The sequence below is a fragment of the Streptomyces sp. NPDC101132 genome, assembly GCF_044759225.1.
GTDB lineage: Bacteria > Actinomycetota > Actinomycetes > Streptomycetales > Streptomycetaceae > Streptomyces.
Genome location: NZ_JBIVYX010000018.1, coordinates 1 through 168774, shown reverse-complemented (window position 1 = coordinate 168774; position 168774 = coordinate 1). Strand labels below are relative to the sequence as shown.

At 73.6% G+C, this 168774-nt stretch carries 141 protein-coding genes and 7 pseudogenes; 86 read left to right on the top strand and 62 right to left on the bottom strand.

The genetic code is table 11. The features are described from left to right. Nucleotides 1-171: 171 nt before the first annotated feature. Together ACIQUR_RS31860 and ACIQUR_RS31855 are read right to left on the bottom strand one after the other, a co-directional pair. Nucleotides 172-1839 (bottom strand): alpha/beta fold hydrolase, encoded by a 1668-nt coding sequence (locus ACIQUR_RS31860; RefSeq protein ID WP_403671895.1) that lies wholly within the window; start codon nucleotides 1837-1839, stop codon nucleotides 172-174. 14 nt (nucleotides 1840-1853) lie between these two features. Next, on the bottom strand, nucleotides 1854-3383 hold the full coding sequence (locus tag ACIQUR_RS31855) for an alpha/beta fold hydrolase (protein WP_403671892.1): 1530 nt from the start codon (nucleotides 3381-3383) through the stop codon (nucleotides 1854-1856). A 515-nt stretch (nucleotides 3384-3898) separates the two neighbouring features. Between ACIQUR_RS31855 and ACIQUR_RS31850 the strand changes: the two genes are divergently transcribed. From ACIQUR_RS31850 to ACIQUR_RS31835, 4 genes are all read left to right on the top strand, one after another. Then, a complete protein-coding gene (locus tag ACIQUR_RS31850) occupies nucleotides 3899-7021 on the top strand; it encodes an FG-GAP-like repeat-containing protein (protein ID WP_403671889.1) in 3123 nt (1040 codons plus the stop codon). 290 nt (nucleotides 7022-7311) lie between these two features. Then, the gene (locus ACIQUR_RS31845) at nucleotides 7312-8796 is read left to right on the top strand and encodes a hypothetical protein (RefSeq protein ID WP_403671886.1); all 1485 of its coding nucleotides are present in this window, start codon (nucleotides 7312-7314) and stop codon (nucleotides 8794-8796) included. 248 nt (nucleotides 8797-9044) lie between these two features. Beyond that, on the top strand, nucleotides 9045-10316 hold the full coding sequence (locus tag ACIQUR_RS31840) for an AAA family ATPase (RefSeq protein ID WP_403671883.1): 1272 nt from the start codon (nucleotides 9045-9047) through the stop codon (nucleotides 10314-10316). A 263-nt stretch (nucleotides 10317-10579) separates the two neighbouring features. Continuing rightward, on the top strand, nucleotides 10580-11785 hold the full coding sequence (locus ACIQUR_RS31835) for a VWA-like domain-containing protein (protein WP_403671919.1): 1206 nt from the start codon (nucleotides 10580-10582) through the stop codon (nucleotides 11783-11785). 382 nt (nucleotides 11786-12167) lie between these two features. Here ACIQUR_RS31835 and ACIQUR_RS31830 read toward each other — a convergent pair. Next, a pseudogene (locus ACIQUR_RS31830) lies at nucleotides 12168-12254 on the bottom strand (LuxR C-terminal-related transcriptional regulator); the annotation flags it as partial. Nucleotides 12255-12516: 262 nt separating this feature from the next. Here ACIQUR_RS31830 and ACIQUR_RS31825 point away from each other — a divergent pair. Continuing rightward, on the top strand, nucleotides 12517-13794 hold the full coding sequence (locus tag ACIQUR_RS31825; RefSeq protein WP_403671880.1) for an alpha/beta hydrolase family protein: 1278 nt from the start codon (nucleotides 12517-12519) through the stop codon (nucleotides 13792-13794). 34 nt (nucleotides 13795-13828) lie between these two features. On the opposite strand, the gene ACIQUR_RS31820 is transcribed toward ACIQUR_RS31825, so the two are convergent. After that, on the bottom strand, nucleotides 13829-14545 hold the full coding sequence (locus ACIQUR_RS31820) for a TetR/AcrR family transcriptional regulator (protein ID WP_403671916.1): 717 nt from the start codon (nucleotides 14543-14545) through the stop codon (nucleotides 13829-13831). 101 nt (nucleotides 14546-14646) lie between these two features. Here ACIQUR_RS31820 and ACIQUR_RS31815 point away from each other — a divergent pair, with 101 nt between their 5' ends. The 9 genes and pseudogenes from ACIQUR_RS31815 (at nucleotide 14647) to ACIQUR_RS31775 (ending at nucleotide 26490) form a co-directional block, all read left to right on the top strand. Beyond that, the gene (locus ACIQUR_RS31815) at nucleotides 14647-16374 is read left to right on the top strand and encodes a CocE/NonD family hydrolase (RefSeq protein WP_403671877.1); all 1728 of its coding nucleotides are present in this window, start codon (nucleotides 14647-14649) and stop codon (nucleotides 16372-16374) included. A gap of 72 nt (nucleotides 16375-16446) precedes the next feature. Continuing rightward, nucleotides 16447-18879: an ADP-ribosyltransferase domain-containing protein gene (locus ACIQUR_RS31810; RefSeq protein WP_403671874.1), complete on the top strand. Its 2433-nt coding sequence runs from the start codon at nucleotides 16447-16449 to the stop codon at nucleotides 18877-18879. Nucleotides 18880-18949: 70 nt separating this feature from the next. Continuing rightward, nucleotides 18950-19645: pseudogene (locus ACIQUR_RS31805) on the top strand (carbohydrate binding domain-containing protein); the annotation flags it as partial. 189 nt (nucleotides 19646-19834) lie between these two features. After that, nucleotides 19835-20794: pseudogene (locus tag ACIQUR_RS31800) on the top strand (chitinase); the annotation flags it as partial. A 146-nt stretch (nucleotides 20795-20940) separates the two neighbouring features. Then, on the top strand, nucleotides 20941-21738 hold the full coding sequence (locus ACIQUR_RS31795) for a hypothetical protein (protein WP_403671871.1): 798 nt from the start codon (nucleotides 20941-20943) through the stop codon (nucleotides 21736-21738). 314 nt (nucleotides 21739-22052) lie between these two features. Then, entirely contained in the window at nucleotides 22053-23393 is a 1341-nt protein-coding gene (locus ACIQUR_RS31790; RefSeq protein ID WP_403671868.1) for a discoidin domain-containing protein, read from the top strand. Beyond that, a complete protein-coding gene (locus ACIQUR_RS31785) occupies nucleotides 23393-24694 on the top strand; it encodes an MFS transporter (RefSeq protein WP_403671865.1) in 1302 nt (433 codons plus the stop codon). The genes ACIQUR_RS31790 and ACIQUR_RS31785 overlap by 1 nt, the downstream gene beginning before the upstream one ends. 146 nt (nucleotides 24695-24840) lie before the next feature. Beyond that, nucleotides 24841-25842: a hypothetical protein gene (locus tag ACIQUR_RS31780; RefSeq protein WP_403671913.1), complete on the top strand. Its 1002-nt coding sequence runs from the start codon at nucleotides 24841-24843 to the stop codon at nucleotides 25840-25842. A gap of 219 nt (nucleotides 25843-26061) precedes the next feature. Next, complete coding sequence (locus ACIQUR_RS31775) at nucleotides 26062-26490, top strand: dihydrofolate reductase family protein (RefSeq protein ID WP_403671863.1); 429 nt, start codon at nucleotides 26062-26064, stop codon at nucleotides 26488-26490. Here the strand turns inward: ACIQUR_RS31775 and ACIQUR_RS31770 are convergent. Then, nucleotides 26444-27313 (bottom strand): GyrI-like domain-containing protein, encoded by an 870-nt coding sequence (locus ACIQUR_RS31770; protein ID WP_403671860.1) that lies wholly within the window; start codon nucleotides 27311-27313, stop codon nucleotides 26444-26446. The two genes, ACIQUR_RS31775 and ACIQUR_RS31770, sit on opposite strands and share 47 nt — an antisense overlap. 175 nt (nucleotides 27314-27488) lie before the next feature. On the opposite strand from ACIQUR_RS31770, the gene ACIQUR_RS31765 reads away from it, so the two are divergent. The 4 genes from ACIQUR_RS31765 to ACIQUR_RS31750 all read left to right on the top strand — a co-directional run bounded on the left by ACIQUR_RS31765 (nucleotide 27489) and on the right by ACIQUR_RS31750 (nucleotide 30320). Next, on the top strand, nucleotides 27489-28193 hold the full coding sequence (locus ACIQUR_RS31765) for an RraA family protein (protein WP_403671857.1): 705 nt from the start codon (nucleotides 27489-27491) through the stop codon (nucleotides 28191-28193). Between the two features lie 61 nt (nucleotides 28194-28254). Next, the gene (locus ACIQUR_RS31760; protein ID WP_403671855.1) at nucleotides 28255-29004 is read left to right on the top strand and encodes an ArsR/SmtB family transcription factor; all 750 of its coding nucleotides are present in this window, start codon (nucleotides 28255-28257) and stop codon (nucleotides 29002-29004) included. A 59-nt stretch (nucleotides 29005-29063) separates the two neighbouring features. Next, on the top strand, nucleotides 29064-30014 hold the full coding sequence (locus ACIQUR_RS31755; RefSeq protein WP_403671853.1) for a DMT family transporter: 951 nt from the start codon (nucleotides 29064-29066) through the stop codon (nucleotides 30012-30014). 105 nt (nucleotides 30015-30119) lie between these two features. After that, nucleotides 30120-30320, top strand: coding sequence for a CsbD family protein (locus ACIQUR_RS31750; RefSeq protein WP_403671850.1), 201 nt, complete (start codon nucleotides 30120-30122; stop codon nucleotides 30318-30320). Nucleotides 30321-30467: 147 nt separating this feature from the next. Here the strand turns inward: ACIQUR_RS31750 and ACIQUR_RS31745 are convergent, their stop codons facing one another. The 6 genes from ACIQUR_RS31745 to ACIQUR_RS31720 all read right to left on the bottom strand — a co-directional run bounded on the left by ACIQUR_RS31745 (nucleotide 30468) and on the right by ACIQUR_RS31720 (nucleotide 36620). Next, on the bottom strand, nucleotides 30468-31337 hold the full coding sequence (locus ACIQUR_RS31745) for a MurR/RpiR family transcriptional regulator (RefSeq protein ID WP_403671847.1): 870 nt from the start codon (nucleotides 31335-31337) through the stop codon (nucleotides 30468-30470). A 97-nt stretch (nucleotides 31338-31434) separates the two neighbouring features. After that, the gene (locus ACIQUR_RS31740) at nucleotides 31435-32715 is read right to left on the bottom strand and encodes a cyanophycinase (protein WP_403671844.1); all 1281 of its coding nucleotides are present in this window, start codon (nucleotides 32713-32715) and stop codon (nucleotides 31435-31437) included. An 11-nt stretch (nucleotides 32716-32726) separates the two neighbouring features. Next, complete coding sequence (locus ACIQUR_RS31735; protein ID WP_403671841.1) at nucleotides 32727-33941, bottom strand: M20 family metallopeptidase; 1215 nt, start codon at nucleotides 33939-33941, stop codon at nucleotides 32727-32729. After that, nucleotides 33938-34690, bottom strand: coding sequence for an amino acid ABC transporter ATP-binding protein (locus ACIQUR_RS31730; RefSeq protein WP_403671910.1), 753 nt, complete (start codon nucleotides 34688-34690; stop codon nucleotides 33938-33940). The genes ACIQUR_RS31735 and ACIQUR_RS31730 overlap by 4 nt, the downstream gene beginning before the upstream one ends. A gap of 8 nt (nucleotides 34691-34698) precedes the next feature. Beyond that, on the bottom strand, nucleotides 34699-35637 hold the full coding sequence (locus ACIQUR_RS31725; RefSeq protein WP_403671907.1) for an amino acid ABC transporter permease: 939 nt from the start codon (nucleotides 35635-35637) through the stop codon (nucleotides 34699-34701). A gap of 26 nt (nucleotides 35638-35663) precedes the next feature. Continuing rightward, entirely contained in the window at nucleotides 35664-36620 is a 957-nt protein-coding gene (locus ACIQUR_RS31720; RefSeq protein WP_403671838.1) for an ABC transporter substrate-binding protein, read from the bottom strand. A gap of 310 nt (nucleotides 36621-36930) precedes the next feature. Here ACIQUR_RS31720 and ACIQUR_RS31715 point away from each other — a divergent pair, with 310 nt between their 5' ends. From ACIQUR_RS31715 to ACIQUR_RS31700, 4 genes are all read left to right on the top strand, one after another. Then, nucleotides 36931-38358 (top strand): pre-peptidase C-terminal domain-containing protein, encoded by a 1428-nt coding sequence (locus tag ACIQUR_RS31715; protein ID WP_403671835.1) that lies wholly within the window; start codon nucleotides 36931-36933, stop codon nucleotides 38356-38358. A gap of 133 nt (nucleotides 38359-38491) precedes the next feature. Further along, a complete protein-coding gene (locus tag ACIQUR_RS31710; RefSeq protein ID WP_403671832.1) occupies nucleotides 38492-39043 on the top strand; it encodes a DUF4383 domain-containing protein in 552 nt (183 codons plus the stop codon). Nucleotides 39044-39060: 17 nt separating this feature from the next. Next, a complete protein-coding gene (locus tag ACIQUR_RS31705; RefSeq protein WP_403671829.1) occupies nucleotides 39061-39240 on the top strand; it encodes a DUF6480 family protein in 180 nt (59 codons plus the stop codon). Between the two features lie 96 nt (nucleotides 39241-39336). Beyond that, nucleotides 39337-40413 (top strand): MerR family transcriptional regulator, encoded by a 1077-nt coding sequence (locus ACIQUR_RS31700; RefSeq protein ID WP_403671826.1) that lies wholly within the window; start codon nucleotides 39337-39339, stop codon nucleotides 40411-40413. Nucleotides 40414-40482: 69 nt separating this feature from the next. On the opposite strand, the gene ACIQUR_RS31695 is transcribed toward ACIQUR_RS31700, so the two are convergent. The 5 genes from ACIQUR_RS31695 to ACIQUR_RS31675 all read right to left on the bottom strand — a co-directional run bounded on the left by ACIQUR_RS31695 (nucleotide 40483) and on the right by ACIQUR_RS31675 (nucleotide 45559). Beyond that, complete coding sequence (locus tag ACIQUR_RS31695; protein WP_403671823.1) at nucleotides 40483-41286, bottom strand: DUF1295 domain-containing protein; 804 nt, start codon at nucleotides 41284-41286, stop codon at nucleotides 40483-40485. Between the two features lie 31 nt (nucleotides 41287-41317). Next, a complete protein-coding gene (locus ACIQUR_RS31690) occupies nucleotides 41318-42631 on the bottom strand; it encodes a class I SAM-dependent methyltransferase (RefSeq protein WP_403671820.1) in 1314 nt (437 codons plus the stop codon). Further along, nucleotides 42628-43398 carry a DUF1365 domain-containing protein gene (locus tag ACIQUR_RS31685; protein WP_403671817.1) on the bottom strand — a complete coding sequence of 257 codons (771 nt, stop codon included), beginning with the start codon at nucleotides 43396-43398 and terminating at the stop codon, nucleotides 42628-42630. Before ACIQUR_RS31685 ends, ACIQUR_RS31690 begins: the two co-directional genes overlap by 4 nt. Next, the gene (locus tag ACIQUR_RS31680) at nucleotides 43395-44651 is read right to left on the bottom strand and encodes an NAD(P)/FAD-dependent oxidoreductase (protein WP_403671814.1); all 1257 of its coding nucleotides are present in this window, start codon (nucleotides 44649-44651) and stop codon (nucleotides 43395-43397) included. Before ACIQUR_RS31680 ends, ACIQUR_RS31685 begins: the two co-directional genes overlap by 4 nt. Before the next feature lie 260 nt (nucleotides 44652-44911). Further along, on the bottom strand, nucleotides 44912-45559 hold the full coding sequence (locus ACIQUR_RS31675) for a fasciclin domain-containing protein (protein WP_403671811.1): 648 nt from the start codon (nucleotides 45557-45559) through the stop codon (nucleotides 44912-44914). A 614-nt stretch (nucleotides 45560-46173) separates the two neighbouring features. Here ACIQUR_RS31675 and sigK point away from each other — a divergent pair. The 5 genes from sigK (at nucleotide 46174) to ACIQUR_RS31650 (ending at nucleotide 50081) form a co-directional block, all read left to right on the top strand. Then, nucleotides 46174-46761 (top strand): ECF RNA polymerase sigma factor SigK, encoded by a 588-nt coding sequence (gene sigK, locus ACIQUR_RS31670; protein WP_403671808.1) that lies wholly within the window; start codon nucleotides 46174-46176, stop codon nucleotides 46759-46761. Next, a complete protein-coding gene (locus ACIQUR_RS31665) occupies nucleotides 46758-47507 on the top strand; it encodes an anti-sigma factor domain-containing protein (RefSeq protein WP_403671805.1) in 750 nt (249 codons plus the stop codon). The genes sigK and ACIQUR_RS31665 overlap by 4 nt, the downstream gene beginning before the upstream one ends. 219 nt (nucleotides 47508-47726) lie before the next feature. Then, nucleotides 47727-49139, top strand: coding sequence for a chromate efflux transporter (gene chrA / locus ACIQUR_RS31660; protein ID WP_403671802.1), 1413 nt, complete (start codon nucleotides 47727-47729; stop codon nucleotides 49137-49139). 125 nt (nucleotides 49140-49264) lie between these two features. Beyond that, nucleotides 49265-49468 carry a cold-shock protein gene (locus ACIQUR_RS31655; protein ID WP_403671799.1) on the top strand — a complete coding sequence of 68 codons (204 nt, stop codon included), beginning with the start codon at nucleotides 49265-49267 and terminating at the stop codon, nucleotides 49466-49468. A 121-nt stretch (nucleotides 49469-49589) separates the two neighbouring features. After that, nucleotides 49590-50081, top strand: a complete 492-nt coding sequence (locus ACIQUR_RS31650; protein WP_403671796.1) for a GNAT family N-acetyltransferase — start codon at nucleotides 49590-49592, stop codon at nucleotides 50079-50081. A 64-nt stretch (nucleotides 50082-50145) separates the two neighbouring features. Here the strand turns inward: ACIQUR_RS31650 and ACIQUR_RS31645 are convergent, their stop codons facing one another. Genes ACIQUR_RS31645 through ACIQUR_RS31635 form a run of 3 tightly spaced genes read right to left on the bottom strand, consistent with a single transcriptional unit; the run spans nucleotide 50146 to nucleotide 56114 of the window. Beyond that, nucleotides 50146-53181, bottom strand: coding sequence for a hypothetical protein (locus ACIQUR_RS31645; RefSeq protein WP_403671793.1), 3036 nt, complete (start codon nucleotides 53179-53181; stop codon nucleotides 50146-50148). Between the two features lie 2 nt (nucleotides 53182-53183). Beyond that, the gene (locus ACIQUR_RS31640) at nucleotides 53184-55088 is read right to left on the bottom strand and encodes an HSP90 family protein (protein WP_403671790.1); all 1905 of its coding nucleotides are present in this window, start codon (nucleotides 55086-55088) and stop codon (nucleotides 53184-53186) included. Nucleotides 55089-55139: 51 nt separating this feature from the next. Then, nucleotides 55140-56114 (bottom strand): hypothetical protein, encoded by a 975-nt coding sequence (locus tag ACIQUR_RS31635; protein ID WP_403671787.1) that lies wholly within the window; start codon nucleotides 56112-56114, stop codon nucleotides 55140-55142. Between the two features lie 280 nt (nucleotides 56115-56394). On the opposite strand from ACIQUR_RS31635, the gene ACIQUR_RS31630 reads away from it, so the two are divergent. After that, on the top strand, nucleotides 56395-57078 hold the full coding sequence (locus ACIQUR_RS31630) for a hemerythrin domain-containing protein (protein WP_403671784.1): 684 nt from the start codon (nucleotides 56395-56397) through the stop codon (nucleotides 57076-57078). An 82-nt stretch (nucleotides 57079-57160) separates the two neighbouring features. Beyond that, complete coding sequence (locus ACIQUR_RS31625) at nucleotides 57161-58117, top strand: TIGR03619 family F420-dependent LLM class oxidoreductase (RefSeq protein ID WP_403671781.1); 957 nt, start codon at nucleotides 57161-57163, stop codon at nucleotides 58115-58117. A 75-nt stretch (nucleotides 58118-58192) separates the two neighbouring features. On the opposite strand, the gene ACIQUR_RS31620 is transcribed toward ACIQUR_RS31625, so the two are convergent. Next, the gene (locus ACIQUR_RS31620; RefSeq protein WP_403671778.1) at nucleotides 58193-61594 is read right to left on the bottom strand and encodes a BTAD domain-containing putative transcriptional regulator; all 3402 of its coding nucleotides are present in this window, start codon (nucleotides 61592-61594) and stop codon (nucleotides 58193-58195) included. A gap of 391 nt (nucleotides 61595-61985) precedes the next feature. On the opposite strand from ACIQUR_RS31620, the gene ACIQUR_RS31615 reads away from it, so the two are divergent. After that, nucleotides 61986-65450, top strand: coding sequence for a BTAD domain-containing putative transcriptional regulator (locus ACIQUR_RS31615; protein ID WP_403671775.1), 3465 nt, complete (start codon nucleotides 61986-61988; stop codon nucleotides 65448-65450). Nucleotides 65451-65778: 328 nt separating this feature from the next. Here the strand turns inward: ACIQUR_RS31615 and ACIQUR_RS31610 are convergent, their stop codons facing one another. After that, nucleotides 65779-66003 (bottom strand): hypothetical protein, encoded by a 225-nt coding sequence (locus ACIQUR_RS31610; protein WP_403671772.1) that lies wholly within the window; start codon nucleotides 66001-66003, stop codon nucleotides 65779-65781. Between the two features lie 356 nt (nucleotides 66004-66359). Between ACIQUR_RS31610 and ACIQUR_RS31605 the strand changes: the two genes are divergently transcribed. The 15 genes from ACIQUR_RS31605 (at nucleotide 66360) to ACIQUR_RS31535 (ending at nucleotide 82198) form a co-directional block, all read left to right on the top strand. Next, the gene (locus tag ACIQUR_RS31605) at nucleotides 66360-67559 is read left to right on the top strand and encodes a M16 family metallopeptidase (protein ID WP_403671769.1); all 1200 of its coding nucleotides are present in this window, start codon (nucleotides 66360-66362) and stop codon (nucleotides 67557-67559) included. After that, the gene (locus tag ACIQUR_RS31600) at nucleotides 67556-68689 is read left to right on the top strand and encodes a hypothetical protein (protein WP_403671766.1); all 1134 of its coding nucleotides are present in this window, start codon (nucleotides 67556-67558) and stop codon (nucleotides 68687-68689) included. Before ACIQUR_RS31605 ends, ACIQUR_RS31600 begins: the two co-directional genes overlap by 4 nt. After that, nucleotides 68686-69807, top strand: coding sequence for a hypothetical protein (locus tag ACIQUR_RS31595; protein WP_403671763.1), 1122 nt, complete (start codon nucleotides 68686-68688; stop codon nucleotides 69805-69807). Before ACIQUR_RS31600 ends, ACIQUR_RS31595 begins: the two co-directional genes overlap by 4 nt. Then, nucleotides 69804-70772, top strand: coding sequence for an ABC transporter ATP-binding protein (locus ACIQUR_RS31590; RefSeq protein ID WP_403671760.1), 969 nt, complete (start codon nucleotides 69804-69806; stop codon nucleotides 70770-70772). The genes ACIQUR_RS31595 and ACIQUR_RS31590 overlap by 4 nt, the downstream gene beginning before the upstream one ends. After that, nucleotides 70769-71542 (top strand): ABC transporter permease, encoded by a 774-nt coding sequence (locus tag ACIQUR_RS31585; RefSeq protein WP_403671757.1) that lies wholly within the window; start codon nucleotides 70769-70771, stop codon nucleotides 71540-71542. The genes ACIQUR_RS31590 and ACIQUR_RS31585 overlap by 4 nt, the downstream gene beginning before the upstream one ends. 14 nt (nucleotides 71543-71556) lie before the next feature. Continuing rightward, nucleotides 71557-72393, top strand: a complete 837-nt coding sequence (locus tag ACIQUR_RS31580; RefSeq protein WP_403671754.1) for an ABC transporter permease — start codon at nucleotides 71557-71559, stop codon at nucleotides 72391-72393. Nucleotides 72394-72430: 37 nt separating this feature from the next. Beyond that, nucleotides 72431-73402, top strand: coding sequence for a hypothetical protein (locus ACIQUR_RS31575; RefSeq protein WP_403671751.1), 972 nt, complete (start codon nucleotides 72431-72433; stop codon nucleotides 73400-73402). A gap of 14 nt (nucleotides 73403-73416) precedes the next feature. Further along, on the top strand, nucleotides 73417-74634 hold the full coding sequence (locus ACIQUR_RS31570; RefSeq protein WP_403671749.1) for a cytochrome P450: 1218 nt from the start codon (nucleotides 73417-73419) through the stop codon (nucleotides 74632-74634). Next, entirely contained in the window at nucleotides 74631-75128 is a 498-nt protein-coding gene (locus ACIQUR_RS31565) for a dCTP deaminase domain-containing protein (protein ID WP_403671748.1), read from the top strand. Before ACIQUR_RS31570 ends, ACIQUR_RS31565 begins: the two co-directional genes overlap by 4 nt. Further along, the gene (gene dcd / locus ACIQUR_RS31560) at nucleotides 75125-75658 is read left to right on the top strand and encodes a dCTP deaminase (RefSeq protein WP_030198075.1); all 534 of its coding nucleotides are present in this window, start codon (nucleotides 75125-75127) and stop codon (nucleotides 75656-75658) included. Before ACIQUR_RS31565 ends, dcd begins: the two co-directional genes overlap by 4 nt. After that, nucleotides 75651-78476, top strand: coding sequence for an amino acid--tRNA ligase-related protein (locus tag ACIQUR_RS31555; RefSeq protein ID WP_403671745.1), 2826 nt, complete (start codon nucleotides 75651-75653; stop codon nucleotides 78474-78476). The genes dcd and ACIQUR_RS31555 overlap by 8 nt, the downstream gene beginning before the upstream one ends. A 25-nt stretch (nucleotides 78477-78501) precedes the next feature. Further along, on the top strand, nucleotides 78502-79314 hold the full coding sequence (locus tag ACIQUR_RS31550; RefSeq protein WP_403671743.1) for a class I SAM-dependent methyltransferase: 813 nt from the start codon (nucleotides 78502-78504) through the stop codon (nucleotides 79312-79314). 61 nt (nucleotides 79315-79375) lie between these two features. Continuing rightward, nucleotides 79376-80233 (top strand): class I SAM-dependent methyltransferase, encoded by an 858-nt coding sequence (locus ACIQUR_RS31545; protein ID WP_403671740.1) that lies wholly within the window; start codon nucleotides 79376-79378, stop codon nucleotides 80231-80233. A gap of 52 nt (nucleotides 80234-80285) precedes the next feature. Then, nucleotides 80286-81641: a diaminopimelate decarboxylase family protein gene (locus ACIQUR_RS31540; protein WP_403671737.1), complete on the top strand. Its 1356-nt coding sequence runs from the start codon at nucleotides 80286-80288 to the stop codon at nucleotides 81639-81641. Beyond that, a complete protein-coding gene (locus tag ACIQUR_RS31535; protein ID WP_403671734.1) occupies nucleotides 81638-82198 on the top strand; it encodes an AAA family ATPase in 561 nt (186 codons plus the stop codon). The genes ACIQUR_RS31540 and ACIQUR_RS31535 overlap by 4 nt, the downstream gene beginning before the upstream one ends. 3 nt (nucleotides 82199-82201) lie before the next feature. Here the strand turns inward: ACIQUR_RS31535 and ACIQUR_RS31530 are convergent, their stop codons facing one another. Next, on the bottom strand, nucleotides 82202-83155 hold the full coding sequence (locus ACIQUR_RS31530; RefSeq protein WP_403671732.1) for a hypothetical protein: 954 nt from the start codon (nucleotides 83153-83155) through the stop codon (nucleotides 82202-82204). Between the two features lie 90 nt (nucleotides 83156-83245). On the opposite strand from ACIQUR_RS31530, the gene ACIQUR_RS31525 reads away from it, so the two are divergent. Then, nucleotides 83246-87469 carry a S8 family serine peptidase gene (locus ACIQUR_RS31525; RefSeq protein WP_403671729.1) on the top strand — a complete coding sequence of 1408 codons (4224 nt, stop codon included), beginning with the start codon at nucleotides 83246-83248 and terminating at the stop codon, nucleotides 87467-87469. 120 nt (nucleotides 87470-87589) lie between these two features. On the opposite strand, the gene ACIQUR_RS31520 is transcribed toward ACIQUR_RS31525, so the two are convergent. After that, nucleotides 87590-88765 (bottom strand): glutathione-independent formaldehyde dehydrogenase, encoded by a 1176-nt coding sequence (locus tag ACIQUR_RS31520; protein WP_403671727.1) that lies wholly within the window; start codon nucleotides 88763-88765, stop codon nucleotides 87590-87592. Nucleotides 88766-89022: 257 nt separating this feature from the next. Next, complete coding sequence (locus ACIQUR_RS31515; RefSeq protein WP_403671724.1) at nucleotides 89023-89433, bottom strand: RidA family protein; 411 nt, start codon at nucleotides 89431-89433, stop codon at nucleotides 89023-89025. A gap of 417 nt (nucleotides 89434-89850) precedes the next feature. Here ACIQUR_RS31515 and ACIQUR_RS31510 point away from each other — a divergent pair, with 417 nt between their 5' ends. Then, complete coding sequence (locus ACIQUR_RS31510; protein ID WP_403671721.1) at nucleotides 89851-91479, top strand: phospholipase D family protein; 1629 nt, start codon at nucleotides 89851-89853, stop codon at nucleotides 91477-91479. Between the two features lie 208 nt (nucleotides 91480-91687). Here ACIQUR_RS31510 and ACIQUR_RS31505 read toward each other — a convergent pair whose 3' ends face one another. Next, nucleotides 91688-92365 (bottom strand): restriction endonuclease, encoded by a 678-nt coding sequence (locus tag ACIQUR_RS31505; protein ID WP_403671718.1) that lies wholly within the window; start codon nucleotides 92363-92365, stop codon nucleotides 91688-91690. Nucleotides 92366-92689: 324 nt separating this feature from the next. Here ACIQUR_RS31505 and ACIQUR_RS31500 point away from each other — a divergent pair, with 324 nt between their 5' ends. Next, nucleotides 92690-93259: a hypothetical protein gene (locus ACIQUR_RS31500; protein ID WP_403671715.1), complete on the top strand. Its 570-nt coding sequence runs from the start codon at nucleotides 92690-92692 to the stop codon at nucleotides 93257-93259. A 61-nt stretch (nucleotides 93260-93320) separates the two neighbouring features. Here ACIQUR_RS31500 and ACIQUR_RS31495 read toward each other — a convergent pair whose 3' ends face one another. Together ACIQUR_RS31495 and ACIQUR_RS31490 are read right to left on the bottom strand one after the other, a co-directional pair. Beyond that, complete coding sequence (locus tag ACIQUR_RS31495) at nucleotides 93321-94592, bottom strand: cation:proton antiporter (RefSeq protein ID WP_403671712.1); 1272 nt, start codon at nucleotides 94590-94592, stop codon at nucleotides 93321-93323. 6 nt (nucleotides 94593-94598) lie between these two features. Beyond that, entirely contained in the window at nucleotides 94599-95069 is a 471-nt protein-coding gene (locus ACIQUR_RS31490) for a cation:proton antiporter regulatory subunit (RefSeq protein WP_403671709.1), read from the bottom strand. Between the two features lie 279 nt (nucleotides 95070-95348). Here ACIQUR_RS31490 and ACIQUR_RS31485 point away from each other — a divergent pair, with 279 nt between their 5' ends. The 4 genes and pseudogenes from ACIQUR_RS31485 (at nucleotide 95349) to ACIQUR_RS31470 (ending at nucleotide 97931) form a co-directional block, all read left to right on the top strand. Then, nucleotides 95349-96302, top strand: coding sequence for a histidine kinase (locus tag ACIQUR_RS31485; RefSeq protein WP_403671706.1), 954 nt, complete (start codon nucleotides 95349-95351; stop codon nucleotides 96300-96302). Continuing rightward, a complete protein-coding gene (locus ACIQUR_RS31480) occupies nucleotides 96299-96964 on the top strand; it encodes a response regulator (RefSeq protein ID WP_403671704.1) in 666 nt (221 codons plus the stop codon). The genes ACIQUR_RS31485 and ACIQUR_RS31480 overlap by 4 nt, the downstream gene beginning before the upstream one ends. 166 nt (nucleotides 96965-97130) lie before the next feature. Beyond that, a pseudogene (locus tag ACIQUR_RS31475) lies at nucleotides 97131-97415 on the top strand (UBP-type zinc finger domain-containing protein); the annotation flags it as partial. After that, nucleotides 97413-97931: a DUF427 domain-containing protein gene (locus tag ACIQUR_RS31470; protein ID WP_403671904.1), complete on the top strand. Its 519-nt coding sequence runs from the start codon at nucleotides 97413-97415 to the stop codon at nucleotides 97929-97931. The pseudogene ACIQUR_RS31475 and the gene ACIQUR_RS31470, both read left to right, overlap by 3 nt. A gap of 135 nt (nucleotides 97932-98066) precedes the next feature. On the opposite strand, the gene ACIQUR_RS31465 is transcribed toward ACIQUR_RS31470, so the two are convergent. Beyond that, nucleotides 98067-100058: a glycosyltransferase gene (locus ACIQUR_RS31465; RefSeq protein WP_403671701.1), complete on the bottom strand. Its 1992-nt coding sequence runs from the start codon at nucleotides 100056-100058 to the stop codon at nucleotides 98067-98069. 298 nt (nucleotides 100059-100356) lie between these two features. Here ACIQUR_RS31465 and ACIQUR_RS31460 point away from each other — a divergent pair, with 298 nt between their 5' ends. Continuing rightward, entirely contained in the window at nucleotides 100357-101661 is a 1305-nt protein-coding gene (locus ACIQUR_RS31460; protein ID WP_403671698.1) for a glycosyltransferase, read from the top strand. Between the two features lie 35 nt (nucleotides 101662-101696). On the opposite strand, the gene ACIQUR_RS31455 is transcribed toward ACIQUR_RS31460, so the two are convergent. Both ACIQUR_RS31455 and ACIQUR_RS31450 read right to left on the bottom strand, forming a co-directional pair. Continuing rightward, nucleotides 101697-102389 carry a DUF2071 domain-containing protein gene (locus tag ACIQUR_RS31455; RefSeq protein ID WP_403671695.1) on the bottom strand — a complete coding sequence of 231 codons (693 nt, stop codon included), beginning with the start codon at nucleotides 102387-102389 and terminating at the stop codon, nucleotides 101697-101699. Between the two features lie 100 nt (nucleotides 102390-102489). After that, nucleotides 102490-103191 carry an SDR family NAD(P)-dependent oxidoreductase gene (locus ACIQUR_RS31450; protein WP_403671692.1) on the bottom strand — a complete coding sequence of 234 codons (702 nt, stop codon included), beginning with the start codon at nucleotides 103189-103191 and terminating at the stop codon, nucleotides 102490-102492. Nucleotides 103192-103420: 229 nt separating this feature from the next. Here ACIQUR_RS31450 and ACIQUR_RS31445 point away from each other — a divergent pair, with 229 nt between their 5' ends. Next, nucleotides 103421-103870 (top strand): SRPBCC family protein, encoded by a 450-nt coding sequence (locus ACIQUR_RS31445; RefSeq protein ID WP_403671689.1) that lies wholly within the window; start codon nucleotides 103421-103423, stop codon nucleotides 103868-103870. Nucleotides 103871-103939: 69 nt separating this feature from the next. Here the strand turns inward: ACIQUR_RS31445 and ACIQUR_RS31440 are convergent, their stop codons facing one another. Then, the gene (locus ACIQUR_RS31440) at nucleotides 103940-104218 is read right to left on the bottom strand and encodes a hypothetical protein (protein ID WP_403671686.1); all 279 of its coding nucleotides are present in this window, start codon (nucleotides 104216-104218) and stop codon (nucleotides 103940-103942) included. A 162-nt stretch (nucleotides 104219-104380) separates the two neighbouring features. Here ACIQUR_RS31440 and ACIQUR_RS31435 point away from each other — a divergent pair, with 162 nt between their 5' ends. Then, nucleotides 104381-105415 carry an SDR family oxidoreductase gene (locus ACIQUR_RS31435; protein WP_403671682.1) on the top strand — a complete coding sequence of 345 codons (1035 nt, stop codon included), beginning with the start codon at nucleotides 104381-104383 and terminating at the stop codon, nucleotides 105413-105415. Here ACIQUR_RS31435 and ACIQUR_RS31430 read toward each other — a convergent pair. Beyond that, nucleotides 105406-106476: a helix-turn-helix transcriptional regulator gene (locus ACIQUR_RS31430; RefSeq protein ID WP_403671679.1), complete on the bottom strand. Its 1071-nt coding sequence runs from the start codon at nucleotides 106474-106476 to the stop codon at nucleotides 105406-105408. The genes ACIQUR_RS31435 and ACIQUR_RS31430 overlap by 10 nt on opposite strands. Before the next feature lie 236 nt (nucleotides 106477-106712). Here ACIQUR_RS31430 and ACIQUR_RS31425 point away from each other — a divergent pair, with 236 nt between their 5' ends. The 6 genes from ACIQUR_RS31425 to ACIQUR_RS31400 all read left to right on the top strand — a co-directional run bounded on the left by ACIQUR_RS31425 (nucleotide 106713) and on the right by ACIQUR_RS31400 (nucleotide 115819). Next, on the top strand, nucleotides 106713-108950 hold the full coding sequence (locus tag ACIQUR_RS31425) for an ATP-binding protein (protein ID WP_403671676.1): 2238 nt from the start codon (nucleotides 106713-106715) through the stop codon (nucleotides 108948-108950). A gap of 411 nt (nucleotides 108951-109361) precedes the next feature. Then, nucleotides 109362-110378, top strand: coding sequence for a ribosome-inactivating family protein (locus tag ACIQUR_RS31420; protein WP_403671673.1), 1017 nt, complete (start codon nucleotides 109362-109364; stop codon nucleotides 110376-110378). Between the two features lie 322 nt (nucleotides 110379-110700). Continuing rightward, the gene (lanL, locus tag ACIQUR_RS31415; protein ID WP_403671670.1) at nucleotides 110701-113373 is read left to right on the top strand and encodes a class IV lanthionine synthetase LanL; all 2673 of its coding nucleotides are present in this window, start codon (nucleotides 110701-110703) and stop codon (nucleotides 113371-113373) included. A 41-nt stretch (nucleotides 113374-113414) separates the two neighbouring features. Beyond that, a complete protein-coding gene (locus ACIQUR_RS31410; RefSeq protein WP_164877874.1) occupies nucleotides 113415-113570 on the top strand; it encodes a VenA family class IV lanthipeptide in 156 nt (51 codons plus the stop codon). Between the two features lie 309 nt (nucleotides 113571-113879). Further along, a complete protein-coding gene (locus ACIQUR_RS31405) occupies nucleotides 113880-114950 on the top strand; it encodes an ATP-binding cassette domain-containing protein (protein ID WP_403671666.1) in 1071 nt (356 codons plus the stop codon). After that, nucleotides 114947-115819, top strand: coding sequence for an ABC transporter permease (locus tag ACIQUR_RS31400; RefSeq protein ID WP_403671664.1), 873 nt, complete (start codon nucleotides 114947-114949; stop codon nucleotides 115817-115819). Before ACIQUR_RS31405 ends, ACIQUR_RS31400 begins: the two co-directional genes overlap by 4 nt. A 193-nt stretch (nucleotides 115820-116012) precedes the next feature. Here ACIQUR_RS31400 and ACIQUR_RS31395 read toward each other — a convergent pair whose 3' ends face one another. Further along, on the bottom strand, nucleotides 116013-116405 hold the full coding sequence (locus ACIQUR_RS31395) for a winged helix-turn-helix transcriptional regulator (protein ID WP_403671661.1): 393 nt from the start codon (nucleotides 116403-116405) through the stop codon (nucleotides 116013-116015). A 99-nt stretch (nucleotides 116406-116504) separates the two neighbouring features. Between ACIQUR_RS31395 and ACIQUR_RS31390 the strand changes: the two genes are divergently transcribed. Further along, on the top strand, nucleotides 116505-116912 hold the full coding sequence (locus ACIQUR_RS31390) for a RidA family protein (protein WP_403671658.1): 408 nt from the start codon (nucleotides 116505-116507) through the stop codon (nucleotides 116910-116912). Between the two features lie 38 nt (nucleotides 116913-116950). On the opposite strand, the pseudogene ACIQUR_RS31385 reads toward ACIQUR_RS31390, so the two are convergent. Further along, a pseudogene (locus ACIQUR_RS31385) lies at nucleotides 116951-117121 on the bottom strand (fasciclin domain-containing protein); the annotation flags it as partial. A 42-nt stretch (nucleotides 117122-117163) separates the two neighbouring features. Next, a complete protein-coding gene (locus ACIQUR_RS31380) occupies nucleotides 117164-118756 on the bottom strand; it encodes a molybdopterin-dependent oxidoreductase (RefSeq protein ID WP_403671654.1) in 1593 nt (530 codons plus the stop codon). 237 nt (nucleotides 118757-118993) lie between these two features. Between ACIQUR_RS31380 and ACIQUR_RS31375 the strand changes: the two genes are divergently transcribed. Continuing rightward, nucleotides 118994-119410, top strand: coding sequence for a hypothetical protein (locus tag ACIQUR_RS31375; RefSeq protein WP_403671651.1), 417 nt, complete (start codon nucleotides 118994-118996; stop codon nucleotides 119408-119410). Nucleotides 119411-119426: 16 nt separating this feature from the next. Then, nucleotides 119427-119588: a hypothetical protein gene (locus ACIQUR_RS31370; protein ID WP_403671648.1), complete on the top strand. Its 162-nt coding sequence runs from the start codon at nucleotides 119427-119429 to the stop codon at nucleotides 119586-119588. A 157-nt stretch (nucleotides 119589-119745) separates the two neighbouring features. Here the strand turns inward: ACIQUR_RS31370 and ACIQUR_RS31365 are convergent, their stop codons facing one another. Then, nucleotides 119746-119985: a chaplin gene (locus ACIQUR_RS31365; protein WP_403671645.1), complete on the bottom strand. Its 240-nt coding sequence runs from the start codon at nucleotides 119983-119985 to the stop codon at nucleotides 119746-119748. A gap of 300 nt (nucleotides 119986-120285) precedes the next feature. Between ACIQUR_RS31365 and ACIQUR_RS31360 the strand changes: the two genes are divergently transcribed. Beyond that, a complete protein-coding gene (locus ACIQUR_RS31360; RefSeq protein WP_403671642.1) occupies nucleotides 120286-120492 on the top strand; it encodes a hypothetical protein in 207 nt (68 codons plus the stop codon). Further along, complete coding sequence (locus ACIQUR_RS31355) at nucleotides 120489-120788, top strand: hypothetical protein (RefSeq protein ID WP_403671640.1); 300 nt, start codon at nucleotides 120489-120491, stop codon at nucleotides 120786-120788. The genes ACIQUR_RS31360 and ACIQUR_RS31355 overlap by 4 nt, the downstream gene beginning before the upstream one ends. Nucleotides 120789-120836: 48 nt before the next feature. Here ACIQUR_RS31355 and ACIQUR_RS31350 read toward each other — a convergent pair whose 3' ends face one another. The 8 genes and pseudogenes from ACIQUR_RS31350 to ACIQUR_RS31315 form a co-directional block, all read right to left on the bottom strand. Then, entirely contained in the window at nucleotides 120837-121172 is a 336-nt protein-coding gene (locus ACIQUR_RS31350; protein WP_403671638.1) for a hypothetical protein, read from the bottom strand. 8 nt (nucleotides 121173-121180) lie between these two features. Then, a complete protein-coding gene (gene ctaD / locus ACIQUR_RS31345) occupies nucleotides 121181-122911 on the bottom strand; it encodes a cytochrome c oxidase subunit I (protein WP_403671901.1) in 1731 nt (576 codons plus the stop codon). 404 nt (nucleotides 122912-123315) lie between these two features. Then, the gene (locus tag ACIQUR_RS31340) at nucleotides 123316-123819 is read right to left on the bottom strand and encodes a hypothetical protein (RefSeq protein WP_403671925.1); all 504 of its coding nucleotides are present in this window, start codon (nucleotides 123817-123819) and stop codon (nucleotides 123316-123318) included. 81 nt (nucleotides 123820-123900) lie between these two features. Then, nucleotides 123901-123981, bottom strand: a pseudogene (locus ACIQUR_RS31335) (DUF3618 domain-containing protein); the annotation flags it as partial. Next, complete coding sequence (locus ACIQUR_RS31330) at nucleotides 123957-124391, bottom strand: phage holin family protein (protein ID WP_403671635.1); 435 nt, start codon at nucleotides 124389-124391, stop codon at nucleotides 123957-123959. The pseudogene ACIQUR_RS31335 and the gene ACIQUR_RS31330, both read right to left, overlap by 25 nt. A 3-nt stretch (nucleotides 124392-124394) precedes the next feature. Beyond that, the gene (locus tag ACIQUR_RS31325) at nucleotides 124395-125117 is read right to left on the bottom strand and encodes a hypothetical protein (RefSeq protein ID WP_403671632.1); all 723 of its coding nucleotides are present in this window, start codon (nucleotides 125115-125117) and stop codon (nucleotides 124395-124397) included. 152 nt (nucleotides 125118-125269) lie between these two features. Continuing rightward, nucleotides 125270-125878 (bottom strand): hemerythrin domain-containing protein, encoded by a 609-nt coding sequence (locus ACIQUR_RS31320; protein ID WP_403671629.1) that lies wholly within the window; start codon nucleotides 125876-125878, stop codon nucleotides 125270-125272. A gap of 85 nt (nucleotides 125879-125963) precedes the next feature. Further along, nucleotides 125964-127160 carry a hypothetical protein gene (locus tag ACIQUR_RS31315; protein WP_403671626.1) on the bottom strand — a complete coding sequence of 399 codons (1197 nt, stop codon included), beginning with the start codon at nucleotides 127158-127160 and terminating at the stop codon, nucleotides 125964-125966. Nucleotides 127161-127862: 702 nt separating this feature from the next. On the opposite strand from ACIQUR_RS31315, the gene ACIQUR_RS31310 reads away from it, so the two are divergent. Then, nucleotides 127863-131084, top strand: coding sequence for a collagen binding domain-containing protein (locus ACIQUR_RS31310; RefSeq protein ID WP_403671623.1), 3222 nt, complete (start codon nucleotides 127863-127865; stop codon nucleotides 131082-131084). A 212-nt stretch (nucleotides 131085-131296) separates the two neighbouring features. On the opposite strand, the gene ACIQUR_RS31305 is transcribed toward ACIQUR_RS31310, so the two are convergent. Further along, nucleotides 131297-132367 (bottom strand): Dyp-type peroxidase, encoded by a 1071-nt coding sequence (locus ACIQUR_RS31305; protein ID WP_403671898.1) that lies wholly within the window; start codon nucleotides 132365-132367, stop codon nucleotides 131297-131299. 98 nt (nucleotides 132368-132465) lie between these two features. Here ACIQUR_RS31305 and ACIQUR_RS31300 point away from each other — a divergent pair, with 98 nt between their 5' ends. Beyond that, nucleotides 132466-133743, top strand: a complete 1278-nt coding sequence (locus ACIQUR_RS31300) for a right-handed parallel beta-helix repeat-containing protein (RefSeq protein ID WP_403671620.1) — start codon at nucleotides 132466-132468, stop codon at nucleotides 133741-133743. Here the strand turns inward: ACIQUR_RS31300 and ACIQUR_RS31295 are convergent. Further along, a complete protein-coding gene (locus tag ACIQUR_RS31295; RefSeq protein ID WP_403671617.1) occupies nucleotides 133722-134429 on the bottom strand; it encodes a hypothetical protein in 708 nt (235 codons plus the stop codon). The two genes, ACIQUR_RS31300 and ACIQUR_RS31295, sit on opposite strands and share 22 nt — an antisense overlap. Nucleotides 134430-134564: 135 nt before the next feature. Here ACIQUR_RS31295 and ACIQUR_RS31290 point away from each other — a divergent pair, with 135 nt between their 5' ends. After that, nucleotides 134565-135293, top strand: a complete 729-nt coding sequence (locus tag ACIQUR_RS31290) for a L,D-transpeptidase family protein (protein WP_403671615.1) — start codon at nucleotides 134565-134567, stop codon at nucleotides 135291-135293. A gap of 190 nt (nucleotides 135294-135483) precedes the next feature. On the opposite strand, the gene ACIQUR_RS31285 is transcribed toward ACIQUR_RS31290, so the two are convergent. Next, the gene (locus ACIQUR_RS31285) at nucleotides 135484-137940 is read right to left on the bottom strand and encodes a GDSL-type esterase/lipase family protein (RefSeq protein ID WP_403671612.1); all 2457 of its coding nucleotides are present in this window, start codon (nucleotides 137938-137940) and stop codon (nucleotides 135484-135486) included. A gap of 460 nt (nucleotides 137941-138400) precedes the next feature. Between ACIQUR_RS31285 and ACIQUR_RS31280 the strand changes: the two genes are divergently transcribed. Beyond that, the gene (locus tag ACIQUR_RS31280) at nucleotides 138401-138700 is read left to right on the top strand and encodes a hypothetical protein (protein ID WP_403671609.1); all 300 of its coding nucleotides are present in this window, start codon (nucleotides 138401-138403) and stop codon (nucleotides 138698-138700) included. A gap of 305 nt (nucleotides 138701-139005) precedes the next feature. On the opposite strand, the gene ACIQUR_RS31275 is transcribed toward ACIQUR_RS31280, so the two are convergent. The 6 genes from ACIQUR_RS31275 to ACIQUR_RS31250 all read right to left on the bottom strand — a co-directional run bounded on the left by ACIQUR_RS31275 (nucleotide 139006) and on the right by ACIQUR_RS31250 (nucleotide 144822). Continuing rightward, nucleotides 139006-139725: an SGNH/GDSL hydrolase family protein gene (locus tag ACIQUR_RS31275; protein WP_403671606.1), complete on the bottom strand. Its 720-nt coding sequence runs from the start codon at nucleotides 139723-139725 to the stop codon at nucleotides 139006-139008. Continuing rightward, nucleotides 139722-140192: a cupin domain-containing protein gene (locus tag ACIQUR_RS31270; protein WP_403671603.1), complete on the bottom strand. Its 471-nt coding sequence runs from the start codon at nucleotides 140190-140192 to the stop codon at nucleotides 139722-139724. Before ACIQUR_RS31270 ends, ACIQUR_RS31275 begins: the two co-directional genes overlap by 4 nt. Nucleotides 140193-140274: 82 nt before the next feature. Further along, nucleotides 140275-141111, bottom strand: coding sequence for a helix-turn-helix domain-containing protein (locus tag ACIQUR_RS31265; RefSeq protein WP_403671600.1), 837 nt, complete (start codon nucleotides 141109-141111; stop codon nucleotides 140275-140277). Nucleotides 141112-141538: 427 nt separating this feature from the next. Further along, complete coding sequence (locus ACIQUR_RS31260) at nucleotides 141539-142765, bottom strand: epoxide hydrolase family protein (RefSeq protein ID WP_403671597.1); 1227 nt, start codon at nucleotides 142763-142765, stop codon at nucleotides 141539-141541. A 273-nt stretch (nucleotides 142766-143038) separates the two neighbouring features. Further along, a complete protein-coding gene (locus ACIQUR_RS31255; RefSeq protein WP_403671594.1) occupies nucleotides 143039-144163 on the bottom strand; it encodes a sensor histidine kinase in 1125 nt (374 codons plus the stop codon). Continuing rightward, nucleotides 144160-144822, bottom strand: coding sequence for a response regulator transcription factor (locus ACIQUR_RS31250; RefSeq protein ID WP_403671592.1), 663 nt, complete (start codon nucleotides 144820-144822; stop codon nucleotides 144160-144162). Before ACIQUR_RS31250 ends, ACIQUR_RS31255 begins: the two co-directional genes overlap by 4 nt. A gap of 151 nt (nucleotides 144823-144973) precedes the next feature. Here ACIQUR_RS31250 and ACIQUR_RS31245 point away from each other — a divergent pair, with 151 nt between their 5' ends. The 8 genes from ACIQUR_RS31245 (at nucleotide 144974) to ACIQUR_RS31210 (ending at nucleotide 152213) form a co-directional block, all read left to right on the top strand. Then, the gene (locus ACIQUR_RS31245; RefSeq protein ID WP_403671589.1) at nucleotides 144974-145936 is read left to right on the top strand and encodes an ABC transporter ATP-binding protein; all 963 of its coding nucleotides are present in this window, start codon (nucleotides 144974-144976) and stop codon (nucleotides 145934-145936) included. Continuing rightward, the gene (locus tag ACIQUR_RS31240) at nucleotides 145933-147459 is read left to right on the top strand and encodes an ABC transporter permease subunit (protein WP_403671586.1); all 1527 of its coding nucleotides are present in this window, start codon (nucleotides 145933-145935) and stop codon (nucleotides 147457-147459) included. The genes ACIQUR_RS31245 and ACIQUR_RS31240 overlap by 4 nt, the downstream gene beginning before the upstream one ends. Continuing rightward, entirely contained in the window at nucleotides 147456-148214 is a 759-nt protein-coding gene (locus tag ACIQUR_RS31235) for an ABC transporter permease (protein ID WP_403671583.1), read from the top strand. The genes ACIQUR_RS31240 and ACIQUR_RS31235 overlap by 4 nt, the downstream gene beginning before the upstream one ends. A gap of 80 nt (nucleotides 148215-148294) precedes the next feature. Further along, nucleotides 148295-148432: a hypothetical protein gene (locus ACIQUR_RS31230; protein ID WP_403671580.1), complete on the top strand. Its 138-nt coding sequence runs from the start codon at nucleotides 148295-148297 to the stop codon at nucleotides 148430-148432. Nucleotides 148433-148543: 111 nt separating this feature from the next. After that, nucleotides 148544-149416 carry a thermonuclease family protein gene (locus ACIQUR_RS31225; RefSeq protein WP_403671577.1) on the top strand — a complete coding sequence of 291 codons (873 nt, stop codon included), beginning with the start codon at nucleotides 148544-148546 and terminating at the stop codon, nucleotides 149414-149416. Nucleotides 149417-149429: 13 nt separating this feature from the next. Further along, a complete protein-coding gene (locus ACIQUR_RS31220) occupies nucleotides 149430-149828 on the top strand; it encodes a sugar dehydrogenase complex small subunit (RefSeq protein ID WP_403671574.1) in 399 nt (132 codons plus the stop codon). A 17-nt stretch (nucleotides 149829-149845) separates the two neighbouring features. Then, entirely contained in the window at nucleotides 149846-151546 is a 1701-nt protein-coding gene (locus ACIQUR_RS31215) for a GMC family oxidoreductase (RefSeq protein WP_403671571.1), read from the top strand. A gap of 13 nt (nucleotides 151547-151559) precedes the next feature. Continuing rightward, nucleotides 151560-152213 carry a histidine phosphatase family protein gene (locus ACIQUR_RS31210; protein ID WP_403671568.1) on the top strand — a complete coding sequence of 218 codons (654 nt, stop codon included), beginning with the start codon at nucleotides 151560-151562 and terminating at the stop codon, nucleotides 152211-152213. Between the two features lie 425 nt (nucleotides 152214-152638). On the opposite strand, the gene ACIQUR_RS31205 is transcribed toward ACIQUR_RS31210, so the two are convergent. The 4 genes from ACIQUR_RS31205 to ACIQUR_RS31190 form a co-directional block, all read right to left on the bottom strand. Next, a complete protein-coding gene (locus tag ACIQUR_RS31205) occupies nucleotides 152639-152914 on the bottom strand; it encodes an isoamylase early set domain-containing protein (RefSeq protein WP_403671565.1) in 276 nt (91 codons plus the stop codon). A 265-nt stretch (nucleotides 152915-153179) separates the two neighbouring features. Then, on the bottom strand, nucleotides 153180-153497 hold the full coding sequence (locus ACIQUR_RS31200; RefSeq protein WP_403671562.1) for an STAS domain-containing protein: 318 nt from the start codon (nucleotides 153495-153497) through the stop codon (nucleotides 153180-153182). Nucleotides 153498-153682: 185 nt separating this feature from the next. Next, nucleotides 153683-153907, bottom strand: coding sequence for a hypothetical protein (locus ACIQUR_RS31195; protein ID WP_403671559.1), 225 nt, complete (start codon nucleotides 153905-153907; stop codon nucleotides 153683-153685). 104 nt (nucleotides 153908-154011) lie between these two features. Beyond that, nucleotides 154012-154338, bottom strand: coding sequence for an STAS domain-containing protein (locus ACIQUR_RS31190; protein WP_403671557.1), 327 nt, complete (start codon nucleotides 154336-154338; stop codon nucleotides 154012-154014). Nucleotides 154339-155270: 932 nt separating this feature from the next. Here ACIQUR_RS31190 and ACIQUR_RS31185 point away from each other — a divergent pair. From ACIQUR_RS31185 to ACIQUR_RS31165, 5 genes are all read left to right on the top strand, one after another. Beyond that, nucleotides 155271-155600, top strand: coding sequence for an alpha-amylase (locus tag ACIQUR_RS31185; RefSeq protein WP_403671555.1), 330 nt, complete (start codon nucleotides 155271-155273; stop codon nucleotides 155598-155600). Nucleotides 155601-155750: 150 nt separating this feature from the next. Continuing rightward, complete coding sequence (locus ACIQUR_RS31180) at nucleotides 155751-156233, top strand: hypothetical protein (RefSeq protein ID WP_403671552.1); 483 nt, start codon at nucleotides 155751-155753, stop codon at nucleotides 156231-156233. A 223-nt stretch (nucleotides 156234-156456) separates the two neighbouring features. Further along, complete coding sequence (locus ACIQUR_RS31175) at nucleotides 156457-156990, top strand: DUF1360 domain-containing protein (protein WP_403671549.1); 534 nt, start codon at nucleotides 156457-156459, stop codon at nucleotides 156988-156990. 210 nt (nucleotides 156991-157200) lie between these two features. Further along, nucleotides 157201-157695, top strand: a complete 495-nt coding sequence (locus ACIQUR_RS31170; protein WP_403671547.1) for a DUF4142 domain-containing protein — start codon at nucleotides 157201-157203, stop codon at nucleotides 157693-157695. A 273-nt stretch (nucleotides 157696-157968) separates the two neighbouring features. Further along, a complete protein-coding gene (locus ACIQUR_RS31165; protein WP_403671544.1) occupies nucleotides 157969-158442 on the top strand; it encodes an SPW repeat protein in 474 nt (157 codons plus the stop codon). 162 nt (nucleotides 158443-158604) lie between these two features. Here the strand turns inward: ACIQUR_RS31165 and ACIQUR_RS31160 are convergent, their stop codons facing one another. Then, the gene (locus ACIQUR_RS31160; protein WP_403671922.1) at nucleotides 158605-159375 is read right to left on the bottom strand and encodes a hypothetical protein; all 771 of its coding nucleotides are present in this window, start codon (nucleotides 159373-159375) and stop codon (nucleotides 158605-158607) included. A gap of 377 nt (nucleotides 159376-159752) precedes the next feature. Continuing rightward, nucleotides 159753-159878, bottom strand: a pseudogene (locus ACIQUR_RS31155) (PucR family transcriptional regulator); the annotation flags it as partial. Nucleotides 159879-160192: 314 nt separating this feature from the next. Here ACIQUR_RS31155 and ACIQUR_RS31150 point away from each other — a divergent pair. Continuing rightward, nucleotides 160193-161830 carry a penicillin-binding transpeptidase domain-containing protein gene (locus ACIQUR_RS31150; RefSeq protein WP_403671541.1) on the top strand — a complete coding sequence of 546 codons (1638 nt, stop codon included), beginning with the start codon at nucleotides 160193-160195 and terminating at the stop codon, nucleotides 161828-161830. 364 nt (nucleotides 161831-162194) lie between these two features. Here ACIQUR_RS31150 and ACIQUR_RS31145 read toward each other — a convergent pair whose 3' ends face one another. Both ACIQUR_RS31145 and ACIQUR_RS31140 read right to left on the bottom strand, forming a co-directional pair. Continuing rightward, on the bottom strand, nucleotides 162195-162680 hold the full coding sequence (locus ACIQUR_RS31145) for a hypothetical protein (RefSeq protein WP_403671538.1): 486 nt from the start codon (nucleotides 162678-162680) through the stop codon (nucleotides 162195-162197). A 559-nt stretch (nucleotides 162681-163239) separates the two neighbouring features. Further along, nucleotides 163240-163431 carry a hypothetical protein gene (locus tag ACIQUR_RS31140; RefSeq protein WP_403671535.1) on the bottom strand — a complete coding sequence of 64 codons (192 nt, stop codon included), beginning with the start codon at nucleotides 163429-163431 and terminating at the stop codon, nucleotides 163240-163242. A 210-nt stretch (nucleotides 163432-163641) separates the two neighbouring features. Between ACIQUR_RS31140 and ACIQUR_RS31135 the strand changes: the two genes are divergently transcribed. Further along, complete coding sequence (locus ACIQUR_RS31135) at nucleotides 163642-164784, top strand: WD40 repeat domain-containing protein (protein WP_403671532.1); 1143 nt, start codon at nucleotides 163642-163644, stop codon at nucleotides 164782-164784. Between the two features lie 527 nt (nucleotides 164785-165311). Further along, complete coding sequence (locus ACIQUR_RS31130; protein WP_403671529.1) at nucleotides 165312-165767, top strand: hypothetical protein; 456 nt, start codon at nucleotides 165312-165314, stop codon at nucleotides 165765-165767. A 252-nt stretch (nucleotides 165768-166019) separates the two neighbouring features. Here ACIQUR_RS31130 and ACIQUR_RS31125 read toward each other — a convergent pair whose 3' ends face one another. After that, nucleotides 166020-166574 (bottom strand): translationally-controlled tumor protein, encoded by a 555-nt coding sequence (locus tag ACIQUR_RS31125; protein WP_403671526.1) that lies wholly within the window; start codon nucleotides 166572-166574, stop codon nucleotides 166020-166022. Nucleotides 166575-168774: the final 2200 nt, after the last annotated feature.

Sequence of the window (168774 nt, the reverse complement as noted above, 5' to 3'; positions counted from 1 at the left end):
CGACCTGTTCTCGGTCCTCATGGGCGAAGACGTCGAAGCACGGCGCTCCTTCATCCAGCGCAACGCCAAGGACGTCCGCTTCCTCGACATCTGAGCCGTGTGCCGCCCGGGCCCGCATCCTCGCAGGGGAGGATGCGGGCCCGGGCGGCTGCGGTGGCGTGCGGGGGGGGCTTACGGTGCGGTCTCGAACCGCGGCGGCCGGAGCCCCGCGAGGCACCCGGTGTCCGGGGAATCCGGACGCTCGAAGAACGACGTGGTGATCGTCTGCGCGCACGCCGAGTCCGCGAACACCACGTGGGCGACGTACGGCACCGTCACGACCGTGGAGCGCGACAGCGTACGGGCGACGTACGCACCGTTGCTCGGCGCCGTCTGCGCGTCGAACCCGCCGGACAGCGCCAGCGTCGGGATGTCGCTCCGCGTCACGTCCCGGATCCAGGGCGGCGCCGGCGGCACGTCCCAGGCGCGGCAGTCGTCGTGCAGCCAGGCGAGCTGCGGGGCGTTGGGCAGCATCGATTCCGGGAACGTCGGGAATGCGCGCCGCCCGCCCCGGACGACGTCGGCCCGGCTCTCGTACGGCGTCCACTGGCTGCAGAACACGCCGTACACCAGCCCGTGGGAGACCCGTCCGATGGCCGCGGGGCTGTACTTGCCGCCCGCGAGCTGCTCGGCGATCCGCTGCCCGTTGCCGTGGGCCAGCTCGTCGATGGACCGCGGCACCCCCTCCGCCAGGTGGCTGGCGAAGGTCAGCCAGGTGACGAGCTGGCTCCCGTCCAGTACGACGTCCACCGGCTCGGGGCGGCCCGGCACGGTGACGGTGACGGTGAGCGGGTCCGCCTCCAGCTCACTGACGAGGCGGAGGAAGGTGGCCTTCAGGTTCGGGTAGCGGCTGTCGCAGGCGGGCTGCTCCTCGCAGGCCCTGAAGATGCCGTCGAAGCCCTCGCGCGCCGCCTTCCAGGTGTTGGCCCCGCCGGCGATGGACGGCGGCAGGATGCCGTCGATGCCGACCGAGCGGATGCCCTTCGGGTGCAGGCGCATGTAGTTGAGCGCCAGGTGGGTGCCGTAGGAGATGCCGAAGACGTTCCACTTCCGCACACCCAGCGTCCTGCGCAGGGCGTCGTAGTCGGCCGAACTCTCGATGTCGTTGTACGCGCTGCGGTCGGCCTTGGCGTCCACGCCGTCGCGGCACTCCCGGGTCGCCTCGACGTGCAGCCGCCGGGTGGACCGCGCGTTGGAGACCAGGCTCAGGGCGCGGGCGTTGAACAGGTCGATGTTCGGGCAGGTGAGCACCGGGTCGGCCGAGTAGGTGCTCCGCTGGGACATGAAGACCACGTCGCGGTCGCGGTTCAGCCGGCCGGCGAGCGCCATCGGGATCTCGGAGACCGCGTCGTCGCCGGGTCCGCCGGCGAACCACACGATCGGGTCGGGCGCCGGGCTGCTGCGCTCCGCGGGCATGATCGCGACGGCGAGCTCGATCGTGCGTCCCCCGTGGCCCCCTCCGCCCCTCGGACCCTCGGGCCTCGCGGGCTTCTCGAACTCCTCGGACTTCTCGGGCTTCTTGGCGCCGGAGCGCTTCTCGGGCACGGTCAGCGTGCCGCAGCGGGCGCGCGCGAGCTCGGGGATCGGATCCGCCGTCCTGGGGCAGGGTCCCGGCTCGTAGCGGGCGTCGCCCACGGCACGGGCGACCGTGCCGATCGGGCCGACCGTGCCGTCGGTGCCGGACACGGCGCGGGCGGGCAGCGCGGCCAGGCCGACGACGAGGGCGCCGGCCGTGGCGCCGGCCAGCGTGGCCGGGAACCGTCGCGCGGGGCGCCGGCCGGATGTGGTGCTTCGGGGCATCGGACGTACTCCGGTCAGGGGATGATGGTGAACGGCTTGGGGACGACTCCCGGCACGCAGCCGGTGTCGGGCGCGGTCGGCCGCGTCAGGAACGACACCAGGACCGACGCGGCGCAGGGGTTCTGCGGAACCACCCAGTGGGTGATGCCGGACACCACCACGGAGGTCGAGCGGGGCAGCGTACGGCCGGCGTACGGCCCCCAGCTCGCCCCGGTCTTGGCGTCGAAGGTGCCGGTGACGATCAGCGCGGGCACCTTGCTGTGGGTGGCCACCCGCTGCACGGCGGTACGGTCCGGGACCTTCCAGGCGCGGCACAGGTCGTGCTCGAAGGGCAGTTGCGGCGCATGGGCCAGCACCGAGTCCGGGAAGCCGGGGAAGGCCCGGCGACCCGCCTCCAGCACGTCCCGCTTCGAGTGGCCCGGCGCCCACTCCGCACAGGCCACCGAGTGCGTCAGCCCGTGGGCGAACTCGCCGACGGCGGGGGTGGCACCGGCCGCCTGGGCCCGCGCGAGGCGCTCGGGATGGCCGGCGGCGAGCTCGTACAGCGCCGCGGGCACGTCGGCGGACGGGACCAGCCGGCCGTTGGCGACCAGCAGGTTGACCAGCGCGCCCCCGTCGAGGACGACCTTCACGGGGGTCCCGCCACCGGGCGGCGGCACCGTCAGCGCGAGGGGGTTCGCCTCCAGTCGGCGTACCTGCTCGGTGAGCGTGCGGGACAGGTCCGGGTAGCGGGCCTTGCAGGCGGGCTGGGCCGCACACGCCGCGAAGATCGCCTCGATCCCCTCCCGGGCGCTGTCCCAGGCCCACGGCAGGCTCACGATCTGCGGCGGGACGACGGAGTCGACGGCCAGCGACCGGACGCCCCGGGGGTGCCGGCGCAGGTAGGTGAGGCCCAGGTCGGTGCCGTACGAGTACCCGTAGACGTTCCACTTCCTGATGCCCAGCGCCGTGCGGAGGGCGGCGAAGTCCGCCGCGTTCTCGAAGGTGTTGTACGCCGAGAGGTCGATGCCCCCGGCCACCAGGCGGTCCCGGCACTCCTTCGCCGCGCGCACCAGCCCGCGTCCGGTGGACGGAGCGTCGTACGGCAGGCCCACGGCGGTCGCGTTGAACCGGTCCAGCTCCGGGCAGGCGAGGCTCGGCTGCGAGTGGAGCGTGCCGCGCTGGGCCACGACGATCAGGTCACGGTCGCCGTTCACCCCGGAGCCGACGAGGAACGGGATGGCCCCGAAGGCGTCGCCGCCGGGGCCCCCTTCCATGAAGACCACGGGATCCGGCGCGGGTGTCCGCGACATCGCCGGGATGACGGCGACGGCCAGCCGGACGGTCCGGCCCGTGCGGCGCTCGCGGTTCTCCGGTACCTCCAGGAACCCGCACGTCCCGGGCACCGGCTCCGGCGTCTGCGGACAGGGCGCGGGCACGAACCGCGCGGGGTGCCCGGCCGGCGGCGGCCCGTTGGCGGGCGACGACTGCGCGCTGCCCGGTGCGGTCCCGACCGCGCCGAGGACGGCCAGACCCGCCGCGACGAGTGCCGCCTTCGTCCGCACGCCCCGCCCGGACCGCCGGAGGAGGCGCCGGTCCCGGCTCCGTACGGGCGCCCCGGTCCCGGAAGGGGCGTGCCGGGGCCCGGGACCGATGTCGTGTTCCGCCATGTGATCTCGTCTCTCTGGCGTCCCCGACCGCTCCGGACGGGGACGGTGGGCATGGGTGCGCCTGCCGCACGGCGGAGCAGGAGCGCGTACGCCAGCCTGCGTTCGGGCAGGGGCGCCCACCACTTGTCGCCTCCACTTGGAGCAGCACCGCCCCGCCTGGAGCGGCACCGCCGCGCTTGGAGCAGTCCCGCCCGGCCTGGACCGGCACCCCCCCCCGCACCCGGGTCCGCCTCCGCCGTCCCCCGTCACCCGGCCGCGCCGGGCCGGCCGGCGGCGTTCGAAAACTCGTCGGGATTCCCGTACAACCCTCGCCGGTGGGCGGGTGTCTCATGCGGTGGGTCCACACGGTGAACGTGATCGCGTGCCTTCCGGCCGGGACCCGCGAACCACGTCCCGATCCTGGGGGGATCTTGTCCCGACGCACCACCGTCCGCCGCGCGTCCGTCCGCCGCAGCGTGACCCTGCTCGCCTGCCTCGCAGCCGTGGCCGGCACGGCCCCGCTGCTGGCCCTCCCGGCCACCGCCACCGCCGCGGACGCCGCCCCGGCCCCCGAACTGGTCCTCGACCTGCCGGGGAAGGCCGAGGCCCGCCGCGAGCAGGTCCTGGCCACCGACCACCACGGGTACACCCACCGGGCCATCGGCAGCGACGCCGTGGTCAGGACCGACTGGTCCACCGGAGTCACCACCCCGGTCACCCACGCGGACGGCAGCCCCGTGACCGTGACCGGCGGACCCTGCGCCGACGTGTGGGCGGGCTGCCTGCCCGGCTGGTACGGCCAGGCGGCCAACGGCGTCGCCGTCCCCGACGGCAGCGAGCCGAAGACCGTCACCGTGTGGCACGACGGCAACCGCAGCACCGTCGACCTCGCGGGCGGCCGGTACATCGGCCTCTACGGCGTGACCGTGCTCACCGGCGGCCCCGACGGCACCGGCGCCGTGCTGCTGGCCGGGAAGGACGGCGGGCAGACCCCCCGTACCGTGACCGGCGTGCCCGACGGCGCCCGCCTCCAGCGCGGCGCGCAGGGCGACGCCGACGGCGCGGCCGTGGTCTACCAGCTGGCCGACGGCACCCACGGACTCGGGTACGTCGACTTCGCCACCGCCGCCTTCACCACCGTCTTCGCGGACCTCGGCACCGTCTCCTTCTCCCGCCCGCTGCCCCTGCTCGGCCCGGGCGGCGTGGGCTACGCGTACGGCACCGGCGTGAAGGTCAGGCCGCGCGCCGACCTCGCCGCGCCCGCCCGCGAGACCACCCTCGTCGCCGCGGCCACCACCGCGGCACTCAGCGGGGACTGGGTGGTCACCCAGTTCGCCGCGCGCGGCACCACGTCCCTCTCCGCCACCTCCCTCGCCGACGGCACCCGCCGCGTGCTGCTGAACAGCAGCCACGTCGGCCTCGCCGCCACCCCCGGCGCCGGGCTCCTGGTGACGGGCGGCACGGACGGCAACGACTGGTGGTTCAAGCACGTCAACCCGGGCCCGGACGGCCCGGTCGTGTACGAACGCGCGAAGATCGCCCCGTACGCGTACCCCAAGACGGCCATGAGCCTGAGCCGCGGCACCCTGCGCGTGGCCGAGAACGACAAGGGCACCGACCAGCACCGCACGTCGGTCTGGAACCTCACCGCGGCCGCCGGCGGCACGGTCACCGCCTCCGCCCGCACCGACGGCCGGACCGCCCCGGCCGGAGCCGGCCTGTGGGGCAACTCCGGCACCGGCGGCGACGTCGTCCTGGGCCGGGGCACAGTGGACCCCGAGGGCGCCCCGGCCGACACGGACGAGCTCCAGCAGCTCCGCGAGAACCCGAACACCAGCGGCCACCGGCTCAACTGGGGCACCACCGGCGGCCGCATCGTCGACGTCGCCGACGGGTACGCGGTCTACCGCTCCGGCGGAGCCGCCCCGGCGCAGTACGCCGACCGGTTCGGCTACCAGAAGACGCCGGCGGTCAAGCGCACCCCGGGCGCGGCCGCGCTGAACGGCCCGCTCCTGTGGAGCGCCACCACCACCCCGGGCCGCCTCACCACGTACCACCTGAACACCGGGAAGACCGCGACGGTCGACGTCCCGGCCGCCAGCTGCGTCCCCACCGAACTCCAGGCCGCCGGCCGCTGGCTCTACTGGAGCTGCGGCACGGTGACCGCCGGCGTGTACGACACCGTCGCCCGCACCACGCGCACCGTCACCGGCGGCGACGTCCTGCTCGGCGACGGCTTCACCGTCCGGCACGACGAGGCGGCGGACTCCCTGGTGCTCACCGACGCCGTGACGGGCGAGTCCCGCACCCTGGCGTCCGGCATGCCGGACGGCGCCGCGGGCGAGGACCGGCGCCGCACCTGGACCGTGGACGAGTACACCGGCCTGGTCGCCTGGAACGGCTCCGACGAGCGCATCCGCGTCAAGGCCGTGACCCTGGCCCCCACCGCCCTGAACGTCCTCGACTCGGACGTGGACGCCGACATCCAACTCCGTGGCACCTACCCGACCTGGCACGCCGTCTGGACGGCCAGCCGCCCGGTCGCCGACTGGAAGCTCAGCCTCACCGACCCGGCCGGCACGGTCCTGCGCACCTTCACCGGCGGACCCTCCCAGGGACAGCTCGGCAGCGTCTACTGGGACGGCAGGACCACCTCGGGCGCCCACGCCCCCAACGGCAGGTTCACCTGGACCCTGACCGCCACCCCGCTCGGCGCCGCCACCCCGGTCAGGCTCGCCTCCGGCACCGGTACCGTGCGCGACGGGTCCGCGGTCCGCGGCGACTTCGGCCACGCGGGCGGCCCGCCGGACGGCATCGGCGACGCGATGGGCCTCACCTCCGGCGGCACCCTGCGCACCATCTACGGCAACTCCGCCTCCGGCGCCTGGAACGGCACCACCAGCAGCACCGGATGGGCGGGCGGGACCCGCGTCGTGCCCTTCGGCGACCTCACCGGCGACCGCTGCAACGACGTCCTGGTCCGCACCCCGGCCGGTGAACTGCGCCGCTACGCCCCGGCCTGCGGAAAGCAGCTGACCACCGGCACCGCGTACAAGGTCCTCGGCCCCGGCTGGAACCAGTACGACGTGCTCACCTCGCCCGGCGACGTCACCGGGGACAAGCGGCCCGACCTGATCGCCCGCAACCCCTCGACCGGCGCGCTCTACCTCTACCCGGCGACCAGCACCGGCATCCTCGGCACGCGCACCCTGCTCGCCGGCACGTACAAGGGCTACAAGCGCATCACGGGCGCCGGTGACCTGAACGGCGACGGCCACGGCGACCTGGTCCTGCACGACACGGGCAACGAGCTGTGGCGCATGAACGGCCTGGGCGGCGGCAAGTTCGCCGCCCGCGTCAAGCTCGCGGACGACTGGGGCACCGCCTACAACACCCTGGCCGGGGTGGGCGACCTGACCGGCGACGGCCGGCCGGACCTGATCGCCCGCGACACCGCGGGCGTCGTCTGGCGCTACGCGGGCACCGGCAAGGGCACCTTCGGCTCCCGTGTCCGGATCGCCACCGGCTGGCAGGTCTACAGCACCGTCTCCTGACGATCCCGACGTCCACGGCCGCCGCGGCGTTCCGGCAGGCGCCGGAGCCGCCGTCGGCGCCGTCGGCGGCTGCCGCGGTGGCCTGGACGCCGGCGCCCCTCACCCCCCGGTCTCACACTGCCGCCACCCTGGCACAGCGCCCGGCGGCCCGTGGGACGTTCCCGACCGTCGGCAGGTCGGCCGCCCGCAATACGCGGCTGACAGATCGACAACGGGCTGCCTATGATGATGTTGATGATGAACTTCACCTCTTCCGGATTGGGGGAATCGTCCGCGCAAGGTGAGTGCTGATGGCACTTCACTCCGCGGAAGCGATTTCCACCCACCTGCTGATGTGGCGGCGCGTACGTGAGTACGCCGTCCCACCGTCCATGATCGAGAAGGCGGCCGCACGAAGTGCGGCCGGCGACTGGGCGGGGGCCTGCGCCGCCGCCCGGATCGACGTCGACCTCGATCTGCGCGCCGTGCGCCACCGCCACGGCACCGACCTCACCACCCGCGTGCGGGCCGACCTGCGTCGGCTGGCACCCGACCTGCTGCGCTGGCACATGCCCCGGATCGCCCCCGACGGGCGGCTCCGGCCCGGTCTCACCCTGGCACTGGCCCGCTACGACAACCCCGGCACCGCGGCCGTCCGGCTCGTGGTGCGGACGCCGCCGGCCTGGGCGGACGCCGGCCAGCGGATGTCCCTCGCCCTCTGGGAGGCGGACGGTGACGAGGCCTTCGGGCACCATCCGCACCCCCGCCCCGACCGGCGCTTCCGGCTCGACCTGCACCGCCACCTCTGGGACGGGACGCGCAGCGGCGACCTGGCCGGCCGGCACGCGGCCGCGGGGGATCCGTACGCGCCGGGCCCCCCGGAACGTTCGGAGCGGCCGGAACACCACGGGCGGCCGGCCGGCCACGAGCCCTGGCCGCCGCCCCACTGGGCGGCCGAGGCGGAGCGGCTGCTGCGCGCGGAAGGCCGCCCGCGCGGGGCCCTCACCGTACGCACCGGCGTCCGCAGCCAGGCCGTGCTCGAACTGGTCGCTCCGGACGACAGCCACGTCCCGGAGCTGCGGCCGGTACGCGACCTCCCGCGCCGGCACGAGACCGCGGCCCTCCCGGTCCTCCCGGACGCCGCGGCACGGCCCCTGCCCGACCTGGAACTGCTGCGGGCCGGCCTCCTCACGGCCGACCGCCTGCACCCCCTGGTCGCGGCGGCGCTGACGGGCCCGGCGGACACGGCGCGGGCACCGGGGGCGCGTACGCCGGCCGTTCCGCCGGGACCCGCCGACACGATCGTCGGCGGCACGGACCCGAACCGGGTCGCGTGCTCGGGGCAGGTCCACCGGATCGAGCTGCGGAACGGCGTGCTCGCGGCGGTCGACCACGACCCGGCCCAACTGGCGCGCGAGGCACTCCTCGTGGCCCTCGGCGGGCCCGGCCTGCCCTGCCTGCGGGCGATCGACACGGCGCACCGGACCCCCGAAGCGCTGCCCTCGGTCCGGGAACGGCTCGCCCACGGCGACGTGCACGGCGCCCTCGCCGTGCTGGAAGGGCTGCTCGGTCCCGCCGCGGTCCTCCGCGAAGGGCCCCTGCGGGACGCCCTCGACGCGGCGGTCGCCGGCCGGCTGGACCACGGGCGGTTCCGCTCGGGTCTGGTACTCCGGCACCCGGCCGCGGACGTGGGGGTGGACGCCGGCCGCAGGCCGCGGATCGACCGCCGGGTGCCGCAGCCGATCCGCAGCAAGCGGGGTGCCCGATCCCGGCCCCGGACGGGCCTGCCCGGCTGACGGCGCCCCGGCACCCGCCGGCCGCGGCTCCGCCGGGACCACGCCCCGAACGCCACCCGCCCACGCCCCGAACTCCCCACCTGTACGCCCGGAACACGATCCCCCACGCCCGGAACGCCACACCCTCACGCCCGGTGTTCCCCGTGCCACCCCGGAACCGCCCGTACCCCGGCGCGCCCCGCGCCGCTCCACGACCTCAACTCCCCAGGACGGCCCCTCCCGTCCCCGAACCGCACCAGGTGATGCCCATGACTCCCAGCACCCTCCTCTCCGAGCCGGCCGTGCTGCCGGCCACCCGCTCCCAGCTCGCCCTCGCGGGGGACCTGCTGGCCCTGCTCCGGACGACGACCACCGAACCGCGCCCCGACGATCAGTTGGAGGCGCTCACCCTGGCCGTCGCCGCCGACCTGCCCGTCCTGCTGTGGGGCGAGCCCGGCATCGGCAAGACCGCGGCGCTGACCCAGCTCGCCGCCTCCCTCGACCTGCCGCTCACCACCGTGATCGCCAGCGTCCACGAGCCGACGGACTTCTCCGGACTGCCTGTCGTCGGCGACGACCCGGCGGTGAACGGGGTGCCCATGGCCCCGCCGCAGTGGGCCGTGGAGCTGGTGCGCGCCGGGCGCGGGCTGCTCTTCCTCGACGAGCTCTCCACCGCGACGCCGGCCGTCCAGGCAGCCCTGCTGCGGGTCGTCCTCGAACGGAAGGTGGGCGCCCTGCAACTCCCGCCCGGCGTACGCATCGTGGCCGCGGCCAACCCCCGCGCCTCGGCGGCGGACGGCTGGGAGCTGAGCCCGCCGCTGGCCAACCGGTTCGTGCACCTGTACTGGGTGCACGACCGGGACGTGGTGGTGCGCGGCCTCGGCGGCGTCTGGCCGCGCGCGGACCTGCCCCGGCTGGATCCGGCGGGGCTGCCGGAGGCGGTGGCCTTCGCCCGGCGTGCGGTGTGCGGCTTCCTCCACGCCCGGCCGACGCTCATCCACCGGCTGCCGACCACCGAGACGCGGCGCGGGGGCGCCTGGCCCTCGCCGCGCAGCTGGGAGGCGGCGATGACGCTGCTGGCCTTCGGCACGGCGGCGGACGTCTCCCGGGAGGTGCTGGCGCTGCTGGTCCGGGGCGCGGTCGGGGACGGGCCGGGGCTCGAACTCCTGGCCCACATCGACCGGATGGAGCTGCCGGACCCGGACGCGCTGCTGGCCGACCCGGCCCGCGCCGACCTCCCGGAGCGCGGCGACCTGCGGCAGGCCACCCTGGAGGCGGTGGTGGCCGCCGTCGGTGCCCGCCCCGAGCGGGAGCGCTGGGACGCGGCCTGGGCGGTGCTGGTCAGGGCGCTGGAGACCGGTACGCCCGACCTGCTGGTCGGCCCGGCGAAGGCGCTGGCCGGGCTGCGGCGCGACGGCTGGGAGGTGCCCGAGGCGGTGGAGCGGCTGGCCGGCGTAGTCGGTCTCGCCAAGCGGGCGCAGGACTCCGTGGCCCGCACCGCGGCAGCCGCCGCTTCCCGTGCGGCGGGTGGACGCCGATGACCGGAGACGTGACCGGAGACGTGCGGAACCCGGTGCCGCCGACGGCGGGCGCCCGCGAGCCGGCGGTGCGGGCGACCGGGAACACGCGCGAGCCGGTGGGGCCGCCGACGGCGGGCGCCCGCGAACCGGCGGTGCGGGCGACCGGGAACGCCCACCGGCCCGCGCCGCGCCCCCTCCCGCGCCCGATGGCCCCGCCACCACCCCCGCGTCCCGTCCGGGCGTCCGACCCGGGCCGGCCGCCCGGCCCCGCCGTCCGGCTCGACCTGGACAAGCTGCTGGCCGCCCGGCTGTACGCGGCCGAGGTGCGCCCGTACCTCGCCGGCGCGCTGTTCGCGCTGCACCTCGTGGAGGACCCGTCGGTGCCGACCATGGCGGTGGACGCGTACTGGCGCTGCTACGCCTCGCCCTCGTTCGTCGCCCGCACCCCACTGGAGGAGCTCGCCGGGGTCTGGGTGCACGAGGTCTCGCACCTCCTCCGGGACCACCACGGGCGGAGCGAGCGCCACGCACGGGAGAACGGGGAACAGGGTCCGGGCGCCCGGCTGCGGCAGAACATCGCGGCCGACCTGGAGATCAACGACGACATCTACGGCGACGGCCTGCCGAGGCCGGCCGGGGCGGTGCGGCCGGGCATGCTGGGCCTGCCCGACGGCCTGCTGATGGAGGAGTACCTGCGGCAGTTCTCCACGGCCGGCCGCACGCCGGGCCTGGCCTGGCTCGACTGCGGCAGCGGCGCCGACGGCCGGGCGCGGCCCTGGGAGCTCGGGCCCGACGGGTCCCACGGCCTGAGCCGCCAGCAGCGGGACGCGGTGCGCTTCCGGGTCGCCGAGGCGATCAGCGGCCGCCCGGGCGACGCGCCGGAAGGGTGGCGGCGGTGGGCCGACGAGGCCTTCCATCCGCCGCAGCCGTGGCGGCAGCTGCTCGGCGCGGCGGTCCGCGCGGCCGCGGGCGGTCCGGGCGCGGGGGAGGACCACAGCTACCGGCGCCCCTCCCGGCGCTCCGCCGGCGTCCCCGGCGTGGTGCTGCCGAGCCTCCGACGGATGCCGCCCCGGGTGTGCGTGGTCATCGACACCTCAGGCTCGGTCAGCGACGCCGAACTCGGCAGCGCGCTGCTGGAGGTGGCCGCGATCTCGCGTGCGGTCGGCGGGCGGCGCGACCTGGTCTCGGTGATCTCCTGCGACGCCGCCGCGGGGGTCGCCGTACCGCTGTGCCGCGCCGAGAACATCGAACTCGTCGGAGGCGGCGGTACGGACCTGCGCTCGGGTTTCGCCCGGGCGCTCCGCTCCCGCCCCCGCCCCGACGTGATCGTGGCCCTGACCGACGGCCAGACGCCCTGGCCCTCGGCCCAGCCGCCCTGCCGCACCGTCGTCGGCCTCTTCCCCCGGCCCGCCCACGCGGCCAACGAGGACGACCCCGACTACGTCCCCGACACCCCGCCCCCGTGGGCCCGCGTGGTCCCCATCGGCTGACGCCGCACCGGCGTACGGCCGCCCGCCGGAACCTGTTCCACGCGGGCGAGCTCGGGGACGTGCTGCTCATCTGGAACGCCAAGAGGGCGAGCATGGACGCCGGCTGCTCGATCGACCTCGAGTTCCTCCTCGGCGGGGGACTCGCCGAGACCAGGGCGTCCTCGCCGCCCACCCGGCACCGGAAGCCGCGGAGGCCGACTACTACGCGTAGGCGGGTCGCCCCGGGCCGGGTCGGGCGGCGGTGCACCGCACCGCGGATGGAGGTGATGACCACCGACGCGTGCGCCGGGACCGGGACGCGAGGGTGTGTGCCATGGACATGCTCACGGATCCCATGGAGATCGTCCTGTGGCCGCGGCACGCGCACGACGGCCGGTGGCCGGAGCTTGCGGAAGATGTTCCGCAGGTGCGCGTCGACCGTCCGCGGGCTGAGGAACAGCTTCGCCGCCACCTCCTTGGAGGGGCTTCCCGCCCTGCAGGCTCGCGCGCCGCGCGTCTCCGTACCCGCCGCCGTGTCCGCCCCGGCCGTGTCCGCCCCCGCCATGCCTGCCGGCTCCTCCGCCGGCGGGGCCTTCGTCACGGCGTCCACCTCGTCGAGGCCGCCGAGCAGCACCCGATGGGCGCAGCGGGACCGGGGCGTCCCGGGCCGGCGGGACAGGGGGTTTTCCCCCGCAACTGCCCGGAGGCGCACCGGATGTCGGGGCGGGCGGCGCGTCCGTAGCGTTCCCGGCATGACGACCACGACCCGCACCCCGCACACCCGGAAGGCATGGCTCCGCCGCGCCGCCGCTGCCGTGGCCCTGGCAGCCGTACTCGGCGGCACCGCCGCACCGGCCGCCCTGGCCGCCACACCCGCGCCCATGCCGACGCCGGCGCCCGCCACCCACGCCCCCGCACCCGCCCGGGGCACCCTGACCGGCATCACCCGGCTCGACACCCTCGGCCGCGCCCAGGTCGTCGACGCGCTCGGCACCCTCGGCATCGACCCCGGCACCGTCCGGTACGGCGTCACCGCACACCGCCTCACCTACGCGACCGTCGACCCGTTCGGCCGCCCCACCACCGCCACCGGCCTGCTGGTCCTGCCCCGTGGCGGCCCGCACCGCCTCGACCTGGTCTCCGACACCCACGGCACCGTCGCCCACCGCGACGACGCGCCCTCCGGCGGCGCCGGCTCCAACCGCCTGCTCCCGTACCTGCACGCCTCCGCGGGCCGCGCCGTCGCCGCCCCGGACTACCTGGGCCTCGGCGGCGGTCCGGGCCGCCACCCGTACATGGACACCGCCTCCGCCGTCACCGCCTCCACCGACATGCTGCGCGCCGCCCGCACCGCCGCCGCCCGCCTCGGCCGGCCGCTGACCCGGGACGTGTACGTCACCGGCTTCTCGCAGGGCGGCCAGGTGGCGATGGCCCTGGGCCGCGAACTCCAGTACGGCGGGCACGGCCTCCGCCTGCGCGCACTCGCCCCGATCGCCGGCCCCCACGACCTCCTCGGCTCCGAGATCCCCGGCATCGCCGACGGGCGGGTCGCACCCCGCAGCGCGGTCTACTACCTCTCCTACTTCCTGGCCGCGCAGCACCGCCTGCACCCGCTGTACGAGGACCCCGCCGAGGTCTTCCGCGCGCCCTACGCCCGGTCGGTGGAGGGCCTGTTCGACGGGAGCCACCAGGACGCCGAGATCGTGACCACCCTGCCCGGCACCCTGCGGGAGCTCCTCACCCCGGAGTGGGCCGAGAACGTCCTCGCCCCGCGCGGCGCCCTCCGCACCGCCCTCGCCGCCAACGACGGCGGCTGCGCCTGGCGGCCCGCCGCGCCCGTACGCCTCTACGCGGGCGCCGCCGACACCGACGTACCCATCGCCAACTCCCGCGCCTGCGCCGCCGACCTGGCCCGGCACGGCGCCCGCGCACGCGTCGTCGACCAGGGCCCGGACACGGACCACTTCGGCAGCGCGGTCCGCTCGGCCCCCCAGGTCGTCCGCTGGTTCGACACCCTCGCCACCCGCTAGCCGCCCGGCCGCCCGTGGGGGACCCACGCGCGCGTCAGCCGGTGTCGAGGCCGTCGACCAGGCGGTTGAGGAAGCGGGTGAAGGTGGCCTCGGGGGTGACGGGGCGGCCCGGGGCGGCGAGGGCTTCGGCGAGCTCCGGGTGGTGCCCGTCCGCGGCGACGGCGGCGAGGTAGCGCGCCTCCAGTGCGGCCTGGCCGGGGGACTGCGCGGCCGCCGCCTGCGCGATCTCGTGGCCGACGTGCCCGGCCACGAAGCCCGTGAGCTGGGCGAAGACCTCCAGCTTCGCCGCCCCGTCCAGTCCGGTGGGCCGCAGGGCGGCGAGGACGTGCTCCAGGAAGGCCAGGGTGTTCGGCCCGGGGACGCGGCGCGTGGCCAGCGCGGCCGGCAGCCAGCGGTGGCGCAGCATCAGGGCCCGCTGGAGGTGGGCGACGGCCTTGAGGTCGGCCCGCCAGTCGCCGGTGAGCGTGCCGGTGGCCGGCAGTTCACCGCTGACGTGGTCCACCATCAGGTCCAGCAGCGTCTCCTTGTCGGGGGCGTAGCTGTACAGCGACATGACACCGGCCCCCACCTGCGCGGCGACCTTCCGCATGCTGACCGCCTCCAGCCCCTCCGCGTCCGCGAGGCCGACGGCCGCCGCGGTGATCGCCTCACGGCTGTACGCGGGCCTGCGGCCCCTGCGGGGCTGTTCCGGGCTCAGCCACAGCTGCCGGGGGTCGACGCCCGCGGCGCCGGCCCCTCCGTCACCCGCCATGGTCCACGTTCCTTCCTCGATCGGCCGCTCCTGCGCTGCCCAGTCAAGCATCCCCTATTCTCGTACGCTGTACGGAAATGATGGAAGGGGAACGACGAACGATGACGTCACGCACGCACGGTCTGCCGAAGCCCGCCTGGGCACCGCCCGCCGGTAAACCGCCCCTCGCCTCCCGGCTGCTGAGGGCGACCTGGCGCCGCCTCCCGCCCGGGCGGCACGCCGTGGGGTGGGAGCCCGGCCTGGAGGTCCCGGCCGCCGACGGCAGCCCGCTGATCACCGACCACTACTTCCCGCGCACCGCGGGCGACTTCCCCACCCTCCTGGTCCGCTCGCCCTACGGCAGGGGCGCGCCCTGGTCCCCCATGTACGGCCTGCTCTTCGCCGAACAGGGCTTCCACGTGGTCCTCCAGAGCTGCCGCGGCACCGGCGGCTCCGGCGGCACGTTCGACCTGTGGCGCAACGAGCCGGCCGACGGCCGGGCGACGGTGGCCTGGCTGCGCGACCAGCCGTGGTTCAACGGAACGCTCGGCACCATCGGCCCCAGCTACCTGGGCTACGCGCAGTGGGCCCTCGCCGTGGACCCGCCGCCCGAGCTGAAGGCGATGGTGGTGCAGGTCGGCCTGCACGATCCCCACGCCCTCTTCCACGCGGGCGGCGCGCCACGGCTGGAGACCGCCCTCGCCGTCGCCGTCGGCATGACCTACCAGCACCGGGGCGCGGCACCGTTCCTGAAGGCCACGCTCCGCCTCCGGCGCCGCCTGCGCGGGATCATCACCGCACGCCCCCTCCGCGGCGCGTACGCCGACGCGCTCGGCGGTGAACCGCCCTGGCTGGACGACGTACTGACGCACCCGGACGCCACGGACGCGTACTGGGGCGGCGCGTCGCTGGCCCACGTGGCGGACCGCCTCCGCGTGCCCACGAGCCTGATCACCGGCCGGTACGACGTACTGGCCGACCAGACCTTCGAACAGTACGGGCGGCTGCGCCGGGCGGGATGCGAGAGCGCCCTGCTCGTCGGCCCGTGGACCCACACCTCCGCCCTGCAGCACGGATGGCCCGAGGTGTTCGCCGAAAGCCTCGCGTGGCTCCGGGCCCACCTGTACGGGGACCCCGGCGGCCTGCGCCCCACGAAGGTCCGCGTGCACACCGGCGGCGAGGACGCCTGGCGGAACCTCGACGACTGGCCGCCGCCCGCGGCCGTCAGCCCCTGGTACCCCACCGCGCAGGGACACCTCACCCGGCAGCCCCCCACCGACCCCGCACCCCTGGTGACCTTCACCTACGACCCGGACGACCCCACCCCTTCCCTGGGCGGCCCGCTGCTCTCCCGCACCGCCGGCCCGTGCGACAACGGCCGCCTGGAGGCCCGGGACGACGTACTGACCTTCACCGGACCCCCGCTGACCGAGCCCGTCGACGTCCTCGGGCCGGTCTCCGCCCGGCTGACCGTCTCCACCGACACCGGCCACGCCGACGTCTTCGCCCGCCTCTGCGACGTGGACCCGCACGGCCGCTCCGTCAACGTCTGCGACGGACTGGCCCGGCTGCGGACGGACGGGCAGCAGCCGGTGCGGACCACCGTGCCGATGAGCGCCACCGCCCACCGCTTCGCCGCCGGGCACCGCATCCGCTGGCAGCTCAGCGGCGGCGCCCACCCGCGCCACGCCCGCAACCCCGGCAACGGCCGGCCCCCGCTGGACGCCACCACCCTCACCCCGGTGCGCATCACGCTCCACGCCGACTCGGCGCTGCTGCTGCCCGGCCCCACGACGGCCCCGGACGCAGCCGGGCCGCCCACGCATGACGACAGGTCAGAGGCACTCTGACGAGGCTGCGTTGTCAGTGGCGGGCGATACGTTCGAGGTCTTGGAACCGCTGTTGTACGACAGGAGTGGACGATGACCGAGAGCACTGTGCTGCCCGCGCTCCGGGTGGTGCTGACGGACGTCAACGAGCGTGTGGTGGAGGCGTGGCGCGCCGCGTTCGCCGACACCCCCGGCATCGAGATCCGCAAGGGCTCGATCCTCGACGAGGACGTCGACGCCTGGGTCACCCCCACGAACTCCCGCGGCAGGATGGACGGCGGGGTCGACGCCGTCATCAAGCGCCACCTCGGATCCGGTGTCCAGGTGCGGGTCCAGCGGGCCATCCGCGACCGGTTCGCCGGACCGCTGCCGGTGGGCAGCGCGGTCTGCGTCCCGTCCGGCGCGACCGTCCCGCGGTACCTGATATCGACGCCGACGATGGTGCGGTCCTCGCAGAACGTCAGCGCCACGCTGAACGTGGCGCTGGCGTGCGCGGCCGCCTTCCAGGCCGTCCACCGGCAGAACCGCAAGGTGCCGGGCAGCATCCGGTCGGTCGCGCTGGTCGGGCTGGGGGCGCAGACCGGCCAGGTGCCCGCCCGGGTGTGCGCCAACCTGATGTGGACGGGCTACACGCTCTTCCACGACCACTGGTTCGAGGACGACGACGAGCTGCGCTCCACGATCGTCGCGCAGCTCCACGGGATCGAGAGCGCGCCGGTCGACCAGCGGGTACGCATCGTCCCGCCGCCGGCGGCCGCCGTGCCTGCCGCCCCCGCCCCGGCACCGGAGGCCCCGGCCGCGGAAGCCCCCGCGCCGGTGACCACGGCCGCCGCTCCCTCTCCCGCCCAGCCGTCCCAGCCGCAGCCCGAGGCCGAGCCCCAGCCTGTGGCCGAGCCCCAGCCTGTGGCGAAGCCCGGGGCGGAGCCCGAGCCCGACGCGAACGACCCCCTCGCCCTCACCGAGCTCTTCGCCGGCGGCGGGGAGGCATGGCTCCCGCTGCTGAAGCCGGTCATCGAGGCGCAGCCGGATGCCGAGCGGTTCATCGGGAAGGGCCGCAGCCACGAGGTGGTCCCGGTCCGCGAGCTGACGTTCCAGGCGCTCAAGCCGAACCCTCCGCACAAGTGGAAGGTCGTGGTCTTCGGCCAGAACCCCTACCCGCGGCCGGAGAGCGCCACCGGCATCGCCATGTTCGACAACACCTTCAGCGACTGGAAGGACAGCCAGTTCGGCCGGGTCGTCAGCATCCGGTGCCTCATCAAGGCCGCGGCGATGTGGAAGTACGGCATCGCCAAGAAGACCCCGATCGCCGAGGTGCGCGCCCTGCTGAAGGAGCGGGACACGGTCCAGCCGCCGGAGTGGTTCCAGGCGATGCTGACGCAGGGCGTGCTCCTGCTCAACGCGTCGCTGACCGCGAGCGGCGACGGTGCGATGGGCGCCGACCGGCACACCGCCTTCTGGCGGCCGGTCGCCGAGCGGATCGTCGAGGAGATCCTCAAGGCCAAGCAGGACGGGCCCGAGGAGGACCGCGGGGTCGTGTTCGCCTGGTGGGGCGCGCACGCCCGCAGCCTCAAGCGGGTCGTCCTGCGGCTCCAGGAGAAGTACCCGGACGTCGAGGTCCGGCACCTCGACCACGCGAACCCGGCGGCGCAGGGCGACATCTTCTGCGAGGGCGACCACTTCGCCCAGGTCAACGACGCGCTGACCTCACTGGGCGCGGACGGCGTCGACTGGCTGCCGAGCAAGGGGTGGAACGCGACGGCGGCCGGCGCGGGCGGCAAGGCCGGGGACGTCGCGGCGCGCATGGGCGCCTTCATCGAGTCGACGATGAACCTCCACCAGCTGTACCTGGAGCGCCTCACCAGCGTCAAGGACGAGGGTCTGGTCCTGCCCGCGATCACCGGCGTCTTCGACACCCCGCTGATGGACTTCCAGGGCGCCGTCGCCCCGGTCTCCGAGGCGCTGGCCGGGCTGGCCGGACACATCCGGCGCAGCCACGACTTCGGCAAGCACCGCGCGGACCAGGCCGCCGGCGGGGGACTGTCCGCGGACGCGATCGCCGCGCTCCACCTCTACACGTGCGAGTCGGCCTTCTACCGCGAGATCAACAGCGTGCTGCGCTCCCCGGACCGCACCCGGGTCACGCCCTACCTCCCGTACCTGCGGCTGCTGTTCTCGGCGGTCTCGGAGCTGCCGGCCTACACCCGGCCCCTGTGGCGGGGCGTGTCGCTGGACCTGCGGTCGCAGTACCCGGTGGGCCGCACGGTCACCTGGTGGGGCGTCTCCTCGTGCACCTCGGAGCTGAAGGTGGCCAAGGCGTTCCTGGGCAGCCGCGGCAAGCGGACCCTCTTCGAGGTGACGCCCGCCCGAGCGGTCGGGATCAAGAGCTTCTCGGCCTTCACCGGCGAGGAGGAGTACATCCTCACGCCGGGCACCCAGCTCAAGGTGACGGAGGTGAGGAACGAATCCCGCGGCCTGTCCACGGTCCGCCTGACCGAAGTCACGGACGCCACCCCCGTACTGTCCTGACCACGGCCGCCCCGCCCGTCCTCCCCGGGGAGGGCGGGCGGGCCGGCAGGGCGACGAACTCGCCCGCGAAATGTTCATTGGTCCAGACCTATTGACCGGCCCTCGCGTCCGCTCCTACGATCCGGACCGGCACGCCCGCCCCACGTCCCCACGCATCCAGAGCCGCGCGTCACCCCCACCCCGGCCCTGTCATGGCCATGGCGTTCGGCAGGAAGGGAGCACCCCCATGTTCCGTCGAAGGCCACGAAACCCCCACCTGCCGCCGGGTGAGACCGGCTCCCTGACGCCGGGCCACCACGCCGCGAACGGCTCCACGGCGCTGCGGCGTTCGCTCGCCGGGATGAGCGCCGTGGCCCTGGTCGCCGCGGGCATGGCCGTGGCCGGATCCGTCTCCGCCGGAGCCGCGACCACGGAGGACGTGGCCGGCAACCTGGTGGCGAACCCCGGGTTCGAGAGCGGCCTGACCGGCTGGACGTGCGCGGGAGGCTCGGGCGCGGCCGTCGGCAGCCCGGTCCGCTCCGGCGCTTCCGCGCTCAAGGCCACGCCGACCGGCCAGGACAACGCCCGCTGCAGCCAGACGGTCAGCGTGCAGCCCAACTCCGCGTACACCCTGAGCGCCTACGTCCAGGGCAGTTACGTCTACCTCGGTGCCACCGGGACCGGTCTCACCGGCACCACGTCCACCTGGACGCCGAGCAGCGCGTCGTACGCCCCGCTCACCGTCAGCTTCAGCACCGGACCGAGCACCACGTCGGTCACCGTCTACCTGCACGGCTGGTACGGCCAGCCGGCGTACCACGCGGACGACGTGTCGCTCACCGGCCCCGGCGGCACCACCCCGCCCCCCACGAGCCCGCCGCCCCCCACCACCCCGCCCCCGACGACCCAGCCGCCGACCACGCAGCCCCCGACCACCCAGCCCCCCACCACGCAGCCCCCGACGACCCAGCCGCCCGGCGAGACCTGCCCCACCAAGCCCAAGCCGTCGGGCAAGGTCCTCCAGGGGTACTGGGAGAACTGGGACGGCGCCGCGAACGGCGTCCACCCCGGCATGGGCTGGATCCCCATCACGGACAGCCGCATCGCCGCCCACGGATACAACGTCATCAACGCCGCGTTCCCGGTGATCCTCTCCGACGGCACCGTCCTGTGGCAGGACGGCATGGACACCGGCGTCAAGGTCGCCACCCCCGCCGAGATGTGCCAGGCCAAGGCGGCCGGAGCGACGATCCTGATGTCCATCGGCGGCGCCACCGCCGGCATCGACCTCAGCTCCAGCACGGTCGCCGACCGCTTCGTGGCCACCGTCGTGCCGATCCTCAAGAAGTACAACTTCGACGGGATCGACATCGACATCGAGACCGGCCTGTCGGGCAGCGGCAACATCAACACCCTGTCCGCCTCGCAGGCCAACCTGATCCGCATCATCGACGGCGTGCTGGCCCAGATGCCCGGGGGCTTCGGCCTGACCATGGCGCCCGAGACCGCGTACGTCACCGGCGGCAGCGTCACCTACGGGTCGATCTGGGGCTCGTGCCTGCCGATCATCAAGAAGTACGCCGACAACGGCCGGCTGTGGTGGCTGAACATGCAGTACTACAACGGCAGCATGTACGGCTGCTCCGGCGACTCGTACCAGGCCGGCACCGTGCAGGGCTTCACCGCACAGACGACCTGCCTGAACAACGGCCTGGTCATCCAGGGCACCACGATCAAGGTCCCGTACGACAAGCAGGTCCCCGGACTCCCGGCCCAGCCCGGGGCGGGCGGCGGCCACATGGCGCCGAGCCTGGTCGGCCAGTCCTGGAACGCCTTCGGCGGCTCCCTCAAGGGCCTGATGACCTGGTCCGTGAACTGGGACGGCTCGAAGGGCTGGGGCTTCGGCGACAACGTCAAGTCCCTCCAGGGCCGCTGACCGCTGCGGGTGCCCGCCCGGTCCGGATCCCACCGGGCCGGCACCCCCCGGACCCCACGGAAGGGTGCCACCCCCGGTCCCCGTTCCGTTCCGGGCCGGCGCCCGACGCGAATGCGCCGCGCCTCGTCCGGGCCCACGCTGGAAGGATGAGCACCCAGAGCCATCGGACAGCGCGCGAGGGCATCGCGGGTCTCCTGGAGAGCCCTGTCGTCGGCATGGCCCCGTGGATCATCTTCGGCATCCTCTCCGGCCCCGGCCGCTTCGAGCTCGCGGTGGGCATCGCCCTGGCCGTCACCGTCCTCCTGGTCGTGGCCGGCCGCTGGTCCCACCCCGGCAGCTCCTGGAAGCTGCTGGAGCTGGCCGACCTGATCTTCTTCACCGGACTCGCGATCATCGGGGCCCTGGCGGACGACGGCACCCTGCGCTGGCTGGAGACGTACTCCGGCGAGATCTCCAACCTCGCCCTGGTCGCCATCGCCTTCGGCTCCATGGCCCTGCGCCGGCCGTTCACCCTCGCCTACGCCCGTGAACAGACGGACCCCTCGGTCTGGGACACCCCGCAGTTCCTGCGGGCCAACCAGGTCATCACCGGAGTGTGGGGCCTCGCCTTCCTGGTCGGAGCCCTGTCGGGCGGCTACGGCGACCTGGTCCTGCACGAGCCGGACAACCTCTGGACCGGCTGGGTCATCCCGATCCTCGCCCTGATCGCGGCCGTGCGCTTCACCCTCTGGTACCCCGAGACCCTCCGGGCCCGCGCCCGGAAGGCGGCCGGTGAGCCGGGCCCGGAGCCGCCGGGCCTGAACGCCATGCTGGCCCCCCTGGCCGGCCTGCTGGTACCCGTCGGCGTCCTCGTCCTGATCTTCGAGGACGGCCTGTGGTGGCTCGGCGTCGCCCTCATCGTGGCGGGCGTCCTCTCCGGGAAGGCGCTCCGGGCGGACGCCTGACCGCAACGGCCGGGGCTCCAGGGGTCCGTGTGCTTCCGGCCGGCGTCCGGACGGCCGGCCCCGCCCCGCCCGGAGAAGCCGCGCCCAGCATCTGGTAGGAAACTTTCCTATCAGATAGCATCCCCGGCGGCGGCTTGGCGCGGCGCCCCTCCCCGGTACGCCCGGGGGAGCAGGGGCGTGACGCGCTCAGCGAGAGCTCTGACCCGGCCGCCGTGCACGCGTACGCCCCGAGGCGCCCGCCGTCACGGGGCCGGCCCGCGCTGCCCGCACCGGTGCCCAGCTCTCACCCTTCCCAGGCAAAGGGAGTCACAGGTATGCCCCGACCGCACGCCTCCGCCCCATCACGCCGCACCACCACCCTGTCCCTGCTGCTCGCCGCCGTCCTGCTCGTCACCGGCGCCCTCGTCCTCGGGTCCACCGGCCGCGCCGAGGCCGCAGACCCGCTCCTCTCCCGCGGCAAGCCGGCCGTCTCGTCCTCCGACGAGGCCGACGACCTCACCGCCGCCAAGGCCTTCGACGGCGACCCCGCCACCCGCTGGGCCAGCGCGGAGGGCTCCGACCCCCAGTGGATCCGCGTCGACCTCGGCACCACCGCCACCGTCTCCCGCGTCCGCCTCAAGTGGGAGGCCGCCTACGGCAAGGCGTACCGCATCGAGATCTCCGCCGACGGCTCCGCCTGGACCACCCTCGCCACCGAGACCGCCGGCAACGGCGGCACCGACGACTGGACCGCGCTGAACGCCAAGGGCCGCTACGTACGCGTCTTCGGCACCGCCCGCGGCACCTCGTACGGCTACTCCCTCTACGAGGCCGAGGTCTACGGGACGCCGGGCGACACCACCCCGCCCGGCACCGGCGCCTTCACCGTCGTCGCCGCCGGGGACATCGCCGCCCAGTGCACCGCCTCCAGCAGTTCCTGCGCCCACCCCAAGACGGCCGCGCAGGCCCAGCGGATCAACCCGAAGTTCTACCTGACCATGGGCGACAACCAGTACGACGACGCCCGCCTGTCCGACTACCGCAACTACTACGACAAGACCTGGGGCGCCTTCAAGGCCAAGACCCGGCCCGTCCCCGGCAACCACGAGACGTACGACCCGGCCGGGTCCCTCGCCGGCTACAAGTCGTACTTCGGATCGATCGCCTACCCCCAGGGCAAGCCCTACTACAGCTTCGACGAGGGCAACTGGCACTTCATCGCCCTCGACTCCAACTCCTTCGACGACCCCGCCCAGATCCAGTGGCTCAAGAACGACCTGGCCCGCACCACCAAGGGCTGCGTCGCCGCCTCCTTCCACCACCCGCTCTACTCCTCCGGCGGCCACGGCAACGACCCCGTCTCCAAGCCCGTCTGGCAGATCCTCTACGCCGCCAAGGCCGACCTCGTCCTCAACGGGCACGACCACCACTACGAGCGCTTCGCCCCGCAGGACCCCTCCGGCCGGGCCACCGCCGACGGCATCGTCGAGATCGTGGCCGGCACCGGCGGCGCCGAGCCGTACCCCATCGAGAACGTCCAGCCCAACAGCCAGAAGCGCATCAGCGGCCCCTACGGGGTGCTGAAGCTGGACCTCACCGACACCACCTACACCTGGCAGTACGTCGGCACCGACGGCCAGGTCAAGGACTCCGGCCCGACCCGCACCTGCCACTGATGTACCTCGCGACCACCGGTCGCCGGGACGCGCCGCCCGCCCCCTCCGGGGCGCCGCGGCGCGTCTCCGCCACCGTCCTCGCCCTCGGCACGGTCAGCCTGGTCACCGACGTCTCCTCCGAGATGGTCACCGCCGTGCTGCCCCTCTACCTCGTCGTCGGCCTCGGCCTGACCCCCCTCCAGTTCGGCTTCCTGGACGGGCTGTTCACCGGCGCCACCGCCCTCGTCCGGCTCGCCGGCGGCCACGCCGCCGACCGCGGCGGCCACCACAAGGCGGTCGCCGGAGCCGGCTACGCGCTCTCCGCCTGCTCCCGGCTCGGGCTGCTGCTCGCCGGCGGCGCGACCGGCGGGATCGCCGCGGCCCTCGCCGCCGACCGCCTCGGCAAAGGCATCCGCACCGCCCCGCGCGACGCCCTGATCACCCTGGACAGCCCGCCCGACGGCCTCGGCCGCGCCTTCGGCGTCCACCGCGCCATGGACACCACCGGCGCCCTCCTCGGCCCGCTCGCCGCCTTCGCCCTCCTGTGGGCCACCGCCGACGCGTACGACGCCGTCTTCGTCGTCAGCTTCTGCACCGGGCTGCTCGGCGTCCTGCTCCTCGTCGTCCTGGTACCCGGCGGACGGCGGCAACCGGTCGGCGGCGCCCACCGGTTGCGCGACCTCGCGGCGCCGCTCCGGCTGCCCGGCGTACGCCGGATCGCGCTCGGCGCCGCGCTCCTCGGCGGCGCCACCATCGGCGACGCCTTCCTCTACCTGCTGCTCCAGCAGCGGACCGGACTGGCCGCCACCTGGTTCCCGTTCCTGCCACTGGGCGCCTCGGCGGTCTACCTCCTGCTCGCCGTACCGGCCGGGCGGCTCGCCGACCGCGTCGGGCGCCGCCGCACCTTCCTGTACGGACACGGCGCCCTGCTGCCGGCCCTCGGCCTGCTCCTCGCGCCGCTGCCCGAGGCCGTGCTCCTGGTGGGCGTCCCGCTCGCGATCGGGATCTTCTACGCCGCCACCGACGGCGTCCTGATGGCCCTCACCGGTCCGCTCCTGCCGGCCGGCAGCCGGGCCGGCGGACTCGCCCTCGTCCAGACCGCGCAGGCCCTCGCCAGGGTCGGCGCCGCCGCCGGCTTCGGGGCCGCCTGGACGCTGTGGGGCCCGACGCCCGCCCTCCTGGTCGCCCTCGCCGGACTCACGGCGGCGATGTGCGGCGCGAGCCGCCTCCTCCCGGCCGAGCGCTCCCACCCGCTCCCGCCCGAAGACCGCCCCGCGCCCCGGCCGCCCACGCCGCACTCCCCGAAGGGGTCCCCCCGTTGAGCACCGAAACCACCCCGGACCCGAACCGGCACCCGGACCCGAACCGGCACCCGGACCCGAACCGGCACCCGGACCTGACCGGGCACCCGAACCGGCACCCGGACCCGACCCGGAACCCGACCCCCGACCCGACCGCCCCCATCCCCATCCCCAGCCCCCACCCGACCCAGCACCCCAACCGGCACCGCCTATGGGCGCTTCTCCTCGGTGTCCTGCTCCTCGCCGGCGGCGCCACCGCCTACACCCTGCGAGCCGCAGCCGCCCGCCCCGACCCGGCCGCCGCCTCCCCGGACACCGGCTTCACGCTCGACAGCGGCACCCCGGGCACCCTCTGGTTCCGCGACACTGCCACCGGCCGCGTCGCCCGCCAGGACCCCGGCGCCCCCGGCCGACGCGTGGCGCACGGGCCCCGCTGCGACCGCTTCCACGCCGCCGGCGGCACCGCACTGTGCCTGCAACTCCGCCCGGGCGTGCCGGCCCGTACGTACGTCCTCGTCCTCGACCGGCGGCTGCGCGAGGTACGCAGGATGAGCCTGCCCGGGATCCCCAACCGCGCCCGCGTCTCCGCCTCCGGCAAGGTCCTCGCCTGGACCACCTTCGCCAGTGGCGACTCGTACGCCACCTCCGCGTTCGCCACCCGCACCTCGATCCTCGACCTGCGCACCGGCTACCTCATCAAGAACATCGAGCAGATCCCGCTCACCCTGGACGGCCGCCGCCACCACGCCCCCGACGTCAACTACTGGGGCGTCACCTTCGCCGCCGACGACAACCGCTTCTACGCCACCGTCGCCACCCGGGGCCGTACCCACCTGGTCGAGGGAGACCTGAAGAAGTGGGCGGCGCGGACGCTCAAGGAGAACGTCGAGTGCCCCTCGCTCTCCCCGGACGGCACCCGCATCGCGTACAAGAAGAAGGTCTCCGCCGACCCCCGCGCACCCTGGCGCCTGCACGTCCTCGACCTCGGCACCCTCCGCGACCACCCCCTCGCCGACGCCCGCTCCATCGACGACCAGGCCGCCTGGACCACCCCCGGTACGGTCGCGTACGCACACGAGGGCGCGGTCTGGACCGTCCCCGCGGACGGCACGGGCAGCCCCCGGCGCCTCGTGCCCGGCGCGTCCTCACCCGCCACTCCCACGCGGTGATCACAACGGTGACGTGCCCGCGCGCGACGGGCGCACGGCTTCGCCGGCCGGACGGCGCCTTTCGCGCGGCCCGTCGTGTCACGTTTCCCGCCCCCCGTTTGTCCACCGGACGAACCGTCAACGGCAGCGGCACACAGGGGCCGCGCCGGCTCGAGCCGGTGGGGGAGTGGTTCGGCCGGGCCGACGCCGTCCTCCTGGGGCGGACCACCTTCGAGATGCGTGCTGCGCGGCGCGGACGTCGTCGGGCAGGTGCGCCGGCTCGAGGAGCAGCCGGGCGGCGAGCTCCAGGCGCACGGCAGCCGGCAGCTCGTCCGGACCCTCCACGACGCCGGACTGGTGGACGTCCACCGCCTGATCCAGTTCCCCGTCGTCGTCGGCGCGGGCAAGCGCCTCTTCGGTGACGGCGCCGTCCCGTCCGTCTACCGGATCACCGAGTCGCACGTGGCGGCCGGTGGCTCCGGCGCGGTCGCCCTCACCCTCCGCCGCACCGCGTCGGGCACGACCGGAGCCGGGGAGTTCGTCGTACGCGAAGGCAAGGAGGCCGCGGCGTGGCAACCGGCCGGAAACGGCAGCTGGGCGCCGGTCGTCGCCCGCCGGGGGGTTACCCCGGCTCGACCGGCAGCCACAGCTCGCAGGTCGCGGTGGTGAAGTCGGGCGCGTGCGCCAGGGTGGTGACGATCGAGGGACCCGGGCGCAGGCGCCACGGGTTCGAGGGGAACCAGTCGGTCGCGGTGGCCGCCCAGGCCGTCTGGAGGGCCTGGGGGTGCGGGCCGCTGGTGCGGAAGACGGCCCACGTGCCGTCCGGGACCTCGATGGCGTCCAGGTCCGCGGGGACCGCGGTGTCCCGGGCGACGGCCACCCCGTGCAGGTAGGTGAGTTCGGTTCCCTCCGTTCCGTCGGGGTCGACGTCGTCGCAGACCTGGAGGAGGCCTTCGGGGACGGTGTCGGCCAGCGCCTTCAGGCGCTGGTGCTCCTCGGGCGGCAGCCCGGCGATGTGCTCCTGGATGCGGGGGTTGACGCCCTGGTGGACGAGTGGGACCCGGGCGGCATGTCCGATCAGCCGGAAGGCGGGGCGGTTCACGAGGCGGGTGTCCATGGGGACGCTCCCTTCGACGGTCAGGCGGAACCTGAGCTGTGGTTGTGTACGCAGGGGGCCTCCCTCGCGGCGTACGTCACCGGGGCCGGCGCCGTGCACCGCCCGGAACGCGCGCCCGAACGCCTCGGTCGAGCCGTAGCCGTGCCGGACCGCGATGCCGAGCAGGTCCTGCTCGCCGCGGACGACCTCGGCCGCCGCCACGGTCATGCGCCGCCGGCGCACGTACTCCGACAGCGGCATGCCGGCCAGCGACGAGAACATCCGGCGCAGGTGGTATTCGGTCGAGCCGACCGACGCCGCCAGTGCGCGGACGTCGGGATCCTCCGCGAGATGCTCCTCGACGAGGTCGACGAGCCGGTTCAGTGCCGAGATCACGAGGCCTCCTTTCGACTCCCACCCTGGCAGCGCGCACCCCGGTGGCACCCGACCGCTGCGAACCGATCCGATCATGCACCCGCTTCCGGGCTCCGCGGACGGGGTACTCCCTCGCGTGGCACACCCCGGTGCCGCTCTTGCCGCGCTGCCGGCACGACGAGGAGAAGCGGATCTGATGGACGCGCTGAAACTGCACCTCACCTACCTGGACCTGACGACCGCACACGTCGCGGACGCGCTTCTGCGGCTGGGGCTGCCGATCCGGCAGGCCCCGGCCTCGGTACGACCGCTGGCCGACGGCACGCACCTCGTCGGCAGGGCCCGGCCGGCCCGCCATCACGGCAGTGTGGACGTGTTCCTGGAAGCGATCGAGCAGGCGGCCGCGGGGGACGTGCTCGTCGTCGACAACGCCGGCCGCGACGACGAGGCCTGCGTGGGCGACCTGGTCGCCCTCGAAGCCGAACGCGCCGGGCTGGCCGGTGTGGTGATCTGGGGGCTGCACCGGGACACGCGCGAGCTGCGCGGCATGCGGCTGCCCGTGTTCAGCCAGGGCGCTCTGCCCGCCGGCCCGCAGCGGCTGGAACCCCAGGGGCCCGACTCCCTCGTCTCGGCCCGGATCGGCGGGGTGCACGTCACCCGCGACGACTTCGTCCTCGGGGACGACGACGGGGTGCTGTTCCTGCCCCTCGACCGCGCCGCCGACATCGCCGCGACGGCGGGCGGGATCCGCGACGCCGAGCGCCACCAGGCCGCCCGGATGCGGCTGGGCACCAGCCTGCGCACCCAGGTCGGGTTCGCCGACTACCGCGCGGCACGGGACCGGGACGGCACGACCTTCCGCGAGCACCTGCGGGCCGTCGGCGGCGCGATCGAGGAGTAGGCGCCGCACACGTTCCCCAGACGATTCGCCATCAAGCGAAATGTTGCGGCAAGCTGGAGGGATGAATCAACCGCCCTCCGGGAATCCGTCCGAAAAGCCCGATCCGGCGTCCCCCGCTCCGGCGGCGCGGCTGGCCGGCCTGGCCGCAGCGCTGGCCGACGAGACGCGGGCCGCCATCTGCATGGCCCTGCTGGAGGGGCGCGCCTGGACGGCCGGCGAGCTGGCCCGGATCACCGGGGTGGCGCCCTCCACCGTCACCGGGCACCTGGTGCGCCTGGAGGAGGCCGGCGTCTGCGTGACCGAGCGGCAGGGCCGGCACCGGTACGTCCGGATCGCCGACGCGGCGACGGCCCGGCTGGTGGACGGGCTCGCCTCGTTCGCGATCCCCGACCGGGACGCGGCGCACGCGGTGCCGGTGGTCGGCGCCCCCGATCCGCTGGCGCGGGCCCGTACCTGCTACGACCACTTCGCCGGGCGCCTGGGCATGGCCGTCACCGACGCCATGGAGCGGGGCGGTCTGCTGCGGACCTCCGGGGTGTTCGAGCTCACCCCGGAGGGGCGGGAGTGGTGCGCCGGGGCGGGCGTGGACCTGGTGCAGGAGGGGCGCCGGCCGCTGGTGAGCGCGTGCCTGGACTGGACGGAGCGGCGCCGCCACCTGGGTGGTCTCGCCGGAGCCCGGCTGTGCGCCCGGGCGCTGGACGCCGGCTGGGTGGAGCGGCCCGCGTCCGGCGGGCGGGCGCTGCTGGTCACGGCGGCCGGGGAGCGTGCCTTCGGGGAGCTGCTCGGCCTCGCGCCGGCGGAGTACGCCTAGGAAGCGTGACGGCACAACATTTCGGTGGACACCGAAATGTTGTGGGTTAGAGTGGAGGCATGAGATCCCACGCGCTGCTGCCGCGCTCCCCGCTGCCGATCCACCTCCCGACCCTGGGGGCCGTCACCTTCACGGTGCTCGCGTGGGCCTCCGCCTTCGTGTCGATCCGCAGCGCGGGCGCGGCGTACTCCCCGGGGGCCCTGGCCCTGGGACGGCTGCTGACCGCCTCGCTCGTGCTCGGGCTGCTGCTCCTGGCCCGCCGCGAAGGGCTGCCGCCGCGGGGCGCGTGGCGGGGGATCCTCGTCTCGGGCGTGGTCTGGTTCTTCGGGTACACGGTGATGCTGAACTGGGGCGAGCGCCTGGTGGACGCGGGCACCGCCGCCCTGCTCGTCAACATCGGGCCGATCCTCATGGCCCTGCTCGCGGCCCGGCTGCTCGGCGAGGGGCTGCCGCCGCAACTGCTGCTGGGCATGGGGGTCTCGTTCGTGGGCGCGGCCGTCGTCGGCCTGTCCATGTCCGCGCCGGCCGCCGGGGGCGGCTCGACATCCGTCCTCGGCGTGGTCCTCTGCCTGCTGGCGGCCGTGGCGTACGCGACCGGAGTCGTCGCCCAGAAGCCCGCGCTCGCGTGCGGATCGCCGCTCCAGATCACCGCGTACAGCTGTCTCGTCGGAACCCTCGCCTGCCTGCCCTTCGCCGGCCGGCTGGCCGCGGAGCTGCCCCGGGCGCCGCTCTCCGCGACGCTGAACATGCTCTACCTGGGCGTGGTGCCGACCGCCCTCGCGTTCACCACCTGGACGTACGCCCTGTCCCGGATGCCCGCCGCGAAGCTGGGCGCGACCACGTACGCCGTCCCGGCCATCGTCGTGCTGCTGAGCTGGCTGCTGCTGGGCGAGGTGCCGGCGTGGCTGACGCTGCTGGGCGGTGCGCTCTGTCTGGCCGGAGTGGCCGTGTCCCGTCGCCGCCCCACCCCCCGCCCGGCGGAGCCGGCCGAAGCCACCGGGACGCGGTAGCGCCCTCCGCGCTCCGCGCGCGGAACCTGCCCGGCTGGCCTAGTTTGGCCATCGACCGACTGTTTCTTCCGAATCTTCGGAATCTTCGGAAAAGGGAGATTTTCCATGGCTGACAAGGCCAAGGGCAAGATGGAGCAGGCCAAGGGCAAGGCCAAGGAAGTCGCCGGCAAGGCGACCGGCAACGAGCGCATGAAGGCCGAGGGCAGGACCGACCAGGTCAAGGGCAAGGCCCGGGAGGTCGCGGGCAAGGCCGAGGAGCAGGCCCGCGGCATCAAGGACTCCCTCCGGGACCGCCGCCGGACCTGACCCGTTCGCCCGCTCCACCTGCGGCCGGTCACGGCGCGTTCGGCGCCGCGGCCGGCCGTACGCGCGCGGCCAGGACGTCGTAGGCCGCGGGTGCGGCGTACGACGAGGGTCCGGCGGACGCCGCGGGTGCGGCGACGCCGGGGGACGTCAGACGAGGCCTATGCGGCGGGCGATCTGTTCGTTCCGGCCGAGGTGCTGGTGGGCCTGGGGGCCGAGGGCGTTGATGACGTTGGCGATCAGGACTTCGATCACGGCGAGGGTGGGGACCAGGCTGTCGTAGGGGGCCGTGCTGCCGACCTGGCTGGGCAGGACGACGTCGGCGTGGGTGGCGGCGGGGGAGAGCCACGGGTCGGTGAAGACGATGGTCTTGCCGCCGGCATCGCGGGTCAGCTGGGCGATCGCGGTCTTGTCGTCCTCGTAGCGCCGGTAGTCGAACAGGACGACGACGTCCCGTCGGCTCAGCTGCGTCAGGGCCGCGGTGCGTTCGACCGGCCGGTCGGGCAGGAAGCGGACCTCCTCGCGCAGCTGCATCAGGTGGAGGCCGAGGTACTGGGCCAGCAGGTGGGTGAAGCGGCCGCCGGCCAGGGTGATGTGACGTTTGCGGTCGGCGAGGAGCTCCACCGCGCGCGTGAAGTCGTGCGGGGGGATCTCGGCGAAGGTCTGGGTGACCGGCGGATTGAAGGCGGCGTCCGCCTGCTCCAGGAGGCCGGCCGCGCCGGTGTCGTCCTGCGGGACGCTGCCCAGGCCGGCGGCTTCGTAGAGCGCGATGGGGGAGGCGTTGCGCGCGTCGAGTTCGGAGCGTACGGCGGCCTGGAGGTCGGGGAAACCGCGGTAGCCCATGCGTGCGGCGAAGCGCAGGACGGTGGGGGCGGAGACGGCGGCGCGGTCGGCGATGACGGCGACGGTCTCGAAGACCGCCGAGGGGTATCCGGCCAGCAGCGTGCGGGCGACCTTGCGTTCGGCGGGGCTGAGTTCGCCGAGGTCGGCGCGGATGCGGTCGGCCAGGGTGCCGCTCATCGTCCTTGGTTCCTTTCGGGGGTTCGTGCCGCGTCCGCCGAGCCTAGTGCCAGGCGCGGCGGACGCGGCTGTCCGGGGGGTGGTGGCGCCCGTCCGGTCAGCGGGGGGTGATGCCGAGGACGAGGCCGGTGATCGTGGCCGGCTCCGTCGCTCCGGCGCCCCAGGCGCTGGGGCCGGCCGGCTTGGACAGCGTCACGGTGAAGCGCGGGTCCGTCTCGAAGGTGGAGGCGGTCGCGGTGCGCTGGGCTCGGGTGGCGGCCAGGGCCCGGGCGGTGGTCAGCAGGGAGTAGGGCCGGCCGGTGGAGTTGTCCGGGGAGTTGAAGACGTCGTCGTTGGCCGGCACGGGGGTGTCGCCGGCCGGGACGGCGGGGCGCTTGCCGGGGGCGGGCAGGGCCTGCCAGGCCTGCGGCAGGTAGCGGTCGCCGTCGGTGAGGTGGGTGTAGCGGGCGCCGCTGAGCGACCAGCCGGCGGCGGTGGTGCGCGTACGGGCGTGGCGCAGGTCCAGCACGGTCAGTCCGCGCGTGCCCTTGACGGTCGCGGTCTCGGCGGGCGTGCCGGGGCGGTCGACGATCAGGGCGGTGTTCTCTTCGAGGCCGTAGACGCGGTCGTGGCCGGTGTCGGCGGCCAGGCGCAGGGCCCGCCCTTCGCGGCCGTAGGCGCCGGTGTGGGTGTCGATCAGGCCGGAGCCGAGGAACCCGAAGCCGCCCTCCGGCAGGTAGCCCAGGCGGGTGGGGTCGTCGAAGTAGCCGGGGGCACTGCCGTCGCGCAGCCCCTGGTGGGACTCGCCTCCGGTGACCATGTCGCGGCCGGCCATGATCTGGGCCCCGGCGGAGGAGCCGGCGACGACCGCGCCGGCGGCGAGCTTGGCGCGGATGGCGGCCAGCACCTTGGTGTCGGTGTGCGCGTCGCCGTGCAGGAGGGTGGTGACGTAGCGGTACTGGTCGCCGCCGCCGAAGAAGAATCCGGTCATGGAGTTGACCTGGGCGACGACCGCGTCGGCGTCGGCGTTGGCGATGTGGTCGAGGTCGACGGGTATCCACTGCGCGTCGGCCGCCCCGTGCCGGGTGAACAGGGAGGCGTAGTAGGCGCCGTTGCAGGCGGAGTTGCTGCACAGGTCGGGGTCGTCGGCGTGCGGGTCCTGGCTGGCGGGCACGGAGGCCGCCGTCAGGATTCCGATGCGGGCGTTGCTCCCGCCGGCGCGGCGGATGATCTCACCGTAGACGGCTTCGTTGTCGGCCTTGAGGCCGCCGCCGATCAGCACCAGCGAGCCGGCGACGGCGGGGTGGGGCACGGGCGTGGCGTGGGCGGGGACGGTCAGGGCCGCGAGCAGCACGGTGGTGGCGGCCATGAGGCCGCGCCGTGAGCGGGTGCCGGGCATGAGGGCTCCGTTCAGGGGGCGTTGGTGTGGCAGAGGCGGGCGATCAGCAGGGCCAGCAGGGTGACGCGGTCGGTGATCGTGTCGGTGTCGAGCCACTCCTGGGGTGAGTGGTCGGCCCCGCCGACGGGGCCGAGCCCGTCGAGGACCGGAGTGCCGGCCGCCGCGATGGTGTTGGCGTCGCCGACTCCTCCGGTACGGGCCGCTCCGAAGGTGACGCCGAGCTCGGCGGCGGCGCCGCGGGCCAGGTCCAGCATGTGGCGGCTGGCGTCGGTCGGCTCCATCGGCGGGCACAGGTCGAGCTGCCGTACGGTGGCCGTGGTGCCGGGGACGGGCAGCTGCGCGGCGCTGTCCACGAGGGCGTGGCCGATGCGGTCCAGGCAGGCGGCGCCGGCTGCGCGGACCTCGACGTGGAGTTCGGCCCTGTCGGGCACGATGTTGGGTCGGGTGCCGGCCTGCAGGACACCGACGTTGATCGTGGCATCCGTCTCCCTGCTGTTGAGTGCCTGCAGGGCGATGGTCAGGTGAGCGGCGGCGAGGGCGGCGTGCGCGCCGCGTTCGGGCTCGATGCCGGCGTGCGCCGCCCGGCCTTCGACGGTGATCAGGTATTCGGCCACGCCCTTGCGGGCGATGACCACGTCGCCGTTCTCCCGCGCGCATTCCAGGGCCAGGGCGAAGTCCGCCTCGGCGGCGAGGTCGCGGGTCAGTGCGGCGCTGCCGGGGGAGCCGATCTCCTCGTCCGGCGTGGCCCAGAAGATGATCTCGTCGTAGTCGTCGAAGCCGTCTTCGGTCAGGATCTCCAGCGCGCTCAGTCCGGCCAGCAGGCCGCCCTTGTCGTCGCTGACCCCCGGGCCGTGGGCCAGGGAGCCGTCGAGGCCGAACGGCCGCTCGGCGGCGGTCCCGTCCTCGAAGACGGTGTCCATGTGGCCCGCGAGCAGGATCCGCCGCCCGCCGTCGGCCGCCCGGCGGGCTCCCTTCTTGCGGGCGACGAGGGCGTTGCCCAGCGCGCGTCCCCGGTGGCGGCCGGCGGGGACGGTCTGCACGGTGGCGCCGCAGCGTTCGAGGCGGTCGGTGAGCCAGGCCGCGACGCGGTTGACGCCGTCGGGGCTGTAGGAGCCGGAGTCGATGGCCACCAGCGCGGCGAGGTCGGCGAGGTACTCGCCGTGGCGGGCTGCGGCCCGGGCCCGCAGCGTCCGCGTGGACGGCTGGGGCCGGGTGGCGGCGCTCACAGGACCTTGGAGAGGAACGCACGGGTGCGGTCCTGGGTCGGTTCGGTCAGGACCTGGCGCGGGTCTCCGGCTTCGACGACAACGCCTTCGTCCATGAAGACGGCCGTGTCGGCCACTTCGCGGGCGAACCCGATCTCGTGGGTGACGACGACCATGGTCATGCCGTCCGCGGCCAGGCGCCGCATCACGTCCAGTACGTCGCCCACCAGTTCGGGGTCGAGGGCGGAGGTGGGCTCGTCGAAGAGCATCAGCTTCGGCTTCATCGCCAGGGCGCGGGCGATGGCCACGCGCTGCTGCTGGCCGCCGGAGAGCTGCGCCGGGTAGTGACCGGCCCGGTCGGCCAGCCCGACCTGCCGCAGCAGCCGGTGCCCTTCGGCCTCTGCCTCCGGCTTCGGGACGCCGCCGACCTTCACCGGCGCCTCGCAGACGTTCTCCAGGGCCGTCATGTGCGGGAAGAGGTTGAAGCGCTGGAAGACCATGCCGATGTCGCGGCGGCGTGCGGCGACCTCCCGCTCGCGCAGCTCGTGGAGCCTGCCGGACTGGCGGCGGTAGCCGACGAGGTCGCCGTCGACGGACAGGGTGCCGCCGTCGATCCGCTCCAGGTGGTTGATGCACCGCAGGAAGGTCGACTTGCCCGACCCGGACGGGCCCAGCAGGCAGCAGACCTGGCCGCGCTCGACCGTCAGGTCGATGCCGCGCAGCACCTGGAGGCTGCCGTAGTTCTTGTGGACCCCACGGGCCTGGACCATGGGACGGGTCATCGCCCGGCCTCCTTCTTCGTACGACGGGCCCACGAGGTGCCGGCGCTGCCGAGCATCCGCTGGAGGGCGGGGGTGCTCCGGCCGCGGGTCGTGCCCCGCCCGTACCGGCGCTCCAGCCAGGCCTGCGGGACGCTCAGCAGCGAGACCAGCGCCAGGTACCAGCAACTGGCCACCACGAGCAGGGGGATGACCTGGTAGTTCTGCGCGTACACCTCCTGGACGTTGGACATCAGGTCGTGGGCGGCGATCACGGAGACCAGCGCGGTCATCTTGAGCATGTTGATGGTCTCGTTGCCCATGGGCGGGATGATGACCCGCATCGCCTGCGGCAGGACGATCCGCCGCATGGTCAGGCCGGGGCGCATGCCCAGCGAGTGCGCGGCCTCGGCCTGCCCGGGGTCGACGGACTGGATGCCCGCGCGGACGATCTCGGAGGCGTACGCGGCTTCGTTGAGGCCGAGGGCCAGCAGGGCGGCCACCGCGGGGGTCAGGACGGCGTTGGTGTCCCAGGAGACGAACGTGATGTCCGTGAACGGGATACCGATCTTGATCTGGGAGTACAGCGCGGCGGCGTAGCCCCAGAAGATGATCTGCACCAGCAGCGGCGTGCCCCGGAAGGCCCACACGAACAGCGACGACAGCCCGTACAGCACCGGGCTGTCGGACAGCCGCATGACCGCGATGACGGTGCCCAGCACCAGGCCCAGCAGCATGGCGGCCGCGGTCAGCCACAGCGTGGTGGCCATCCCGTCGAAGATCAGGCCCGCGAAGAGGTAGTCGCCGACGACGTCCCAGTGGAGGTTGTCGTTCTTGGCCAGCGATCCGACCAGCCCGATCAGCGCGGCCACGGCCGCGACGGCCGCGGCCCAGCGGCCGTAGTGGCGGACCGGCACGACGTCGAGGGCCTCGTCGCCGCCGGTGGCCACGGGCGGGATGCCGGTCGTGGACGCGGTGGTGCCGGTCACTGGCCACCCGCGTTCTTGGTGGCTTCCTTGACGGCGATGGAGGCGACCCCGTACTTGTCGCAGATCTTGGTCAGGGTGCCGTCGTCGATGAGCTGCTGCAGCGCCTTCTGGATGGCGTCGGTCAGCTGCGGCAGCTTCTTGGACACCGCGATGCCGTTCGGCGAGGCCTTGTAGCCGCCCTGCGCCGCCGGGTCCTCCACCGAGTCGAAGGCCTTGCCGTCCTCGGCGGTCTTGGCGGTCCAGCCGGCGGCCGGCTTCGTCAGGACGTCCGCGACGACCTTCCCCGCGCGCAGGGCGAGCTGGGCGTCGGAGTCCTTGGGGAAGGTCTGGATGTCGACGGGCTTCCTGCCCAGCTCGGTACAGCGCGCCTGATGGGCCTTGAGCAGGTCCGCCTGGTTGGTGGCGGCCTGCACCCCGACGGGGTGGCCGCACAGGTCGTCCAGCGTGGTGATCCCGGCCGGGTTGCCCTCGGCGACCAGCAGGCCGGAGCCGGACTGGGAGTAGTCGACGAAGTCGACGACCTGCTGGCGCTCCTTGGTGTCGGTGATGGCGGAGATCGCCACGTCGTACTTGCCCGCCTGGATCGCCGGGATGATGCCGTCGAACTTCTGCGGCGTGAAGGTGAACTTCACCCCCAGCTTGGCGCCCAGGGCCTGGCCGAGGTCGTAGTCGAGGCCGGTCAGCTGGCTCTCGCCCTCCTTGACGAACATCTCGAACGGGGCGTACGGCACGTCGGTCGCCACGCGGACGGTGCCGGACGACCGGATCGCCTCCGGCAGGGAGTCGTGCAGGCCCGCGTCCTTGCGGACCTGCACGCCGGCGACCTCGACGGAGGCGGGAGCGGCCGCGCCGGGCGCGGGGGCACTGTTCCCGCACGCCGACAGGGTGGCGGAGCCGGCAAGCGCTACAGCCGCTGCCGACAGGAAGCGGACGGTTCGTGTGCGTGCGTGCATGACGGTGGGACCTCGTTCACAAGGGGAGTGGACACGGGGACGGCTGCCATCGGCGAGCCACACCGGAAGTTACAGATCCGCGCAGCGTTTGACCAGATGTATCGCACGTTACGTTGATGAGAGTGGGTGCTGCCGGGGTGAACGATCCCGGTTTCAGCGCGATATGCAGGCCTATGGCGCGGTTTGGAACCCCTGCACATCGATCTCTTCGTTACATCTATGCATGGACATGGCTGGCTTGTATCTTCCGCTACTACTCGGATGCGGCACCGGTCGCATCCTCCCCACCTCCCAGAGCGAGGGCACCGCCATGCACCGCACCCACCGCCGAGCCCGCCCCGTGCTCGCCGCCGCGGCCACCGCCACCCTGCTGACCCTGCCCGGCACGCTCCTGGCCGCCGAACCGGCCCACGCCGCGGTGTCCAGAATCCGCCTGGGCAGCGCCACGGACGCCGCCCGCCCCTCCTGGCAGGGCCCCGCCCATGTCATGAACGGGGCCGGCGCGGTCGTCCCGGGCTCCATGAGCCGCGCCCTCGACGACATCCGCGGCGGCACCGGCAGCCTCGACGTCGTGGTCCTCGCCGGCTCCGCCCCCACCAGCGGCAGCAAGACGCCCGAGTGCGACACCGTCATGACCCTGCCCGGCGTCAACTCCTGTACCACCTGGACGCTGACCACCGCGGCCGACGCCGGCAACGCCCAGGCCAACGCGGACGTACGCAACGCCGAGTTCGTCTACTTCGCCGGCGGCGACCAGTGCCGCTACGCCGCGTGGAAGGGCACCCCGCTGGAGGCCTCCGTGGAGTCCGTCGTGGCCAAGGGCGGCGGCTCGGGCGGCGGCAGCGCCGGCCACCACATCAACAGCCCCCTCGTCTACGACGCCTGCAACGGCAGCGTCACCAGCAGCGAAGCCCTCGCCAACCCCTACGACCGCTCCATCAGCTTCACCACCGGCCTGTTCACCTGGAACCACTACGACAACGTCGTCAACGACTCCCACTTCGTCGCCCGCGACCGCATGGGCCGCCTCATGACCTTCGTCGCCCGGTCCATCAAGGACGGCCTGACCACCGACGGATCCGCCTGGGGCGTGGGAGTCGAGGAATCCGGCGGCTCCCTGCACATCGACAGGAACGGCCTGGCCACCGCCTACGGCAAGACCAGTTACGTCGTCCTCGGCGACCACCAGCCCGAACAGGCCGTGGCCCGCAAACCCCTCACCTACACCAACTACAAGATCTTCAAGCTCGCCCCCGGCGCCACCTTCGACTTCGCCCACCGCCCCACCTGCGGCTACTACCTGCGCAGCGTCATCGCCGGAGTTCCCGACGCCAACCTCTACGACGGCACTCCGCAGACCACCTGCGCCCCCACCGCCACCCTCACCGAAACCGAACCCAACGACACCCGCGACACCGCCGACGACGCCACGACCCTGACCGCACCGGCCACCCTCACCGGCAACCTCGACCCCAGCGGGGACCGCGACCTCTACGCCCTCACCCTCACCGCCGGCCGGCGCGCCGACGTCCACTGCGCCGTCCCCGGCGACTACGACGCCGACGTGTACCTGCTCAACGCGAGCGGGAACACCCTGACCCGGTCCGTCAACGACGGAGCCGGCACCGACGAAGCCCTCACCCTCACTCCCACGGCCACCGGCACCCACTACCTGGAGGTCGACGCCTACGCGGGCTCCGGCACCGGCACCTACACCTGCACCCTGACCACCACGTAGCGCTTCACGGCGCAGCGGGACCTCCCAGCGGGGCCGAAAACGACGCAGAAGCACTGCGAGTTTCGCGGCGTCGCCGCGTTCCTCAAGCTGAAGCCCTCGGGGACCGGCCCATTCCACCCCTCTGGGAGGGACCATGCGTCTGAAAGAGGAACTGCCCGTGGACCACCGACTCCACCGGGTCTACGGCATCGGCGCCGGCCTGTGCGGCCTGCTGCTCCTCGTCTTCGGCTCACTCGGCTTCGCCGACAGCCTGTCCTTCTTCAGCACCGAGGGGCAGCGGATCGCCGGACTGTCCACCAACGGCCTGCTCAGTTCGATCTCGGTGCTCTTCGGGGTCCTGCTGATCGTCGCCGCGGTGATCGGCGGCAACTTCGCCTCGACGGTCAACATCGTCGTCGGAGTCCTCTTCGTCGCGAGCGGCTTCCTCCACCTGTTCCTCATCGGCCGCCCGGGCAACATCCTCGACTTCGGGCTGTCGAACGTCGTCTTCAGCTTCCTCATGGGGCTGCTGATCATGACCTTCGGGATGTACGGCCGGGTCAGCGGCGGACTGCCCCACGACAACCCGTACTGGCAGCGCCGTCACCCCCGGCAGGCCGCGCGCGAGAAGGCCGCCGCCCGCCGTCTGGCCCTGGCGCCCGCGGAGCCGGCCGCCATCCCCGAGCACCAGCGCGAACCCGCCTGACCCACCCGGGAGGAATCATGTCCACACCCAAGGTGCCCCCCGAAGAGACACCCGAGGTGGAGGCCTCGACAGCGGCCGCACACCAGGAGCGGCCGGACGGAGGGGTCTGGGAACATCCCTGGGCCTTCCTGAGCCTGATCGCGGTCGGGGCGCTCATGGTGGCCGCGTTCTTCGTCGTCCGCATCGCAGGCTGGTGAAGCCGCGGCACACACGCCACGGTGTCCACGGCCACGGCGTCCACGGCGATCCAGCCCCGGCCGACTCGCATCGATCCCGCATCGGATGGTGGCGGAATGACCGAAGGAAGTCCCGGAGTATCCACGGGTGCGGTGGCACGCCGACTGGGCGTGTCGCCGACCACGGTGCGGTCCTGGGAGCAGCGGTACGGCATGGGACCGGCCGTCCGGGAGGGCAACCGGCACCGGCGGTGGATGCCCGACGACGTCGCGATGCTGGAGGAGATGTGCCGGCTCACCTCGTCGGGCATCCCTCCGGCGGAAGCCGCCCGCGCGGCCGTGGCGCTGCGCCGACAGCTCGACGGGGACGCCCCCGCCGAGCTGTCGGCACGTCCGCCGCAGGACGCCGGCGGGCCGGCGGACGTTCCGGCGGACCTTCCGGCGGACCTTCCGCCGCCGTCCGCCCACGGAGGCGCGGGCGGCGGGCTGCCCCTCGGCCGGGTGCGACAGGAGTGCCGGGGGCTGGCCCGCGCCGCGTTGCGGCTCGACGGCCCGGCCATGGAGAGCCTGCTGCACGAGGCCATGCGGACCCACGGCCTGGTGACCGCCTGGGAAGAGGTCATGGCGCCGACGCTGCACGCGGCGGGCCGCAAGTGGGAGTCCGCTGACGACCGCTACGTCGAGGTGGAACACCTGCTGTCGTGGCACGTCTCGACCGTCCTGCGACGGGCGGCGGCCGCCGCCCCGGTCCCGGGCCGAGCCGCACCGGTGGTGATGGCGTGCCTTCCCGGCGAACAGCACACCCTCCCGTTGGAGGCCCTGGCCGCCGGTCTGGCCGAACGCGCGCTGCCGGCCCGCATGTTCGGCGCGGCCGTACCCGCGGAGGCCCTGCTGGCTGCCGTGCGCCGACTGGGGCCGCCGGCCGTGGTGCTGTGGTCGCAGTCCCGCGCCACCGCCGACAGCACCCTGGCCCGGCAGGTGGCCCTCACCGCCTTCGGGGTCAAAGGCGCACGGAAAGCCCCTCTGGTCCTCCTGGCGGGCCCCGGCTGGCCCCCGCAGGCCGCCACGGCGGGCATGAGGCGTCCCGGCGGGCTGCGACAGGCCCTGGACGCCATCGGTGCGCTCTACGCGGCGCAGGCCGCGGCTCCCGCGGACGACGGAGAGCGGCCCGGGGCTCCCGGCGGGGAGTCCTGACTCCTCCCCGCCGTGACGGCCCGCTCACCCCAATCCCCCCACGCGACGGCCCACTCCTCTGCGTCGCTCCTACAGCGGGCGCGGCGGCCTGGGGAAGAAGCCGCTGGTGCGGGCCTGGTAGGCGGCGTATCCCGGCCGGCCGGCCATGTGGGCCTCCAGCAGGCGCTTGCCGCTTCCCTTGATGAGCAGGGCGCTCATCACCAGCGGCGAGACGACGGTCGCCGCCGCGGCGGGCCAGGTGGCACAGGCGGTCAGGTACAGACCCCACCAGACGAGGAAGTCGCCGAAGTAGTTGGGATGCCGGGTCCAGGACCACAGGCCGCGGTCCATGATGCGGCCCTTGTTCGCCGGGTCGGCCTTGAAGCGGGCGAGCTGGTGGTCCCCCACCGCTTCGAAGAAGAGTCCGGCGGCCCACAGGACGAGCCCCAGCGCGGCCGCGACGTCCAGGGGCCGGGGCAGCAGCAGGGCCGTCTGCACGGGGAGCGAGATCAGCCAGACCAGGGCGCCCTGGAGCAGGTAGACGGTCCGCAGGGCGTACAGGGACCGGTTCCCGCGGGCCCGGGCGAGCATCCGGGCGTACCGCGGGTCCTCGCCGTGCCCGCGGGCGCGCCAGGCGATGTGCCCCGCCAGGCGCAGCCCCCACACGACGGTGGCCAGGGCGACGACGGTGCGTCGCGCGGGGTCGCCGTGGCCGGCCGAGAGGAACCAGCCGACGACCGCCACGGCGGCGAAGGCCAGGCCCCAGGCGATGTCGACGATCCGGTGCACGCCCTTGGCCGTGCCGACGGCGAACGCCCCGAGCATGACGACGAGCGCGGTGCCCGCCGACGCGGCGAGGACGGTGCCGAGGGCCGTGGTGTCGACGGTGGTCACGTGTGGGTCCCCTTCGCAGGCGGTACCGCGGTCATCGGGCGTCCTCGCCGGGCCGCTCGCCTCCGGTGAGCACGAGCTGCCGCACGTCCAGGTAGCCCGAGCGGAAACCGGCCTCGGAGTAGGCGAGGTAGAGCTCCCACATGCGCAGGAAGGTGTGGTCGAAGCCCAGGGCGGTCACCTCGGCGGACCGGCGTACGAACTCCTCGCGCCACAGCCGCAGCGTCTCCGCGTAGTGGTCGCCGTAGCCGGTGTCGTGCGCGACCCGCAGGCCGGCGGCCGCGCTCTCCCGGGCGATGGCCTCCCGCGAGGGGATCAGGCCCCCGGGGAAGACGTACTTGCTGATCCAGGTGTGGGTGCGGGCGGTGTTCAGGACCTGCTCGTGCGGCATGGTGATGGCCTGGAGCGCGGCCCGTCCGCCCGGAGCCAGCAGGCGGCGCACGGCACCGAAGTAGGCGGGCCAGTAGTCCGCGCCCACCGCCTCGATCATCTCCACGCTCACCACGGCGTCGTACGTGCCCTCCAGGCGCCGGTAGTCGCACAGCTCCACCGTGACGCGGTCGGCGACCCCGGCGTCCGCGGCGCGACGGAGAGCCAGTTCCCGCTGTTCCCGGGAGAGGGTGACGGTGTGGACGCGGGCACCGCGCAGGGCCGCCCGGATGGCGAGTTCGCCCCAGCCGGTCCCGATTTCCGCCAGGCTGGTGCCCGGTCCCGTTCCGGCCAGGTCGAGGAGCCGGTCGATCTTCCGGTGCTGTGCCGCGGCGAGGTCGCCGGCGTCGGCCGGGAGGGAGGCGAAGACGGCCGAGGAGTAGGTGAGGGTGGGGTCGAGGAACGTGGCGAACAGGTCGTTCGACAGGTCGTAGTGGCGCTGGATGTTCTCGCGTGCCCCCTCGACGGTGTTCAGGTCCGACGCGGGCCTGCGGCGGACCCACGCGCGGCGCAGGCCGCGCAATGGCGCGGGCACCAGCTCGTCCACGTGGCCGGCCAGGACGGTGAGGACCTCGACCAGGTCGTCGCTGTCCCATTCGCCGGCCATGTACGCCTCGCCGAAGCCGATCAGCCCGTCCGCCCCGATCCGCCGGTGGAACGCCTCCGGGTCGTGCAGGGTCAGGACCGGCAGCCGGGCGGCTCCGCCCTGAGGCTGGTGGGGGAGGGGTGCCGGGGCCCCGCCGGTGCGCACCCGCAGCGGCAGCCGCCGGAAGGCGCGCTCGACGATCCGGCGCGCTATGGAGGTGCGCAGGGCCGAGGCCGGGGGCAGACGGGCGACGTCGGGCCAGCGTGCGGCGTCCACGAGGTGGCGGCCGGCGCCGGTCGCGTCGTGGGGAGCAGGGGGAAGGGTGAGCGTCACGGTGTGTCTTCCTGGGCGACGGGGCCCGGGCGGGTGGGCCGGGGCTGGACGGGGAGGCGTTTGAGGTACAGGCGTATTCCGTGCCGGCGGATGCCGAGGGACACCCCCGCCGTCGACCACGGGTTGCGCAGGAGGGCGGCCAGCAGCGCCCGGCCGCCCGCCGGGCGGTGCGTACCGCGGACGGTGGCGGTCAGGGGGCGGGAACCGTCGCCGTGACGGAGCTGGACGGTGAGGTCGAGGCGGTCCCCGGGCAGCGGCAGCCGCATCCGGTAGCCGCCCTCGACCCCGAAGAAGGGGGAGACGTAGAAGTCCTTGGCGACCTCGGCCCGGCCCTCGGCGTCCGGGCGCAGGAGGTAGCAGTGGCGTTCGCCGTAGGTGTTGTGCACCTCGGCGACGACGCAGTCCAGGCGCCCGGACCCGTCGTGGCACCAGTAGAGGGTCAGGGGATTGAACACGTGCCCCAGGACGCGGGCGTGGGCGAGCATCAGGACCCGTCCCTCCGGCCGCCGCGCCCCCTGGGCCGCGAGGTACGCGTCGAGCCCGGCGCGCAGGCTGGACGCCTCCCCCGCGAAGTGGTCCCGGGCCTCGAAACGCGCGAACGGCCGCAGCGGCCGGGGGAGGACGGGCAGGTCGTCCAGGTCGACCAGCCACATGTACGTGCGGTGCCGGAGCCCGTACCTGAAGGGCGTCGTCCGCACGTGCCGCACCTCCGTCGCGTACAGGGCGGGGAGGTGGGGGGCCGTCGGCGGGGCTGCTGTCGCGCTCACCAGGTCGCTCCCAGCGCTCTGGCCGCCTCCGCGCCCGAGCGGCAGCCGTCCTCGTGGAACCCCCATCCGTGGTAGGCGCCCGCGTACGCGGTCACGCGGTCGTTCAGGGCGGGCAGCAGGCGCTGCGCCGCGACCGAGGCGGTCGTGTACACCGGGTGCTCGTAGGTCATCCGGGCCAGGACCATCGACTCGTCGATGCGGTCGCCGGGGTTCAGGGTGACGATGTGCGGCTCGTCGGCGGGCAGGCGCTGCAGCCGGTTCATGTCGTAGCTGACCTGGACGGAGCCGGGGCGGGCCGAGCAGGAGGGGAGCCGGTAGTTCCAGGAGGCCCGGGCGTGGCCGCCGCGCGGCAGCTGCGAGGTGTCCCGGTGCAGCACCGTCGGGTTGCGCGAGTAGGTGAAGGCACCCAGAACGCGTCGCTCCAGGTCGGTGGGGCCGTCCAGCAGGCGCAGCGCCTGGTCGGGGTGGACGGCGATGACGACGGCGGAGTGCTCGGCCGTCTCCCCGTCGTCGGTGAGGATGCGCACCCGGCCGGCGCCGCGCACGATCCTGCGGACGGGCGTGGAGGTCTGGACGCGGGACGCGGACTTGGCGGCCTTCTCGACGTAGGCCGCCGACCCTCCGGTGACGGTCTTCCACTGCGGGGATCCGGTGACCGAGAGCAGTCCGTGGTGGTCGAGGAAGCGGAAGAGGTAGCCGGCCGGGTACTGCAGGGCGGTGTCCGGGGCGCAGGACCAGACGGCCGCGACCAGGGGCAGGGCGAAGTGGCTGACGAAGTACGCCGGGAAGCGGTGCTCGCGGAGGAAGTCACCGAAGGTGCGGGTGGTGTCGCCGTCCGCGAGCAGCCGGCGGGCGGCGCGGTGGAACCGCGGCACGTCGGCCAGCATCAGCAGGTGGCGGCCGCGCAGCAGGTTGCCCCCGCCCAGCAGCCCGCGCGGGCCGCGGGCACCGGCGTACTCCAGGCCGCAGCCGTCGCACCGGACCGACATGCTCATCTCGGAGTCCTGCGTGGTCACGCCCAGTTCACGGAAGAGCCGCAGGAGGTGGGGGTAGGTCCGCTCGTTGTGGACGATGAAACCGGTGTCGACGCCGACCGTCCCGCCCCCGGCCGTCGGCACCTGGTGGGTGTGCGCGTGCCCTCCGAGGCGCTCGTCGGCCTCGTAGAGCACCACGTCATGGGTGCGTGACAGGACATGGGCGGCCGTGAGTCCGGAAATTCCCGCACCCACGACGGCGATGCTCTCCCTGCCCATGCCCTGTACCCCCTGATCTCGGCGGGCCGGGAAGAGGTCCTCCCGGGCCCGGGCCTTCAACACTGCATCTGCACCGGTTCTTCGGCGCCGCGCCGCTGCCGGATGGGGACGCGATGCGGTCAGATTCCGCGCGACGGACCGTCCGGAACAACTCGCAGCGTTTGCGCAGCGAAAAGCGGAACGTGACGACTGGCGGCCCTGCGCGCCTCCCTCCGCGGAGGGGCGCAGGGCCGCCGTACGAGCCCGTCCCGGCAGACCGGCTACTTCGGCATCAGCACGGTGTCGATGATGTAGACGTTGGCGTTGGCGGTCTTGACGTTGCCGCAGACCACCTTGGCGGTGTCGTTGACCGTGTAGGACTCGCCCGAGCCGGCGGTGGTGATCGTGCCCTTCTGCAGCGTCTCGAACGTGCCGTTCTGCAGCTGCTGCGGCGTGAGCCGCTGCCCCACCACGTGGTACGTGAGGATGTTGGTGAGGGCGGCCTTGTCGGCGAGGACCTTGTCGAGGTCCGCCTTCGGGATCTTCGCGAAGGCCTCGTTGGTCGGCGCGAAGACGGTGATGTCCTTGGCGTTGTTGAGCGTGTCGACCAGGCCGGCCTGCTTGACCGCGGCGACCAGGGTGGACAGGGCCGGGTTGTTGGAGGCGGCGGTGGCGACCGGGTCCTTGGCCATGCCGTCGAAGGAGCCCGCGCCCTCCTTCGGCACACCGGCACAGGCCGGTCCGAACGGCTCGTCACCGGTCATCGTGTCGCCGGCGGGGCTGCTCTCCCCGGTCCCCGCGGTGGCCCCGGCAGCGGTGGGCGCTGCCTTGGTCTCGCTGCCGGAGTCGGAGCACGCGGCCAGGGAGAGGGGGAGCAGGGCGGCCGCGGCGACGGCGATGGCGGTGCGGCGGATCCTGATGCTGTTCATGGTCCTGTGCTCCTTGGCTGTGATGCGTGTGGTGTGTTGAGTGATGTGGTGTGTTGCGTGTGGTGCGTGGTGCGGTGGTGTTGCCGGATCCGCCCGGTGGGGGCGGGCCGGGGGTCTGGGGGACGGTGACGAGGACGCTGTGCCGGTCGCTCGCTCCGCCGGGCAGGGTCCGGGTACGCCGTTCCGTGTTGCCGGGCACGCGCAGGCGGGCACCGGCCGGTGCCGGCGGCCGGATCTCCGGCCGGCGCGCCCGACCCGGCGCGGAAGAGGATCCTGCGGAAGCTGCTCACACCCGTCATTCGCCGGCACCCGCCCGGTGGATTGGTGCGGACCCGAAAGAGTGAACCGGTCACCCCGGTTGCCGCTCCCCGCCGCAGCAGCAGGAGCGCCCGGACGGCGCGGACGGCGAAATGCGCCCCCATCCGGATGCCCGTCCGCTACGAAGAACCCCTGAGACGTCCACCCGCTCCGGTGAACGGCCCGGCCGCCACGGCGGTCAGGACCGCGACCGTGAGCCCCGAGAAGCCAAGGACCGGCATGCGATGGACACCCCGCCCCCCGACGGCGCCGCCCGGCCGCGCCCGCGCCGTCTCGCCACGGCCGGAGACCCGCACGTGAACCAACCGATCCCCTTCCGCGGCGGACCCGCCACCGGCCGGGCCGACCTCGCCGAGATCATGCAGAAGGTCGCCCGTGGCGACAAACAGGCCTTCTCCACTCTCTACGACGCGCTCGCGCCCCTGGTGTTCGGGATCGTGGTCAAGGTCGTACGCGACCGGGCGCAGTCCGAGGAGGTGGCCCAGGAGGTCATGATCGACCTGTGGCGGCAGGCCGCCCGCTACCGTCCCGACGCCGGCGCGGTGACCACCTGGGCCGCCACCATCGCCCACCGGCGGGCCGTGGACCGGGTCCGCTCCGCCCAGGCCGCCTCCGACCGCGAACAGGCCCAGGCCGCCCGCGAACACACCACCGCCTTCGACGAGGTCGCCGAACAGGTCGAGACCCGGCTGGAGTCGGAGCAGGTACGACGTTGCCTGCGCGGCCTGACCGAACTCCAGCGGCAGGCGGTGACCCTGGCCTACTACCGGGGACTGACCTACCGTGAAGTCGCCGAAGCCCTGCGCACACCGCTTCCCACCATCAAGACACGCATGCGCGACGGGCTCATCCGGCTCCGCGACTGCATGGGGGTGACCACGTGAAACACCACGCATCCGACGCCCACACCCTCGCTGCCGCCTACGTCCTCGGCGCACTCGAAGCAGGGGAACGCGACGCGTTCGAAGCCCACCTGAGGGCCTGCGAGGCCTGCCGGCAGGAAGCCGCGGAGCTCGAGGCGACCGCGGCGCGGCTCGCCGCGGCGGTTTCCGAGCCGCCGCCCGCGTCGGCCAAGCACCAGGTCATGGCAGCCATCGACGGGGTGCGCCAACTCCCGCCGCGGATCCCGGTCCCCCCCTCCGCACCCGCCGCCGTCTCCCGGCTGCGCCGCGCGGCGCTGCCGCTGGCCCTGGCCGCCAGCGCGGCCGTCGTGGTGCTGGGCGGCGTCACGGTGTGGCAGGCGTACCACAGCCGTGACCTCACCCAGGAGGCCCGCCAGGCCCAGCAGCAGCTCGACGCCGTCACCGCCGTCCTCGCCGCGCCGGACGCCCGTACCGTTCACGGCCGTACCGCCAACGGGGCGTTGACCACCGTCGTCACCTCCGACCGCCAGAACAGGGCCGTCTTCGCCGCCGCCAACCTCCCCGCACCCGGCACGGGCAAGACCTACCAGCTGTGGCTCGACCACGACGGCACGATGCGCCCGGCCGGCTTCGTCGACCACGACGGCACCGTCCTGCTGACCGGGAACCCCGCCGACGCGGGTGCGGTCGGCCTCACCCTCGAACCCACCGGCGGCTCACCCCAGCCCACCACCGACCCCCTGCTGCTGATGACCCTTCCCACCTGACCGGGCACCCGCCCGGGCCGTCGGGCCCGCACGGCGTCCCGAAGGTGAAACACGTTGTTCACGTCCCTCCCCCAAGACCTCTCTACCGGCGCGCCAGCACTCGGTGCAACCATGGTGGCACCGAGATCGGCGGGGAGGGGGAACGCGGTCACGCACGCCCCTGCCGTCTGGACCCACGGCCGCCCCGTACGGCCCCGACCATGACGAAAGGGCGTGCCGGTGACCGCCACCGAACAGCCGCCGGGCCTCCGGGCCGGAGCCGGAAGCCGGGCCACCGCCGGCCGGGACGTGATCCCGCTGCGGCAGGCGACCCGTACCTGGTTCGCGATCTCCTGGCAGACCTTCGGCGGTCCGGCCGGCCAGATCGCGGTGATGCAGCGGGCGCTGGTGGAGGACAGGCGCTGGATCGGCCAGCAGCGGTTCAACCACGCCCTGAGCTACTGCATGCTGCTGCCCGGCCCCGAGGCCCAGCAGCTGGCGATCTACACCGGCTGGCTCCTCAACGGCACCCGCGGCGGCCTGATCGCCGGCACCCTGTTCGTCCTGCCCGGTGTCCTCACCCTGCTCGCCCTGTCCGCCCTGTACGTGGCCTTCGGCTCGACCGCAGCCGTCGCGGGCGTCTTCGCCGGCCTGGCCCCCGCGGTCGTGGCGATCGTCGTGCAGGCCGTCTCCCGGGTCGCGCAGCGCTCCCTCACCCACCCGCTGCTCATCGCCCTGGCGGCCGCGTCCTTCGCGGCCCTCGCCCTGTTCTCCGTACCCTTCCCCGCGGTCATCGCCGCCGCCGCCCTGGCCGGCTGGCTCATCGCCCGCTACAAGCCCGGCGCGCTCACGCCGGCAGCCGGACACGGGGACGGCGACGGGCCGGCTCCGCTGATCGCCGACGACGCGCTCCACCACGAGCAGCCCGGCCGCCGCCGCACCTGGCGCATCCTCGCGACCGGCCTGCTCCTGTGGGGCGTCCCGGTGGCCGCCGTCGCCGTACTGACCGGCACGGGCAGCGTGTTCACCAGCCAGGGCGTGTTCTTCTCCGGCACCGCGCTGGTCACCTTCGGCGGCGCCTACGCCGTCCTGGCCTTCGTCGCCCAGCAGGCCGTCCAGACGTACGGCTGGCTCAGCGCGAAGGACATGGTCAGCGGCCTGGCCCTGGCCGAGACCACCCCCGGCCCCCTGATCATGGTGGTCCAGTTCGTCGCGTTGCTCGGCGCGTACCACAACCCCGGCGGCCTCGACCCGTGGGCCGCGGCGCTGCTCGGCGCCCTGCTCACCACCTGGGTCACCTTCGTGCCCTGCTTCCTGTTCATCTTCCTCGGCGCCCCCTACATCGAGCGGCTGCGCGGCAACCGCCGCATCTCCGCCGCCCTGACCGGCATCACCGCCGCGGTCGTCGGAGTCATCGCCAACCTCGCCCTCTACTTCGCCGAACACGCCCTCTTCACCACCGTCGAGGACCGGACGCTCGGCCCGCTCACCCTCGCCCTGCCCGACCTCACCACCCTGCGCCCCGCCGCCCTGGCGATCACCGTCATCGCGGCGCTGCTGATCTTCAAGATCCGCTGGAGCGTCCTGCGCACCCTCGGCGTCTGCGCGGCCCTCGGCCTGGGCGCCGCCCTGGTGGACCTGCCCGGCATCTGACCGGCCCGCGGGGCCGGGCGGTTTCCCCGAACGGGCGTACCCGATTGGTGTTCCACGCGGCGGCACGGGAAGATCGCCGAGGCCATCAGGACGACGGCCGACGGCACGACGAGGGAGCACCAGCGATGGCTCAGGGCAGTGTGAAGTGGTTCAACGGGGAGAAGGGGTTCGGGTTCATCGAGCAGGACGGCGGGGGCCCTGACGTGTTCGTGCACTACTCCGAGATCCAGGGCAACGGCTACAAGTCCCTCGACGAGGGCCAGCGCGTCGAGTTCGAGGTCGGCCAGGGCCAGAAGGGCCCGCAGGCCCAGCAGGTCCGCGCCCTCTGACCGGACCCCACGGCTGACGGGGGCCGCCCCGCATCCCCGGTCCCCCCGGACGATGCGGTGCGGCCCCCGACGGCCCCCCGGCCCCCTCCCGTACCCCCGCCCCGGAGGTAGTCTGGCGATCATGGGGGACTGGGAGATGCGGCAGGCTTCGGCGGCGGACGTCGAGGCGGTGGCCGAGCTGCGGTCCGTCGTGCTGCGGGCGGACCTGGAGCGGCTCGGCCGGTACGACGGGCAGCGGGTGCGGCAGCGGCTGCGGGACGGCTTCGATCCGGCCCACACCTGGGTGATCGAGGCAGGCGGTCTGTTCGCCGGCAGCGTGTCGCTGCGGCCCGCCGAGGACTCCCACTGGCTGGAGCACTTCTACCTGGCTCCCCCCGTGCAGGGCAGCGGCATCGGCACGGCCGTGCTGCGGCAGCTGCTGGAGCGGTGCGACCGCGAGGGCGTCCGGATCCGGCTGAACGTACTCCGGGGAAGTCGCGCCCGGCGGCTGTACGAGCGGCACGGGTTCACCTGCGAGACCGAAGATCCGGTGGACGTGTTCATGGTGCGCGAGCCAGGGCCCGGCCGTGCCCGGCGACGGAACGGCGAACGGTACGCCGAGCCCGCGAGGTGAACTCCCGCCGCCCCCGCGCCGGGCGTGGCGCGTACCGGCCACGGCGCGGGGGTCGGGAGGGCCGTCAGCTCGACGGCCGGTTGACCCGGTAGCTCTCCCGCAGGGATTCCAGGATGCGGGAGGCGTCCCCGTGACCGGCGGCCCGGCAGCGGGCGGCCGCCGCGGCCAGGCGGGTCATGGCGTCGTCGTACCGGCCGAGGCCGTTGCCCTCGACGAGCGCGGCCACGCGCACCGCCTCGGCCCGCGGCCGCTCACCCTGCTCGCCACCCTCCTCGTACGAAGCGATGGCGGCCTCCGCCGCGACCAGCGCCTCGGGGAAGCGTTCCGCGGCCGCCAGCACCTGGGCGCGGCGGTACGCCACGGCCCCGGTCTCGTACCAGTGGACGAACGGCACGTCCTCCGGCACGGCGGCGATCACCGCGTCGGCCTGGCCGAGGTGGTCCAGGGCGGCGTCCAGTCCGTCCGTGCCGCGGGCGGCCATCGTCAGGCGGGCGAACTCCGTCATCATCTCGGTGATGTGGGCCGGGTGCGGCGCGTCCGCGTGGGAGGCGACCGCACGCTCGTACGCCGTCCCGGCGGCGTCCCATCGGTCCGCCGCGGCAAGGGCCACGGCGGCCTCGGAGGCGACCAGGGTCCGGGTCGTGCCGTCGTCCTCCTTCCAGGCCGCGACGACGTCCGCGAGGCGCAGGAACTCCTCGGCGGCGGGCAGGTGTTCGTCCAGCGCGCGCAGCCCGCGGGCGAGCACCAGCCGCACCTGGGCCGTCATCCGCTCGTGTTCCGGAAGGCCGGCTTCGTCGGCGGAGAGGACGGACTCCAGGACGGCGACCGCGTCGGCCTGCCGCCCGCCGCCCGCCAGCGCCTCGGCCAGTTGCAGGCGCACGTCGGTGGCCTCGGCGAAGGCGCCCTCCCGGTCGTGCCGGGCGGCGGCCTCCGCGAAGTGCCGGACCGCTCCGTTGAGGTCGCCCAGATGGGACGCGGCGTGGCCCAGCAGCGTGTACGTCGACGCGACGGGGAAGTCCGTGTCGTCGTGCTGGACGGCCTCCGACAGCGCCTGGTGGAGCAGGTCCGAGGCCTCCGCGTACTCGCCCCTGGACAGCAGGAGCTGCGCCAGCCGGGCGCGTGGGCGCGGGGTGCGCCAGGGCATCCCGGCGGCGGTGACGTCCGCGACGACCGCCCGGAGCTCGGCCTCGGCGCGGGCGAGGTCGCCCCGGGCCGCGGCCACCTCGGAGTCGAACTGCCGGGCGTTGGCCTCCTGGTGGGGCACGCCGAAGCGCTCCGCCTCGGCCCGGAGCCGGCCGTTGACCTCGTCGAACCACGCGATCAGGGCGTCCCGATCCGGCTCGGACTCCGGCCACTGCCGGTACACGGCGTGGAAGACGGCGTAGGCGCACGAGTGCAGCACGCCGAGGTAGCCGGAGACCCGGTCCGCCTGCGTTTCGGCACCCGTGGCGGCCGCCTCCTGCGCGGTCGCTCCCTCGGTCGGCGGGGCCTCCTCCAGGAGCCGGGCGGCGAGGCCCAGGGACTTCTCGGTCAGGGCCCGGACCTCGGTCGCGTCGGGGGTGCCGCCCTCCGCCTCCTCGCCGTCGCCCTGCCCGCCCGCGGAGCCGTCGGCCGTCAGGGCCAGCCCGCGGGTCCGTGCGCACAGGGCGTCCCACCGCCGGCCCAGGCCGTCGTACAGCTCGGCCGCCAGGTCCAGTTCCGCGAGGGTCTCGGCGTGCCGGCCGTCTTCCCGGGCGAGCAGGTACGCCTTCTCCTCCGCCACTTCGGCCCGGAGGAGTTCGGCCGGGCCGAGCCGGTCGTCGTGGGCGGCCGTGCCGTCCTCCAGGCGCTCGGCGATGCGCTTCCACAGCCGGGAGTCGCCGGGGTGCCGGGCCTCGGCCAGCCGGCGCGCCTCGCGCACCAGCTCCACGAAGTCCTCCGGCACGGTCACCGCCGCCGGCGGCGGTGCCGTCGGCGCGGCCGCCCCCGGCCGGGCCGCCCCGGGCGAGCGCAGCAGCGTGCTCTGCAGGCCCAGCGGCAGCGGCTCGGCGAGCAGCGGCCGCTGCGCCAGCCGGGCCCGGCGGCGGTCCCCGACGGCGGTGGTGCCGTTGCGGGCGTCGAAGGACGCGGCGAGGGGCTCGGCCTCGGCCCGTACGTGGGCCAGGAGTTCCGCCGCGGTCCAGCCGCGGCCGAGCGGGCCGGCGACGGCCGCCTCCGCGTGCCCGTCCGCGACGATCCGCGCCAGCAGCAGCTCCACGCCGGTGAGGAAGCCCAGCCGGTCGAGCGGGGCGCCGGTCGCCTCGAACAGCGGCCGGTTCTCGGCCAGGATCTCCAGGCCGCGGCCCTCGTTGCGGGACAGCGCGCAGAACTCCAGGTGCAGCCCGACCTCGTGGAGCATGCCCGTGTCGCCCCGGACCCGGCGGTAGCCGGTGAGGTGGTGCGAACGGGCCTCGTCCGTCGCGCCGGTGCGCAGCAGCGGCAGCAGCGCGCGGGCCTGGCTCATCTGCGGCTCCTCGCTGCACGACGAGTCCCCGTCGAGGACGGGCCGCCAGGTGTCGAGCGCCGCGGCGTCGTCGCCGGCGGTCACGTGGTGCCAGGCGAACTGCCGTACCTCGCAGGCCTCGCAGTCGCTGAGGTCGGTGCGCGGCCGGGTGGCCCACAGGTCGTAGGTGTGCTCGGTGCCGGCGCCGATGTGGGCGGCGACGTGGTGGCGCATCGCGGCGACCGGCTGGAGGGCGTGCCCCGCCGCGCGGTAGCGGTCCGCCATCCGGTCGATCCAGCCGTTGACGGTGGCCAGCGGCACCTCGGGGACCTGGAGCAGGGAGGTGGTGACCCACTTGAAGCGCCAGAAGACCTGGTGCGCCTCCCACTCGCTGAACGCGCCGGGGGAGTCCTCCCAGAGCTTGAGCAGCCGGGCGAAGACGACCGGCGCCTTGCGGTGCTCGCCGGTGAACTCGTACGCCGACATCAGCTCCAGCAGGGCGGTCACCAGCACGTCCGGCTGTTCGAACGGCTCGGCAGCCTCCGCGAGCTCCTCCGCGGTGACGGTGCGCGGCAGGCCGTGCGGCCGCCCGTTGTTCTCGCGGAGTGCCTCGAACACGGCCTCGGGGGTGTCCAGCATGTCTACAGTTCCTTCCGGGGCTCGGAGCCGGGGCCGGTGCGGTCGGAGCCCGAACTGCTGCTCCCTGGCGTCCCGTTGTGGTGCATGGCGTGGGTGAGCAGGCCCATGAAGGCCCGGTTGAGCAGCGCGCTCTCGCTCGCCCGCAGCGGCCGGCGGCTGAGCAGCAGGGCCTGCCCGTACAGCGCTTCGGCGGTGGTGACCGCCAGCCCGCGCTCGGTGACCGTCAGCGCCTGGCGGACCAGCGGGTTGAGGTGGTTGAGGACGAGCTGGGCCGGCGCGGTCTCCCGGCGCAGCGAGCCGAGGATGTCGGCCCACAGGCCGTCGCCGTCGGCATCGGAGGCCAGCCCGGCGCGGGTGCGCTCGTGGCGGGCCTCGCGGTTGTCCAGCAGCAGCGCCGGAGCGGTGACGGGCTGGAAGTCCCGCAGCACGACGTCGCAGTCGTACGCGCCGATGGTCTCCCGGGCGACGGCGAGGAACGCGGCCGCGCGCAGTTCCGCGGTCGGGTCGACGGCGTCCAGGTGCGCGGTGACCGTCGCCGGGTCGAGGTCGGTGACGGTGGTGCCGGGGCGGACCTCGGGCAGCCGGTGCACGAGGTCGCGGTCGTAGGTGTACCCGCCGTTGACGACGCCCAGCCCGGCGGCCGACGCGATGGGGGCGACCTGGCGGAACTCCTCGACGCTGCGGGTGACCAGCACCGTGCGGTGCGTGCGGACGAACTCCTCCAGAGTGACGTTGCCGTCCGTGGTCTCGAACGGCAGCCACGGCAGCACGATCCGCAGCAGCTCGTCGTCGTACCGGGCGAGGGCCTTGACGGCCAGGTGGTGGATGCCGATGAACCGGTGCAGCAGCGCGGGGTCACTGGCCGCCAGCCCCGTCAGCCAGTCCCGGATCCGGTCGCCCAGCGCGTCGCGTACGGCGGCCAGCGTGCCGTCCTCGTACAGCGCCTCGCGGGAGGCGGTGGGGCGCAGGCTGGTGGTGTCGACCACGCAGCGGACGAAGAACGCCCAGTCCGGGAGCAGTTCGGGCGCACGGTCGGTGAGCAGCATGCCCTTGAGGTGGACCCGGTGGCCGGCGCGCTGGGCGGGGCTGACCGCCGTCGGCAGCACGTACGCGACACCGCGCAGCCCGGCGGCCGGCAGGTCGAGCTCGATGGTGCCCAGCGGGGTGAAGCCGAACAGGTCCCGGCAGTACGCGGTGAGCGCCTCGCGGCGGGCCAGCGGCGAGCGGTGCTCCAGCTCCCACGGCGGCGCGGCGGTCACGAGTTCGCCGTCGCCGCGCGGGCCGACGACGGTGACCGGGTGGCGGAGCAGGCCGCCGTAGTGCCGGGCCAGCTCGGTGACGCGGTCGGGTGCGGTCCACTCGGCGTTGTCGGCCCGCGGGGTGAGCCGGACGGTGGTGCCGGGCTCGGGCACCGCGGAGGCGGGCAGCGTGCGGATGCCGTAGCGGCCGTCGGAGTGTCCGCGCCATTCGACGGCGGGCGCGGCCGGGTCGGTGGCGGACCGGCTGAGCACGGTGATCTCGTCGGCGACGACGAAGCAGGCGAGCAGGCCGATGCCGAACTGGCCGATGAAGTCGCCGCGGGCGGCGTCCAGTCCGGCGCCGTCGAGCGCGCCGTCCGCGGTCCGCTTGGAGCTGCGGCCGATGGTGGCGAGGAACCGGTGCACGTCGGCCTCGGTCAGGCCGATGCCGGTGTCCGTGACGGTCAGGGTCTCGCCGGTGCGGACCGTGATCGAGCCGGGTGCGCCGGGCTGGACGGCCTGGCGGGCGGTGATCGCGTCGACGGCGTTCTGCAGCAGCTCGCGCAGGTAGACGCGGGGGCTGGAGTACAGGTGGTGGGAGAGCAGGTCGACGAGCCCGCGCAGGTCGACCTGGAAGGTGTGCGTGGTCTCGGGGTTCTGGTGTGACATGCCGGCGCTGGTCCTTCGGCGTGGGATGGGTGCGAGGGTCGGGGCCGGGCCTCAGCGGCCGGCGGCCGACCGGTGCTTGCGGTAGGCGGCGACGGGGTCGTTGCTCAGGTAGTTCCACGGCGACTTCGTGACGCGGCCCTCCGTCGCCTCGAAGCACTCGCGGGCGGCATCCCGGTCCCCGGCCAGCGAGAACGCCATCGCGAAGGCGTTCAGCATGCCGATCCAGGACCGGCCGCGCACGCAGTCCGGGTGGCGGTAGGAGTGGTCGGCCGCGGCGTGCAGGGACTCCCGCACGGCCGGGCGGCGCATGTACGCGGCGTCGTCACCGGAGTCCAGCCGCAGCCACTGCTCGATGTGCGCGTCCGGGACGAGCCCGCCGAGCCGGGTGCCGGCCGGTGCGCCGAACACGGACGCGCGGGCGAAGGCGTGCATCTCCTCGTGGGAGCCGCCCCACTTCTCGCAGACCTGCTGGAGCTGCTGGTTGTGGGCGCCCACGTGATGCGGGGAGCGCCGCACGGTCGCCTCGAAGCGGCGGCGGGCGATCTCCTGGCCGACCTGGAGGCCGCGGCCGGTGGTCTGGAGGCCGTACCAGGGGTCCGGCCGGGCCGGTTCCAGCTCCGCGGCCTCGTACAGCCACTGCTCACCGGTCCGCAGGCGTTCGTGGAACGTCCGGAACTGCTCGCGCGAGACGTGCTGGGCGAGAGCCGAGGTACGGGCCTCCCAGGCCCAGGAGATCTGCCGGAACCCGCCGACCAGGCGGGGCAGGGCCGCGCCCGGCTCCGCCGCGATCGCCCCGGCGATCCACCGCTCGACGCCGGCGGTGTCCGCGACCGCCCAGAGCAGGGCCGCGCGGTTGCCGTCCTCGGTGCTCGCGCCGAGCACCGCGCGGACCGTCGCCCAGTCCGCCGCCGCTGCCGCGGCGCGGATGCGCGGCAGTTCCGGGTCGCCGGAATCCTCGTCCAGGGAGGCGACGGGGCGTCCCGTCAGCCTTCCCAGCGTGCGCCCCATGTCGCGGAGCAACGCCATGTCCCCACCCCTTGTTCTGTGTGCACGGGGAAAGCCGTCGGTCCGCCCCCCCGTGGGGATAGTGACTATCACGCACCTCCGCCATCCGCACCCTCGTTTTCGCAGGCCAGGGGGCGTTTCGGGCGTCTCCCGGCATTCCGGCGCGGCCCGGGGCCGGGCGGACGCAGGACACGGCCTGAGCACGCGCCGGCCGGCGCGGACGCAGGCCGGCCGGGCCGGGGGAGAGGTGTGGCAAGTCGGCTGCAAGTGGCGTGCAACCGGGCCCCGAAGACTGGGAGTCATGAACGCGAGCCACCCTTCCGACACCACCGTCCATCCCTACACCCGCGAGATGGCGATGATCCACCGGGTGTTCCGCCGCGAGTCGCGCCTGCTGGCCGAACTCGTCCAGGACGTCCGCCCCGCCGACACCGCCCGCTCCCGGATCCTCGCCGAACACTGGCGGCTCTACTCCGTCGGCCTGCACACCCACCACACCGGTGAGGACGAGATGCTGTGGCCGGCGCTGCTGCCCCACCTGGACCTCGACGCCGAACAGGTGCTGGCGATGGAGACGCAGCACCACGCCCTCACCGAAGGGATCGCCGAGGTCCAGCGGCTGATGGACCGGTGGCAGGACCGGGCCCTGCCCGAGGACCGCGACGAACTCGCCGAGGCGCTGCGCACGCACCACCGGCAGCTGTGCGCCCATCTCGACGAGGAGGAGCGGGAGGTGATGCCGCTGGTCGCGCTCCACGTGAGCGCGGAGGTGTGGCACGCGGTGGGGGAGCGCGGCCTCGCCGAGACGCCCCGCAACCGGTTGATGATCGCTCTGGGCGCCATCCTGGAGGACGCCTCGCCCGAGGAGCGCGCGGAGTTCCTCGCCCGGCTGCCCCTCCCCGCCCGGGTCCTGTGGAGGCTCCTCGGGCAGCGGCAGTACCGCCGTGAGACCGCCCGCGTCCGTGGCCGGCGTGCCGCCGCCTGACGTGCCGTCCCCGTCCCCGCTCCCGTCCCCGTCCCCGCTCCCGTCTCCGTCCCGTCCCGCACCGATCGAGGAACTCCACCCGATGCGCATCGGATTCTCCGTCCCCCAGTTCGGCCCGTTCGCCGACCCCGACCGCGCCGCCCGGATGTGCGCGGCGCTGGAAGACCTGGGCTGCCACAGCCTCTGGGTGGGGGACCGGCTGCTGTCCCCGCTCGACCCGCCCGACGGCTACGCCGGAGGGGGGCGGATGCCCGTCCGGTACGGCACCCACCTCGACCCGCTGCTCGCCCTGGCCGTGGCGGCCACCGCGACCGAGCGGGTCCGGCTCGGCAGCAGCACGCTCAACGCCCTGTGGCAGCCGCCCCTCGTGCTCGCCCGGGCGCTCACGACCCTCGACCTGATCAGCCACGGGCGCCTGGACGTCGGCATCGGGCTGGGCTGGATGCGGGAGGAGTACGAGGCCGTCGGGGTGCCCTGGCAGGGCCGCGGGGCCCGGCTGGAGGAGACCCTCGACGTCCTCGACGCCGTCTGGCGCCGCGACCCGGTCGTGCACACCGGCTCCCTGTGGACGATCGCCGAGTCGACCGTCCTGCCCAAACCCCGCCAGGGGCCCAGGCCGCCGGTCCTGCTGGGCGGCTTCACCCCGTACGCCCTGGAGCGGGTCGGCCGGCGCGCCGACGGCTGGCTCGCGGCCTCGATGCCGCTGCCCTACTTCCGGGCGCTGTGGTCGGTCGCCGTCGAGGCCGCCGAGTCGGCGGGCCGGGACCCGGCCGCCCTGCGCCGGGTGTTCCGGGTGAACCCCGAGGTCACCGCTGCCGGGGCCGACCCCGCGGAGACCCACCACCGCGGGACCGTACGCCAGATCTGCGACCACCTCAGGCGGATGTGCACCGCCCGGACCGACGAGGTGCTCGTGGACCTCCAGCTCACGACGGACTCACCCGAGGAGTTCCTCGACCTCGCGGCGGAGTTCCTGGCCGAACTGGCACCGCCCTCCCCGCCCGCGGGACACGAGACGCCACAGGCCGATCCGGCCTGATCCGGGCTCATCCGGCCGGGTCCGGGCTCATCCGGCCCGGTCCGGGCTCATCCGGCCCGGTCCGGAGGACCCGGCCTAGGCGGGCGCCGGCGGCAGTCCGGCCAGGCCGGACCGCGCCGCGTCCGCCCAGTGGGGTGAGTCCCACGCGGCGGCCACCCGCGCGGCTCCGCGGAAGTGGCGCCGGGCCGCCTCGCCGCGGCCCAGGAAGCCGGCCAGCTCCCCGAGGGTCTGCGCGACGGGCCGGAACGCCAGGCTGAGGCTGCTCGTGCCGCCGGCCAGCCCCTCCAGGGGCAGCAGGTCCTCGTACACCTCGGCGGCGGCCTCCCGGTCGCCCAGGGCGACGGCGGCCATGCCGCGCAGCCCGGCCAGGATGGTGAAGGCGAAGTCCCGCCGCAGCGGGACGCGTTGTCCGAAGATCTCCCGGGCCTCCGCGGGACGGCCGTCGGCCAGCAGCGCGAGCGCCACGAGGCCTTCGTTGTGCGGCTTGTACCGCTCCCACACCACGAGCAGCACGGGCACCATCTCGGCCAGCCGGTCCTGCCGGAGCCGCATGCACCCGACGCCCAGGGCGGCCAGCCCGCTCAGGTCCACGGCCCCCCGGGCGCGCAGCTCCTCGACCGCCGACGCCATGGCCTCCTCGGCCTCCTCGAACCGTCCCCGGGCCATGTCCAGCATGGGCCGGCGCAGCCGGGCCACCGCGAACGCGCCCTGGAGCCCGTACCTGCGGGCGATCCCGTCCGCCCGTACGAGACACCGCTCCATCTCCGCCGGGTCGTTGGCGGCTGCGGCGATCCGGGCGGCGGTGTAGGCGCTCATCCAGGAGAACTCGGGGCTGTCCTGCGCCTCGGCCACCTCGCCGAGCTCCCGGTGGAGCTCCCCGTAGAGGACGGGGTCGAGCTCGCAGTCGACCTTGCGCAGCAGGGAGGTGAGCGTCAGGCCCCGCAGTCGCGGTTCGCCCACGGCCCGGGCGAGCTCCACGGCCTGCCGCGCCACGGCCACCGCGCGGGGATCGGTGTCGTCCAGCGCGTCGGACAGCTGGTCCAGGAGCAGGCAGCGCTGCCGGTCGGTCAGCCCCGGGTCCTCCAGCAGCCCGCCGAGCTCCTCGACCGCCTCCGGGTCGGAGGCCGCGTACGGGCGCACCCGCCAGGGCGTCGGCTCGGTCCAGGTGGTCCAGGCCGCTACCAGCAGGTCTGCCCGCCCCTCGGCCCGGGCCACCCGCACGGCCCGCTCCTGTGCCTCGCGGGCCGGGACCACGGCCCCCATCCGGATCCGGCAGTCCACCAGCTGCCCGAGCAGCGTGACCCGCAGCAGCGCCACGTCCTGGCCGGCGAAGGCGGCCGGATGGTCCGAGAGCAGCCCGAGGGCCGCGTCCAGGAGGGCCTCGGCGTTCTGCGGGGCGTAGCGGCGCACCGCCTGCTCGCACGCGAGCCGGGCGTGGTGGACCGCGGGCCCGGCGTCGGCGGTCACGACCGCGGCCGCCCGCAGCAGGTGGTGGGCGGTGGCGGCGACGTCGTCCGAGCCGAGGGCGACCAGGCTCCGGCCCAGACGTGAATGCATCCGGGCCAGCCGCAGGCGCGTGAGGTCGCTTTCGAGGGCGTCCCGTACGAGGGCGTGGGTGAAGCGGACCGTGCCCGGACGCGGCTCGGTCAGCAGACCGGCGGTCACCCCCGTGTCCAGCGCGTCGAGGAGCTGGTCGGCGTCGCTGTCGGCGGCGTGCACGAGCAGGGCCACGGGAGCCTCGCGGCCGGCGACGGCCGCCAGCCGCAGCCCGGCCGTGACGGTCGGCGCCAGCAGGGCCAGCCGTCGCCGCAGTACGTCCTGGACACCCTGCGGGACCCGGGCCAGCGCCTGCTGCTCCCCCTCACCGGCCAGCAGCAGCGAACTCTCGCGCAGGTGGAAGGGGTTGCCCCCGGCCCGCTCCGCCAGGGCCACCGCGGCGTGGTCGCTCATCCCCGCCGCGCCGCGCCGCAGCAGCTCCACCGCATGGCCGTCCGACAGCCCGCCGAGCGCCAGCCGCACCGGCGAGCAGGCGGCCAGCCGGGCGAGCGCCCCGGTCAGATCGCCCTCGCCGGTCCGGTACGAGCCCACCAGCAGCAGCGGTACGTCGCGCAGTTCCTCGGCGCAGAGCAGGAACAGCTCGACGCTCTCCGGGTCGCCCCGGTGCAGGTCGTCGAGCACGATCGCCAGCGGCCGCCGCACGGCCGTGTCGCGGAGCCAGCCGAGCAGCGCCCGGTGCAGGCGGAAGCGCCGCGCCGGGCTGCCCTCCGGCTGCGTGGAGTCGTCCGCGGTGCCGGGGGCCAGCAGCGGGCCGAGCTCATCGGCGTACGGGCCCGGCGACGCGGTGCGCGCCAGGTCCGGCAGCATGTCGAACCAGGCCCGTCCGGGCGGGGCACCGTCGGTCTCCGGGCACTGCCCGGAGCCGACGAGCCAGCCCTGTCCGGGCAGTTGACGGACGACGGCCTCCAGGAGGCTGGACTTGCCGATGCCGGCCTCACCCGAGACGACGACCACCTGCGCCCGGCCGCCCCGGGCCCGGTCCGCCGCGGCGGCGAGCCCGGCCAGCTCCTCCTCCCGGCCCAGCAGCCGGTCCGCGCCCAGCACGGTCGGAGTCCCCGGCCCGGTCGCCGCGGCCGGGCCGCGCACCACCGCCGCGGGGGAGTCGACGTCCGCGCCGCCGACGGCCGCCGCCGTCGAGGCGGGGGTCCCGGTCGCCCGGTGCAGCACGTCCAGACGCTGGTGCAGCAGGGCCTGTTCCAGCTCCAGCAGGGCGGGTCCGGGCTCGACGCCGAGTTCCTCGCCGAGGAGGTGGCGTGCCCGCCGCAGCGCGGCCAGGGCGTCCCCCTGACGGTCGCGGGCCCACAGGGCCAGGGCCAGCAGCCGCCAGCCCTCCTCGTGCAACGGCTGCTCGCGGGTCAGGGCGCCCGCGTCGGCGAGGGCCTGGGCGGCTTGTCCGCAGCCCAGCCGCGCCGCCGTGAGGCGTTCGCGGGCGGCGCGGTGCACCTCCTCCAGACGGGCGCGTTCACCGGCGGTCCACGGCTCGTCCGAGAACTCCGCGTACGGCTGCCCGCCCCAGGTGGCGAGCGCCGCCGCCAGGCCCTCGACGGCGGCCCAGCCGGGCGGTTCCGCGGCCGAGGAGGCCGCCACCCGGTCCTCGAACACCCAGGCGTCCACGGCGTCCTGCGGCACGGTGAGGGCGTAGCCGTAGGGTGCGCTCACCAGGAGCCGCGCCGGGGTGCGCGGCGCCCGCCCCGGTTCGAGGACGCGTCGCAGCCGCGCGATGTAGGCGTGGAGGGAGGCCTGGGCGCTCGACGGGACCCGCGTCGGCCACAGCCGTTCGACGATCCGTTCCGTCGGCACCACCGCCCCACGGGCGAGCAGCAGTTGGACCAGTACCATCCGGGCGAGCCGGCCGCCCGCGTCGACCGAGCGGCCGCCTACCTCGACCCGGAACGGGCCGAGCACCTTAAAAGTGATCATGACAAGAACATCGTAGGGCGCGCGGCCCGCACCCCGGGAGGGCGCCGCGCCGGGGGCGCCGTGCTGCGGCGGGTGCGCTCCGCTTCCGGCTGCGGCTGCGGCCGCGGCCGCGGCGGGGGTGCCGGTCCGTGCCGCGAAGCCCTGGACACGGTCCCGTCCGGGCGGCTTACGACCCCGCTCGACCGGTGCCGTGGGCCCCGGGTACGTACGCTCTCCGGCCACGCGCGGCCGACACGCGGAGGGCCTCCTGGAGGGGGCGGAACTCGAAGATCCGTTCTGTAGCATGATCGGCCCGCGGCACGGCGGACCGGTCTGACCAACCGGTCGCGCGAGCCGCGTGAACCATCTGATCCGGCCGCGCGTGACCGACGGCCGAGGGGTACTAGGGGGGATGTCCGTGCGGCACATCGCGCACGGTGGGGAACCGGGGGAGCTGGCGTTCGCCGTGCTCGGGCCGCTGCGGATACGCGGGGGCGGCGACGGGACCACGGAGATCAAGCCGGGCTCGCCCCAGCAGCAGGCGGTGCTCGTGCAGCTCCTGCTCCGCCCGGGGCTGGGCGTGTCCATGTGGGACCTCGTCACCGGCGTCTGGGGCGAGGACCCGCCGGACGGGGCCATCGCCAATCTGCGCACGTACGCGTGGCGCCTGCGCAGGCTGCTGGAGCCGGATCCGGGGACGCCGCGGATCCTGGTGTCGGCGGGGGACGGCTACCGGCTCGACGTCCCGGGCTGCTCCGTCGACGCCCTGGAGGCGGCGGAGCTGGCCGAGCGGGCCGCGGCCGCGCGGGCGGCCGGCGACCTGCCCGGGGCGGCCGGTCACGTCGCGGCCGCGCTCGGCCTGTGGCGGGGCGAGCCCCTGGCGCGGGTACCAGGACCGTTCGCCGACCGCCAGCGCGAGCGCTGGGGCGAACTGCGCACGGCCCTGCTGGAGGAGAAGTACGACCTGGAGCTGGCGCGGGGCCGGCACCGCGGGGTGGTCCCCGAGCTGACCGCGCTCGCCGCGGAGCACCCGGGGCGCGAACGGCTGCACGGGCTGCTGATGCGGGCCCTGTACGCCACGGGACGCCGCACCGAGGCGCTCGCGCTGTTCCAGCGGGTCCGCCGCACCCTCATCGAGGAACAGGGGATGGAGCCGGGCCGGGAACTCACCGCCGTGCACCACCGGATCCTGGAGGAGGCGGACGACGAACCCCGGGCGGAGGCGCGGGCGGACGGCGCGGGGTCCGCGGCCGGTGTGCGTACGGGGGCGGCCCCGGACCCCGGGCCCGCCCCCGTCCCCGCCCCCGGCCCTGGCGCCGGTCCCGGCCCCGCGTACGGTCTCGCCCCCGGTCCTGGCGCCGGTCCCGGCCGTGTGTCCGGCCTCGGTTCCGGCCACGCGCCCGGCGCCGGTTCCGGTCCTGGCCACGCGCTCGGCGCCGGCTCCGGTCCCGGTCACGCCCCCGGCGTCGGTTCCGGTCCGGACCGCGCGTACGGTCCCGGCTCCGGTGCCGGGCCCGCGCCCGAGGCGGATGTCGGTGCGGATTCCGCTGCCGGAGCGGGTACGGGCGCCGGCCGCGGGTCGGTGTCCGTACCCGCCGCCGGACCGGTGGCGGCGGCGGAGGCCGGCGGCGGGGCAGCGCCGGTTCCGGCGGCCCGACCCGCGCCCGACGCGCCGCACCGGGCGGCCGTACCCGGAGGGTCCGCCGGCGCGGCCGGCGCGACCCCGCCGCCCAGCGGACACCACCGCACCGTCCCCGCCCAACTCCTGCGCGCCGTCCCCGACTTCGTCGGACGCCGCGCCGAAGTGGATCAGCTACGCGCGTTGCTCACCGCCCCCGACCGGCAGGGCCTGCCGCTCGCGGCCGTCTCCGGCATGGGCGGCATCGGCAAGACCTCGCTCGTGCTGCACGTCGCGCACCTGGTGCGCGAGCACTACCCCGACGGGCAGCTCTACGCCGACCTCCGCGGCATGGACCCCGACCCGGAGGACCCCGCCATCGTGCTGGGCGCCTTCCTGGACGGACTCGGATACCCCCTGCACCTCCTCCCCGACACCGTCGACGCCCGCGCCCGGCTGCTGCGCACCGTCCTGGACGGCCGCCGCGTCCTGATCGTCCTCGACAACGCGGCCGACGCCGCCCAGGTGCGCCACCTCGTACCGGGTGCGCCCGGCTGCGCCGTCCTCGTCACCAGCCGCGCCCAACTGCCCAGTCTGGAGGGCGCGGTGCAGCTGGGACTGGGCCGGCTGCTGCCCGAGGACGCCGCCACCCTGGTCGGCAGCATCATCGGACCCGGCCGCCTGGACGCCGAACGCTCCGACGTCCAGGCGCTCGTCGACGCGTGCGGGCAGCTCCCCCTGGCCACCCGGATCGTGTCCGCACGCCTCGCGGCCCGGCCCGGCTGGCCCATCGCGGCCCTGACGGCCCGGCTGCACGACGAGGCCCGCCGGGTGAGCGAACTGAAGGTGGGCGACCTGGCCGTCGAGGCGGCGTTCGACCTCAGCTACCGGCACCTGCCCGCGGCGCAGGCCCGGGCGTTCCGGCTCATCGCCGTGGCCACCGCCGCCGACCTGGGCCCGCAGGCCGCCGCGGCCGTGCTGCGGACCGATGCCTTCGACGCCGAGGACCTGCTGGAGGAGCTGGTCAGCGCATCCATGATGGAGTCCCCGGCGCCCGGCCGGTACCGCATCCACGACCTCCTGCGGGTCTTCGGGCGTGACCGCGCCCGCGCCCACGACCCGGTGGAGGCCGACCGGGCCTGGGAGAGCCTGCTCGGCCACCTGCTCGCCACCGCCTGCAACGCCTTCGCCCAGCTGGTGCCCGGTGACGCGGTGGTCGGCTCACTGGCCTCGCTCGGCGCGGCCGGCGGCGACTTCGCCCACCCCCAGGCGGCCCGCGCCTGGGCCGCCGAGCACTTCGAGGCGGCCGTCCTGGCGGTCCAGACGTGTGCGGACCGCGCCGACGAGGAGCCGTACCGCCGGCTCCTGCCCGCCGCGACCGACCTGCTGGTGGCGCTCAGCCCCTTCGTGGGCGACCTGCGGCACGAGCAGCTGGCGCCCGCCGCGCTCCGGGTCGCCGAAGCCGCCGAACGCCGCGGCGACCGGCGGTCGTTCGGCCGGGCCCAGTGGCTGAGCTGCTCCTTCGCGCTGCGGGCCGGTCGGCTGCCGGTCGCGCAGGAGCACGCCCGGGCGGCGGTGCGGGCCTGCCGCGAGGCCGACGACGTACCGGTCCTGCGGCAGGCCCTCAACGACCTCGGACTGATCGCGGTGACCCTCGGCGACTTCGACGAGGCCATCGCCCACTACGAGGAGGCCCTCGCCCTCGCCCGCCGGCTCGGCCACCGCTCGGGGGAGATCGCCACCAGCCTCAACTGCGCGCTGGCGCACGTCCGTCTGGGCGACACGGCTCGCGCGCTCGCCGCGGCCGAGGAGGCGCTGGAGGCCATCGGCGAGCTCGACGACGCCGCCGCCCTGGCGTACGCGCTGTACGTGCGCGGGGTCGCACTGGCCGGGGCGGGCCGCCACGAGGAGGCCGGCGAGCAGCTGACCGAGGCCCTGGAGGCCTGCCACCGGGCCGGCGACGACGGCCGCGAGGTGCACGTCCGCTACCGGCTCGCGGACTCGCTGCGCCTGCTCGGCCGCTTCCCGGCCGCGGAGTCGATGGGCCGCCGGGCGGTCGCGCTGGCGCGGCGGCGGGCCGACGAGCGGGCCGAGGGCCAGGCCCTGCTGGTGTGCGGCCGGGTCCTGGCGGACCGGTCCGACGCGGAGGGCGCCCAGGTGTACCTGGAGCAGGCCCTGCACATCTTCGAGGGGCTGGGGCTGCCGGAGCGGCAGGACGCCGCCGACCTGCTGGAGCGGCTGGGCGGCCGTACGTCCTGACGCGGCCGCCGTACGTCCTGACGCGGCCGTATCTCCCCCGCGGCCGCACCTCCCGACGCGGCCGTCCCGCCGACGCGGTGGCACTCCTCCGGGGGCCGTGCCCGGAGGAGGCCGCGCCCCCGGCCGCATCCCGGGGACGGACACGCGAAACGCACGGCGAAGGGCGGGGGGGGGGGGGCCGGGGGGGGGGGGGGCCCCCCCCCGGCGCCGCCCCCCCCCCCCCCCCCCCCGGGCGCCCCCCCCCCCCCCCCCCCCGGCGGGGGGGGGGGCCGCGCGGGGGGGCGCCCCCCCCCCCCCCCCCTTCGCCGTCGCGCGCCCGCCGGAGCGGTCAGGACTGCGCCTCCGGCGGGTGGATCGAGGAACCGGTGTTGTTCCACGACGGGACGATGCTCCCGGCAACCGTGACGGACGCGGTGTCCGGCCGGGCCGGGGTCTGCCCCGAGGCCTGGGCCGTCCAGAGCCCCACGCCGGCGGCGAGGGCCGCCGCGGCGCAGAGGGAAGCCGCCGCCGACACGGTCTTCGAGCGGCGGGTGGACGTGAATCGGTGGGTCATGAGGGGCCTTCCGTCCCAGGTGCGGGGGTACGCGGGGAACTCTGCCAGGCGCTCCGCCGGCCCCGCTCTACAAACGATCGACGACCGCTCCACGGCCGCGGTCCGCGCCCGTCGAACCGCCGTCCATCGGCCGTCCATCGCGCTCCGCCTAGCGTTCTCGGTGTCCGGAGCGATCGCCCCGGACGACACAACACACCCTCCCGAAAGGGGAATTCACATGAACCGCAACCACGCCGTCGGTCTCCGTCCGCGCCTCGACAAGGTCGTCAAGAAGGGCTGAGGCCCCGGCTGACCGGAGCGGCCGTCGCAGCCACCCGGCTGCGGCGGCCGCCCCGCCCCTCCAAGGAAGGTGGCCCATGCCCCTCGGCACCACAGCGCCGATGTCCCTGATCCCCGTGATCGACGAGCGGCTCCGTACGACCAGCCTCTGCCTGGCCGTCGCCTCCGGCTCACGCGACGACCCGGCCGACCGGGGCGGCGCGGCCCACCTGCTCGAACACCTCGTGATGTCCGTGCCCATGGCGGGCGGAGCCTCCTTCAGCGAGCGCGTGGAGCGGCTCGGCGGGCGTACCAACGCGGAGACCGGCCTGGAGCAGATGCTCTACTACGCACAGGTCCACGCCGACGACGCCGACGAGGTCGCGGGCCTGCTGCTGCGCGCCTTCACCGCACCCGACTTCACCGCCGCCGCGCTCGACGACGAGCGCGAGGTGGTCTTCCAGGAGCTCGCCGCGGCCGCGGCCGACCCCGCCGACGTCGTCCAGGACGCCGTCCTCGGCGCCCTGTTCCCCGGCCACCCCCTCGGCCGGCCCGTCGGCGGCGACCCCGAGCAGCTGCGGGCGGTCACCCTGGCCGACGTACGGGCCGCCCACACCGCCCTCGTGAGCGCGCCCAGCACCCTGGTCGTCGTCGGCCCGCGCCTGCCCACGGTGCTGGCCGGCCTGCCGCGCGGCACCCGCCCCGCACCGGAGCCCCCGGTGCTGCCCGCGCCGGAGCCCGGGCCGGGCGCGGTCGCCGCCTGGCCGCTGGACGCGGACTACTGCTGGGTGTGCCTGGGTGCCCGCTCGCCCGAGGCGGGTTCGGCCCTGCGGCCGGCGTACACCGTCCTGGCGCAGCTGCTCGGCTCCAGCCCCTCGTCCCTGCTCTACCGGGCCCTGCGCGGCGAGCGGCAGCTGTCGTACGCCTTCCAGGCCTGGGACCGCGGCTACCGGGAGGCCGGTGCCTGGCGCGTGCTCGTGGGCACCTCCCCGCAGCAGGCGGACGAGGTGGTCGGCACCGTACGCGGCCTGCTGGCCGGCCTGGCCGCCGACGGGCCCGCCCCGGAGGACCTCGCGGCCGCGCGCCGCCAGGCCGAGATGAGCCTGCTGCTCGACACCGAGGAGCCGCTGGAGCACGCCCGCCTGGTGGCGGACCGCACCGCCGCGGGCACCCGGCCGTGGTCCCTGGACGCCGAGACCGCGGCGCTGCGGGCCGTGACGGCCGGCCAGATCCGCACCGCCGCGGCGGACGTGGCGGCGCGCCTGCTGGTGACCGTACGACCGGAGGGAACCCGATGACCACCGCCCCGGACCGCCCCGCCCCGCCCGACGACGCACCGTCCCCCGCCTACTGGGCCGAGGCGGAGGCCGCCGGACTCGTCCTGCGGCGCGGCGGCCACCGGCTCGTCGCGGGGGCGAGCACCGACCCGCTGACCGGAGTGCGCGGGGTGCTGGTCGAGTACGCCGACCCCGGCGCCTTCACCGACGGCACGCTGGAGTCCGTCCTCGCGGACCTGGACGCACCGGTCGCGCCCGGCGCGCCCGCCACCCCGGATCCGCGCCGGCCGGCCACCGGTCCAGGCGCTGCGGCCGGTACGACCGGCACGGCCGGTACGGCCTGCGGGACCGGCGCGGCCGGCGGGACGCGGGCCCCCGGAGACCCGGACGCGTCCGACGTGCCGGACGGGCGGGCGGCCACCGACGCGGACGGCGTCCCGGACGGCCCCGGAGCCTGCCGCGTCCAGGTCCGTACCCCCGCGGACACCGTCCTGCCGCCGCCCTGGCGGCGGTCGGTGACCTACATCCGCCGCACCGGCCCGCTGCCGGAGGCACCCCGCCCCGCCGGGCTGCGCATCGTCCCGGCCGACGACGCGCTGCTGCCCGCCGTCCGGGACTGGATGGCCCGTGCCGTCCGTCAGGGAGCCTCCGAACAGGAGCTCCCCGCGCCCGACGGGGCGGTGGCCGAGGCCGTCGACGCGGTCCTCGCCGAACCCGGCCTCGCCGTGCTCGTCGCGCTGCTGGACGACCGGCCCGTGGGCCACGCCGTCCTGCTCACCGGCGCCCGCGACGCCGTCACCGACCGCGCCTCCGCGGAGCTGTGGGACGTCCTCGTCGAGCCCGCGACGCCCGGCGCGGCGGACTGCCGCGACGCCCTGGTGGCCGCCGCGGCCGACCGGGCGGCCGGACTCCGCCTGCCGCTGCTCGGCCACGTCGTGCACCGGGCCGAGGAGACCGCGTCCCGGGCCCTCACCTCCCTCCTCGCCCGCGGCTGGCACACCGACCACGCCTACTGGACGGCCCCGGCGGACCACCGCCCCGCTGCGGCGGACCACCCGACCACCCCGGCGGCCCCCACGGCCCGGCACAGCGCCGCCGCCCGCCCCTCCCTGCCCACCCCGTCCCCGACCAGCAACGGAACCCCGCGATGACCACCACGAGCCCCGGCGACCGCCTGGACCTGGCCCTCCTCCACGCGCTCCTCGGCGTCCCGGACCACGAGGACGGGCGCGAACTGGTCGCCACGGCCCGCGAGGTCTCCGCGACCCTGCCCCAACTGGTCATCTCCGTCGCCGCCCGCGAGGGCACCCCCCTGGGCACCGGCAGCACCGACGAGCTCTCCCGCGCCCGTGTCCGGTCGGCCCGCTACGCCCGCTTCCGCGCGGCGGTGGCCGAGGCCGCCCCGCGCGGCCGGGTCGTCAAGGGACCCTCCCTCGCGGCGCGTTACCCGGCCGGCGTGGTGCGCCCGGTCGGCGACCTCGACGTGGTCCTCCCCGCGCAGGAGGACCTGTGGGCCGCCGCTCGGACCCTGACCGCCGGGCACGGGGCCACCCCGCACGAACTGACCGTCGTCACGGACGCGTCGGGCCGCCTCCACGTCCTGCTCACCCTCGCCTGGCCGTCGCCCGACCCCCTGCTGGAACAGGAGCTGCGCGTCGAGCTCAGCACCGCCGCGTTCTACGGCGACCTGGGAGCCCTCCCGCTGCGCGCCCTCCTGCCCGGCCCGCAGCCCCTCGCCGACCTGCTGTCCGTCGTGGAGGAGCGGATCCAGCGGGAGTTCCACGCGAAGGATGCCGTGGACGTCCTCACCCTCCTGGACGCCGGCGAGCTCGACGACACCGCGGCCGTGGCCGACGCCCTGGCCTCGTTCCGCCTCGCTCCCGAGGCACAGGAGCTGTTCGCGCTGGTGGCCGCGCACGCCCCGCACCCCGCGCTGGACGCCCTGGCCGGCTCGCTCGGCCCGCTGGCCCTGCTGGAGCGCGCCCGCCGCGAGGCCGTCCCGGCCCGCCCGGAGCCGGACGGCGTCCGGTCCCGCCTCGACGCCGGGTTCCCGGTCTGGGGGATGCTCCTGGACACCGGGGCCGACCGGGCCCCCGCCGACCGGCTGGTCCTGGATGCGGCGCCCTCCGGCACCATCCCCGACGGAACCGCGGAGGCCGTCCTCGCCCACACCCCCGTCGGCTCCTTCCTCCTCGTCGCCGGCGAACTGGTCGACCCCGCCCTGCACGCGGCCGCCCTCGCCCGCCTCAGCCCGGGGACCGACGCGTGAGCGCCGCCATCGACGTCCGCGGCCTGACCCGCTCGTACCGCCCCCGGCGCGGCGGCCCGCGCGAGGAGGTCACCGCACTGCGCGGGGTCGACCTCACCGTGGAGGAGGGCGAGGTGCGCGGCCTGCTCGGCCCGAACGGAGCCGGCAAGACGACCCTGTGCAAGATCCTCAGCACCGTCCTGACCCCCACCGGCGGCACCGCCCGCGTCCTCGGCCACGACGTCGCCGCCGACCCGCGCGCCGTCAAACCCCTGGTCGGGATCGTCTTCGGCGGCGACCGGGGCCTGTACGGGCGGCTCGGCGCCCGCCAGAACCTCCAGCTGTGGGGCGCCCTCTACGGGCTGTACGGCTCCGCGCTGCGGCACCGCATCGCCGGACTCCTCGACCGCGTCGGGCTCGCCGACCGCGCCGACGAGCGCGTCGACGGCTTCTCCCGCGGCATGAAGCAGCGCCTCCACCTGGCCCGGGGCCTGATCAGCGACCCGCGGGTGCTGCTCCTCGACGAGCCCACCACCGGCATGGACCCCGCCGCGGCCCTCGACTTCCGCACCCTGGTCGGCGAACTGCGCGCCGAACGCCGCAGCATCCTCATCACCACCCACGACATGGCCGAGGCCGAGGCCGTCTGCGACCGGGTCACGCTCATGGACCACGGCGAGGTCATCGCCACCGACCGGCCCGGCGCCCTCGCCGCGCGGCTCAACGCGCACGAGCGCATCGAGGCCCGCGACGTGCCGGGCGAGGCCCTCGACGCGATCCGCCTGCTGCCCGACGTGGTCGGCCTCGACCTCGCCGAGGACGGCACGCTGCTCCGCGTGGACGTCCTGGGCAGCGCCGCCGTCAGCGCCGTCCTGGAGGTCCTGGTCCGCGCCGGGGTCACCGAACTGGGCACCGTACGCCCGGGACTTGCCGAGGTGTACCTGCGGCTGATCGGCGGCGGCCGGGGCATGCGGGTGACGCGATGAGCCCGCTGCCGCTGTGGACGGTCTTCCGCCTCCAGCTCCTGATGACCCTGCGCACCCCCGACATCGCGCACGTCTTCGTCACCACACCCCTCTACACCCTGGTCTTCCTCGCCATCCAGGTGCAGGCCGGCCGGCCGGACCTCGCCGGGTACGCCGTCCTCGCGCCGGCCCTGATGGCGCTGTGGTCACTGGCCCTCCAGTGCGCCGGCGAACTCGTCAGCCAGGAGCGCGACCAGGGCACCCTGGAGGCGATGGCGGCCTCGCCCGCCCGCTACCCGCTGGTCGTCAACGTCCGCATCGCCGCCGTGACCCTGCTCAGCGCCCTGTCGTTCGCCGAGGCCTGGCTGGTCGCGTACGGGGTCTTCGGCCTGACCGTACGCATCGAGCACCCGGCCCTGTTCACGGTCGCGGTGCTCCTCTCCGCCGCGGCCATGGCCGGCACCGCGAGCTGCGTGTCCGCGCTGTTCGTGCTGGCCCCCTCGGCCCGCGTGCTGCAGAACGCGCTCAGCTTCCCGTTCTACCTGCTGGGCGGCGTCCTGGTGCCGGTGTCCTTCCTGCCGGAGTGGCTGCGCCCGCTGTCGGACGTGGTGTTCCTGTCCTGGAGCGCCCGGCTGCTGCGGGCCGCGCTCGACCCGGCCGACCCGGTCGAGCCGCTCACCGCGCTCGCCGCCGTCGCGGTCCTGGGCCTCGCCGGGGGGCTGACCGGCACGTACCTGATCGGCCGGATGCTCCGCCGGGTGCGGACCACCGGCACCCTCGCCCAGAGTTGAGGAGGCAGACCACCATGCAACCCCAGGCGACCACGGGCCCGGCGGCGCCGGCAGCCCTGGCGCGGACCGCCCGGATCGTCGGCCACAGCGCGGCCAACGCCTACGCCGACTTCCGCGCCTCCTACACCTGGACCAGCTGGACCTTCGGCTGGCTCACCCGGATGCTCAGCCAGGTCTGCTTCTTCGGCCTGGTGGGCCACCTGCTCGGCTCCCCGGCCCACACCCGCTACCTGGTGATCGGCAACGCCGTCATGGCCTGCGTCATCGAGGCCATGACCGTGGTCGTGTCCACCGGCTGGGAACGCGGCCACGGCACCCTGCCCCTGCTCGCGGCCGCACCCGGCGACATGGGCTGGGTGATGGTCGGCCGCAGCCTCCAGTGGCCGGTCAGCGGCTCGGCGACGGCCGCCGTCTCGCTCCTCGCCGTCGGCCCCGCCTTCGGCGTGCACTGGCCGCCCGGCCGGGTGCCGGCCCTGCTGGGGCTCGTGGTGCTGACCGCCGCCACGACGTACTGCCTCGGGCTGTTCGTGGGCGCCTTCGTCCTCGTCGCACCGGAGGCCCGCAACATCGTGTTCAACGCCTCCTTCCTGCTGCTGATGGCCGTGTGCGGGGCCGAGGTGCCCGTGGACTTCTGGCCGGGCTGGGTCGGAGCGGCAGCCGCCGCCCTGCCCCCCACCCACGGCCTGGCCGCGGTCCGCGCCCTCGCCGACGGCGACCCCGCCGGGGCCGTTGCCGCCCCCGCGCTGTGGGCCCTGCTCACCGGCGCGGCCTGGCTCGCCGCCGCGCTCCTCGCCTTCCGGGTGCTCACCGCCCGCGCCCGGGCCACCCACGCCTTCGGCTCCGCCGTCTGACGCCACGGCACCCGCTCCACCGAACGAGGGACCACCCATGACCCACGACCGCACCGCCGACCGCGCCGACGGCCCGTACAGCGTCCTGCTGCTCAAGCCGGACGGCTACCTCCTGCCCGGCCTGCGCGCCCACCTGGACCGGCTCATCCAGCGCCACCGGCTGCGCGTGGTGACCCGCTACCCGGTCGTCCTCGACGCCACCGACGTCGAGGACGTTTGGCCCAAACTCGCCGTCGGGGCCTACCCGGTGGCCCACCAGCTGACCCTGCACTACATGACCGGCGGCACCAGCGAGGTCACCGTCGTGGCGCCCGCCGACCCGGCCGACCCCGCCGACGGCGCGGCCGGTGGCGGCACGGCGGACGTGGTGGCCCGCTGCACGGCCATCCGGACCGAGGTGCGGCGCGAGTTCGGGGACACCGTCTTCGCGAACCGGCTGCACACCCCGACCGAGCCCGAGGAGATCGCCCCCTGCGTCTCCAAGTTCCTGCACAGCGTGCCCCGGGGCCTGCCGCACGTCCGCCACCACGACCCGGGCACGGCCCCCGGCGCCTTCGGCCGGCTGGCCGCCCTGCCCTCCGGCGAGATCCGCGCCGCCGCCCTCGACGTCTGGCGCCGGCAGCGCCGCGACGGCTGGCAGTCCTTCCGGCTCGACATCCCGCCGGGCGAGTACGCCACGTACCTGCTGCCCGGGGACTCCCACTCCATCGACTACGGCATGTCCGTGATCGCGGAGCTGCTGCCGCAGCTGACCCTCGACCAGATCATCACCGCCTACATCGAGATGGACGTGCGCGGCGAGAGCCGCCTGTACGGGGGCCCGGCCGAGGAGAGCACGCACCTGGCCGACCGCATCACCGCGGCCGGACTGTTCGCCCGGGCCCGCGCCACCCGGCCGGCCGCCGACCGCGGCCTTCCCCCCGGCCGGTCCCGGCCGTCCCCGTCGTCCGAACCGCCCTGCCGGAACCAACACACCCACCACACCATCCAGACCCACCGTCCGGCATGAGGAGGCCGACCGCCATGACCCGCCAGCAGCTGGTGCTCGACGCGCTCGACGCCGACGACCCGGCACCCCACCTGGACGCCCTCGCCCGCGGCGGCACCGCGATCGACTGCCCCGACCTCGGCAGCGGCCGCCTGGTCCTGCCCCGGTACGCCGAGGTGCGGCACGTCCTGCGCGACCCGGCCTTCGGCTGCGCGCCCTCCGCCGGCCACTTCCTGGACGACCTGCCCGCCGCACTGCGCCCCGCCCTGGCCCCCGTGGCCTCGTGGGCGCTGTACGCCGACGGCGCCGACCACCGCCGGCTGCGCTCCCTGCTCTCCAAGGCCTTCACCCCGCGCCGCGTCGCGGCCCTGGAGGACCGTACCGCCGCCACCGCCCGCTCCCTGCTCGACCGGCTCGCCGCCGCGGGCGGCGGCGACGCGGTCACCGGCCTGGCCTTCCCGCTGCCCGTCCTCACCATCTGCGCCCTGCTCGGGTTGCCGGCCGCCGACCAGGACCTCCTGAAGGGCCTGTCCGACGACCTGATCAGGATCGTCGAACCCGACCCCGGTCCCGAGGACGTCGCGCGCATCGCCGCCGCCTGGCACGCGCTGTGGGACTACTTCACCGCCGTGGTCGCCGAACGCCGGGCACGCCCCGCCGACGACGTCGTCTCCGGTCTCGTCCGGGCCGAGGCGGAGGGCTCCCGCCTGACCACCGAGGAGATCGTCTCCAACTGCGTCTCCCTGCTCCTGGGCGGACACGAGACCACCACCAACCTGATCACCGCGCTGCTCCTCGCCGCCACCGCCCACCCCGCGTCCGCGGCGGCCGCGACCCGCGACCCCCGCGCGGCCGCCGCGTTCGTCGAGGAGGTGCTGCGCACCGACGGACCCTCGAAGATCACCGCCCGGACGGCCCTGGCCGACACCGAGGTCGCCGGAGTCCCCGTCGAGCGCGGCCGCCGCGTGGTGCTGCTGCTGGCCTCGGCCAACCGGGACCCGCGCGCCTTCGACCGGCCCGAGCGCTTCGACCCCGCCCGCGCCGCGCAGCCGCACCTGGCCTTCGGCCACGGCCCGCACGCCTGCTTCGGTGCCGCCCTGGCCCGCCTCCAGGCGCGGATCGTGCTGGAGCAGTACGCCGCCCACCCCGCGGCCCTCGCCGTCCACCCGGACCGGGTGCGGTGGAAGCCCTCGCGCGTCCTGCGGTCCGCCCGCAGCCTGCCGCTGAGCACCGGCCACCGGAGCGCCGCATGATCCTCACCGGGCCCCGCATCGAGGAGGAGCACGCCGCCGGCCGCATCGTCATCACGCCCTTCCGCACCGACGCGGTCAACCCCAACAGCTACAACTACCGCCTCGGCAGCACCGTCAAGAGCTTCGACGCGACCACCCGCAGCTGGCTCGCCTTCGAACTCCCCGAGGAGGGCTACGTACTGGCCCCCGGCCGCATGTACCTCGGCCACACCGAGGAGGTCATCGGGAGCGACACGTACGCCATGTCGCTGATCGGACGCAGTTCGATGGGCCGCCTCGGGCTGTTCCTCCAGGTCTCGGCCGACCTCGGGCACACCACCTCCTGCCACCGCTGGACGCTGGAGATGGTCGCCACCCGCCCGCTGCGGATCTACCCGGGCATGACCGTCGGCCAGGTGTCCTTCTGGCAGAACCAGGGCCGGGTGCGGCCCACCCCCGCCCTCTACGCCCGCTTCAACGAACCCCACGAGTCCGCGATCGGAGACCGGCTGTGATCCTCACCGGCGACGAGGTGGCGCGGCAGGTCGACCGGGGACGCATCGTCATCTCCCCGTTCGACCCGGCCCGCTGCACCACCAACTCCTACGACCTGGCGCTCGGCCGGCGGGTGCTCGTCTACACCGACGACGTGCTCGACCCGCGCCGGCCCGCCGCACACGAGGTGCGCGAGATACCCGAGGAGGGCCTCGAACTCGCGCCGGGCGAGTTCGTGCTCGCCGAGACCGCCGAGACCATCGGCAGCGACCACTACGTCCCGCTGATCCACGCCAAGTCCGGCACCGCGCGCATGGGCCTGTTCGTGCACGTCACCGCGGACCTCATCGACATCGGCTTCGTCGGCCACTCCACCCTCCAGCTGTACGCGACCCTGCCGGTGCGCATCCGGCCGGGCATGCTGATCGCCCAGGTCACCTTCTGGCAGCCGGTGGGCGCGATCCGCCTCTACGACGGCAAGTACCAGCTCGCCGACGGCCCCCAGCCGTCCCGCACGTACCTCGACCACCAGGTGGCGGGCCGTGCCTGAGCCCACCACCGCCGCGCCGCCGACCGCCGCGCCCCTCGCCGCCGCGCCGCCCACCGCCGCGCCGCCCGCCGCCGCGGGACCCGCGCCCGCCCCCGTGTCCGCCTGCCCGCACGTCCCCGCGCCGACCGACTCGGCCGACGCGTTCCGTACGGTGCAGGACCGTGCCGAGTGCACCTTCGCCCGCCGCTCCCGGCTCGTGGGCATGCCCGCCCACCACGGGCCCGACGCGTACGCCGCCGGCCTGGCCGCCGGACCCGCCCTGCGCGCCTTCACCGCCCGCGCGGCCGCCGACCGCCTCGACGGGTTCGTCGTCGAGCTGACCGATCCCGCCCACGGGGCCACCCCCGCCGCCGTCGCCGCCACCACCCGTGCCGTGCTGGCGGGCGTGCTCACCGCCGACGGCGACCCGGGCCTGGCCGGGCTGGAGGGCGCCGAGGCGGAGCACTGGTGGTTCCGGGCCTTCGGGACCCGCTGGTTCGCGCTGGTCTTCGCCGCCTCGTACGGGCCCGAGTCCCCCCGCCACACCTTCGGCTCCGCGTCCACCTTCGTACTGCTCCAACCCGTGGAGGCCTTCGACCGGCACGCCAGCCCGCGCGGCGCCGCCATCGCGCAGAGCGTCCGCGAGGACATCCGCGACCGGTACGCCGCGGGCGGCCGCCCCTACGACGCCCGACTCGCCGCCCAGGACGTGGAGGCGCTGAAGTTCGTGTGGCCGCACGGCCCCGCCGACGCCCCCGTGCGCTGGTGGGAGCGGTCCGCCCCGCCCGCGGCGGACGCAGCGGGCCGCGCGGACGCCCCCGCCGGCCGGGCCCCCTCGGCCGCCGAGGCCGCGGCCGCGGCGGCCCCACCCCGGCCCGCCCACGCCGCCCTCACGGACCTCGCCGCGGCGGCCGCCGCCACCCACGCCGGACCGCCCGCCCGCACCCGGGACCTGCCCGGCGACGCCGCCTACGGGCGAACGGCCGCCCGTACCCGCGGCGTTCCGGACCCGGCCGTGGGCACCGGGCCCGCCGGGCCCGCAGCCGCGCCCGCCCAACCGCCCGCCGACGCGGGCGACCTCGGCCCCGAGCTGCTCGCCACCGCGACCACGGTCCTGGGCGGCGCGACGCCGCCCGTCGACCGGGAGACCGCGCGCGGGCTGCTGGCCGGCCTCGCCGGACTGGCGCTCGACGGCCCGCACCGCCGCGTGCCGCTGTACACCGCCCTCCCCGGGACCCCCCTGCCGGCCGCGCTGCGTCCCGCCGCGGCCCACGGCGCCCCGGAGGAGGACGTGTTCCGGCTGGTGCTCGCCGCGGCCTGTCCCGGCGCGCCCTGGCCGGACGGACCCGCGGACCCCGCCGCGCTCGCCGAGGCCGTCCGGGTGCTCGGCGGCCGGCTCGGCTGCCGGGTTCCGACGCTGGCCGCGGTGGCCGCCCGCCACCTGCTGCACCGGTTGCCGGCCGCCGACGCCGCCGGCCGGCGCCACCTCGTGCGCCGCCTGGCCTGGCTCACCGACTCCCGGGCGGCCGGCGCGCAGACCCTGCTGCTGGGCCTCACCGGCGCCGACGACCCGCTCGTCCGCCTCCCCGAGGCCGACCGGGCACCGGGCACCGCCGCTTCCCCGGACGACGACGAGGAACCGCTGCCCCTGGCCGACTGGCACCGGGAGCCGCCCGCGCCCGGCGAGGAGCGCCGTCTCGGGGGCCGGGTCACGGCCGTGCGCCGCCACCGCGGGGCGACCTTCGCCGACCTGGCCTGGGCCGGCCGCACCGTCCAGCTGTCCCTCCCGGCCGGCGGCCCGGCCCGCATCCGCCCCGGCGACCTGCTGGCCGTACGCGGCCACGGCGGGCGCTCCCGGACCGGCGCGGCCGTCCTGTCCGTCGACGAGGTGCTGCGGCACCGGCCTTCCCGTTCGGCGCGTCCGCTGCGCCCCACCGGCCCCGACCCGGTCGGCGAGCTGCCCGTGGCTGCCCTGCTGCGGCCCCGGCTGACCCGCCTCGGGTTCGCCGAGGCGGCCTCGCCCCTCCTCACCGAGGGCTACTTCGGCGGCCGGGCCCGCCCGTTCGCCACCCGCCAGGCCGACCGGGACCGGCCGCTCTACCTGAGGGTCACCACCGAGCTCGACCTGCTGCGGCGCCTGGCGGAGGGCCGTACCCGCGTCTACGAGATCGGGCCCAGCTTCCGCAACGAACCGCTGCGCGGCGCCGCCGCCAAGGAGTTCGCGATGCTGGAGGCGTACGCCGCGGACCTGCGCCTGGACACGATGGCCGAGCTGGTCGCCGACCTGGTCGCGGACGTCCTCGGCGACCCGCGCCGGCCCCGCTGGACCACGTTCGACGAGGCCTTCGCCGAGACGTCCGGGGTGCACCCGGACGACACCGCCGCCCTGCACCGGCTCGCGTCCCGGTCCGGCGGCCCCGGCCCGCGCCGGTCCGCGGACCCGCGCCGGTCCGCCGACCCGCACGCCCTGGCCCACCGGCTGTGGCGGAGCACCTACCGCCACCGGCTGCCCGGCGTGGCGCTCGTACACCGCATCCCCGGTCCCGCCTCGCCGTTCATCGCGGGGGAGGGGCGGGCCGCGCGCCGGGTCTGGCTCTCGGTCGACGGCGTCGAACTCGCCGAGATCAGCGCCAACGAACGCGATCCGGACCGGCTCGCCCGCCGGCTCGCCGCCCAGTTCGCCGACGACCCCCACCCCGTCCACCGCGACTACTCCGAGGTCCTGGAGACCTTCGCCGCCGGCGTCCCGCCGTGCGTCGGCGTCGGCCTCGGCCTCACCCGCCTGGCGAGCCTGCGCGCCGCCCCGTACGACCACCACCGGACAGGAGCCCGGCCATGACACCCACCCAGGAGCGCCCCCAGCCATGACCACCACCGCCCACGCCCCCTGGCTGTCCGCCAACGAAGCCCTGTGGGACGCCCGCGTGCCGCTGCACGCCGACAGCGACTGGTACGACCTGGCCGGCTTCCGCGCCGGCGGCCTGGCCCTGGACCACATCGAGTGCGCCGGCGTCGGCGACCCCGCAGGCCGCAGCCTGCTGCACCTCCAGTGCCACTTCGGCCTGGGCACGCTGTCCTGGGCCCGGCTGGGCGCCGAGGCCGTCGGCGTCGACTTCTCGGCCGCCGCCGTCGGACGGGCCCGCGCCCTGGCCGCCGAGACCGGCCTGCCCGCCCGGTTCGAGCAGGCCGAGGTCGGCGCCCTCGACCTCGGCCGGACCTTCGACGTCTGCTTCACCTCCTGGGGCGTCCTGATGTGGCTGCCGGACCTGACCGCCTGGGCCCGCACCGTCGCCCGCCACCTGCGCCCGGGCGGGGTGTTCTTCCTCGCCGAGGGCCACCCCCACCTGTTCATCTGGGACGACGAGCCCGGCAAGGACGGCTACCGGCCGCGCAACCCGTACTTCCGGCACGGCGCGCCCGTCGTCGACGAGGAGGCGGGCACGTACGTGGACACCTCCGCGACGCTGGGCCTGCCCCAGTACCGGTGGAACCACCCCCTCTCCGAGGTGGTCTCCGCCCTGGCCGGCGCCGGCCTGCGCATCACCGCCATGGAAGAGCACCCGGTCCTGCCCTGGCAGCCGCTGCCCTGGCTGGTCCCGGCCGACCGCCCGGGCTTCTACCGCGTCCCCGGCGACCCCTTCCCGCTCAGCTTCACCGTCACCGCCACCAAGGACTGAACCGGAGCGGCCCCGGCGCCGATCCGCCCGCACCGTGCAGGACGTACGAAAGGACCACGACGTGACCACCCCCCTCCGCGCCCTCCCCACCTGGCCCCTGGCCCGGATCCCGCGCACCCCCGCCGACGTGCGGGACGCGAGCTACACCGACTTCGTCGCCATGGTCAACCAGACCAACGTGCCGCCGGGTTCCTACGCCACCCTCAACGCCTGGGCCACCTTCGGCCGGGTGGACGCCTCCTCCTCGGTACTGGAGGTGGCCTGCACCACCGGCTTCTCCTCGCGCGAACTCGCCCGGCTCACCGGCTGCTCCGCCACCGGCTTCGACCTCAGCGACGACTCGGTGCGCATCGCCCGCTACAACCACCAGACCGTCGACCCCGCCCTGCGCCTGGAGTACTTCACCGCCGACGGCGCCACCGCAGAACCCCGCGGCCGCTTCACGCACGTCGTCGTCGGCGCCGCCCTCGGGTTCTTCCCCGAACCCGCCGCCATGGCCCGCCAGCTCGGCGGCTTCCTCACCGACGGCGGCCTGCTGCTGGCCTCCCCGTTCTGGGCCGACGAACCGCTGCCCGCCGAGGCGGAGGACCTGCGCCGCGAGGTCTTCGGCATCACCAGCCCGATGGAGGGCTACCACGAGGCGATGTCCCTCTACCGCGGCTTCGACGTGCTCCACGAGACCCGCCACGTGCCCGTCCTGGAGACCGAGGACGACATCGCCCACTACTGCGCCTCCACCGTCGACCGGGCGTGCGCCCAGTCCGGCGTCACCGACCCGGCGGTCCGCGCGGCGATGACCGAGCGCCTCACCGCCGTCCGCCGGGCCTCCAACCGGCTGCGCCGCCACCTGCGCTACTCCGTGCTCGTGCTGCGCTACGACCGCGCCACCTACCCCGCCCGCTTCGTCGAGCTCTTCTGACGCCCGGCCGTACCGACAGCAGCGGACCCACAGGAACGGACCCCACCCCACCATGGCCATCGCCCACGACGCCTCCCGCGTGCGCGCCCGCGACCTCATCGGCCTCGAACCGTACGAGGTCCCGGCCGTGCACGAGCTCCTCGACCACCTCCACTACGACGACGACGGCCGGCTCCGCGTCCACGGCCACGACGCGCACGACCTGCTCACCCGCGCCGGCGCGCCCCTGATCTGGTACCTCGGCGACCGCGTCCGCGCCAACTACCGGGCCGTCGACGGGGCCTACCGCGCGCACTTCCCCGGCCACCGCACCTTCGCCGCGGTCAAGGCCTGCTACGTCAAGGAGTGCCTCACCGTCCTGAGCGAGGCCGGCGCCGGCGCCGAGGTGATGAGCGCGCTGGAGCTCCAGATCGCCCTCCAGACCGGCTTCGCGCCCGCCGACATCGTCAGCAACGGCGTCGGACGCAGCCCCGAGTACGCCGACGCCACCGTCGCCGCCGGCGTCGGGCTGACCGTCCTCGACTGCCTGGAGGACCTGGCCACCCTCACCGCCGCCTGCCGCCGCCACGGCGTCCGGGCGCGCGTCGGACTCCGGGTGACGCCCCCCGTCGACCACGAGGGCATCTACATCACCCCTTCCTCCAAGCTCGGCGTCGACTGGGAGGGCGGGGACTTCCTGCGGCTGGCGCGCGCCGCCCTCGACGCACCCGAGGTCGACGTCGTCGCCCTGCACGCCCACCAGGTCACCCACTGCTCCCAGCCCGCCAAGTACCGCGCGATCCTCGCCGGCGTCGCGGACGTCGCCCGGGCCGTCGACCGCGAACTGGGCCTGCGCTTCGAGGTCGTCGACATCGGCGGCGGCCTGGAGACCCGCTTCCTCCTGCGCCGCTCGGGCCTGGGACCCGAGGACTTCGCCGCCGTCGCGAAGGAGGAACTGGACCGCATCGGCTACCCGTTCGTCCTGCACATCGAACCGGGCCGCTTCCTCACCGCCGACGCGGCCGTGGGCCTGACCCGGGTGACCGCGGAGAAGCGCAACGGCGACCACCGGTACCTGATCACCGAGATCGGCTCGAACGTGCTGATCGACATGGCCGAGGTCACCTACCACCCCCTGCCGACCGTGCTGCCCGCCCCGGACGCCCCCTGGGCCACGTTCGACGTCGGCGACTCCACCTGCGCCCCGGCCCTGGTCTGCCGGAGCGCGGCGCTGCCGGACACCCCGCACAACCGGACGCTGCTCCTCCTCAACTGTGGCGCGTACTCCACCGTCTTCACCCAGCTGTGGGCCTTCCGGCTGCCCCGCTACCTCTTCAGCGACGGGGACGGACCGGTGCGCACCGTCTTCGACGACGAGGCGCAGAGCGCGATGTACCGGGCCCTCTACGGCTACGAGATCCTGCCGTGAGCCCCGCCGGGGCCGGGGGCGCCCCGGTGGTCTGGGTGAACGGGCCCTTCGGCTGCGGCAAGACCACCGTCACGCGCCACCTCGCGGCGCTGCTGCCCGGTGCCCTCGTGGTGGACCCGGAGGACGTCGGGCACCTGCTCTGGCGCCGGCTGCCGGCCGGGCTCCGGCAGGAGGAGTTCGAACTGGAGCCGCTCTGGGCGCCGCTGACCCGCCTGCTGGTCGAGCGGAGCGCCCGTACCTACGGCAGGCCCGTGGTCGTCCCGATGACGGTCTCCCGGCTGCCGGTGTTCGAGCAGCTCGTCGGCGGTCTGCGCCGCGACGGTCTGGACGTACGCCACTTCACCCTGCTCGCCGACCCGGCGACGATCCGGGACCGACTGCGGCGGCGGATGGCCGAACGGCGGGAACCCCCGGACGAGTGGGGCGAGCTGAGCTGGGAGGGCCGCCAGCTGTCCCGCTGCCTGGAGACACTGACCGGCCCGGAGTTCGGGACCCACGTGTGGACCGCCGGCAGACGGCCCGAGGACGTGGCACGCGAGCTGGCGGCCCACCTGTGACGGTCAGATCCAGCCGCGGCGGGTCGCGATCACACCGGCCTGGAAGCGGTTCACCGCGCCCAGGAGTTCGTGGAGGCGGCTCATGCGCCGGCGCATGGTGCGGACCGACCAGCCGAGCTGGCGGGCTATGGCCTCGTCCTTGAGGCCGCTGACCAGCAGGGTGAGCATCAGGCGGTCCTCCTCGCCGAGCGGGTCCTCGGCGGGGGCGTCGAGCGGCAGGGCCTGTTTCCAGCACAGCTCCCAGTAGTCGGTGAGGGCGTCCAGCAGGGTGGAGGGGCGGATGACCGCAGCCCGTACGCCGTCGAGCTCCAGGGACAACGGCATCAGCGCCAGCCGGCGGTCCGCGATGGCCAGTTTGATCCGCAGGCCCGGCATCACCCGGGCCTCCTCGCCCCGGCGCACGAGTCCCCGGATGTCCTCCAGGACCCCCGGCCACTCCAGGGCCTCGGGGGCGTACACGGCGCGGTAGCGCACGCCGCGCCCCAGCGCCGTGCTCTCCACCGGGTTGGCGGTGATCAGCGCGTACGGGGGCCGGTCGAGCGTCATCACGTCCTCGCGCGCCTCCTGCTGGAGACGGACGAACCAGCGGCCGAGCGCCTCGCGGCCGGTGGCGATCTCCACCTGGTCCTCCCCGGCGGTGCCGGCCTGGGCCGCCGCGAAGAGGCGGGACAGCTCGCCCGCCGCCGAACGCACCCGGTCCAGCTCCGCGGCCCTGGTCCGCACCAGGGACTCGACCGCCGCCGTCGGCTCGATCGCCGCGTACCGGCGGCGGACGCCCGCGAGCCGCCCCACCAGGCCGTGGTCGTGCAGCCGGTCCAGCGCCCGGAGGGCGCGGAGGGGTGAGCAGCCGAGGTCGGCGGCGAGCTCGCCCGGGGCCGCCGTACGACGGGTCAACACCGCCCGGTAGACGCTCTCGTCGAACGGATCGATGCCTGCCGCGGTGAGCTCGTGCGTCATATGCGGATCCTGGCCCACTTGTGCCAGCGGCAGCAAGAGGCCTCCAAGATCCGTTGTACGGAGAGTGACTTCGACGTTAGGACTTTTCCCATGGCCAAGAACCCACGAAGTATCCGGCGCCTGGTGGCCGTTGCGGTCACCACCGTCGCGCTCGCCGGGACGCTGACCGCGCTACCCGGCACCGCGACCGCGACGTCACCCGACCCGAACCGGCGGGTCATCGTCGAACTGTCCGGGGAGGCCGCCGTCGCAGCCGCACCGGGCGGCTCGCTCACCTCCCCGGCCGCCCGCACCGCCGACGCCGTCGGCGACGCCCGGCGGGCCCTGGCGGCACGGCAGGACGCCTTCGTCCAGGCGGTGCGGAAAGCGGGACTGCACCCCGCCGCACCCCGCAAACTCGGCCTCCTCGTCAACGCGGTGGCGCTGACGGTGCCCGCCTCCGAGACGGCGCGCCTGGCCGCGCTGCCGGGCGTCACCGCCGTCCGGCCCGACACCCGCATGCAGGTGCAGACGGACACCAGCGTGGCCCTGACCGGCGCGCCCGAGGTGTGGAAGCGCAAGGACCCGGCCGGCGTCCAGGCCACCGGCAGGGGCACCGTCGTGGCGGTCGTCGACAGCGGCGTGGACTACGGACACCCCGACCTGGGCGCCGGCTTCGGCAAGGGCCACAAGGTCGTCGGCGGCTTCGACTTCGCCAACGGCGACGCCGACCCGATGGACGACAACGGCCACGGCACGCACGTCGCGGGCATCATCGCCGGCAAGGCGGCCCGGAAGGGCGGCGTCACTGGCATGGCGCCCGACGCCCGCCTGCTGGCCTACAAGGTCACCGGCGCCGACGGCAGCGGCTACACCTCGGACATCATCGCCGGCATCGAGGCGGCGGCCGACCCGGCCAACCCCCACCCGGCCGACGTCGTCAACCTGAGCCTCGGCGGCCCCGGCGACGGCACGGACCCCCTCGGCCGCGCGGCGACCGCCGCCGTACGCGCCGGAGTGGTCGTCGTCGCGGCGGCGGGCAACGCGGGGCCCGGCAGCGGCACCGTCAGCACCCCGGCGTCGGCCGACGGCGTCATCGCGGTCGGCGCCTCCACCAGCGGCATACGGACACCCAGCGCGTACCTGGCGGGCAAGCGGCCCGAACTGATCCAGACGTACCGCGGCATCCTGTCCGCCAACCCGCCCCGGAACGCGGTCACCGCACAGCTCGTGGACGTCGGCGCCGGCACCGCCGAGGACTGGGAACGCGTCGGCGACGTACGGGGCAAGATCCTGCGCGCCGACATCCTCGTCCCGCCCGTCACGGACGTCCTGAGCCAGTACGACGTCGACTGGGCCCGCGAAGCGGAGAAGCGCGGTGCGCTCGCCGTGCTCGGCGGCCTGCCCGGCGGTTCAGGACCCGTGCTCGCCCCCGGCCCCGGAAGCGTCGGGGCCCGCGCGACCTCCGCCCGCCCCGACTTCGCCCGCACCGCGGCCTCCGGCGACTCGCTGCGCATGGACCGCCTGGTCGTCATGGGCAACGACACGACCCAGTACGCCCAGCTGAGCCGTGAACTCGCCGCCGGCAAGGTGTCCGTCACCCTGCGCGGCACCGACGCCACCGACCGGATCGCCTCGTTCTCCTCCCGCGGCCCCGGCACCGGCTTCGGCCTCAAGCCCGACCTGGTCGCCCCCGGTGTGGAGATCCGCTCCGCGATCCCCACGGCCATGTACGGACCCGGTGTCTACCGCATGTCGGGCACCTCGATGGCGAGCCCGCACGTCGCCGGAGCCGCCGCCCTGCTGCGCCAACTGCGCCCGGAACAGGACCCCGCCGGGATCAGGTCCGCCCTGGTCGGCACCGCGAAGCCGCTCGCCGGCACCGGCCCCACCGTCCAGGGCGGCGGACGGCTCGACGTGGCCGCCGCGGCGTCGGCCACCCTCAGCGCCTCGCCGACGGCCGTGTCGTTCGGCCTCGCCGACCTGGCGCAGCGGACCGTCCGCGGCACCGCGAAGGTCCGTCTGGCCAACCCGGGAGGGAAGCCGCTGACCGTCACCCTCACCAGTACCGGCCCCACCACCGTGTCCCCGCAGCGGGTCACCCTCCCCGCCCGGTCGTCCGCGACCGTCGAGGTCACCCTGCGCGCCGCCCGCCCGGCCACCGACACCGAGATCAGCGGCCGGATCACGGCCACCCCCGACCGCGGCCCGGCCCTGCGGGTGCCGTACCTGCTCGTCGCCCGGCACCTGGCCGTCCAGGCGTCCCCCGACCCGAGCGACGGCCGCTCCACCGTGCACGTCGCCGCCCCGGCCGCCCTCGACGCACCGCCGCGGATCACGGTCACCCCGCCGCGCGGCAAGCCCTTCACCCTGCCCACCACCATGAACGGCGCCGGCTACTACCAGGCCGACGTGACGGGCAAGGCGCCCGGCGCCTACCGGCTGTCCGTGCGGGCCACGACCACCGACGGCCGACGGATCACCGGAACCGGCGCCTTCGAGGTCACCCCCGCCGACAGCCGCCGCAACCGCTGGGAGCCCGTCGGCCCCAACAGCGAGGCCGGCCACCTCGCGCTCTCGCCCGCCCGCCCCGGGCAGGCCGTCGTGACCCAGTTCCGCAAGGCCGCCCCCTGGCTGACCACCGACGGCGGCGCCACCTGGCGCCAGGTCGGCAGGCTGCCGATCGCCGACGGCAACGGCACCGGCGCGGTGGTGGTCGACGCCCGCCGCCCCGACCGCTGGTGGTACGCCGTGAACACCGCCGCCGACCCCACCCGCCGCGGTACGGTCCTGCGCACCGACGACAACGGCCGCACCTGGCGCAAGCTCGACGTGCCCGACGCGCACATCGACGCGTTCACCGCGGACGAGCGGACCCGCACCCTCGTCGCGGTCGTCGACGGCACGCTGCTGGTCAGCACGGACGCGGGGGAGCGCTGGGCGACGTACCCCACCGGCGTCACCGGGGACGTCCGCGAGGCCACCCTGGTCGGCGGCACCCTGTACCTGGCGACCTTCGACGGCGTCTGGCGCATGGACGGCGTCGGCAAGGGCGACCCCGCCCCGGCGCGCCTCGTCCTCGACGAGCCGGTGAACACCGTCCGCGGCATGGCGGCCGACTCCACCGTGGTGGCGGCCTACGTCCCCGGTACGGGCGTCCGCGGCTCCTACGACCGGGGCCGCACCTGGTCCACCCTGCTGCACCTGCCGGACGGCGGCAACGGACTGTCCGCCTCCGGCGGCGACCTGTACCTGCGCGTCCTGTTCGGCGCCGGGCAGGTGAGCCGCGACCACGGCCTGACCTGGAAGCCCCTGCCCGCCCCGTCGAAGGCCGCCATCGCGATGGACTACGACCGCTGGGCCGACGGCTCGGTGACCGTGTCCAGCGAACAGGACGGCCTGTACCGCGGCACGGCCGCCGGCACCGGCTACCGCAGGATCGGCGTCCAGGGCCTGACCACCTCCGCCCTCGCGGCCTCCGGCGACCAGCTGCTCGCCGGCACGGTCAGCGGCACCTACCGCACCGCCCTCCCCGTCGCCGGTCCCGAGTGGGGCAGGAGCGGCGCCGAGGGCATGACCGGCCGCCACACCTCGCACCTCGCCGTCTCGCCCCGGGACACCAGGGTGGTGTGGCAGGTCCGCCGGACCGCGACCGGCCTCTTCGAGGTCTCCCGCAGCACCGACGCCGGCCGTAGCTGGAAGGTCAAGGGCACGTCCTCGGAGGTGCCGACCTCGATCCTGGTCCACCCCGCCGACCCGGACCGGGTGTCCGTCGGCTTCCGGAGCATCCTCGGCGACGGCCTGTTCGCGACGACCGACGGCGGCAGGACGTGGAAGAACCTCTTCCACGAGAGGTCCTTCGACGCCCTGGCCGGTGACCCGCGCGACCCGCGGCGGCTGTGGCTCGGCAACGCCTCCGGCCTCTACCGCTCGGACGACGGCGGCGTCACCAAGACCAAGGTCGCCGACGGCCCTGTCTCCGCAATCGCGACGGACGGCCGGCGCCTGGTCGTCGGCGGTACCTCCGTCCGGGTCAGCACCGACGGCGGCAGGACCTTCCGCACCGCCGACACCGGCCCGCTCGCCCTCCACGTCTCGGACCTGCTGCGCGTCGGCGACGTCCTCTACGCCGCCACGGCCGGGTCGAGGGCGTCCGGACTCGTCCAGGGCGGCCGCGGCGTCCTGCGCAGCACCGACAACGGCCTCACGTGGGAGAACATCTCCACCGGGCTGCAGAACACCGACACCACGGAGCTGGCCGCCTCGCCCGACGGCCGCGCGCTCTACGTGGGCACGGTCGACGGGGGAGTGCACCGCCTGAAGCTGCGCCGCTGACCCACCATCAGGATCCGGCCGTACGACGACCGGAAGCCGGCCCCCCCGCCGCACAGGGCGGGGGGCCGGCGGCCGGCCGTCGCCCGCCCGGTGCCGGAGCGGCCGAAGGCCCTGGTCTCCTTACGACTTGTGGCCGTTGCCGTGGCCGTCCGGGTGCAGCACCACCTTCGTCCAGCCCTCGTCACGGGCGTCGAAGTGCTCGTACGCGGTGGGCGCCTCGTCCAGGCTGAGCTCGTGGGAGACGATGAAGCTCGGCCTCGCCTTCTCGCCGGCGATCAGGTCCCGCAGCGCGCGGTTGTACCTCTTCACGGGCGCCTGGCCGGTGCCCATGCGCTGGCCCTTGAACCACATCATCCCGAAGTCGATCGGCACCTTGCCCTGCGCCTCCAGCTCGCCCTGGGCCTCCTCGCCACCGGGATCCCGGGGCAGGAAGACGCCGACCACGCCGATGTCGCCCGTGAACCTGACCGAGTCGATCAGCCCGTTGAGCGTGAGGCTGGCGTCCTCACGTCCCTCGTGGTCGTGTGCCTGGTAGCCGACGCACTCACAGCCGTTGTCGGCGCCCAGCCCGAGGGTGGCTTCCTTGACGACCTCCGACGGGTCCTGCTCGGCGGTGTTGATCGGGATCGCCCCGATCTCCTCGGCCTTCAGCAGCCGGTCGGGCTGGTGGTCGGCCACCCAGACGCGGCCGGCTCCCTTGATCACGGCGGAGTAGGCCGCCATCAGCCCGACCGGCCCGGCCCCGAAGATGATCGTCTGGTCACCCGGCTTGACGTGCGCCATCTCGGTGGCGTGGTAGCCGGTGGGGAAGATGTCGGCGAGCATCACGTAGTCCGTCTGCCGCTCGGCGGCGTCCTCGCCCAGGCGCAGCGCGTTGAAGTCGCCGTACGGCACACGCAGCAGCTCTGCCTGGCCGCCCTGGTACGGGCCCATGTCCGCGAAGCCGTAGGCGGCGCCGGCGAGCGCCGGTTCGGGCTGCATGGTCAGGCAGTAGTTGGTCAGACCCTTCTCGCACTGCTTGCAGAAGCCGCAGGCGATGTTGAAGGGCAGGACCACGTAATCGCCGACCTGTACCTTGCGGACGGCCGAGCCGACTTCCACGACCTGGCCCATGTTCTCGTGTCCCAGGGTGCGGCCGGACTCGAACGAGGTGCGGCCCTCGTACATGTGCAGGTCCGAACCACAGATGTTGGTGGTAGTGATCTTGACAATGATGTCGCAGGGATGCTCGATCATCGCGTCCGGTACGTCCTTCACCACGACCGTCCGCGGTCCTTCGTATACCGCTGCTTTCATGATGCTTCTCTCGGTGCCGCGGCATGACCGCGGCACGACACTGGGAGAGACGACACGCAGGGCCCCGACCCCGGAAACCACTGGTGACGGGGTCCGTGCCTCGGGCACGCCTCCGAGGGCCGTTCACCCGGTCAGATGGACGGTGGAGCCGCCACCGGTCCGCCCGGCGGAGCCTCGGCACTCCGGTGGCCTGCTGGGCGTGTCCCCGTCGTGTCCGGCACGAAACGGGCATCGGCCGACGATCGGCGGATTCCTCGTCAGCCGGGCAGCGCCACCGTGAGGTCCACCTCGACGAGCTGTCCCGAGAAGCCCAGCTGGGCGACGCCCAGGAGCGTGCTGGCCGTGGTGAACGCCGGACCCAGGGCGGACTCCGTGAGCCGGCGCCACGCGGCTCCGAGTACGTCCCGCTCCTCGCTCCGCACGTAGATCACCGACCGCACCACGTGCTCGGGCGAGGCACCCACCGCGGCCAGGGCGACGAGCGCGTTGGCGACCACCTGGCCGACCTGTGCCTCCAGGGAACCCGAACCGACGAGCTCCCCCTCGCGGTCGAGCGGGCACTGTCCCGCCAGATACGCCGTACGGCCCGCCTCCACCACGGTGATGTGGTGGTAGCCGGGTGTCCGGTGCAGCTGCTCGGGATTGATGCGGGTGATCTTCTCGGTCATGTCCGCGATTCTGACCGGCACGGCCCCGGCACGCACCGCATTTTGTCCACCGCCGAGCAACCGGCTGGAGGCCGGTACGCCGACCGCCGGCGGCGCCGGCGCCGGCGCGGACCGCACACGCCCCGCCGAGCGCGGCCACGCTGCCCGCCCGGCGGACCCCTACGGGTGCCCCGAGACGGCGTGTGGGGGCTGGACCCCGAGGGCCGTATGCGTCATCCCCCCTCGCGTACGGCCCGCCCGCACCCCTCCGCGGGCCGGGCGCCAGCCGGTGACGGCGTCGGCGTGCCGGCGGCCGACGCGTCCGGGCGCTGTGACCGCGGCGCCCTCGGGCCGGCCCGGCGTATCGGCCAGCCCAGGCGCCCGCCGGGGACTGCGCGGCCGAGTGGCGGGTAGGCGCGCGGGTGGAGGGACGATGCAGTGAGGTACGCCGACTGGCTCCTGGAAGCCGGAGAGCGCGGCAACACCGCGACGCGCCTGGACGAGCGCCGCCCGGACCGGGCGGCCTGGTCCGAGGGCAATGACGCACGGCCCCTGGTCCACGGCGCCGCGTACTTCGCCGAGCTCCTCGCCGGCATCCGCGCGATGCGCGCCGGCGACCTCCTCCTCTTCACCGACTGGCGCGGCGATCCCGACGAGCGGCTCGCCGGCCCCGGCACCGAGATCGGTACCGTCCTGGCACAGGCGGCCGAGCGGGGTGTCGTCATCAAGGGGCTGCTGTGGCGCTCCCACCTGGACCGCTTCCAGTTCAGCGAAGAGGAGAACCGCCACCTCGGCGAGGAGATCGAGGAGGCGGGCGGCGAGTGCCTGCTCGACATGCGGGTGCGCCCCGGCGGTTCCCATCACCAGAAGATGGTGGTGCTGCGCCACCCCGGCCGCCCCGAGCTGGACGTCGCCTACATCGGCGGGATCGACCTCTGCCACAACCGCAACGACGACGCCGCCCACCACGGCGACCGCCAGTCGCTGCGCATGGCCGACGCCTACGGCCCGCACCCGCCCTGGCACGACGTGCAGCTCGCCCTCCGCGGCCCGGTCGTCGGCGACGTCGAGGCCGTCTTCCGGGAACGCTGGGAGGACCCCTCACCCCTCAGCCGCAGCCCCCTCACCCGCCTGCGCGAACTGCTGCACCGGGAGGACGTCCGCGCGGACCGGCTCCCGCCGCAGACACCCGACCCGGCACCCCGCGGCACGCACACCGTGCAGGTGCTGCGGACCTACCCGAACCGGCTGCTGCGCGGCTACCCCTTCGCCCCCGACGGCGAGCGCAGCATCGCCCGGGCCTACCTCAAGGCCCTGCGGCGGGCCCGCACGCTGATCTACCTGGAGGACCAGTACCTCTGGTCCCCCCGGGTGGTGGCCTCCTTCGCCCGGGCCCTCGCCACCCAGCCGCAGCTGCGGCTGATCGGCGTGATCCCGGCCGTCCCGGAGCAGGACGGCCGGCTCACCCTGCCCATGAACCTGATCGGCCGCATCACCGCCCTCGACACGCTGCGCCGTGTCGGCGGCGACCGGGTCGCGGTGTACGGCCTGGAGAACCACGCCGGGACCCCCGTCTACGTCCACGCCAAGGTCTGCGTGATCGACGACACCTGGGCCTCCATCGGCTCGGACAACGTCAACCTCCGCTCCTGGACGCACGACTCGGAACTCAGCTGTGCCGTACTCGACCGGCTTACGGACCCACGGCCGCCGCAGGACCCGGCCGGCCTCGGCGACGGCGCGCGCGTCTTCGCCAGGGAACTGCGCCTGGAGCTCATGCAGGAGCACCTCGACCTCGCGGACACCACCCCGGGCACGGCCGGACAGCCGGCCAAGGGGGCGCTGTGCGACCCCGTGGCCGCGTTCCGCGCCTTCGAGGAGTGCGCCGCCGCACTGGACGCCTGGCACGCGGGCGGCCGCCGCGGCCCACGGCCGCCGGGCCGGCTGCGCGGGTACACACCCCCGGACCTGCCCTGGACGCGACGCGTCCTGGCCACTCCGCTGCACCACGCCCTGGTCGACCCCGACGGCCGCCCCCTCAGGCTCCGCCACCGCGGCGCCTTCTGAACCCGAGGCCTCGGGAAAGCCGCCCGGGGCGACTGACCGCCCCGGCCGCCGCGTCGTGGCGACCAGCCGCCGCCCACCCCACGGTGCGGGGCACCGGACCGGCCGCGGGGGACACGGGGGAGCGGCCTCACCGGCCACCCGCCGCCGCACCACCTGCCCGCCGGCCAGGGGCGAGCCTCACGCCCGGCCACCGACCGGACAGGGCCCATCAGACCCCCCGCTCGGACGGCGCCCCCACACCCGCCTCCCACGGCGGGGGCGCCTGCTGGGCGCTCCACGCCGCCAGCCCCTCGGCGTCGACGCAGATGATGCCGCAGCGGGCGGCGTAGTCGGCGGCCGGCTCGGTGAAGCCGCTGGTGGTCACGACGACCGCGAAGGACGCCCCGTGGACCGAGAAGCAGGTGCCGCCGAACCGCTGGAGGTCCTGCGACCCCACCCGGCGGTCGGGGTGGTAGCGCTTGCACTGGAGCACCACCCGCGCCCCCTCGCGCGTCGTGGCCACGACGTCCGCGCCCAGGTCCCCGGCCCCGCCTGACACCTCGACGGCGGTACAGCCGTCCCTGGCGCACAGCGCGGCGACGGCGTGCTCGAACTCCGCCGGGTCCAGGCTGCCGTGGTCCACGGGAACGTCCGGCCCGGCGTGCACGGCGCCACGCGGAGCCGGCACCCCGTCCGCGCGTGCCCCGCGGGACCCGGCGTACCGGCCCCACCGGACCCCGTCCCGCCTGCGGCCGACGAGCGTCAGGCCGCCCACCACGAACACCGCGGGCACCGCCCAGACCGCGAGGGGCGTTCCCGTCGCCGACCACGTCCGGAAGGCCAGCAGCAGTCCGCCGAGCAGGATGCCGGCCAGTCCGACCGCCAGCACGACGTCCCTCTTGCGCACCCGTCCCGTCCCCGGCCCCTCGGTCCCACCGCCGGCCGGCACGTGCACGGCCCCGGCGCCGACGGCCTCTTCCGCAGGTGTGTCCACCGCCCCGTCCCCCTCCCGATCCACAAGATCGACTCCTGTCGGCCGCTCCTTCCCGCCCAGCCCGGCCGTACGCCCCGCCGAAGGCGACGCGTATCGGTGCCCCGGACTCCGCCTCCACGGACCCGGCAGCTCAAATCACCCTCAGGAGTGGCCGGTTCCTCTACCCGAGTCGATCAAGGGCCTCCTACGGTGGCGCCCACCGGGCCCCGCGGGGGCTCTCGACCGTCCGGAGCCGTGATGCGCACGACCGCTCTCCTCCCCCTGACCGTCCTGGCGGGTTGCCTCGCCCTGACGTCCTGTACGGCCGCCACCACGGGCACCCGGGCCGCCGCACCCGCCAACGAGGCCTCCGCCCCCGCCGCCCGCACCACCCCGCGGGACGCGGGCAACGCACCGGCCCGCGCGACGCTCACCAAGGCCCCCGCCTCCGACGGCCGTACCCTCCTCACCGTCGCCCCGACCACCGGCTCCCGGTCCTACGCCCTCGACGAGCTGCTCGCCCCGGGTGACCTCGCCGTCCACATCAGCTGCGAGGGCCGCGGAAGGATCGAGGTCTCCCTCGGTCCCCGAGACGACGACGCCTTCGGCGGACCGTCCTCCCCCGAACCGTCCGGGCGGGCCCGGGACACGGGCGTGGCCATGAGCTCCGTCGAACTCTGCGCACCCGGCCAGGTGACTCCCCGCAGGGACGTGACGGCCCTCTCCGCTCCCGCGCGCCTCACCGACGTCACGGTCACCGCCACGCCCGGCGTCCACTGGGCCCTCACCCTGTCCCACGGCCCTGCCACGAAGCCCCCCACCACCTGACCGCCCCCTGATTCCTCCGCTCACCGCCCGAGAGAGGCCGGCTCCGGGGACGGCGTGGCGCTCACGCGCGGCCGGCCGGATCCTGGGCCTGGTCCGTGAGGTCCTCGCCGGACCCCGCCCGGGACGGCGACGCCGCGTTCACGGGCGGAACGGGCACGACAGGCGAGCCGGGCGGCGTGCGGCGCCCCGCGAACCAGACGGCCGCGGGCTCGGTGTACCGGGCCGTCAGCGGCCCCAGCACCACGAGGATCAGCACGTACGCCGTGGCGAGCGGCCCCATGTCCGGCTCGATGCCCGCGGTGACGGCGAGTCCGGCGATGACGATGGAGAACTCGCCGCGGGCCACGAGCGTGCCACCGGCCCGCCAACGGCCCTTCACCCCGACCCCCGCCCGCTTGGCTGCCCAGTACCCGGTCGCGACCTTCGTACCCGCGGTGACGACGGCGAGGGCGAGCGCGGGCAGCAGCACGGGCGGGATGCTCGCGGGGTCGGTGTGCAGGCCGAAGAAGACGAAGAACACGGCGGCGAACAGGTCGCGCAGCGGGCTCAGCAGACTGTGCGTCCCCTCGGCGACCTCGCCGGACAGCGCGATGCCGACCAGGAACGCCCCGACCGCCGCGGACACCTGGAGCTGCTGGGCGATGCCGGCCACCAGCAGCGTCAGGCCGAGGACCACCAGGAGCAGCTTCTCCGGGTCGTCGCTGGAGACGAAGCGCGAGATGTGGCGCCCGAAGCGGACCGCGACGAACAGGACCGCACCCGCGACGCCGAGGGCGATGGCCAGCGTCGCGCTCCCGGCGGCCAGGCTCACGCCGGCGAGGAGGGCGGTGACGATCGGCAGGTAGACCGCCATCGCCAGGTCCTCCAGGACCAGGATCGACAGGATGACCGGCGTCTCGCGATTGCCGACCCGCCCGAGGTCGCCCATGACCTTGGCGATCACCCCGGAGGACGAGATCCAGGTGACGCCGGCCAGGACGACGGCGGCGACCGGGCCCCAGCCCATGAGCAGGGCCGCGGCCGCTCCGGGTACGGCGTTGAGGCCGAAGTCGACCAGCCCGGCCGGGTACTGGGTCCTGAGGTTGGAGACCAGGTCCGACGCGGTGTACTCCAGGCCCAGCATCAGCAGCAGGAGGATGACACCGATCTCGGCGCCGATCGCCACGAACTCCTCGCTGGCGGGGAGCGGGAGGAGCCCGCCGGTGCCGAAGGCGAGCCCGGCCAGCAGGTAGAGCGGGATGGGGGAGAACTTCAGACGTCCGGCGACCCGGCCGAGCAGGCCCAGACCGAGGATGATCGCACCGAACTCGATGAGGAAGAAGGCGGAGTGCACGGGCGGTCACTCCCGCCCGAGTATGGACGCGGCTGCCTCGACACCCTCGCGGGTGCCGATCACGATCAGGGTGTCCCCGCCGGCCAGGCGGAAGTCCGGCGCGGGCGAGGGCCGCGCCTCGGCGCGGCGCAGCACGGCCACGATCGACACCCCGGTCTCGGTCCGCATCCGGGTCTCGCCCAGGACCCGGCCGTTCCAGTGGGAGTGCGCGGACAGCTCGATCCGCTCGGCCACCAGACCGAGATCGGTCGTGTGCAGCAGGTTCGGGCTGTGGTGGGCGGGCATCAGCGCGTCGATCAGGGAGGCCGTCTCGGGACCCGTCAGGTGCAGCGACTGGGCGCAGGCGTCGGGGTCGTCGGACCGGTACAGGTTCACGGTCCGGGTGCCGTCGCGGTGCGCGATCACCGACAGGTGGCGGTGCTCGCGGGTGGTGAGGTCGTACTGGACCCCGATGCCGGGCAGTGGTGTGGTGCTCATCCGTGGAGCAGGCACAGCTGTCCCCCTCGTGTTCGCTTCGTGCTGCGGGATGCCGTGGCGGCGGACGCTCGGTCCCAGGCAGGAGACGCCGCGCGGCGGGGCCATCCTGCCACCTTCCGTCCGCCCGGAGGATGGGTGTCGGCACGGATGGACAACGGTCCTCCGGCCGCGTGAGGATGGGCCGGGGGAGTGGGCTCCGTTGCAGCTCAGACCACCTGGGCGAGACGGCCGCAGCGGCCGCGACGGATGTCGGGGGACCGGCTGGAAAGGCGAGTGGCCGTGTCGTTGTACTGGCGGATCTTCCTCCTGAACGCCGGCGTCCTGGTACTCGCGGTGGCCCTGCTCTTCGGTCCGGTCACCGTCTCCACGCCGGTGCTCTTCGGCGAGGCGGTCGTCCTGCTCGCCGGGCTGGCCGCCATGCTCGTCCTCAACGCCGTGCTCCTCAAGATCGGGCTTGCCCCGTTCGCCCGGCTGAACCGGGCCATGGCGACCGCCGACCTCCTCAAGCCCGGCACGCGCCCGGCCGTCACGGGGGACGGGGAGATCGCCGCACTCACCCGGACCTTCAACGCCATGCTCGACCGGCTCGAAGCCGAGCGGGCCACCAGCAGCGGCCGGGTCCTGACCGCCCTCGAAGGCGAACGGCAACGCATCGCCCGGGAACTCCACGACGAGGTCGGCCAGACCCTCACTGCCGTCCTCCTCCAGCTCAAGTACGCCGCCGACCGCGCCCCCGAGCCCCTCCGCACCGACCTCCACCAGGCCCAGGAGACCACCCGATCCAGCCTGGACGAGATCCGCCGCATCGCACGCCGGCTGCGCCCCGGGGTCCTGGAAGAACTCGGCCTGCACAGCGCACTGCGCTCCCTCGCCGCCGAGTTCACCACCCCCCGCCTGAGCGTCACCGCCCACATCACCCCCGGACCGCCCCACCTCGACCGGTCCACCGAACTCGTCCTCTACCGCGTGGCCCAGGAGGGCCTGACCAACGCCGCCCGCCACTCCGGCGCCACCCGCGTCGAGGTCCACCTGCGCCCCCTGCCCCACGGCGGCACCGAACTGCTGGTCAGCGACGACGGCCGCGGCCTCGCGGACGCACCCGAAGGCGCCGGCATCCAGGGCATGCGCGAACGCGCCCTCCTCATCGGCGCCGAACTCGCCGTCGGCGCCGGCCCGCACGGCGGCACCCAGGTACGCCTGGACGTCCCCGACCCCGACAAGGCCACCCCATGACCCACCCCCCGGCCGGGCCCGCCCGGATCCTGCTCGCCGACGACCACGCCCTGGTCCGCCGCGGCGTACGCCTCATCCTCGACGCAGAGCCCGACCTGACCGTGGTCGCCGAGGCCGCCGACGGCGCCGAAGCGGTTGCCCGGGCCCGCTCCCTCGATCTCGACCTGGCCGTCCTCGACATCGCGATGCCCCGCCAGACGGGCCTCCAGGCCGCCCGCGAACTCGCCCGCGTCCGCCCCGGCCTGCGGATCCTCATCCTCACCATGTACGACAACGAGCAGTACTTCTTCGAAGCACTGCGCGCCGGCGCCTCCGGCTACGTCCTCAAGTCCGTCGCCGACCGCGACCTCGTCGAAGCCTGCCGCGCCGCACTGCGGGACGAACCCTTCATCTACCCCGGCGCGGAAACGGCCCTCGTCCGCAGCTACCTCGACCGCGTCCGCAACGGCAGCCCGCTGCCGGAACGGACCATCACCGAGCGGGAGGAGGAGATCCTCAAGCTCGTCGCCGAGGGCCACAGTTCCAAGGAGATCGGCGAACTCCTCGTCATCAGCCCCAAGACGGTCGAGCGGCACCGCGCCAACCTCCTCCAGAAACTCGGCCTCCGCGACCGCCTCGAACTCACCCGCTACGCCATCCGCGCCGGCCTGATCGAGCCGTGACCGCCCCCTCGGCGCGGGACCGGGACGAGGCCGGTCGGGAAGCGGCGCACCGGGACGGGCCGCCGACGTCCTGCATCCCCCGCGCGGCGTCGGGGTGAAGAAGGGGTGAGACGAGGGACGGCGGAGGAGAGATCGTGGACAGCACTGCACCGGCCGGTGATCACCGATGACCACGTGGGCGCCCCGGCACGACGGCGGACGGCCCTCGGGGAGGGACTGTTCCCACACCAGTACGGCCGAACCCGCGCCGCTGAGCGAGACGTGCACGGCGTGCGCGGCACGTGGCCGCGCCCCGGCCGACCTGCTGCTCTGCCTGACCTGCGGCCACGTGGGCTGCAGCGACAGCTCGCCCGGCGCGCACGCGACGACGCACTTCGACTCCAGCGGCCACCCGGTGGCCCGCGCCCTGGCCCGCGGCCGGGAGTGGGCCTGGTGCTACGAGGACGAGGTGTACCTGGATCCGCTGCCCGAACAGCCCGTGCCGCACCCCGCCCCACGGCCGCCCGAGTCCGTCTGGGACTACCCGCGCCCGCCCGCCGTACGGGAGGACGACCGCCTCGTCCGGGTCGAGTGCGCCGGCCAGGTGGTGGCGGAGACCCGCAGGTCCGTCCGGGTGCTGGAGACCAGTCATCCGCCGGTGTTCTACATCCCTCCGGCGGACGTCCGTACGGAGCTGCTGGCCCCGGCGCTCTCGGGCCGGTCCTGGTGCGAGTGGAAGGGCTCGGCCCGGTACTGGGACGTGGTCGTGGGGGACGACGTACGCGCCCGCGCCGCCTGGAGCTATCCCCGTCCCGAACCCCGCTTCACCGCCCTCAGGGACTACGTCGCCTTCTACCCGGGCCGCGTGGACCGCTGCACGGTCGCCGGAGAGGCGGTCACGGCGCAGGAGGGCGACTTCTACGGCGGCTGGATCACCTCGGAGGTGCGCGGGCCGTTCAAGGGCGGGCCGGGCACCCTGCTGTGGTGACGCCGACCCGCCCCTCCTCTGGTGCGGTCGACCTGCCGCCCCGGCTGTGGGGCCGACCCGCCGCCCCCGCGTGGTGAGGCCGAACCGCCGCCCGGCCCCACCCGACCCCTCCCGTCCCGGCCCCCGAGTCCCTGCTCAGCCGGCGTCCAGCGCGGTGTACTCGGCGGCCAGTTCGTCCGCCATGCGTGCCATGGAGAACCGCTCGGCGACCAGCGCCCTGCCCGCCGCCGCGTAGCGGCGCCGGTCGTCGACGGAGGTGGCGGCGATCCGCCGCAGGCCCCGCATCAGGCCCGCCTGGCCGGACGTGTCCATCAGGAGGCCGTTGACCTGGTCGCGGAGGTAGTGCGCGACCCCGCCCCGGCGCGGACCGGCGACGGGAAGGCCGGCGTCCATCGCCTCCAGGACCGCTATCCCGAACTCCTCCTTCACGCTCGGGCAGACGTACCAGCAGCAGGCGTCGCCCGTGCGCCGTGCCAGGGCACGCTGCAGCCGGCGCACCTCGGTGTTCGGCAGGGCCGGCAGCAGCGCCAGGCGGCGCGCGGCCTGCGGGTACGGGGCGAGGAGGCCGTCGATGCGGCGGCGGACGTCGTCCTCCACGGCGGTGCCGGTGCCGGGGCTGCCGCCGACGAGGACGAGGGCCGTGGTGCGGTGGGCGCCCGTCGCCAGCCAGGACCGGACCAGGAGGTCCTGCTGCTTGACCGGGTGCAGCCGGCCCACGCACAGCAGCACGGGAAGGTCGCGGTCCCCGGGGTCGAGGGCGTCGGGGCGGGTCCCGTCCCGGTAGAGCCGCTCCAGCGCCTCGCGCCGCCGCTCGTCCTCGTCGGGCGCCGACCGGTACGGTGCGATGCCTTCCGGCGGGGCGCTGGGTCCGCGTCCTTCGTTGAGCCGGGCGAGACCGGGGAAGTGGCGGACGAGTTCGCGGGTCCCGCCGCGTCCGGGAATACCGACGACCGCGTCCGCGCGCTCCACCAGCCGGTCGGCCACGAAGACCCGGTGCAGATCGTGCCGCAGCGCGTCCGCCGCCGTGGGGTCGGCGGGATCGCCGGCGGCGTGCCGCTCGGCGAGTCCGCGGTGCGGGTCGGGTGTGGCCGTGAAGACCAGCCGGGCGCCCAGGTGCTCGGCGGCGTCGGCGAGGGCCAGACTGCCGTCGTCGGCGTACCGGACGTGCAGCACGTCCGGGCGCCGCGGCAGGGCGCCGAGCAGGCGGACCGCCCACCAGGTGAGTGCGGGGCGGTGGCGGTGCATCTCCGCCTGAGCCGGGGCCGAGGGGGCGTCCACGGGGAGCCGCAGCACCCAGTGCCCGGGGGCGCGTTCGTACACAGGCCGGCCGTCGGCTGCGAGGTCCTCGTACCCGGCGGTCACGACGGTGATGACGCCGGATATCCCGTCGGTCGCGGCCAGCCGGTCGCCGAGCCCGCCCAGCAGCACTGCCAGTCCACCGCTCATCCCCTGCCCCGGCGTGTCCAGGCCGCCCAGCAGCATGCTCTGGGCGACCAGCCGGCCCGCGCGCCCCTGCCCGTCCGGGCCGAACACGGGTACCGGGGGAGCCAGCAGGAGCCGCTCGTACGCGTCCCCGGCCTCGGCGGGACGGGGCAGGTGGCCGGGACCGCCGGGGAGCTGACGCAGGTACCGCCAGGCGGAGTGGCGTACCGCCCGGTGCGTGGTGGTGCGCGCGAGCGACGCGCTCTCGACCGCGGTGAGGGGACGCAGGCCGGAGGCCACCGCGAGGTCCAGCAGGTGGCCGGCCCCCGGCCCGTCGCGGGACTCGCCGAGCAGGCCCCGCAGGACCTCCTCCGCATGCCGCGGGCCGTGCCAGCGCACGGTCTCCGGCCACAGCTCCGTGAGCACGGCCATGAGGCGGTGGTCGCCCTGCCGGTGGGCGAGCAGGGCCTCCGGCGTCAGCGGTACGCCCAGCCGGGCGGCGCGGCGCAGTCCCGCCACGGCCTTGTCCCGGCGGTCCACCCCGGGTCCCTCGCAGGGCGCGACGGCCCGCGGCCGCAGCCCGTACTCGGCTTCCAGCAGCCTCGCCAGGTCACCCTGCGCGTCCGGAAGACGCCCGTCGGGTCCCGGCCCGGGGAGGTGCGCGGTCCAGCCGGAGCCGTTGAAGAACGCGGTGCGGGCGGCCACCAGGGGGTCGTGGACTGCGGGGCCCGTCCCTCCCGGCCGTGCGGGGTCGTGAGCCGCCGAGGGGGGCGCGAAAGCGGTGCCGGCCACGGGTTCTCCTGTCTCAGGGACGGCGCTGACCTCTGTGTTTCGCGGCATGACGGCCTTCTGGATGCACCTGCTTCCGGTGCTGATCGCCACACCGCCCGACCTGCCCGTACGTGGCTACGATGCGCTGGCCCGGGTCTGCCGGACAGCGGGCGGAAGACGCCTTCGCCGAGGGGTTCGCATGCCGCGTGTCGTTGTCGTAAGTCCCCCGTTCATGTCCCACGCACGACCGCTGTCGGTCCTGGCCGGGGCCCTGCGCCGGCGCGGTGCGGACGTGCACTTCGCCTGCGCCCCGGCGTTCGAGCACCTGGCGCAGGAGGCCGGGGTGGGCTTCGAGCCGCTGACCGTGACGCGCAACGCCAACACCGGGGTGGCCGAGGCGACCGAGCAGGATGCCCGGGAGGCCGCCCGGCTGGCGGAGTTCCTGGACGCCACCAGGGAAGGTGCCGTGCCGGCGCTGCTGGCCCAGGCCCGCCACCGGCGGGACGACATGCTGGCCGACCCGGACGGCGTGCTCGACGCACTGCGCACGACCGACCGGAGGCTGCGCCCCGACTGGTACGTCGTGGACCAGCTCGGCTACCCGGTCACCCTGGCCCTGCACTGCCTGGGCGTGCCCTACGCGACCTTCTGCCCCGGACACCCCGGCTACGTGCTCTCCGGCCCCGACGCGTACTTCGGCGTCCCCTACGCCTGGCCCGACGCACTGCGGCCCGACCCGGAGCGGCTGCGGGAACTCGGGGCCGCGGCGCGGCAGAACGACGAGGCCTTCACCGCCCTGTTCGCGGCCTTCGCGCGGCGCCACGCGCCCTCCCGGCCGGCCCCGGGCCGGGCCTTCGCCCTCACCTCGTCGCACGCCGTCGTCTACGCCTACCCGGCGTTCCGCTGGCTGCCCGCCCCTCCACCGGGCCCGGTGCACCTGTTCGCCGGGCACATGGCCGCACCCCCGGACCCCCTCGACTCCCCGTGGGAGGCGCGCCTGAAAGCGCTGCGGTCGCCTGGCCGGCGGCTCGTCCTGGTCGCGCTCGGTACGTTCCTGTCCGCGCGCGACGACGTCCTGCGCACCGCCGTCACGGGCCTCCTCGACGGCATGCCGGACGTGTCGGTCGTCGTCGCGGCCGGGGAACGGGCCGCCGCGCTGGCCGGCCTCGCCGGCGAACGGGCCGTGGTGGTCCCGTCGGTGCCCCAGCGCGCGCTGCTGGAGCAGGCGGACGCGATGGTGTACCACGGCGGCAGCAACTCCTTCACCGAATGCCTGCGGGCGGGCGTGCCCGCGGTGGTGCTGCCGTTCTCCAGCGACCAGTTCTCCGTGGCCCGGGACGCGGAGCGCGCCGGTGCCGGTGTGGTGCTCGACCCGAACGCGCTGTCGCCGGCCGACGTCCCCGCCGCGCTCAGGACGCTGTGGCGGACGGTGAGCCCGCGTATGCCCGAACTGGCCGCGGCCGTACGGCGGCGGGGCCCCGACTGGGCGGCGGCGGAGCTGCTGGAGGCCATGGGCCGACGGAAGCCGGCGCACTGAACGCGGCGCCGTCGTGCCGGGGCAGGCCGGCCGGGTCACCTCCCGGGGGCGGGCAGCGGCACCGGCGGGCCGAAGACCACCGGGAGGCCGGGAGCGTACAGAACGCTCACGGGCTCGCCCTGCGGCCTCGACAGCCCGGCCGCCGCGACCAGGTCGTCCTCCCAGCCCAGCAGGCTGCACCGGCGGAAGGACCAGGCCGGGTGGGCGTTGGGCAGGTAGTAGGTGCGCCCGAGGAACCACTCGTGCAGCCCCCAGCGCCGGGTCAGGAACTCCTCCAGCGGGGTCGCCGCCACCGGCTCGTCCGCCACGTCCAGCCACACGAGTGCCCCGGGTCGAGCCCCCCGGCGCCGCCCCGTGCGGTACAGCAGTCGGCTGTCGAACCACTGGCTGTGGATGCGGGACCACCGGTAGGGCAGGCCGAACGCGCCGCGCGCCGTCAGCACGGGCAGCAGCCGGTCGCAGTCGAGCGAACGGAACACCACCCCGCGCCGTCCCGCGGCGTCCCGGCTGTACAGGCGGACGTTGACCTCCCCGAAGCTCCCCAGGTACGGCAGGGCCGGCGTCCGGCCGACGGCGAGGTCGTCCATGCGGAAGAAGACCAGGCCGACGTACGCCCGGCCCTGGTGGAGGTCGGGCACGGTGCCGGCCGGCAGCAGCCGGGCCACCTCGAACGGGTCGGCGGGCCAGTGCAGGAACACCAGGTCCCGCCAGCGCTGCCGGAACAGCACGCGCCGCACCGTACGCGGAGCCAGCGGGGTCAACGCCTCCGCGGGGCGGGTGCCGCGGGACGAAAGGCCGTACCCGGCAGGTCTTCCCGGCATGTCCGCCCTACCGCACCACTTCGAGCCCTGCACCGCTGCCGGGACGCACGAGCCCCGCCCCCTCGGAGAGCGCCCGCACGATCACGTCCACCGCCTCCGCTACGGGCAGTCCCCGCGGCAGCGCCGGCGCCCGGCCGACGACGGCGCGCCCGGCGAAGCCCGTCTCCATGTGGGGCAGGTTGATCTCCAGCACGGTCACGCCCCGGCGCCGCTGCTCGCGGCGGACGGCCGTCAGCCAGGTGGCCAGCGCGGCCTTGGCGGCGGCGTAGTCCGCCATCCGCGCCGGTGCCGCCTCGGCGACGATCCCGGTCACCGCCGCGAGGACCCCGCCCTCGGGCAACCGGTCCCCGGCGGCCCGCAGGAACGCCATGGGCGCCAGCGCGTTCACCGCCATCAGGTGCTCGGACACCGCATCCTCCACCTCCCCGGCCGCCCCGAAGGCCGCGACTCCCACGCACACGACGACGCCGTCCAGGCCGCCCAGCTCCTCCTCCGCCCAGTCGACGGTCTGCACGCAGGAGTCGGTGTCCCAGGCGTCGAAGGTACGAGCGGGAGCGTGCCCGCACGCCGCCGAGACCCGGCTGAGGGCCTCACCGTCACGCCCGGCGAGCGCCGTACGGGCACCGAGGCCGTGCAACCGCACGGCGAGCGCCGCCCCGATCTCCCCGGTGGCACCCGGCACCAGCATCCGTGCACCCCGCAGATCCATGCCCCACCTCCCGCTCCGTCCCGTCGCCGACCAGGCACTACGCATCCCATTCGCCGGCCGGCCGCCGGCCGGATGCACCCGCCGGCACACCGGCGGCCACACGCCGGCGGCCCCGCGCAATATCGGTGGTGTCGGCCGGCGTGGGTCGGGGCAGGCGCGGCGGCAGGGCACGGACGCCCTCGCCGCCGGCGACCGCCGACGGCGACCGGAACCGGAAGGAGCCTTGCTGATGTCGCAGGTCAAGGAATCGATCCAGGTCGACGTGCCGGTGACGACGGCCTACAACCAGTGGACGCAGTTCGAGTCGTTCCCGCAGTTCATGGAGGGTGTCGAGCGCATCGACCAGCGGACGGACACCCTGACGCACTGGGTGACGAACGTCGCGGGCGTGGAGCGGGAGTTCGACGCGGAGATCACCGCGCAGATCCCGGATACCAAGGTCGCCTGGGTGACGGTGGGCGGTGACGCGAAGCAGGCCGGTCTGGTCACCTTCCGTCCGATCGACCCCGCGCACACCGAGGTGACGCTGATGATGGACTTCGACCCGGAAGGCATGGCCGAGACCATCGGCGACAAGCTCGGCTTCGTCGACCGGCAGGTCAAGGGCGACCTGAAGCGGTTCAAGCACTTCATCGAGGACCGCGGCACCGAGACGGGCTCCTGGCGCGGCACCGTCTGACCCCACCGCCCCACCCCACCCCCGCAGCGCGCACCCGCGAACCCGCGGATGCCCGCACCCGCCGCCGCCTCAGTGCGGTGGCGGTGCGGGGGTGAGGGCGTTGGCGACGCTGCAGCCGCCCTCCCCGGGCATGCGCTGGATCCGGGACGGCACCCACACGTCCGTGGCGCCGGGCCGCACACGGGCCAGGACACAATCCTGAGGTTCGAAGCCGTTGCCCCGCGCCGCCAGCAGGACCCCGACCTGTACGCCGTCTGACCTGACCTCGGTACGGATGGCCGGGTCCAGACGCAGGCCGGCGAGTGCACGGCGTACCGCGGCCTCGTCGGCCTTGCCGCCCTCAGGCACGCGCGGCAGCACCTGCGGTGGTTCGGGCGGCGGGGGCGAGCCCCCTGGTGTGTGGCCCGACCCGGACGTACGGACCACCAGTCCCTTGTCCGCGCAGCGGTCGGGGTGCGGCGCGGGACCTCCGGCAAAGGGTGACGTGTTCTGTCAGGTATGGCATGAACGATGGATGCCATGGCCAACGAGAAGAGCACCATCCGGAACACCAAGAGCACCCAGAACTCCCAGAACTCCCAGAGCACCCAGAACACCCGGAACACCATCCAGGCCGGCCCGGCCGGTCCGCTCGCGGGGCGGATCGCGCTCGTGGCGGGTGCCACCCGCGGGGCGGGACGGGCTCAGGCAGTCGAGCTGGGCCGGGCCGGTGCGACCGTGTACGTCACGGGCCGCACCACCCGGGCCCGGGCCCGCGAGGTGGGCCGCACCTCCGAGACCATCGAGGAGACCGCGGAACTCGTCACCGCGGCGGGCGGCACCGGGATCGCGGTGCCCACCGACCATCTCGACGAAGCCCAGGTACGCGCCCTCGTCGAGCGGATCGACAGCCGGTACGGGCGGCTCGACATCCTCGTCAACGACCTGTGGGGCGGCGAACACCTCCTGGTCTCCTCGGTGTTCGGGAAGAAGAGCTGGGAGACACCGCTGGCCGACGGCCTGCGGATCCTGGAGCTCGGCGCGCGCTCGCACGTGATCACGGCGGCGCTGCTGCTCCCGCTGCTGATCCGCTCCGACGCGCCGCTGCACGTGGAGGTGACCGACGGCACCGCGCACTTCAACCGCCGCTACCGGGAGAACATCTACTACGACCTGGCGAAGAACGCCCCGATCCGCCTCGCGTTCGGGCTGGGCCAGGAGCTCGCCCCGTACGGAGGCGCGGCGGTCGCGGTCTCGCCCGGCTTCCTGCGCTCGGAGCAGATGCTCACCCACTTCGGCGTCAGTGAGGAGAACTGGCGCGACGCGGTGGCCCAGGAGCCGTCGTTCGCGATCGCGGAGTCGCCGTACTACCTGGCCCGTGGGGTCGCGGCACTGGCCGCCGACCAGGACCGCGCGGAGCGGTGGAACGGCAAGTCCACCTCCAGCGCGGAACTCGCCAGGGCGTACGGGGTGACGGACGTGGACGGCAGCCGCCCGGACGCCTGGGCGTACTTCGAGGACGTGACCTACGGCGGCAAGCAAGCCTCCGCCGAGGACTACCGCTGACCTTCGCCCTCCTCGCTCTCCTCACCTTCCCCGGGCGACGCCGTCCCGGCGGCGGCCCGGTAGAGCGCGGCCAGCGCCGCCGCGTGCGCACGGAAGCGGGCCCGCAGCCGGGCCGGGGCCAGCACCTCGGCGTCCGCGCCGAGCCGGGTCAACTGGTCGAAGGCGACGTCCTCGGACTCCGCCGGCAGGTCGACGGTGACCAGGCCGGCGGGGTCCGGGGCGCTCGCCGAGGCGAGCGCGTCCGCGACGGCGGCCCCGTCCACCACGGCGGGCAGCCGCTCCAGCCCCGGGCCGGTCAGCCGGACCGTGACGGTGGTGCGCAGCAGGGTGCGAGCGAAGGCGGCCGAGCGGGCCTCCCAGTGCGCGGCCAGGTCGAAGGAGGCGTCGCGCACGAACACGTCCTGTCCGTCGGGCGCGGGACCCAGCGCGGTGATCCGGTCGACCCGGTACGTGCGCCAGCCGTCGTCCCGCCGCTCGCCCGGGACGCGGGCCACGACGTACCAGGTGCCGGCCTTCAGCACGAGCCCGTACGGCTCCACCGCCCGGGCCACGGCGGAGGGCGGCGCCCCGTCCCGGCCCGGCCGCGCGTACGACAGGACGACGGTCCGGTCCGCCCACACCGCGCGGGCCAGCTCCGGCAGCAGGTCCGGGGTGGCGGGTTCGCGGAACCAGGCGGGGGCGTCGAGGTGGAAGCGGCGCACCGATGACTCGGCGGCCTGGCGCACCGACGGGAGCAGGGTCGCGGTCAGCTTCAGCCGGGCGGTTTCCGCCGCCTCCGACAGCCCCAGGTCCCGCAACGCCGAGGGAAGACCGGACAGGAAGAGCGTCTCCGCCTCGCTCGGATGGAGCGTGGTGAGCCGGGTCCGGTATCCGGCGGCGAGGAAGTACCCGCCCACCCGGCCCCGCTCCGACCGGACGGGGACGCTGGCCTCCTGCAACGCCTGGGCGTCGCGGATCACGGTCCGCTCGGAGACCTCCAGCTCACGGGCGAGGGCGGCCGCGGTCAGGCCGGGGTGGGACTGGATCAGGAGAGCCATACGGATGAGACGGGCGGCACGCATCCTCAAAGGATCACCGATCCGACGTACAGTCGGGGACTCCCGCCGCCGGCCCACCCCGGCCGGCCCGGCCGGTGCGCACCAGTCGACCAGGAGACCATGACGCCGAGGCGCTACGCCTGCTGACGGACCGGAACGGACCCCGACGGCGCGAACCGCCCGCAAAATTGGGTGGGGCATACTTTTGCGGGCGGAGTACGGCGTTTCAGCTGGTCCGCACTGACCAGGGGATATCCAGCATGGACACCGACACGCCGGCCACCGGCGGCTTCGGCGCACTCCTGCACGCCCTGCGCACGGCCGCCGGCCTCAGCCAGGAGCAGCTGGCGCACACCGCGGGCGTGAGCGTGCGGGCGCTGTCGTACCTGGAGCGTGGCCGCTCCCGGGGGCCGCAGCGCCGCACCGTACAGGCGCTGGCGACAGCACTGGCCCTGGACGAGGACACCGCTCGGCGGCTGGAGCACGCCGCGAGCCTGGGCCGTCCCCGCCGCGCCGCCACGGCGGAGGCCCCGCCCCCGCCGCCCGCCCCCGCGCCCGATCTGCTGCCGCGCGCACCGCGCGGATTCCACGGACGCGCGGCCGAACTGGACTCCCTGTCCCGGGCCGCGGCGGGCGAGGCGCCGGTCTGCCTGGTCGTCGGGCCCGCCGGGGTCGGCAAGACCGCCCTCGTACTGCACTGGGCCCACCGCGGCCGCGCCGGATTCCCCGACGGGCTGCTCCACGCCGACCTGCGCGGCTTCAGCGGGACGGGCGAGCCCGCCCTCATCGATGTGCTGCGCGAGTTCCTGGTGGTGCTCGGCGTGCCGCCCGGCGGGATACCCGAGTCGGAGAACGCCGCCGCCGCGCTGTTCCGGTCGCTCGCCGCCGACCGCCGCCTCCTCGTCGTGCTCGACAACGCACGGGACTCCGAGCAGGTCAGACCGCTGCTTCCCGGCGGCCGCCACTGCGTCACCGTCGTCACCAGCAGGCACACCCTGCCCGGCCTGATCGTCACCGACACCGCCCGCCCCGTCGCCGTCGACGTACTCGCCCCGGAGGACGGCACGATGCTCCTCGCCGGCGTGCTCGGCTCCGAACGCGTCCGCGCCGAGCCGGAGGCCGCACGGCGGCTCGCCGGACTCTGCGGCGGGCTGCCCCTCGCCCTGCGCGTGGCGGCCGCCCGGCTGGTGCAGCGCCCCGGCTCTTCGCTGGCCGCCCTGGCCGCCGAGATGTCCGACGAGACGCGCCGACTGGGCCTGTTGGACGTGGAGGACACCAGTGTCCGGGCGGCGCTGCGGGTGACACTCCAGCAGCTCCCGCGGGACGTCTCCCGGCTGTTCGCCCACCTCGGCCGCCATCCCGGAATGCACGTCGACCGCCATGCGGCCGCCGCCCTGGCGGGCACCGGCCCGGCAGCCGCCGAGGCCGCCCTGGACCGGCTGGCGGCCGCTCACCTCGTCACGGAGGCGGCGCCCGGCCGGTGGATCCTGCACGACCTGGTACGGCTCTACGCGCGGACCCTGGATGCCGGCCCCCAGGCCCTCGCGCGCGTCCTCGACCACTACGTGGCCACGGGCGTCGCCGCCGTCGCGGCGGCCGAGCCGGGCAACGAGGAGTGCTTCCCGCTGCCCGCGGACCACCTGGCTCCGGCCGCCGTACGGGAGTTCGCCGACCGGTCCGCCGCCGTGGCCTGGTATGCGGCCGAGCGGGACGACCTCGCGCTGGCCGCCGCCGCTGCCCACGAGGCCGGACTGCACGGCAGGACCTGGCGGATCGTCCTCACCCTGTGGCCGCTGATCGTGTGGCGCGTGCGGGACGGCTGGGTCCCGCTCCTGGAGACCGCGCTCGCGTCGGCGCGCGCCGACGGTGACGCGTACGGCGAGTCGCGCGTGCTGAACGTGCTCGGCTGGGTGCTGATCGAGGAGGGCCGCACCGAGGAGGCGCTCTCCCGGCTGGGGGCCGCCTCCGCGCTCGCCTCCCGGGCGGGGGACGCGGTGGCCGAAGCGAACGCCCTGATCGTCCTCGCCATGGCGCAGGCGGCACGGGCCGGCCGGGCCGAGGCCGCGCGAGGCTGCGAGCGGGCGCTGGAGCTGGCCCGCAGCGCCGGCGACCGGACCATCGAGAGGCTGGCCCTCCAACACCTGGCCCGTCACCAGGCCGACGCCGGGCAGTGGCGCCGGGCCCTCGGCACGGCGGACGAAGCCCTGGCCTCCGCCTCCGCCGCCGCAGCCGATGCCGCCGACGGGCGACCCGGCACGGTCGACATCCCCCGCATCCTGCTCCTCATCGTGCGGGGAGAGGCCCTGCTGGGCCTCGGCGACGAAGCCGGGGGCATCGAGCAACTCGACCTGGCGGCCCGGGAGGCGGAGTCCTCCGGCTACGAGGACGGCGCGGTACGGGCCCTCGGTGCCCTGCTGAAGGCATCGGCGGACCCTGAGCACCGGGCCCGCTACGACGCGGCCGCCGCGCGCCTCACGACGCGGCCCCCGCGGGCCTGACGCCGTGCCCGCGCCCCGCGGGCCTGACACGGCGCCCGCGCCCCGCGGGCCATGCACCCGCAGGGACTGGTCCGCCGCACCGGCGCTGCATCCCGCAGGCCTCTCCCACCAGCCGTGCGGGGGTGGGGGAGTGGCAGAAGTGGGCGGAAGCGGTTTTGCGGGTGGAACTGCATGTTCCTTTCCTCCGGGGTCGGGTTGACTCGGGGACCGAGGGAGGTACTGCCGGCGACGGGCTCCTGCTCCGTTCGGGTCGCCCCGGGCGCGGCGGGGACCGGTGCCTGTGGGCCGGCGGTGTCTGCTTCGTGTCCGGTCCCGTGACGGCACCCCCGGTCTGACCTCCGGGCGGCTGTGTCGCGGGACGTGTCGCCGCGCCGGTTCGGCCGCGGTACCTGCTTCAGGGGAACTACTTCGATGTATCCGATTTCCGCTGTCCGCCGCGCGGGCAGGAGTCTGGGCTGTCTGCTGCTGGCCCTGATGGCCACCTGCACCCTGGTCTCCGCGAACGCCTCACCCGCGCAGGCCCAGCCCTGGCCCCACCGGAACTGGGAGACCATCCAGTGGAACATGCACGACTTCCAGAGCCAGACGGTCGGCACCCAGGCCGCCCGGGACCGGGCGAACCGCTTCGAGGACATGGTCAGGCAGCTCCGTAGGCTGGCCGGCCACCAGATCGGCGGCCAGGAGACCCTGGGCCAGCTCAGCGAGACCTACCAGACCGGCGCCACAGACCGCATCATCCAGGTAGCGGTCTGGACCAACCTGTCGGGCCGGTCCCAGCACCACCTGTCCCTGTACTTCAACGCCGCCAACCTCTACCTCGTCGGCTTCACCTCCCGGGGCCGGCACTACCAGTTCCGGGACTCCAGCCCCGGCCAGGGCAGCTCCAGCCCCATCCTGCGCACCAACCTCGGCGAGCTGTACCGCCGCCATGTCGGAGGGGACGCCCCGCTCTTCCGCAACCTCGGCTACACCGGCAACTACAACCAGCTGGACTCCAGCAACAGCCGCGTGCATCGCCAGTACCTTTCCAGCGAGATCATGAGCTCGGTCAACCACCTGATCGACCCCCAGGACCTCGTCCATGACGACCTGCGCAGGCACCTTGCGTTCCTGATCGGTGCAACCGCGGAGTCCGCCCGCTTCGGCTGGATCCAGCGCCGGATCGCCGCAGCCATCGCCTACGGCGGCGACCCCTCCGACTCCCCGGCGAGGCCCGCACACCTCGGGCTGTTCGGCCAGGACCTGCAGCGGGCCTGGTCCGACCTGTCGATCCTGACCCATCGCGAGCTGGACCCCCACCCCACCCGCCCCGCCCCGAACGTGGTCATCAACGGCCGCGTATACCGGAGCCTGGAGGACATCCTGGGCTTCTCCGAGGAAGACATGCCGACCCTCAGCCCCTTCCTCACCCTCTTCGGCAGCGTCTGACCCCACCAGGACCACGCGCCAACCGCCCAGCCGCGCGAATGACCGGGCCCGGGAGATCCGCCACGGACCTCCCGGGCTCAGCCGTCCATGCCTCGCACGCGACCGAACTCCAGCGCCAACGCTGTTCGGACACGAAGGCGTGTGCACGGTTCACATCGGATCCGCCGCGCCCGCGCGCACTCCGTTCTCCGCGCCTTTCGAGACCACGAGGCACCGCCAACGACACAGTGCGCTCGCTGCGCCGGGTGACGTCGGGCACGCGCCGTCTATATGTTCCGAAGGCATAGTCCAGTCGCGGTCCACACGGTGGAGAGGGATGGGCATGACGAGCCAGGCAAGCGAAGTCGAACTCCGGGACCTGCTGGACCGGTCGCTGGACGCCACGGGACAGACCACGCGGTGGACCGTGGACACGGACGCGATGTGGTGCCGCCTCACACCCGCCTCCGCGACGCAGCCCGACCAGGGCTGGAAGCTGCACGTGTCGGCCACGTCCACCTCCGCTCCCGCGGTGCTGGCCCGTTCCCTGGACGTGCTGCTGCTCGGGGACTGCACGTTCAAGTTCGCCCGGTCCCTGGAGCAGGTGAGCGCGCTCAACTCCCGCGCCACGCCGAGGGGAAGCTCGGGCAAGTTCATCACCGTCTACCCCCGCTCCGACGCCGAAGCGGCTGCGATCGCGCTGGAGCTCCACCGGGCCACGGCGGGACTGGCCGGTCCACGCATCCTCTCGGACCACCCCTACGTCGTGAACAGCCTGGTGCACTACCGCTACGGGGCGTTCGTCGGCCGCCAACGGCTCTCCGATTCGGGCCTGTTGGTGTGGTACATGGAGGACCCCGACGGCAACCCCGTGGAAGACGTCCGCACCGGCCGCTACTCCCCGCCGTCCTGGGCGGTGAGCCCGTTCCCGGCCTCCGTGCCCGCCCCGCCGGCCGCGGAGCGGGCCACCGCCGACCCGGTGCTGCTGGGCGGCCGCTTCTCGGTACGGGAGGCGATCCGTCACACGAACAAGGGCGGTGTCTACCGGGGGACGGACGTCACCACGGACATGCCGGTGGTCATCAAGGAGGCCCGGCCGCACGTGGAGGCCGACGCCTCCGGATCCGACGTGCGGGACTGGTTGCGCGTCGAGGCCCGGGCACTGGAGTTCCTCGACGGCACGGGGCTCGCCCCGCGGCTCCTGGCGATGTTCGAGCACGGAGGACACCTCTTCCTGGCCGAGGAGGAGGTCCAGGGTCTCCCGCTGCGCAACTGGGTCGCCGAGCGCTTCCGCGACGTCGGCGGCGAGCGCTACCGCGCCGAAGCCCTGGCCCAGGCGGGGCGTCTGGTGGACCTCCTCGCCGCGGCCCACGCCCAGGGCTGCGTCCTGCGGGACTTCACGCCCGGCAACATCATGGTCCGGCCCGACGGTGAACTGCGCCTCATCGACCTGGAGCTCGCCGTCCTCAAGGACGACGTCCCGCTACCGACCACCGTGGGGACACCCGGCTTCAGCGCCCCCGAGCGGCTGGCGGGCGCGCCGGTCTCGCCGACGGCCGACTACTACAGCCTGGGTGCCGCGGTGTGCTTCGTCCTCACCGGCAAGGTCCCCAGCCTGCTGGCCGAGGAGCCCGCGGCCAGGACGGCGCACGAGCGGCTCGCCGGGTGGCTGGCCGCCTGCGACGACGTACTGCGGCTGCCCGAGGGCCTGACCGAGATGATCCTCGGCCTGATGAGCGACGATCCCGCCGAGCGCTGGGACCCCGAACGGGCCGGAGCGGCCCTCCGCCGGGCGGTACGGGGCCGCCCGGGCCGGGTCACCGCGGCCCCGGCCGAGCGGACCCCGCGCTCCGATGCGACGCAGGGCGCGGTGGCGGGCATCGTGGACCACCTCATCGGCTCCATGACCCCGCGGGACGAACGACGCCTGTGGCCGGTGTCCACCAAAGCGGGGGAGAGCGATCCCTGCACGGTGCAGCAGGGCGCCGCCGGCGTCCTCGCGGTCCTGACCCGGTACTTCGAGTTGACCGGTGACCAGCGCCTGCCGGAGGTGCTCTCCACCGCGGGACACTGGATGGCCGCGCGGACGGACACCCGCTCCACGCGGGCCGGCCTGCACTTCGGCGGCCGGGGGACCGCGTGGGCGCTGTACGAAGCAGGCCGCGTCCTCGACGACCGCGTGCTCATCGAACACGCGACGGCCCTGGCCCTGGCCCCCCAGGAACCGGCACCCCACCACGACATCACCCACGGCCGGGCGGGGAGCGGACTGGCCGCCGCCCACCTCTGGCACCGCACCGGAGACCAGCGATTCGCCGAACGCGTCGTCGAGGCGGCCGACGCGCTCATCGCCGCCGCGACACCCGAGCCGTCCGGTGTCAGCTGGCCGGCGCCTCCCGAAGTGGTCACCGGGAGCACCGGAGAACGCTATCTCGGCTTCGCCCACGGGACGGCCGGCATCGGATGCTTCCTGCTGGCCGCTTCGGCCGTCACGGGCCGGCAGGAATACCTGGACACGGCCCTGGCCGCGGGAGACGCGCTGGTGGCCGCCTCCCTGACGGTCTCCCAGGCGGCACAGTGGCCGTCCCGAGCCGGCGACGTGCCCACCGCCCCGTACTGGTGCCACGGTTCGGCGGGAATCGGCTCCTTCCTGCTCCGGCTGTGGCAGGCCACCGGCGACGATCGGTACGGCGACCTGGCCGGGGGAGCGACGAGGGCCGTCATGGAGCGCGCCTCCCGCGCCCCCCTCGGCCAATGCCATGGCCTGGCGGGCAACGGCGACTTCCTCCTCGACATGGCCACCGCCACGGGGGACCCCGCCCACAGCGCGTCGGCCGAGGCCCTGGCCCGCCTGATCACCGCCGAACAGATCCACCGCGACGGCCACGTCGTCTTCCCCAACGAGTACGGGGACGTCTCGACGGGCTGGAGCGACGGGTCCGCAGGAATCCTGGCGTTCCTCCTGCGGACCCGCCACCCGAGCTCCCGGCTCTGGATGATCCAGCGGCCGGGCTGACAGGAACCCCTGTCGACACCACGAAGAGCAAGGAGACAGTCATGGAGAACCGCGACCTCGAACTGCTGGCTCACCTGCACGCCCTTCCGGAGACCGACCCGATCGGCGCCGACGGGGCCGCGTTCGCCGACACGTGCGCGTGCGTCGGCCTGCTCACGCTCCTCAACACCGTCTGCGTCGGCATCAGCTGCGCCTGACCAGGCCGTAGCCCGGACGGATCCGAGTACCGCCGGCGGCCCCGACAACCGCTCCGCTGTTGACGAGGCACTGAACGCCGGTCACCCGTAGGCCACAACACCCGGTGCACCCGCATCGCCAGTCGATCAGGGCAGCACGAGGGAACCGGCCGACCTCCGGCCGGTGGCCGCCCCGCGGCAGCCACCGGCCGGAGCGTGCCGGCCCCGGCCTCCGGGCAGCACGCCGTACTCGCCCCGAGCACCGCCCCTGCGACCCGTTGCGCGCCCGAGTCCGTGGACGACACCCAGCAGACGAGGACCCCAGTGACCATGCAGCCGCACGCCGGTGCCGACGCCCCCGCACGGGCGCCCCTGCCGGCCCCCGCCACGGTCCCGGACGGTGCACGGCCCGCATCGCGGGGGCCGTACGCCATCAGCACCCGCGGTCTGGTGAAGAGCTACCCCGGCCCGGACGGTGGCGTCACCCACGCCGTGCGCGGCCTGGACCTCGACGTACACCAGGGCGAGACCTTCGCGTTCCTCGGCCCCAACGGCGCGGGGAAGTCCACCACGATCTCCCTCCTGTGCGCCCTGGCCCGCCCCACGGCCGGCACAGCCACGGTGGCGGGCGTCGACGTCCTCACCCACCCGGGCCAGGTCCGCCGCCAGGTCGGCATGCTCTTCCAGCACAGCGCACTCGACATGGAACTGACGGTGCAGCAGAACCTGCGCGTCCACGCCCGCCTGTACGGCATGAGCCGCCGCGACGCCCACCGGCGCACCACCGAGACCCTCGACGCCATCGGCCTTGGCGACCGGCGGCGGGCCCCGGTCCGCACCCTCTCCGGCGGCATGCGCCGCCGCCTGGAACTCGCCCGCGGCCTCCTCCACGAGCCGCAGGTCCTCTTCCTCGACGAGCCCACCACCGGACTCGACCCCCACGCCCGCGCCCAGGTCTGGGACTACCTGCGCCACATGCGCGAGCGGCAGGGGACCACCCTCTTCGTCACCACCCACTACCTGGACGAGGCCGAGAACTGCGACCGCCTCGCCATCATCGACGGCGGCCGCCTCGTCGCACAGGGAGCGCCGACCGCCCTCAAGACCGCGATCGGCAGTGACCGGGTGGTCCTGCGCACGCACGACGACCCTGCCGCCGACCGCGTCCTGCGCCGCGCCGCCCCGCCAGGCACCCGCACCGACCTCGGCGCCGACGGGATCAGCCTGCGCCTGCCCGACGGCAGCGCCTGGATCCCCCGCCTGTGCGCGGCTCTCGCCGCGGAGGGCATCCCCGTCCGGGCCGCCTCCGCGACCCCGCCGACCCTCGACGACGTCTTCTTCCACCACACCGGCCGCAGCATCCACACCGCAGGACCCAAGACGGCGGGTGAGGGCCCGTGAACACCCCTGCCGTCACCGCCCCGGGAAACCCCGCCGGCCGCGCCGACACGCATCCGGCACCCCCGGCCCGCCTGCGCCGGGAACTGCGCGCGGTCCACGCCCTGGTCCACCGCGACCTGCTGCGCCTGTCCTTGCAGCGCACCCACTCCGCCCTGATGCTGATCCAGCCGGTGCTGTACCTGTTCATCCTGGGAGGCGGACTGGCCGCCCTGATCCCCACCGCGACGCTCGGCGTGGGCTACCAGGTCTACCTCTTCCCCGGCATGCTGATGATGACCGTCCAGAGCCCCGCGATCATGGTGGGCATCCGCCTCATCACCGACCGGCAGACCGGATACCTGCGGGAACTCCTGATGGCCCCGGTCAGCCGCGCCACCCTGCTCCTCGGCAACTGCGCGGGCGGCACCGTGGTCGCCACCGTGCAGGGCGCCGTCCTCCTCGCCCTCGCCGGCGCGGTCGGCCTGCCCTACGACCCGCTGCTGCTGACCCTGCTGCTCGCCGGCATGATCCTGGCGTCCTTCACCATCACCGCCCTGGCGCTCGCCCTCGCTGTCAGCCTCGGCCGGGCCGAACTCTTCCACATGCTCCTCGGCCTGGTGATGATGCCGCTGCTCTTCCTCTCCGGAGGCTTCTTCCCCCTCGACAGCCTCCCCGGCTGGGCACGCGGGCTGCCCGCCCTCAACCCCCTCGCCTACGGCGTGGACCTGCTGCGCCGCTCCATCAACCTGCGCGTGCCCCAACAGACGACCACGGTCGGCATCGAATGGTTCGGCCACCAGCCCCCACTCCTCCTGGAAGCCGCGGTCCTCCTCACCGCCGGCGCCCTCGCCCTGCTCTACGCCACCCGTCGGTTCGGCCGCCCCGAATGACCCCGACCGCGCGGGCCGCGGCCGCCCAGACGGAACGACCCCGGCGCCTGTCAGGCCGCCGGGGTCGTCGTGCACACGCCGTCGGCTTCGCAGCTCGTGGGGCGCCTGCGCAGACCCACCCGGTGCCCCTGTGCCGGATACGGGGCCCCCGCCGGTGCTGCGGGTCCTCGGCGTCTTCTGACGAGGCGTCTGCTCAGGCGGTGTCGAAACGGCGGCGGGCGGTTTCGATGTCGGCGAGGTGGCGGTGGGTCCAGTCGCACATGCCGTCGACCGCCGCGCGCAGGGCCCGGCCCGGCTCCGTCAGGGTGTACTCGACGCGCGGCGGCACGACGGGGTGGACGGTCCGTTCCACGAGGCCGTTGCGTTCGAGCAGGCGCAGGTTCTGGGTCAGCATCTTGTGGCTGATGCCCTCGACCTCGTCGCGCAGCTCGGTGAACCGCAGCGTGCCGTCGCCCACCGCCTCGATGATCAGCAGCGCCCACTTGTTGGCGATGTCGGAGAAGATCTCCCGTGCCAGGGAGTCCGCCCGCGTCACATCCGCATCGTCCTTGGCCGAGCCCGAGTCTCTGACCTGCTTGGTCACCATGAGGTTCCCCCGTCACCGAAAAGTGCGTTCTTCCAGGTAGAGCGCCACTCTCCTACGGTTTCCCAGTAACCACAAGAGACCACGAGGAGCAGGAACAACATGGCCGTCACCCTGGTGAACCCCGAAGGACTGCCCACCGTCGACGCCTACCGGCAGGTCGCGATCGCCTCGGGCACACGGATGGTCTTCATCGCCGGGCAGGTCGCCTGGGACCCCGCCGGGCGCACGGTCGGCCGGGGCGACCTGGCCGCCCAGGTCGAGCAGTGCTACCTGAACGTCGCCACCGCCCTCGACGCGGCCGGCGGCACCTTCGACGACGTGGCGAAGCTGACCGTCTACGTCGTCGACTGGACCCCCGAGAAGATGCCCCAGCTCATGGACGGCATGGCCCGCGCGGCCGGAAGGCTCGGGCTCGAACCGGTGCCGCCGGCCTCCCTGATCGGCGTCGCGACGCTGGACGTTCCCGAGCACCTGATCGAGATCGAGGCGATCGCCGTCCTCGACTGACCGATCCGGCACCTTACGGGATCGCTTCCCTGATGCGGCTACTTGGGCATCAGGACGGTGTCGATGATGTAGACGTTGGCGTTGGCGGTCTTGACGTTGCCGCAGACCACCTTGGCGGTGTCGTTGACCGTGTAGGACTCGCCCGAGCCCGTGGTGGTGACCGTGCCCTTCTGCAGGGTCTCGAAGCTGCCGTTCTCCAGCTGCTTGGGCTGGCCGGTGGTGCTGCCCGAGGGCCTGCCGTCGGGCGGGTTCTAGGGGACGGTGACGAAGACGCTGTGCCAGCCGCTCGCTCCGTCGGGGATGGTCCGCGTGCGCTGCTCGGTCTGCACCTGACCGGTCCCGTCGGTGGCGCGGACGGTGATGGTGTGGCCGCCGGGCGTGGCCTTCCAGGGGCGGGACCACTGGCGCCAGGTGTCGATGGTGGCCTGCGGGGCCAGGTCGGCGTCCTGCCAGGGGCCGTCGTCGATGCGGATCTCGACGCGGGTGATGCCGCGGTGCTGGGCCCAGGCGACGCCGGCGATGGTGAGAGTGCCGGCGACCGGGCGGGCGAACGGTCTGGGGGTGTCGATGCGGGCCTGGGTCTTGACCGGTGCCCGGCGGGCCCACTTTCGCTTGACCCAGTACGGGTCGTACGTGTCGAAGGTCGTCAGCTCGATGTCGGTGATCCACTTGCACGCCGACACGTACCCGTACAGGCCGGGGACGAGCATGCGGACGGGAAAGCCGTGGTCGAAGGGAAGCGGTTCGCCGTTCATGCCGACCGCGAGGATCGCGTCGCGGCCGTCCATGACGTCCTCGACCGGGGATCCGAGGGTCATCCCGTCCACGGAGCGGGCCACCAGCTGGTCCGCCTTCCCGCCTTGGGACGGGGGCCGGACTCCCGCCTCCCGAAGGAGGTCTGCGAGGCGGACGCCGAGCCAGCGGGCGGTGCCGATGTAAGGGCCGCCGACCTCGTTGGAGACACAGGTCAGTGTGATGTCGCGTTCGATCAGGGGGCGGGCCAGGAGCTGGTCGAGGGTGTAGGTGACGGGGTGGGTGACGCCCTTGCCGTGGACGCGCAGCCGCCAGGTTCCGGCGTCGACTCGGGGAACGGTCAGGGCGGTGTCGACCCGGTAGAAGTCGGCGTTGGGGGTGGTGAAGGGGCTGATGCCGGCGACCCTGAGCTGGACGCCCGTGGGGAGCGCGGGTGCCGGGGATGAAGGAGGCGGCAGGGCAAGGCTGTTGCGGGAGGCGACCGCACCCCGGCCCCGGCGCCCGGTGACGTACCGGCCCAACGCCCCGGCCGAGGCCGCCGCCACCGCGGTCACGCCGGCCGCGGCGAGGAAACCGCGCCTGTTCCACCCTTCGGCACCGGCCTGGCGGTTCCCATCGACGGCAGTGGCGGCGGGAGAGGCCTGCGACGCGAGCACGTACAGGATGACGGCACCACCGAGGGCCCCGGCGATCGAGGGGAGCGCGTCGCCGATGCCGGTGGAGTCCGGGCGGCTGAGGGCGGCGGCGGAGCCGACGATCCCGAAGAGCAGCACGCCCGCTGCGGCGGCTCGGCGATGGGACAGGGCGAGGACGCCCAGGACGACGGCGACGAGGGCGAGGACGGCGAGGATTCCCAGCTGCAGGACGGTCTTGTCGTTCTCCCCGAAGGCGCGGATCGCGAAGTCCTTGACCGCGGAGGGGGTCCGGTCGATCACCGCGCCTCCGACGACCGTCACGGGCCCGGCCGCCGGACGCACCAGCCCGGCGACCAGCTCGGCCACCGCCAGTGCCGTGAATGCGGCCAGAACCCCGGTCAGCGCGCCGACTGCGGCCCGGGAGAGGGTGCTGCGGAAGCTGCTCACACCCCGCATTCGGCAGCCTTTGTCCGGCGGATTGGTGCGACCTCCGGAAGAGTGAACCCCTCACGGGTGTTGCCCTCCCACGCAGGCCGGAGCGGGCCGGTGCCAGCCCACCGGGCGACTCTCCCGGTGCACATACCAAACGCAATCCTTGTCACGGTTTGTATCGAATCCTTCGCGTGAGGCCCTTGAAAGGACCCGCAGCACACCGAGTTCCACGAGCGACTGGATTCAAGGGAGGTGAGTGCGATGACCGCATACCTGAACGTGCGCAGGCTGGTGGCCGGGGCTGCGTCGGCCGGACTGCTGGCCGGTGCGTCCGTGCTGGGCGTCTCCGCCACGGCGAACGCGGCGTCGGCGCCGTCGGCGGCGCCCGCGACGGTCACCGGCGACCGGGACCACCGTCACGACCGGGACCACCGTCACGACCGGTGGGACCGTCACGACCGGTGCGACTGGGTGAAGGGCCAGTGGGCCGAGAAGTGGGTCAAGGGGCACTGGGAATGGAAGTGGCACCAGGGCACCTGGCACCACGGCTACCAGGACCGGCACGGCCAGTGGCATGACGGCTGGTGGGGCAAGGGTTACTGGAAGCAGCACTGGGTGCCCGGCCACCACGCCAGTCACTGGGTTCCCGCCCACTGGAACTGCCACGACAAGTGGTAGCCCGAGTCAGGGCCTCGTGGGGTTCCGGTTCCACCGGAACGCGCAGGGCGGGCCGCGGCGGACCGGTCCGGGCGGCCGCGGTCTGGACATCGTCCGGGCACTCGGCGCGGACCTGCTCGTCAGCCGGTCGGGCTGCGGGAAGCAGGTCGTCGCCGTCCTCACCTGGCAGCACGGGTGAAAGGGCGTACTGCGGGTGGCGCCGACAGCCACCCGCAGCCGACCCGCCCGGCACGGGAGTCACACGCAGCATCCCAGGACCCCGTGCCGGGTCGGGAGACCGGCCGGCGCCATCTCGTCCTGACGGCGCCGACCGGAGCTTCTGCCGGCGGGGCCGGTCAGGCGTTGACGCAGGTGTTGCCGAAGGCCGGGTTCAGCAGCCCGATCACGCTGACGCTGTTGCCGCAGGCGTTGACCGGGATGTGGATGGGCACCTGGATGAGGTTGCCCGACGCCACGCCCGGCGAGTACGCGGCCACGCCCTGCGCGCCTGCGTCGGCAGAGGCCGCCGACGCGCCGGCCGCCAGGATCGCGCCCGCTGCCAGGGCCACGGCCAGACCTCGTCGCACATCAACCATGTCTTCGTACCTCCCGTGAGGGTGTCCGGCCGTACGGAGGTCCCGCGCGGCCGGTGAGGGATCCCGTGAAGCTCGGTCTCCCTCACACCCGCTCTTCGCCACAGCCCACGCGGCGGTTTGGCCCCCTCCCGCCGGTTCCCTCCAAAGGGTGGGTTCCGGCTTGCGCGGGTGACGACGCCCCACCATCCGCGGGTCCGGCGGCAACGAAGAACAGGCGAGACAGATGCACGGGCATGCCGGGCCGGACCGCCCTCGACGGCGGTCCGGCCCGCGCGGCCACGACACGAGGAGCGGCATGCGATGGACGCCTCGACCCCCGACGGCCGCACCGGGCGGCCGCTTCGCCTGCCGGCCCCAGCCGGAGCCTCGCAGGCGCACACCGGCCGTCCCCCGGACGCTGCCCGCGGCGACCTCACCGGCATCGTGGCGCACACCGCTTCCCGTCATCCAGCACGCATGCGCGACGGGCTCAACCGGCTCCGCGACCGCATGGGGGTGATCACGTGAAACACCACGCCACCTACGCCCACACCCTGGCCGCCGCCCACACCCGCGAGCACGGCGAACGCCAAACCCTCGACGCCCACCTCCGGGCCTGCCAGGCCTGCGGGCAGGAAGCCGCCGCATTCGAGGCCGCCGCGGCCCCTCTGGCCGCAGCCGGCTCCCAGCCGCCGCCCGCGTCCGCCAGAGCACAGGTCATGGCCGCCATCGACCAAGTGCGCCAACTGCCGCCCCACGTACCCGCCACCGCAACCCCCGGCAACCCCCTGCTCCTGATGCCCCTTCGATTGCGAGCCCGATGAGTTCCGGCGCGTACTGCGCCCGGTTCCGAGGCGACTCCCTCCCCGAGGTCAGCTCACGGCATCGATCCACGCCGTGGTGGTGACGAGGACGGCGACGCCGGCCAGGGCGAGCCCCAGGGTGCGGCGCCGCAGGAGGCGGTAGCGCCTGCTGTACTCGGCGCGCAGTTCCCTGGCCCTGGCGATGACGGTGTGCAGCATCTCGCGCCGCAGGGCCAGGTGGTGGTCGGCGAACCGGCGGGAGACCTCGGCCTGTTCGTGCGGGCCGAGCCAGGTCAGGTCGCGGGCGAAGGCGTCGCCCGCGAGCCGGGCGTCGTGGAGGGCTGCCTGGCTCATCAGGTACCCCTCCAGGCGGGCCAGGCCCGCCGTGCTGTCCTCACGGTCCACGAGGATGCCTACCGCTCGGAAGGACCCTGGCCGCCGCCGGGCAGCTTCCGTGCCCCCGGCTCGTCCACCACGTCCCGCTCTCCGTGCTCGCCGGTCCATTCCTGGGCGGCGATCTCGGGATGGTTGAGGTCGAAGGCGGGGGATTCGGAGCGGACGCGGGGCAGGGTGACGAAGTTGTGCCGCGGCGGAGGGCACGAGGTCGCCCACTCCAGCGAACGGCCGTAGCCCCAGGGGTCGTCGACGGTGATCCGTGGCGCGGTCTTGGCGGTCTTCCACACGTTGTAGAAGAACGGCAGTGTCGAGGCGCCGAGCAGGAACGCCCCGATGGTGGAGACCGTGTTCAGGGCGGTGAACCCGTCGGCGGCCAGGTAGTCGGCGTACCGGCGGGGCATGCCTTCGGCGCCGAGCCAGTGCTGGACCAGGAAGGTGCCGTGGAAGCCGATGAACAGCGTCCAGAAGTGGATCTTGCCGAGGAGTTCGTCGAGCATCGTGCCGGTCATCTTGGGCCACCAGAAGTAGAAGCCGGCGAACATCGCGAAGACGACGGTTCCGAAGACGACGTAGTGGAAATGCGCGACGACGAAGTAGCTGTCGGTGACGTGGAAGTCCATGGGCGGCGAGGCGAGGATGATGCCGGTCAGCCCGCCGAACAGGAACGTCACCAGGAAGCCGATCGACCACAGCATCGGGGTCTCGAAGGAGAGCGAGCCGTTCCACATCGTGCCGATCCAGTTGAAGAACTTCACCCCCGTCGGCACGGCGATCAGGAACGTCATGAACGAGAAGAACGGCAGGAGTACGGCGCCGGTCGCGAACATGTGGTGCGCCCACACGGTCAGCGACAGGCCCGCGATGGCCAGGGTCGCGCCGACCAGCCCGACGTAACCGAAGATCGGCTTGCGCGAGAAGACCGGGATGATCTCCGTGATGATGCCGAAGAACGGCAGGGCGATGATGTAGACCTCGGGGTGGCCGAAGAACCAGAACAGGTGCTGCCACAGGATCGGTCCGCCGTTGGCGGGGTCGAAGACGTGGGCCCCGAACTTCCGGTCCGCCTCCAGCACCATCAGGGCCGCGGCCAGGACCGGGAACGCGAACAGCACCAGCACCGAGGTCAGCAGGATGTTCCAGGTGAAGATCGGCAGGCGGAACATCGTCATCCCCGGCCCGCGCATGCAGATGATCGTGGTGACGAAGTTGACCGAGCCGAGGATCGTGCCGAACCCGGAGAGCGCCAAGCCCATGATCCACATGTCGGCGCCGATGAACGGGGTGCGCACGTTGTCGCTCAGCGGGGTGTAGGCGGTCCAGCCGAAGTCGGCGGTTCCCTGCGGGGTGAGCAGGGACGCCATGACCAGCAGCCCGCCGAAGAGGAACAGCCAGAACGAGAGCATGTTCAGCCGTGGGAACGCCACGTCCGGGGCACCGATCTGCAGCGGCATGATCGCGTTGGCGAACCCGGCGAACGTCGGGGTGGCGAAGAACAGCAGCATGACCGTGCCGTGCAGCGTGAAGGCCTGGTTGTACTGCTCGGTCGAAAGGATCTGCAGGCCCGGCCGGGCCAGCTCCGCCCGCACCAGCAGCGCCATGATCCCGCCGGCGATGAAGAACAGGAACGAGGCGATCAGGTACAGGTGCCCGATCTTCTTGTGGTCCGTGGTGGTGATCCAGCTGACGATCACCTGCCCCGGCGAACGCCCCGGCACGGGAACGGGGGCCACCGGTTCGGTCGACGTCATCGCCATGACAGGCCTCTCCACAAGGAACGAGCACACGGGCATCGGACCGGCGCAGCCACCGCGCCACCGAACCTGTCTACGCTCCCAAGACGCGACCCGCCCGCCCCACGCCGTACGCATTCGGGTGAAGGCACCACCGTCGGATTGCCCGACGACTCTCCCCGCGCCCCCGCGCACACCCCTGCGCGCCCCGCCCAGGGGGATGAGGGCGTGGGCGCAGGGCCGGGGGAGGGGCCGGGCCCGACCGCACAGGCCCTCTTCGACGCGAACACCCCCTGACCGCGCAAAGCACGGCACGCTGCCTCCGGGACGGGCATCGGGCTCGGGCTCCGCCCCGGGAGGGCAGCGGCACGCGGACGCGGCCGCGGGGGCCGTGTCCGCGCCCGTCCTCATGGAGGACGGGCTCAGGGAGAACTGGACGTACCGGGGGTGGGGCGCACGTCTTCGGCGGCGTCCTGGACCACCCGGCGCAGCCCCTGCGCCGTTTCCTGACCGGCGCTCTGGGCCTGGTCCCTGGTGGTTTCCGCGGCGTCCTGAGCGGTGCTCTTCACCGCTTCCACGGCCTGGGCCGCGGGCTCCTGCAGCTCTTCCCTGATCTCCTGGGCCGCTTCGACGACCGTCTGCTTGACGGGTTCCAGCAGTTCTCCGGAGTGCTCCTTCAGCTGCTGACCGGCACGTTCCTCGGCCTCAGTGGTGGGCAGGAGGGCGGCCGCGAGCATCCCGGCGCCGAAGGCGATCAGCCCGGCGGCCAGCGGGCTGCCCTGGGTCTGCCGCTTGACTTGCGAGGGCGCCTGCTGAAGGGTCTCGCCCACGGTCCCGCCGACGTCCCTGGCGGTCTCCGCGATGGCGCCGGTGGCCTGGCTCAGCCCTTCCGAAGCGCCGTGCGCCGTGCTTTGTGCCGTGCCCATCACACGCTCCCTCACTCCGCCGGCCCGGTCTCGCATGGACGAGACCTTGCGCTGGGCCACCCTGCGCGGGGTCATCCTGTCGGCCAGGGCATCCACGTTGCGTGCCAGGTGCGCGCGCCGGGATGCCGCGTCGGTCCTCAGCTCGTCGGGTGTCGGGCCCATTGCGCATCCTCCTTCAGCGATTCGACGGTCTGTTCGGGCTTGAAGTGGACGTTGCGCCAGCCTGCCCGTCCGCTCACGAAGAGCGCCGCGCCGACGGCCGCCCACAGCGCGGTGACGATCAGCGCGGCCCAGGCGATGTGGATCACGCTGGCCAGCGCGAAGACGGCGGTGAGACTGCCGAACAGCATCACCATGTGCCCGGCGTAGCCGGCGCCGCCCAGCATTCCGCCCGCTTTGCCGGCCTTGGTGAATTCCTGTGCCAGCTCGGCCTTCGCCAGCTCCATCTCGGTGCGCACGAGACCGGACACATCGCGACCGATCGCTTCGACCAGCTCACCGACCGACGGCTCGGGAGCCTTCCGGTGGACAGGGGCGTGGTGCGTCGGCCGTTCCTGATAGGCGGTGGCCATGGGTCACATCCCTCCGCCCGGCTGCGCACCGCCGGCCGGGGGGTAGGAGGCCGGTGTCGGGACCACGTGCGGGGGCTGCGACTGGCCGTAGGCGTCGGTCGGGTCGTCGTAGCCGGCCGGTATGCCGGCGGGTTCGGCGGGAGGAGCGAAACCCTCGGTCCGGTCCCATCGCGCCGTACTCGCCCCGTCGCCGTCGCCGTTGCCCTTGCCGTTGTCGGCGGAGGCGGCCGCGAGGAGTCCCTTCTCGGCCCGACCGACGAGGAACCCGGCGACGGCCGCGCCCGCCAGGAAGGCGCCCGGCCGGCGGCGGGCGAAGCTCTGCAGGTCGCTGACCAGACCGCCGGGCCCGCGCTGCTCGATGCGGTCGGCGGCCTGCCTGCCGCCGTCGGCCATCTTCCGGACCACTCCGGCCATGGTGGAATCGGGCGGGCTGCTCTCGCCCATTTCCCTCAGCTCCTCCGCGAGCCGGCGCAGGTTCTCCGCCAGGCTCTGGGTCTGGGCCTGTGCCTGCCCCTGGAGCTGTTCGCGCAGGTCGCCGGCGAGGTTACGGGCCTGGGAGGCGGCCTCGCCAACGACGTTGGCGGCCTGCTCCTTCACCGCGGCACCTGTCTCGGCGGCCTTGCTGCCCACCAGAGCGGCACCCTCGCTCGCCTTGTCCTGCGCCGTCTGCGCCACCGCGGACGTACCGCTGTCCTGCCGGCGGCTCGATTCCTGGAAGTCACTCAAGGCTCCTCCTGGTCAAGTAGAGGTTCGAGATTCCCCGCCCGGACTGCCCCTGCCCAGGTTCCGGCCCGCAACCCGCCCATCCGACGACTGGCACCGGTCCTCGTCGAACCGTGACCGAGCGTCCCGGCGCAGGCGCACCCCGAGACGCCCCCTCAGCCCTCCCGGCCCGTGTCCTCGTCCATGGCCCCGCGGACGGCATCCCGCGCCCGGTCGACCAGGGCAGCCACCGGCCCCAGGGCCAGGTTGGCCGTCGCGCTCTCCACTCCGGGATGGGGGTGGGTCGGCGCCACGCTTTCCGCGGCACGGACCGCCTTGGCCATGGCCATCAGCCGGGCCGGGGAGCTGCTGCGGCGCAGCGCGGCGAATTCGTAGCGCTCCTCGGCGCGGGCGTGCACCAGGACGGCGTCGCGCAGCGAGAGCAGTGTCGGCATGAACTTCGGGTCGCCGGTGTCCAGGTCCTCCAGGGCCGAGAGCGTCTCCTTGGCCGCGTTCTCCTCGGCGAGACGCTGGTCCACCACCTCCTCCCCGCCGTCGAACGCGCCGCGCGCATGCGGGTGTACGACTTCCTCCTCGGCCGTCTCGTGAACGGCCAGCAGCCGCACCAGCCGGTGGAAGGCGTCCTTGCGGGCGTCGCCCTCGCTCAGCCGCACCTCGTCGAAGAGGCTGTGGATCTCCCCGTGCTGGCGCATCAGGAGGGCGACCACGTCCTCGCCGGCCGCCGGGTCACCGGGTTGCTCGTCTTCGTGCCGCACGTCCGTCACGGGTTCCTCCTGGAGAAGGCGGGGTGTGCGTTGCGCCGCCGACCGCGTCGTGGCCACGGTCCGGCCGGCCGGGTCCGGGGCGCGGTCATGCGCGCTGTGACCGGTCGGGGTGCGGCCCCTCGGTCTCGACGCGGTAGTCCCCGCCGAACATCTCCCGGTGCTGCTCGATGACCCGGTCGCTCGGCGGTGCCTCCCCGCCGTGGACCCGTGCCTGCATCTCCTCGAAACGCTCGTGCGCCTCGCGGACGTAACCGGCCCCGAGGGTCGTGAGGTCGATCTGGGTGGCCAGCAGCTCCCGCAGGTACTCCTTGTTCGGCTCGAAGGCCAGCACGTTCGGCAGCTGCGGGGCGAGGATCTCCTCCGGTTCGCGCCCGTCCTGCTGCCGCATGAGGTCGCAGGCGATGCGCAGGTGCTCCAGCTCCATGTTCAGGTGCAGCTCCCACACGGCCTTGACCTTGGGATGGCTCTCCTGCTCCATGAAGGAGTAGTACAGGTAGCACTCGTTGTACTCGTGGTTGACGAGCTGTTCCCACCACGTCTCGCCGGGGTCGACCAGGGACTCGTAGTGGGTGACGTGCTCCTCCTCGATGAGACCGATCTCCTGGTAGAGCTGCCGTGCGATGGGCTCCATGTAGGTGGGACCGGTGTTCATGTAGAAGTTCATCGTCTGCTGCTCCGCCGACAGGATGGTCAGCGCGTGGAGCTTGGACAGCGGATCCGTCCGCTTCTTGTCGTAGGCGTCGCGCACGTTGTCCACCGCGTCCCGGTGGTGCAGCCGGGTCGGACGGCCCGGCATGACCTCGGTCAGACCGTCGACGATCGCCTCGGCTTGGCGGTGCTCGATCATCTCGTAGAGGTTCGCGTACCGGTACAGGTGGTCGAAGTCCTCCAGCACCCCGAACTGGTACGCCTGCTGCAGGTACGGGTCGGGCTCCATCCGCGCCACCCACGACGTCAGGTCGACCGCGACCTGCTCGTACGCGATCGTCGTCTCCAGCACGGAGGACACACCCGGCAGCAGCCAGTTGACGACCTTCTGCTGCTGCGCCTCGATGTAGCGGGTCCGGGCCAGCTGCCGCTTGACCTCGGGGTCCACACAGTTGCGGGCCAGGGTGTGCCCGAAGAGGATCGCCTCGACCTCGATGCCGTTCATCGCGATGATGCGGCAGCGGGTGTAGGGGTCACCGGCGTCGGGATCGATCGGAGCGACGTCCAGCTCACGCCAGCTGCGCAGCTGGCGGTCCAGCGGGATGCCGCGCTGTTCGAGCGGGTTGAAGGTCACGGGGGTCACCGGCTTCCGGGAAGTTCGTCCCGCGCTCCGGGAGGGGAACGCGACTGCAGACCTCGGACCGCGGATGCCACCGGTCGGGCGGTCGAAACGGGTCGGCTCCGACAGAACGGCCCCGGCCCCCGCACGCTGACCGCGCCGCCCTTCCGGTCCTGGCGTGAGCGGGGCATCACCGTGATCTTGAGGCGTTCCGGGGGGAGCACGCAGGGTGTCGCGTACGTCGAGGAGCTGGTGAGGGTTGGCGTCGTGGGGACGGGGCAGAGGCGGTGCAGGTGCCGCTGGGCCTGGTGTTGATCTTCCCCCCGATTCACGAAGCCCCGCGGCACCGCCACGCCCGCCCGGGCTCCCCGCTCGCTCGCATGCGGTCCCCTACGCCGGAGCCGGACCTGCCCCTCGGCTGCCGCGGCGACGGCACCTTCGAACCCGGCACCGGGACGGCCGACCTGATGGCCGAAGACCTCGGGAAGAACCGCTTGAAGCTGTGGAAGTCCAACGGCCGCATCAACGCCCATCCGTGTCGTGACGGGCTGCCGCGGCGTCCGGCTTCCGGCATCCGGCTTCCGGCGTCCGGCGTCCGCTCTCCGCGCGCGTGCATTCGGGTGCTCTGCACCACGCTTCCAGCACGCCGGACCAGTGGAGCGCCGGTGGGGACGGATCCTGTGCTCCTACAGCCGGATGATCATGGAAGAGAGGGACATGAGTGTTCCCCTGATGCGGCCCTGCCCAGGGGCCGCGCGGTGGCTGCGGGGCCTGACGGCGCTGCTGGCTCTGCCCGCGCTGGCGGGAGCCCCGCCGGCCCTTGCGGCGCAGTCGGCACGGGCGGAGGGTTCCGTCACGGTCACCGTCGTGCGCGATGTGGATTCCGACGGCAGCTGGACGCCGGCCCTGGAAGTCGGGGAGGAAGGCATCGCGGTCACGCTGACGGATGCCGCCGGCACCACCGGGCGCGGTGTCACCGGCCCCGACGGGAAAGCCGTTCTCCATCCGGCCGCTCTGGGCCTGACCGGCGGCCGGTACCGCGTCGAGGCGCTCATCCCGCCGGACAAAGCCTTTCTGCGGCCCGCTCAAGCCGGCGGACCGGCACCCTCGCTGTCTTCCCTGGTGGAGTTCGTCGACGTCACCGCGGGAAACGCGGAGGTGCTGACCGCGGTGCACGCCCCTGCCGACTTCTGCGATGCCAATCCGGACCTGGCCACACCGTGCCACCACCAGAGCGCACCGGGCGAGGTGGCGACCAAAGCCCTCGTGTCCTGGCCTTACGACCGCACCGGTGACACCCCGCCGCCGGTGGACGAGAGCACCTTCGCCCAGATCGGGGCGACCTACGGTCTGGCGCACCGCCGGGACACCGACCAGCTTTTCGCCGGCGCCCTGACCAAGCGCCTGATGCCCTACGGGCCGGCCGGACCGGGCGGGATCTACGTCGTCGACCGTGCCACGAAACGCACCTCGCTGTTCGCGACCGTCCCCGACGCCGGTGACGCCCGGCATTCGGCAGACCTCACCCGCGACACCCTGGAGATCAACAACGCGGTCGGCAAGGAGGGCTTGGGAGACCTGGACCTCGCCGACGACGGCCGCACCCTGTACGTGGTCGGCCTGAAGGCCAAGACCCTGTTCGTGTACGACACCGACGGCGCGGGGCCGGGCCGTCCCGCGGCCGCGCCGAAGCAGACCATCCCGATTCCGGACCCCGGCTGCCCCGGAGGAGCCGGCGACTGGCGGCCCTTCGGGCTGGGCATGCGCGACGGCGCCGTATACGTGGGCGGGACCTGCACCGCAGAGGCCTCTCAGAAGGACGAGGACCTGCGCGCCTACGTCCTGAAGCTGACCGGCACCACGTTCGCGACGGTCATCGGCCACGACCTCGCCTTCGAGCGCGGCATGGGCTACGCCTCCGTCGCGGGCGACACCCACTGGCGGCACTGGCTCCCGACCTGGGACCCCTACGCCTGGTTCAAGCAGGCCAACTTCGCGCAGCCCATCCTCTCCGACATCGTCTTCGACCGCGACGGCTCGATGATGCTCGGCTTCCGAGACCGGCTCGGCGACCAGGCAGGCTACGAAGCGCTCGGGCCGGAAGGCAGCGGCGACGACATCCAGCGCTCGCTGTTCCCCGCCATGGGCGACCTCACCCGGGTCTGCAAAACGGCGAGCGGCTGGGTGTGGGACAGCGAATCCGACGCCTGCCCCAACCACTTCGTCCCCGGCAGCGCGCCGCCCCAGCAGCCCACCGTCAAGGAGTACTACTACGACGACTCCACCCTCGGCCAGCTCGCCGAGTCGCTCCAGGGCGGCCTCGCGTTCGCACCGCGGTTCACCAAGACCGTCTCCACCATCGTCGACCCACTGACGATCTTCTCCGGCGGCGTCCGCAAGTTCGACAACCGCACCGGTGCCGGTTCCGAGGACTACGAGGTCTACGAGGGCCGGGGAACCTTCGGCAAGGCCAACGGCCTGGGCGACCTCGAACTGCTCTGCGACGAAGCCCCCGTGCAGATCGGCAACCGTGTCTGGTTCGACCGTGACCGCGACGGCATCCAGGGCCCCACCGAGGAACCCATCCCCGGCGCCACGGTCACCCTGAAGGACGGCCGCGGCAACGTCCTGCAGACCACCCGCACCAACCAGCGCGGCGAGTACTACTTCCAGGTCGAACCCCGCACGGACTACCGGATCACCTACGACGTCACCAGCGCCGACACCGCCGGCATCCCCGAACGCCCCGACCCCGGCGAACTGGTCCCCACGGCACCGGACCGCGGCCCCAACCGGTCGGTGGACTCCAACCCCGACCCGGCCACCCAGACCGAGTCCCTGCGTACCGGCGGCGCGGGAGAGAACGACCACACCCACGACGCCGGCTACTCCATCCCGCCCACCGGTGACATCAGCGTCATCAAGCGTGACGCCGAGACGGCGCGGCCGCTGGCGGGGGCGGTGTTCCAGTTGTGGCGTGAGTCCAACGGCGAGCGCGGTCTGCAGACCAGTGGAGCCGATCCCGACACCCGTGTCGGCGAGCGCTGTACGACCGGATCGGACGGCGCGTGCCGGGTCACCGGCCTGCCGCTCGGCACCTACTACTGGGAGGAGACGCAGGCACCCGACGGGTACGTGCCACCCGCCCCGGCGGTTTCCGGTCCGCTGGACCTCACCCGGGACAACGCGGACGCGGGCGTGAGCCTCACGGTCGACAACAACCCCCGCACCGGTTCGGTGAGCGTGGTCAAGACCGACCGCGAGACGGGCCGCCCGCTGCCCGGAGCGGTCTTCCAACTGTGGCGGGAGACCAACGGCCGGCCCGGCCTCCAGGAGACCGCCGAGGACCCCGACACGCGCGTCGGTGAACCGTGCACGACTGGAACTTCCGGCACCTGCAGCCGCAGCGGCCTGCCGCTGGGCGACTACTACTGGCAGGAGACCCGCGCACCGGAGGGCTACCAGCTGCTCGCCCCGGCCGTCAGCGGCCCGCACCGTCTCACCGCCCAGCAGGCGGACCAGGGCGTGACCGTCACCCTCGCCAACCAGCGTACGCGCGGCAGGATCGGCATTCTGAAGAAGGACGCCCACTCCGGGCGGGTCCTGAGGGGTGCCGTGTTCGAACTGTGGCGTGAGAGCAACGACCGGCCCGGCCTGCAGACCGCCGGTGACGGGGCCGACACCAAGGTCGGTCCGGCCTGCGCCACCGGCAGCGACGGCCGCTGCGACTTCACCGGGCTCGTCCTGGGCGCGTACTACCTGCGCGAGACCGCCGTCCCCGAGGGGTACCGGCTGCCGGACAACCCCGTCAGCGGCGCCTACGTCCTCACCGGCGACAACGCCGAGGCGGGAATCACGGTCACGCTGGAGAACCGGCGCGGTGAACCCGACAAGGGCAAGGGTGGCAAGGACGGGGGGAAGGGAGGACCCGGCCGGTAGCCACACATACTGAACCTCCTCTCACCGGGCCCCGGCCGCACCAGGCGGCCGGGGCCCGGTGCCGGCGGGCGCCGCCGGTCGCGCACCGGACGCACGGCGACACGGAGGGCACCCGGGCCGCCTCCGGGCGGCCGTCCCGGGCAGGGACCCGGGCAGCCCGACCCGCTCGCCCGTGCACCTGCGGGGGAGAGGCGCGTACCCCTGCCGGAAGTTCAGCTCCTGGCCTTGGCCGCCAGCACATCCGCCGGTGGGACGAAGTACACCCCCGAGGCGAAGGTCTCGGTATAGGCGGTGAGGGAGTCGGCGGCCGCCAGCCGCCGCTGAACGCGTACGAAGAGCTGCGGATCGTTCATGTAGGCCAGGAACAGCAGTCCGCGGTCGTGGGGGCCGTTGTCATACGAATAGCCGCGCCGCAGCATCCGCGCGCCGCCGTCATAGCGCGAGTGGGCGAGACGGACGTGCGCGTCGGCCGGCAGGATGTAACGCCCTTCCGGGGTCTTGGCGAACAGGTCGACCTCCTGGTGCTCGGGGCCGCCTTCCAGCGGGCCCCCGGTGTCCCGGCGCCGGCCGATGATCTCCTCCTGCCGCCGCAGCGGCAGCGCCCGGAAGGCGTCGGTGTGCAGCCGGATGCGGCGCAGCACCAGATAACAGCCGCCGGCGTACGGGCCGTGGGTCAGCCACACCCACCGTTCCGCCTCCCGGGCGCCGGGATTCGCCGTGCCGTCCTTGAAGCCGAGCAGGTTGCGCGGTGCCGCACCGGGTGGGGAGGGAGGGACGAAACCGTGCTGCTTCCAGCGGCGACGCACCACGTCACGTGCCGTCTCCTCGACCGCGGCCCCCGCTGCCCCGCATCCGGCCGCGGTCCGGCCACAGATCTGCACCAGGAGATCGCCTTCGCCCGCGGCCGGGTCCAGGTCCTCGCGCGCGAAGGGCGGCAGCTGCCGCAACAGCGGGGGCACTGCCCCACCCAGGTGAACGAGGGCGCGGGGACCGAAGGCGATCGTCACGGTCAGCTGCCCGCCCGCCGCGGCCCGGACGGCTTCCTGCCACTGCCCGAGCAGCAGACGCAGCCGCCGGGCCGGCGCCGGCGTGCCGCGTGGAACCGGTTCCACGTCGTAGGCGAGCAGCAGCGCATGTGGCGGCTGCGGATCGGCGACGCCCCGCTGCCGACTGCTGCCGCCGGTCTGCCCGGCTCCGGCCCCGCTCGCGGCTGCGTGACCCCCGCCGGCACCGGACGCACGGCATCCGCTCAGAGCCAGCGGCAGGACACCGGCGGCACCCATCACCGTCCGACGGCTGCACAGGGACACCACATCACCCCAGTAAATACGACGAATTGGGCAATTAGCGCATCAAGTAGCCGGGACGATACACCTCTGCCATGCGATCTCCTCTGCGCGCCCTGCTCATCACCGCCGTGCTCGCCCTGAGCGCGTGCACTGCATCCGTCACCGACGACGCCCCCGCCTCCGCCCATCCCGCGGTACTGCGCGTACCGGCCGACCACCCCACCGTCCAGCGGGCTGTCGACCGCGCCGGCCCCGGCGACCTCATCCTGCTCGCGCCCGGTACCTACCACGAGACCGTACGGATCACCGCTCCCCGCGTCGTGCTGCGCGGCGCCGACCGCAACACCACGGTCATCGACGGCGAGTTCCGCCGGGCGAACGGCATCGTCGTCACCGGCGCGGGAGCAGCCGTCGAGAACCTGACCGTCCGCAACCACCTCGCCAACGGCCTGCTCGTCACGGGCGTCACCGACCCGACCAAGCAGTCCGGCGCAGGCGGCCGCCACTACGACCGCCTGGACCCCCAGGCCCACCCGCCGCTCGACGGCTTCCGCGTCTCCTACGTCACCGCGCACAACAACGCCCTCTACGGCATCTACGCCTTCCACGCCCGCGGCGGAGTCATCGAGCACTCCTACGCCTCCGGCCACGCCGACTCGGGCATCTACGTGGGCCAGTGCGACCCCTGCGCAACCGTGGTACGGCGCAACACCGTCGAGCACAACGCCGTCGGCCTCGAAGTCACCAACGCCTCGCGGCAGCTGTACTTCCTCGGCAACACCGCCCGCCTCAACCGGGTCGGCGCCGCTGTCAACTCCGACGACCTGGAGGCGCTCGGACCGCAGCACCACGCCGTCTTCACCGGCAACAGACTCCTGGACAACAACGACCTCGCCAGCCCCGAGCAGGCCGACGGAGGATTCGGCATCGGCCTGGGCATCGGCGGCGGCCAGGACAACCGGGTCGAGCGCAATCTGGTCCGGGGCAACCGGCGAGCGGGCATCCTGCTGACCGACGTCTTCGGGTACGCCACCAGCGGCAACCGCATCACCGGCAACCACACGGCCGGCAACGGTACCGACCTCGTACTCGCCACCGCCGGAGCGGCGGGGAACTGCTTCACCGACAATGCCGAGGAGTCCGCTTCTCCGGCCGGTCTGTCCGCCGCTGCTCCCTGCGGCAGTCCGCCCGGCCGCCTGTCCGGTCCCGGCACCGGCGTGACCACGCCCGTACCCCCGGGCCTGTCCTTCCGCAAAGTCCCCGCGCCGGCCCCGCAACCGGAGATGCCCTACGCCGCGACAGCGCCGGCGATGCCGGCGGACGGCATGCCGAACGCCGCCCCGGCGGACTACCCCCTCCCAGCCGCCTGAGACGGCGCCGACGAGGGAGCCGGGCCGGTGAAGTCGACGGTGGCGACCGCACCCTCGCCGTGCACGCGAGCCTCGACCCGCCGCAGGCCCCCCCGCTCATCGACCCAGTACGTCAGGGGGGAGGACCCCGCCCCGCCGGCCCCCGCCGGGCGGGGTCCGGCGAACACCGCAAAACGGCCCTCGCCCGGCAGACTGCGCCGCCCGAGCCAGCGGGTCCCGGACTGTGCCAGGAGCTGCGCGTTCTCCGGCCGGTCATGGCCGAGCTGCAAGACCAGCAGAAGCATCCGGTCCAATGGGGCACGGGAGTAGGCCCGGTGGGACCACCGTACGGAAGCCCCGGCCGGACCCACCGACACCGTCGACCCGTTCCAGGCGAGCGCGCCGCGCGATGCCTCGGCAGCCGCAGCCGTGCCACCAGCGCCGGCCAGCAGCCTGTAGGTACCCCGAGCACGGCGCTCGCGGTAGTCGACCACCGCCTCCACCACCGTGACGGCACCAGCCGGGCCGGGGACCCGCAGCCGCACCCCCACCGGACTGGCCTCGTAGGTCGACAGCCGCACCAGCGACAGCTGCTCGGCCTGCTCCTGCGTGACCGGCAGCGCACCCGGGCCGCCACCCCCGCAGCCCCCCGCCGCCACCGATGCGGCCAGCGCCGCCAGACCCACCAGCCAACGCCTCGTACGCACCCCTCCATCACACCACCGGCTCCACCGGATGGACCTCGCCTCCGGGCACGACACGACCCTCCGTGCTCGAATGCCAGACAGAGGGACCAGCCCGGACCGACCCACCGGCGGATCGACACCAGCGGAGGACACCAGATGCGCGCATCCAGCCGGCTGACCCCGTATCTGCGCCCGCTCGCCACCGCCGCCGTCGCCGGTGCGCTGCTCCTCGGACCCACGCCGGCGGCCACCGCCACGACCGCGCCCGTCGAGCCGTGCACCGCGGACACCGGGGCCTACCAGTGGGAACTCGAGAAGTACCTCCACCTCCCCACCGACGGCCGGCAATCACCAGCCGACTGCGCGGCCATCCGCAGCTTCCAGCAGCGCGAGGGCGTCCAACCGGCCGACGGAACCGCCAACCTGGCCACCTACCGCACCAGCCTCGTCATCGAAGAACGCCGCCACCCCAACAAGGACGGCAGATGCCCCGTGCGCGAGCGGCGCATCGTCTGCGTCGACCTCGACCGGCAACTGCTCTGGGTCCAGCGTGACGGCGTACCCATCTACCAGGCCGTACCCGTGCGCAGCGGCCGCTGGGGGCAGAACACCCGCAACGGATGGCACTCCATCACCCGGCGCATCATCGACGAAACCTCCGATCTCTACGACGACGCCCCCATGCCGTACGCCCAGTACTTCTCCGGCGGCCAGGCCTTCCACGGCGTCCACGGCGACCTCTTCAACGGCGGCGGCTCCGCCGGCTGCATCAACATGCGCCTCGGCGACGCCGAGCTGCTCTGGAACACCACGAGCCTCGGAGACACGGTCGTCGTGTGGGGCCGCAAACCCGGCACCACCCGCCACCACGCGCAATCCCGGTGAACGGGCCGGCCCGCTGTTCCGCTCGGGACGGTGGTCTGCCGGTCCGGGACCTGAGTGGACTCAGCGCCCGGTCCGGCAGCGTCGTTCCTGCCGCAAGGTGGTGATGTCTCGGCGTTCGAGGGGGAGTGGGACGGGCTGATGCCGAGGGCCCTCCCTCCCGTCCCGGGCAGGCGATATCGGAGCTCCGGTTTCAGCCGCGTGGGAGCCGGTCGTTCAGCCAGCCGGTGGCCGCCCCGTTGTCCCTGACCACCAGGTAGTCGTTGCGCCGGTCTCCGTCGAGGTCGGCGAAGTCGACGTGGTCGCGGGGTGCACCGACCCCGGAGGCAACTTCACCGGTCCATCGCCACGCCCAGCCTCCGCCTGCGGCGGGGCCGTTGTTCAGCCAGGCACGCACCTGCCCGTGGTCTCCGAGGACGAGATAGTCGTCGCGGTCGTCCCCGTTCAGATCGACGAGCCGTACTTGCTCTCGTTCGGCCCCCACCCCGGAGGCGAACTCGCCTTTCCACCCCCATGCCCAGCCGCCGCCTGCCGCGGGCCCGTTGTTCAGCCAGGCCCGGGTGCGGCCCCGGCCGTCGAGGACGAGGTAGTCGGCACGCCTGTCGCCGTTGAGGTCGGCGAAGCGCACCTGGTCGCGTGCGGCGCCCACTCCGGAAGCGACTTCACCGGTCCATTTCCATGCCCAGCCACCGCCCTCGGCGGGGCCGTTGTTCATCCAGGCGCGGGCCTTGCCCTGGTCGTCGACCACCAGGTAGTCGGTGCGGTTGTCGCCGTTGAGATCGGCGAGGCGTACCTGATCGCGGGTCGCGCCCACGCCGGAGGCGATTTCGCCGGTCCATTTCCACGTCCAGCCACGGTCGGGAGCGGGGCCGTCGTTGAGCCAGGCACGGATTCGCCCCTGGCCGTCGACGACGAGGTAGTCGTCCCTGCCGTCGCCGTTGAGGTCGGCCCACCGCAGGTCGGTTCGGGAGGCGCCGACCCCGGAGGCGACGGTGCCCTTCCAGTCCCAGCCGTCATCCGTGGCCGGGCGCTGCGTGGCGCACGGGGACGGGTCCTGCGGACGCGGGCGGGCTATCCAGCCATCGCTGATGGCCTGGTGGATTCCCCTGTAGAAGGCGTTGGCCATCTTCTCGTAGCCGATGGCCTTGGGGTGCAGCCAGTCGTTGAGGTCTTCGGGTGTGAGGGCGTTCATGTCGACCAGCCGCACACGGTCACCGGCGGCCCGGAAGCTGTTGACGACGGCGGGGATCGCGGCGTTGTACCGCTTGATCCGCTCGTTGACCTCCGGGGTGGAGGACGGCACGAGCGTGGCGACCAGGACGGTGGTCTCCGGGGCGGCACTGACGATCTTGCCGATCAGTGTGCGCAGCCGTGCGGGTGCCTGGTCGACGTCCGCGTTGCCGTTCATGTCGTTGGTGCCGATGTGCAGGGTGACCACGTTCGGCCGGTACCTGGCCACGGTGCAGGGGGCGATGGCGTCGATCTGGCCGATGCTCCAGCCTTTGTGCCCTTCGTGGTCGCGGTCAGGGCCGGTGCCCGACTTCACCGTGCCGACGAAGTCCAAGGAGCGCAGATCGTGTGCGAGGAAGTCCCAGACCCGGCCCCGGTAGCTCGAGCCGCCCTGCGCGCCGACGCCGTAGGTGATGGAGTCTCCCAGGGGAAGCATTCTTATGTCGGTGGCGCCGGCTGCTGCGGGGAGCTGGGGCAGGCCCCGCTTCTCCAGCTCATCCTTGATCGCGCCCACGCCGAGACCGGAACCGATGGTCCAGTCTCCCGGCTGGGTGTTCTGACCGGGAAACCGGCCGTCGGTATCGGGGTCGGGGTCGGGCTGGGTGGCGTTTCCGCCCGCACCGTCCGAGCCGGTGTTCGCGGGCCCGTTCTCGTTCCCCTCGCGGGCGCAGTCCAGCAACGCGGTCACCATCTCCCCCGCCCCCGCAACGGCGGCTTGCCGCTCCATCGCTTCCTCGCAGCGGGCAAGGTGATCGTTGAAACGCTGGAAGTCATCCCGGTTGGCCATGCGGTTGTCCTGCGCGCCCTGCTCGGTCTGCACCGCGCTGAAGTGCTCGTAGTCGAAGCGGGCCAGCAGGCCTGCACAGTCGTGCGCAGCGTCGGGCAAGCTGTCGTCGGCCAGCACCGCCTGCAGGTCGGCGGTGCCCACCAGCCCGTTGGGGCGGGCTCCGCCCGCCTGGTCGAACGACTCGAAGTTCCAGCCCGAGGCAGTGGTGCGCACCAGGTCGGTGGTGCAGTCCAGCAGCTCGACCACCTCGCGGTAGATCTGGTTGACGCGGGCGATCTCGACGTTGCCGATGAACACGTTGCCGTTGCCCGGGGCGGTCAGCCCCTCCACGGCGTTCTCGTGGATGATGATGCGGTCGGCGACGAACGTGTTGTTGCGGTAGATCCCCGCGTTGCCCAGGTACAGGTTCCCTCCCTCGACCGTACGGTGCTGCCGTTGAAGAAGTTGTACGCGTTGCCCACGATGTTGTAGGCCGCGCGGTCGGTACCCCACCGGCAGTTGACGACATTGATGACGCTGCCGCAAAAGGTCACCGGCCGGTCCGCTGCGCGGGCTGTGGGCAACGTCGCGCCTGTCGATACGAGCAGGGCGGCCACCAGGGCCGGCACCGCTGTTCTCATGGTCCTCGGCCACGCCATGGGCCGCCTCCTTCGCCGTCCGTCATGGTCCGCGGCCCTGCAACTGCCCGTGCTTCCCGCCGGATGGCAGGGGCCGCCGTTCCTTGCCGGTGAAGCTACCGGCGGTGCCGGCCCATCCTGCGGAGAGCCGACCTTACGGAGTCCTTACCGACTGCGGCCGCCCCGCGGGCCACCGAGGGAGGCCGACCGGAACGCGCCGCAGACGTGTCGTGCCGGCTGTGATCAAGGCAGGACGCGAGGCGGGGGAGCGGGGACCCGGCCGCCTCGCGTCCTGCGCCTGGCCCTCGCCGTGTCCACGGCCCGCAACCGGCCAGGGGGTGAGTCGGGGTCGTACGCTGGTGACAGGGACATCCGGGGAGGCGGATATGCCGGGTCATCATCGTTATCACCTGGATCAGGACGGTCACTCGATCACCGTGCTGCAGGACCCGCGGCGTCTGCGGGCGGAGGTGTGGGTGAACGGGAAGACCGTTGCGGTGGCCCGTGTCCAGCGTCACCGGGCCACCGTGCTGGAGGGGGAGATTCCGACCGTGCCGCCCCGGCCGATGGTCGTGAGGATCGGTGACCCCGACGACGTGGGCGAGGTCCCGTTGTGCGTCCTGGAGACGGACGGCGAGCGCTACCTCATGCCTCGTGTCGCGCTGACCAGGCAGGAGCGGTGGCCGGCCGAACGTACGCCGCCGGCCCGCACCCCCGGTCAGCTTCTCGCCCGGTGGCGAGCGCGGCACAGCCGCAACCACCGCCACCACCCTTGACCGGCCGGAGGCCCATACCCCGGCAGGCAGGCGTTCGGCCACCAGCTGGACCCAGATCGGCGGCCCGGGTGCGCAGTTCGCCCTGAGCGGCACCCACATCTACGGCCTCACCCCGACCCGCTCCGCGGTCACCGTCTGGACGGGCTCCGGCTGGAACGGCATCGGCGGCGCCGCCGCCCAGATCGCAGCCGGCCGCTGACACCAGCCCACCACCACGTGCCCCCGTACCGGTTCCCCGGTACGGGGGCACGACGGGCCGACACGCAGCGCCGCGTCGAAGCGGCCCGGACGGGGGCCGGAACCGGCTACGTGCCCTCGGTCAGCAGACCGGCGTCGATGACCTCGGCGACAAGGGTGGCGCCGCGGCTGTTCTGGTGGATGTGGTCGGTCGTGAGGACGAGACCTCGCCGCCGCGAGATCGTGTCGAGGCTGCGGCGCAGAACTGCGTGCTCGACGAGGACGCCGAGGACCGCTGAGGGCGTGACCTCCCGGTACGGAATCGATGGCGGGTCCGTCTGGCGCAGTTCCTCGACCTGGCGTTCGTGGAGCGGAAGGTAGGCCACCCCGTTGGTGGCGGCGACCTCGGCGATCATCCGGCTGTACGCCTGCGATGCCTGTGCCGCCGCTCCGTCGAGTTGCTGGCCGAGTACCGGTAGCGACAGCAGCCCGATCGTGGCGTCGGTCTCCGCTCGCAGCCGCGCGACGATGGCTCCCAGGCACTGCTGGAACCAGCCGGCGGACGGGCGATCGGGGAGTCTCTTGCGCTTCATGGCCTGCTCGACGGGGTAGCCGGCAAGGCTCGCTCGGGCGTCGTTGGTACCGATCAACACGGTGATCACATCAGGTGGGTTCGTGACGACGGCATCGAGGCGCTGCAAGAGGTTGTGGGCGAAGTCGCCGTTGGCGCCGAATCGGGCAAGCTGCACGCTGCCGGGAGGGTGGCGCCGGCCGAGCGGCCCCAGGTAGTCGACGCTGAACTGCGCGCGGGTGAGGCTGTCGCCGAGGCACGCGATGCGTGTCGTCACGGCGCTTCCTCCGGCCTGGGCGTGCCGACGTGTTCGGTCGGGCGGGTGTCGGTCCGGGGGCGGTGGTCGGTGTGGAGGGTCGCGGTGATGGCCAGGATGGACGTGGGCCCCGCCGTGTCGACCACGTGCCATACCCCGGCCGGGTTGATGGTGGCCTCGCCCGGCCCGAGCAGCACGCGGTCGCGGACCCCGTCCACGTCGCGGGTGACCGTCACGGACCCGCTGAGACAGACGACCAGTTCGTCGCCCGCCGGGTGTCTTTCCCAATGGTCGCCGAGCCCGTCGCCGTCGAAGATCATCACCATCCGGCCCTCGGCGCCGTCCGCGGCGACCGCGGAGCCGTAGGCCTGGAGCACCTCCGGGTTCCAGGTGAAGCCCTCGACGGGTTTCGCCCTCGATCCCAGTCCGAGGTGCACGGGGGTGGTCCGCAGGTCCAGGGGATTGCGTTCGTGGTTGACGAGTCTCATGCGGACGATCGTCCACGGCAGCGGTCGGGCGGTCTTGAAGGAATGGGAAGAGAAGCCGGCGCGACGGGCAGACGGTTGGCGGCTACCCGGCTCCGAGGAGGACTTCGCCGCGACGCCAGGACGTCGGCGACCGGCCCGTGAACTCGCGCCATTCCCGGGAGAGATGGGCCTGGTCGGCGTAGCCGGAGACGGTGGCCACGTCGACCCACGGGAGCGGGTCCCGCGCCGACGCCAGATCGTGCGCGTGCTCGAAGCGCAAGACTCGGGCGAAGGTCTTCGGTGACAGGCCCACCTCACCGCGAAACCGCTCGGTGAGGTACCGACGGCTCCAGCCGAGTTCCCCGGCCACCGCACCAACCTGGACGCCACCCCGCGCGGCGACGAGGCGGCGCCATGCCTCGGCCACCTCGGGGCGCACCCCGCGCGCAGGGTCACCGCAGGCGCCACGGCCGACGGCCCTGAGGAGCAAGTCGTCCAGCGCGGTGAACCGCGCCGCCCATGTGGTCGCCGATCGGAGCCGGTCGACCAGCTCGACGGCAAGAGTTCCGAGGAGCTCGTCAAGTGGGACCAGCCGGTGGGCGAGCTCGGCGGCGGGCATGCCGTAGATGGCACGGGCCCCGAGCGGTGTCAGCGATATCCGAACACCTTGCTGGCGTCCGTCGTGGTGAATCGCAACGGACCGGCACATCAGACCGCCGGCCACGCTGCCGAACCGGGTGACCGGTGACCCGTCGTCAACGCCGGCCGCCACCTCCAGCGGATCCGACAGGCTGATCACCGCAGTGAGCGCGCGGCTCGGCGGGCCGCAGTGCACCCCCGAAGGGAGCCCGCGGAGGTCGAAGCCGACATACGAGTCGACGTACTGCCGCAAGAGGGGAGCCGGACGTGCACCAATTCCGGTGGCCGTGTGGTCCTCCATACGCGTCAGTGTACGAGCCGCCCAGCCCAGGAAGATCACCAGCGCCGTCCCGCACCCTTCCAGGGCTCTCGCTGCCGGGCCCGGCTCCGGAGGCGCAGCGGAAGCCGGCCGGCCTGCGGACGGATGCGGCCGCGGACTGGGCGGGCGTCCACGCCCGGGGGCGTCCGGTTGGCCGACGCGCCGTGGCTCTGCCAACCTGCCGAGCCTTCAAAGGCGTTGACCTAGCGTGGGAGATCCGCGCAGAACCCGGCGGTAGAGCTGACATCCGGTCCGTCGAGCTTCCCGAAGGGGTGATGCTCCTCCAGGAGCCCCGCCGGGCCGGGGTGCGCTCCTGCGGATTCGTCTCCCAGTACCAGAGCAGCACCAGCGAGCTCACCTGCCGGCAGACGACACGGGCGCTGGGCGCCGGCTGAAGGCGGCGCGGTGGTCAGCGCAGCGGGTGGAAGGTCTGGCGGATGTCGTGGGTCCAGGCGTCGGGGTTCTCCCAGGGCCCGAAGTGGCCGCCGCGCTGGTGCACGTTGACGTCGCGCAGGTCGCTGTAGAGGGCCGTGGTGCCCTGGCGGATGGCGGCCTGGTACTGCTCAGCCGTGTCGATGCCGGGTGAGGAGTGGTCGCCGAGGTGGAGGGTGAAGCTGGTGGGCACGGTGACTGCCGGGGTGCTCCACTGCGCCTCGGGCTCGGGGTAGAGGTGGGCGTTCTTGTACGCGCGGATGGTGGAGCCGATGGACTGGGTGACCCAGTAGACCGTGGCCGTGGTCAGGATGTGCTCGTCGGGCCAGACCTCCTCGAAGACGGCGCCCCGGTCGCTCCAGGACTTCCACCGCTTGAGGATCCAGGCGAGCATCCCCGCCGGTGAGTCGTTCAGGCCGTGGGTGAGGGTCTGCGCGTCCAGGCAGTGCACGGCCAGGTGGGAGGCGAGGGTGTCCCTGAACCCTTCGAGGTCCGCGACCAGTTCGGGGCCGGCGTTCTCGGGGATGTCGCGGCCTGCGGTGATGTCCCAGTAGCGGTAGCCCTGGAAGGCGGGCAGCGGTGCGGGCATGCCCAGGTGCACACCCCTCACCGCCTGCGGGTGGCGGTGGGCGAGTTGGGCGGCGACCAGGGCGCCGTAGTCGGAGCCGCAGACCGCGTACCGCTCGTGACCGAGGACCTCGGTCATGAGGGTGTGCAGGCGGTCGGCCATGCTCACATAGTTCTCCCGCCCGTCGGTCAGCGGCGTGGAGAAGCCGAAGCCCGGCAGGGACGGCACGATCACCTCGAACGCGTCCGCCGGATCGCCGCCGTGCGCGGCCGGGTCGGCCAGCGGGCCGAGCACTCGGCTCCAGTCCAGGAACGTCCACGGCCAGCCGTGGATCAGGATCAGCGGCGTCGGAGCGGGCCCCTTGCCCGGCTCGCACAGGAAGTGCACCGGGGTGCCGCCGATGTCGAGCCGGTGGTGCGTGTAGGCGGTGTTGAGGTACTTCTCGACGGCGCGCCAGTCGAACCCGTCCGCCCAGTACTCCACGAGACGGCGCAGGTAGGTCGTCGACAGGCCGTACTTCTCGTCCTCGTTGTCCAGGTCAGGGGCGAACCGGGTCGCCCGCAACCGGGCCCGCAGATCATCCAGCTCCGCCTGCGGAACCTCGATCGTGAACCGCTCCAGCACCCCTGCCGACATGACACCCCGTCCTTCCAGGCCACTGCACGAAGACGACGAGGGCCACGCTAGGGCGCATCACGGCCGGATCGGGCCCTGGACCCGCCTCCGCGTCCCGGTTCACCGGGTGGAGGCACACCCACCAGAAGATCATTTCATTGCCCGTTTGAGGCGTTGTTGTTCCGGTGCTGGGCTGCGGCCACTGCCCAGACGGCTTTCGGGTCGGCACGGTACCGGGTGACGGCGTGCCTGCCACGACCGCGGCCGGTGTTCCGCCGGTGCTCGCCCACCTGCTCAGGATTGGGCGCGCGGGAAGTGCACGGTGATGGACAGGCCGCCTTCGAGGGGCGCGGCGGTGGTGAGGGAGGCGCCGTGGGCTCGTGCGACGGCGTGGACGATTGCGAGGCCGAGGCCGTAGCCCTCGCGCGGGCGGCTGCGCGGGGCCGCCAGCCTCTGGAAGGGCTGGAACAGCCGCTGTAGCTGGTCTTCCGGGACGACCGGCCCACTGTTGGTTACCGTGAGGGCCGCCGCGGTGCCGGCGTCGCCGGTGCTGATCTCTATGTGACCGCCCGGGTGATTGTGGCGGATGGCGTTGTCGACGAGATTGGCCACGAGGCTCTCGACCAGCCGCGGGTCTCCGGTTGTCAGCGCGGGCCCGAGGCGTTCGGCCACGTGGATGCCCCTGCCTGGGGCGGGGTCGTGGCGGGCGGCGAGCACCCCCGCGACGACGGGGGAGAGGTCGAGCGGGTCCCGGCGGGAGATTCCGCGCTCGCTGGTCGCGAGGGCCAGGAGTGCCGTGACGAGCCCCTCCTGGTGCTCTCCGAGCGCGAGCGCCTCGTGACAGGCCGCGCGGAGGGTGTCGGCGTCGGCACGTGGGTCGGCGAGGGCGACTTCCAGGAGGGTGCGCAGGCCGGCGAGCGGGGTGCGCAGCTCGTGGGAGGCGTTGGCGACGAAGTGGCGTTGGGCGTCGAAGGAGTCTTGCAGGCGGGTGAACAGCGCGTCGAGGGTGTGGCCGAGTTCGGTCAGCTCGTCCACGGGCCCGCCGAGGTCCAGACGCCGGTGGAGGTCGCCGGCGGAGATGCTCCTGGCGGTTGCGGTGATGGCACGCAGCGGGTCCAGGAACCGGCCGGCGACGAACCAGCCGATCGCCAGCGCGACAGGAACCAGGACGACCAGCGCGACGCCCGATCCGGCCAAGAGGTGGGTGAGGCTGATCCCGCGCCCCGCCCCACTGGTCACGCCCGGCGGAGACTGCCCTTCGGGTGCGGACGCGTCGACGCTGGCGAGCGGCACGACGGTCAGGACGAGTACGAACACCCCGGCGGCGTAGATGCCCGCCGCGTAGGCGAGGGCGAGCCGGGTCTGCAGGGGCTTGCCGGCGGTCCGCAGGCGGCCGCGCCCGGAGTACCGGGACGTCATGACGACCCCATGCGGTAGCCGCCTTCGCGGACGGTCTCGATCACGGGCGGGGTGCCGAGCTTGGCCCGCAACCGGTGCACGGTGTGCTTGACGGCGCTGCTGAAGGGGTCGGTGGCCGCGTCCCAGACGCGTTCGAGCAGGTCCTCGGCGGAGATGACGAGTCCCGGTGCGGCAAGGAGGCATTCGAGCAGGGCGAACTCCTTGGGGCTCAGCTCGAGGCGCCGCCCGCCCCGGAACGCGACGCGGCGGGCCGGATCGAGGACGATGTCCCCGCACGCCAGCGTGGGCGGCACCGGTGGGGCGGCACGGCGGCCCAGCGCCCGGACCCGGGCGACCAGTTCGGCGAACGCGAACGGCTTGGGCAGGTAGTCGTCGGCGCCGAGGCCGAGCCCCACGACGCGGTCCTCCACCGTGCCGGACGCGGTGAGCATCAGGACACGGGACGCGCAGCGGCCGTCGGCGATCCGGCGGCAGATCTCGTCGCCGTGGACGTCCGGCAGATCGCGGTCGAGGACCACCACGTCGTAGCGCGTGACGGCGAGGTGCTCGAGGGCGGCGGTGCCGTCCAGGACGACGTCGACGGCCATGCCCTCCTGGCGGAGCCCGTTGCTGATGGAGCGGGCGAGGACCTCGAAGTCCTCGACGACGAGGACCCTCACCGGCCCTCACCCCCGGGCGTCGTAAGGGCGGGGCGGCCGGGCCGGCCCCCGGAGCGAGGTGACATGCGTCAACGATGTCAGACGCCGGGTCGCAGCAGGGTCGCAGCGGCTGCGACCCGGCCGGAACCGCCCGGCGCGTACAACCGTCGCCATGAGTCCGAAACCTGAGCGCGCCCCGACGACCGTCCCCGGGATCGTCGTCGACGGACTGCGCAAGCGATATGGGCCGACCCGGGCCCTCGACGGCATGTCCTTCATCGTCCGCCGCGGTGCTGTGACCGCTCTCGCGGGACCCAACGGCGCCGGCAAGTCCACCACCATGCGGGCGGTCCTCGGCCTCGACGCCGTCGACGAGGGCACCGCGCTCATCGAGGGCAGGCCGTACCGTAGCCTGCGCCACCCGCTGCGCCACATCGGTTCGCTGCTGGACGCCGCGGCGCTCCACCCCGGCCGCAGCGGACGCAACCACCTGCTCTGGCTGGCTCACACGCAGGGCCTGACCGCGCGGCGGGTGGACCAGGTTGCCGAGCTGGTCGGCCTCACCCCGGCGGCTCGGCGCAAGGCCGGCGGCTACTCGCTGGGCATGCGGCAGCGGCTCGGGATCGCCGCGGCCCTGCTGGGGGACCCACCGGTCGTCATGCTCGACGAGCCGTTCAACGGCATGGACCCCGACGGCGTCATCTGGATGCGCGGATTCCTGCGGTCGCTGGCCGCCGAGGGCCGCGCCGTACTGGTCTCCAGCCACCTGATGAGCGAGGTCGAGGACACGGCCGACCACCTGGTCGTCGTGGGGCGGGGCAGGGCCATCGCCGACGCCCCCGTGGCCGACCTGATCACGGCGTCCTCCCGGAACCGGGTGGCCGTGCGCACCACTTCCGCAACGCACGCGACGAGGGTGCTGGGGGATGCCGGTGCGGCCGTCGCGGCCACCGGCCGCGATGCCGTCGTCGTCACCGGTCTGCCCGCGGAACGGATCGTCACGCTCCTCCACCGGCACGGGGTGCCGTTCTCCGAGGTGGCGGCGTACCGCGCCGCCCTCGAGGACGTCTACCTCGAACTCACCCGCGCAGCCGTCGAGTTCCGCGCACCGGGAGACACGGGGGGCAGCAGGTGACCGCCGACCACGCACCGCACGGGCAGGGGTCCGGCCGCAGCGCTCTCGCCCAGGCCCTCCACGCCGAGTGGACCAAGTTCCGCACCGTCCGCGGCTGGGTGGCCGGCCTGGCGGGGGCAGCGCTGATGATCGTCCTGACCGCCCTGCTCGCGGGCGTGAGCAGTGATCAGAAGGACTCGCCGCCCGTTCCGGTCGGTCCCGCCGGAGGGCCGGTGACCGACAGCTTCTACTTCGTACACCGGCCACTCGCCGGAGACGGCAGCGTCTCCGTCTCCGTCACCACGCTCGACAGCCGCGTTGCAGCGGGCCCCGGAGGCCCGCGCCCCGGCACCGTGCCCTGGGCGAAGGCCGGGCTCGTCATCAAGGAGAGCACCCGTCCAGGGTCGCCCTACGCCGCAATCATGGTCACCGGAAGCCACGGCGTGCGCATGCAGAACGGTTACGTCAACGACCTGGCCGGTCCGCCCGGTCCGGTGTCCCAGGCCTCCCCCCGCTGGCTGCGGCTGACCCGGTCCGGCGACCGGGTCACCGGCCATGCCTCCAGTGACGGCACGCACTGGACCGAGGTCGGCACGACCCGGGTGAGCGGCCTCGGAACCACCGCGGAAGTCGGACTGTTCGTGGCGTCTCCGCCTGCCGTCAGCGGCGGCGGCACCTCCACCAGCGTGTCCACCTCCACCTTCGAGGATCTCCGCATCCGGGGCGACTGGGCCGGTCGTGGTGCCTGGACGGGCAGTCAGGTGGGAGCGCGATCCGCCACCTTCGCCGGCTACCCGGAGCACGTGTCGGGTTCGTTCACGGGATCCGGCGCCCGCTTCACGGTGACCGGCGCCGGCGACATCGCCCCCGCCGTCCGCGACAGCCTGCCGACCGGTGGCCACCTGCGTGACCTCCTCACCGGTACGTTCCCCGCGCTGATCGCGGTCACCGTGGTGGGGGCCCTGTACGTTACGGACGAGTACCGGACCAGGATGATCCGCCTCACCCTGGCAGCGATGCCCGGCCGCGGGCGGATGCTGGTCGCCAAGGCGATGGTGCTGTGGGCCGTCACCTTCGCCGCGGGGCTGGCGGGAACGGCCCTCGCGACACCGCTGGGAAGACGGCTCGCCGAAGACAACGGCGTCTACGTCTTCCCGGTGCCGGCCGCCACCGAACTCCGCGTGCTGCTCGGCACCGCCGTGCTGCTCGCGACCGCCGCGGTCCTGGCCCTCTCCTTCGGCGCCGTCTTCCGCAGCAGCACGGCCGCGGTCGCCACGGCCGTCGTCGCCCTGGTGCTGCCCTACCTCCTGATGGCCGTCCCGTTCCTGCCCGCAGGCATCTCGGATCAGGTGGCCACGGTGACGCCCGGCGCCGCGTTCGCCGTCCAGCAGACCCTGGTCCCGTACGACCAGGTCGCCAGCAACTACACGCCGTACTACGGCTACTACCCGCTGGCGCCCTGGACCGGGCTCGCCGTCCTGGCCGGCTACGCGGTCACGGCCCTGGCCGCGGCAGCCGTCCTGCTCGACAGGAAAGACGCATGAAGCCGGCCCTGCTGGCGGAGTGGACGAAGCTCCGCACCGTTCCCGGTCCGCTGTGGCTGCTGCTCACCACCGCCGCGGCGACCGCGGCCCTGAGCGCCGGGGCAGCCTCGGTACTGAGCTGCACCCCCGCCGGCTGCAACGGCGACGTGACCAGGGCCAGCCTCATGGGCGTCCAACTCGGGCAGGCGCCGGTGGCCGTCCTGGCCGTGCTGGCCATCAGCGGCGAGTACGGCTCGGGCATGATCCGCACCACCCTGACGGCCGTACCGCGGCGGGCCGCCGTCCTCGCGGCCAAAGCCGTCACGCTCGCCGGCGTACTGGCACCCGCCGCGACCGCCGCAGTCACCGGCTCGCTGCTCGCCGGACGACTCGCCCTGCCCAGCCCCGCCGACCAGGCCCTGTCCCTCTCCCACGGTCCGACGCTGCGCGCGGCCGTCGGATCCGTCCTCTACCTGCTGCTGATCGCCCTCCTGAGCCTCGGCATCGCGACCGCCGTGCGGGACTCCGCCACCAGCATCGGGATCGTCCTCGCCCTGCTCTACGTCGTCCCCGTCGTCGGTGCGGCCATCGGCGATCCCCACTGGCAGCGGTTGCTCCAGCAGACCGCGCCGACGAGCGCCGGACTGGCCATCCAGGCCACCACCGACCTCACCAGCCTCCCCATCACCCCCTGGGCCGGCCTGGGCGTCACCGCCGCCTGGTCCTTCACCGCCCTGTCCACCGCCGCCCTCGTGCTCCACAAACGAGATCCCTGACCCCCGCACGCCCCGGCTGCCGGCAGGGGACGAGGCCTGCACGTGGTGGAGGCCAACACGGCGAGCCCACCGCCGCGGTCGTGGGAGCCATCGCCGACCTCGCCCTCTGCTTCACCGAGCACGCCCTCTTCACCACCGTCGAAGACAAGGGCTTCGGCCCGGTGCACCCCGCCCTGCCCGACCTGACGACGCTGCGCCCCGTGCTCAGAAGGGCTTAACGAGCGAACGACGCGCGCGTTTTCACCCTCTGTATATCCAGACTCCCTATTGTTGACGCTGAGTGAGGGTGTTCCGGTTGTTCGTGCACGTCGTGAAGGAGCCGCAACGTCATGCCCATGTTGCTGATCACGGGTTCGTACCACCTCGTCAACAGCCGGGCGGACGGGGACACCATCCCCTTCAAGCCGGACAAGAAGGAGGAGTGGGAACTCGTCCCCGGACCCCACAAGGTCGAGCACAACACGACCGGCAAGGCCAAGCTCCGGCTGGACGCCATCGACACGCTGGAGACCCACTACTCGCGCACCGGCAACCCCGAGGTCCACCAGCCGTGGCTTCACGCCCGTGCCGCCCGGGACGCGCTGACGGACTGGCTCGGCTTCACCAGCGTCGACCGCGCGCCGGACGAGACCGTCACCGCGGCGACTCCACTGACCCGGCCCGGCTGGATCCTCACCCGCGGCGCGGGCCGCGACAAGCGCTGCATCGCCCTCGCCGGCAAGGGCACCCCTCCGGGGCCCAGCGGCACGCAGATCAACGTCGACGAGGCGCTGCTGCGCACCACGTTCAACCACCACATCCTCAAAGAGGGCCTGGCCTACCCCACGTACTACACCAGCCTCTTCCCCGACCTGCGCGACGAGCTGACTGCCGCAGCCGCCCAGGCGAAAGCGGCCAACAAGGGCCTGTGGAAGGACGACGACACCCTCACCGGCGCCACCGTCACCGACATCGATTCCCTCCAGGACGACGCGGTGATCCTGCCCAAGCTGTTCCGCAGGCTGGTGGACTACGTCTACCTCGGCGACCCCGACCACGCGGACCTGACCGGCTTCCCCGCCTTCCTCGACGCTGCCGCGGACGATTTCTGGATCATCTCCACCGGCCACCCCACCACGGGCCTGGACGCCATCGTCGAGGTCGTCGACAGCAAGGTGCGGATGACCCATCCGCCCGAGGACCTCGTCTTCGTCGAGAACTGAACGAGGAGCCCCCATGACCCCCGCCGCTGACTTCCTCGCCCTGTCCGAGCTCCTGACCGGCCAGTCGCCGCTCGACCAGGCCACTGCCGACGCGCACCGCACCCGCCTCGAAGCCCACTACGCGGCAGCGCTCACCCGCCTGATCGACACCTACCGCAGTGTCTCCGGCGAGCCCGACCCGGGAGCGGCGCTGTTCGCCGCCGCCAACGCGGACCCCGAGCTCGCCCGCGTCGCCCGCGAGACCCTCGCCATCTGGTACACCGCCCAGTTCAACCGCCCCGACAACACCCAGGCCGGCCCCGAGTCACCCGCCCGCTATCGCGAGGCGCTCGTCTGGAACGTCATCAAGGCGCACCCGCTCTCCGCCGCGCCGGTACCGGGTGGATACGGCTACTGGGCCCAGCACCCCTGAAACGAGGACACACCCGTATGGACAGCACCTCCTACGACGTCGTCATCGTCGGCGCCGGTGTGGCCGGCGCGCTGGCCGCCTGTCGGATCAAGGAAGCCAAGCCCCAGGCCCGCGTCCTGCTCGTCGACGCCGGCAACAACGACGTCGACGAGGTCCAGCGCGCCGCGTTCGTCGATGCCTACCAGCTCTCCGCCGCCAAGAACGTGCCCTCCCCCTACGCTGCCCTGCCCAACAACAAGGACGGATACGCCCCCTCCTCGGACGGCGTCGGCGACCCGGTCGCGATGAACCGCTACTACGTCGAGACCGGCCCTGACCTCTACAAGAGCGGCTTCCAGCGCATGGTGGGCGGCAGCACCTGGGCCTGGCGCGGCAACAGCCCCCGCTTCCTGCCCAGCGACTTCGAGATGAAGACCCGCTTCGGCGTCGCCGTCGACTGGCCCCTGACCTACGCAGAGCTCGAACCCTTCTACACGCAGGCCGAAAACGAACTCGGCGTCTCCGGCAACCGCGCCGAATGGGAGACCGCCACCCCGCGAAGCACCGACTTCCCCATGCCCGGCATCGTCCCCAGCTACGGCGACGAACTCGTACGGACCGCCCTGGCCTCCCTGACGGAGATCGACGAGGTGCCCCTCACCGTCGTCACCACCCCGCAGGCCCGCAACACGCGCGACTACCAGGGCCGGCCCGCCTGCCAGGGCAACTCCAGCTGCATCCCCATCTGCCCCTCCGGCGCCAAGTACGACGCCTCCGTCCACGTCCGACGGGCCCGTGACGAACTCGGCGTCGAGGTGCGCACCGGATGCACCGTCACCCGCCTCGCGCCGCGGCCCGGCACCGCCTCGCCGACGGTCGTCTTCCGCGACTGGACCACCACCGACCGCGCGGAGCAGCAGGTCAACGGCACCCACGTCGTCCTCGCCCTGAACGCGATCGAGACGCCGAAGCTCTGGCTCATCTCAGGCCTGGACAACCGCAGCGACCAGGTCGGCCGCAACCTCATGGACCACCTCGCCGAAGAGGTCGTCGGCCTCTTCGGCCAGCCCGTCTTCCCCTTCCGCGGCCCCCAGTCGACCCTCAGCATCGAGACCTTCCGCGACGGCGACTGGCGACGCACCACCGGCGCGTTCCGCATGACCATCGGCAACGACGGCTGGGGCCGCTTCGAATCCCCCGCCGCCGCCCTCGACAAGCTCATGTGGGACCCGGCCGCCAAGCGCCTGAAGCACTACGGCGACGACCTCCAGCACAAGCTCGCCGAACGCGTCACCCGCATGATGCGGATCGGCTACTCCACCGAACAGCTCCCCGACCCCGCCAACCGCGTCACCCTTTCCGACCAGCGCGACCAACTGGACGTCCCCCGCCCCAAGATCGCCTTCAAGATTGACGACTACTCCAAGCGCGCCCTCGCCTACGGACACTCCGTCGCACGCCGCATCTGGGAGCACCTGGAACACACCGCCGGCGCCGAGGAGGTCGAGCCGCTCCAGCCGACGCTGAAGTACAACGGCGCCGGACACCCCATGGGCACCACCCGCATGGGCACCGACCGCGCCACCTCCGTCGTCGACGCCGACGGCCGCTCCCACGCCCACCCCAGCCTCTGGATCGTCGGCAACTCCGTCTTCCCCACCGGCAGCACGGCCAACCCCACCCTCACCCTCGCCGCGCTCACCCTCCGCATGGCCGACAAACTCGCCGCAAGCCTGTGACCGGACACCGGCCATGACCGTCACCACCCGCCTGCTCATCGCCCGCCACGGCCAGGCCCGGTGCAACGTCGAGGGCCGCGTCGGCGGACCGAAGACCTGCACCGGGCTCACCGACCTCGGTCGGCACCAGATCGAACGTCTGGCCGCCCGGCTCGCTGCTGCCCAGGGCACCGAGGACCGCATCGATGCCGTCTACGCGGGTCCCCGCCGCCGCCTCCAGGAAAGCGGCCGGATCCTGGCGACGGCCCTCGGCCTCCCCCTCCTCACCGAACCGGGCCTCGACGGCCCCCGGCACGGCGAAGCGGACGGCAGGCTCTGGCGCGAGGTCGAAACGGCCTTCGGGGGTCCCCCGCAGACCCACCCGGACCGCCCGTATGCACCCGACGCCGAACCCTGGATCAGCTACCTGACCCGGGCCACCCGCCACCTCGCGGGCTTCCTCGAGCGCCACGACCGCCGGCACGTCCTGCTCGCTGCGCACGGAGAAACCCTCCATGCGGCCTGCTACCTCCTGCTCGGCATCCCGCTGAGCCGGAGTCCGGCCATCGGCTTCGGCACTTCCCACGCGGGCCTCACCCGGTTCGAGCGACACCAAGACGCCTACGGCAACACCAGCTGGATCCTGGCCACCCTCAACGACACCGCACACCTGAGCGGAGCCGCCTGATTGCCAGACTCAGGTGGAGGTTCCGCGCATCCTCGGCATCTGAGCGGTCCAGGCGCGGCCGATCGGGGTGCTGCTCGACGCGCGGTTGCCTCCCGTGCCGTCGACAGCGCGGACCTGGCGGTGTTGCTGGACATGCTCGGCCTGTGGCCGACGGACGACCCTCCCGCGGCAGACCGCCCCTGAAGGCTCGTCCGGCCGAGCGGCGGGTTTGGCTGTGGGCCGGGGCGGAGGGCGCGCGTACGACGGCCGCCGTGGGTCAAGCCGACCCGGTGGGGTGGGTGTGGAGGACGAGGCGGCGAGGGCGAGGCCGAAGGCGTGCCGGAGTCGGGGCAGGTCTGCCGGCGGGGTGGGGCGGGTGCGGCGGGGGCCGCGCCGTCGGGCCGGGGGCTCGGGGGTGCCGGGGCGGTGTCGTTCGGCCGGGGGAGTCAGGTGTGGATTCGGCTGTTGGTGCCGTCGTGGTGGTCCGCGTGCTCGTCGTCGAACCATTGGTCGCCGGCGGCGAGGTAGCGGAAGGCGTGGCTGCTGTGCGCGGGGAGGGTGACCGTGGCGGTGCGGGTGCCGTCGCCCTGAGGCTGGAGGGGGTGGGCGTGGGGGTTCCAGTGGTTGAAGTCTCCGACCACGCTGACCGGCCCGGGCGGGGTGTCGGTGGGCAGGACGAAGGTGACCTGGATACGCCCGCGGAGGCGCTTGCGTTTGAGCACGGTGATCTCCAGCCGTAGACGACGCGGGACATCGTCGCGCGCACGTCGTCGGGTCGGGCCTCAACGCGGCCGACGGCCTGCGAGCCGGTCACCCAGCCGGATGCCTGGCCTCTACGGATGGGGCAACCGAAGGTGAGGCGCGTGGCGGGGCCCGGCCGGGATGGAGTCCTGCCGGCCGGGCCCCGCGTGCGTGGACCTGCCCTGCCCTGCCACGGTGACGCGCCCGTGCTCGCGCCGCCGGGCGGGTGGGCCGCGCGGGTGGATGTCAGGTGTCGGTGATCGGGAACAGCCGCTCGGAGCCGGTGAGCGCCAGCAGACGGCGCAGCTGCGGGCGGGGCGCACGCAGGCTCAGGCGTTTGCCGTGGCCCTGGGCGTTGCTGTGGGCGCGAAGGAGGACGTTGAGGCCGGAGGAGTCGCAGAACTCCAGCCCTGCCACATCGAGGACGATCTCGACGGGCCCGCCGGGCTGGTCGATCGCCATCTCCAGCGCCTCGGCGAGCATGGGTGCCCGGTCGACGTCCAGCTCGCCGCCCAGCACCACGACCAGGCGCTCGTCGCCGTTCTCGCGCTGGTGTTCTCCCATGTCCCTCACTATGCGCCAGTCCGGCCGGGTGGTCAGCAGGGGCTGCGCCGGGCGGCCGAGCCCGCCGAGCGGGTGGCGCGAAGGCCCTGGGCGGGACACAGGTCGCGGCGTGACCGCGCCCCGGCGGGTGGGGCCGTTCGTTGCAGGACAGCGTCCTGCTGGTGGTGAGCGATCCCTGAGGCCGGTCAGCCCGGCCTGTCGTCGTAGAGCCGTTGCCGGAGCTCCAAGAGCACGGGGACATCGGCAATCGCCGCGAGACGTGTCAAGAGCCGCCGGATCTGCGGATCATCGCCGGCCTTCACCGCCGAGACGATCTGCTCGATCAGCCATTCGCCCTCTCCGGGCTCGGGTGATGGGCGCGACCGGGCCCCACCGCTGCCGCCCCGCCCCTCCAGATCCGCTTGCGTCACAGGCCTTCCACACCTCCAACGATCGCAGCCCCCCCGCGGCCGGGGGGAGCGGCAGACCAGCCGCCTGTTCCCTTCCACTCGAACAAGAGGATCAGATGCACGAACTAGGGGCGGTCGTGGTGGTCGGCGTAGGTGAACAGGTCGCGGGTGCCGGTCAGGTCCAGCAGTCGCAGGGCCTGGCGGGGCACGTCGGCGAGTTCGAGGGTGCCGCCCTCGGCGAGGGCTCGCCGGCGCAGGACCAGGAGCATGTGCAGGCCGGAGGAGTCCATGAACCCCACAGCTGACATGTCCAGGGTGAGCACACGGCCCCGCAGGTCGATGGCGCGGGTGAGGTCGGCGACGTGGGAGGTGGTGTCGACGTCGAGGTCGCCTGCCACGAGTACCACGATGCGGTCCGGGCGCGTGGAGACGGCGATGTTCAAGGCGGGCATGCGTGCTGCCGCCGTTCTGTGGGGAGCCCATCACGGTCGGCTCCCCAAGCGGGGCGGAGGAGGCCGTCAAGCGCCGCGGCATCGAGCCGGGCAAAGCCGAATGAGACCACCCGTACCGGACCGTCAGCCACAAGCAGTGACCGTATGGTGGCGCGGGGTCTCCCACCAGACCAGGCTGGTTACCCAACCTATTCCCCCTCACCGCAACGGCAACCCACGCCGCCGTCCTGGAGTTGTCCTGCGGGCATGGGCGGGAGAGGGACCTGGGACGGGGGTCCCTGCCCTGCGTGGTCGGGCTGACTGTCCCTCGGCCCTGCGCCGGGGCGCCCGGCCGGACGGGAGCGGCGCTCCTTCGGAGCGGACAGTCGCGCCGAGGAGTGGCACCGCCCCGGTCACCCGGCGCCGTCACCTGCCCGGAGACGGACGGCGGCGTCCGCGCCTTGCAGGCCCGGGTGAGCTGTGCGGCGGGGGCGGCCCCGCTGTTTCCGATCACCAGAGCGGGTGCACCGTAGGCCTGGCTGACCGCCCGGTGCGGGGCGGCGAAGGCGGGATGGCCGGGAGGCGTCCGATAGGGGTTCCTCGGATACGCGATGCCCACCCCGCCACCGCGGTGCGCGAGCTCGGCACGCAGCGCGTGCGCGAACGCCTCCACCTCGCTCTTCGATGCGCAGTACGCGCTCAGCGGCGGTGCGGGGGGGGGCCTCCCGAGCGGGCGGCCGAAGACGGGGCTCGAGGTCGGTCACGTCCACCGGCCGGCAGCCCGACGGGCTACCGAAGAGACGACCGCGCATGCGGCCAGGCGCGAGGGGTTCTGCAAGCAATTTCAAGCTCGAAGCAGCTGCTGAACTGGTGCGATGGGGCGCCGGGTAATCTTGGCTGAAATGCTTTGCAGAAAATTGCATCGGTACCTGCGAGCGCCGAGGATGCCGGGCATGGCAAACCACATCGCCCGCAAACCGGGTCCCGTCGTGCTCGCCGCCATGACCGCGGCGGGTCTCTTGATGCCCCTGGCCACCGCCCCGGCCGCTGCGGCAACCGCTGCCCCGCCGGCACCGGAGTGCGTGGAGCATTTCCAGAGCTGGCGCTACACCGACGTTCACAACGTCTGCAGCTACACCGTCTCCGTCACGGTCGAGTACACCAACGATCAGTGGGCCCCGTGCCGCGTGATCGACCCCGACGGCTGGGCGACTTTCGCCGGCTACGGGACGGGAGGCAACTACGTCACGGCGCTGCGGACGTGCGATCCCACCTCCCAGTGATCACGCTACGGCCGGTGTGGCGATGCCCGAACGGCCCCCTTGCGCCCTGGAAGTACCCCGCCCGCCGGGTGACACCACCCGCGCAGGGCGTACGTGTACAGGGTGCGGGTAGGGGCCGGGTCCGTACCCTCCAACGGGGGAGGTGCCACCATGTCGGTGTACCGCCACCAGCAGCACCTGCCGGCCCGTCAGGACACCGGCCACGTCATCCGGCAGGGTCTGCACGACCAGGTGCTGGGCCTGCTGATGCTCGGTGCGTCCGTCGCGCTGTGGGCGGTGCCCATGGCCACCCAGGCGGGTCCGAAGGACGCCCAGGTCAACGAGATGATCGTCGGAACGGTGCTCACCCTGATCGTGGGCCATCGCCTCTTCCGGGGCGGCGGTGTCCGCTCCGACGTGGCGGTGGGCGCGCTGGGCCTGTGGATGCTCGCCTCGCCGTTCGTGCTGGACTGGCAGAAGACCTCGCTCGACACCGCCAGCCGCATCCTCGACCTCACCACCGGCGCGGTCCTGGTCATCGCCGCCGGGGCCTCCCTCCTCCTGCTGGCGGCAGACCACCGGGCCACCCGCAGGGAGGGGAAACCGGCCCCGGCGGGCCCGTCCCGCCAGGCCACCACTCCAACGGAGCCCTGAGCCGTACCCCATGTGGCCGTGTGCCCGTGTGGCCGTCGGCCCGGGTTGCCCAAGCCGGCCGAGCCGCACTGCCCCGCTGCAGGGCACGGCTCAGGCTCATCCCCGCACCGCGAAGGGCGCGAGCGGCGCGCGGGAGGATGACGCATGCCGACAGGGGTAGCCGCTCGACATGGACGGATCCCAGCAGTCGCATGGCGCACCGGGTACTTCGGACCGCCGACCGGTGCGAGGGGGCAGAGCCGTCCTCGACCGGGTGCGGCGCAGACTGCGCCGACAGGCCCGGGCGTACGGAGCCGGCCAGGAACAGCGGTTGAAGGAGTCGGCGCTGTCCCTGGCCGCTTTCAGCGCGTACGGCGCGGCCTGGGCGGTCCTCCTACGGCGGACCGGCGGCAGCCCGGCGGCTCGGCTGCGCCCGGGCGACGCCGTGCTGGCCTCGCTCGCCACGTTCCGGCTGAGCCGGCTGCTGAGCAAGGGGTCCGTGACCAGCCTGCTGCGGGCGCCCTTCACCGAGTTCGAAGGCGCGACCGGCCCCTCCGAGATCTCGGAGCGAGCGCGGGGCGAGGGCGCCAGGGCCACCGTCGGGGCTCTGGTCACCTGCCCGTTCTGCACAGGGGTGTGGGTGGTGACCACGCTCACCGGGGCGCAGATCCTATGGCCGCAGACGACACGGACGATCACCTGGGCTCTCGCCACCCTCGCCGGCGCCGATGCCGCCCAACTCGCCTACGACCGACTGGTCTCCTGGTGCCAGCAGTAGAGAAGACCAGCCGTACAGCGCGACCACGGAGTGCCGCATGCCGCGCCTCAACAGCGCTTTCGTGTCAGAGGGCACAGACCGCAGCCGGGGTTTCGCGGCGGATCGGCTGGACAGGCGCCGGACACGACCGCGGCCCCCTCGGCCCGCCCCCTGGCGGGCCGGTCGCGGGGAGAAGGAGGCCCCAAGGGCAGCAGGTGCGCGACAACAGCGGTGCTGGCAGTGGTCCTGACGAGCGCGGGGCTGTCCGCGGTGGCGGCGGCCCCTTCACCGGGCAGCACGGACGCGCAGTACGTTCGCACCGCGCACCAGGGCAACCTGGCCGAGATCGCCGCAGGCCAGGACGCCCAGAAGAACGCCGAGGACACATGCGTCAAGGACGTGGGCGCCGCACTGGTGCGCGATCACACCGATCTGGATGCCACCATCTCGCGTCTCGCCGAGAAGGGCGGTGTGTCCCTGCCGGATACCATGACGCAGGAACAGCAGACCGCCCTCGACAACGTCAAGGCGACGGCTGGCAGCCCCGCCTACGACGCGGCCTGGCTCACAGCCCAGGAAGACGCCCACACCAAAACCCTCGCCCTGATAGACCACCAGATCAGCCAGGGCACGGACACGGAGACCACCGACGCGGCGAAGAAGGCCCGCCCGGTCGTGGCCAAGCACCTGGACATGGTGCGCGGCGGCACCTGCAACGCCACATGACCCCCACCACGACGCGCGGCCCGCGCAACGACGCAACCAGTACGTGGGCCGACGACAGGGTGTCATCACCGAGATCCCCGTGCCAGGCACGGCCCGGGTCGCTGCCCGACCGGCCGCCCAACTCTCGGCCCCGGCCACCGGCAGAAGACGCCCCGCCCATGTTGCGCAGCGAAGCCAACGAAAGGCGGTGCCCGCGACCCTGCGGGGGCGGTTCATCTGAATTTTGGGGGTAGGGGCGGGTTCGGCATTTTTTCGTCCTACGAGGAGGTCGTGATGGCATCAACCCACCGTGCGCCGATCGAGGAGCACCCCGACCTGATGGAGCTGCGCGCCCGGCACGACCGTGCGGTCGCCACCCCGCGGGCGCAGATGGTCGAGGCCATGGCCGTCCTGACCGGTCTCTACCTGGCAGCCTCCCCCTGGATCGTGGGCTTCAACGGCTTCACCACGCTCGCGGTCACCAACCTGATCGCAGGCCTCGCCTGCATGCTGCTCTGCGGCGGCCTCGGCACCTCCTACGAGCGCACCCACTCGATGGCGTGGGCAGCCTGCGCCCTCGGCATCTGGACTTGCGTCGCGCCCTGGCTCGTCGCGGGCGACGTCGCCCACACCCGGTCCATCACCAGCAACCTCATAGCGGGAGCCCTCGCTACCCTCCTCGCCCTCGCAGCCGCCTCCGGCGCCCGCGACAGGACCCGCCGCCCCGTGGCCGGGACGGGTGACCGGCAGATGACGAGCCACCCGTAGACGCCACCGGAGCCGGCCATGCACGTCCGCGAGCAGGCCCGCGGGCTCTTGTACGGGTTTCACCGGCTCACGGGAACCGCCGCTCTCGAACTGGACCGGGCCGTACGGCTGCTACCCGCGGCCGCCGGCGGCCGGCTGCCCGCGGGGGCTCCCAGGGGCGGGTCAGCTGCGCGGGTCGGGATTGTCCGAGGTTCGCTCGATCGCCACGCCGAGTGCTCCCAGCCGCCCCACGATGAACGCGCCCAGCGCTTCCCGGGCTTCCTCAAGCTGAGCGAGGGCGCTGCGGGCGCGCTCGGCAAGGTCGTCAGCCAGTGGGGGGCCTGCTTCCACGCATTCGGTCAGAACGTGGGTCGTGTAAGACAGGGCCGTGCCGAGCCTGGTCACGTCGACCCCGTGATCTTTGGGCTCGAGTGCGCGCAGGATGGATGAGTTGCGGATGAGCATCTGGGCCGGCTGGCTATGGGCGAACCAGAGGCCGTCGTGGAGCCCCTCGTCGAACGCGTCGTTGACCTCAGCCCTGGCGGCGCGCCAGGCTCCGGAGAACTCCTCGGGGTCGACGGTCCGACCCCGCCGCAATTCGTAATACGTGTCTTCGAGGAGGAGTTGCCACCCGCGTGTGGTCGCACGCATACGCAGGAGCCGTTCCGTCGTCGCCGACTGCCGGGCCCGCGTCTCGGCGGCAGTCTCACGCTCTGCGGCTGCCTGACGGTCGCGTTCGGCCACCTCCAGCTCGAACTGCCGCTGGCGCTGGAGGAGGTCTTCCTCCCTGCGCTGCTGGACACGTTCGCGCTCCTCCTGCCGCAGGGCGGCCTCCCGCCTCTCCGCCGCCTGCCGACCGTGCAACAGCAAGGGGCCCAGTACGGCACCCCCCGCCCCGACGACTGCGCCACCCACCGCCCCGATCAGCGCGTACAGCGCCGCTGCGTCCGCCATGAACGACATTGTGCATGACAAGCAGTCGGCAACAGAGGCGCCGCCCTTCCCCCACGGCGCAGCGGCGGCTGCGAAGCGGGCGCTCCGACCCCAGGCGCTGGCGCACAGGTCCGAAGCAGGCACGACGTCGGAGATGATGCGTCTCGACCGCTGGTCCGGCACCGCGCGGGCTCGGGCAGGTGTTCAGCCAGACTTCGGCGGTGCCAGGTCGGAATCCGCGGACGATCGCGCATGAGCCACCACGAGCTCGCCGAGGCCCTCACGGACCGACCAGGAGGTCCGGTTCGCCAAGTGCCGCGACGCCCAGCCTCGCTGCTACTCGACCGGGCCGCGCAGATGCTGCGGAACGCACTGGTGGTTCCCGGTTTCCCTGCCGCGACCGCGTTCGCGTCGTCGTACCGCTCCGGACCTGCGGCCACGGCAACGGCAACGGCATGGGCTTGCGGCAACCGCAGCCCGAACCGCTCCGCGCGCTCCGCCGGCCGCCCCAGATCGCTGCGCCCGCTCGCAGCCTTCGACGAACGCGTCGACCGCCTGTTCCGCCACGGCCGGCAGCCGCACGCATCAATCATCGCCGGTCACCAGGGCCGGCTCGCCGCGCCGGGCCACCCTCGACGGCGGCGGGGTCGAGGGATCACGTCCGCCGGCTTGTAACGAAAAGATAAACACATGGTCGGTCGTACATCTTTTGCTCTCCCGGGTTGATCTAAGGGGGGACGTACGGCCCCGTAGAGCGCGTGCGTATCAGTGTCTTGAACATGTTCAAGTGAACATCGTTCTCACGCCGCGTACGGGGCTCTGGGGGAGGGACTGCACCATGCGCAGCGGAGTGAAGACCGCCTTCGTCGGCGGCGTGTTCGCCCTGGTGGCGGGCGGGGTGGGGCTCGCGGGCCACGAGATGCTGGCCGGGGACTCGGACGGTGCGGGCGGTGGTGCGGACGCCGCGCTGCGGAACGCGTCCGCGGAGGTTACGGCCGAGGAGGTCGAGCGGACAGCACGGGACTTCCTGGCGGCGTGGGCCCGCGGGGACGCGGACGCGGCCGCGACGCTGACCGACGACCCGGCGGCGGCCTCAGAGGCGCTGCGCGGCTTCCGGGCGACCGGGCACGTGGAGAACGCCGTGGTCACGCCCGGCGCGGCGAGCGGCGCCACGGTGCGGTACACGGTGAAGGCGACCATCGGTTTTGAGGGGCACCAGAAGGAGCTGGCGTACGCCTCGGAGCTGACCGTGGTGCGCGGCAAGAACAGTGGGCGGGCGCTGGTGGACTGGCGGCCGACGGTGCTGCACCCGAAGCTGATCCGGGGAGCGACCCTGCGGACCGGCTGGGCGAAGACGGGCTCGATCCTGGCGGTGGACCGCGAGGGCCGGGAGCTGACCGCCGAGAAGTACCCGTCGCTGGCCCCCGTCCTGGACACCCTGCGTACCCGGTACGCGGGCGGGGCCGCAAGCGAGCCCGCCCTCGAGACCTGGATCGAGCCGGCCGACGCCGACGCGCCGAACCGGACGCTGCTCACCCTCGTCAAGGGAAAGACGCAGAAGGTCCAGACGACGCTGGACGCCGACGTACAGGCCGCCGCCGAGCGGGCGGTGAAGAAGTACGACCGGGCCTCGGTGGTCGCCGTCCGGCCCAGCACCGGCGAGATCAGCGCGGTCGCCAACAGCCCGGCCGGCGGGTTCAACGTGGCGATGGAGGGGGCGCAGGCCCCCGGCTCCACGATGAAGGTCGTGACCGCGGCGATGATGCTGGAGCACGGCCTGGTCGGCGGGCCGAACTCCCCGGTCGAGTGTCCGAAGGAGGTGACCTGGTCGGGCCGGACCTTCCACAACAACAAGAACTTCTCCATCGAGAACGGCACCTTCCGGGACAGCTTCCGCCGCTCCTGCAACACCTTCTTCATGAAGGCGCTGGGCCCGCTGAACGCCAAGGGCGTGGAGGACACCGCCCTGAGCCAGACGGCCCGCAAGTACTTCGGCCTGGGCGGGGTGTGGTCCATCGGGATCGCCTCCACCGACGCCGGCATCCCGGTCTCGAAGGGCCCCGAGACGGCCGCCTCCTACATCGGCCAGGGCAAGGTCACCATGAACGCCCTCAGCGTCGCCTCCCTCTCGGCGACCGTGAAGAACGGCGCGTTCCGCCAGCCGGTGATCGTGCCCAGAGAGATGATCAAGGGCGAGCTGACCACCGCCCAGCCGCTGCCCGAGAACATGGCCGCAACCCTGCGCAGCCTGATGGCCGCCGCCGCGACCGACGGCACCGCCGCCAAGGCGATGTCCGCGGTCAGCGGCGACAAGGGAGCCAAGACCGGGTCGGCCGAGGTCGACGGACAGAGCGACTCCAACAGCTGGTTCACCGGTTACGCGGACGACCTGGCCGCCGGCTCGGTCGTCCAGTCCGGCGGCTACGGCAGCGGCCCGGCGGGCAAGGTCGTCGCGTCCGTGCTGAACGCACGGTAGGAGGAGACGGTCCGGTCGGCAGGGCGGAGACGGCCGGCCGGGCCGAGGCGCATGACAAATCCGTTGGTGATCACGGGGTGGGTGAATGCGGACCTGAGGATCCAAAGGGTGTCGCGTAGACGATGACGCGCAGGTCCGGGCTCATACCCGCACCGTGCCGGTACCCGTCCATTCGAGCACTCCGACGGCGTGTCAGGGCGGCAGCGGACGCTCGGCCCGGTGGTGACGGGCGCGGGCCGTGCGGGTGCGCCGTCAACGGCGCGGCCCGCCGTGGTGACTGAGCGCCATCAGTTGGCGGACAGGCCCGGCTTGTCGATGTCGAGACAGGTGACGTGCTCGCTGTACCCGTCGCGCTCGTAGCCGATCACGCACTCGACTCCGGGTCTGATCCGTGAAGCGGCTCTCCAGGGCGTCGTGCGTGGACGCGGCGCATGCGCTTCACCGTCACCGCCGCCGGGCGACCGGCCAGGAGAAGGGACAGCCCCACCGGGAGCACCCCCGCCCACACCGTTGGTGACACGTATGCGGTGCCGGATGTACCGTCCACCAGCCATGCGCGGACCGGTTGCGAATCGATGTCGCCCTCGACGGGGACGTCGAACGACGGGCCGCCGCCGTCCGGGGTGAAGTCGCCCGAGCAGGACGTCGAGGTTCCCGCATTGGCCACGGTGTTGTCGTACGTCCGGCAGTCGGCTTCGGTCACGGTGCCGGGCTCGCCCCACAGCGCCGCCCGCAGCTCTTCGGTGAAGTTCGTCAGTACGACGTAGGCCAGAAACAGCCCGACCAGACAGGCCAGCGCCAGCCACGGGGCGGGTCCGACCTGCTCCGACCTGCTCCGTTGCCCGTCCATAGCGTTCCCACCCTCGCTCATCCCCACCCTCGGATCGCCGACGGACCTCCATGGTGACCGATCCGAGGTGCCCTCGGAAGCCCTCCATGACGTGCTGGTGGGCCCGCACGATCGCCAAGCCGACCGACACCGGCCAGTCGACGGGACGCTCGGTGAGGGAGTCCTGTCGTCGGCCGCTTCCTTCCGCTCGGACCGCCCGCGGCATCCGCGAGAACATCGCTTCCGGAACGTTTCGGCAACGCGGCGAGGTACCGCGCCAGACCCCGCGGCCCCGGCCTTCATCCGCCCGACAAGTCCTGGGGGGAGCTCGCATCACCGCCGGTCACAGATCCGCCTCTGGGCGAGCGCCGCACATGGCGAATCCCGCCAACTGAAGCGCTCAGTCACATCGACCCCTCTCGGGAACAGCCACCGTCGACGGCGGCCACGTGCGGAACCGGATCCCCCGCACGACCGTCGGCCGGATTACCGAGCTCTTGCGCTCTTGGACGCAGTAGGAGGACGGGCCATAGCAAGCTCGCCGCTTGGACGGAGTGCTCAGACTGGGTGCTCGACACGGCTATCCGATGAGGCCGCGCAATGCCGGGACGCTGGCGCCGGCGGCAGTGAGCCCGAGGGCGAGGGCCCCGGCCGCGGGGGCGCCGCTGAGGAGGGTGAGGACGCCCAGGACGGTGCCGATTACGAGGGCGGTGAGCAGGATGACTGCGGTGTGGAGGGACAGGAACGGCTGTGGGCTCTCAGGCGTGTTCATGCCTTGAATCTGCACTGCCCAGGCCGCTGACCAGCCCGTACTGAACGCTTCTGGCGAACCCTGAACAGGGCGCCGACAGCACTGAAGGACTGCCGTGTCCCGCAGCCCGCGGCTGGATGGATTGAGGTGTTCGCAGCTGTTCGGCAAAGTTCGGCGTGACGAGCCGGATCCGCTCTAGCCTGGCCTGATACGGATACGGCATGGGAGGCGATGGCATCGCCGGACACCACGCGCAGCTATGCGGAACTTCTGCGCGAGCAGGCAAGGGAACTGACCGCGCTGAGGGTCCGCGCGGGTAGCCCGTCCCTGCGTGACATCGAGAAGCGGGCCCGTAGACTCTTCCCTGACGAGAGCGTCTCCCTGCCGCTGTCCACACTCAGCGGCATCCTCAACGGCGGCTACGTCGGCCGGGACAAGCTCCTGTGCCTCGTGCGGACCTTCCTGTCCTGGGACCGGACCGGCCGGGAGTGTGACCCGCCGACCTATGGTGATCCGGCACTCGACGTCTGGCACGACCGCTGGGAGGCTCTCACCACAGCGCGACCTCCTCGCCCACGCACGCAGCCCCCCGAACCTGCCCGCCTCTCGGCCACCGAGGCAGAACCGCCAGCCAACCCAGGCGTTCCCCGTCAGGCCGCATCGGGCGGATCGGTTCTCCTAGCCAGGCCGCCCGACCGCTTCGAGGAAGCGGGCGTACTCACCACCGCCCGGAACCCGGTGACGGCGGTAGCGATATCACCCGATGGCACCCTGCTGGCAGTCGGCTGCGGGTATGGCCGGGTGCGATTGTGGAATGCCATCACCCGCCAACGCATCCAGAGAACTCTCACCGGCCACGGGGGTCGCGGCAGCTCCGAGGCGTGGATCTCCTCGGTGGCGTTCTCGCCGGACGGCTCTCTCCTCGCCGCCGGTGATTCCGGCGGCAGAGTACGGCTGTGGAACCCCGTCACCTGCCAGCCCATCGGCAAATCCCTCACCGCCCACACCGGCCGGGTCGAGACGGTGGCGTTCTCGCCAGATGGCACCCTCCTCGCCACCGGCGGAACCGACTTCAGGCTGCAGCTGTGGAACCCCACCACCCGCCGACCCCGCGGGCAACCCCTCAGGACCCGTCCGTTCGCGATCCATTCCACGGCGTTCTCACCCGACGGCAACCTCCTGGCCGTCGGGACCAACTACGGGACGCTGGAGCTGTGGAATCCCTCCACACGCCGCCTTCTCACAGCCTTCACCAGCCACAAGAACGCCGTGGTCACGGCACTGGCATTCTCACCGGACGGCAACCTCCTGGCCACCGGCAGCGGTGACTGCACCGTACGTCTCTACAGCAGAAGAGCCGAGCCGGAGTCGTAGAGGGGTCCTTGTCCGCCCAGGGCCCGCGACCGTTCCGGCGTGGCTCGTGCGCGCATCTCGCATCACGGTGGCGCCGGTGCCAACGCTCGACGGAGAACCCCGCCCTCGGTTGCCGTGCCGTATCGGGCTATGCAGGGGTGCGGGTGCGTTGGGCGAAGCGGCGTAGCCCGGGCAGGTAGGGGTGGGAGGAGCTCGGTGGTCATGGCGCGGACTTTCGGGCTCTGGCTCCTGCGCGGCGTACTGCACGAGGACCCGCAGGGTGCTGAAGGTCTTGTCTGGCTCGCCGAGGGCCTGCCAGATCGAAGCAGGAGCGGCACCCGACGTCGGCCGTGCCAGATCAGCGAATACCGGCCCCTGTCGCCTTGCAGGTGGCCCCGATCTATCCTGTAGACGAATGCGAGCAAGGCACCGCGTCGACAGTTTTCGCGGGCGCTGGCAGCGGACCGTTGAGCGGCCGTGCCAAATGCACGCGTTCCGAGGATCCGCCGTGACGTTGCCGGCTACGCCATTTCGATTTACTACGCTCCGTGGAGTCTGTCATGCGCAAAAGAGCTGGTCGACGGACCGTCATTGCGATGTCTATGGCCGCAGGCCTTGTCGTGGGGCTTGCCACCAGTGCTGATGCCGTTCAAGATGCCTACTACAACGTTTCCGTCTTCAAAGGGGGCACGCGGTTGGCGCGCGCGGACGGAACCATCTCGTGGATCGATGCCAGAAATTTCGCGATCCTCAATGCACGTCTGACGGACAGTGCCTGCGACGGGCGCCCCGTGTATTTCTTCCTGGACATCAGCGGCCAGTGGAACGGTCGCACGCGTACCAATTCGCTCGGTTGTGGAAGGACGGTCAGCTTTGGCCGTATTCCCACGAGGGATGACAGCGGAATTCGTTACGTCGACATCTGGGTGTGCCGGGACGTGGCCAACACGTTCGCCGACGACTGCACCCACCAGGTCCACCGAAACCCGTACTTCCGGGGGTAGGGCCGGCCAATTACCAAGTTGTCATATGCCGATACCCGACTCGTGGTCGCCGTCGGCTGACCGCTGCCCCGCAACGACTGCGAGGCGCGGGAAGGAGCGGGGGCGGGCGGCCCGGGGCCTGCCCGTGGCCGGGACCGTGCACAGCATCCGGGACTCGGCTCCGGGTGCGCCTTGCGCCCCGTCGTTCCAGGCGTGACCTCGCTTGTGTGGGGGGCTTGGTCTTGGGGGCGCACCCGGTGCCTGCGATGGGGGTTAGATCTGGTGCGCGTGGACGCCGTGCTGGAAGAAGGTGAGGTAGGGCGTGGTGCCGTCGTCGCGGTAGTTCAGGAGGGCGACCATGCCGTCGGGGTTCATGCTCTCGCCGGTGTAGAACTCGTAGTCCTGGAAGTTGCCCAGGACTTCCTTGACGAGGGCGGTCCCTTCCGCCTCGAAGGCAGCAACGGAACCGGGGTCGGTCTCGGACAGCTCGCTCTTCACGGCCTTGAGGTAGCCCTTGGCGTAGACCGTGTAGGACTTCTTGTCGAACGACGTCGGTTGAAGCCGGTGGGCGTGGATCACGTCGATCACCTGCCTGGTGCCGTCAGTATCTTCCGCGGCCTCGACTTCGTTGGGGTTCGCGTCGATGTCCGCGTGGACGTCGCCGCTTACCGTGATCAGTCTGCCTTCGACTTCGTAGCGGCCTGCGACCTCCTTGACGGGGAAGGCGTCGGTGAACAGTTCGTCGCCGCTGATGATGTCGGTGTAGAGCAGCACGGTCTCGGTTCCTTTCCTGAGCGGCCGGAGCGCGGGTTTGGCTGGGAGCGGCACGCCGGCCTGGGGGACGGTCTCTGGATGGCTGCAAGCCCATCGGGCAATCGATCAGTCGCGCAAGGCGCCGAGTGCAAGATCGTCCGATCGGGTGCCCGCTGACTGGTACACGTTGGCGAGCACCCGACGTCACGTGGTCGCCCAGTTGATGCCAAGAGCGGCGAGAGCGCTGTCGCTGATCAGTGAATCTGAGCAGTCGTCATACTGCTGACCCGGGGTTGTCAGTTTGTGTGAATGCGCATGCTGGTCGAGGTCGATGAGCGTCAATCAGGTCGACGCCGTTGTCCCTGGTTGTGCCTTGCAAAGCTTCTGATCTTGGCTGTCATGGAGTGACCGGGTGCTGGGAGATCGGCTGCCACCAGCCCCCACATTCATGCCTGACCTGGGCAGATGGGACGAAAGTCGTTGGCGCGGTGCAGGTTTTTCGTTGTGCAGGTAGGTCCGGCGGCGTCTGCGTGGGGGTGGCCAGTTGGTTGGCTGCGGTCGTTGGTGTCCGCCCCCACCCCCGACCCGTTCGCGGCCGCCGGCGCGCCAACCGATGGTGGTGGGCGCGGACGCCCGTGCGATGTGGGGGTCGCTGACCGAAGGCCTGGCTGGCTGTTCCGAACGACCTGGATGTGTCCGATCGGCCCGCGGCCCTTGAGCAGGTCGGCGTCAGCGGCGCGGCGAACAGCCGGCTGGTGAACATCGCGCAGGACTACATCGGCTCCGAACGGGAGACCGCTCTGCGGGTGGGCACCCGGGCCTGGCCCCTGCTCGCTGCAGCTTGGAAGGCTCGCCTGTGCTGGTATGCCTACCGATGCCCAGAGTCGATCTGAGTTGAAAATGAAGCAGGGGTGAGCGAGAGCGGAGGCTGTAGGCCCCGTCCACCTCTCAGTAGTCGGGGGACAAGTTGGGCTCCTTGGGGCAGGGTCACCGGGGGGCCGCCGAAGGAGTGGAATTTGATCGTGTAGCTGGGTGTGTGTATGTGGGTCAGTTGCCCATGGTGATCGATCCAGGCGTCAATCCTGTGGTTGGGATTATTGGTTTGATGTGCAGTGCGAGTTGCCCTTCCTGGTTTTCCTTTCCGAGGTGTTCTGGCTCTGCGCCTGCTTGGAGCATTTTCAGGATTCGGGGGATGTATATGAGGTGTTGACTGGATTCATATTCGACTTCGGAATGGCCGAAGGAAGATGACTGTGGCGGGGCGTAGTAGCGGTTTCCGATGCGCCATCGGGAGACGTGGGGTGCCACGATTGCATCGATGCCATTGGCCCATGATGCGCGCCTTCTTTGGGTACTTCGGTACCAGGAACACCGTTGTCGACGGTGAGGGTGAACGTTGCAGCTCCCGAGGCAAGGGCTCGGGCTCCGGCCTCACGGAGCACTTCCTTCGCGGGCCGCTGCTCTTCCGCTCGCAGTGAGGCTTCGATCTGATGGTCGCGCCAGCTTTCCGCCAGAGACGGACTCACGTCTATTATGCCGATTGCCAGGGTGGAAATGACCGCAATGTGGAGTCGCCGGTTGTGTGAGTCCACGGTTTTCACTGCCGCCCCCATAAGTCGCAATGCTTGACTCTAACTGGTCGCCCCTACGGCAGTGAGGCAGGGCTGGCCTGGGAGGCGGAGTCGGAAGACCCCCTGGCAGGGGGAGCGAAGCGGACGCGGCCAAGGGGCAGAAGATCCAGGCTCATGAAACGGAGTCATCTGGCCTGCATAGCAGGCCGGTTCGAGACCGAGCGAAGCGAGGGCCCTGAACCTGTCCGAAGCGAAGCAGGGGACACCGGCCCGAAGGGCCAGCCCAAGCTCAGCGAAGACTGGCCGGCTGAAGCGAAGCGCAAGAGCAGGGAGCTTCCGCGCCCACCGCGAAGACGGCACGAGGGCACACCACGACAGCCCGACCCCTTTTCAGATGGCCCACCAGGGGCGCGGCAGCCCCGACCGAAGCCCTCGCCACCGCTGCTGGCGCCCGCGCAGCGGGCTGGCCCTGGAGGCGAAGCCGCAAGGACCCGGGTGGGGGAGCGCAGCGGACCCGCCCACCGGGCCATAGGCCCGGCCCCCGTGAAGCAGAGTCACCTGCCGTGCGCAGCACGGGAGTCCCTGGCCCGCGAAGCGGCTTGTTCGGGTGGAGCGAAGCGGAACCCGAACAGTCCGAAGCGAAGCGAAGGACTCCGACCGGAAGGGCCGACTCCGGCTAGGCAAAGCCTAGCTCGCCGAGCGCA

Bases quoted from the DNA above. Each gene is read 5' to 3' on its own strand.
- ACIQUR_RS31570 (WP_403671749.1), top strand. From the start codon at position 73,417: ATGACCCGCCAGCAGCTGGTGCTCGACGCGCTCGACGCCGACGACCCG.
- ACIQUR_RS31420 (WP_403671673.1), top strand. From the start codon at position 109,362: ATGTATCCGATTTCCGCTGTCCGCCGCGCGGGCAGGAGTCTGGGCTGT.
- ACIQUR_RS31635 (WP_403671787.1), bottom strand. From the start codon at position 56,114: ATGGCGTTGCTCCGCGACATGGGGCGCACGCTGGGAAGGCTGACGGGA.
- ACIQUR_RS31360 (WP_403671642.1), top strand. From the start codon at position 120,286: ATGGACGCCTCGACCCCCGACGGCCGCACCGGGCGGCCGCTTCGCCTG.
- ACIQUR_RS31620 (WP_403671778.1), bottom strand. From the start codon at position 61,594: ATGATCACTTTTAAGGTGCTCGGCCCGTTCCGGGTCGAGGTAGGCGGC.
- ACIQUR_RS31405 (WP_403671666.1), top strand. From the start codon at position 113,880: ATGCAGCCGCACGCCGGTGCCGACGCCCCCGCACGGGCGCCCCTGCCG.
- ACIQUR_RS31755 (WP_403671853.1), top strand. From the start codon at position 29,064: ATGAGATCCCACGCGCTGCTGCCGCGCTCCCCGCTGCCGATCCACCTC.
- ACIQUR_RS31680 (WP_403671814.1), bottom strand. From the start codon at position 44,651: ATGGGCAGGGAGAGCATCGCCGTCGTGGGTGCGGGAATTTCCGGACTC.
- ACIQUR_RS31675 (WP_403671811.1), bottom strand. From the start codon at position 45,559: ATGAACAGCATCAGGATCCGCCGCACCGCCATCGCCGTCGCCGCGGCC.
- ACIQUR_RS31795 (WP_403671871.1), top strand. From the start codon at position 20,941: ATGAGCACCCAGAGCCATCGGACAGCGCGCGAGGGCATCGCGGGTCTC.
- ACIQUR_RS31790 (WP_403671868.1), top strand. From the start codon at position 22,053: ATGCCCCGACCGCACGCCTCCGCCCCATCACGCCGCACCACCACCCTG.
- ACIQUR_RS31815 (WP_403671877.1), top strand. From the start codon at position 14,647: ATGACGTCACGCACGCACGGTCTGCCGAAGCCCGCCTGGGCACCGCCC.
- ACIQUR_RS31260 (WP_403671597.1), bottom strand. From the start codon at position 142,765: ATGTCGGCAGGGGTGCTGGAGCGGTTCACGATCGAGGTTCCGCAGGCG.
- ACIQUR_RS31190 (WP_403671557.1), bottom strand. From the start codon at position 154,338: ATGCCCGCCTTGAACATCGCCGTCTCCACGCGCCCGGACCGCATCGTG.
- ACIQUR_RS31430 (WP_403671679.1), bottom strand. From the start codon at position 106,476: ATGCGTGCCGCCCGTCTCATCCGTATGGCTCTCCTGATCCAGTCCCAC.
- ACIQUR_RS31140 (WP_403671535.1), bottom strand. From the start codon at position 163,431: ATGAACACGCCTGAGAGCCCACAGCCGTTCCTGTCCCTCCACACCGCA.
- ACIQUR_RS31750 (WP_403671850.1), top strand. From the start codon at position 30,120: ATGGCTGACAAGGCCAAGGGCAAGATGGAGCAGGCCAAGGGCAAGGCC.
- ACIQUR_RS31540 (WP_403671737.1), top strand. From the start codon at position 80,286: ATGGCCATCGCCCACGACGCCTCCCGCGTGCGCGCCCGCGACCTCATC.
- ACIQUR_RS31600 (WP_403671766.1), top strand. From the start codon at position 67,556: ATGACCACCGCCCCGGACCGCCCCGCCCCGCCCGACGACGCACCGTCC.
- ACIQUR_RS31150 (WP_403671541.1), top strand. From the start codon at position 160,193: ATGCGCAGCGGAGTGAAGACCGCCTTCGTCGGCGGCGTGTTCGCCCTG.
- ACIQUR_RS31165 (WP_403671544.1), top strand. From the start codon at position 157,969: ATGGCATCAACCCACCGTGCGCCGATCGAGGAGCACCCCGACCTGATG.
- ACIQUR_RS31330 (WP_403671635.1), bottom strand. From the start codon at position 124,391: ATGGCCACCGCCTATCAGGAACGGCCGACGCACCACGCCCCTGTCCAC.
- ACIQUR_RS31200 (WP_403671562.1), bottom strand. From the start codon at position 153,497: ATGGGAGAACACCAGCGCGAGAACGGCGACGAGCGCCTGGTCGTGGTG.
- ACIQUR_RS31210 (WP_403671568.1), top strand. From the start codon at position 151,560: ATGACCGTCACCACCCGCCTGCTCATCGCCCGCCACGGCCAGGCCCGG.
- ACIQUR_RS31530 (WP_403671732.1), bottom strand. From the start codon at position 83,155: ATGACGCACGAGCTCACCGCGGCAGGCATCGATCCGTTCGACGAGAGC.
- ACIQUR_RS31265 (WP_403671600.1), bottom strand. From the start codon at position 141,111: ATGGAGGACCACACGGCCACCGGAATTGGTGCACGTCCGGCTCCCCTC.
- ACIQUR_RS31730 (WP_403671910.1), bottom strand. From the start codon at position 34,690: ATGGTCCAGGCCCGTGGGGTCCACAAGAACTACGGCAGCCTCCAGGTG.
- ACIQUR_RS31705 (WP_403671829.1), top strand. From the start codon at position 39,061: ATGTCCACACCCAAGGTGCCCCCCGAAGAGACACCCGAGGTGGAGGCC.
- ACIQUR_RS31490 (WP_403671709.1), bottom strand. From the start codon at position 95,069: ATGAGCACCACACCACTGCCCGGCATCGGGGTCCAGTACGACCTCACC.
- ACIQUR_RS31585 (WP_403671757.1), top strand. From the start codon at position 70,769: ATGAGCCCGCTGCCGCTGTGGACGGTCTTCCGCCTCCAGCTCCTGATG.
- ACIQUR_RS31655 (WP_403671799.1), top strand. From the start codon at position 49,265: ATGGCTCAGGGCAGTGTGAAGTGGTTCAACGGGGAGAAGGGGTTCGGG.
- ACIQUR_RS31550 (WP_403671743.1), top strand. From the start codon at position 78,502: ATGACCACCACCGCCCACGCCCCCTGGCTGTCCGCCAACGAAGCCCTG.
- ACIQUR_RS31460 (WP_403671698.1), top strand. From the start codon at position 100,357: ATGTCCCACGCACGACCGCTGTCGGTCCTGGCCGGGGCCCTGCGCCGG.
- ACIQUR_RS31380 (WP_403671654.1), bottom strand. From the start codon at position 118,756: ATGCGGGGTGTGAGCAGCTTCCGCAGCACCCTCTCCCGGGCCGCAGTC.
- ACIQUR_RS31255 (WP_403671594.1), bottom strand. From the start codon at position 144,163: ATGACGTCCCGGTACTCCGGGCGCGGCCGCCTGCGGACCGCCGGCAAG.
- ACIQUR_RS31615 (WP_403671775.1), top strand. From the start codon at position 61,986: ATGTCCGTGCGGCACATCGCGCACGGTGGGGAACCGGGGGAGCTGGCG.
- ACIQUR_RS31715 (WP_403671835.1), top strand. From the start codon at position 36,931: ATGCACCGCACCCACCGCCGAGCCCGCCCCGTGCTCGCCGCCGCGGCC.
- lanL (WP_403671670.1), top strand. From the start codon at position 110,701: ATGACGAGCCAGGCAAGCGAAGTCGAACTCCGGGACCTGCTGGACCGG.
- ACIQUR_RS31135 (WP_403671532.1), top strand. From the start codon at position 163,642: ATGGCATCGCCGGACACCACGCGCAGCTATGCGGAACTTCTGCGCGAG.
- ACIQUR_RS31845 (WP_403671886.1), top strand. From the start codon at position 7,312: ATGGCACTTCACTCCGCGGAAGCGATTTCCACCCACCTGCTGATGTGG.
- ACIQUR_RS31145 (WP_403671538.1), bottom strand. From the start codon at position 162,680: ATGGACGGGCAACGGAGCAGGTCGGAGCAGGTCGGACCCGCCCCGTGG.
- ACIQUR_RS31220 (WP_403671574.1), top strand. From the start codon at position 149,430: ATGACCCCCGCCGCTGACTTCCTCGCCCTGTCCGAGCTCCTGACCGGC.
- ACIQUR_RS31630 (WP_403671784.1), top strand. From the start codon at position 56,395: ATGAACGCGAGCCACCCTTCCGACACCACCGTCCATCCCTACACCCGC.
- ACIQUR_RS31300 (WP_403671620.1), top strand. From the start codon at position 132,466: ATGCGATCTCCTCTGCGCGCCCTGCTCATCACCGCCGTGCTCGCCCTG.
- ACIQUR_RS31480 (WP_403671704.1), top strand. From the start codon at position 96,299: ATGACCCACCCCCCGGCCGGGCCCGCCCGGATCCTGCTCGCCGACGAC.
- ctaD (WP_403671901.1), bottom strand. From the start codon at position 122,911: ATGACGTCGACCGAACCGGTGGCCCCCGTTCCCGTGCCGGGGCGTTCG.
- ACIQUR_RS31390 (WP_403671658.1), top strand. From the start codon at position 116,505: ATGGCCGTCACCCTGGTGAACCCCGAAGGACTGCCCACCGTCGACGCC.
- ACIQUR_RS31245 (WP_403671589.1), top strand. From the start codon at position 144,974: ATGAGTCCGAAACCTGAGCGCGCCCCGACGACCGTCCCCGGGATCGTC.
- ACIQUR_RS31515 (WP_403671724.1), bottom strand. From the start codon at position 89,433: ATGACCGAGAAGATCACCCGCATCAATCCCGAGCAGCTGCACCGGACA.
- ACIQUR_RS31840 (WP_403671883.1), top strand. From the start codon at position 9,045: ATGACTCCCAGCACCCTCCTCTCCGAGCCGGCCGTGCTGCCGGCCACC.
- ACIQUR_RS31500 (WP_403671715.1), top strand. From the start codon at position 92,690: ATGCGCACGACCGCTCTCCTCCCCCTGACCGTCCTGGCGGGTTGCCTC.
- ACIQUR_RS31580 (WP_403671754.1), top strand. From the start codon at position 71,557: ATGCAACCCCAGGCGACCACGGGCCCGGCGGCGCCGGCAGCCCTGGCG.
- ACIQUR_RS31605 (WP_403671769.1), top strand. From the start codon at position 66,360: ATGCCCCTCGGCACCACAGCGCCGATGTCCCTGATCCCCGTGATCGAC.
- ACIQUR_RS31860 (WP_403671895.1), bottom strand. From the start codon at position 1,839: ATGCCCCGAAGCACCACATCCGGCCGGCGCCCCGCGCGACGGTTCCCG.
- ACIQUR_RS31565 (WP_403671748.1), top strand. From the start codon at position 74,631: ATGATCCTCACCGGGCCCCGCATCGAGGAGGAGCACGCCGCCGGCCGC.
- ACIQUR_RS31310 (WP_403671623.1), top strand. From the start codon at position 127,863: ATGAGTGTTCCCCTGATGCGGCCCTGCCCAGGGGCCGCGCGGTGGCTG.
- ACIQUR_RS31160 (WP_403671922.1), bottom strand. From the start codon at position 159,375: ATGGCGGACGCAGCGGCGCTGTACGCGCTGATCGGGGCGGTGGGTGGC.
- ACIQUR_RS31425 (WP_403671676.1), top strand. From the start codon at position 106,713: ATGGACACCGACACGCCGGCCACCGGCGGCTTCGGCGCACTCCTGCAC.
- ACIQUR_RS31185 (WP_403671555.1), top strand. From the start codon at position 155,271: ATGGCAAACCACATCGCCCGCAAACCGGGTCCCGTCGTGCTCGCCGCC.
- ACIQUR_RS31765 (WP_403671857.1), top strand. From the start codon at position 27,489: ATGGACGCGCTGAAACTGCACCTCACCTACCTGGACCTGACGACCGCA.
- ACIQUR_RS31435 (WP_403671682.1), top strand. From the start codon at position 104,381: ATGGATGCCATGGCCAACGAGAAGAGCACCATCCGGAACACCAAGAGC.
- ACIQUR_RS31305 (WP_403671898.1), bottom strand. From the start codon at position 132,367: ATGGGTGCCGCCGGTGTCCTGCCGCTGGCTCTGAGCGGATGCCGTGCG.
- ACIQUR_RS31785 (WP_403671865.1), top strand. From the start codon at position 23,393: ATGTACCTCGCGACCACCGGTCGCCGGGACGCGCCGCCCGCCCCCTCC.
- ACIQUR_RS31235 (WP_403671583.1), top strand. From the start codon at position 147,456: ATGAAGCCGGCCCTGCTGGCGGAGTGGACGAAGCTCCGCACCGTTCCC.
- ACIQUR_RS31760 (WP_403671855.1), top strand. From the start codon at position 28,255: ATGAATCAACCGCCCTCCGGGAATCCGTCCGAAAAGCCCGATCCGGCG.
- ACIQUR_RS31445 (WP_403671689.1), top strand. From the start codon at position 103,421: ATGTCGCAGGTCAAGGAATCGATCCAGGTCGACGTGCCGGTGACGACG.
- ACIQUR_RS31225 (WP_403671577.1), top strand. From the start codon at position 148,544: ATGCCCATGTTGCTGATCACGGGTTCGTACCACCTCGTCAACAGCCGG.
- ACIQUR_RS31575 (WP_403671751.1), top strand. From the start codon at position 72,431: ATGACCCACGACCGCACCGCCGACCGCGCCGACGGCCCGTACAGCGTC.
- ACIQUR_RS31745 (WP_403671847.1), bottom strand. From the start codon at position 31,337: ATGAGCGGCACCCTGGCCGACCGCATCCGCGCCGACCTCGGCGAACTC.
- ACIQUR_RS31525 (WP_403671729.1), top strand. From the start codon at position 83,246: ATGGCCAAGAACCCACGAAGTATCCGGCGCCTGGTGGCCGTTGCGGTC.
- ACIQUR_RS31180 (WP_403671552.1), top strand. From the start codon at position 155,751: ATGTCGGTGTACCGCCACCAGCAGCACCTGCCGGCCCGTCAGGACACC.
- ACIQUR_RS31270 (WP_403671603.1), bottom strand. From the start codon at position 140,192: ATGAGACTCGTCAACCACGAACGCAATCCCCTGGACCTGCGGACCACC.
- ACIQUR_RS31595 (WP_403671763.1), top strand. From the start codon at position 68,686: ATGACCACCACGAGCCCCGGCGACCGCCTGGACCTGGCCCTCCTCCAC.
- ACIQUR_RS31395 (WP_403671661.1), bottom strand. From the start codon at position 116,405: ATGGTGACCAAGCAGGTCAGAGACTCGGGCTCGGCCAAGGACGATGCG.
- ACIQUR_RS31625 (WP_403671781.1), top strand. From the start codon at position 57,161: ATGCGCATCGGATTCTCCGTCCCCCAGTTCGGCCCGTTCGCCGACCCC.
- ACIQUR_RS31740 (WP_403671844.1), bottom strand. From the start codon at position 32,715: ATGCCCGGCACCCGCTCACGGCGCGGCCTCATGGCCGCCACCACCGTG.
- ACIQUR_RS31340 (WP_403671925.1), bottom strand. From the start codon at position 123,819: ATGGGCACGGCACAAAGCACGGCGCACGGCGCTTCGGAAGGGCTGAGC.
- ACIQUR_RS31810 (WP_403671874.1), top strand. From the start codon at position 16,447: ATGACCGAGAGCACTGTGCTGCCCGCGCTCCGGGTGGTGCTGACGGAC.
- ACIQUR_RS31290 (WP_403671615.1), top strand. From the start codon at position 134,565: ATGCGCGCATCCAGCCGGCTGACCCCGTATCTGCGCCCGCTCGCCACC.
- ACIQUR_RS31820 (WP_403671916.1), bottom strand. From the start codon at position 14,545: ATGGCGGGTGACGGAGGGGCCGGCGCCGCGGGCGTCGACCCCCGGCAG.
- ACIQUR_RS31365 (WP_403671645.1), bottom strand. From the start codon at position 119,985: ATGGTTGATGTGCGACGAGGTCTGGCCGTGGCCCTGGCAGCGGGCGCG.
- ACIQUR_RS31450 (WP_403671692.1), bottom strand. From the start codon at position 103,191: ATGGATCTGCGGGGTGCACGGATGCTGGTGCCGGGTGCCACCGGGGAG.
- ACIQUR_RS31215 (WP_403671571.1), top strand. From the start codon at position 149,846: ATGGACAGCACCTCCTACGACGTCGTCATCGTCGGCGCCGGTGTGGCC.
- ACIQUR_RS31375 (WP_403671651.1), top strand. From the start codon at position 118,994: ATGACCGCATACCTGAACGTGCGCAGGCTGGTGGCCGGGGCTGCGTCG.
- ACIQUR_RS31700 (WP_403671826.1), top strand. From the start codon at position 39,337: ATGACCGAAGGAAGTCCCGGAGTATCCACGGGTGCGGTGGCACGCCGA.
- ACIQUR_RS31410 (WP_164877874.1), top strand. From the start codon at position 113,415: ATGGAGAACCGCGACCTCGAACTGCTGGCTCACCTGCACGCCCTTCCG.
- ACIQUR_RS31645 (WP_403671793.1), bottom strand. From the start codon at position 53,181: ATGCTGGACACCCCCGAGGCCGTGTTCGAGGCACTCCGCGAGAACAAC.
- ACIQUR_RS31610 (WP_403671772.1), bottom strand. From the start codon at position 66,003: ATGACCCACCGATTCACGTCCACCCGCCGCTCGAAGACCGTGTCGGCG.
- ACIQUR_RS31825 (WP_403671880.1), top strand. From the start codon at position 12,517: ATGACGACCACGACCCGCACCCCGCACACCCGGAAGGCATGGCTCCGC.
- ACIQUR_RS31720 (WP_403671838.1), bottom strand. From the start codon at position 36,620: ATGCACGCACGCACACGAACCGTCCGCTTCCTGTCGGCAGCGGCTGTA.
- ACIQUR_RS31640 (WP_403671790.1), bottom strand. From the start codon at position 55,088: ATGTCACACCAGAACCCCGAGACCACGCACACCTTCCAGGTCGACCTG.
- ACIQUR_RS31520 (WP_403671727.1), bottom strand. From the start codon at position 88,765: ATGAAAGCAGCGGTATACGAAGGACCGCGGACGGTCGTGGTGAAGGAC.
- ACIQUR_RS31710 (WP_403671832.1), top strand. From the start codon at position 38,492: ATGCGTCTGAAAGAGGAACTGCCCGTGGACCACCGACTCCACCGGGTC.
- ACIQUR_RS31650 (WP_403671796.1), top strand. From the start codon at position 49,590: ATGGGGGACTGGGAGATGCGGCAGGCTTCGGCGGCGGACGTCGAGGCG.